Annotated in this window: 189 protein-coding genes, 1 tRNA gene and 12 pseudogenes (2 of these 202 running past the window's edge); 83 read left to right on the top strand and 119 right to left on the bottom strand. The window is 71.7% G+C overall.

All coding sequences use genetic code 11. The annotated features are described in order from the left end of the window. Positions 1-604, top strand: the 3' portion of a protein-coding gene (locus ACSMXW_RS31745; protein WP_485801402.1) for an alpha/beta fold hydrolase. Its footprint begins 242 nt before the window's first position; 604 of the gene's 846 nt are visible here — the last part of the coding sequence; the start codon falls outside the window, past its left edge; its stop codon occupies positions 602-604. Then, positions 601-1,677: an amidohydrolase family protein gene (locus ACSMXW_RS31740; protein WP_485801400.1), complete on the top strand. Its 1,077-nt coding sequence runs from the start codon at positions 601-603 to the stop codon at positions 1,675-1,677. The genes ACSMXW_RS31745 and ACSMXW_RS31740 overlap by 4 nt, the downstream gene beginning before the upstream one ends. On the opposite strand, the gene ACSMXW_RS31735 is transcribed toward ACSMXW_RS31740, so the two are convergent. Then, positions 1,607-2,356 (bottom strand): GntR family transcriptional regulator, encoded by a 750-nt coding sequence (locus tag ACSMXW_RS31735; protein WP_485801398.1) that lies wholly within the window; start codon positions 2,354-2,356, stop codon positions 1,607-1,609. The genes ACSMXW_RS31740 and ACSMXW_RS31735 overlap by 71 nt on opposite strands. A 41-nt stretch (positions 2,357-2,397) precedes the next feature. Between ACSMXW_RS31735 and ACSMXW_RS31730 the strand changes: the two genes are divergently transcribed. Both ACSMXW_RS31730 and ACSMXW_RS31725 read left to right on the top strand, forming a co-directional pair. Continuing rightward, positions 2,398-3,108 (top strand): UbiX family flavin prenyltransferase, encoded by a 711-nt coding sequence (locus ACSMXW_RS31730; RefSeq protein WP_485801396.1) that lies wholly within the window; start codon positions 2,398-2,400, stop codon positions 3,106-3,108. A gap of 206 nt (positions 3,109-3,314) precedes the next feature. Beyond that, entirely contained in the window at positions 3,315-5,195 is a 1,881-nt protein-coding gene (locus ACSMXW_RS31725; protein WP_485801395.1) for a lectin, read from the top strand. Between the two features lie 78 nt (positions 5,196-5,273). Here ACSMXW_RS31725 and ACSMXW_RS31720 read toward each other — a convergent pair whose 3' ends face one another. The 4 genes from ACSMXW_RS31720 to ACSMXW_RS31705 all read right to left on the bottom strand — a co-directional run bounded on the left by ACSMXW_RS31720 (position 5,274) and on the right by ACSMXW_RS31705 (position 8,605). Beyond that, the gene (locus ACSMXW_RS31720; protein WP_485808443.1) at positions 5,274-6,107 is read right to left on the bottom strand and encodes a prephenate dehydratase; all 834 of its coding nucleotides are present in this window, start codon (positions 6,105-6,107) and stop codon (positions 5,274-5,276) included. Between the two features lie 206 nt (positions 6,108-6,313). Then, positions 6,314-6,607 carry a hypothetical protein gene (locus ACSMXW_RS31715; RefSeq protein ID WP_485801394.1) on the bottom strand — a complete coding sequence of 98 codons (294 nt, stop codon included), beginning with the start codon at positions 6,605-6,607 and terminating at the stop codon, positions 6,314-6,316. A gap of 4 nt (positions 6,608-6,611) precedes the next feature. After that, complete coding sequence (locus ACSMXW_RS31710; protein WP_485801392.1) at positions 6,612-7,841, bottom strand: cytochrome P450; 1,230 nt, start codon at positions 7,839-7,841, stop codon at positions 6,612-6,614. After that, complete coding sequence (locus ACSMXW_RS31705) at positions 7,838-8,605, bottom strand: tRNA-dependent cyclodipeptide synthase (RefSeq protein WP_485801390.1); 768 nt, start codon at positions 8,603-8,605, stop codon at positions 7,838-7,840. Before ACSMXW_RS31705 ends, ACSMXW_RS31710 begins: the two co-directional genes overlap by 4 nt. 378 nt (positions 8,606-8,983) lie before the next feature. Between ACSMXW_RS31705 and ACSMXW_RS31700 the strand changes: the two genes are divergently transcribed. From ACSMXW_RS31700 to ACSMXW_RS31675, 6 genes are all read left to right on the top strand, one after another. After that, positions 8,984-10,336, top strand: coding sequence for a carotenoid oxygenase family protein (locus ACSMXW_RS31700; RefSeq protein ID WP_485801389.1), 1,353 nt, complete (start codon positions 8,984-8,986; stop codon positions 10,334-10,336). A 501-nt stretch (positions 10,337-10,837) separates the two neighbouring features. Further along, positions 10,838-11,773, top strand: coding sequence for a metal ABC transporter solute-binding protein, Zn/Mn family (locus ACSMXW_RS31695; protein ID WP_485801387.1), 936 nt, complete (start codon positions 10,838-10,840; stop codon positions 11,771-11,773). An 11-nt stretch (positions 11,774-11,784) separates the two neighbouring features. After that, complete coding sequence (locus ACSMXW_RS31690) at positions 11,785-12,654, top strand: metal ABC transporter ATP-binding protein (protein ID WP_485801386.1); 870 nt, start codon at positions 11,785-11,787, stop codon at positions 12,652-12,654. After that, positions 12,651-13,532 (top strand): metal ABC transporter permease, encoded by an 882-nt coding sequence (locus ACSMXW_RS31685; protein WP_485801384.1) that lies wholly within the window; start codon positions 12,651-12,653, stop codon positions 13,530-13,532. Before ACSMXW_RS31690 ends, ACSMXW_RS31685 begins: the two co-directional genes overlap by 4 nt. A gap of 133 nt (positions 13,533-13,665) precedes the next feature. Next, entirely contained in the window at positions 13,666-14,241 is a 576-nt protein-coding gene (locus tag ACSMXW_RS31680) for a Fur family transcriptional regulator (protein WP_485801382.1), read from the top strand. Positions 14,242-14,415: 174 nt separating this feature from the next. Then, positions 14,416-15,414 carry an endonuclease/exonuclease/phosphatase family protein gene (locus tag ACSMXW_RS31675; RefSeq protein ID WP_485801380.1) on the top strand — a complete coding sequence of 333 codons (999 nt, stop codon included), beginning with the start codon at positions 14,416-14,418 and terminating at the stop codon, positions 15,412-15,414. Positions 15,415-15,689: 275 nt separating this feature from the next. On the opposite strand, the gene rpsN is transcribed toward ACSMXW_RS31675, so the two are convergent. Both rpsN and rpmB read right to left on the bottom strand, forming a co-directional pair. Beyond that, positions 15,690-15,995: a 30S ribosomal protein S14 gene (rpsN, locus tag ACSMXW_RS31670; RefSeq protein ID WP_485801378.1), complete on the bottom strand. Its 306-nt coding sequence runs from the start codon at positions 15,993-15,995 to the stop codon at positions 15,690-15,692. Continuing rightward, positions 15,995-16,231 carry a 50S ribosomal protein L28 gene (gene rpmB, locus ACSMXW_RS31665; protein ID WP_485801376.1) on the bottom strand — a complete coding sequence of 79 codons (237 nt, stop codon included), beginning with the start codon at positions 16,229-16,231 and terminating at the stop codon, positions 15,995-15,997. The genes rpsN and rpmB overlap by 1 nt, the downstream gene beginning before the upstream one ends. A 67-nt stretch (positions 16,232-16,298) precedes the next feature. On the opposite strand from rpmB, the gene rpmG reads away from it, so the two are divergent. The 4 genes from rpmG to rpsR all read left to right on the top strand — a co-directional run bounded on the left by rpmG (position 16,299) and on the right by rpsR (position 18,238). Beyond that, entirely contained in the window at positions 16,299-16,463 is a 165-nt protein-coding gene (gene rpmG / locus ACSMXW_RS31660; protein ID WP_485801375.1) for a 50S ribosomal protein L33, read from the top strand. A gap of 78 nt (positions 16,464-16,541) precedes the next feature. After that, the gene (locus tag ACSMXW_RS31655) at positions 16,542-16,796 is read left to right on the top strand and encodes a 50S ribosomal protein L31 (RefSeq protein WP_485801373.1); all 255 of its coding nucleotides are present in this window, start codon (positions 16,542-16,544) and stop codon (positions 16,794-16,796) included. After that, the gene (locus tag ACSMXW_RS31650; protein WP_485801371.1) at positions 16,796-17,947 is read left to right on the top strand and encodes a CobW family GTP-binding protein; all 1,152 of its coding nucleotides are present in this window, start codon (positions 16,796-16,798) and stop codon (positions 17,945-17,947) included. The genes ACSMXW_RS31655 and ACSMXW_RS31650 overlap by 1 nt, the downstream gene beginning before the upstream one ends. Positions 17,948-17,995: 48 nt before the next feature. Further along, entirely contained in the window at positions 17,996-18,238 is a 243-nt protein-coding gene (rpsR, locus tag ACSMXW_RS31645) for a 30S ribosomal protein S18 (protein WP_485801369.1), read from the top strand. Positions 18,239-18,265: 27 nt separating this feature from the next. On the opposite strand, the gene ACSMXW_RS31640 is transcribed toward rpsR, so the two are convergent. The 7 genes from ACSMXW_RS31640 to ACSMXW_RS31610 all read right to left on the bottom strand — a co-directional run bounded on the left by ACSMXW_RS31640 (position 18,266) and on the right by ACSMXW_RS31610 (position 29,762). Next, entirely contained in the window at positions 18,266-19,237 is a 972-nt protein-coding gene (locus tag ACSMXW_RS31640) for an ornithine cyclodeaminase family protein (protein WP_485801368.1), read from the bottom strand. A 192-nt stretch (positions 19,238-19,429) separates the two neighbouring features. Then, positions 19,430-20,887 (bottom strand): FG-GAP-like repeat-containing protein, encoded by a 1,458-nt coding sequence (locus tag ACSMXW_RS31635; protein ID WP_485801367.1) that lies wholly within the window; start codon positions 20,885-20,887, stop codon positions 19,430-19,432. A 311-nt stretch (positions 20,888-21,198) separates the two neighbouring features. After that, entirely contained in the window at positions 21,199-22,386 is a 1,188-nt protein-coding gene (locus ACSMXW_RS31630; RefSeq protein ID WP_485801365.1) for an outer membrane protein assembly factor BamB family protein, read from the bottom strand. Positions 22,387-22,698: 312 nt separating this feature from the next. Further along, entirely contained in the window at positions 22,699-25,140 is a 2,442-nt protein-coding gene (locus ACSMXW_RS31625; RefSeq protein ID WP_485801364.1) for a SpoIIE family protein phosphatase, read from the bottom strand. A 467-nt stretch (positions 25,141-25,607) separates the two neighbouring features. Next, entirely contained in the window at positions 25,608-26,858 is a 1,251-nt protein-coding gene (locus ACSMXW_RS31620; protein ID WP_485801362.1) for a cytochrome P450 family protein, read from the bottom strand. A 184-nt stretch (positions 26,859-27,042) separates the two neighbouring features. Next, positions 27,043-28,371 carry an enolase C-terminal domain-like protein gene (locus ACSMXW_RS31615; protein WP_485801361.1) on the bottom strand — a complete coding sequence of 443 codons (1,329 nt, stop codon included), beginning with the start codon at positions 28,369-28,371 and terminating at the stop codon, positions 27,043-27,045. Between the two features lie 53 nt (positions 28,372-28,424). Beyond that, the gene (locus ACSMXW_RS31610; protein ID WP_485801360.1) at positions 28,425-29,762 is read right to left on the bottom strand and encodes a gluconate:H+ symporter; all 1,338 of its coding nucleotides are present in this window, start codon (positions 29,760-29,762) and stop codon (positions 28,425-28,427) included. Between the two features lie 361 nt (positions 29,763-30,123). Between ACSMXW_RS31610 and ACSMXW_RS31605 the strand changes: the two genes are divergently transcribed. Beyond that, a complete protein-coding gene (locus ACSMXW_RS31605) occupies positions 30,124-30,978 on the top strand; it encodes an SAM-dependent methyltransferase (RefSeq protein ID WP_485801359.1) in 855 nt (284 codons plus the stop codon). 186 nt (positions 30,979-31,164) lie between these two features. On the opposite strand, the gene ACSMXW_RS31600 is transcribed toward ACSMXW_RS31605, so the two are convergent. The 3 genes from ACSMXW_RS31600 to ACSMXW_RS31590 all read right to left on the bottom strand — a co-directional run bounded on the left by ACSMXW_RS31600 (position 31,165) and on the right by ACSMXW_RS31590 (position 33,117). After that, complete coding sequence (locus tag ACSMXW_RS31600) at positions 31,165-31,851, bottom strand: DUF305 domain-containing protein (protein ID WP_485801357.1); 687 nt, start codon at positions 31,849-31,851, stop codon at positions 31,165-31,167. A 103-nt stretch (positions 31,852-31,954) separates the two neighbouring features. After that, positions 31,955-32,410 carry a DUF6153 family protein gene (locus ACSMXW_RS31595; protein ID WP_485801356.1) on the bottom strand — a complete coding sequence of 152 codons (456 nt, stop codon included), beginning with the start codon at positions 32,408-32,410 and terminating at the stop codon, positions 31,955-31,957. A gap of 131 nt (positions 32,411-32,541) precedes the next feature. Further along, complete coding sequence (locus tag ACSMXW_RS31590; RefSeq protein ID WP_485801354.1) at positions 32,542-33,117, bottom strand: TetR/AcrR family transcriptional regulator; 576 nt, start codon at positions 33,115-33,117, stop codon at positions 32,542-32,544. Between the two features lie 133 nt (positions 33,118-33,250). On the opposite strand from ACSMXW_RS31590, the gene ACSMXW_RS31585 reads away from it, so the two are divergent. Together ACSMXW_RS31585 and ACSMXW_RS31580 are read left to right on the top strand one after the other, a co-directional pair. Beyond that, positions 33,251-33,613, top strand: a complete 363-nt coding sequence (locus ACSMXW_RS31585; protein WP_485801352.1) for a hypothetical protein — start codon at positions 33,251-33,253, stop codon at positions 33,611-33,613. Positions 33,614-33,648: 35 nt separating this feature from the next. Next, positions 33,649-34,305, top strand: a complete 657-nt coding sequence (locus ACSMXW_RS31580; RefSeq protein ID WP_485801350.1) for a DUF2218 domain-containing protein — start codon at positions 33,649-33,651, stop codon at positions 34,303-34,305. A 335-nt stretch (positions 34,306-34,640) separates the two neighbouring features. On the opposite strand, the gene ACSMXW_RS31575 is transcribed toward ACSMXW_RS31580, so the two are convergent. After that, entirely contained in the window at positions 34,641-36,647 is a 2,007-nt protein-coding gene (locus ACSMXW_RS31575; RefSeq protein ID WP_485801348.1) for a hypothetical protein, read from the bottom strand. A gap of 276 nt (positions 36,648-36,923) precedes the next feature. Then, positions 36,924-38,129: a cytochrome P450 gene (locus ACSMXW_RS31570; protein ID WP_485801347.1), complete on the bottom strand. Its 1,206-nt coding sequence runs from the start codon at positions 38,127-38,129 to the stop codon at positions 36,924-36,926. 185 nt (positions 38,130-38,314) lie between these two features. On the opposite strand from ACSMXW_RS31570, the gene ACSMXW_RS31565 reads away from it, so the two are divergent. The 3 genes and pseudogenes from ACSMXW_RS31565 (at position 38,315) to ACSMXW_RS31555 (ending at position 40,400) form a co-directional block, all read left to right on the top strand. After that, positions 38,315-38,989, top strand: coding sequence for a helix-turn-helix domain-containing protein (locus ACSMXW_RS31565; protein ID WP_485801345.1), 675 nt, complete (start codon positions 38,315-38,317; stop codon positions 38,987-38,989). A gap of 230 nt (positions 38,990-39,219) precedes the next feature. After that, a complete protein-coding gene (locus ACSMXW_RS31560; RefSeq protein ID WP_485801343.1) occupies positions 39,220-39,882 on the top strand; it encodes a hydrolase in 663 nt (220 codons plus the stop codon). A 36-nt stretch (positions 39,883-39,918) separates the two neighbouring features. Then, a pseudogene (locus tag ACSMXW_RS31555) lies at positions 39,919-40,400 on the top strand (DoxX family protein). Between the two features lie 612 nt (positions 40,401-41,012). Here the strand turns inward: ACSMXW_RS31555 and ACSMXW_RS31550 are convergent. The 5 genes from ACSMXW_RS31550 to ACSMXW_RS31530 form a co-directional block, all read right to left on the bottom strand. Continuing rightward, on the bottom strand, positions 41,013-41,321 hold the full coding sequence (locus ACSMXW_RS31550) for a hypothetical protein (RefSeq protein ID WP_485801341.1): 309 nt from the start codon (positions 41,319-41,321) through the stop codon (positions 41,013-41,015). Between the two features lie 88 nt (positions 41,322-41,409). Next, positions 41,410-42,099 (bottom strand): YoaK family protein, encoded by a 690-nt coding sequence (locus tag ACSMXW_RS31545; protein ID WP_485801340.1) that lies wholly within the window; start codon positions 42,097-42,099, stop codon positions 41,410-41,412. A 59-nt stretch (positions 42,100-42,158) separates the two neighbouring features. Next, the gene (locus ACSMXW_RS31540; RefSeq protein WP_485801338.1) at positions 42,159-44,045 is read right to left on the bottom strand and encodes an amidohydrolase; all 1,887 of its coding nucleotides are present in this window, start codon (positions 44,043-44,045) and stop codon (positions 42,159-42,161) included. 113 nt (positions 44,046-44,158) lie between these two features. Further along, positions 44,159-44,791, bottom strand: coding sequence for a CE1759 family FMN reductase (locus ACSMXW_RS31535; RefSeq protein ID WP_485801336.1), 633 nt, complete (start codon positions 44,789-44,791; stop codon positions 44,159-44,161). Then, positions 44,788-44,910 (bottom strand): hypothetical protein, encoded by a 123-nt coding sequence (locus ACSMXW_RS31530; protein ID WP_485801335.1) that lies wholly within the window; start codon positions 44,908-44,910, stop codon positions 44,788-44,790. The genes ACSMXW_RS31535 and ACSMXW_RS31530 overlap by 4 nt, the downstream gene beginning before the upstream one ends. A gap of 509 nt (positions 44,911-45,419) precedes the next feature. Between ACSMXW_RS31530 and ACSMXW_RS31525 the strand changes: the two genes are divergently transcribed. Both ACSMXW_RS31525 and ACSMXW_RS31520 read left to right on the top strand, forming a co-directional pair. Then, positions 45,420-46,391: an alpha/beta hydrolase gene (locus ACSMXW_RS31525; protein WP_485801333.1), complete on the top strand. Its 972-nt coding sequence runs from the start codon at positions 45,420-45,422 to the stop codon at positions 46,389-46,391. Positions 46,392-46,605: 214 nt separating this feature from the next. Then, entirely contained in the window at positions 46,606-47,619 is a 1,014-nt protein-coding gene (locus tag ACSMXW_RS31520; RefSeq protein WP_485801331.1) for an alpha/beta hydrolase, read from the top strand. A 183-nt stretch (positions 47,620-47,802) separates the two neighbouring features. Here the strand turns inward: ACSMXW_RS31520 and ACSMXW_RS31515 are convergent, their stop codons facing one another. The 4 genes from ACSMXW_RS31515 to ACSMXW_RS31500 form a co-directional block, all read right to left on the bottom strand. After that, complete coding sequence (locus ACSMXW_RS31515) at positions 47,803-48,759, bottom strand: helix-turn-helix domain-containing protein (protein ID WP_485801330.1); 957 nt, start codon at positions 48,757-48,759, stop codon at positions 47,803-47,805. A 135-nt stretch (positions 48,760-48,894) separates the two neighbouring features. Beyond that, the gene (locus tag ACSMXW_RS31510; protein ID WP_485801329.1) at positions 48,895-49,137 is read right to left on the bottom strand and encodes a helix-turn-helix transcriptional regulator; all 243 of its coding nucleotides are present in this window, start codon (positions 49,135-49,137) and stop codon (positions 48,895-48,897) included. After that, positions 49,092-49,886 (bottom strand): AraC-like ligand-binding domain-containing protein, encoded by a 795-nt coding sequence (locus ACSMXW_RS31505; protein WP_485801328.1) that lies wholly within the window; start codon positions 49,884-49,886, stop codon positions 49,092-49,094. Before ACSMXW_RS31505 ends, ACSMXW_RS31510 begins: the two co-directional genes overlap by 46 nt. Next, positions 49,822-51,258, bottom strand: coding sequence for an MFS transporter (locus ACSMXW_RS31500; RefSeq protein WP_485801326.1), 1,437 nt, complete (start codon positions 51,256-51,258; stop codon positions 49,822-49,824). The genes ACSMXW_RS31505 and ACSMXW_RS31500 overlap by 65 nt, the downstream gene beginning before the upstream one ends. Before the next feature lie 161 nt (positions 51,259-51,419). On the opposite strand from ACSMXW_RS31500, the gene ACSMXW_RS31495 reads away from it, so the two are divergent. Both ACSMXW_RS31495 and ACSMXW_RS31490 read left to right on the top strand, forming a co-directional pair. Next, positions 51,420-51,551 (top strand): hypothetical protein, encoded by a 132-nt coding sequence (locus tag ACSMXW_RS31495; RefSeq protein WP_485801324.1) that lies wholly within the window; start codon positions 51,420-51,422, stop codon positions 51,549-51,551. A 54-nt stretch (positions 51,552-51,605) separates the two neighbouring features. Then, positions 51,606-52,001: pseudogene (locus ACSMXW_RS31490) on the top strand (Dps family protein); the annotation flags it as partial. A gap of 50 nt (positions 52,002-52,051) precedes the next feature. Here the strand turns inward: ACSMXW_RS31490 and ACSMXW_RS31485 are convergent. Then, positions 52,052-52,546, bottom strand: a complete 495-nt coding sequence (locus tag ACSMXW_RS31485) for a P-loop nucleotide/nucleoside kinase family protein (RefSeq protein WP_485801323.1) — start codon at positions 52,544-52,546, stop codon at positions 52,052-52,054. Between the two features lie 379 nt (positions 52,547-52,925). Here ACSMXW_RS31485 and ACSMXW_RS31480 point away from each other — a divergent pair, with 379 nt between their 5' ends. After that, a complete protein-coding gene (locus tag ACSMXW_RS31480) occupies positions 52,926-54,116 on the top strand; it encodes an IS110 family RNA-guided transposase (protein ID WP_485801321.1) in 1,191 nt (396 codons plus the stop codon). A 332-nt stretch (positions 54,117-54,448) separates the two neighbouring features. Here ACSMXW_RS31480 and rph read toward each other — a convergent pair whose 3' ends face one another. Further along, complete coding sequence (gene rph, locus ACSMXW_RS31475; protein WP_485801319.1) at positions 54,449-57,097, bottom strand: rifamycin-inactivating phosphotransferase; 2,649 nt, start codon at positions 57,095-57,097, stop codon at positions 54,449-54,451. A 253-nt stretch (positions 57,098-57,350) separates the two neighbouring features. Then, positions 57,351-58,163, bottom strand: a complete 813-nt coding sequence (locus tag ACSMXW_RS31470) for an AraC family transcriptional regulator (RefSeq protein WP_485808442.1) — start codon at positions 58,161-58,163, stop codon at positions 57,351-57,353. Positions 58,164-58,424: 261 nt separating this feature from the next. Here ACSMXW_RS31470 and ACSMXW_RS31465 point away from each other — a divergent pair, with 261 nt between their 5' ends. Both ACSMXW_RS31465 and ACSMXW_RS31460 read left to right on the top strand, forming a co-directional pair. Next, entirely contained in the window at positions 58,425-59,507 is a 1,083-nt protein-coding gene (locus tag ACSMXW_RS31465; protein WP_485801318.1) for an aldo/keto reductase, read from the top strand. 172 nt (positions 59,508-59,679) lie between these two features. Then, a complete protein-coding gene (locus tag ACSMXW_RS31460; protein WP_485801316.1) occupies positions 59,680-60,120 on the top strand; it encodes a nitroreductase family deazaflavin-dependent oxidoreductase in 441 nt (146 codons plus the stop codon). 135 nt (positions 60,121-60,255) lie between these two features. On the opposite strand, the gene ACSMXW_RS31455 is transcribed toward ACSMXW_RS31460, so the two are convergent. The 9 genes from ACSMXW_RS31455 to ACSMXW_RS31415 form a co-directional block, all read right to left on the bottom strand. Beyond that, positions 60,256-61,014 carry a carboxymuconolactone decarboxylase family protein gene (locus tag ACSMXW_RS31455; RefSeq protein ID WP_485801314.1) on the bottom strand — a complete coding sequence of 253 codons (759 nt, stop codon included), beginning with the start codon at positions 61,012-61,014 and terminating at the stop codon, positions 60,256-60,258. A gap of 166 nt (positions 61,015-61,180) precedes the next feature. Then, positions 61,181-61,885: a GntR family transcriptional regulator gene (locus ACSMXW_RS31450; RefSeq protein ID WP_485801312.1), complete on the bottom strand. Its 705-nt coding sequence runs from the start codon at positions 61,883-61,885 to the stop codon at positions 61,181-61,183. Between the two features lie 54 nt (positions 61,886-61,939). After that, positions 61,940-62,887 (bottom strand): NAD(P)-dependent oxidoreductase, encoded by a 948-nt coding sequence (locus ACSMXW_RS31445; RefSeq protein WP_485801310.1) that lies wholly within the window; start codon positions 62,885-62,887, stop codon positions 61,940-61,942. Then, positions 62,884-63,342 carry a 4-carboxymuconolactone decarboxylase gene (gene pcaC / locus ACSMXW_RS31440; RefSeq protein ID WP_485801309.1) on the bottom strand — a complete coding sequence of 153 codons (459 nt, stop codon included), beginning with the start codon at positions 63,340-63,342 and terminating at the stop codon, positions 62,884-62,886. Before pcaC ends, ACSMXW_RS31445 begins: the two co-directional genes overlap by 4 nt. 233 nt (positions 63,343-63,575) lie before the next feature. Beyond that, positions 63,576-63,983, bottom strand: coding sequence for a cupin domain-containing protein (locus ACSMXW_RS31435; protein ID WP_485801307.1), 408 nt, complete (start codon positions 63,981-63,983; stop codon positions 63,576-63,578). A 9-nt stretch (positions 63,984-63,992) separates the two neighbouring features. Further along, positions 63,993-64,931 carry an NAD(P)-dependent oxidoreductase gene (locus ACSMXW_RS31430; protein WP_485801305.1) on the bottom strand — a complete coding sequence of 313 codons (939 nt, stop codon included), beginning with the start codon at positions 64,929-64,931 and terminating at the stop codon, positions 63,993-63,995. Positions 64,932-65,070: 139 nt separating this feature from the next. Beyond that, the gene (locus tag ACSMXW_RS31425) at positions 65,071-65,898 is read right to left on the bottom strand and encodes an SDR family NAD(P)-dependent oxidoreductase (RefSeq protein WP_485801304.1); all 828 of its coding nucleotides are present in this window, start codon (positions 65,896-65,898) and stop codon (positions 65,071-65,073) included. A gap of 35 nt (positions 65,899-65,933) precedes the next feature. Beyond that, positions 65,934-66,755 (bottom strand): N-acyl homoserine lactonase family protein, encoded by an 822-nt coding sequence (locus ACSMXW_RS31420; protein WP_485801302.1) that lies wholly within the window; start codon positions 66,753-66,755, stop codon positions 65,934-65,936. 101 nt (positions 66,756-66,856) lie between these two features. Continuing rightward, entirely contained in the window at positions 66,857-68,272 is a 1,416-nt protein-coding gene (locus tag ACSMXW_RS31415; protein ID WP_485801301.1) for an MFS transporter, read from the bottom strand. A 711-nt stretch (positions 68,273-68,983) separates the two neighbouring features. Here ACSMXW_RS31415 and ACSMXW_RS31410 point away from each other — a divergent pair. From ACSMXW_RS31410 to ACSMXW_RS31400, 3 genes and pseudogenes are all read left to right on the top strand, one after another. Continuing rightward, positions 68,984-69,751: an SAM-dependent methyltransferase gene (locus tag ACSMXW_RS31410; protein WP_485801300.1), complete on the top strand. Its 768-nt coding sequence runs from the start codon at positions 68,984-68,986 to the stop codon at positions 69,749-69,751. Between the two features lie 46 nt (positions 69,752-69,797). Further along, entirely contained in the window at positions 69,798-69,953 is a 156-nt protein-coding gene (locus ACSMXW_RS31405; protein ID WP_485801298.1) for a hypothetical protein, read from the top strand. A 47-nt stretch (positions 69,954-70,000) separates the two neighbouring features. Then, positions 70,001-70,769: pseudogene (locus ACSMXW_RS31400) on the top strand (transposase). 451 nt (positions 70,770-71,220) lie between these two features. Here the strand turns inward: ACSMXW_RS31400 and ACSMXW_RS31395 are convergent. Beyond that, positions 71,221-71,391 carry a hypothetical protein gene (locus ACSMXW_RS31395; protein WP_485801296.1) on the bottom strand — a complete coding sequence of 57 codons (171 nt, stop codon included), beginning with the start codon at positions 71,389-71,391 and terminating at the stop codon, positions 71,221-71,223. Between the two features lie 170 nt (positions 71,392-71,561). After that, on the bottom strand, positions 71,562-72,359 hold the full coding sequence (locus ACSMXW_RS31390) for a class II aldolase/adducin family protein (RefSeq protein WP_485801294.1): 798 nt from the start codon (positions 72,357-72,359) through the stop codon (positions 71,562-71,564). Between the two features lie 152 nt (positions 72,360-72,511). Between ACSMXW_RS31390 and ACSMXW_RS31385 the strand changes: the two genes are divergently transcribed. Then, complete coding sequence (locus ACSMXW_RS31385; protein ID WP_485801292.1) at positions 72,512-73,636, top strand: RsbRD N-terminal domain-containing protein; 1,125 nt, start codon at positions 72,512-72,514, stop codon at positions 73,634-73,636. 204 nt (positions 73,637-73,840) lie between these two features. On the opposite strand, the gene ACSMXW_RS31380 is transcribed toward ACSMXW_RS31385, so the two are convergent. Further along, entirely contained in the window at positions 73,841-74,131 is a 291-nt protein-coding gene (locus tag ACSMXW_RS31380) for a hypothetical protein (RefSeq protein ID WP_485801291.1), read from the bottom strand. Positions 74,132-74,478: 347 nt separating this feature from the next. Here ACSMXW_RS31380 and ACSMXW_RS31375 point away from each other — a divergent pair, with 347 nt between their 5' ends. Beyond that, positions 74,479-75,888, top strand: coding sequence for an IS701 family transposase (locus tag ACSMXW_RS31375; protein WP_485801289.1), 1,410 nt, complete (start codon positions 74,479-74,481; stop codon positions 75,886-75,888). Positions 75,889-76,179: 291 nt separating this feature from the next. After that, positions 76,180-76,965: a GNAT family N-acetyltransferase gene (locus ACSMXW_RS31370; RefSeq protein WP_485801288.1), complete on the top strand. Its 786-nt coding sequence runs from the start codon at positions 76,180-76,182 to the stop codon at positions 76,963-76,965. Between the two features lie 14 nt (positions 76,966-76,979). Here the strand turns inward: ACSMXW_RS31370 and ACSMXW_RS31365 are convergent. The 3 genes and pseudogenes from ACSMXW_RS31365 to ACSMXW_RS31355 form a co-directional block, all read right to left on the bottom strand. After that, positions 76,980-77,363 (bottom strand): annotated as a pseudogene (locus tag ACSMXW_RS31365) (maturase); the annotation flags it as partial. A gap of 58 nt (positions 77,364-77,421) precedes the next feature. Beyond that, positions 77,422-78,300, bottom strand: coding sequence for an alpha/beta fold hydrolase (locus tag ACSMXW_RS31360; RefSeq protein ID WP_485801286.1), 879 nt, complete (start codon positions 78,298-78,300; stop codon positions 77,422-77,424). 287 nt (positions 78,301-78,587) lie between these two features. Next, on the bottom strand, positions 78,588-79,361 hold the full coding sequence (locus ACSMXW_RS31355; protein WP_485801285.1) for a flavin reductase family protein: 774 nt from the start codon (positions 79,359-79,361) through the stop codon (positions 78,588-78,590). 901 nt (positions 79,362-80,262) lie between these two features. Between ACSMXW_RS31355 and ACSMXW_RS31350 the strand changes: the two are divergent. Next, positions 80,263-80,505: pseudogene (locus tag ACSMXW_RS31350) on the top strand (transposase); the annotation flags it as partial. Positions 80,506-80,659: 154 nt separating this feature from the next. On the opposite strand, the gene ACSMXW_RS31345 reads toward ACSMXW_RS31350, so the two are convergent. Then, a complete protein-coding gene (locus ACSMXW_RS31345; RefSeq protein ID WP_485801283.1) occupies positions 80,660-81,064 on the bottom strand; it encodes a tautomerase family protein in 405 nt (134 codons plus the stop codon). Between the two features lie 88 nt (positions 81,065-81,152). Here ACSMXW_RS31345 and ACSMXW_RS31340 point away from each other — a divergent pair, with 88 nt between their 5' ends. The 3 genes and pseudogenes from ACSMXW_RS31340 to ACSMXW_RS31330 form a co-directional block, all read left to right on the top strand. Beyond that, entirely contained in the window at positions 81,153-81,692 is a 540-nt protein-coding gene (locus ACSMXW_RS31340; RefSeq protein ID WP_485801282.1) for a MarR family winged helix-turn-helix transcriptional regulator, read from the top strand. 58 nt (positions 81,693-81,750) lie between these two features. Further along, the gene (locus ACSMXW_RS31335) at positions 81,751-82,851 is read left to right on the top strand and encodes an ABC-2 transporter permease (RefSeq protein WP_485808441.1); all 1,101 of its coding nucleotides are present in this window, start codon (positions 81,751-81,753) and stop codon (positions 82,849-82,851) included. Positions 82,852-83,167: 316 nt separating this feature from the next. Beyond that, positions 83,168-84,197, top strand: a pseudogene (locus ACSMXW_RS31330) (IS110 family RNA-guided transposase); the annotation flags it as partial. Between the two features lie 11 nt (positions 84,198-84,208). Here ACSMXW_RS31330 and ACSMXW_RS31325 read toward each other — a convergent pair. Then, positions 84,209-84,694 carry a hypothetical protein gene (locus ACSMXW_RS31325; RefSeq protein WP_485808440.1) on the bottom strand — a complete coding sequence of 162 codons (486 nt, stop codon included), beginning with the start codon at positions 84,692-84,694 and terminating at the stop codon, positions 84,209-84,211. A 36-nt stretch (positions 84,695-84,730) separates the two neighbouring features. Next, positions 84,731-85,418, bottom strand: a pseudogene (locus tag ACSMXW_RS31320) (IS5 family transposase); the annotation flags it as partial. Between the two features lie 357 nt (positions 85,419-85,775). Between ACSMXW_RS31320 and ACSMXW_RS31315 the strand changes: the two are divergent. The 8 genes from ACSMXW_RS31315 to ACSMXW_RS31280 all read left to right on the top strand — a co-directional run bounded on the left by ACSMXW_RS31315 (position 85,776) and on the right by ACSMXW_RS31280 (position 95,099). After that, positions 85,776-86,564, top strand: a complete 789-nt coding sequence (locus ACSMXW_RS31315; protein ID WP_485801280.1) for a flavin reductase family protein — start codon at positions 85,776-85,778, stop codon at positions 86,562-86,564. Between the two features lie 248 nt (positions 86,565-86,812). Then, on the top strand, positions 86,813-88,702 hold the full coding sequence (locus ACSMXW_RS31310) for a WD40 repeat domain-containing protein (protein ID WP_485801279.1): 1,890 nt from the start codon (positions 86,813-86,815) through the stop codon (positions 88,700-88,702). A gap of 86 nt (positions 88,703-88,788) precedes the next feature. Beyond that, on the top strand, positions 88,789-89,964 hold the full coding sequence (locus tag ACSMXW_RS31305; RefSeq protein ID WP_485801277.1) for an MFS transporter: 1,176 nt from the start codon (positions 88,789-88,791) through the stop codon (positions 89,962-89,964). Between the two features lie 106 nt (positions 89,965-90,070). After that, positions 90,071-90,721 carry a GTP cyclohydrolase II RibA gene (ribA, locus tag ACSMXW_RS31300; RefSeq protein WP_485801275.1) on the top strand — a complete coding sequence of 217 codons (651 nt, stop codon included), beginning with the start codon at positions 90,071-90,073 and terminating at the stop codon, positions 90,719-90,721. A 35-nt stretch (positions 90,722-90,756) separates the two neighbouring features. Continuing rightward, positions 90,757-92,448, top strand: a complete 1,692-nt coding sequence (locus ACSMXW_RS31295) for a WD40 repeat domain-containing protein (RefSeq protein WP_485801274.1) — start codon at positions 90,757-90,759, stop codon at positions 92,446-92,448. Positions 92,449-92,465: 17 nt separating this feature from the next. Then, the gene (locus tag ACSMXW_RS31290) at positions 92,466-93,428 is read left to right on the top strand and encodes a formylglycine-generating enzyme family protein (protein ID WP_485801272.1); all 963 of its coding nucleotides are present in this window, start codon (positions 92,466-92,468) and stop codon (positions 93,426-93,428) included. Between the two features lie 28 nt (positions 93,429-93,456). Then, positions 93,457-94,230, top strand: coding sequence for a class I SAM-dependent DNA methyltransferase (locus tag ACSMXW_RS31285; RefSeq protein ID WP_485801271.1), 774 nt, complete (start codon positions 93,457-93,459; stop codon positions 94,228-94,230). Next, complete coding sequence (locus ACSMXW_RS31280; protein ID WP_485801270.1) at positions 94,227-95,099, top strand: GNAT family N-acetyltransferase; 873 nt, start codon at positions 94,227-94,229, stop codon at positions 95,097-95,099. Before ACSMXW_RS31285 ends, ACSMXW_RS31280 begins: the two co-directional genes overlap by 4 nt. 11 nt (positions 95,100-95,110) lie before the next feature. On the opposite strand, the gene ACSMXW_RS31275 is transcribed toward ACSMXW_RS31280, so the two are convergent. Continuing rightward, the gene (locus ACSMXW_RS31275) at positions 95,111-96,031 is read right to left on the bottom strand and encodes a LysR family transcriptional regulator (RefSeq protein ID WP_485801268.1); all 921 of its coding nucleotides are present in this window, start codon (positions 96,029-96,031) and stop codon (positions 95,111-95,113) included. A 787-nt stretch (positions 96,032-96,818) separates the two neighbouring features. Between ACSMXW_RS31275 and ACSMXW_RS31270 the strand changes: the two genes are divergently transcribed. Both ACSMXW_RS31270 and ACSMXW_RS31265 read left to right on the top strand, forming a co-directional pair. Beyond that, positions 96,819-96,998, top strand: coding sequence for a hypothetical protein (locus ACSMXW_RS31270; RefSeq protein WP_485801267.1), 180 nt, complete (start codon positions 96,819-96,821; stop codon positions 96,996-96,998). 368 nt (positions 96,999-97,366) lie between these two features. Then, positions 97,367-97,507 (top strand): annotated as a pseudogene (locus ACSMXW_RS31265) (MarR family transcriptional regulator); the annotation flags it as partial. Positions 97,508-98,523: 1,016 nt separating this feature from the next. Here ACSMXW_RS31265 and ACSMXW_RS31260 read toward each other — a convergent pair. Together ACSMXW_RS31260 and ACSMXW_RS31255 are read right to left on the bottom strand one after the other, a co-directional pair. Then, positions 98,524-99,471, bottom strand: a complete 948-nt coding sequence (locus ACSMXW_RS31260) for an NsdA family TPR-like regulatory protein (RefSeq protein WP_485801265.1) — start codon at positions 99,469-99,471, stop codon at positions 98,524-98,526. Between the two features lie 36 nt (positions 99,472-99,507). Next, positions 99,508-99,981, bottom strand: a pseudogene (locus tag ACSMXW_RS31255) (1-deoxy-D-xylulose-5-phosphate synthase N-terminal domain-containing protein); the annotation flags it as partial. Between ACSMXW_RS31255 and ACSMXW_RS31250 the strand changes: the two are divergent. Beyond that, positions 99,937-100,422, top strand: coding sequence for a polyprenyl synthetase family protein (locus tag ACSMXW_RS31250; protein WP_485801263.1), 486 nt, complete (start codon positions 99,937-99,939; stop codon positions 100,420-100,422). The pseudogene ACSMXW_RS31255 and the gene ACSMXW_RS31250 sit on opposite strands and share 45 nt — an antisense overlap. Positions 100,423-100,697: 275 nt before the next feature. Next, positions 100,698-101,063, top strand: coding sequence for a hypothetical protein (locus ACSMXW_RS31245; RefSeq protein ID WP_485801261.1), 366 nt, complete (start codon positions 100,698-100,700; stop codon positions 101,061-101,063). A gap of 306 nt (positions 101,064-101,369) precedes the next feature. Here ACSMXW_RS31245 and ACSMXW_RS31240 read toward each other — a convergent pair whose 3' ends face one another. The 12 genes from ACSMXW_RS31240 to ACSMXW_RS31185 form a co-directional block, all read right to left on the bottom strand. Beyond that, positions 101,370-101,663 carry an RHS repeat-associated core domain-containing protein gene (locus tag ACSMXW_RS31240; protein ID WP_485801259.1) on the bottom strand — a complete coding sequence of 98 codons (294 nt, stop codon included), beginning with the start codon at positions 101,661-101,663 and terminating at the stop codon, positions 101,370-101,372. Positions 101,664-101,912: 249 nt separating this feature from the next. Further along, positions 101,913-104,456 carry a sensor histidine kinase gene (locus tag ACSMXW_RS31235; protein ID WP_485801257.1) on the bottom strand — a complete coding sequence of 848 codons (2,544 nt, stop codon included), beginning with the start codon at positions 104,454-104,456 and terminating at the stop codon, positions 101,913-101,915. 2 nt (positions 104,457-104,458) lie between these two features. Continuing rightward, the gene (locus tag ACSMXW_RS31230; protein WP_485801256.1) at positions 104,459-105,142 is read right to left on the bottom strand and encodes a response regulator; all 684 of its coding nucleotides are present in this window, start codon (positions 105,140-105,142) and stop codon (positions 104,459-104,461) included. A 130-nt stretch (positions 105,143-105,272) separates the two neighbouring features. Then, positions 105,273-105,941 carry a potassium-transporting ATPase subunit C gene (locus ACSMXW_RS31225; protein ID WP_485801255.1) on the bottom strand — a complete coding sequence of 223 codons (669 nt, stop codon included), beginning with the start codon at positions 105,939-105,941 and terminating at the stop codon, positions 105,273-105,275. Between the two features lie 5 nt (positions 105,942-105,946). Beyond that, positions 105,947-108,085, bottom strand: a complete 2,139-nt coding sequence (gene kdpB / locus ACSMXW_RS31220; RefSeq protein WP_485801253.1) for a potassium-transporting ATPase subunit KdpB — start codon at positions 108,083-108,085, stop codon at positions 105,947-105,949. Then, on the bottom strand, positions 108,082-109,746 hold the full coding sequence (gene kdpA / locus ACSMXW_RS31215) for a potassium-transporting ATPase subunit KdpA (RefSeq protein ID WP_485801252.1): 1,665 nt from the start codon (positions 109,744-109,746) through the stop codon (positions 108,082-108,084). Before kdpA ends, kdpB begins: the two co-directional genes overlap by 4 nt. Positions 109,747-109,754: 8 nt before the next feature. Continuing rightward, entirely contained in the window at positions 109,755-109,844 is a 90-nt protein-coding gene (kdpF, locus tag ACSMXW_RS31210) for a K(+)-transporting ATPase subunit F (RefSeq protein WP_485801250.1), read from the bottom strand. A 258-nt stretch (positions 109,845-110,102) separates the two neighbouring features. Continuing rightward, complete coding sequence (locus ACSMXW_RS31205; RefSeq protein ID WP_485801249.1) at positions 110,103-111,944, bottom strand: APC family permease; 1,842 nt, start codon at positions 111,942-111,944, stop codon at positions 110,103-110,105. A 183-nt stretch (positions 111,945-112,127) separates the two neighbouring features. Continuing rightward, positions 112,128-112,934 carry a DUF4118 domain-containing protein gene (locus tag ACSMXW_RS31200; RefSeq protein WP_485801247.1) on the bottom strand — a complete coding sequence of 269 codons (807 nt, stop codon included), beginning with the start codon at positions 112,932-112,934 and terminating at the stop codon, positions 112,128-112,130. Next, positions 112,935-115,469: an ATP-binding protein gene (locus ACSMXW_RS31195; RefSeq protein ID WP_485801245.1), complete on the bottom strand. Its 2,535-nt coding sequence runs from the start codon at positions 115,467-115,469 to the stop codon at positions 112,935-112,937. Between the two features lie 312 nt (positions 115,470-115,781). Continuing rightward, complete coding sequence (locus ACSMXW_RS31190; RefSeq protein ID WP_485801244.1) at positions 115,782-116,186, bottom strand: DUF3592 domain-containing protein; 405 nt, start codon at positions 116,184-116,186, stop codon at positions 115,782-115,784. Positions 116,187-116,506: 320 nt separating this feature from the next. Further along, positions 116,507-117,238: a MerR family transcriptional regulator gene (locus ACSMXW_RS31185; RefSeq protein ID WP_485801242.1), complete on the bottom strand. Its 732-nt coding sequence runs from the start codon at positions 117,236-117,238 to the stop codon at positions 116,507-116,509. Positions 117,239-117,292: 54 nt separating this feature from the next. On the opposite strand from ACSMXW_RS31185, the gene ACSMXW_RS31180 reads away from it, so the two are divergent. Next, positions 117,293-117,580 (top strand): hypothetical protein, encoded by a 288-nt coding sequence (locus ACSMXW_RS31180; RefSeq protein WP_485801241.1) that lies wholly within the window; start codon positions 117,293-117,295, stop codon positions 117,578-117,580. A gap of 155 nt (positions 117,581-117,735) precedes the next feature. On the opposite strand, the gene ACSMXW_RS31175 is transcribed toward ACSMXW_RS31180, so the two are convergent. Continuing rightward, positions 117,736-117,912: a hypothetical protein gene (locus ACSMXW_RS31175; RefSeq protein ID WP_485801239.1), complete on the bottom strand. Its 177-nt coding sequence runs from the start codon at positions 117,910-117,912 to the stop codon at positions 117,736-117,738. 539 nt (positions 117,913-118,451) lie between these two features. Then, the gene (locus tag ACSMXW_RS31170; protein ID WP_485801237.1) at positions 118,452-119,513 is read right to left on the bottom strand and encodes a cation diffusion facilitator family transporter; all 1,062 of its coding nucleotides are present in this window, start codon (positions 119,511-119,513) and stop codon (positions 118,452-118,454) included. A 581-nt stretch (positions 119,514-120,094) separates the two neighbouring features. On the opposite strand from ACSMXW_RS31170, the pseudogene ACSMXW_RS31165 reads away from it, so the two are divergent. Next, positions 120,095-120,196: pseudogene (locus ACSMXW_RS31165) on the top strand (site-specific DNA-methyltransferase); the annotation flags it as partial. Positions 120,197-120,857: 661 nt separating this feature from the next. After that, entirely contained in the window at positions 120,858-121,466 is a 609-nt protein-coding gene (locus tag ACSMXW_RS31160) for a recombinase zinc ribbon domain-containing protein (protein ID WP_485801235.1), read from the top strand. Between the two features lie 187 nt (positions 121,467-121,653). On the opposite strand, the gene ACSMXW_RS31155 is transcribed toward ACSMXW_RS31160, so the two are convergent. The 4 genes from ACSMXW_RS31155 to sucC form a co-directional block, all read right to left on the bottom strand. Continuing rightward, positions 121,654-121,741 (bottom strand) — tRNA-Leu (locus ACSMXW_RS31155). A 213-nt stretch (positions 121,742-121,954) separates the two neighbouring features. After that, the gene (locus ACSMXW_RS31150; protein ID WP_485801234.1) at positions 121,955-123,496 is read right to left on the bottom strand and encodes an aldehyde dehydrogenase family protein; all 1,542 of its coding nucleotides are present in this window, start codon (positions 123,494-123,496) and stop codon (positions 121,955-121,957) included. 335 nt (positions 123,497-123,831) lie between these two features. After that, a complete protein-coding gene (gene sucD / locus ACSMXW_RS31145) occupies positions 123,832-124,743 on the bottom strand; it encodes a succinate--CoA ligase subunit alpha (protein ID WP_485801232.1) in 912 nt (303 codons plus the stop codon). 11 nt (positions 124,744-124,754) lie between these two features. Then, positions 124,755-125,894 (bottom strand): ADP-forming succinate--CoA ligase subunit beta, encoded by a 1,140-nt coding sequence (sucC, locus tag ACSMXW_RS31140; protein WP_485801230.1) that lies wholly within the window; start codon positions 125,892-125,894, stop codon positions 124,755-124,757. A gap of 245 nt (positions 125,895-126,139) precedes the next feature. Between sucC and ACSMXW_RS31135 the strand changes: the two genes are divergently transcribed. The 4 genes from ACSMXW_RS31135 to ACSMXW_RS31120 all read left to right on the top strand — a co-directional run bounded on the left by ACSMXW_RS31135 (position 126,140) and on the right by ACSMXW_RS31120 (position 132,709). After that, positions 126,140-127,834, top strand: a complete 1,695-nt coding sequence (locus ACSMXW_RS31135; protein WP_485801229.1) for a thiamine pyrophosphate-binding protein — start codon at positions 126,140-126,142, stop codon at positions 127,832-127,834. 12 nt (positions 127,835-127,846) lie between these two features. Next, positions 127,847-129,088, top strand: coding sequence for a formyl-CoA transferase (gene frc, locus ACSMXW_RS31130; protein ID WP_485801227.1), 1,242 nt, complete (start codon positions 127,847-127,849; stop codon positions 129,086-129,088). 3 nt (positions 129,089-129,091) lie between these two features. Beyond that, positions 129,092-131,239, top strand: coding sequence for an acetate--CoA ligase family protein (locus ACSMXW_RS31125; RefSeq protein ID WP_485801225.1), 2,148 nt, complete (start codon positions 129,092-129,094; stop codon positions 131,237-131,239). Between the two features lie 69 nt (positions 131,240-131,308). Further along, positions 131,309-132,709: an OFA family MFS transporter gene (locus tag ACSMXW_RS31120; protein WP_485801223.1), complete on the top strand. Its 1,401-nt coding sequence runs from the start codon at positions 131,309-131,311 to the stop codon at positions 132,707-132,709. Between the two features lie 18 nt (positions 132,710-132,727). On the opposite strand, the gene ACSMXW_RS31115 is transcribed toward ACSMXW_RS31120, so the two are convergent. The 19 genes from ACSMXW_RS31115 to ACSMXW_RS31025 all read right to left on the bottom strand — a co-directional run bounded on the left by ACSMXW_RS31115 (position 132,728) and on the right by ACSMXW_RS31025 (position 158,883). After that, the gene (locus tag ACSMXW_RS31115) at positions 132,728-133,795 is read right to left on the bottom strand and encodes a sugar phosphate isomerase/epimerase family protein (RefSeq protein WP_485801221.1); all 1,068 of its coding nucleotides are present in this window, start codon (positions 133,793-133,795) and stop codon (positions 132,728-132,730) included. Positions 133,796-133,942: 147 nt separating this feature from the next. After that, entirely contained in the window at positions 133,943-135,382 is a 1,440-nt protein-coding gene (locus ACSMXW_RS31110; RefSeq protein WP_485801219.1) for an alkaline phosphatase family protein, read from the bottom strand. Further along, positions 135,379-136,548 carry a metabolite traffic protein EboE gene (gene eboE / locus ACSMXW_RS31105; protein ID WP_485801217.1) on the bottom strand — a complete coding sequence of 390 codons (1,170 nt, stop codon included), beginning with the start codon at positions 136,546-136,548 and terminating at the stop codon, positions 135,379-135,381. The genes ACSMXW_RS31110 and eboE overlap by 4 nt, the downstream gene beginning before the upstream one ends. A gap of 3 nt (positions 136,549-136,551) precedes the next feature. After that, positions 136,552-137,559: a TatD family hydrolase gene (locus ACSMXW_RS31100; protein WP_485801215.1), complete on the bottom strand. Its 1,008-nt coding sequence runs from the start codon at positions 137,557-137,559 to the stop codon at positions 136,552-136,554. Next, positions 137,559-138,452, bottom strand: coding sequence for an EboA domain-containing protein (locus ACSMXW_RS31095; RefSeq protein WP_485801213.1), 894 nt, complete (start codon positions 138,450-138,452; stop codon positions 137,559-137,561). The genes ACSMXW_RS31100 and ACSMXW_RS31095 overlap by 1 nt, the downstream gene beginning before the upstream one ends. Beyond that, positions 138,449-139,456 carry a sugar phosphate isomerase/epimerase family protein gene (locus ACSMXW_RS31090; RefSeq protein ID WP_485801212.1) on the bottom strand — a complete coding sequence of 336 codons (1,008 nt, stop codon included), beginning with the start codon at positions 139,454-139,456 and terminating at the stop codon, positions 138,449-138,451. Before ACSMXW_RS31090 ends, ACSMXW_RS31095 begins: the two co-directional genes overlap by 4 nt. Continuing rightward, the gene (locus ACSMXW_RS31085; RefSeq protein WP_485801210.1) at positions 139,453-140,757 is read right to left on the bottom strand and encodes an SCO3242 family prenyltransferase; all 1,305 of its coding nucleotides are present in this window, start codon (positions 140,755-140,757) and stop codon (positions 139,453-139,455) included. The genes ACSMXW_RS31090 and ACSMXW_RS31085 overlap by 4 nt, the downstream gene beginning before the upstream one ends. 449 nt (positions 140,758-141,206) lie before the next feature. After that, the gene (locus tag ACSMXW_RS31080) at positions 141,207-142,403 is read right to left on the bottom strand and encodes an inositol-3-phosphate synthase (RefSeq protein ID WP_485801209.1); all 1,197 of its coding nucleotides are present in this window, start codon (positions 142,401-142,403) and stop codon (positions 141,207-141,209) included. A 383-nt stretch (positions 142,404-142,786) separates the two neighbouring features. Further along, positions 142,787-146,497 (bottom strand): ThuA domain-containing protein, encoded by a 3,711-nt coding sequence (locus tag ACSMXW_RS31075; RefSeq protein WP_485801207.1) that lies wholly within the window; start codon positions 146,495-146,497, stop codon positions 142,787-142,789. A gap of 368 nt (positions 146,498-146,865) precedes the next feature. Next, the gene (locus ACSMXW_RS31070; RefSeq protein WP_485801206.1) at positions 146,866-147,870 is read right to left on the bottom strand and encodes a sugar phosphate isomerase/epimerase family protein; all 1,005 of its coding nucleotides are present in this window, start codon (positions 147,868-147,870) and stop codon (positions 146,866-146,868) included. Between the two features lie 102 nt (positions 147,871-147,972). Further along, entirely contained in the window at positions 147,973-149,199 is a 1,227-nt protein-coding gene (locus ACSMXW_RS31065) for a Gfo/Idh/MocA family protein (protein ID WP_485801204.1), read from the bottom strand. A gap of 195 nt (positions 149,200-149,394) precedes the next feature. Beyond that, complete coding sequence (locus ACSMXW_RS31060) at positions 149,395-150,435, bottom strand: substrate-binding domain-containing protein (RefSeq protein WP_485801202.1); 1,041 nt, start codon at positions 150,433-150,435, stop codon at positions 149,395-149,397. 88 nt (positions 150,436-150,523) lie between these two features. After that, on the bottom strand, positions 150,524-151,582 hold the full coding sequence (locus ACSMXW_RS31055) for an ABC transporter permease (protein WP_485801201.1): 1,059 nt from the start codon (positions 151,580-151,582) through the stop codon (positions 150,524-150,526). Then, entirely contained in the window at positions 151,579-153,186 is a 1,608-nt protein-coding gene (locus ACSMXW_RS31050) for a sugar ABC transporter ATP-binding protein (protein WP_485801199.1), read from the bottom strand. The genes ACSMXW_RS31055 and ACSMXW_RS31050 overlap by 4 nt, the downstream gene beginning before the upstream one ends. A 452-nt stretch (positions 153,187-153,638) precedes the next feature. Next, positions 153,639-154,820: an ROK family transcriptional regulator gene (locus tag ACSMXW_RS31045; protein WP_485808438.1), complete on the bottom strand. Its 1,182-nt coding sequence runs from the start codon at positions 154,818-154,820 to the stop codon at positions 153,639-153,641. A 211-nt stretch (positions 154,821-155,031) separates the two neighbouring features. Continuing rightward, entirely contained in the window at positions 155,032-155,781 is a 750-nt protein-coding gene (locus tag ACSMXW_RS31040; protein ID WP_485801197.1) for a dienelactone hydrolase family protein, read from the bottom strand. Positions 155,782-156,428: 647 nt separating this feature from the next. Then, positions 156,429-157,109 carry a GntR family transcriptional regulator gene (locus tag ACSMXW_RS31035; RefSeq protein ID WP_485801195.1) on the bottom strand — a complete coding sequence of 227 codons (681 nt, stop codon included), beginning with the start codon at positions 157,107-157,109 and terminating at the stop codon, positions 156,429-156,431. A gap of 207 nt (positions 157,110-157,316) precedes the next feature. Continuing rightward, a complete protein-coding gene (locus tag ACSMXW_RS31030) occupies positions 157,317-157,490 on the bottom strand; it encodes an MFS transporter small subunit (protein WP_485801194.1) in 174 nt (57 codons plus the stop codon). Then, a complete protein-coding gene (locus ACSMXW_RS31025) occupies positions 157,474-158,883 on the bottom strand; it encodes an OFA family MFS transporter (protein WP_485801192.1) in 1,410 nt (469 codons plus the stop codon). Before ACSMXW_RS31025 ends, ACSMXW_RS31030 begins: the two co-directional genes overlap by 17 nt. 254 nt (positions 158,884-159,137) lie before the next feature. Here ACSMXW_RS31025 and ACSMXW_RS31020 point away from each other — a divergent pair, with 254 nt between their 5' ends. From ACSMXW_RS31020 to fdhD, 5 genes are read left to right on the top strand one after another with little or no spacing between them, the layout of a single operon-like run. Then, complete coding sequence (locus ACSMXW_RS31020) at positions 159,138-160,115, top strand: 2-dehydropantoate 2-reductase (protein WP_485801191.1); 978 nt, start codon at positions 159,138-159,140, stop codon at positions 160,113-160,115. Next, the gene (locus tag ACSMXW_RS31015; protein WP_485801189.1) at positions 160,112-162,085 is read left to right on the top strand and encodes a molybdopterin oxidoreductase family protein; all 1,974 of its coding nucleotides are present in this window, start codon (positions 160,112-160,114) and stop codon (positions 162,083-162,085) included. The genes ACSMXW_RS31020 and ACSMXW_RS31015 overlap by 4 nt, the downstream gene beginning before the upstream one ends. Before the next feature lie 19 nt (positions 162,086-162,104). Further along, a complete protein-coding gene (locus ACSMXW_RS31010) occupies positions 162,105-163,943 on the top strand; it encodes an NAD(P)H-dependent oxidoreductase subunit E (protein WP_485801187.1) in 1,839 nt (612 codons plus the stop codon). Continuing rightward, positions 163,940-164,851 carry a 2Fe-2S iron-sulfur cluster-binding protein gene (locus ACSMXW_RS31005; protein ID WP_485801186.1) on the top strand — a complete coding sequence of 304 codons (912 nt, stop codon included), beginning with the start codon at positions 163,940-163,942 and terminating at the stop codon, positions 164,849-164,851. The genes ACSMXW_RS31010 and ACSMXW_RS31005 overlap by 4 nt, the downstream gene beginning before the upstream one ends. Positions 164,852-164,858: 7 nt before the next feature. Further along, a complete protein-coding gene (gene fdhD / locus ACSMXW_RS31000) occupies positions 164,859-165,719 on the top strand; it encodes a formate dehydrogenase accessory sulfurtransferase FdhD (protein WP_485801184.1) in 861 nt (286 codons plus the stop codon). Positions 165,720-166,172: 453 nt separating this feature from the next. Here the strand turns inward: fdhD and ACSMXW_RS30995 are convergent, their stop codons facing one another. Next, entirely contained in the window at positions 166,173-166,616 is a 444-nt protein-coding gene (locus tag ACSMXW_RS30995; RefSeq protein ID WP_485801182.1) for a MarR family winged helix-turn-helix transcriptional regulator, read from the bottom strand. A gap of 157 nt (positions 166,617-166,773) precedes the next feature. Between ACSMXW_RS30995 and ACSMXW_RS30990 the strand changes: the two genes are divergently transcribed. Further along, positions 166,774-167,691: a quinone oxidoreductase family protein gene (locus ACSMXW_RS30990; RefSeq protein ID WP_485801181.1), complete on the top strand. Its 918-nt coding sequence runs from the start codon at positions 166,774-166,776 to the stop codon at positions 167,689-167,691. A 209-nt stretch (positions 167,692-167,900) separates the two neighbouring features. After that, entirely contained in the window at positions 167,901-169,871 is a 1,971-nt protein-coding gene (locus tag ACSMXW_RS30985; protein WP_485801180.1) for an exo-alpha-sialidase, read from the top strand. Here ACSMXW_RS30985 and ACSMXW_RS30980 read toward each other — a convergent pair. Then, complete coding sequence (locus tag ACSMXW_RS30980; protein ID WP_485801178.1) at positions 169,855-170,964, bottom strand: bile acid:sodium symporter family protein; 1,110 nt, start codon at positions 170,962-170,964, stop codon at positions 169,855-169,857. The genes ACSMXW_RS30985 and ACSMXW_RS30980 overlap by 17 nt on opposite strands. A gap of 350 nt (positions 170,965-171,314) precedes the next feature. Between ACSMXW_RS30980 and ACSMXW_RS30975 the strand changes: the two genes are divergently transcribed. The 4 genes from ACSMXW_RS30975 to ACSMXW_RS30960 all read left to right on the top strand — a co-directional run bounded on the left by ACSMXW_RS30975 (position 171,315) and on the right by ACSMXW_RS30960 (position 176,581). After that, positions 171,315-172,184: a LysR substrate-binding domain-containing protein gene (locus ACSMXW_RS30975; RefSeq protein ID WP_485801177.1), complete on the top strand. Its 870-nt coding sequence runs from the start codon at positions 171,315-171,317 to the stop codon at positions 172,182-172,184. Between the two features lie 585 nt (positions 172,185-172,769). Continuing rightward, a complete protein-coding gene (locus tag ACSMXW_RS30970) occupies positions 172,770-174,596 on the top strand; it encodes an AMP-dependent synthetase/ligase (RefSeq protein ID WP_485801176.1) in 1,827 nt (608 codons plus the stop codon). 250 nt (positions 174,597-174,846) lie between these two features. Further along, on the top strand, positions 174,847-175,638 hold the full coding sequence (locus ACSMXW_RS30965; protein ID WP_485808437.1) for an aldo/keto reductase: 792 nt from the start codon (positions 174,847-174,849) through the stop codon (positions 175,636-175,638). Between the two features lie 217 nt (positions 175,639-175,855). Next, positions 175,856-176,581: a glycoside hydrolase family 75 protein gene (locus ACSMXW_RS30960; protein ID WP_485801174.1), complete on the top strand. Its 726-nt coding sequence runs from the start codon at positions 175,856-175,858 to the stop codon at positions 176,579-176,581. Positions 176,582-176,941: 360 nt separating this feature from the next. Here ACSMXW_RS30960 and ACSMXW_RS30955 read toward each other — a convergent pair whose 3' ends face one another. Next, positions 176,942-177,247, bottom strand: coding sequence for a 4a-hydroxytetrahydrobiopterin dehydratase (locus ACSMXW_RS30955; RefSeq protein WP_485801173.1), 306 nt, complete (start codon positions 177,245-177,247; stop codon positions 176,942-176,944). Between the two features lie 157 nt (positions 177,248-177,404). Here ACSMXW_RS30955 and ACSMXW_RS30950 point away from each other — a divergent pair, with 157 nt between their 5' ends. Then, positions 177,405-178,247 (top strand): helix-turn-helix domain-containing protein, encoded by an 843-nt coding sequence (locus tag ACSMXW_RS30950; RefSeq protein ID WP_485801171.1) that lies wholly within the window; start codon positions 177,405-177,407, stop codon positions 178,245-178,247. 96 nt (positions 178,248-178,343) lie between these two features. On the opposite strand, the gene dnaK is transcribed toward ACSMXW_RS30950, so the two are convergent. The 5 genes from dnaK to ACSMXW_RS30925 form a co-directional block, all read right to left on the bottom strand. After that, positions 178,344-180,263 (bottom strand): molecular chaperone DnaK, encoded by a 1,920-nt coding sequence (dnaK, locus tag ACSMXW_RS30945; RefSeq protein WP_485801170.1) that lies wholly within the window; start codon positions 180,261-180,263, stop codon positions 178,344-178,346. Positions 180,264-180,689: 426 nt separating this feature from the next. After that, entirely contained in the window at positions 180,690-181,115 is a 426-nt protein-coding gene (locus ACSMXW_RS30940; protein WP_485801168.1) for an OsmC family peroxiredoxin, read from the bottom strand. A 90-nt stretch (positions 181,116-181,205) separates the two neighbouring features. Continuing rightward, positions 181,206-183,398, bottom strand: a complete 2,193-nt coding sequence (locus ACSMXW_RS30935) for a phage holin family protein (protein WP_485801166.1) — start codon at positions 183,396-183,398, stop codon at positions 181,206-181,208. A gap of 527 nt (positions 183,399-183,925) precedes the next feature. Continuing rightward, complete coding sequence (locus ACSMXW_RS30930; protein WP_485801164.1) at positions 183,926-185,269, bottom strand: site-specific integrase; 1,344 nt, start codon at positions 185,267-185,269, stop codon at positions 183,926-183,928. Positions 185,270-185,636: 367 nt separating this feature from the next. Next, a complete protein-coding gene (locus ACSMXW_RS30925) occupies positions 185,637-186,017 on the bottom strand; it encodes a hypothetical protein (protein WP_485808436.1) in 381 nt (126 codons plus the stop codon). Between the two features lie 273 nt (positions 186,018-186,290). Here ACSMXW_RS30925 and ACSMXW_RS30920 point away from each other — a divergent pair, with 273 nt between their 5' ends. Together ACSMXW_RS30920 and ACSMXW_RS30915 are read left to right on the top strand one after the other, a co-directional pair. Then, positions 186,291-187,064, top strand: a complete 774-nt coding sequence (locus tag ACSMXW_RS30920) for an MBL fold metallo-hydrolase (protein ID WP_485801162.1) — start codon at positions 186,291-186,293, stop codon at positions 187,062-187,064. Beyond that, positions 187,064-187,687, top strand: coding sequence for a DedA family protein (locus tag ACSMXW_RS30915; protein WP_485801161.1), 624 nt, complete (start codon positions 187,064-187,066; stop codon positions 187,685-187,687). The genes ACSMXW_RS30920 and ACSMXW_RS30915 overlap by 1 nt, the downstream gene beginning before the upstream one ends. A 382-nt stretch (positions 187,688-188,069) precedes the next feature. Here the strand turns inward: ACSMXW_RS30915 and ACSMXW_RS30910 are convergent, their stop codons facing one another. Together ACSMXW_RS30910 and ACSMXW_RS30905 are read right to left on the bottom strand one after the other, a co-directional pair. After that, the gene (locus ACSMXW_RS30910) at positions 188,070-189,449 is read right to left on the bottom strand and encodes an aminotransferase class I/II-fold pyridoxal phosphate-dependent enzyme (RefSeq protein WP_485801159.1); all 1,380 of its coding nucleotides are present in this window, start codon (positions 189,447-189,449) and stop codon (positions 188,070-188,072) included. Positions 189,450-189,823: 374 nt separating this feature from the next. After that, positions 189,824-190,597 (bottom strand): ANTAR domain-containing response regulator, encoded by a 774-nt coding sequence (locus ACSMXW_RS30905; RefSeq protein ID WP_485801157.1) that lies wholly within the window; start codon positions 190,595-190,597, stop codon positions 189,824-189,826. Between the two features lie 73 nt (positions 190,598-190,670). Here ACSMXW_RS30905 and ACSMXW_RS30900 point away from each other — a divergent pair, with 73 nt between their 5' ends. Next, the gene (locus tag ACSMXW_RS30900; protein ID WP_485801155.1) at positions 190,671-191,834 is read left to right on the top strand and encodes a GAF domain-containing protein; all 1,164 of its coding nucleotides are present in this window, start codon (positions 190,671-190,673) and stop codon (positions 191,832-191,834) included. A gap of 289 nt (positions 191,835-192,123) precedes the next feature. On the opposite strand, the gene ACSMXW_RS30895 is transcribed toward ACSMXW_RS30900, so the two are convergent. Together ACSMXW_RS30895 and ACSMXW_RS30890 are read right to left on the bottom strand one after the other, a co-directional pair. Beyond that, positions 192,124-192,933 carry an RNA polymerase sigma factor SigF gene (locus tag ACSMXW_RS30895; protein ID WP_485801153.1) on the bottom strand — a complete coding sequence of 270 codons (810 nt, stop codon included), beginning with the start codon at positions 192,931-192,933 and terminating at the stop codon, positions 192,124-192,126. Positions 192,934-193,128: 195 nt separating this feature from the next. Beyond that, entirely contained in the window at positions 193,129-193,470 is a 342-nt protein-coding gene (locus tag ACSMXW_RS30890; RefSeq protein WP_485801151.1) for a hypothetical protein, read from the bottom strand. Between the two features lie 177 nt (positions 193,471-193,647). Here ACSMXW_RS30890 and ACSMXW_RS30885 point away from each other — a divergent pair, with 177 nt between their 5' ends. The 3 genes from ACSMXW_RS30885 to ACSMXW_RS30875 all read left to right on the top strand — a co-directional run bounded on the left by ACSMXW_RS30885 (position 193,648) and on the right by ACSMXW_RS30875 (position 195,321). Next, positions 193,648-194,034 (top strand): DUF2795 domain-containing protein, encoded by a 387-nt coding sequence (locus tag ACSMXW_RS30885; protein ID WP_485801149.1) that lies wholly within the window; start codon positions 193,648-193,650, stop codon positions 194,032-194,034. 82 nt (positions 194,035-194,116) lie between these two features. Then, the gene (locus tag ACSMXW_RS30880; protein ID WP_485801147.1) at positions 194,117-194,596 is read left to right on the top strand and encodes a CBS domain-containing protein; all 480 of its coding nucleotides are present in this window, start codon (positions 194,117-194,119) and stop codon (positions 194,594-194,596) included. A gap of 182 nt (positions 194,597-194,778) precedes the next feature. Beyond that, positions 194,779-195,321, top strand: coding sequence for a type 1 glutamine amidotransferase domain-containing protein (locus ACSMXW_RS30875; protein WP_485801145.1), 543 nt, complete (start codon positions 194,779-194,781; stop codon positions 195,319-195,321). Between the two features lie 171 nt (positions 195,322-195,492). Here ACSMXW_RS30875 and ACSMXW_RS30870 read toward each other — a convergent pair whose 3' ends face one another. After that, the gene (locus ACSMXW_RS30870) at positions 195,493-195,750 is read right to left on the bottom strand and encodes a DUF6158 family protein (protein ID WP_485801144.1); all 258 of its coding nucleotides are present in this window, start codon (positions 195,748-195,750) and stop codon (positions 195,493-195,495) included. Between the two features lie 142 nt (positions 195,751-195,892). Between ACSMXW_RS30870 and ACSMXW_RS30865 the strand changes: the two genes are divergently transcribed. Continuing rightward, a complete protein-coding gene (locus ACSMXW_RS30865) occupies positions 195,893-197,014 on the top strand; it encodes a baeRF2 domain-containing protein (protein WP_485801142.1) in 1,122 nt (373 codons plus the stop codon). A 133-nt stretch (positions 197,015-197,147) separates the two neighbouring features. Here ACSMXW_RS30865 and ACSMXW_RS30860 read toward each other — a convergent pair whose 3' ends face one another. Next, positions 197,148-198,767, bottom strand: coding sequence for an ABC-F family ATP-binding cassette domain-containing protein (locus ACSMXW_RS30860; RefSeq protein WP_485801141.1), 1,620 nt, complete (start codon positions 198,765-198,767; stop codon positions 197,148-197,150). 166 nt (positions 198,768-198,933) lie between these two features. On the opposite strand from ACSMXW_RS30860, the pseudogene ACSMXW_RS30855 reads away from it, so the two are divergent. Together ACSMXW_RS30855 and ACSMXW_RS30850 are read left to right on the top strand one after the other, a co-directional pair. After that, positions 198,934-199,566: pseudogene (locus ACSMXW_RS30855) on the top strand (phosphatase PAP2 family protein); the annotation flags it as partial. Positions 199,567-199,763: 197 nt separating this feature from the next. After that, positions 199,764-200,573, top strand: a complete 810-nt coding sequence (locus ACSMXW_RS30850) for a methyltransferase domain-containing protein (protein WP_485801139.1) — start codon at positions 199,764-199,766, stop codon at positions 200,571-200,573. A 321-nt stretch (positions 200,574-200,894) separates the two neighbouring features. On the opposite strand, the gene ACSMXW_RS30845 is transcribed toward ACSMXW_RS30850, so the two are convergent. The 5 genes from ACSMXW_RS30845 to ACSMXW_RS30825 form a co-directional block, all read right to left on the bottom strand. Next, positions 200,895-201,629 (bottom strand): GvpL/GvpF family gas vesicle protein, encoded by a 735-nt coding sequence (locus ACSMXW_RS30845; RefSeq protein WP_485801137.1) that lies wholly within the window; start codon positions 201,627-201,629, stop codon positions 200,895-200,897. Positions 201,630-201,648: 19 nt separating this feature from the next. Further along, the gene (gene ligD / locus ACSMXW_RS30840) at positions 201,649-202,563 is read right to left on the bottom strand and encodes a non-homologous end-joining DNA ligase (protein ID WP_485801135.1); all 915 of its coding nucleotides are present in this window, start codon (positions 202,561-202,563) and stop codon (positions 201,649-201,651) included. A gap of 67 nt (positions 202,564-202,630) precedes the next feature. Beyond that, positions 202,631-204,475, bottom strand: coding sequence for a transketolase (locus tag ACSMXW_RS30835; RefSeq protein ID WP_485808434.1), 1,845 nt, complete (start codon positions 204,473-204,475; stop codon positions 202,631-202,633). 28 nt (positions 204,476-204,503) lie between these two features. After that, complete coding sequence (locus ACSMXW_RS30830) at positions 204,504-205,835, bottom strand: NAD(P)/FAD-dependent oxidoreductase (RefSeq protein WP_485801133.1); 1,332 nt, start codon at positions 205,833-205,835, stop codon at positions 204,504-204,506. Between the two features lie 322 nt (positions 205,836-206,157). Beyond that, positions 206,158-207,162, bottom strand: a complete 1,005-nt coding sequence (locus tag ACSMXW_RS30825) for an aldo/keto reductase family protein (protein ID WP_485801132.1) — start codon at positions 207,160-207,162, stop codon at positions 206,158-206,160. Between the two features lie 269 nt (positions 207,163-207,431). On the opposite strand from ACSMXW_RS30825, the gene ACSMXW_RS30820 reads away from it, so the two are divergent. Beyond that, positions 207,432-207,785 (top strand): VOC family protein, encoded by a 354-nt coding sequence (locus tag ACSMXW_RS30820; RefSeq protein WP_485801131.1) that lies wholly within the window; start codon positions 207,432-207,434, stop codon positions 207,783-207,785. Between the two features lie 79 nt (positions 207,786-207,864). Here the strand turns inward: ACSMXW_RS30820 and ACSMXW_RS30815 are convergent. The 8 genes and pseudogenes from ACSMXW_RS30815 to ACSMXW_RS30780 all read right to left on the bottom strand — a co-directional run. Then, a pseudogene (locus ACSMXW_RS30815) lies at positions 207,865-209,154 on the bottom strand (DUF5107 domain-containing protein); the annotation flags it as partial. 122 nt (positions 209,155-209,276) lie between these two features. Next, on the bottom strand, positions 209,277-210,182 hold the full coding sequence (locus ACSMXW_RS30810; RefSeq protein WP_485801129.1) for an arginase family protein: 906 nt from the start codon (positions 210,180-210,182) through the stop codon (positions 209,277-209,279). 72 nt (positions 210,183-210,254) lie between these two features. Beyond that, positions 210,255-210,797: a GNAT family N-acetyltransferase gene (locus tag ACSMXW_RS30805; protein WP_485801128.1), complete on the bottom strand. Its 543-nt coding sequence runs from the start codon at positions 210,795-210,797 to the stop codon at positions 210,255-210,257. Positions 210,798-210,995: 198 nt separating this feature from the next. Continuing rightward, entirely contained in the window at positions 210,996-211,925 is a 930-nt protein-coding gene (locus ACSMXW_RS30800; RefSeq protein WP_485808433.1) for a S66 peptidase family protein, read from the bottom strand. Between the two features lie 275 nt (positions 211,926-212,200). Continuing rightward, positions 212,201-214,198: a prolyl oligopeptidase family serine peptidase gene (locus tag ACSMXW_RS30795; protein ID WP_485808431.1), complete on the bottom strand. Its 1,998-nt coding sequence runs from the start codon at positions 214,196-214,198 to the stop codon at positions 212,201-212,203. Between the two features lie 92 nt (positions 214,199-214,290). Then, on the bottom strand, positions 214,291-215,733 hold the full coding sequence (locus ACSMXW_RS30790) for a M20/M25/M40 family metallo-hydrolase (protein ID WP_485801126.1): 1,443 nt from the start codon (positions 215,731-215,733) through the stop codon (positions 214,291-214,293). After that, positions 215,726-216,562, bottom strand: coding sequence for a M55 family metallopeptidase (locus ACSMXW_RS30785; protein WP_485801125.1), 837 nt, complete (start codon positions 216,560-216,562; stop codon positions 215,726-215,728). Before ACSMXW_RS30785 ends, ACSMXW_RS30790 begins: the two co-directional genes overlap by 8 nt. 412 nt (positions 216,563-216,974) lie before the next feature. Further along, positions 216,975-217,418 carry an SRPBCC family protein gene (locus tag ACSMXW_RS30780; RefSeq protein WP_485801123.1) on the bottom strand — a complete coding sequence of 148 codons (444 nt, stop codon included), beginning with the start codon at positions 217,416-217,418 and terminating at the stop codon, positions 216,975-216,977. Positions 217,419-217,611: 193 nt separating this feature from the next. On the opposite strand from ACSMXW_RS30780, the gene ACSMXW_RS30775 reads away from it, so the two are divergent. After that, positions 217,612-218,691, top strand: a complete 1,080-nt coding sequence (locus ACSMXW_RS30775) for an Rv2578c family radical SAM protein (protein WP_485801121.1) — start codon at positions 217,612-217,614, stop codon at positions 218,689-218,691. Between the two features lie 446 nt (positions 218,692-219,137). On the opposite strand, the gene ACSMXW_RS30770 is transcribed toward ACSMXW_RS30775, so the two are convergent. After that, entirely contained in the window at positions 219,138-219,707 is a 570-nt protein-coding gene (locus tag ACSMXW_RS30770; RefSeq protein ID WP_485801119.1) for an adenylosuccinate lyase, read from the bottom strand. Positions 219,708-220,290: 583 nt separating this feature from the next. On the opposite strand from ACSMXW_RS30770, the gene ACSMXW_RS30765 reads away from it, so the two are divergent. Together ACSMXW_RS30765 and ACSMXW_RS30760 are read left to right on the top strand one after the other, a co-directional pair. Next, a complete protein-coding gene (locus ACSMXW_RS30765; RefSeq protein WP_485801117.1) occupies positions 220,291-222,153 on the top strand; it encodes a 3-hydroxyacyl-CoA dehydrogenase family protein in 1,863 nt (620 codons plus the stop codon). Between the two features lie 160 nt (positions 222,154-222,313). Beyond that, complete coding sequence (locus tag ACSMXW_RS30760; RefSeq protein ID WP_485801115.1) at positions 222,314-223,123, top strand: TetR family transcriptional regulator; 810 nt, start codon at positions 222,314-222,316, stop codon at positions 223,121-223,123. Positions 223,124-223,499: 376 nt separating this feature from the next. Here the strand turns inward: ACSMXW_RS30760 and ACSMXW_RS30755 are convergent, their stop codons facing one another. Both ACSMXW_RS30755 and ACSMXW_RS30750 read right to left on the bottom strand, forming a co-directional pair. Next, complete coding sequence (locus ACSMXW_RS30755; protein WP_485801113.1) at positions 223,500-224,588, bottom strand: acyl-CoA dehydrogenase family protein; 1,089 nt, start codon at positions 224,586-224,588, stop codon at positions 223,500-223,502. A gap of 901 nt (positions 224,589-225,489) precedes the next feature. Further along, positions 225,490-226,488, bottom strand: a complete 999-nt coding sequence (locus tag ACSMXW_RS30750; protein ID WP_485801112.1) for an AraC-like ligand-binding domain-containing protein — start codon at positions 226,486-226,488, stop codon at positions 225,490-225,492. A gap of 795 nt (positions 226,489-227,283) precedes the next feature. On the opposite strand from ACSMXW_RS30750, the gene ccrA reads away from it, so the two are divergent. Both ccrA and ACSMXW_RS30740 read left to right on the top strand, forming a co-directional pair. Then, entirely contained in the window at positions 227,284-228,654 is a 1,371-nt protein-coding gene (ccrA, locus tag ACSMXW_RS30745) for a crotonyl-CoA carboxylase/reductase (RefSeq protein ID WP_485801110.1), read from the top strand. 8 nt (positions 228,655-228,662) lie between these two features. After that, on the top strand, positions 228,663-229,782 hold the 5' portion of the coding sequence (locus ACSMXW_RS30740; protein ID WP_485801108.1) for a protein meaA. It continues 929 nt past the right edge of the window; only the first 1,120 of its 2,049 coding nucleotides appear in the window; the start codon lies at positions 228,663-228,665; its stop codon lies beyond the right edge, outside the window.

Genomic DNA, 229,782 nt, shown 5'->3' with positions numbered 1-229,782 from the left:
CGCCGACGACCTCGCGGACCTGCTGGACCACCTCGGCTGGCAGGACGCCCTGGTGGCCGGCTGCTCCATGGGCGGCTGTGTCGCCCAGGCCTTCGCCGCCGCCCATCCGCGACGCACCCGCGGCGCCCTCTTCATCGACACCACCGCCTGGTACGGACCCACGGCGCCCGACGACTGGGCGGCACGGGCCACCGCCGCACGGACGAAGGGCCTTCGGTCGCTGATCCCGTTCCAGCTCACCCGCTGGTTCGGCGACGCCTTCCGCGAGGCGCGGCCGGAGCTGATGGCCCACCTGACCGACGTCTTCACCGCGAACGACCTGGACTGCTACGAGGCCACCTGCGCCATGCTCGGCTCCGCCGACCTGCGCGAGCAGGTCCGCACCATCGCGCACCCGGCGGCCGTCCTCGTCGGCGAGGACGACAAGGCGACCCCGCCCGGGATGGCGCGGGACCTCGCCGAGCTGATCGGCGACGGCCCCGCCGTCGTGGTGCCCGGCACGCGGCACCTGACCCCCCTGGAGAACCCGGCCGTCGTGGACGAGGCGCTCACCGCGCTGCTCGACCGTGCGGCGGCCGCCGACACCGTCGGAGAACACGCATGAGCGGGCCGGTCGTCGTCGACACCCACGCCCACCACGTCGGCGCCCACGCCATCGAGCGGATCCGTGACGAGGGGGCCGCACACCGGGTCCGTCTCCTCACCAATCAGGTGGCGGGCAAGCCCGTCACCCGCGTCGAAGTGGCCGGCCGGCCCAGTGGACTGCCGCTGCTCCCCCAGCTGAGCGATGTGCCGGCCCGGCTGGCCTGGATGGACGCGGCCGGTGTGGACGTGCAGCTGGTCGCCCCCTGGATGGACCTCGCCGGATACGAGCTGCCGCCCGAGGACGGCCTGTGGCTGGCCCGGGTGCAGAACGACTCCGCGGCCGAACTGCGCGCCGCGAACGACCGGTTCCTGGTCGCCGCGGCCGTGCCCCTCCAGCACCCCGGCCACGCGGTGGCGGAGCTGCGCCGTGCGGTCACCGAACTCGGCCATGTGGCCGTGCAGATCGGCGCCCGGGTGAACGACCTCGGCCTGGACGACGAGTCGCTGGGCCCGTTCTGGGACGCCGCCGAAGAGCTCGGCGTTCCGGTGATCGTGCACCCGGCCGAGCTCGACGTGCCCGAGCGCAGTCGACGGCTGTTCCTGCACATCCTGGTCGGCAACCCCTCGGAGACGACGTTCGCGGCGGCGGCCCTGATGCTCGGCGGTGTCCTGGAGCGGCGTCCCGGGCTGCGAGTGCTGCTGGTGCACGGCGGCGGGTTCGTGCCGTACCAGATCGGCCGGCTACAGCGCGGCTTCACCGCGGCGCCTTTGCAGTTCCGCGCCAAGGGCGCGCGCAGCCCGCGCGACCTGCTCGGGCAGCTGTTCTTCGACACCGTGCTGCACGACGACGACGCGCTGCGCCACCTGATGGACTTCGCCGGTGCCGGGCGCGTGCTGCTCGGCAGCGACTATCCCTTCCCGATGCGCAGCGACCGGCCCGTCGACGCGCTCGACGCGGTGAAGCCGGACGACGAGGGACGGGCGGCGGTGCTCGGGGCGGGGGCCTTCCTTCCCGGCGGCGTCAGTCGGGAAACCCCGTCCAGCCCGAGCGCTCCACCGCCGCGAGACCCCGGCGCACGATGGACCGTGTGAGGGCCGAGGCCAGCTCCGGCTCCCGGTCCCGGTACGCCCGCATCAGCCGCTGGTGGTCGGCGACGGACGTCTCCAGGCGGCCGGGCAGCGACAGGCTCAGGTGGCGCAGCTGGAGGGTCCTGATGCCGACCGAGTCGAGGACACCCCGCACCGTCTCGTTCGCAGCGAGCCGTGCCTCCGTGTTGCGGAACTCCACATTGAGCCAGAAGTACCCGTCCAGGTCGCGCTGGGCGGCGACGGCCTCCATCGCCGCCTGGACCGCGGCCAGTTCGTCCAGCTGCGCCTCCGTGCAGTGCTGGACGATGCGCCGGCTCACCAGCCCGTACAGCTCGCCGCGCAGCTCGTATATCTCGCGGATCTCCTCGATGCCGAGGGCACGCACCCGGGGCCGCTTGCGGGCGGCGATCTCGACCAGGCCCTCGCGTTCGAGCGTCGCCAGCGCCTCGCGCACGGGCGTACGGCTGCTGTGGAACCGCCGTGCCAGCTCCACCGAGTTCAGGTCGTCGCCCGGCTTGAGCCGGCCCTCGATGATCTCGGCGCCGATCGAGACGAGGATCGCGTCGCCGACGCTGTCCAGCTCCTGCGACCGGCCGAGTACCCGCAGGATCTCCCGCTCGCCCGCCGTCAGGCCGGCCCTGCCGGCCTCGGCCGCCGGGCCGGCCGGTCCGCCCACCGCCATGCCTGTGCACCACCTCGTCGCCATCCCGGAAAGGGGCCGTCATGGTTCACCAGCCAACCACACCCAGGACGCCGTGGGTCGTCGGCATCACCGGCGCGAGCGGCACCCCGTACGCGGCGGCCGTCCTGCGGGGGATGCTCGACGCCGGTGAGGCGGTCGACCTCGTCGTCAGCAAGGCGGCCCGGCTGACCCTGCTCGACGAGACCGGGCTGACCTTCCGCGAGGCGCGGTGGCACGCGGACGTCAAGGCCTTCGTCGGCCGTGACCCCGGCGACATGGTGGTGTGGAGGGAGAACGACTTCGCCGCGGGGCCCGCCATCGGCAGCTACCCCACCCGCGGCATGGTCATCGTGCCGGCGACGACGGCCGCCGTCGCCGGCATCGCCACCGGCATGAGCAAGGACCTGATCCAGCGGGCGGCCGACGTGACCCTCAAGGAACGCAGGACGCTCGTCCTGGTGCCGCGGGAGGCACCGCTGCGCCGCGTCACCCTTCAGCAGCTGGCCGACCTGGCCGGGGAGGGAGCGGTGGTGCTGCCGGCCTCGCCGGGTTTCTACGCGGGCGCCCGTGACGTCCAGCAGTTGACCGACTTCGTCGCGGGCAAGGTGCTGGACCTCCTCGGCGTGCCGCACACGCTGTACACCCGGTGGCAGGGCCGGCTGGGTGCGGCGCGCGCGGAGTGCGGGGCGGGGTCGCGGGGGCGGGCGGCGTCCGAGGAGGACGCTCCGTCCGCCGGCCCCGCACGAGGATGACCCCCGGTACCGCACCCGCGCCCGTCCCGGGCCCCCGACCGGCAATGGTACGGACTTTTAGCGAAGGGTATCACCGCAGGTCATCCGGGGTACGGCGGTGTTTGCCGCACATGTGGCCTCTTGACGGGATGTTCCGGGGGCAGTTCACTCTCGCCGCGGCCCCACGGCCGCCCTCCCACCACCGGGCACGAGAAGGGCAGCACTCTATGGCGAGATCCACTGGCCTCCTGCGTCGTTGCACGAGATTCGCACTGGTCGGCGTCCTCGGTGTCACGGTCCTGACGCAGGTGGCCGCAGGCACCGCACAGGCCGCGGGCGAACAGGTGCACATCGCCCTGACCACCACGGACGACGCGGGGGGCCGGCATGTCACCCGTGGCCTCCAGGACCAGACCCCCATCGCCTTCCAGGCCGGCAGCGGCGGCGCGGGGACCACCCTCACCGTCGACGAGAACACCAAGTACCAGGAGTTCAGCGGCGCGGGAGCGTCCTTCACGGACACCGCGGCGTGGCTGATGAACAGCAGCGGGGCGCTGTCCCAGGCCACCCGCACCGACGTCATGAACAAGCTGTTCTCGCCGACCTCCGGCATCGGCATGAGCTTTCTGCGCAACCCGATGGGCGCCTCCGATCTGGCCCGGTACAGCTACACCTTCGACGACGTGCCGGCGGGCCAGACCGACCCCGGCCTCACGAACTTCAGCATCGCCCACGACCAGGCCGACGTGCTGCCGCTGACCAGGCAGGCCAAGCAGCTCAACCCGGCCCTCAAGGTCATGGCCTCGCCGTGGACCGCACCGCCGTGGATGAAGGACAACGACAGCTATGACCAGGGCTGGCTGGAGTCCCAGTACTACGGCGCCTACGCCCAGTACTTCGTGAAGTACATCCAGGCGTACCAGAGCGCCGGAGTGCCCATCGACTACGTCTCGGAGCAGAACGAGCCGACCTGCTGCGGCGGTTACCCGTCCATGCAGTGGAACGGCTCGGGGCTCGCGTACTTCGCCAAGAACAACCTCCTGCCGGCGCTGCACAACGCGAACCTGAAGACCAAGGTCCTCGCCCTCGACTGGAACCCCGACTCGTACGCCGGGTACGCGCAGCCGACCGTGGACGACGCCGCGATCCGTGACGACCCGAACTTCGGGGGCATCGCCTACCACGGCTACACCGGCCACATCGACACGCAGACGACGGTCCACGACCAGTACCCGGACGTCCCCGCCTTCGACACCGAGCACTCCGGCGGCACCTGGATCGCGGACCAGCAGAAGGAGGACATGACCAACCTGGTCGACTACTTCCGCAACTGGGGCCAGAGCTGGGTCAAGTGGAGCCTCGCCGTCGACCAGAACATGGGCCCGCACAACGGGGGCTGCGGCACCTGCACCGGCCTGATCACCGTGCACAACGGCGACAGCCGCAGCGGCCAGGTCGACTACACGGTCGAGTACTACACGATGGGCCACGTCACCAAGTTCGTGCGGCCCGGGGCCCGGCGCATCGCCTCGACCGCCTCCAGCGCCGTCCCCAACGTCGCCTGGCAGAACCCCGACGGCGGCAAGGCGCTCATCGCCTACAACCCGTCCACGTCGGCCCAGCAGATCAAGGTCGTCTGGGGCGGCGAGTCGTTCGGCTACTCGCTGCCGGGCAGGACCTCCGCGACGTTCACCTGGGCGGGCACCCAGAGTGGCGGCTCCGACAGGTCGGGCACCCTCACGGGTCTCGGCGGCAAGTGCCTGGACGTCGCCGGCGGCTCGACGGCCAACGGAACGGCCGTCCAGATCTACACCTGCAACGGCTCCGCGGCACAGCGGTGGACCCTGAAGGCCGACGGTTCGGTGCAGGCACTCGGCAAGTGCCTGGACGTCGCCGCCGCCTCGACCGCGGACGGGGCCAAGGTCCAGCTGTACGACTGCAACGGCACCGGCGCCCAGCAGTGGCGCCTGGAGCCGGCCGGTGACCTGGTCAACGCCGGGGCCGACAAGTGCCTGGACGTGACGGACATGTCGTCGGCCGACGGGACGAAGGTCCAGTTGTGGACCTGCACGGGCACGGCCAACCAGAAGTGGCAGCTGCACACCTGATCCACGGGCCGGCCGAGGCGCCCGTCCGGCTCTCCCCGTGAGGCGCGGACGGGCGCCCCGGCGCCCGCCGGCCGGAGGTCAGCGCCTCTGGAGGCGATAGGAATGGGCGGGATACACGCCCAGCGTCCTGACCCGGGTCGAGAAGAACCGCATCTCTTCGAGAGCCAGCGCCACGTGCGCCTCCTCGGGGTGCCCCTCGATGTCCACATAGAACATGGTCGCCTGGAAATTCGGGGCCTGATAGCTCTCGATCTTGGTGAGGTTGACGCCGTTGCTGGCGAATCCACCCAACACCTTGTAGAGCGACGAGGGAATGTTCCTGACCTCGAAGAAGAGCGTGGTCACCGTCTTCTGCCCGGTCCACGGGAAATCCGGTGCCTTCGCCTTCAGGACGAGGAACCGGGTGGTGTTGTCCGGGTCGTCCTCGACTCCGGACGCGAGGATCGACAGGCCGTGCAGACCCGCCGCGGCCGGCGGCGCCAGGGCGGCCTCAGCCGGATCGCCGTACTCCGCGACCTCGCGGGCCGCGCCCGCTGTGTCGGCGGCCACGACCGCCTTCCAGTCGTGGGCGCCGATGATCTTCCTGCACTGGGCCAGTGCGTGCACATGGCTACGGACGCTGCGAATACCGTCGACGGTGGTGCCCGGAAGTGCCATCAGGTCGAAATGGATGGGCAGGAAATACTCGGCCACGATAGTCAGACCAGAATTCGGCAGAAGGTGGTGCACATCCGCCACGCGACCCGCGATCGAATTGTCGACCGGAATGACTGCCGCGTCCGCCACACCACGCTTCACCGCGTCCAGGGCGTCATTGAAGGTCTCGCAAGGAATTTGAACACTGTCCGCGTACATATCCTCGCATGCGGTAGCCGAGTTGGATCCCGGCTCACCCTGGTACGCGATCGTCATAGCCATGCGGCCAGTCTACCTGCACACTTGCTACCGGAAAGCCGCCTCAGCGACGGCCACGGCATTCACGTCCCGTCACCGCGGAGCAGGGCCACGGCGTGGATTCCGGCACCTCAGGCGCGGAATGAGTGAATTCTTCGCGGCACGACCGGCACGGCCCGCGGAACTCTCAGGAGCGGGCCCACCCCGCCCACCCCGTGAGACTTTCAGGAGTGTCCGACCCCCGAGGACGGACGGGTGTCATTCGCCCGGGCGACGCCGGCGGTGAGCAGGCGGAGCAGACGCAGGGCGGTGGCGTGCTGCTCGGGGGTCAGGCCCATGGCCTCGCCGATGGCCACGGGGACACCGCGGGCCCCCTCCCGGAGTTCCGCACCGGCCCGGGTGAGGTGTACGGCGATGGAGCGTTCGTCGTCGTGGCGCCGCTCACGGTGGACCAGGCCGGCGGCCTCCAGGCGCAGGGGCAGGGCGGTGACCGGGGGACCTGCTGCTCGCCCGGTCACCGCCTCACCACGTGACCGGCACACCCTCGGGAATGCGGAAGGCCACATCCCGCCGCCACCGCACCCGGTCAGGGGGCACCGCGAGCCGCCATTCGGGAGCGGACTCGCCCGTCAGCACCCCTACCACCGCGCCCAGTTGCATCCGCGCCAGACGGTTGCCGGGGCAGTGGTGCTTGCCGTGGCTGAAGCCGAGGTGGGGGCCGTCCGCGCGGGTCGGGACGAAGCTGTCCGGATCGGGGAAGGCGGACGGGTCGTGATTGGCGGATTCCAGGGCCAGGAGGACGCACTCCCCGGCCCTGACGGTCATGCCGTCGATCTCCACGTCGCCGGTCGCCACGCGTTTCGCGCCGCCGGTGGCCATGGGGGTGTAACGCAGCAGTTCCTCCACGGCCGCCGGCACGAGCGCGGGGTCCGCACGCAGCGCGGCCAGCGCCCGAGGGTGCCGCGCCAGCGTGACCAGGGCGTTGGCCAGGAAGCTGGACGACGTGCGGTAGCCGGCCACGAAGAAGGAGGTGGCGAGTTCGGCCAGGTCGTCCCGGCGGAGGCGGCCGTCGCCGTCGGCGCGCGCCAGGCGCTTGATCAGGTGCTCGCCGGGGGCGTCGCAGAGGTGCGGCAGGTGATCCAGGAAGAACCGGTGCACGGCGTTGACCGCGGAGGCCTGCTCCTCGCGCGTGTGGCCCCGCCAGGTGAGGATCGTGTCGCACCACCTGTCCAGCCGTGCCCGCGCGTCCGCGTCGAGCGGGCCGAGCAGCACGCGGCAGACCACGGCGAACGGCAGGCGTACCGCGAAGGCGGGGTAGAGGTCGGCGGGCGGGCCGTGGGCGATCAGGTCCGCCATGATGTCCCCGGTCCGCCGGCGCGTCCATTCCTCGTGCTGGCGTACGGCGCGCAGTCCGAGGCCGTCGGCCATCAGCTTGTGCAGTCCGGCTTCCCGCAGCCTCGTCACGGAGTCACCGCTGCCGCCCTCGGCACGCAGCGGGACCGGTTCCTGGCGTGGTGCGTCCGGTTCCAGAGCGGCCGACATGCTCATCCGGGGGTCGGCGAGCAGCCTGCGCACGACGTCGTAGCGGGTGGCCAGCCACACGCGGTCGCCGGTCACGGTGACGACCGGATGCAGGGGCGCGGGTGCGGCACGCAGGTGCGCGTAGCGCGGGGAGAGGTCCTGCCCCCAGTCGTCGAAGGGGAAGGCAGGGGCCGGTCCGTCGGCGAGTGTCCCGTCGGACGGTTCGGTCACGGCCGCTTCTCCTTTCCGGCGGGGGTGTCCGCCGCGGGCGACGGCTCCGCCTCCGGACGGGGCCGGACGACGGCGAACGCCTGATGGGGCGAGGCGAACAGGCTCCCGAAGCCCAACGGGGTGAGGGGGAGCACGCGGTGGTACACGTGCACCGACGACGGCACCCCCAGGATGCCCGGTGTGTCCGTGACCAGTGGCATCTCGGCGATCAGGTACCGCATACCCTCCTCGATCTGGGCCTGCGTGGGAACGGCCTGGTCCGGCGCTTGGGACCTGGCCCTCAGCTGCGACGTCAGCGCCGCCTCGGTGGCCTCGTGGAAGACCTTGCGGACCGCCGGGTCACGGGCGATCGCCTGCTCGCAGCGGGCGAGGAGTTCCCGGTACCGCGGGTGGTCGGTGAACTCGGACAGGGTGCGGACGTGGTGCCGCTCCGCCGGGGCGCCGCTGGCCTGCCAGGCCCGCGCGATGCGGCGGCAGGTCTGGCGTGTGGCGCGCCGGGCCCGCAGGTCCGCCTGCTCGGGCGGTGCGCCCAGCGCGGTGAACGTGTGGACGAGTGCGCTGTCGGCGACGATCGCGTCCACGCGGGCGAAGACGCCGTCGGCCCAGCGCAGCAACCGTTTCAGGCGTTCGTGGCTGAAGTAGCCGTTGCCGGGGCTCACGCCGATCAGGGCGTGGTCGGCTCGGGCGTAGATCGTGTGGCAGTTGGCGGTGTACGGCTCGACGGTGAAGTCTGCCGGACCGTCCTCCCTGGTGGTGTGGTCCATGTCTCTCCCGCGCGTCGAAGCACAGGGCCCGGCCTGTGCGGCCACGTCGGCGGCCGGCCCTGCGGACGGTTCTCACACCACGTAAGAGGCCGAATACGTGAAGTTACAACGCGCTTACAGCGACCCGCGGAAGCACGGTCATCCGCGGGGGCGTCCGGCGCGCCCCTCGACTGCCCCGGCAGGCGCCCGGAGCGAACGGCCGCGCCGACCGCTCCACGGCGGGCCCGATATTCCACTATTGACACGTCACCAGCAAAGCTTCTACCTTAGACAGGTCACAATAGGAATGTTGGCTCGGCGAGTCGCCCACCGCCTCTCGCCCAAGGGATCGACCCGGCACATGACCCGGCACATCAAGGCACAGCAGGGAGCCGTCGCGTGACCCCCACCGGTCCTCCGCCCGCGCCGTTCCACCTCCGCGGCAACCACGCCCCCGTCGAGGCCGAGCGCACGGCCCACGACCTCCCGGTCACCGGCAGCATTCCGCCCGAACTCACCGGCTGCTATCTGCGCAACGGCCCCAATCCGCGCACGCCCTCCGACCACTGGTTCACCGGCGAGGGAATGCTCCACGGAGTGCGCCTGGACGGCGGACGCGCCGCCTGGTACCGCAACCGCTGGGTGCGCACCAAGTCCTTCACCGACGGCTCCCGGGTCTACGGCCCCGACGGGAGCCGGGACATCACGGCCGGGCAGGCCAACACGCACGTCGTGCACCACGCCGGCCGCTCGTTCGCCCTCGTGGAGTCGTCCCTGCCGTACGAGATCGCCTGCACGGCGGACGGTCTCGACACGATCGGGCCCTACGACTTCGGCGGTCGGCTGTCCACCTCCATGACGGCCCATCCGAAGGCGTGCCCGGAGACCGGTGAGTTGCACTTCTTCGGCTACGGCAGCCTCACACCGCCCTATGTCACCTACCACCGCGCCGACGCCGGAGGAAACCTGGCGGTCAGCCGCCCCGTCGACGTCCCCAAGCCCACGATGATGCACGACTTCGCGCTGACCGGCCGCCATGTCGTCTTCATGGATCTCCCGGTGGTCTTCGACCCCGGCAAGGCCGGGCGAGGCGGCATGCCCTACGGCTTCGACCCGGGCTACGGCGCCCGGCTCGGCCTCCTGCGGCGCGACGATCCGCACTCCCCCGTCCGCTGGTTCGACATCGCGCCCTGCTATGTCTTCCACACGCTCAACGCCCATGAGGACGGCGCCGGACGGATCGTCGTCCACGTGGTCCGCTATCCCCATCTGTGGTGGGACGGCCACGCGGACCCCGATGCCGTGCTGTGGCGGTGGACCGTCGATCCGGTCGCCGGAACCGTGCGCGAGGAACAGATCGACGACCGCCCCTGTGAGTTCCCGAGGATCGACGACCGGTTCGCCGGACGGCCGGTGGCCCACGGTCACGTCACGGACATGGCGCCCGCGCACTCGGGGCGCCGCGCGGCCATCGTCCGGTATGCGCTGCACGGCGCCTCGGGTCGGGCGGTGCACGAGTTCGCGTCCGGGCGCACGCCGGGCGAGGCGTCGTTCGTCGCCCGCGCCGGCGATCCGGCCGGCGAGGGCTGGCTGATGACCTACGTCTACGACGCCGCCCATGACCGCAGCGACCTCGTGATCCTCGACTCGGCCCGCCTCGACGCGGATCCGGTTGCCGCGATCCACCTGCCGTGGCGGGTACCGTACGGCTTTCACGGCAACTGGCTCCCCGACGGCACCGCGTCGGCCTGAGCGCCGGCCCGGGGTGTCCCACGGCGATCCGGACGAGTCGCACGGCGCAGTCTGCCCCGGAGACCTCCGGACGGGTCCAAACCGGTATCGGCCATGTCACCGAGAGCGTGAACGCCGCCTTCGCCCCTGTCGTGTACACAGGGGGCCGAGAGATCTTCCGGATATGCCCTGAGGGACGTGCAGGTGGCCGGCGTGACCATTCCCGCCGGGGACCCGGTACTGCTCTGCATCGGCGGCGCGGCCACCGACCCGGCGCGGCCCGACCGCGCCACGTCCCGCCTCCGGCTGACCCTTGACCTGGCCGTCGCAGGTCGGCACCGGCCCAGGACACATCGCCGCATGGCCCGGCACATCAACAATCGGCAACGATTTTCATCTCATCCCACACCAGGTATGGTCTTGACATTCATTTCCATCTAGCGTGGTGCCCGCCCGGGTCACCCCGGTCGATCCCCTCTCGCGAAGACGCGAAGACCCGTTCCAACCCGTCCTGGAGGAGCCATGCCCCCGTACCCGTCCCGCCGCCTGGCGCTGATCACCGGCGCGTCTCTTGCTCTGCTGGCAGGCTGCGGCAGTTCGTCGGACTCCTCAGGCGGCGGGAGCGCCTCGCCGGGCTCGTCATCGTCGTCCAGGATCACGGTGGTCGCCTCGACGAACGTCTACGGCGACATCGTCGGCCGGATAGGCGGCAGAAAGGTCGACGTCACCTCGATCATCAGCAACCCCGACCAGGACCCGCACTCCTACGAGGCCGACACCCAGAACCAGCTGGCGCTGTCCAAGGCGAAGGTCGTCGTCGAGAACGGCGGCGGCTACGACGACTTCATCGACCGGATGCTGAAGAGCGGCAACTCCTCCGCCGAGGTGATCAACGCGGTCAAGGTCTCCGGCAAGACCGCGCCGAAGGGCGGCGAGCTCAACGAGCACGTCTGGTACGACTTCCCCTCCGTGGCGAAGATCGCCGACCGGATAGCCGCCGCCCTGGGCAAGGCCGACCCCGGCGACGCCGCCACGTTCACCAAGAACGCCGCGGCCTTCAAGGCGGAGCTCAAGCCGCTGGAGAAGAAGGAAGCCGGGATCAAGCAGGACCACGGCGGCGACGGCGTGGCCATCACCGAGCCCGTGCCGCTCTACATGCTCCAGGCGAGCGGCCTGGTCAACATGACCCCCGCCGACTTCAGTGAGGCCATCGAGGAGGGCGACGACGTCTCCCCGAGCATCCTGCGGGACACCCTGGAGCTGTTCACCACCAAGAAGGTCAAGGCACTCGTCTACAACGAGCAGACGTCCGGCCAGCAGACGGAGAAGGTCGAGCAGGCCGCCAAGACGTCCGGCATCCCCGTCGTGCCGGTGACCGAGACCCTCCCCCAGGGCAAGGACTACCTCGGCTGGATGACGGACAACGTCGACGCGCTCGCGAGCGCGCTGGACAAGTGAGGCGGCCGGGCATGCCCGCCGTGCGCCAGGCCCGCCCGGTCGAGGCCGGACCCCGCGGCCTCGACACCGACGCGGTGATCAGCGTGCGCGACGCGGCCCTGTCCTACGGCGAGCGCACGGTGTGGCGCGATCTGGCACTCGACGTGCGCCCCGGGGAGTTCCTTGCCGTGCTCGGGCCGAACGGCTCCGGCAAGTCCAGCCTGGTACGCGCCCTGCTGGGCCGGCAGCCGCTGTCCGCCGGCACGCTCACCGTCCTCGGCCGGCCGCCCCGCGAGGCGAGCCGGCACATCGGCTACGTCCCGCAGCAGTCCTCCCTGTCCGCGCAGACGATGCTGCGCGCCCGCGACCTCGTGCGGTTCGGCATCGACGGGCACCGGTTCGGACCGCGGCCGCGCACCGCCGCGGTCCGCAGGCGGGTGGACGAGATCCTCGCGTCGGTCGGGGCCTCGGCGTACGCCGACGTCCCGGTCGGACTGCTGTCCGGTGGCGAACGGCAGCGCGTACGCATCGGGCAGGCCCTGGCGACCGACCCGCGGATCCTGCTGTGCGACGAGCCGCTGCTCTCCTTGGACCTGCACCACCAGCGGGCGGTCACCGAACTGGTGGACGCCCGGCGCCGCTCCCACGGCACGGCGGTGGTCTTCGTGACGCACGAGATCAACCCGGTGCTCGGGCTGGTGGACCGCGTGCTGTACCTGGCGCGGGGCGGCTACCGGGTCGGCGCCCCGGAGGACGTGCTGACCTCCGCGTCCCTGTCCCAGCTGTACGGCACGCAGGTCGACGTCGTCCGTGTGCACGGCCGGGTCGTGGTCGTGGGGGCGCCCGACGAGCCGACCGCGCCACCCCACCATCCCCACGAGACCGACGGAGTCCGCCCATGACCCTCGCCGACGGGTTCTGGCACCAGATCTTCAGCTTCGACAACTACGGCGAACTCCTGGCGCTGGTCCGCAACTCCCTCATCGCCGGGGCCGCACTCGGGCTGATCGGCGGCCTCGCCGGAGTCTTCGTCATCATGCGCGACCTGCCCTTCGCGGTGCACGGCATCAGCGAGCTGTCCTTCGCGGGCGCGTCGGCGGCGCTGCTGCTGGGGGCGAACGTCGTCGTGGGCTCGATCGCCGGCTCGCTCATCGCGGCCTGCACGATCGGCGTCCTGGGCACGCGCGCACGGGACCGCAACTCGGTGATCGGCATCATCATGCCGTTCGGCCTCGGCCTGGGCGTGCTCTTCCTCGCCCTCTACAAGGGCCGCGCGGCCAACAAGTTCGGCCTCCTCACCGGCCAGATCGTGGCCGTCGACACCCCCCAGATGTCCTGGCTGCTCGGCACGTCCTGCGTCGTGCTCATCGCCCTCGCGGTCATCTGGCGGCCGCTGGCCTTCGCCAGCGCCGATCCCGAGGTCGCCGAGGCCCGCGGCGTGCCGGTGCGGACGCTGTCCGTCGCGTTCATGCTCGTGCTCGGACTCGCGGTCGCCCTGTCGGTGCAGGTCGTCGGGGCGTTGCTGGTCCTCACCCTCGTCGTCACGCCCGCCGCGGCCGCCGCCCGTGTCACCGCGTCACCCGTGCTGCTGCCGATCCTCAGCATGGTCTTCGCCGTCGCCTCGATCGAGGGCGGCATCCTGCTGGCCCTCGGCAGCAGCATTCCCATCAGCCCCTATGTCACGACGATCTCGTTCGCCGTCTACCTGGCATGCCGGCTGCTGGGCGCCTACCGGACGCGGCGGTGGGGGGCCAGGAGGGCGGTCCCGCAACCCGCCTGAACGGCAAGGCCTCGCGGCCCGCGCCGCGACGCCCAACGCACCGACGAAGCACCCCCCCTTTATGGACTTGGGTTTCATTTTCATCTAGGCTGGGAGGGTCCAGTCGGCGGTGTCCTCCTGGGGGTGATGTGCCGTGGGCGGTCGGACAACCCGGCAACGAAGAGCGGTCCTGCGTGCGCTCGCGGGCGGCCAGGACTTCGTGTCGGCCCGCGAGTTGCATGCCCTGCTGGTCGCCGACGGCCACCCGATCGGCCTGACCACCGTCTACCGTGCGCTGCGCGACCTCGAGGTGGAGGGCGCGGTGGACGTCGTGCACGACGAGCGGGCCGTGGACGGGGCACAGGAGGGCGCCTCCCGCACCCGAAGGCTCCCGGGAGAGCGCGGGCGGCTCTACCGCCTGCGGACTGCCGACGGGCACCGCCACTATCTGATCTGCCGCTGCTGCGGCCGCAGTCGTCCGCTGGACTCGGATGTCGTCGAGGACTGGGCCGCGCGCGTCGCCGCCGACACCGGGTTCGCCGCAGTGGAGCACACCGTCGAACTGACGGGCCTGTGCGCCGACTGCCATCTCAGCGGGAGAGAGCGGGAAGGGCCACCGTGTCACGTGGCGCCCGCCCGCCTCGGCGGCCGGGGCCCGCGCAGCGGGCCGGTGGAGCACGGTGGGGCCCTCCCCCAACGGATCGACGCCTCGGGGTCGCCCTCGCGGTGAGCCGACGTCAGCTCGCCCACACGGGACGGCGGCGCGGGGGTCTACGCATCGAGGCGTGCCGCGAACCCCTTGGCGATCTGCGCGACCGGCGGCTCGCCGAGCCGCTTACCTCACCATACGTGACTGATTTATTAGCATATGTCCCCTCGGCCATGGCGAGCCCTGGGGGCACCTGTGACACAGATCCGGATTGCCACGTTCAACCTGGAGAACCTCGACGAGACCGCGCCCGGCGCGCGTCCCTCGCTGGATGAACGCATCACGCTGATGAAACCGCAGATCACGCGACTGCGCGCCGATATCGCCTGCTTCCAGGAAGTCCACGGCCAGGAGAGCCCCGGCCAGCCTCGTGCGCTGCTGGCGCTGAAGAAGCTGCTCGCGGGGACCAACCTCGACGGGGCCGCCCTGATCAGCACCAGGCCGGAGAACGACGCGGTATTCGACGAGCGCAACGTGGTCATCGCCACCCACCTGCCCGTCATCAAGCACCAGCAGCTGAAGAACGAGCTGGTCGCCGAGCCCCGCTACCAGCGGCTCACCGCCGCGCCCGCCGACCTGGAGCCCATCCCGATCGGTATCGAGCGGCCCATCCTGCACGCGCAGATCGACATCGACCACACCCACCCCGGCCGCCTGCTGCACGTCATCACCGTGCACCTGAAGTCCAAGATCCCCACCGACATCCCCGGCCAGGTGATCGACCCCAGGAAGGGTATCTGGCGCACCGCCGACGCCTGGGCCGAAGGCAGCTTCCTGTCGTCCATGAAGCGCATGAGCCAGGCCCTGGAAGTCAGGCGTCTCATCGACCAGATCCTCGGCGACGATCCGGACGCGCGCATCATCGTCGCCGGTGACTTCAACGCCGAGCCCTTGGAAGTCCCGATCCTGGCGATCTGCGGCAATGTGGAGGACACCGGGAACCGCGACCTCGCCACCCGGGTCCTGGTCCCCATCGAGCACACCATCCCCCGTGAGGCCCGTTACACCTACCTCCACCACGGCCGCGGCCAGATGCTCGACCACATGCTCGTCACCCGCAACCTCCTGGCCCACTACCGCGGCTCGGAGATCCACAACGAGCTTCTCCACGACGACTCCCTCGCCTTCGCCACGGAGGACAAGTACCCGGAGTCCGACCACGCCGCCGTGGTCGCCACCTTCGACTTCCCCTGAGCGCACGGGCCGCCGGTCCGCCAGCCCGGCCGGCACCCCGGGGCAACCCCTCGCAGCGCGCAATTGCGCTCGGGCGCGCAGGGCCGGCCCCAGGAGGCCGCGGTCGCCTTCCGGCACCGGGCCGCCGCCCTCGTCACCGCCCGGTACGGCATCCCGGGTACAGACGACAAGGGGGGCGGCCGCTTCGGGCGTGGCGGTGCCGCCTTCCGTGGGGGCGCGGCTCCGGGCAGGAGCCGCGCCCTTACGGCACCCGCGTCAGGGCGGAGGTGCCGTGCTCACCAGGAGGACTTGGTGACACCGGGCAGGAAGCCGGCGTGCGCCTGCTCGCGCACCCGGATGCGGGAGAGTCCGAACTTGCGCAGGTGGCCCCGGGGGCGGCCGTCGACGCTGTCGCGGTTGCGCACCCGCGTGGCGCTGGCGTCCCGAGGCTGCCGGCGCAGTTCGGCGAAGGCGGCGACGCGCTCGGCCTCCGTCGAGCCGGGACGCCGGATGATCTCCTTCAGTTCGGCACGCCGGGCGGCGTACCGCGCGACGACGGCCTTGCGCTTCTCGTTCTTCGCGATCTTGCTGCGCCTGGCCATCAGACCTTCACCCCCCGGGCACGGATGCGGGCGACAGCCGCCTCCACACCGATGGCATCGACGATTTTGATCCCCCGGGCGCTCAGCGTCAGGCGCACATAGCGGCCCTCGCCGGGCAGCCAGTACCGCCTGCGCTGGATGTTCGGATCGAAGCGGCGGGAGGTGCGCCGGTGCGAGTGGGAGATGCGGTTGCCGAAGACCGGCTGCGCACCGGTCAGTTGGCAGTGTGCGGACACGGGACGACCTACCTCTCCGGGACCGAGTAGCTATCGATAATGGAAACCATTCCCATATAGTACCGCCATGGCTCGCAACGAACTCCGCCCGGTCATCAAGCTCCGCTCCACCGCGGGAACCGGCTACACCTACGTGACCCGCAAGAACCGCCGGAACGACCCGGACCGCCTGGTGCTGCGCAAGTACGACCCGATCGCCCGCCGTCACGTCGACTTCCGAGAAGAACGCTGACCGGAACGCCACCGACCGCGACGCCCGCACTCCACCGCCCACCGCCCACCGCCCCCACGCACGCACCAGGGAGCCCACATGAAACCCGGTATCCACCCCGCGCACGGTCCCGACGTCCTCCGTGACGACGCCGCCGGCTCCGTCCCCCCGGCCCGCTCGACGCTCACCGGCGACGCCGGCACCGAGTGGGGGGACGGCCGCGCCCGTCCCGTCGTGGACGCCGGCATCTCCTCGGCGAGGCATCCCCTCTCCACCGGTACGGCGCGCGTCCTCGACACCGCGGGCCGCGTGGAGGGCTTCGAACGCCGCCACGGCCGATTCGAGGCCCGGTGATGAGGAAGGACGGCCGGCTGCCGGTCGTCATCGTCGGCGGCCTGCACACCGATGCCCGCACACAGGTCGTCGACCGCCTGCTGGAAGCGGTGCCGGGCGGCGTCGCACTCCACCACGACCTGGCCACCGCGGGCGAGGGAACGGTACGGCGACACGTACGGGCCGCGTCAGGCGTCCTGACCTCGGGCAAGGCCCCGCTGGTCAACGACTGCGCCTGCTGCGCCCTGCGCGAGGACCTCCTCCCGGAGCTGGCACGCCTGGCCGCCCACGGAGGGACACCGCTGGCGATCGTCGAGCTGTGGGACTCGGTCGAGCCCAAGGCCATGGCGGAGCTCATCACCGCACAGGGCGACAGCGGCGTGACACTCACCAACGTGATCACCGCGGTCGACCCCGCACTGGTCCTGCCCTACCTCGCGAACGGCGACGACCTGGCGGAGGCCGGACTCGCGGCGGCGGCGACGGACCAGCGCACCGTCGCCGACACCTTCGCCCGCCAGCTGGAGTACGCACCCGTCCTCGCCCTGGTGGACAGCGAGGACGCGGACGAACAGGACCGCGCCCTGCTGACGCAGCTGCACCCCACCGCGCGCCACGTCAACGCCACCGCCGACGAGCTCCCGCAGCTCGCGTTCGCCGGTTTCGACGTGGAGGCGGCGGCCGCCGCCCAGCACCCGGCGTGTGCGCTCCTGCCGCAGGAGGCCGACGAGGCGGGCATCGCCACGCTGGTCTGGCACCGCACCCGCCCCTTCCACCCCGAACGCCTCTACCGGGCGCTGGAAGACCTGTGCTGCGCGGCAGCACGCAGCAGGGGCCGCTTCTGGCTCGCCGACCGCCCGGACACCCTGCTCGCCTGGGACGCCGCCGGCGGCGCCCTCAGCGTCGAGAGCGGGGGCCCCTGGCTGGCCTGTCTGCCCGACGCGGCCTGGGACCTTCTTCCCGCGGTGCGACGGGCGGCCGCCGCCCTGGACTGGCACCCGGAGCACGGCGACCGCTGCCAGCACCTCGTCTTCACCTCTCCCGGCCTCGACCGCACCGGCATCGAGCGGCTTCTGGACTCCTGCCTGCTCACCGATGCCGAGTACGCGGCCGGGCCGGAGGAATGGCGGCGCCTGCCGGGCGCCTTCGACTCCCTCCTCGACCCCGCGTGACCCGTGGCCCCGCCACTTCGCACAACCACTCCTACGCAAGGAATCCGCATGCCCCGTCGAAAAGACAGCCGCAAGCCGGTGAAGGCGCGCTCGAACCCCCTGGATGCGGCCGGCATCACCTACATCGACTACAAGGACACCGCTCTGCTGCGGAAGTTCATCTCCGACCGCGGGAAGATCCGCAGCCGGCGCGTCACCCACGTCACCGCCCAGCAGCAGCGCCAACTCGCCACGGCCATCAAGAACGCCCGCGAGATGGCCCTGCTGCCCCACTCCGGCAAGCGGGCCTGACGCCGCCGGGATCCGCCGGCCGAGCTGTCATCCCGTCCTTGACGCGGCTTCCCCGCCCTCCCGCAGCAGCAGGTCCAGGACGGCCGAGGCGAGTGCGGCGTCGAGCGCCCCGACGCCGGTGAGGTCGGCGACCGTGACCGCCCCGTCCGGCCGTGCCGCGGGCGCCTTGAGGAGGAGGCCCGCCGGGGTGTCGCGGTCCGCCGTGGTGGTGCCGGAGCGCACGGCGTTGCCGAAGTCGCCGTGGCCGAGACACTGGGCGTGGTCGTCCGTGGCGATCAGGCCCGCGCGGCCGAACAGGGCGGCCGGGAGCTCGTTCTTGTGCGGCATGTCCGTACCGATCCCCGTCACGTGCGCGCCCTCGCGCACGTCGGCGGCGTCCAGAACCGGACGGGTGGCGGGAGTCGCGGTGACGACGATGTCCGCGCCCGCCGCCTCCCGCGCGGTGGCGGGCCGGGCGGGGAGGTCGTGGGCGACCAGCCACTCGCAGGCCGCCCGGGACGTCTCGGAGGTCCTGCCGTGGACGAGCACGCGGCTGAGCGGCCGGAGCCGGGAGAGCCAGAGCGCCTGGCGGCGGGCCTGGTCGCCCGTGCCGAAGACGGCGAGCGTGCCGGCGTCGGGCCGGGCCATCGCATGGGTGACGAGGGCGCCGGAGGCGGCCGTGCGCACCGCGGTGAGCAGGCCGCGGTCGTCGAGGACCGCCCGGACCTGGCCGGTCGTGGCACTGACGACGCAGACGAGACCGTGGTTGGAGGGAAGGCCGCGCGACGGGTTCTGGTAGAAACCCGTGGCGATCTTGACCGTGAAGTCGGCGGCGCCGGTGACCCGCCCCGCCTTCACGTGACAGTCCCCGTCCGCCTCGGGGAACTCCATGGACAGGGGCGGTGGCACGGTGGTCCTGCCCTCGGCGTGGGCGATCAGCGCGTCGCGGACGGTGTCCAGGACCAGGTGCGGTGTGACGGCGTCCCGGATGGCGGCGGCGCCGAAGACGGGCAGTGTCATCGGCGGCCTCGCGTCCACCGGGCGAAGAAGCGGGTCATGAGCTGTTCCTTCCCCGCGCACCCGGCCGGCACCGGACGGATCGGTACGCCGCCGGCGCCGCCCGGGGGCACGCTGCGCTGCGTGGTCGTCGCACGGAGGGTCTGTCCGTGTGCGGGCGGGACCGCCCGCACACGGACACCGCCGCCGGGCACGTCAGTTGACGATACTGAAGCCGAGCTCCGGAGTGCCGTCCGCCGTCAGGCCCGCGGCGGTCAGGCCGACGTTGCGGCCCGCCGGGTCGATGGCTCCGCCATCGGAGACGAAGGCCGTCACCTGGCCGTCGCCGTTGTTCTCGTCGGGCGAGCCGACGGTGAGGTCGGCCTTGCCGTCGCCGTTGATGTCGGAGAGGTAGACCTCGGAACCGAAGCGGTCGTTCGCCTCGCCGGTGCCCGGGACGCCGGGACTCTCCTGCTCCAGCGCCTGGTTGCCGGCCGTGGCGAACCCGTCCTCCGTCGCGTACAGCACCGAGACCATGCCGGAGTCCGTCACGCCGTCGAGGTCCTCGCCGGGTGCGCCGACGGCGAGGTCGTCCCTGCCGTCGCCGTTGACGTCGCCGAAGGACAGTTCCCAACCGAACTGGTCCTGCGTCTCGCCGGAGCCGGGCACACCGGCGGTGTCCTGGTTCAGCGCGAGGGTGTCGCCGGGACCGCTCGCGCTGCCGTAGACGATGCTGACGGCGCCGCCCTTGTGGAGCCCCGCCGAGTCGTCGGCGGCGTCCCACTGGTTGCCGATGACGATGTCGCCGTAACCGTCGCCGTTGGCGTCACCGACGTCGGACATCACGCCCGCGGGCAGCTTCACCTTGCCGGACGTGGTGACACCGGTGGCGGAACCCGGCAGGTAGTAGTTGGAGTTCCACGCCCAGTCGCCCGTCGAGTCGCCTTCATAGCCGTCGACGAGGAGGTCCGTACGGCCGTCCTTGTTCACGTCGCCCGGCGTGAGGTTGAAGATGTCGAGGCCCTCGACCTGCAGCGTCGGTGAGTTCACCACATACCGGCCGCCGGTGCCGCCGGCCGGTGTCAGTCCGCCCCGGTAGACGTCTATCCGCTCGGTGTCGGCTCCGATGGCGAGGTCGGCCCTGCCGTCGCCGTCGTAGTCGCCCGCGGCGAGCAGCGCGCCGAAGAAGTCATGGCTGGATCCGGCCGGGTCGGCCACGGTCGTGCCGCCGGTCAGGCCCTGGGCCGACCCCCACAGCACGGTGACGGTACCGCCGTTGACGTCGGAGCCCTTGTCCTCGCCGTTCGCGCTGACGGCGAGGTCCGAGAAGCCGTCACCGTCGAAGTCCGCGGCCGAGACGGCGGAGCCGAAGACATCGTCTTTCTCGGCGGTCCCCGGAACGCCGGCGCTGTCCTGGCTGAGCGTCTGAATCCGCTCGGCACCGGCCCCCTCGGGGCCGCCGAACAGCACGCTGACGGTGCCCGCCCCGGTCAGGCCGTGCACGGCCGCGCCGGGTGCGGTCACGGCCACGTCGCCGTAGCCGTCACCGTCGAAGTCGCCCTGCCCGCCGGCGGCGGGGATGGCGGAGGCCAGGCCGACCGAGGCGGTCAGCAGACCACCCGTGAGCGCCACGACGAGCGCCGTGGCGAGGGCCGGGCGGGGGTGCTTGTGCATACGGGTCTCTCCTGCGCACAGGGATGTCCACTCCAGCGACATCCACGCCGACTATGACGCCGTTCCGTCCCGTTCACCGCACGTTCATCCCACGGCATGGGGCGGTTCGACCAACAGGAGACCTCTCGGGAGGTGTAAGGGTTGTATGGAGATTCGGTTTGTTTTCCGGGGCGGGTGTCGAGTTCTCGTGCGTCCCGTTCGGGGATGGGAGATGGACACCCCCGCACCCGCGGGGGTGTCGCCCGCGGGTGCGGGGTCCGGGGCGCCGAGGCCAGGGGGTGGCCGCCGGGACCGGCGGCCACCCCCGCTGCTCAGTGTCCGTACGCGACCAGCAGGTTGGTGGCCGGAACCACGACGAGCCCGCCGCCCGCACCGAGACCGGTGAGCGGTTGGGACACGTTGTGCTCGTCGGGGTCCTGGATCGGCGCGCCGACGTCGGTGGACCAGACGGGCTGACCGGTGGCGCCGTTGAGCGCCCACAGCCGACCGGTTCGGGAGCCGACGTAGACGTAGCCGTTGACGACGATCGGCGCCGTGCTGATCTGGCCGTCCCCCTCGAACGTCCAGCGAGTGGCCAGGGTGCGGCTGTATCGCTCCTGGAGGACGCCGTCGTCGACGAAGTAGCCCTGGCGGCCGTCGAATGCCGGTGCCGGGGACCAGCCGGTGGCCTCGTAGGTGCCGCGGACGTTCCCGTCGGCGGCGTCGAGGACCGACGGGGTCATCCCGGCGTCGTCGCGCACCCAGACACCGCCGTCGGCCACGACAGGGGTCCGGCCCCCGCCGCCGGAGCAGCCCGTCTCGTGGTGCCAGATCGGGTTGCCCGACTTGGGGTCGAAGGCGTAGGTCTGCTCGCAGGCGTAGGAGACGTAGACACCGGTGGCCGTGACGGCAGGTGAGCTGTTGTCGCCGTTGGCGACAGGCTGGGTCCAGAGCACCGCACCGCTGGCGGCGTCCACCGCGTACAAGGTGCCGCCCGATCCGGCGCCGCCGGTGTACACCACGCCGTCGGCGAAGGTGGGCGGGGAGGTGAAAGAGTACTGCCCGGGCAGGTCGACCGTCCAGATCTTCGTGCCGGTGGCCGGGCTGAAGGCGGTCAGCTCGCCGTCGGAGTTCTGGGCGTAGAGCCGGCCGCCCCCGTAGGCGAGCGCGGACCACCAGTAGGTGCCGCCGAGGTCGACGGGCGCCCACGCGTTCTCTCCCGTGGCCGCGTCGACGGCGTAGAGGATGGTGCCGTACCCCGCCGGCGAGGCGGCGGTGGCGAACACGCGCCCGCCGGCCACGATCGGGTAGGAGACACTCCCGCCCAGGTCGCGGGACCACTTCTGGCTGAGCGGCGGCGCGCCCACACCGGTGTCGACCAGACTGCCGTCGTGCCGTGCGTTGGCCTGGTAGGTGACCGAGGCCCCGGTCTGCGCCGACTGCGCGGCGACCGGCGTCGTGAGCGCGACGACCGACAGCGCCGCACCGAACAGGGCGCCGATGGTTCTTCGAAGGTTCACTCAGGTACCCCTCATCATCCGGCATCGCCGTGGCGATGCTGTTCAGGGCAGACCAGCCGCCGGCGGCGGTGGCCTGTTCCGGGCCCCATACTCCCCCGGAGGCACTGAAACCGGTAGATATTTTCCGATAGTTGGGAATATTCCGGCGGCTCGGTAAGGTCGAGCGCCGGCAGTGGAGCAACAGCGAACCATCGGTGGGCACTGCCGCCGAATCGCCGGCTCGGTCCCTACCGCTGCCGCCGGCTCACAGGTCCGGTGCCTCCTGCGTGGTCGGCGGCCGCCACGTACCGCGGGCCGGGCCACGGGTCTGGATCAGGCCTGGTCCAGGGTCTGTTCGGCCCAGATGGTCTTGCCGGTGCCGGTATGGCGCGTGCCCCAGCCGCGGGTCAGCTGGGCCACCAGGAGCAGGCCGCGGCCGCCTTCGTCAAAGGCGCGGGCGCGGCGCAGGTGGGGGGCCGTGCTGCTGGCGTCGGAGACCTCGCAGATGAGGTGGCGGTCGAGGATCAGCCGCAGCCGGATGGGCGGGGCGGCGTGGCGGATCGCGTTGGTGACGAGCTCGCTCGCCAGCAGCTCGGTGACGAAGGACTCCTCGGTGAGGTCCCACGCGGCGAGCTGGGCGGAGACGAGGTTCCGGGCCTGGGCGACGACGACCGGATCGGCCGGCAGGTCCCAGGTGGCGACGTGCTGTGCGTCGAGTGCCCGGGTGCGGGCGATGAGCAGGGCGATGTCGTCCGTGCGGCGCTCGGGCGGCAGCGCGTCGAGCACGGTGTCGCACATGTCGTCCAACCGGGCGGAGGGATGGGCGAGTGCCCTGTGCAGCCGGGCGATCCCCTCGTCGATGTCCTGGTGCCGGGACTCGACCAGACCGTTGGAGTAGAGGGCGAGCACACTTCCCTCGGGCAGTGTGACCTCCGTGGTCTCGAACGGCAGACCGCCCACGCCCAGCACGGGGCCGGCCGGTACGTCCAGGATGTCGACGGTGCCCGCAGGGCTCACCACGGCGGGCAGGGGGTGGCCCGCGCGGGCCAGCGTGCACACCCGGGTCACCGGGTCGTAGACGGCGTACAGACACGTCGCGCAGAAGCCGCCGGCCGACTCGTCCGCATGGTCCGAGCAGTCCGGGTGCCCGCTCTCGTCCGCCGGGAGGTGCATCACCAGGTCGTCGAGGTGGGTGAGGAGTTCGTCGGGGGGCAGGTCGATGTCGGCGAGGGTGCGGACGGCGGTGCGCAGGCGTCCCATGGTGGCCGCCGCCTGGACGCCGTGCCCGACCACGTCGCCGACGACCAGGGCCACCCTGGCGCTGGAGAGCGGTATGACGTCGAACCAGTCGCCGCCCACCCCGGCGAGGGCTCCGGTGGGCAGGTAGCGGGAGGCGACCTCCACAGCCGCCTGGCGCGGCAGCCGCTGGGGCAGCAGGCTCCGCTGCAGCATCTCTGCGGTGTTGCGCTCGCGGGTGTAGCGGCGGGCGTTGTCTATGCAGACGGCGGCCCGGGCCGTGATCTCCCCGGCGAGCAGCAGGTCGTCCTCGCCGAAGGACTCGGGCTGCTGGTGGCGGACGAAGATGGCCACCCCCAGCACGCTGCCCCGCGCGGACAGCGGCACCACCATGACGGAGTGGATGCCGAAGGCGCGGATCGTCGCCTGCCGGCTCGGGCGCTTGACCGACCAGTCGGCGTCCTGCGGGGTGTAATCGGCACGCAGCACGGCCCGCCCGGTGGTCAGGCACTGGGCGACCAGCGAGCCGGCGGCGTAGACGTCGACCTCGCCGAGCGAGACCACCGCCTCGGGCGCCCCCGGGAACACCGACTGCTGCGCGGTGCGGCGCAGCCGGACCGAGCCGTCGGCGCTCGGAACGGGGCCCGCGCCCGGCGGAGCCGTCGCGCCGGCGTCCTGGGGGAGCAGGTCCACCGTGACGAAGTCGGCGAAGTCGGGGACGGCCACCTCCGCCAGCTCCCGGGCCGTCAGAGCCACGTCCAGGGTGCTGCCGATGCGCTCACTGGCGTCGTTGAGCAGTTGCAGCCGTTTGCGCGCCCCGTACTGCTCGGTGATGTCGTGCGCCGTCAGGGCCGCGCCACGCACGGCACCTTCCTCGTCCCGCAGCGGGAAGAGGAAGTTGGCCCAGCCATGCTCCCGGGTCTCGCCGACGACCCGCAGGTAGTTCTCCACGTACTGGGGCTCGCCGGTCTCCAGCAGCCGGACCATGGCCCGCTCGATCCGGTCGGCCCCGCGGAGGTCCCAGATCTCGGAGAGCCGCAGGCCGCGCATCTCCGCGTCGGTGAGCTGCGCGGCCCGGCACATGTACCCGTTGGCCCGGCGCTGGCGCAGCCGCCTGTCGAACACGGCCATGGCGCACGAGGACGACTGCTCGAAGCTCCACAGCGCCAGCGTCCTGTCCTCCGGGGAGCCGGACGCGCCGGTGAGGGGAGAGACCAGGAACCACTCCCGTCCCTTGTCCCCGGCCATCCGGTGGTGGGCGAGCAGCCAGGCCTCCACCCGGCGCCCGTCCTCGTGCCGCAGAGCCACCCGGCCGTTCCACCTGGACAGGGTCTCGATCCCGGCGGGGAGATCCTGGTCGAGCAGGCGGTCGGCGGGCCTGCCCACGATGTCCGCGGGGCGGTAACCGAGGAGCCGTCGGGCGCCCTCGCTCCACTCCGTCACGACGCCGTGCTCATCGACGGTGGCCCTGGCTGTGAGCGCCTCGTCGAAGACATCGTCGGACGCGCCAGGCCTGGCACGATCGGCGCGGTGCTCCATCGCCGCCTCACTTCCGCCGGGGTCGGGGGACCTCCGCGCGGGGACACGCGCCAGAAGGCACCCCTTAGTACAGAGTGTACAATCTCCATGAAGTGCACATATCACCGCAGAACAGCGCATAAATCATCAGAACCGAACGAAAGCAAGCATGGGCCCACGTGGCAGGGCCACGGGGCCCCGGCCGCATCCGGTGGAACGCTCTCGTGGCGCGAGATCCCGATGAGGTGACCTTGCCCGCCGGGGCCGGCATACCTCGTGGGGGCTTCGAGCCGGTACGGCACCGGACCGCGCCGGCCTCGACCGGAGACGGCCCCACTCTTCCGGGCGGCGCCCGCGCCCAGCCGGCGGCCGTCGCCCGCGCCCAGCGGCGGCAGCGCCGCTCCGCCTTGCGGACTGCCGAGCAATTCCTGCCTGTTCCCGCCCTCTCGGCCGGCGCACCAGGTCCGGCCGAGAGCTGACGACAACTCCTACCGGCCCAGGCGCAGCGGCAGCTCCTCCACCCCGCGGATGAGCAGGCCGCCGCGCCACCGCAGGTCCGCAGGGGCGGCCGCGAGGTCCATCCGCGGGAAGCGGTCGAGCAGCCTCCCCAGCGCGACTTCCGCCTCCAGCCTGGCCAGCGGCGCGCCGAGGCAGTAGTGGATGCCGTAGCCGAAAGCGAGATGCCCCGTGGTGTCCCTGGTGATGTCCAGCCGGTCCGGCTGGGCATAACGGTGCGGGTCGCGGTTGGCGCCCGCGAGCGCCACCACCACGAACTGCCCCGCCGGGACGACCGTGCCGCCGATCTCGGCCGGCTCGGCGGTGTAGCGCAGGGTCGCGTTCTTCACCGGCCCCTCGTAGCGGAGGAACTCCTCGACGGCACCGCGCAGCAGGGACCGGTCCGCGCGCAGCAGCGCGAGCTGGTCGGGGTGCGTGAGCAGCGCGAGCACGCCGTTCGCGATGAGGTTCACCGTGGTCTCGTGGCCCGCCACCAGCAGCAGGAAGGCCATGGAGACCACCTCCTGCTCGGTGAGCGAGTCGCCCTGGTCGTGCAGGCCGACGAGCGTGGAGACCAAGTCGTCCCCCGGGTCGGTGCGCTTGTCCTCGATCAGCTTCTCCAGGTACGCCTTCACCTGCACGCCGGCGAGGACCCGCTCCTCGCCGGTGCCGAAGCCCGAGATGAGCAGGTTGCTCCAGCGCCGGAAGTCGTCCCGGTCGGCCACGGGTACGCCGAGCAACTCGCAGATCACGGTGATGGGCAGCGGGAAGGCGAAGGCGTCGAGGAGGTCGACCGACTCGCCGCCGTCGCCCATCGCGTCGAGCAGTTCGGCCGTGATCTCCTCGATCCTGGGCCGCAGTCGCTCGATCCGCCGTGCCGTGAACGCCTTGTTCACCAGCCGCCGCAGCCGCTCGTGGTCGGGCGGGTCCGTGTTCAGCATGTGGGTGAACAGCACGTCCCCGCGGGCCGTTCCGGCCTCCTCGTCCAGCCCGTTCGCCGCCATCAGGGGCCCGGAGCCGCTTTTCTTCAACCGGGGGTCCGCGAGCGCGGCACGCGCGTCCGCGTACCGCGCCACCAGCCACACGCGCAGCCCCTCAGGCAGCAGCACGGGGTGCACCTCGCGCTCCTCACGCAGCCGCGCGTACAGCGTGTACGGATCCCCGACGAACACCGCCTCGTCCAGGACGTCACGCCCGGCGATGTCCGGAAACCTCCGCGCCACCTGGCTCTCGCTGCCCGTCATGTCGTCACTCCTCGCTGATCCGGGACCTCGACGAACACAATGCCTTGTCCGTCGGGGAAGAACCAGGTGTTCGAGCCCGTGGTGCCGGAGTCACACCGACGCCTGCCAGGGAGTGACACACCGTCGTCCGGCCCTCGGTCACACCGGCGCCCGGCCCTCGGTCACACCGGCGCCTGCGCCGGGCTCACCGCACCAGACAGGGACGCTTGCCGTCGAACGTCCAGCCGGGTATCAGGTAGCGCATGCCCACGGCGTCGTCCCGGCCCGCGAGACCCTTCTCCCGGTAGAGCTCGTGGGCGGCGAGCACGCGGTCCATGTCCACCCGGATCCCGAGTCCGGGGGTGTCGTCGACGGCCACCTCGCCCTTGGCGATGCGCGGAGGTTCGACGGTGAGCCGTTCCAGCCCCTCCTGCCAGATCCAGTGGGTGTCGAGGGCGTTGTACTCCCCCGGTGCGGCCGCCCCGCAGTGGGCCATCATCGCCAGCGAGATGTCGAAGTGGTTGTTGGAGTGGCACCCCCAGGTGAGTCCCATCGCGTTGCACTGCTGGGCGACCCGCACCGACCCCTGCATGGTCCAGAAGTGCGGGTCGGCGAGCGGGATGGACACGGACTGCAGGGCGAGGGCGTGGGTCAGCTGCCGCCAGTCCGTGGCGATCATGTTGGTCGCCGTGGGCAAGCCGGTGGCCCGGCGGAACTCGGCGAGGATCTCCCGGCCCGAGTAGCCGTCCTCCGCCCCGCAGGGGTCCTCGGCGTAGGCGAGTGTGCCGACGAGGGGACGGCACAGTTGGACGGCCTCGCGCAGGGACCAGGCGCCGTTGGGGTCCAGGGTGATCCGGGCCTCGGGGAAACGCTCCTTGAGCGCCGTGACGGCCTCGACCTCCTCGGCACCGGGCAGGACGCCCCCCTTGAGCTTGAAGTCGCGGAAGCCGTACTGGTCGTACGCCGCCACCGCCTGACGGACGATCGCCTCCGGGGTCAGCGCCTCCTCGCGCCGGACGCGGTACCACTCGACGGCCGCGTCGGGCTCACGGACGTACTCCAGGTCGGTCCGGTCGGGATCGGCCACGTAGAAGAGGTATCCGAGTACGCGCACCGAGTCCCGCTGCTTGCCGTCGCCCAGAAGGGCGGCGACCGGCACGTCCAGGTGCTGTCCGAGCAGGTCCAGCAGCGCGGACTCGACCGCGGTGACCGCGTGCACAGTGGTGCGCAGGTCGAAGGTCTGCTCACCACGGCCGCCCACGTCGCGGCCGCCGAACGTCTCCCCCATGGCGCGCAGGACACGTTTGTAGTCACCCACGCGGGCACCGACGACGAGGGATTCCGCATCGCGCAGCGTTCGCGTGATCCCCTCACCACCCGGCACCTCCCCGAGCCCCGTCCGCCCGAGGGAGTCCTCGACGACCAGGACGTTGCGCGTGAAGTACGGGGCGTGAGCGCCGGAGAGGTTCAGCAGCATGGAGTCCCGGCCCGCCACCGGGTACACGGAGAATCGGGTGACTACGGGCTGGTTCATGAGATGAATCCTTCGCAGATCGGGGGTGTCGTCTCGGACATGCAGGGGCTTGTTCACACGCTCAGGGCGTCCAGGACGCGTTCCACGGCCAGGACGCCGCCCAGGCCGAGGACGGCGAGTACGGTCGTGTAGCTGGTGCGGGACTTGATGGCGTCGACGACCGACAGGTTGAAGTACTCCTTGAACATCCAGAAGCCCGGGTCGTTGACGTGGGAGAACGCGATCGATCCGCAGGAGACGGCGAGGACCATGATCTCCGGGTGGATTCCGCTGCCCGCGACGAGCGGCAGGACCACGCCGGACGCCGTGACCACGGCGACCGTGGCCGATCCCAGGGCGACCCGGAGGATCACGGCGACGAGCCAGGCCAGGATGATCGGGGATATGGACCAGCCGTCGGCGGCATCCTTGATGTAGTCGGATATCCCGCCCTCGACGAGGACCTGCTTGAAGGCGCCGCCGGCGCCGATCACCAGCAGGATCATCGCCATCGCCTGTGCCGCCCCCCGGCACGAGGCGCTGACCTGTCCCAGGCTCCGGCCGATGCGCGGGCCGAACGCCCAGACCGCGACGGCCAGCGTGATCAGCAACGCGATCGGCGCGGATCCCACGAACGCGACGACGTGCACGACGGGGGTGTTCGCCGAGGTGGCCATGTCGGTGACGGCCGCGCCCGCGATCAGTACGACGGGCAGCAGGGCGACGGCCAGCGACCAGCCGATACCCGGCATGTCCTCGTCCTCGAAGACCTCGTCGCTCACGAGCCCCTTGGGCACCTCGGGGTTCATCGCGCGGACGAACGGAAGGCGGGGCCAGACCAGGGCGATGAGCGCGCCGACCGGGACGGCGATGAACAGGCCGTAGAGCAGGGTGAGTCCGACGGACGCGTGGAAGGTGGCGGCCACCGCGGTGGGACCGGGGTGGGGCGGCAGGAAACTGTGCATGGTGGACAGGGCGATGGACATCGGAAGCCCGACCCACAGCAGGTTCGCCCGGGTGACCCGGACCAGGGTGAAGGCGACGGGCACGATGATGACGAAGGCGACCTCGTAGAACATCGTGACGCCGATGAGCATGGCGGTCAGCACCATGGCGATCTGCACCCACCGCGGACCGCAGAGGTCGAGGAGCTTGCCGGCGATGCGCTGGGCGGCGCCCGAGTCGCCCATCACCCGGCCGACCATGGCGCCGAGTCCGATGGTGAGCATGGTGTCACCGATCTGGTCGCCGATGCCCGCGGAGAGCACGTCGGCGATCTTCGCCGCCGGGATGCCCTGCACCAGGGCGACGCCGACGGCCACGAGGAGGAGCGCGACGAAGCCGTTCAGTCTCAGCTTCGTCATGAGGAAGAGCAGGATCAGGACGCTGATCCCGACGACGACGAGTGGCATGACCCAGTTCCCCTTTGAACTGCACGAAGGTGCTGTCGCCCCCTCAAGGGCGTCTACATATAAAGACAGCGTCTACAAGGTGAGACGCAGGCTATGTACATGGACAGCGGGGGTCAATGGGTGGTGCCGACGGAACCGCGACGAGCGGCTCCCGTGGTGCGCCAGGTTCGGCCGCGGGTCCCCGCCCACGCCGGTGCCCCGGGGAGGCTCTGCCCGCGGAACTCCCGGCGACGAACTCCCATCTCCCGGCGTGCCGTTGGCAGCGTGCGCGCGGAACACGCACACCAGCCGGCGGTCACGGCTCGCCGGCCTGACCGCCGTACGACACCGCGGGTATGTGATCGGCGGGGAGAAAAGCGTCATGGGCATCGCCGGATTCGGCTCAGGACACGGCACCGAAGGAGCACACGTGGCACACGGCAACGAGCAGCGTTCCGACCAGCAGTTCCCGCCCCAGGTCGCGCACAACGCCCGCGTCTGGAACTACTGGCTGGGCGGCAAGGACCACTACGCGGTGGACGCGGAGGTCGGCGGCCGGATCGCCGGCATGTACCCCGAGATCGTCGATGTGGCCCGCGCGAACCGCGCGTTCCTCGGCCGGGCGGTGACGTTCCTGGCGGGCGAGGCGGGCATCCGGCAGTTCCTGGACATCGGTACGGGTCTGCCCACCGCGCAGAACACCCACGAGGTCGCCCAGGGCGTGGCGCCCGAGTCCCGCGTCGTGTACGTCGACAACGACCCCGTCGTGCTCGCCCACGCCCGCGCCCTGCTCAGCGGTTCGCCCGAGGGCGCCACCCAATACGTCGACGCCGACGCGCACGCCCCCGAGGCGATCATCGAGGCCGCCGCCGAGACCCTCGACTTCGGCAGACCCGTCGCCGTCATGCTCCTCGGGGTCCTGAACTTCATCCTCGACTCCGAGCAGGCCGCGTCCATCGTCCGCCACCTCGTGAACGCCGTACCGTCGGGCAGCTACCTCGCGATCACGCACCCCACCCTGGACCTCGGCGGCGCGTCCAACCGCGAGGCCATGGCGTTCTGGAACGCGAACGCGAAGCCCCCCATCACCGCCCGCACCCGCGCCGGCATCTCCGCCTTCCTCAGCGGCCTCGACATCCTCCCGCCGGGCGTCGTCTCCTGCACCCACTGGCGCCCCGGCCCCACTCGGGAGCGGCCCACGGTGGCCCAGTACGCGGTGGTGGCCCGCAAGCCGTAGCGACCGGGGGCCGAAGGGTCCCGCTCTCCATGCCGGTACGGCGCGGGTTCGGGCAGAGCCCGCGGGCCCCGGCCGCCGGCAGGCCGTACGATCGCCGGTGGCCCGGCGGCGGAGAGGCGTTCAAGGACGGATGATCCTCGCTGCCGGCCCCCTGCCGCGCGGAGGGGACCGGCAGCGCAGGCGCGGCTACTTGGTGCCGAGCATCCGCTTCATCCGGGTGATCTCCGCGGACTGCGAGTCGACGATGGATTTCGCCATCGTCGTGGCCGGACCGTAGGCGCCCTTGGTCCGCTCGGTCTCAGCCATCTCGATCGCGCCCCGGTGATGGCCGATCATCATCTCCAGGAACGCGGTGTCGAACGCCGTGCCGGACAGCTTCTTCAACCTGTCCATGTCGTCGTCCGACATCATGCCGGGCATCGACGAGCCGGAGTGGCCCATGCCGGGCATGCTTCCCGTCCGGGGCATGCTGTCGTCCGGGACCTTCTCGCCCCAGGCCTTCAGCCAGCCCGACATGGTCCTGATCTCAGGATCCTGCGCCTTCCGGATCTTCTCCGCGAGGTCCTTCACGTCGTTGGACTCGGCCCGGGACGGAACGAGCCCGGCCATGGCCACGGCCTGACGGTGGTGCGGAATCATCTCCTGGGCGAACGCGACGTCCTGCGCGTTGTGCCCGCCCTGGGACGCGGTGGCCGACGGGTCGGCGGACGTCGAACCCATGTCGTGCCCGGAGTGGCCGGACTGGCCGGAGTGGCCGGAGTGGCCGGTGGACGGGGATTCGCTGTCGCTGCCGCAGGCGGTCAGTACCACCGCGGCGGTCGCCGCCGCGACCAGCACGGCCGTCCGACGGGCCGGAGACCGACGATGTGCCATGAGAATACAGCTCCTTGAGACACCCGCGACTCAGCCGCGGGAAAGTGGATTCTTGAGGCAGGCCGGAGCACGACACCCGCTCGGCGGTGTCGTGCGGGTGCCTCTAGATCCGCAGGAGCTGGAGCTCGGACAAGTCGGGCGGTGCTCGTCCGGCCACGCTCACGGTGGCCGGACCGCTCGGCTTCGCCGGACCGGGCCCGGCGAGCACGGCCGACGCGGGCAGCAACGCGGGCGGGACATACCCGCTGGACGTCCCCCCGGCCGCACAGGTACCGCCGGCATGCCCCATGGCCATACCGCCGTGGCCCATGGCCGCACCACCGTGACCCATGCCCGCGGCGTGCTGACAGGTGTGCGCGTCGCCGACGTGCCGACCGGCACTGTGATGGGCGGCGGGGGCCGAGCCGGCCGGCAGGGCCATCGCCATGTGCTGTCCGGACGCGGGCGCGCCTCCCGGCGACAGCCCGTGCATCGTCAGGACTCCGGCCAGGACGGCGAGGACGACCAGCACCCAGCGCGCACCCGTCACAGGTCGCATAGGACGGTGGATGCCGGTCATGGAGACCATCGTACGGGGCGTTCCGCAGGACTGCGGGGCGAGCCCGCCCCTGAGCACGCGCCCCCGGAAACGCGGCAGTTCGGCGAGCACAAGGAGCGGCGGCGCGGTTACCGTATGCGAGGGGCCGGCCGTCAACGGGCGGGGCGCAGGCCGTTCACGGTGACCGTGACGAGCCTGCGGACCGCGGCGTCGGACGACAGGTCTCCCGCTGCGGCGAGGGCGTGCAGGCAGTAGGAGGCGAGTTCACCCGGCGCCACGTCGTCACGCACCTCACGTGCCGTCACGCCTTCCGCGATCAGGTCGCCGAGGAACCGGTGCAGATGCCGCTCGGTGTGGGCGACGTGCTCTCCGCGGTGGAGTGCGGCGCCGATCTCCGGGTCATGCCCTCGACGCCGTTGCTGAATGAACGCGTAAGCCTCCAGAACCGCCGTCAGCCGTTCACCGACGCCACCCGGTCCGTCGCGGAGCGCGGCGAGCTCCTGCAGGTGGCTGGAGATCTGCCGCTCATGCCAGGCCGTCACGATCGACTCGACATCCGGGAAGTACTTGTACAGCGTGGCGCGGCCGATTCCCGCGCCTTCGGCGATCCGGGACATCGTCACGCCGCGCAGCCCGTGCTCGGCGACCAGAGTCGCGGTGACGTCCAGCACCGTGCCCCGGACCGCGCGGCGGTGTTCCTCGATCGTCTCGTTCCACAGCTTCGGCACGCTTGCAGTATACGAGGCGACGGCGTCGATACACTCTGACTTGACATAGACATACTGTATCGATAAATCTTGGCGGCATCGCCCCGCGGATCCGAACCGGCACGAGGATCCGCCCACCCGGAAGAAGGCGCCCGTGTCCGCCTCACCCCACCCCCCAGGCGCACCAGCGCCGCAGCGACCCGACGACCTGTACACCACCCCACCGCCGTGGGACATCGGCTGCCCCCAGCCGGCGTTCGTCTTCCGCGGTACGGACCGCACCGCCTATGTCAACGCCCTGCGGTCCGTGCTGCGCACGGGCGGAAGCGCCTTCGTCCTCTGCATCAGCGACCGTGAACACGGTGCCTGGGGCCGGACACACAAGGTGACGCGAGGAGAGCTCCAACAGGCCTTCGCCGACGACTGGCGGATCGACTCGGTCGCACCGTCCGCCATCGAGATCACCGCGGCCCCGGGCCATGTCGAGGCGTGGCTCGTCGCCCTGACCAGGATCTGACCGCACCAGGTCACTCACCATCGAGGACTGTGCCCATGCCCACCGCCGAAGGCCGGGTCGCAACCGACCGTCCAAGCCGATACCTCATACAGCTCTGCAAGCACTTCGACAACAAGCGACGCCATCTGAACGGCCGCGTGCGCCAACACGGCGATCAGAGCTCGGCACCACGGTCGCCACACCACGGCGCGCCCGATCCCGGCCCGGACCAGATCCATGTGGAGTGGTCCGATTCCCACGGTCTGGTCACCCTGCCCTGGGGCCGGTGCACGCTCGGGACGTCCGCGGACGCGCTGGTGCTGCGGGTGGAAGCCGACGACGAGGAGGACCTGCGGAGACTTCAGGACCTTCTCAGCGCGCACATCGTCAGATTCGGCAGGCGTGAAGGGGTGGGCGTGGAGTGGCACGGGCACGCCACGGGCACGACACCGCCGACCGGCGCCTCCGCTCCCACGGTCACCGGGACGGAGCGGGCGCGCTCACGCCGCCGGAACCGCCTCGCCCGGGCCGGGCTCACGGGTCTCGTCATCCTGGCTGTCGCCGTGCACCTCGGCATGGCCTCATCCGTGCTGTCCGCACCACGCTGGACGGACTGGACCATCGGCGTCGTGGTGGTGGCGGTCCTGGCCAAACTGGCCGCTGCCGTGCTCCTGGGCCGGCGCACACACCGAAGCCGCGGGCGGACCGGATAGCCGGCTGCCGCGGGAGCGGGCTGTCCGGGCCGGTGGCAGCCGTCGCCCGGCACCAGACCAGCGGCCGCATGCATGAGCCACCGGCCGCCTCCGTGGACGGACTCACCGGCCTTCGGCCGCCTGGCCCACAGGGTCCGCTGGATCGCCCACTGGTCCCCCTCCCCCGGCAGGTCCGCGTGCAGGCACATTGTGCCGCCGCCGGGTGGAGTACGGGCAGCGAACGCACGAAAACGGGTGTCACGCGAGGACGGGAGGACGTCGTGGCCAGTCACCCGGAACGGCGGGTTCGCCGGCAGGAGCCGGTGGCGCACGGTCGGGGGCCCGTGTGCCGGCCCTCACGGCGTGAGTGCGGCGAAGAGGCCTGGAATCAAGGACGCGTTGGGGTGGCTCAGCGGCACGGTCAGCACCGGCTTCTCGACGCCGGCCCGATAGATGCAGATCAAGCCGTTGTTCAGCTGCGTGGCGCCCATCGACGCCCACGGCAGGGATAGCCGCGGCTTGGCACACGCGATGCCGTCCCGGCTCACCTGCACGCTGCCGCCGACCGTGACGGTCTCACCACGACGCACCTTGGCGACCAGCTCCGTGAGCAGCCTGGGTTCCAGGTACTGCCTGGCCAGGTTCACCAGGAACGTCCACTCCTCGGGCTGGACCGCCCGGCGGCCCGCCCTGGAGAAGTGCACGGCGACCTTCGGGCCGCCGCGGTACGGGTACCGGCCCACCTGGAAATCCCATGTGTTGTCGTGGGTTGTCGGGTACATGAAGCGCTTTACGGCGGTGTGGGTCGCCCAATAGCTGATCCACTCCACCTGGTCGAGCGCGATCGTTCTCCTGCCGTAGGTGATCACCTGGGGGTCGGCGTGGAGGTGTGTCCAGCCGACCTTGGTGTCGAGGACCGGGCCCGGGCCGGGCCGCGCCGGCCCCGACGGGGGCAGCGGACGCTGCGGAGGTGCCGACGCGCGGTACGCGTTCTGGGGGCCGGGCACCACCGCGTCGGGTTGCGGGGCCGACGCCTGTCGTGCCGGTGACGGCGCGGGCCGGTCCTGGGGCGCTCGCGGCGCCTGCCGGTCGTGCGGGTCCTGCGGCGCCTGCCGGTCCTGCGGCTCCTGCCGGGCGTCGGGTGGCCGCGTCGTCGCGCCGGCGGCCCTCGGTGCCGTGCGGGTCGCGGTGCCGGGCTCGCCGACGCCTGCGACGTATGCGGAGAGCCATGCCGGTGTGCGGGCGCGCGGGTAGGCGGCCAGGTCGTCGCGGTAGTGCTCGGGGGCCAGCAGGTGGTCGTCGGGGAAGGGCCGGTCGCCGTAGTCGTATTCCGTGGTGATCCGCGCGTCCGTTCCAGCGCTGTGGCTGACGGTGAGAGCGAGGCGCCACCACGGCCCGGCCGGCATCCGCGCGGCGAGGTGGCGCTGCCGCCGGACCAGGAGCGCGGTCTGCTCGGGCACCCGCACCTCGGTGCTCCGGCTCCCGGCCCAGAACCGCAGCTGGGCGACCTCGCCGGAGACCGTGCAGGAGAAGACCGCCGCGAACCGGTCCCACCCCCGCGGGCCGAGCAGGGCCAACTGCTGCGCGATCGGGCCGAGCAGCCGGGACGCCCTGGCCGCGACCACCTCCTCGCCGGGGGCGTCGATGGTGAACGAGCTGATGCCCGCGGAGCCCTCCGACGCGGAGTCGAGCCGCATGACCTCGTCCCTGAGGTCGGCCATGAACCGTTGCTCGGCGGGCTCCCGGCGAACGTACGCCTCTTCGGCGGTGAACATCTCCTCCGCCTGCCGCGGAGGGACCGAGCTCGATATCTCCTTGATTCGCCCGACGTCGCTCACCAGGAACACCGACCGGCCCACCGGCATGTCCAGGAACGCCATCGGGTCGCTCTCGTCGACCTCCACCGGCGCGTACACGCTCCAGCCCGCCGCGAAGCGGTCCGCCGCCAGCCCTTGAGTGGGGTAGTCCAGTCGGCGTCTTTCGATGCGCTCCACGACCAGCGAGATCGCCTGTGCTGCGGCCATCCGCCCGCCCTCGGGTACCGGGGCGTCGTCGAGAGGGTGGCCGCCGAGGACGGTGCCGACCGACGAACGGCCCCGGTAATGCTGCGTGAGGTCGAACCAGAGGCACACCTCCTCGGCGGTCTCGACGTCGACATCGGCCGCGATCACCGACCAGGAGCCGCCGGCGTCCCGCCCGTAGAGCATGACCGCCTCGCCGCCGTCCCGGCCGGCCATCACGTAGTCCGTCTCATGGAGATCGCCGAGTTCGGCGGCCTCGGCGAGGGTGGGCGCCGTGGAGAGGATACGTTCCCCGAGCCGTTCGCCGCCGGCGTCGGTGGCAGCCATCACGTAGCCGGTCATCAGTCCTGCTCCTATCGCTACCGGGGGTGGGGGCAGGGGCACCCGTCACACTAGCGGCTGACGATGCCGGCCCGCCCCTGATCGGGAGCTGATCGGGAGCGAACCCCTGTAGGGGCGGGCGGTGCGCACGGACGGGGCGGTGGGAGCGTTCTCACCGGTGGTGGCGCGAGAGGTGAGGTGGCGGCAGGTCTCCAGGGCGAGGTCTCAGCAGGTGAGTCGGAGGCAGAGCACGGGGAGCCGCGACTGGCGGATGGCAGAGGCCACTTGCGCTGGTGGTCACGCGTCCCAGGTGACCGGGAGGCTCTTCACCCCGTAGACGTCCGCGGTCTCCGGGCGCAGGGCGACCTCTTCGGGCGGCACGGCCAGGCGCAGCGTGGGGAAGCGGTTGACCAGCGCGGGGAACGCGACCCGCATCTCGACACGGGCCAACTGCTGGCCCAGGCACTGGTGGATGCCGTGGCCGAAGGCCAGGTGCCCGCCGTCCTGCCTGCGGAGGTCGAGTACGTGGGGGTCGGGAAAGCGCTCGGGGTCGCGGTTGGCGGTGTGGTACGACAGGATCACCGGCGAGCCGGCCTTGATGGTCTGGCCGCCCACCTCCACATCCTCCAGCGCCGTCCTCATGAACGTCTTGGCGACACTGAGGTACCGCAGCAGCTCCTCCACGGCCCGGTCGGCGAGCGCGGGATCGGCACGCAGCGCGGCCAGTTGCTCCGGGTTGCGCAGCAGCGCGAAGGTGCCGAGGGCCAGCATGTTCGCGGTGGTGTCGAGCCCGGCCGCCAGCAGGATCAGGGCGATGCCCTTCAGTTCCTCATCGGTCAGGTCGCTGTCGGTGAGGTCGCTGAGCACGTCGTCGGTGGGGTTCGCGCGTTTGGCGGCCACCAGCTCCGCGAGGTAGTCCTGGGTCGCGGTGTAGGCCGCTATCAGGTCCTCGTCGCTCGTCTCCCCGTTCATGAACGAGTCGACCTGCTCCTGGAAGGACCCCCGGTCCTGGTACGGCACCCCCAGCAGCTCACAGATCATGATGGCGGGGACGGGCCTGGCGAACGCGCTCACCAGGTCCGCCGGCGGCCCGGCCTGCTCCATGGCGTCCAGCTGCTCGGCGGTGATCTGCTCGACGCGTTCGCCGAGCAGTCGCATCCGCCGTACGGTGAACTTGCCCATCAGCGGTTTGCGATAGCGGCTGTGCCGGGGCTCGTCCATGAGGAGGAACTCGCCGGGCGGCGCCGGTGGGGACTTGATGTCTCCGTAGTCGATGGTCGGGTGCAGCATGAGTTCCTTGCGTGAGCTGAACCGCGAGTCGGCCAGGACGGACCTGACCAGGTCGTATCCGGTGATCAACCAGCCGGGTCTCCCACCGGGGAAGGTGTAGCCGCTGATGGGGCCGTGCCTGCGCGCGTCGACCAGCTCTGCCGGCGGGTCGAACGGGCAGCCGGGCTGACGCGCCGTCGGCAGCATCGTGACGGCGTACAGGGATTCACCCATGGCCATTCCTCATCTCACGATAGTACGCATTCGACAATGCTCGAAAGCTACGTTGCATTCAGAATGAGTGTCAATCAACCGAAAGGCATTCACCCTGGTAAGCACCGGGAAATTGATGCAATGACGCTGGGCGCGAATGCAATGGGTGCGTTGCAATGAATGACGGCGAAGGCAATACTGGCGGCATGCCAGGAGAACGGTTGACCCAGCAGGACCGCCAGCGCATCGCGGCCGGCCTCGCCGGCGGGCTCTCCTACGCCGAGATCGGGAGGCGGCTCGACCGCCCGACCTCGACGATCAGCCGCGAGGTCGGACGCAACGGCGGCCCCACCGGCTACCAGCCCCAGCAGGCGCACCGGGCGACGGCCCGGCGGGCACGGCGCGGCACACCGGCGGCCCCACCCGCGGCCGGTGCGCCGGGCGGCACGATGGGAGAGGAGATCGTCGAGCTGGCGGTCAGGTCCGGGCTGCCGAGGATCACAGCGCGCGTACACGTCGACCTGTTGCTGTCGAAGGACGGCAGGCGCACCGCGGCCGAGCTGATCCGCAGGCTCAAGGTCAGCCCGGCCTCCGTCTCCGTGGCCGTGAACTACCTTGTCCAGAACGGGTATGTCCGGCGCGAGCGCGATCCGCAGCGGCGTCGCGACATCTACGTGATCGACGACGAGGCCTGGTACCACTCCATCGTGATCGGCACGCGGCAGACGCTGGAGGCGGCGCAGGCCGCGTTGACCGCCGCGGAGACGGCCGGGCCCGACACCCCCGTGGGGCAGCGGCTGGCCAGGGGAGGGGCGTTCCTGGAGCGGATCTGCCTGGACACGATGGAGTCGGCCGACCGCTGGCGCGCCCTCCTGGGGTGAGGGGGTCCCGGACGAAACGTCCGGGCTCGACATCCCTGGCGCGCTGTTGCTGGGGCCGTCCACCGTCAGTGCGTGCGGGACGGCTGTGCAGTGTGGGAAAAGCGGTGGGCGCGCAGAGAGAAGACGTGTTCGATACCGCCGGAATAGCTTCGGCACATGCGATGCGGCGCCGGCGCCTCGCGCTGCCGTCCGCACCCGCTTTCGAGCTTTTTCAGCCAAGAGGAGAACTCATGGTCGACTTTGCGCGCGTCCAAGCCGTCCCGAGCCCCGACCTGCTCACACCCGACAACTCGATGATGCTCTTCGTGGATCACCAGCCGCAGATGTTCTTCGGGACCGGGAGCGGTGACCGGGCCGCCATCATCAACGCCACGATCGGACTGGCCAAGGCCGCGAAGGTGTTCGACGTGCCGACGGTGCTCTCCACGGTGGCCGCCGAGTCGTTCTCCGGACCGATCCTCCCCCCGCTGCGGGAGCTCTTCCCGAAGCATGAGGTCATCGACCGGACCACGATGAATGCCTGGGAGCACGAGGCGGTGGTCGAGGCGGTCAAGGCCACCCGGCGCAGCAAGATCATCCTGTCCGGCCTGTGGACCGAGGTCTGCCTGGTGAGGCCCGCCCTTTCCGCGCTGGCCCAGGGCTACCAGGTCTACGTGGTCGCGGACGCCTCGGGCGGTGTCACCCCCGAGGCGCACGAGCACGCGCTCCAGCGACTGAGGGCGGCCGGCGCGGTTCCGGTGACGTGGCTGCAGGTGCTCCTGGAGCTCCAGCGCGACTGGGGACGGACCGCGACCTACGCGTCGGTGATGGACGTGGTGAGGGAACGCGGTGGGGCGTACGGGCAGGGCGTGGTCTACGCGCAGACCATGATCGGCGAGCACGCGGCCGGCTGACCAGCGGTCCGCCCGCACAGCACAACCGGAGTCCACATGAACACGGGTCTACTCCTTCTCCGGCTGGTCGCCGGCCTGCTGATGGCAGGTCACGGAGTCCAGAAGGTCAGTCACCACCTCGGCGGCAACGGCCTTGCCGGCGGTACCGCCGAGTTCCGCGGAGACGGCTTCCGCGGCGGGGTGCTCACCGCTCTCGCCGCGGAGGGCACCCAGATCGGCTCGGGGCTGCTGCTGGCCTCGGCTTCCTCACACCGCTGGCGGGCGCCGGGGCGATGGGGGCGATGACGGTCGCCCTCACCGTCAAGTGGCCGCACGGCCTGTGGGTGCAGAACGACGGCTTCGAGTACCCCTTCGTGCTGATCGCCATCGGTGCCGTACTCTCCGCCACAGGCCCCGGGCAGTGGTCGCTCGATGCGGCGTTCGGCCTGCTCACCTGGGCTGCCTGGTGGCTGCCTGTCGCCGTGCTGGCCGGGGTCGGCGGCGGTCTCGTCGCCCGCGGAGTGCTGCACCGCACCTGACATTCGCCCACGGCGGCCACCCCGGCCCGAGGCGCGCATGGCCGCCCTCGGGCCGGGACCGTTGTGGCCCCACCGCCCGCCCGCGGCCAGGGGTACCTGCGGCAGCACGGCAGAAGCCCCAAGCCCCACCATGCCGCCGCCTACCCCGACGACGTACTGACCGACGACGGCTTCGCTCTCCTCGAGCACCTCGGACTGGACGACTACGACGGGCAGCGAGGACGAACGCGCCTACTCGGCCGACCAGTTGGTCGCGGCGCTGCCGCATGCCCCTCGGGCGATGGTGCCGGAGACCACGGGACGGCGGTGTCCGCGCCGGCATTCGCCGCGGCCGTCCTCGCTTTCCTCGCCGACCGCCGGTGATCACCGTCTCTGGGTTCGTTGCCTCCGTCACGACGGGTCCGACCCGGAACACCCCCAGCGGTCCACACCCGCGGGGCCCGCAGAAGCGGGCCACCGCAACCGGCCCGACTCACGCCTCGTCCCGGCCGGGCGACCCCGGCCGGGACGAGGCGCGCCGTGTGAGCGGCGTTCAGTGCTCTGCGGTGCCGTGGATCTCGGCGATGTATCCGCCCGGGAAGCGGACGATGGCGGTGTCGCGGCCGCCGGCCGTCACCGGGCCCCACAGCACGGTGGCGCCCGCGGATCGGGCCTTGGTGAGGGTCGCGGCCAGGCGGTCACCCGGTATCCGGTCGCCTCGCGGCCGAAGGGGTAGGGCAGGTGGCCGTCGGTGACGGCCACCCGTGTCTTCCCGAAGCTGGAGTCCATGGCGATCCGGCGGTAGGTCCTGCCGGGGAGGCCGATCTCCGCACCTTCGGCCCGGCGGTGGTCCGAGGTGATGTGTCCCCGGGTGAAGGCCAGATACGAGGTCGGGAACCTGGAGACCGCATACGGCGAGACGTACAGCCGGTTCTCCGGCACGGTCAGGGCGGTCGAGGACGTCCCGGCGTGCGTGGCCGAGAACGTCCCCCGTGTGCGGCCGGGAACCTCCCCACCGCTCCGTAACCGTTCATCCGCGCTCTCGGTAGGTCAGCAGCGTCAGGGCGACGAGCAAGGTGCTCACCAGCAGGGCCCAGTCGGTCCTGCCGTGCAGGACCAGCACGGCGCCCGGGGCGGCGCCGACCAGCATGGCCGCGACGGCGAGCAGGCGGCGCCGGATCCGGGGATTGCCGCCGTGTGCGAGCGAGGAGTCGGCGGCCAGGCCGGTGAGGGTCAAGGTGAGGACGGTAGTCGTCATGTCCGGCACGCCCAGCTTGCGTACGGTGCCGTTGCGCAGTCCCATGGCAACGGCGAGGAGCGCGATGAGACCGAACTGCGCGCTCCCGCCGAACGCGAAGGCGAGCACCGTCGCCGCGCCCTGCAGCGCGGTCTCCAGGATGAGCGCCGTACGGACCCAGGGCACCCGGTGCGCCGCCCGGTGCGAGACGGCCAGCCGCCCGGCGCACACCGAGCCCAGCAGGAACGCGGCCAGTGAGATGAGGGAGCCTGCCAGGGAGAATCCGGGCGCACCGGCGAGGGCGAAGGCGACGACCACCACGTTGCCCGTCATGTTGGCGGTGAAGACGTGCCCGAGCCCCAGATAGCTCACCGCGTCGATCAGGCCGCTCACCAGGGTGAGCGTCAGGAGGACGCGAACCAGTGGATGGCGGTCCCCCACCTGGGCGGAGGGCACGGCGCGGTGATCGAGGCTCGTGGTCACGGAACTGTCTCCTGACAATGTATCGAAATGTCGCTATATCGCTGTGTCACCCAAAGGGTTCAGAAGAAGCACGGGTCGGCCGGGAGCCGTTCCCCGCGGGGCACGACCTGTCCGCGGGCCTGGCGCCAGGCGCGCTGCTCGTCGGAGGCCGCGGCCGCCTCCACCACCCGCTCGGCCTGCCGGGCACCCGCCAGGCTGGGCGCCGGAGTGGCCTGATAGCCGCCGAAACAGGCCACCGGGCTCCAGTCCGGTGAGACGGCAGGGGCTTGTGGGGCGAGGCCCTGGTGCTCCTCGGCGGCGTGCACGATCCGTCCGCCCACCACGGTGAGCACGGACTCGATGTGCGCGATGTCCGGCTCCGGGACGGTGAAGTAGTCCGCACTGAGCAGGGCGAGGTCGGCGTAGCAGCCCACGGCCAGCCGTCCCTTGACGTCCTGTTCCCCGGTGAGCCGCGCCCCGCCCTGGGTGAACAGCTCCAGGGCCTGCTCACGGCTGAGGCGGTTGTGGGCCGCGGCGAGAGCGCGGCCGCTGAGGGAGCGTCCGGAGGCCAGCCAGTGCAGCGCGACCCAGGGGTTGTACGAGGAGACCCGGGTGGCGTCGGTGCCCGCGGCCACGGTGAGACCGCGGTCGAGCATGGCCCGCAGCGGCGGAGCCTCCGACGCCACGGCCGCGCCGTAGCGGGCCACGAACGCCTCGCCCTGGAACGGCATCCGGTTCTGGATCGAGATGGCTCCGCCGAGGGCGGCGACCCGGTCCAGGCTCTCCGGGGAGATCGTCTCGGCGTGGTCGAAGAGCCAGCGGTTGCCGCCCGGGAAGAGGCCGTCGGCCGCGAGCTTCTCGAAGACGGCCAGGTCGCGGCGGATGGTCTCGTCATAGCTGGCGTGCAGCCTGAAGCCCCACCCGTTCTCCATCAGCAGCCGCACGGCTTTCTCGAAGTCCGCCTCGTAGTCGCCGAGTTCGGGGCGCGGCTGGGCGAAGTTCTCGAAGTCGGCGGCGGCCCAGGTCAGGTTCTCCCCCGCGCCGTTGAGCCGCAGCCACGCGTCGCCGTCTCCCGGGCGCACGGTGCTCACCCAGCGGGTGAGGTCCTCCAGTTCCTGGCCCGCGGTCTGAGGGAAGAGGTGGTAGGCGATGCGGAGCGTCAGCTCACCCTTACGGGCCAGGCCCATGACGGTGGAGTAGTTCTCGGGGAAGCTCTGGAAGCCGCCGGCCGCGTCGATCGCCGACGTCAGGCCGAAGCGGTTGAGTTCGAGCAGGAAGTGGCGGGTGGATGCCTCCCGGTCGGCCTCGTCCAGGGTCGGGGCCTTGGCGAGGGAGGAGTACAGCAGCAGCGCGCCGGGCGCGGCGAGCAGCAGGCCGGTGGGCTGTCCGTCATGGCCGCGGACGATCTGGCCGCCCACCGGGTCGGGAGTGTCCCGGGTGATCCCCGCCGCGCGCAGGGCCGCCCGGTTGAGCAGCGCCGACTGGTACAGGTGCAGGACGAAGACCGGGGTGTCGGGGGCGGCCGCGTTGAGTTCCGCCAGGGTGGGCATGCGGCGCTCGGCGAACTGCTCGGCCGACCAGCCGCCGACGACGCGGACCCACTGCCCCGGCGGTGTGCGTTCCGCCTGGACGCTGAGCATGGCCAGCGCCTGGCGCAGCGTGGGAACCCCGTCCCAGCGCAGTTCCAGCACATAGTTGAGGCCACCCCGGATGACGTGCAGGTGGGCGTCGTTGAGGCCGGGGACGGCCCGGCGCCCCAGGGCGTCGACCACTCGGGTCTCCGGGCCGACCTGCGGCATCACGTCGGCGTCGTCCCCCACGGCGGTGACGAGTCCGTCGCGCACGGCCAGCGCGCCGGCCTGTGGCCGTGTCGGGTCTGCGGTATACACCTTGGCATTGCGGATCACCAGGTCAGCGGCCTGGTCAGGGGTCCCGGGACGGATCCCGGCGACGGGCATGCTCGACATGCGGGTGGTCTCTCCTGTCGGTGCGGGGTGCGGTGTACGGGGTGCGGGGGTGCGTGGTCGGGCGGGTCGGTGTGGGCTCGGTGTGGGCTCGGTGTGACGGCTGAGGAGTGGGGTCAGCGCGGGCTCAGTCCTGCGGCTCGGACCGGAAGGTGTGTCCCGGGGGCGTGGGGGTCGAGGCTGGGGTGCTCCGCTTGGGTGACGGCGAGTGCGGCCAGTTCGCCGGCTGCCCGGTCGATGCGCGTGGGCAGGGCGTCCGTCAGCGTGTCCCCGGTTACGCCCCAGTCCTCCGCGGCGGCGAAGACGCCGGTCGGTGCGACGACGGCACGCAGGTGGGAGAAGAGCGGCCGCAGGGCGTGTTCGAGCACCAGGGAGTGGGACGCGGTGCCGGTCGCGGCGATCAGTACCGGTTTCCCGCGGAGTGCCCCGGGTTCCAGCAGGCCGAAGAAGGACCTGAAGAGACCGCTGTAGGAGGCTGAGAAGACCGGGGTGACGGCGATCAGCCCGTCGGCCCCCGTGAGTTCGTCGATGGCGGCGGCGAGCGGTGGCGCGGGAAACCCCGCGATCAGGTGCTTGGTGATCTCCCGGGCGAGCGGGCACAGCTCGATCAGGTGCTCCTCGGCCTCGTGGCCGCTCTGCTCGACGTGCAGCCGCGTGGCTGTGCCGAGACGATCCGCCAGCAGGCGCGTGGACGAGGGCCGGCCGAGTCCGGCGGAGACCACGGCGACCTTGATGTGGCTGCCGCTCACTGCGCCGCCGCCACGGCCGGCGGAACGGTCATGGCCTTGACCCGCTTGTGCTCCGTGGGTGTCCGGCCCGTGGTGGGCTCAGGCGTCGCGTCACCCACGGAGAAGATCCCGAACTGCATGGCGCTGCCTTTCCGCCGGGCGGCCGGTATGAGGGACGAGAGCGGCTCGAACGTAACGGGGCGTTCCGGATGCGGATGTCTCAGCAGCGCACAGGTGCTTTTCTGTCGACGTACCGGATACCGGGCCTGGTGGTGTCGGATCCAGGCCTGGCGGTGCGGATACCGGGCCTGGTGGTACCGGATACCGGGCCTGGTCGGATCGGATACGGGGGGCTGGTCGGATCGGATACGGGGGGCTGGTCGGATCGCATACGGGGGGCTGGTCGTGCCGGCCGCCGAGGCCTGGACGCATCGGCGACGGCGGCCGGGCGAGGCCACCGGCGGCTCCGGGCCGCGGGGCCTCCGAGCCCGGGGAGAGCGATCGGGGAGTCCGCCGCGCCTCCAGCGCGCGTGCCGCGCACCTGATCCGGCGCGGCCCCGTGCACTCTCGGTCAATCGCCGTACCCGGTCGGAGAAACCACCGCACCTAGCCTCGAGGGATCACCAGCACTCGAAAGGAGAGAAGGACGATGTCCGACTCGTACGTCCCTGAGGCCCCGGTGCTCGAACCCGCAGCCGCCGAGTTCGCCGCAGCCACCGCCAACCCGCCGTTCCTCTTCGACCTCGGCCCCGTGGCGGGCCGCAAGACCGTGAACGAGGTCCAGTCCGGCCAGGTCGCCCTGCCGGAGGTGGACGAAGAGTGGATCACCGTCCCCGGCGGCCCCACCGGCTCCGTCCCCGCCCGCATCGTCCGCCCGGCAGGCGCCCGGGGCAGCCTGCCGGTCATCGTCTACATCCATGGCGCCGGCTGGGTCTTCGGCAACGCGCACACCCACGACCGCCTGGTCCGCGAACTCGCGACCCGCGTCGGCGCCGCCGTCGTCTTCCCCGAGTACGCGCTCTCCCCCGAGGCCCGCTATCCCGTCGCCATCGAGCAGAACCACACCGTCGCCCGATGGGTGGCCGCAGGCGGCGCCGGCAAGGGCCTCGACCCGAGCCGGATCGCCGTGGCCGGCGACTCCGTCGGCGGCAACATGACCGCCGCGCTGACCCTGATGGCGAAGGAGCGCGGTGACGTCCCCCTCGTCCAGCAGGTCCTCTTCTACCCCGTGACGGACGCGTCCTTCGACACTCCGTCCTACCACCAGTTCGCGGAGGGCTACTTCCTGCGCCGCGACGCCATGCAGTGGTTCTGGGACCAGTACACGACCAGCGAGGCCGAGCGGGCGCAGATCACCGCCTCGCCGCTGCGCGCCACCACAGAGCAGTTGTCGGGCCTGCCCCCGGCGCTGGTCATCACCGGCGAGGCCGACGTCCTGCGCGACGAGGGCGAGGCCTACGCCAACAAGCTCCGCCTGGCCGGTGTCCCCGTCACCGCGACCCGCTACCAGGGCATCATCCACGACTTCCTGATGCTCAACGCGCTGAGCGGCACCCACGCCGCCCAGGCCGCCCTGAGCCAGGCCGTCACCACCCTCCGCGACGCTCTCGGCACCACCTGAGCGCATCCGGGCGGCGACGTGGAACACTCATCGTGGTACGTCTCACGTGCGCACGGAGTACATGCCAGGGCACTCGCGAACGGCCCGATCCGTGTTGCCCCGGCATTCCTCCAGGTGGGACCCCGATGTGAGGGGAAGACAGCGGCCGAAAGGTCGACGGGCCGTGCCGGCGTGACCTGAGAACGTGAGCGCACTCAAAGGGAGCTGTTGCCCGATGACCCCTCAGCGGTACCGCCCCTCGGACTCGCCGCATCGCGCGCATGACTACCCCCTGCCCGGTAAGCCCGTACTGGAGCAGGCCACCCAGACATTCGCCGACACGTTCAGCGGTCCGCCGGTCGTCGCCGGCATGGAGCCGGCCGAGGTGCGCCACCACATGGCCGGGCTCGGGAACAGGCCCGCCCGGGGTGACGAGGCGACGTACGGGCGGTGGATGCCGGGGCCGCCGAGTCCGCACGGCCGGGTTCCCGTACGGATCGTGAGGCCGGCCGGGACCGAAGGGGAGGTACTGCCGGCGGTCATCTATCTGCGGGGCCTCGACTGGGCCCTCCCGGAGGCGGCGTCCCATGACCGGCTCGTGCGTGCGCTCGCTCTCGGCGTGGACGCGGCAGTCCTCGTTCCCGAGTTCGGGCACCTGCCCGAGGCCCGGTACCCCGTCGCTGTGGAACGGTGCTACGCCGTCGCGCGCTGGACGTCCGAGGAGGCGGCGGGTCTGGGAGTGGACGGCAGCAGGATCGCCGTGGCCGGTGACTCGTCCGGCGCCAATCTGACGGCCGCGTTGACGATCCTGGCGAAGGAGCGCGGCGGAGTGAGGTTCTGCTGTCAGGTGCTGTTCTGCCCCGTCACCGACGGCGAGTGCGACAGTCCCTCGTACGACCAGTTCGCGACGGGTTACGTCATCAGGGCCGACATGATGCGCTGGTTCTGGGACCTGTACGCCGCCGACCCGGCCCGGCGCTCCGAGATCACGGCCTCGCCGCTGCGCGCGACCACCGAACAACTACAGGGCCTGCCGCCCGCGCTCGTCGTCACCGGCGAGGCCGACGTGGTCAGGGACGAGGGCGAGGCCTACGCCGCCAAGCTGCGCGCCGCCGGCGTCCCGGTCGTCTCCATGCGCTACCACGGCACGGTCCACGACTTCATGGTCTTCGACGCGCTCCGCGGCACCCACGCGTCCAAAGCCGCCCTCATCCAGGCGACGGACCTGCTCCATGTCGCGCTGCACTGACGGCCGGGAGGAGGCCGGTGGGTCCGCCGGCCCACCGACCCGCCGACCCACCGGTCCACCGACCCACCGGTCCATCGGTCCATCGGTCCGTCGGTCCATCGGTCCATCGGCCGAGCGGTGGACTCCCGGTCGTAAGTCAAGTGACCTAGGTCCCGGCCGAGCTCCCCCGTTCCCCGGCTGCCCTCACTTGGCCATCGTCTTGCGCCAGTCCGTCGGTGACAGGCCGTAGGCGGCTCGGAAGACCCGGCTGAAGTGGGCCGGGTTCACAAAGCCCCAGCGCTGCGCGACAGCCGACACCGTCGGGCTCACCCGACTCCGTCTCAGGAGTTCACGACTGCACTCCTCCAAGCGCCGCTGCTGGATCCAACGGCTCACTGTGGTGCCCTCCCCCTCGAATACCTTGTGAAGATAGCGAACCGATATGTGGTTCTCCCTGGCTATCACGTCGGGGCACAGATCGGGATCCGCGAGATGGCTGTTGATGTAGGCGCGCACCCGGGCAGCCACATCTCCTTGGCAGTTGAGCTCGTCCGGCCGCTGCCCGTCTTCCACTCGTTCACGAATCATCGTCGCCACCAGATCGGCGACGACGCCCGCCACCCGTTCGCCCACCCGCGCTGAGCAGGACCCGGCCTGGTCGGCCAATCCGGAAAGGAGCGGGGCCAGCACGGCTGAAACCCCCGAACCACGGCCGAACGCCACCCCGGCCACACCGTGGACGTGGGATTCCGATACGGCTATGACATCGCGCGGGAGCTGGAAGACATACATGCGGAAGGGCTCGAACTGCTCCAGCACATAGGGGCGGTCCCCGGCATAGACGATCATCTCACCCGGTCCCAGCCGTGCGGTACGACCGGCTTGGGCGAGCACGGAATGGCCCCGCTCCTGCAATCCGACGGAGAGAAGATGCCTCTTCGTGCCGGCGGCATCGTCCCGGTGGCGGCTCAGCCGCTGTGCTTCCGCCTCGATGGTCACGACCCGCAGATATCCCAGGTCTTCGACGGTGATGCGTCCGGCGAAATCGTCCTTGTTTCGGACGATGACCTTCTGAGACCCGATCGTGCGTGTGGTGGCCTTACTCCAGAAGCTCACTTTGTCATCGTCCGAGACGGCAGCAGTGGTGAGCACGATTCCCATGCTGCTGAGCATGGTGCTGCGGCCCCGCTCATACGTAGGTCATTCGACTGCACGCATGTACTGGAATCCGGGGCTCGGGGCGTGCAGGTCTCTCCGCCGCTGAGCGGATCCCACTCGACTGCCGTGCGTCGCGGGCTACTTCGGCGGCCTACCGCGCGCGTGACGCCACTCGGTGGGCGAGACACCGTAGGCGGCCCGGAAGGCTCGGCTGAAATATGCCGCGTTGCCGAATCCCCACCGGTGGGCCACCGCGGACACCGTGGGACTGACCGGAGAGCGCCGCGCCAGTTCGCGGCGGCATTCCTCCAGGCGCCGCTGCTGGACCAGGCGGCTCACGGTCGTCCCCTCGTCCTCGAAGATCCGGTGGAGGTAGCGCACCGAGATGCCCTGGGCGCCGGCGATCGTCTCGGGTGTGAGGTCGGGGTCGCCGAGGTGGTGGTTGATGTACTGCCGGCCCGGAGCACAAGATGGCGGTGCGCCGTGTCCTCACCGGCCGAGGCGCCGCCGGCCAGCTCCGCTATCAGGGTCGCCAGCAGGTCGGTCACGTTCCCGGCCAGTTCGTCGGCGACCGTGTCCGCATAGGAGGGGGCTGAGGCGGCCAGTCCGGTCAGCACCGGCGCGAGCATCGCGGCGACGCCTCCGCTCGGGCGGATGGTGACCCCCGTCACCCGCTGGAACTCCGCGTCGGTGACGTCGAGAGCGCTGCGGGGCAGGCTGAAGACGTGGGCGGAGAACCGCTCGGAGAACTCCATGGAGTACGGACGCGTGGCGTCGCAGATGACCCACTCGCCCGCGCCCACCAGCGTTTCGCTCCCCTCCCGCGAGAGCTTGCCCACGCCGGACACCTGGACGTTCACGCGCACCGGCATGCCCGGTGTACGCGCCACCTGTGCTGCCGGTCGCTGGATCCCGCAGGGTTCGGCCCCAAGAGAGACCACCTTCAGGTGACCCATGTCCTGGACGCTGACGCGTGGTGCGAGGGGCGACGGGTTACGGGACGTCACGGACACGGCGGTGAACTCGTCGGTGACGGCGCTCTTGAAGTAGGCGGGCCTGTCCGTGTCACACGTGGCCGTACCCGTGCCGGACGTGGAGGTGGGGGCGGAGGACGGCAACACCGCGGTCATGGGCTCTCCAGAGGTGAACGTGGCCGGTGCGCACTTCCGGCGTCCGAAGAGAGATGGCAGAACATCGCTCATCCGGTTCGAGTTGCTCCGTCGCATTCCGACGACCGCCATGGTGCCGCGGCTTCGGGGCCTCGTTTGTTCCCAGAGTGCACACTTCTGTCCCCCGAACCATGGCTGGATGCGTGACCCGGCCTCGCCCGTCCGGGCCCACCCGCTGCGCGAGCAGGCCCCACAGCGGGGCGGCCACCGCCTGTCCCCCCTGGAAGACCATGAGGTAGGCGGCCAGTCCGCGGGCCCGCACCCACCCGGGCAGGCGGGTCTGCATGGCCGCGTTGAGCGTGGAGAGCACACCGATCCAGGCCGCTCCCGCGAGCGGCAGTACGGTGGCCGCGAGCCAGGGCACCGGCACCGTGGCCAGGAGCACCAGCACCCCGGCGAAGACCAGGGCCCCGGCGGCGAGGGTGCCGTTGGCGCCGAGGCGCCGCCGGACCGCGGGCAGCGCGAACGCGCCCGTCACGGCTCCCAGTCCCACCGCGCCCAACAGCAGCCCATAGCCTCCCGAGCCGAGGTGGAGCGACCTCTGGGCCACCACCGGCAGCAGCGAGAAGAGGGCGGACGCGCCCGGGATGAACAGCACGGCGCGCAGCAGGACGCGGCGGATGCCGGGAGCGTTCCAGATGTACCTGCGGCTCGCCTGGAGGGCGGTGAGGAAGCTCTGCCGCTCCGCGGCGGTCGCCGTCGTGGCCGGCCGCCGCCACAGGAGAAGGACCACCGCGATGCCGAGGTAGGAGACCGAGTTCAGCGCGAAGACCCAGCCGACTCCCGCGCTCGCCACCAGGACACCGCCTATCGCCGGTCCCACGGCTCGGGCCAGGTTCATGTTGACGGCACCCAGAGCCGCCGCCTGGGGCAGTTGGGGCCGGGCCACCAGGTCGGGCTGTATCGCCTGCCAGGCCGGCCCCATCAGCGCCGTGCCGCACCCGAGCAGAAAGGTCAGCGCGAGGAGGAGTCCCGGGCCGAGACGGTCGGCGAACGCGAGCGCGGTGAGCACTGCCGCCACGACCAGCATCGCGAACTGGGCGGCGACAAGCAGCCCGCGGCGGTCGAGGCGGTCCGCCAGCACACCGGACGGCAGTGCCAGCAGAACCACCGGAAGGCTCGACGCGGTCTGCACCAGCGTCACCCATGTCGCGCCGTGCCCCACCAGCAGCCACTGGGCCCCCACCGTCTGCACCCAACTGCCGATGTTGGAGACGAACTGCGCGATCCACAGTGCTCGGAAGACCGGCAGGGCCAGCGGAGCCCACGCGGAGCCCGGTGCCGTGCCGGCCAAGGACGATGCGGCACCGCGTGCCCGCGCTTTGCTGCTCATCGGACTTCCTGAAGGTCGGCAGGACGCGCCGGACCCCGCCTCACCGGCACCGCCGCGCATCGTGACGACACCAGGGTCGGGCGTCGGCCGCCCCGACGCGTGACCGGCCGCGCACCGGGGCTGCTCTCCCAGCGCATGGGTGGCGCCCGGCGGACGACGGCATGGATCAGCAGCGCATGGATCAGCCCCGCCCATGGGCTGGCACGGGTCGGGCGGCCGAGGCGTGCGACGCGTTCGTCGTGCACGGGATGACGGTCGGCCATGCGCTGCGGGTCAAGGCGCATACCGGGTGAGTCCGTAGCCTCCGTCGTACACCGATGTCACCCAGCACCGACCAGAGGCGGATCATGAGTACACATCTCCATCCCGTGAGCGGCCAGCCGGGGCTGCACCAGAAGGGACAGGTCATACAGGAGTTCGGGACCGTCAAGCAGTTCCCGCTCGCCCTGTCCTTCGAGGCCCGGATGTACTCCTGTCAGCGGTTGAACCGGGTGCTGGCCGACACCCAGATCCTGCACAGCCTGTACAAGAAGCACCACTGGGTGGTGCGCGGTGCGACCTTCTACCAACTCCACCTGGTGCTCGACAAGCACGGCGGCGAACAACTGGAGCTGATCGACGTCCTTGCCGAGCGGGTCCAGAGCCTCGGTGGCGTGGCTGTGGGCGACCCGAGGCACGTCGCCGAGATCACCGCCGTCCCCAGGCCACCCGACGGCGTGGAGGAGGTCCCCGCGATGCTCTCGTTGCCCGAGGCCTTGGGTCGGTCCGCCGGTCCGGCCTGGAGGAAGTCCGGTCATCCGCGTCGTCCCGGCGGCGGGTCGTCGAAAAGGCCCAGCTCATCGTCGTCGGGCGGCTGGAAGGACTTCGCATATTCCGCAAGCGACTCGCGACCGACCGGGACGGTCCCCTGCCGGCCCTCCCGGCTGCGGACTTCGAGACGGCGGCACAACTCATCGATCGACGCGGCAAGGTAGTGCAGTTCGACGGGAACCCCGAGCGCGCGCGCCGCCCGTCGCTTCTCATCCCGCTCAGAGCGTGCCCAGAAGCCGAACTCCAAGATCACCGTCTGTCCGAGCCTCAACAGGTCCTGGGCATGAGCCCAGAATCGCCGCTCAAGCCGGTGGCGCGTGCGCTCGTCGAACAGGTCGATGTCGAGATCCGACATCCATTCGTCCGGACACAGCCGCACCGCGGGGATCTCGTCTGCCAGGCGTTTGGCCAGCGTCGTCTTCCCGGAGCCAGGAAGCCCGCACAGCAAGATCAGTCGAGGCCCGGGGCTCACATCCACCAGGCGCCTCCACAGCACCGCAGCAAGATCACTCCGGCATGCTCGCGCAACGGCCCCGGTGGGCGGAAACGGTGTCCGCCGCGCGTGGCCACGTCGCTCGTGTGACTCCGCCTCGCGCACGGCGCCGACCGTCCTCGCCCATGGGGGTGTCCTACCTTTCAAGGGTGGTTGCTCTGGTCATTCGTAAGATCGGAGAGCCCGGGGGCTCTGGGTATGGCTCATGGGTGGGCGCCGTTGGCAAGGCTCAAAGGACTTGGCCGCCCGGAGCCCCGCGACGACTCGACCGCCAATTGGGAGACGCGGCTCCGATCGCTGCTGTAGGACAACGTCGGCGAGGTCGTCTGCGGGATCGATGTGACGACGAACTGGCGGAGGGAACGTGCCCGAGATCTGGGCCGGGGTGGACATCGGCAAGGAACACCATCACTGCGTGGTGATCAACGCGGACGGCGAGCGGCTGCTCTCCCGCCGGGTCCTGAACGACGAGACTGAGTTGCTCCAGCTCATTGGCGATGTCCTGGCGGTATCCACCGACGTGCTGTGGGCAATCGACCTCAATCACGGCGGAGCCGCCCTGCTGATCGGCCTGCTCCTCAGTCATGACCAGCCGATGGCCTACCTCACCGGCCTGGCAGTCCACCGTGCCTCGGCCACGTACAAGGGCGAGGGCAAGACGGACGCGAAGGACGCCTTCGTCATCGCCGACCAGGCGCGCGTCCGCCGGGATCTGGGTCTGCTGCGGCCTGGTGACGAGATCGCCGTCGACCTGCGCACGCTGACTATCAGGCGCCTGGACGTGGTCTTTGACCGCACCCGTCAGATCAACCGCCTGCGTGCCCAGCTCCTGGAGATCTTCCCGGCGTTGGAACGGTCGTTGGACCTGGTCAACAAGGGCCCAGTGATGCTGCTGACGGGTTACCAGACCCCGGCCGCGATCCGTCGTGCGGGCACGAGGCGGATCGAGACCTGGTTGAAGAACCGCAAGGTCCGTGGCGCCGCCGTGCTCGCGAGGACGGCGGTGGAGGCCGCCCAGGCCCAGATGACGGCGCTGCCCGGCGAGAAGCTGGCCGCCTCGATGGTGGTCCGCCTCGCGAAGGGGGTGATGGCCCTCGATGAGGAGATCGCCGAGCTCGACGCTCTGATCGAGGCCCGGTTTCGCGAGCATCCGCACGCCGAGGTGATTCGCAGCCTGCCGGGCATGGGCCCCAAGCTCGGTGCCGAGTTCATCGCTGCCACCGGCGGTGACATGGACGCCTTCGGCAGTGCCAACCGTCTGGCCGGCTTCGCCGGCCTCGCCCCAAGGCCCCGCGACTCCGGCCGTGTTAGCGGCAACCTGCGCAGGCCCAGGCGATACCACCGCGGGCTCTTGCGGGTGATGTACTTGTCGGCCATGGCCAGCCTCAAGGGCTGTCCGGCCTCCAAGGCGTACTACCAGCGAAAGCGCAGCGAGGGGAAGGGGCACAAACAGGCCCTGCTCGCGCTTGCTCGCCGACGCCTCAACGTCCTGTGGGCCATGATCCGTGACGGACAGTGCTACCAAGATTCACCTCCCGTCACACTCGCGGCTTGACATCACGATTGGGAAGTCCTACCGAACGACGCCGGATGCGGTCGCTGGGAGAGGGCCCGCCGCGGCCGGGGCCGGCCCGGCTCCCTCCCGAGCCGCGGGAGGCCGTGCCGCTCCGCCCTTCCGGGCGCCGTACACCCGATGAGGCAGACACGTCCGGGACAGCCGAGGAACACCCTTCGCGTGGCAGCGGCCACGACGAGGCCGAGCGGCGACAGTCTGCTCCGAGCCGACGCTGGCCGCGTGCCGTACGTCCGCTCCTGACGGACGTCGAGGCCGGCGAGCGGATGAGATCTCGGCCGGAGGCCAAGGATGGGGCTTCTCGGTGTGGTCGGTCACGGCAGGATCTCGACGTACCCGTCGGTTCCGTGCACGCGGATCCGCTGCCCGTCCCGGATCAGCCGGGTCGCCTGCTCCACGCCGACGACGGCCGGCAGGCCGTACTCCCGCGCGATCACCGCGCCATGCGTCATCAGGCCGCCCACCTCCGTCACCAGGCCCGCGATCCCGACGAACAACGGCGACCAGCTGGGGTCCGTGAAGGTCGTCACCAGGATGTCGCCCGCTTCGAGATCGGCCTCCGCCATGTCGCGGATGACCCGGGCCCTTCCCTCGACGCTCCCGCCGGAGACCGGCAGGCCGATCAGGGCGCCGGCCGGGGCGTCGTCGCGCCGGTACGCCCCGGTGACGGCCTCACCATCCGAGGTCAGCACCCGGGGCGGGGTGAGCGCGTGGTACGACCTGAACGCGTCCTTGCGCCGCTGGATGAGCTGGTCATCCACCTGGCGCGAGCGCACGACGTCACGGAGTTCCTGGAACGTGAGGTAGAAGACGTCCTCCTTCTCACGGAGCACGCCGGCCTGCACGAGACACCCGGCCTCCTCCAGCAGGGCCCTCTTGTACACGAAGTAGCGGCTGACGATGCCGTACTTCGGGTACTCCCGGTACCCGATGAAGGTTCTGACCCGGTCGATCATCCGCTTGGCCTCGTCGGCCTTCCGCTCCCCGTCCGGCAGGGCCCGCAAGCGTGACAGCACGTCCTGTTCCTTCTTCTGTGCCTGCTGCCGCCCTTGCTCGAAGCGCCGCTCGGCGGCGCCCGGCCCGAAGTTCCTGACGTTGTCGAGGATCAACGGCACGAGCAGGCTGGGACGCTCGCGCCAACGCGGCCTGGTGATGTCGATCTCGCCGACGCAGCGCATGCCGTACCGGTCGAGGTAGGCCTCGATGGCGTCGCGCGCCTCGGTCCCTCCGGCGACCTTCACCAACTCGTCGAGGAATCCCTCGTCCGCCACGCCCTCCAGGAACGCCACCACCTCCGGACAAGGGCGGATCACGTCCGCGACGTCCAGCAGCGCCAGTCCCATCTGCGACGTGACGTTGCCGGGGGCGGACAGCGTGAGCGTGTCAGCCGCGTTCTTCTCGCCCAGCCACTCCTGCAGCTTGTCGTTGAGCCACCACGTGGCCTCCATCCCCGCCATGATCGCCTGAAGGCTCAGCGGGTCACCGAGGACTCTCCTGTGCTCCTCGAAGTCCTCCAGCAGGAAATCGAACAGCTCCACTCCGGTCTTCGTCCGGATGTCGCGCTCCAGGGCGGCGATGGACGCCCGGCTCCGCTCGATCAGCTCGGTGACGATGGCCGGATCGGTCTCGATCGGGGCGGACGCACCGCCGGCCGGCGGCCCGCCGGGGCCCGCGTCCGGAAGCGACGGGACGAAGTCGTCGCGGTCGAGGATGGTCTCCAGAGCGTCCCTGATCAGCGGATCGCCCCTCCCCACGACGTCCAGGAGACCGGCGCGGGACGCCGGCGAGGCCAGGCGCCGGGTGACGTCGACGAACAGCCTCCCGCCGGCCTCGTGCATCGGCACCATGGCCGTCAGCTGCCACATGGAGAGCCCCAGGGGCTTCATGGGGTCGGTCATCATCTGCTGATGACCGACCGAGACGTAGACGCGGTTCTCCTGGTCGCCGGTCTCGGGGATGGGGAACAGCGTCGTGATCGGCCGGCTCTGAACGATCTCGAAGCCATCATCGACCAGGCACCATTCGATGTCCTGCGGACGGCCGAAGTGCGCTTCGATCCGCCGGCCGAGCTGCACGAGCCGAACGACCTGCGCATCCGTCAGCGCCGGCTGCTCCTGCCGCTGCGCTTCGATCGCGACTTCCCGCGTACCGCCGGCCGGCAGGGCGTGCACGGCACGGTGTTTGGCGGCGATCGCCCTGGCGACGACTTCGCCGTGCCGCACCGTGAAGACGTCCGGGTTCACCAGGCCCAAGACCAGGGCCTCGCCGAGGCCGAAGCCGGCGTCCACGGTGGCGACCTTCCGGTTGCCCGTGACGGGGTCGGCCGTGAACAGGATGCCGGCCGCATGCGGGAAGACCATCTGCTGCACGACCACGGCCATGTGGACCGTACGGTGGTCGATGCCGTTCCGCCGGCGGTAGGCCACGGCCCGCTCCGTGAACAGCGAGGCCCAGCACCGGCTGATGGCCTGGAGGATCGCCGCCGGCCCCACGACGTTCAGATACGTGTCCTGCTGGCCGGCGAACGAGGCCGTCGGCAGGTCCTCCGCCGTCGCGCTGGATCGCACGGCACAGGCGGCTCGCTCGCCGAACCGGCCCAGCGCGCGGGTGATCGCCGCCGCGAGATCACCCGGCACGGCGATCCCCTCGATGGTCCCGCGAATCCGCGCGCTGAGCGTGCGGACCGCCTCCCGGTCGTCCGGGTCCAGGCGCGACAACTGGTCGAGCCGGTCGTCCATCGACGGCGCTTCCGCCATGATCCGCCGGAAGGCGTCCGTCGTCACACAGAAGCCACCCGGCACGCGGACGCCTTCGATCCGCGACAGCCCGCCCAGGTGGGCGCCCTTGCCGCCGACGACCGCGACCTGCGTCTCGTCGATCTCCTGAAGATCCAGCACGTACTGCCCGCGCTGCTGGTCCCCCCACTGGTTCGACGTCACCGCGTCCCCCCATACGTCACGCACCTCTGGCCCTCGTTTCCGCAGGTTCTGGCATCGGCCGACGATTCTGCGCCGTGACCCGGGCCTTGCGGCAAGCCCCCCGGCGCGCTATACGTTGAGAGTGGCAAGGAGAGAGCTCTCCTTGCCTCTGCCTTTTTGCCGCCCGAGGGAGCTGACACGCTTCTCGCGAACTGGTGGCGCGCCGCGTACGGGTGCGCGTCGTCGGCCAAGGCGGACGGTCCGTCGGGCCTACGGGCGCGGCCGTGGAGCCAGGCGGCTACTCCTGGACGATCGCTGCGGTCTGGAGGCGTACAGCGTCCTGCCCCGGCGGGGCCCCGAACATGCGCCGGTACTCACGGCTGAACTGCGACGGGCTGTCGTACCCGACGGCGTGTCCGATCGCGGCGACGTCGTGGGGGGCCGCGATGAGGTGCATGCGGGCCTTCTGGAGTCGGAGCTGCTTCTGATATTGCAGCGGGCTCATGGCGGTCACGGCGCGGAAGTGCCGGTTGAGTGAGGAGACGCTCATGCCGACTTCGTCGGCGAGGTCGTCGATGCGGATCACCCGGTCATAACGGGTCTTGATCCACTCGATCGCCCGGGCGACGAGTGCGATGCGACTGCCGGAAAGACCGATCTGTCGGACCAGGGCCGCTTGGGGTCCGTTCAGTAGTCGCCAATGGATCTCACGTCGCACGCTGGGTGCCAGTACGGGGATGTCACGTGGCTCGTCCAACAGGCGCAGCAGCCGCACGACGGCGTCGAGCAGCCTGTCGTCGGCGTCACTGGTAGCGATACCCGGTCCGTCGTGCGGACGCGCGCCGGTGGGACCGGTCTCCACCAGCAGTTGAGCGATGATCGCGGGCTGCAACGGAAGCCCGAACGCGAGAAACGCCTCGGCGGGCGAGGCGCGGGTGATCTGTGAGGTCAGGGGCAGGTCGACAGTCGCGACGAGGTACTGGCCCGAGTGGTACTCGAAGATGTGATCGCCGAGGACAGTGCGCTTCGCTCCCTGGGCTATGAGAGCGATCGTGGGTTCGGTGACCGTGCCGAGCGGTTCGGTCACGTACTCGGTCGAGAACACCGACATTCCCTCGATCCACACCGGGCGCGGGCTGCCTGCGGCCAGTCGCGCGATCCGGTGCCGAAGTTCGCTCAGGTGGTCCACCACGTCAGTGGACCACGGAATTGTGTGCCAGGCAAAAATGATCCGGGCAATATTGAGCGGATCGTGCAACGATCCGCGCCCATCGGTCTAGGAAGATCGCACCGGCGGGCGTCGAATGGAGGAGTACCGGGGGATGGCCGACACGGCGTCCCCGCACCACCACCTTGCTGGGAGCTCTCCGTCATGTCGCTCGATTCCTATGTCACACTCGGCCGCTCGGGACTGCGGGTCAGCCCGTTCACGCTGGGCACGATGACCTTCGGGGAGGACCACGGTTGGGGGAGCAGCCCGGCGGAGTCCAAGGACATTCTCGCGGCCTACCTGGACCGGGGCGGCAACTCGATCGACACGGCCAACATCTACACCAACGGTCACTCCGAGAAGATCATCGGTGACTACTTCGCCGGTCGGCCCGGTGTGCGCGACCGAGTGGTGGTCGGCACGAAGTTCTTCGGCAACCTGTACGAGAACGACCCCAACGGCGGCGGACCCAGCCGGAAGGCGATCGTGCAACAGCTGGAGAACTCGCTGCGGCGCCTGGGGACCGACTACGTCGACATCTACTGGCTGCACAACTTCGATCCGTCCACGCCGATCGAGGAGACCCTCCGAGCGCTGGACGACCTGGTCGGCGCCGGCAAGATCCGCTATGTCGGATTCTCCGACGTGCCGGCGTGGGCGACGGCCGAGGCAGCCACCATCGCGCGCTTCCGCGGATGGGCTCCGATCATCGCGCTGCAGTTGGAGTACTCCCTGCTCGAACGCACCTCGGAAGGGGAGCTGATCCCCATGGCCCAGGCCCTGGGCATGGGAGTGATGCCATGGGGACCGCTGAAGAGCGGGTTCCTGTCGGGCAAGTACTCCAGCGCCACCACCGGCCCGGTCGACACCACGCGTGCGCAGTTGGTCGGCGCCCCGAGTGAGGCCGACTATGTCGTGATCGACGCACTCAACGCCGTCGCCGGCGACGTGGGCGTCAGCCCGGCGGCAGTGGCCCTCGCCTGGGTGCGGGGGCGCCCCGGGATCACCTCCACCCTGATCGGCGCGCGCCGCATGGACCAGTTCGAGGCCAACCTGCGTGCCCTGGACGTGACCCTCACCGAGGCCCAGCGCGGGGCGCTGGATGAGGTGTCCGCTCCCACGCTGAACTTCCCCGCCGACAACAACAGGACGCTGGCGCCGATGATCCAGTTCGGCGGAGCCACCGTGGACGGCCGCCCATCGATGGTCTCCCCGCTCCTGCAGGCGAGTAGCGCCCGCTACTGACCACCCCGGCTGGCGGGTGCGGCGCAGTCGTACGGGCGCGCCGGAACCGCCGGGGGCACCTGGTTGCCGCCGGTCAGGCATCGCCCAGCGCGTAACGTCCGTGTCGTTCCGACCCGGGACAGGCCTCCACCACTTATAACGACAGGACGACAAGACGACGGAAGGAGAACCCATGCCTCTGGACGGCGCATACGAACCCAGTGCCCTGGACATGGTCCGGGACCAGGTCGCGCTCTTCGAGAGCAGCAACGGTACGGAGGGAAACACGATATTCGGCCGTCCCGTGGTCGTCCTGACGATGCGGGGCAGGACGACGGGGAAGATACGCAAGACCCCGGTGATGCGCGTGGAGAACGCGGGGCGCTATGCCCTGGTCGCCTCTTATGGGGGCTCACCTCACCACCCGGCCTGGTACCACAATCTCATCAGCAGCCCGCGGGTGGAGCTCCAGGACGGGCCCGAGCGGCTCGAGTACATCGCTCACGAGGCAGTGGGCCGCGAGCGGGAGGAATGGTGGGAGCGCGCGGTCGACGCCTTCCCCGACTACGCCGAGTACCAGCGCACTACGGAACGGGTCATACCGGTCCTCGTCCTGGAACCCGTGACGGGCTGACCCGGCGACGGCGTCGCGCCGTCGGCCACGATGGCGCGCACATCGGCGCCCTCGGGGGATGGGGCACCCGTGGAGGCAGGTGAGTGCGGCCTGCCTCCACGGGGCGACGGCTCCCCGGCCGGTGCGCCGCGGCCCCTACGCCTCGCGCCTGTGTGCCTCGTCGAGCAGCATGGGCGCGGCGGTGGTGGCCGCGTGGATGCCGATGACGCTGACGATCTCCAGCACCTCCATGATCTCCGCGGCCGTCGCGCCGTGCCGCAGCGCGTTGCGCATGTGCTGTTTGAGGCCCGGTACGTAGAGGTGGGTCGCCGACGCGTCGAAGGCGCAGTAGATCAGCTCCTTGACCTTGGGTTCGAGGACGCCGCCGCGCCAGGGCACGGAGGAGAACTCGACGTAGGCCTCGAAGAGCTCCGGATCGATCTCCAGCAGTCCGTCCCAGAACTGTGCCCAGTAGCCGCGGCTCGCCACGAACTCGTCCTTGAGCCGCTGCCGCTCGTCGTCCAGCGGCGCCGGACCCGAGCGCAGCCCCTCCTCCTGGAGCACCTCCAGCAGCAGGGGGACGCCGATGTTGGCGGCGTGGATGCCGAGGGTGCTGGTGAGTTCCAGGACCTCCATGATCTCGGCGGTGGTGGCGCCGGCGTCGTAGGCGGCGCCTATGTGCTGCCGCACGCCGGGGGTGTAGAGGTGGGTGGCCGCGGCGTCGGCGGCGATGAAGACGAACTCCTTGACCTTGTCGGGCAGGTGGTTCTTGCGCAGCGGTACGGACGACAGCTTGAGGTAGGCCGCCAGGAAGGCGGGGTCCAGCCGGAGGATGCTCTCCCACGCGTCGGACCATGTGCCGCGCACCCGGATGAATTCTTCCTTCAGCTCGTTCTGCGATGCGGTCAGGGGCATGGGTCTCTCCTCGGAAGGCAGGGGGGTCCGCGGTGGCCGGCAGGGGCCACGGCGGAGGCGGGTGGCACCGGCACACGCGGGGCGGGGCGGCAGGGGCCCGCGCGCGGACGGCGGGTAAGGGGGGAAGGAGGGTGAGTGTGAAGGGTGGGGGGTGGGCGGCAGGGGCTCAGGCGGTGAGGCCGGTTCCGGCGCCGTCCGCGGCGGCGAGGCCGGTGACGCCGGCGGTCGCCGCGTTGTCGAGGTGCACCTCGCACAGCCGGACCGCCTCGTCGGCGTCACGCGCGGTGATGGCGTCGACGAGTGCCCGGATCTCCTGGAGCATCTGCCGCGGCCGGCCCGGCTGGGCCATGGAGGTGGCCCGCAGCAGCCGGATGCGCGCCTGCACCCCGCCGAGGATCTGCCGCACGGTGGGGCTCGCGGCGCCGTCCATGAGCACGTCGTAGAAGCGGTCCTTCGCGCCGAGCAGCTCCCGCATGCCGGCGCCCCCGGAGATCAGCCGCTCCAGCTCGGTGACGGTCGCGCCCAGGGCCAAGAACGCGTCGTCGGGCGCCCGCTCGATGAACCTCCGGACGGCGAGGCTCTCCAGCGAGACCCGCACCGCGTACAGGTCGGCGGCCTCCTGAGCGGTGGGCGCGTACACGACGGCGCCCTTCTGCGGGATGACGGTGACCAGTCCCTCGGCGGTGAGCTCGCGCAGGACCTCGCGGATGGTGGTGCGGGACACACCGGTCTGCTCGATCAGCTGCCGCTCGATCAGCCGCTGCCCGGGCTGGAGCTCGAACTGGAGGATGGCGTTGCGCAGCGCGTCGAGGACCTGCTCGCGCAGGGGCGCGGCCACGCGTCCCACGGAGATGTTCCTGAGTCCGCTCATGTTCTGCCGTCCGGTCCGAGGCTGCCGCTCGATCATACGATCCCCGTCAATATCTCACAGTGGCTTCTGGTCGAGGGATTCGAGCCAGCGCACGATCTCGGTGTGGTCCGCGTCGGCCGGAAGCCGCTCGGCCGCCTCGGCCCACAGCTCGGCCGCGGCCCGGCCGAGCGGGGAGGGCCGGCCGACGCTGTCGGCGAGGCCCAGGGCGATGCGCATGTCCTTGAGCATCAGGCGCAGGCCGAAGCCCGAGTCGAATCCGCGGTCGAGGATGAAGTTGGGCCACTTGTTCTCGGTGGAGCCGCTGCGCCCGCTGGAGGTGTTGACGGCGTCCAGCATGGTGCGCGGATCGAGGCCGAAGGCGGCGCCGGCCAGCATGGCCTCGCTGGTCACCAGCAGGTGCGTCGCCGAGAGCAGGTTGTTGAGGGCTTTCAGGGCGTGGCCGGCGCCGGGCGGCCCGACGTGCAGGACCCGCTTGCCGAGTTCCTCCAGCAGCGGGCGGACGCACCGCACCGCCGTCTCGTCGCCGCCGGTCATGACGGTGAGGGTGCCGTTCCGCGCCCCTGCGGTGCCGCCGGAGACGGGGGCGTCGACCATGCTCTTGTGGCCGGCCGCGCACCGGGCCGCCAGGTCCCGGGTGACGGTGGGCTCGGAGGAGCCCATGTCGACGAGGACGCTGCCCGGCGCGAGCGCGTCGAACAGGCCGTCGTCGTCGAGCACGGCCTCCACGGCGCGGGAGTTCGGCAGCATGAGCACGACCGCGGCGGCGCCGTCGGCGACCGCGGCGGCCGTGTCGACGGGCACCGCACCGGCTTCGGACGCGGCCCGGTCCCTGGCCGCGGGCGCGGTGTCGTAGGCGCGCACGGTGAATCCGGCCGCGGTCAGGCGGCCGGCCATGGGCAGGCCCATGTTGCCGAGGCCCACGAAGCCCACGACCGCGCCCGGGCCGAGGGTGCGCGGGGCGGCTCCGTCGCTGCCCGGCAGTGCGGTGTTCCCGGTGGTCATGCCTGCTCCTCACCGCGGCCGGTGCCATCGGGGGACCCGGCCGCTCCCGTGCCGGAGGCCTCGTCGAGCCGGCCGAGTTCCCGCAGGGTGCGCTCCGCGACCCGGAACGACTCCAGGGCGGCCGGCACACCGCAGTAGACGGCCGTCTGGAGCAGGGTCTCCTGGATCTCCTGGACGGTGCAGCCGTTGTTGAGCGCGCCGCGGACGTGGACGGCCAGCTCGTGGTTGCGGTTGAGCGCGGTCAGCATGGCCAGGTTGAGCAGGCTGCGGGTCTTCCTCTCCAGCTCGGGCCGGGGCCAGACGGCCCCCCAGCAGTACTCGGTGACGAGTTCCTGCACCGGGCGGGAGAAGTCGGTCACCTTGTCGAGCGAGCGGTTGACGTGCTCGGTCCCGAGGACCTCGCGGCGGGTCTTCAGGCCGCGCTCGTACTGTTCGGACGGCTGTGGGCTTGCCATGGGGGTCTCCTTCGTTCGTCATGTGCGCGGCGCGCGCTCGCGTGTTACGCGCGGCCGGCCAGGCGTGCGCCCGTACGGGACGGCGTGCGCCCATATGGGACGGCGTCCACCCGTGCCGGCCGGCGTGCGCCCGTGCTGTCGGCGTCCGCCCGTGCGGGTCGGCGCGCGCCGGTGCCCGGCCGCGGTACCGCGGCCTGCGCCGGCCCGCGGTTCGGTCCTCTCCGGGCCGCGGGTCAGCCTTCGCCGGGCTCGGACCGGGCGGGCCGGCCGTACTCGGTGTCCTCGACCGGCCGGCTCCACGAGGTGGCGCCCAGCGAGACGGCGGTGTGGATCATGTAGCTGTCGGATGCGGCCCCGTGCCAGTGCCGTTCGCCCGGCGGCACCCACACGACGTCACCGGCCGCGAGCCGCCGGACCGGACCGCCCTCCGCGCAGATCAGGCCGCCGCCGGCGGTGACGGTGAGGATCTGCCCGTGTTCGTGGTGGTGCCAGTGCGTGCGGGCGCCCGGCGAGAAGAAGACGTTGTTGATGGTCACTCCGTCGGTGGTGGGCAGGACGGGGTCGGCCCACACGGTGCCGGTGAAGGTGTCCTCGCGCTGCTGTGAGGCGTGGCCCTCCGGACGGCCCTTGATGATCTTCACGGGGTTCTCCTACGGGTGGGGGTGGGCGGCGGGGTCGCCGGGGCGGTCCTCGGCCTCGTGGAGCCGGACTCCCCCGGAGACGTCGCCTATCGCGTCGACCACACGGTTGCTGATCTGGTCGGCGTAGCCGGTGTTGTTGGCGAGGCCGAAGGACGCCAGCGGTCCCGAGGCGTTGAGGGAGGGCACCCCCAGTTCGCGGACGAGGTCGACGTAGAGGGTGATGTCCTTGGTCATCAGCGCCCCGGTGAGGCCGCCTTCGAGGTAGTCGCCGCGGACGATGTGCGGGAAGCGGTTGAGCGTGGCGAAGTTGACGCCGGAGCTGCTGTTCAGCACGTCGAGCAGCACCGTCAGGTCGAGGCCGGCCTTGCGGGCCGCGACCATGACCTCGGCCGTGGCCGAGAGCGACACCGCGTTGAGGAAGTTGTTCAGCAGCTTCGCCGTGTGTCCTGCGCCGCTGCCGCCCATGGGGAAGACCTTGCCGGCGAACAGCCCGAAGAGGGGGCGGAGCTCTTCCACCACCGTCTCGGAGCCGCCGGTCATGAGGGTCAGCGTGCCCTTCTCGGCGGCGGCCGCCCCGCCGGACACACCCGCGTCGACGTACTCGGCTCCGCGCCGCTGGAGTTCTCCGTGCAGCCGGACGGTGGAGCCGGGCGCGGCCGTGCTCAGGTCGACGACGACCAGCCCGGCGCGGCAGTGCTCCAGCAGCCCGCCCTCCCCGAGCACCACCGCCTCGACGACGCGGCTGTCGGGCAGGGACATCAGGACGACGTCCGAGCCGTCCACGAGCGCACCGAGCGACGGCGCCGGCGTGGCCCCCACCGCCTTAGCCCGCGCGGGGTCCTGGTCGTAGCCGGTGACGGCATGTCCGCCGGCCACGATGCGGCGGGCGATGCGGCCGCCCATGTTGCCCAGGCCGATCACGCCGATCCTCTGCGACTGTGCCGCCATGGCGTGTCACTCTCCTCTCGGGGTACCTCTGCGTCTGTCGTGCCGTCGTTCTGTGCCCGGCCGGGCACGGGTCGGTCTCCGTGCCCGCCCGGCGCTCTCCGGGCCGTGGTCTGACTCCGCCCGCCCGGCCGCCGCCCGCTCACACCGGGTCCTCGGGGACCCAGGCGCCGGCGCCGCCGGACGGCCGTACGGTGTTGACGACGGAGGCGCCGCCGTCCGCCGGGACCACGGCGCCCGTGACGTAGCCGGCATCGGGGCCGAGCAGGAAGGCGACCACGCCGGCGATCTCGTCGGCCGTGCCCACGCGCCGCATCGGCGTGGTCGTGCCGCGCCGCTCCATGTCGGTGCCGCTGCCGGGCGCGCCCGCGCCCGAGGCGAACAGCTGCGTGTGCACCAGCCCGGGCGCGACCGCGTTCACCCGCACCCCGCGCCCGCCGCCGTACACCGCCGCGCCGCGCACCAGGCCGAGGACGGCGTGCTTGGACGTCTGGTACGCGAGCAGGTCGGCGCTGCCCCGCAGGCTGGCGATGGAGGCGGTGACGACGACGGCCCCGCCGCCGTCCTGCTCGGCGTAGCGGCGGAAGGCCGCCCGCAGGCCCAGGAAGGTGCCGCGCACGTTGACCGCCATGACGCGGTCGAAGTCGCCGGCCGGGAGGTCCGGCAGAGGGGTGAACCCGCCGAAGATCCCGGCGTTGAGGTGGTGCAGGTCGATGCGCCCGAAGCGGTCGAGGGCGGCCTGTACGTATCCGTCCGGTCCGTCCACGGTCTCCTCGTCGGCGATGTCGCCGACCACCGCCACGGCCTCGCCGGGCAGGCCCGCCACGACCTCGCGTACGGAGTCGCCGTCGACGTCGACGGCCACGACCCGGGCGCCCTCCCGGGAGAGGCGGCGGGCGCTCGCGGCGCCTATGCCGCTGCCCGCGCCGGTGACGACGGCCACCTTGTCCTTCAGCGTTTCCGTGCCCATGTCCGTGTTCCCCTCTTCCTTCCGTCGTTGCTCGCTCAGCCGATCCGCACGGCCAGGTCGGGGCCCAGCGCCTCGTGGTGGGGGAAGCGCCGCATCACGAGCGGGTCGTGCCCGGGGACGACCACCCGGCCGGGCTCCGCGGCGATCTCCTTGAGCAGGTCGAAGGCCCGGTACATGGCCTGGAGGTCGGCGACGAACGCGAAGGGCCGGTCCTGCTCCAGTTCCTCGTAGTAGTGCGCCGCGTCCGACGCCAGGACGGCCACGCCGCCTCCCGCGAGCGCCACCTGCACGATCGCCTGGCCCGGTGTGTGCCCGCCGACGGCCTGGGCCCGGATCCCCGGGGCGACGGTGTGGGAGTCCTCGAAGGCGGTGAGCCGCCCCTCGTCGCGCACGGTCCTCAGGTACGCGGTCTCGTCCTCCTCGACCGACCAGGCGAACTGTTTCCGTCTGCCGTACGGTCCCGTCCAGAACTCGAACTCCCGGCGGGCCATGACGACTTCTGCCGCGGGGAAGCGGTGCAGGTTGCCGATGTGGTCGTAGTGCCCGTGCGTGACGACGACCTGCGGCACCGCGCCGGCGGCGATGCCGAGCCGGGCCAGCGCCTCGACTGGTTCCACCAGGGTGGTGCGGGCGCGCCTGGCTCCGCCGACGGGCCCGAAGCCGGTGTCGATCAGCACGGTGCGGTGCTCGTTGCGGGCGACCCAGAAGTAGTAGTCCATGGCGAGCGGGGAGTCGGGCTCACCGTAGATGTGGTGGTTGAGGTAGATCTCCGAGCGGGCTCCGTCCCGTGTGCCGTACCGCACGGCGATGACTTCGTACTCGGCGGACTCGGCGGACTCGGCGGCGGACTCGGGCACTCCGGACTCCTCGGCTCGGTGGGGGGTGGGTGCGGGCTGCGGCGCCGGCGCCGCTCCGGTCCGTGCGGGCTGCGGCGCCGGCGCCGCTCCGGTCCGTGCGGTCATCGGGAGCCCGCCCAGTTCGGGGGCCGACGGGTGGGATCGGCGGTGCTCGTGTCCACGGCGGTGTCACCGGTGGTGTCCCCGGCGGCGCGCCGGCGGGCGGTGACCTCGGGTCCCCGGTCGGACTCCAGGTCGCGGCCGCGTGTCTCGGGGAGCCAGCGCCACACCACGAGGAAGCCGGCCAGCGCGACGGCGGTCAGGTAGACGGCGGGCATCGGCTTGTACGCGGACGCGTCCGCGATCGCCGCGGCGACCAGTGGTCCGGGCCCGCCCACGAGCGCCAGGCCCAGGTTGAATCCGACGGCGCTGCTGGTGCCGCGGGTCGCGGAGGGGAACAGCTCGGTGAGGAGGACGACGGTGGTGACGCTCACCAGGCACTGGCACAGGCCGAAGACGATCAGGCCCAGCAGCACCAGCGCGCTCTGTCCGGTGCTCATCAGGATGAAGCTGGGGAAGGAGAGCACGGCCATGGCTGCGCTTCCGGCGACATTGACGGGGCGTCGGCCGACACGGTCGGAGAGCATGCCCGCGAGGGGGCACAGCAGGGCGTAGACGAGCAGGCCGGCACCGGTGAGCGCGAGCGCGGTGGTGCTGGGCAGCCCGACGGTGGTGGAGAGGTAGGTCACCACGTACGTCGCCAGGTAGTAGAAACCCAGGCCCTGCACGCTGGCGAAGAAGAAGCACAGGCCGATGGCCTTGAGGTTGCGGGCGCCGGCCGTCCTGAGCGGCTTCTCCGCCACGCCGTGCTTCTCGCGCAGCGCCTCGAACACCGGTGTCTCCTCGATGCGGAGCCGGATGTAGAGCCCGATCAGCGCGAGGGGCGCGGCGCCCAGGAAGGGCAGCCGCCAGCCCCACGACTGCATGGCCGCGTCGCTCAGCCACACGTTCAGCGCGAGGGCGATGAGACTGCCGACGACGGTGGCCAGCGCGGCCGTCGAGGAGATCACGCTGGCGAGCAGCCCCCGCCGGCCCGCGGGCGCGTGCTCCAGCAGGAACGACGAGGACCCCGACCACTCGCCCCCCGCGGAGAAGCCCTGGAGACAGCGGAGCAGCACCAGCAGCACCGGTGCCCACACGCCGACGGCCCGGTACGTCGGCAGCACCCCGACGAGCGCCGTGGTGAGGCCCATCATCGCGACGGTGAGGGTGAGGGACCACTTCCGGCCCTTGCGGTCACCGATGACGCCGAGCACGAAGCCGCCCACGGGCCGCATGAAGAAGGCGACGCCGAAGACCGCCAGGGAGGACAGCAGCGAGACGGCGGGGTCGTCGCTGGGGAAGAAGACCGTTCCGAGAGTGGTCGCCAGGAACCCGTAGACCGCGAAGTCGAACCACTCCATGAAGTTGCCGATCCCGGTCGCCAGCGCGATACGGCGCTGCCCTCCGACCGGCCCGTGACCGTTCGATTCGTCCATGCCCGGCTCCTTTGTCGACTTCTCCGACGGCTCTGTCGCGTGTCGGGCGGCGTGATGCGGGTGAGTGCGGGGCTCTGGGGCAGACCCCTGGCGCCCCGAAGCCGCCGCGATGGCCGAAAGCTGACCAGGACTGTATGACCGTCATACAATCTGCGTCAATGGTTTGGCTTCCTTGGGGCTACGGACGGAAGCGGGAGCCAAGAGCCCCACCAGCCATGTTGACGGACGGTGACGCAACACATACGAGCAGGCGCCGCTTCTCTGGGTGTCAGAGAGACGTCCGGTCCCTGCCTTCCGGCTACTTCACCATCTCGAAAAAGCCACCGGCACGCTCGACAGATTCCTCATGCGCGAGATGTCGACCAGTGCCCCATGCGGGACGTCCTGCGGGGCGCAGCACAGCACCGGGCGCCGACCGCGGACGGTTCACACGGATGGCGGCTGGTGGCTCGACCGACCGGTAGGGCGGATCCTGTCCCGAGTCCGTGCCGGAAGCCTTGCCGGCAGCGCCCCATGAGCGCGCGGCCACGGTTCCCGGGAGCGTCAAATGCCCCTGCTTCCCGGATAGTTTCATGTGGCAGACTTTCACCGCGGCACTGGTCGACGAACCGGCTGTGGGCAGCCATGCGCCCGTCCCCGCGCGGCCGCACCGCGCCTGTTCCCGCTGCCGCCCCGCTCCCAGCCCGCCACGACGTTCACCGGAGTAGCCCGATGAGCCCGCACCCCCACGTCGACACGAGCAGGCCGCACCCGGCACGCGTCTACGACTACCTGCTCGGCGGCAAGGACCACTACCTGGTCGACAGCGAACTCGGCGAACGGATACCCGGCCTGTACCGCGACGCGGCGCGCCAGAACCGCGCGTTCATGCACCGTGCTGTCGCCTGGACCGCCCGCGCCGGCATCGACCAGTACCTCGACATCGGCACCGGGATCCCCACCGAGCCCAACCTCCACCAGGTCGTCCAGGCGATCAACCCGGCGGCCCGGATCGTGTACGCGGACAACGACCCCCTCGTCCTGCGCCACGCCGAGGTCCTGCTCGTCAGCGCGCCCCAGGGGGCCACCGACTACATCCAGGCCGACGCCCGCGAGCCGGAGAAGATCCTCGAACACGCCAGGACCTTCCTGGACTTCGACCGGCCGATCGCTCTCTCGCTGGTCGCACTGCTGCACTTCATCCTCGACGAGCAGGACCCCTACGGCATCGTCCGTACCCTTGTCGGAGCCCTGCCCACCGGCAGCTACCTGGTGTTGTCCCACGGCAGCATGGACTTCTTCCCGGAGGAGCGCGAGAACAACACCTACGCGAGCAGCATCCCCTCACGCTTCCGTTCCCGCGCGGAGGTGGAGCGGTTCTTCGACGGCCTGGACCTCGTGGACCCCGGGCTCGTCACGGCTCCCGAGTGGTACAAGGACACTCCCGCGCCCGAGCACGAGGTGAGCGCCATCTACGCGGGCGTCGCTGGCGTCCGGTGAACCGGCGAGGCAAACGCAACGTGACGCCCGAGGAGGTGAACGCAACGTGACGCCCGAGGAGGTGATGGACCGCGTCAGCGCCTCGGCGCAGCCGCGGTCGAACGCCGCCGCGATGCGGCAGACGATCCTCTGGGCAGGCGGCTACCTCTCCTATGCGGGCATCCACTGCCGGTTCGGATCCAGGGCCCACATGCCTCAGTGACTAAGGGTTGTCCCGTAAGTGCTGGTCACGGGTGAGATGATCTTGCTGTGGCTGGTGTGATCACGGCGTCGGAGCCGTCCTGGATAGCCCCGTTCACCGGGCTGAGCCCACGGCAGTTCGGCGAGCTGATCACCGCGCTGCGGCGCGAGGGCGCCGACCCGGTTCGCAAAGGCCGGCCATGGAGCCTGCCGCTTGAGAGCCGGGTCCTGCCGGTCGCCGCGTACTGGCGCACGAACCTCACCCTGCGCCAGCTTGCCCCGCTGTTCGGAGTATCGAAGTCCGCTGGCGACCGCATCGTCGACCACCTTGGGCCCTCGCTCGCACTCCAACAGCGCAAGTGGTTCGGCAAGGACACCGTCCTGATCGTGGACGGCACCCTGGTCCCCACCCGCCACCACACCATCGCCGAGCAGTCGAAGAACTACCGGTACTCCACCAACCACCAGATCCTCATCGACGCCGACACCCGGATCGTCGTCGCCGTCGGCCGACCACTGCCCGGCAACCGCAACGACTGCAAGGCATGAGAACTGTCCGGAGCCAGGACGCTGTCGGCAAGACCACCGTCATCGCGGACGGCGGCTACCGAGGAACCGGCCTGGTCATCCCGCACCGCCGCGAACGCGGCAAGGCCGAACTCCCGGCCTGGAAGAGGAACACAACACCTCCCACCGCAAAGCCCGCGCCCGCGTCGAGCACGCCTTCGCCCGCATGAAGAGCTGGAAGATCCTCCGCGACTGCCGCCTCAAAGGCGACGGCGTCCACCACGCCATGCCCGGCATCGCCCGCCTGCACAACCTCACCCTCGCCGGATGACGAACAAGACACAGGTATCTAGCACGCCGTAGATCATTTACGAGACAGCCCTTAGCGCGAAAATCTCGCATCAGATGCGAAGCCCGGAGGGAGACGGCAGGTCAGCCATCCGATCGAGAGAAGCAAAACGACGCGCCCCTGCCCTTCGGCTACCGTCTCAGCAAGCATACGGTGAGGTCTCTATCCGCTGATCAGTGACTTATCCGTGCTCGCCCGGGCAACGCGGCGCAGCATGCGTCCAGTTCGCATCAGATGCGACTCGCGCCGGTCCCAGGATACGGGTCAAAGAGGCGATGGGATGATCTTGAAGCCCTGACGGCCACGAGAGTTCCACTGCTCCGCCGACCCGGCGCCGCCGCTGGTGGGCGTCTCACCGACGGTGGCGTCGTTTTCCAGACGAGGCCCCGTTGCTTCGGCACATGAGACCTCCGGCTCATGCCGTACCTCCCGTTCAATGGAGGGGCAGGAAGAGGGAGTCTCCCCTCATTGGAAAAGTGAACTGGTCCGTGACGACGACGGCTTCGAGTACACCGAGCGTGTCCCGGACGACCCGGAGCTGGCCGAAGAACCGGAGTGCTGGGAGCACCACAGCAACGCGCGCGGCTGCCAGATGGAAGAGCAAGGCCGTCAGCCAGCTCCTCGCCGACTTCCGCGGCTTCCTCCACCGCGCTGACCTGACCGGCCGGGTACGGCCTGCGGAGCAGATCGTCCGGCGGGCCGGGCCGGACGATCAGGTGGGGCCGGCGGAGCCCCACCCGGGGTGCGGCGTGCTGAACTGCTCCTGCGGATTGCTCAGTCGAACAGGTCGGGCTGTTCCCGGGTGATCTGGTCGTACAGGGACTGGTAGTTGATCCAGCCCACCAGGCTGCTGCCGATCTGTTCGTGGGTCAGCACGGCGTTGTCGTGGTCGATCGGCACGGGGGTGCCGGCGGCCTTGGCCAGCAGCTGGACCTGGCAGGAGCGTTCCATGGTGATGAACCACCAGGCCGCGGCATCCACGGTGTCGCCGACGGTGAGCAGGCCGTGGTTGCGCAGGATGACGGCCTTATACGCGCCCAGGGCGGCGGCGATGCGCTGGCCCTCCTCCAGGGCGGTGACCACTCCGGTGTAGTCGTCGAACAGGCCGTGGTCCTGGTAGAAGGCGCACACGTCCTGAGTGAGCGGCTCCAGAGGCTGGCCCAGGGCGGACAGGGCGCGGCCGTAGGTGGAGTGGCTGTGGCACGCGGCCACCACGTCCGGGCGGGCCTGGTGCACCTGGGAGTGGATGGCGAAGGCGGCCGCGTTGACCGGGTGGCGGCCCTCGACGACGTTGCCCTCGTGGTCGACCAGGATCAGGTCGCTGACCTTGATGTGCTTGAAGGACATCCCGAACGGATTGACCCAGAAGTGGTCGGTCAGCTCCGGGTCGCGGGCGGTGATGTGACCGGCCACACCCTCCTCGAACCCGAACTTGCCGAACAGCCGAAACGCCGCGGCCAGCCGCTCCTTGCGGTGCCGGCGCTCTTCTTCCACGGTGTCGAACACCGGCGGCATCCGGAACGTCAGGCCACTGGAGAGGGCCGCTTCGAGCAACTTCTCGGTCTCGGTCATGGAGCGCTCCTTGCTCTGCACGGGGCTTGCTTTGTCCGGCATCCACTGAACCGCCGGCGGAGCGGGTGCGCCTAGGCCGGTCAGAGCTAACGTTGCCCCCGACGGTTGTCTGCGGGAGACAATCCCGGACGGTGTGAGGGTGAGGAGGGTTGGTGGGCGAGCCGGACATCGAGCGGTATCAAGACCTGCTGGCCAGGCGTGCCCGGGACCCGGCGCTGGTCGAGGCCGTGCTGCGGGCCGCCCGCGCGCAGTCGCCGCCGGTGGCGGTCCTGCCGCAGGAGGAGACCCGCCGCCACGTCGAGAGCCTCCTGACCGGCATGGTCACCGGCCGCCGCGCACCCGAGGCGGAGGTCCTGGCCGCGGCCGAGCGCCTGGGCTCGGACCGGGCCCGCCAGGGCGTGCCGGTGGCGGCACTGCTGGACGGGTTCCAGGCGGCCCGCTCACACCTGGTGCGCACCCTCATCGACGAGGGGCGCGACCTTGAGGTGCCCTCCGCGGCGCTGCTGGAGGTCCTGCTGCGCATCGATGAGACCAGCACCGCCGTGGTGCACCGCATGGTCCACGCCCACCGGGTGAGCGAACTGGACCTGGCGCGCACCCGGCGGGAGCGGCATACCCAGGCGCTGCGCCAGCTCCTGCACGCCGAGCCCGTCACCAGCCCCCTCCCGCTCCCCGCCGGTGTCGCCTACCACTGCGTGGTCAGCGACGTCAGCGATCCCGCGCTGGCCCAGGAGCTGGAAGCGCAGCTGAGCGCGGCCGGCCCGGCGCTGTGCGGGCTGGTGGACGGGCGCCTGGCCGCCCTGGCCGCCCGGCTACCGCAGCTGCCGTGCGACGGGCCGCTGCTGGTGGCCACGCCGACGGCCGCGCCTGCTCAGGTGGCCCCGCTCTACCGGCTCGGGCGCAGGGCATTGCAGGCGGGACAGGCCGCCGGGCTCACCGGCATGCACCTGCTCACCGACCTGGCCCTGCTGACAGTGACCCACACCGAGCCTGAACTTGGCCAGCTGCTGGCCGACCACCTCCTGGCCGGGCTCGACGCCCAGGACCCCTTCCACCGGGAACTGGCGCATACCGCGCTGGCCTACCTCGAACACGGCTCACGGCTCGACGCCACGGCCGCCGCCCTGCACGTCCACAGCAACACCGTCAAGTACAGGCTCCGACGCCTGCAGGACCTCACCGACCGCCCCCTGACGGGCCCCGGCCGAGTCGCCGTCCCCCACACCCTGCACTGGTGGTGGGCACTCCGGCACTGGCTCACCGGTCAACCTGCGTAGCAGACCAGCTAGGACGCTGGTCGGCACGCGCCCTTTTCATGTTCTTCATGATGCCGCCGTGCACCGACAGCCCGTCAGGAGACCGCCAGCGCTGGCCGGGAACGAGCCGCCACGGGCCCGGCCGCGTGCCCAGATGACAACAACATCATGACCAACGACACTGTGCCGAACGGGTGACGGGACGGGGCTCTCAGGGCTTCAAGGTCATCCCATGGTCCCTTTGACCCGTATCCCGGTCAGCCCCCCTCCTCCCGCCCGGCCAGCGTTCCCAGCCGCACCGCCTCCGACATCGCGGACCTGGGGAAGGCGCTGCGCAAGCGGACCAAGCACGGGCCCGCCCGGCTCGCCGCCGACCTCCAGCGTCTGCACGGCGTCACCCTCGCGCCGGCCACCGTGCACCGCATCCGGGTCCGCCGCGGCCTGAACCGGCTGCGCGACCTCGATCCGCCGACCGGCGAGCAGCTGCGCGAGGTCATCCGCTACGAGCACGAGCACGTCGGCGACCTGCTCCCCGTTGACGTCAAGAAGCCCCGGCCGCATCCCCGAGGGCGGCGGCTGGCACATGCACGGCGTCGGCACCGACGCGGACCGAGCCTCCAAACGCACCGGGCATCGTGCGCACCCGCTCCCGCGCTGCTGTTCCCGGGCGGTCAACCCGCCCCCCTGCGCGTATCGCACGGCCAGGGCATACCCACCCATCGAGGACTCCTGGCGTCCACGACAAGGCGCGTTCAACCTGAGTAGCGGTAGTTCGTTAATTCCGGTGGTGGCGTGGGTTGACGGCAGGGCGGGTTGGTCGTAGGCCGGTGGTAGAAGTCGACTGCCGTTTCTAGGGGCTGCAGATGACCGCGCGCCGTCCGTGTCCGCCTGCGCCGGGGCCGTTGGAGGAGTACGCGGCCCGGTTCGACGACCTCTTCTTCAGCCTGGCCCAGCGGCGGGGGTTTCGCGAGTACCTGACCGGGCTGCTGGCGCCACGGGAGCGGAACAAGACGATCACCTGCCTGGCAGGCGCGGAGCCGGTGGCCGGTGCGGGGATGCCGGGGGTGCAGCGGCTGCAGTTCTTCCTGTCCGAGTCCCCCTGGGAGACCGAGCAGATCAACGACCGGCGGCTTGAACTGCTGCGCGAGCAACCGGCGACGGCTCCACACGACGGCGGGGTCATCGTGATCGACGACTCCGGGGACCGCAAGGACGGCACGGCCACTGCGCATGTGGGCCGGCAGTGGCTGGGCCGGTTAGGAAAGACGGACAACGGCATCGTCACGGTAACCACGGTGTGGACCGACGGCCGCGTGTACTACCCACTGCACGCGACTCCCTACACGCCCGCCCATCACTTCGCCCGCGGCCGCTCGGATCCGGCCTTCCGTACGAAACCGCAGCTGGCCGCTGCCCTCGCGGCCCGCGGGAAGGAGGCGGGCTTCGGCTGCCGGGCGGTGGTCGCCGACTGCGCCTACTCGGTCAGCGACGACTGGTACCTTGCACTGCGCGACGCCGGCCTGGCCTACGTGGTCGCGCTCAAGCCGCACCGCGGCACCTGGGCTCCGGCCGACCAGCCGCACACCCCCATCGAGGCCGCCCACTCCCTGACCTGGAAGGATGCCAAGAGTTCAGGCGACTGGACGCCCGTGGAGCGTCACTTCCGCGACGGGCACACCGAGACCTGGTGGGCCGCTGACGCCTGCCTGGGCGGCTACGGCCCCGACTCACCCTGCCGCCTGGTCATGGCCACCACCGACCCGGCCACGTTGCCCGAGAAGGCCACCTGGTACCTGGCCACCAACCTGCCCCACCCCGACGCACCCCACGCCGCCAGCAGCCCGCACCCGCCGGCCGGCCTCACCGAGATCATCCGCCTCTACGGCCTGCGCCCGTGGATCGAGCAGAGCTACAAGCAGGTCAAGGACGAACTCGGCTGGGCCGACTTCCAAGTCCGCTCCGACCGCGCCATCCGCCGCCATCAGACCCTGGTCAACTGCGCCTTCTCCTTCTGCTGGGACCACTGGTTCGCCCCACCCGGACCCCTGGATGCCACCGCGCCGGACCCGTACCCCGACGAGGGGCCAGAGAGGGGGCCCAGCCAAACCCCACCGGCCCCAACAGCCTTGCTGGCCCAGAGCGTTACGGGCCATCCGTTCCTGGCTCACCCCCGCCATCACCCTCAACCGGTGGTGGCAAGCCTGGACGGACAAAGCCCCACCCTCCGAGCTCCAGGCCCTGATCGACGCCGTCACTACGGGACACAGACTTGACCTCTACTGCCGGAATTAACGAACTACCGGTAGACATCAGCGTGCTGGTGGTGTCATCCGCCGGGCCAGCACGGTCGACCGGCTCCAATTACGCCGCCCACAACGCGACAGTGCCATGCTGGGCGGTCCAGTTCGACCGATCCACGTGAAGCATGTCACAATTTTCACCATTGGATGGATTGGGTGCGGAACCTTATAGTCGCGTAGCCGTCCTGGACGGTTACGGATGACAAAGGTACTGCTTCGACGTTGCGAGCCTCCGGGGTAGCAGCGGCAGCGAGAAAGAGCGGCATGATGACTGACCCAAGCGGCCCGGAGGCAGCGGTTCTTGCCTCCCTTTCCGCAATCGAGCACATGATGTCCCCCATCGAAGGAACCTTCGTCAAGAGGTACTCGCCCGGCATTCTCCTTGCGGTCAGCGGGATACCGTCGCCGGGAGGGAACGTTCTCGCAGTCGCGGATGCCGTACCGGATGTGAAGGAAGTGGCTGCCTGCGCGGCGGAGATCCGGTCGGCCTGCGAGGCGCGGCATGTCCCCTGGGCTCTGAATGTTCTGGGGGTGCCGTCCCCGGAGGTGACGGAGCTGGCAGCCGAGCACGGGTTGACCAGCTCCTCGGAAGGGACGTTCATGACCGCCTCCCTGGAACGGGCCGAGATGCCGCAGCAGGACTCCGGGTCCTTGCGGATACGGCAGGTTCGGGGAGATGAAGCCGCTGTCTACCTGTCCACGATCGTCGCCGGTTTCGAAGGGGGCGAAGAATTCTTCGCTCGCGTCTGCGTCGATGCCGTCATGAACTTCCCCGGTCACGCCGCCTACCTGGCCGAAGTGGACGACGTCCCAGTTGCGACCGGATTCGCCGCGTTCATCGGCGATCACGTCGGGGTGTACAACGTCGCCACGCCACCGAAGTACCGCAGGCGTGGTTACGGGGCGGCCATGACGCGGGCCATCCTCCGCGAGGGCCGAGCCGCCGGTGCCACGACCTCATTCCTGCGGTCGAGCGACATGGCTATTCCTCTGTACGAGTCATTGGGATTCCGCCCTGCGGGAACGTGGACGACCTTCCAGGCTCCCTGACTCCGCGACCATAATTCGGCCGGCCGGAAGTGAGGCAGCGTACGCGGGGCGCGGTCCCGGTTCGGGGGGACCTTAAGCAGGCTGTGCATGCGCTGACGCAGTCTCCGGACTTCGGCCCGGTCACTGCGCCGGCGCACCGGTGCCAGCATATTGGCCACCGCGAGGTATTCCGGGTTGCGAGCCCGGCGTTCCCCTCGGGTGTATTCCGGAATCAGAACGTTCTCGACGAACTCATCCAACTTGTGCAGGTAGATGTTGGAAAGAGCAGGGGAGACCACTCCGCCTTGCGGTGTCCCGGAGAGCGTGGCTCCCCACCTCCAGTCCTCCAGGTATCCGGCTGTCAGCATGTTGCGCACCAGCCGAAGGAACCGGTTGTCGTGGATCTTCTCGCCAAGGATCGATGAGGGAACCAGGTTTTCACTTTCACACCGAGGCCTTGGGGCAGGTCTCCTTAACTCAGAGGGTAGAGAGCAGTTCATCGAGAGCCTGATCGATTGATGAAAGGAAAATCGACATGTGTCCATGTCCTTTGAGTAGATGTGAGGTTGCGCCAGGAATATGCTGTGCGAGCCATGCGCCGTGGGCGAAGGGTGCTGCTAGATCCTCGGCTCCGTGCCATACGGCGGTGGGTACGGCTATCTCCCGTACCGAGAATCCCCAGGGTTTGACATAGGAAAGCGTTTCATCGACCCAGCCGTCGACTCCATGCCGCATGCCCTCGGCCCAGCTCGCACCGATGTCTGCTGCTGCTTCTGCTGTCGCGAGAACTCGATCGGCGGGAGACAGCAGGCTCATCAGGATCTGGCGTACCTCCTCGGCGCCGGCTGAACGCTTTCCCTGAGCTTGGTCCTCCATTGCGGGGCGGATGGCGTCTTCTCCCTGCATCGCCCTGTTGAATTCGTCGGCGTTGCTCTGCGCCATGCCGACGACGAATTCGGACCCCAGTTCCTCGTATGGGGCCACACTGCACATGACCGTCGCCCCGGCGACCCGTTCAGGCAGTCGAGCCGCGGCCGCCAGGGCATGGGGGCCACCACCCGACCAACCGAAGTGGAGTGACCGGGAGGCTCCGAGATAGTCCAGCACGGCAGCCACATCGTTCACCGTATCCACTACCGAACGGCCGGGCAGGCGAGTGGACGTGCCTACTCCTGGGCGGGAGAACGAAACCAGCCGCAGGCCGCGATCATGTGCGGCGCGCTGCAGGAAGCGGAACTGCCTTCCCGAGGTCGACGAACCGTGATAGTAAACGAGAGGCACTCCATCAGAGGGCCCAGAAACCTCAACGTCAAGCAATCGTTGATCCGGCAGGGATAGTGCGAACACTGTGATCATCTCCGGCGTTGGAATTTACGGGCACTCGCCGAGAACGTGAAGCCGTTGCGGCGTGCTTCAGCGGCCAATACGTAGCCTCTTGTCGTTCTTGCGAGAGCACTCAAAGTATCATTTTCACCGTGCCGCGCTCCGTGATGTCGCCGTTGCGCTTCGGCCAGCACCGCGCGAGCGGGGTTCCCGGCATCGGTCGGGTCCGACTTGCCTCGCTGACGCCCCTGGGGTTCAGAGGTAGGCCTCCAGCCGGACCATCATCGACGCGCTCGGCAGGCGAGACGTTGTCACCCTTGTCATCCGGGTGCCCCCGGAACTTGCAAACCGCCCTGATCGAGGAGTGGCTCCGCAGTGGGCGGTTCATCCTTGACCGACCCCGAAGCGGACCAGCTCGTGCTCTCCACCGCCGAATATTCTGCGCCGTTGCCGTCAATACGCACCATGCGTCGGCCCGCTCGCTCGGCGAGGACCTCATCGCTCAAAGGGGGCACGAAGGCGTTGTCCACGACGGTGTACTCGGCCGCCAGACGCCCGACGGGCGCGAGAGCTCCGAAGTCGATGCGTCCGTTGATGTAGATGTTATCGCGCACGTGGAAGTTGACCACCTCGCCCCACACCACGTGATTGAGGCCGTCCGGGGAGGAGAAGATCTCGTCGACCCGGCATTCCAGCGCGATGGGTGCGCCCTTCACCCGCGGCGGTGCGACCAATGCCGACGCTTCCTTTTCCACGTCCACGGTGTCGAACTCGTCCACGTCCGGCTCGAACTCGACGGCGCTGCGGTGGAGTGACATGATCTGAGGTAGTGTCGCCAGATTGGTGACGAACTCGCCCGTGTCACGGATGTTCAGGAAGCTGTCCTTGAGGGTGCGCCCGTCGGATTTCGGCTGTATGGACAGCGAAACCTTGGGCGGCTTGCGCCCCACTACGGTAAAGAAGGAAATGGGCGCCAGGTTGCCGACGCCGGCCACCGACTGTGTGCTGACCCACGCTATGGGACGCGGGATGATGCTGCCGATCAGCAGCTTGTACGCCGACTTGGCGTCCAGCGTGCTCGCGTTGATTTCCATGGCCGCTCCTTTTTTGGTCCAATGCATCTAGCGGGGCCGTCGCCGAAGGACTGGTACACGCCGTTGTAGATGGTGCCGGCCGCCACCACCAGGCGGATCCGAGCACGGACGGCCGCCTGTGCTCTGCCGCCTGTAAGGCCCATCGGCCTGGGATTCGGAAAATCCGCACGCCCAAAAGCGTCGGTCGGCTCGGAGAATGCCACACCCTGAGCTCTCGCAAACGCATACCGCCGATTCGCTCCGGCCTACGCCGACGACAGCGCAAGCCGGAGAAACCACACGCCGACCGAGGCTACGACCAATTCCACCTGTGGCGATGGTTGCACGAGCGTGGCGTCAGCCACCGGATCGCCCGCAAGGGAATTGAGTCCGCGCCACGACTGGGCGCCGCGTTGGACCGTCGAGGGCACCATGTGCCGATGTCTCCTCCGCGCCTACGAACACCAAGCCGAGCACTTCCTTAGGCTGTCCCGAACCCGACTGAAGCCACTCGCACCCCTGGCACGCGGCGGCAGCTTCTCTGTTCCTGCTCGGCCTCGAGTAGGGCTGCAACAAGACGGGGCAAACCGGAGCGCTGTTGAACGCCTCGCAAGTTACGGGACAGCATTTTTCCTTTGCCGGTGTCGCTGTACCCTCTTCTGTTTCTGCTCAAATGAGTGGCTTCTTTATGCTGGGAGGCCGGTGAAGTGTTCGGGGACCTTCCCTTCGAGCAGTCGACCCAACTCCGCAGAAAAGGCGAGGACTGCCTGAAGTGGTCGGCATGGACGACTTGCCTTGACGATCTCCCCTTGTCGTTGTATACGAGGATGGTCGAGCCCAGCAGCCCCCCGCTTTCCCGGCCCAGCGAGCCCGGCGAGTCGTGCCCGGCTGATCTACTGGCCGAGCACCGACACGCGTCCGGGTGTGCGCAAGAGCTTCGCTTGGCGGACTATCGCGACCCCATCCAAGCCGCCCATCGGCAGCCCGGGCGTGCCTCACCTGTTGGCCTGGGGACAACCTCAACACGCACCTGACGGCAGGCATGCGCCGCTATATCGCCGAACGCGCCCGGCTCACCGCCTACCGACTCCCGCCCCGTGCACCGGACCTCAACCCATTCGAAGGCATCTGGTCGGTACTGCGACGCACCACCCTGGCCAAGCGCGCCTTCACCGACCCGCAAGACCCGATCGTCGCCGTCCGGAGGGGCTTACGCCACCTCCCATACCGCCCCGACGCCCCCAACGGCTGCCGAGTCGGCACCGGATTCGCACCCGCCTCACCAAGACGATCACCAAGACGACACCACGTCTTCAACGTCAGTTGCTGTCCCGCTCGTCGAGCCAGTCGTCCTCGGCTCCCGGCTCGGGGAGGATGCGGCCGCCCTCGACGGCGAACCTGGCCGGAGTGTCCAGGATCATCACGAGGATCCTGGATTCCGGGATGTCCGTCACGCGGCCGGCGGCGGTCGAAATGTCCTTTGCCAGCTGTATCTTCTCGCTGTCCGCTCGGCCGGCCCGGGTCATACCTTCGATCAGCAGAGGCCGCGACGGGGACCCGTCCGAGAACACGTTGGCCTCGGGCAGTTCGGTGAAGGTGACGTGGACGAAGGAGGTGGGGGCGCCGGTGACGGCGGAGTGGATCTTGGTGATCTCCGCAGCCAGGTTCGCCTTCTGCTCGTCGGTGACCACGTCGCGGGTGGTGGTCACGGTGTAGACAGGCATACGATGCTCCTCATTCCGTGAGCTCAAACTGTATGAGCTCGTACTTTCAATGTAGGCTGTATCAACCTGCTACGCAAGGGAGACCCCCGTGACCGAACTCCCACCGAGCTGGGAACCCACCACCACCGCGACCCACCTGATCCGCAGGGCCTTCCAACGCGTGACCGCCTGTTGGACAGCAGCCCTTCCGGGTGAACTCACCACCCCCCAGTTCGCAATCCTCGCGGTGCTGCTCCGCGCGAGCGAACCCATCGACCAGGTCACCATCGGCGAACACCTCGGACTGGACAGCTCCACGACCAGCTACCTGATCAAGCGTCTACACGGGGACGGATACCTGGAGTCCGAGATGGACCCCGACAACCGCAGGCGGCGTCTGATCTCGCTCACCCCCCAGGGCAGGCGCGTTGTGACCGAGGCGTTCCCCGGCGCCCGCGTCGCAGAGGAAGCGGTCCTCGCCCGCCTCGGACCAGCGGACCGAGAACAGCTGCTCCACCTGCTCCGCCGTCTCGTCGACGCGGAGAACCAGACTCTGCCTGACCAGATGACTTCTTCGGACGACTCGGATCGAGGCCGTAACGCGTTCGGTGCAACTCCTGATCGAAGAGGACGCATCGATGACCAGTGAGAACGTGGCCGAGACCGAGTCTGCTGAGGCGGCCGCGGCGGACAGGAAGGCACGCACGATGGGGTCATGCTCACTGAACACATCCGGCTCCGGCCGGGCCGCGTCCTCCGGCGTCGGGCCCGGCGGGCGGCGGGGCGTGCGTGAGCTGTGGGCGGACTTCCGTGCCTCGCCGTTCCTGCCCGCCGTCGTCCTGCTGCTGCTCGTCTCGGCGGCCGCCGGCCTCTTCGCCGGTTCCTACACGTACACCATGGCGAACCCGACGCCGCGCCACATCCCTGCCGCCGTTGTCGGGTCGACCGGATCGCCGCGTGCGGCGGTGTTCGAGAACGGGATGGAGCAGGCGCTCGGAGCCTCGCTCGACCTGCACCCCTACCCGAGCCTGCCGGCTGCGCGGCGCGCGGTCGAGGACCAGCGGGTGTTCGCCATCGTCGACGTCCGCGGCGGGGAGGTCCGCTTCGACGTCGCGAGCGCGGCGGGCGCGTCCGTGGCGGAAGTACTGGTGGCGACCGCGCCCAAAGTCGCACGGGCGGTGGACGTCCCGCTCACACTCGGGGATCTCAAACCCCTCCAGAAGGGGGACCCCCGGGGGCTCACGATCTTCTACATCTCCCTGGCCTCGGTGGTCCTCGGTTTCGTCGGCGCGATCCAGCTGAGCGTCCACGCCAAGGCCCTCAACCCACTGGAGCGCGTTCTCACGATCATCGCGTACTCACTGCTCGGCGGGTTCACCATCGTGGCCGTGGTGGACTGGCTCCTCGGAGCATTGCGCCTGCCGTTCCTCCAGTCCTGGCTCACGTTGTCGTCCACCATGTTCACCACGGGCATGGTGTTCGTCATGTTCAACACCCTCATCGGGCGCTGGGCCATGCTGCCGACCTGGGGGCTGATGGTCCTACTGGGCAATCCCTCGTCGGGCGGTGCCGTGTCCTGGCCGCTCCTGCCCTCGCTCCTGGGGCACATCGGGCGGTGGCTGCCCCCGGGGGCCTCCGTGAACGCCCTGCACACCGCGGTCTACTTCGGGGACGCCCAGCACGCCTTCCCCTACCTGGTCCTCCTCGGCTGGGCGCTGCCCTCGACCGTCATCTTCTGGGTGTGGCGCAGCCGCCATCCGGGAGGAAGGGACAGAACGCGGGGCGCGGCGGCGGACCCGGCCGGCTGAGCCGGTCGGAGGGCGACCCCCCGCACGTACGGCGACTCTCGGATCACCGCCGAACCGGCCGAGCACCGACGGTTCCGGCCCCCCGTTACCGTTTTCGAGGCTCCGCAATGAGGCCTCCGGCCTTCGGGGCCGGCATGACTTCCCCCCTTGTTGTTCATGATCCGGGGGGTGTCACCGGGCCCGGAGGCATCGACGGACCGCTGATGAGGGGCTTGAGTACCGGCTTCACCCGAGCCGGAAGAGCTCTCCGTAACGTGGATGTGGCAGCTCGGTGCCCAGGCAAGGCCGGACGAAAGCGTGATGGAGGGGCCTGCACGTGATCGACACCGGCGACATCGACGTCTTCCTGGGCCTGGACGTCGGCAAGGGCGAGCACCACGCCACCGCCGTCACCCCGACCGGGAAGAAAGCGTTCGACAAGCGCCTGCCCAACACCGAACCCAAGCTCCGCGAGCTGTTCGCCAGGCTCCAGGCCAAGCACGGGACGGTGCTGGTCGTGGTCGACCAGCCAGCCTCGATCGGGGCACTGCCGCTGGCGGTCGCGCGGGACATGGGCTGCCCGGTCGCCTACCTACCCGGGCTGACCATGCGGCGGATCGCCGATCTCTACCCCGGCGAGGCCAAGACGGACGCGAGGGACGCGTTCATCATCGCCGACGCGGCCCGCGCGATGCCTCACACATTGCGAGCCATCGACGGCGAGGACGAGACGATCGCCGAGTTGGAGATGATCGTCGGGTTCGACGACGACCTGGGCCGGCGAGGCCACCAGGGTCGCGAACCGGCTGCACGGCCTGCTGACCCAGATCCATCCATCGCTGGAAGGAGTCCTGGGGCCGCGGTTGCAGCACTCGGCCGTCCTCACGCTGTTGGAACGGTTCGGGTCCCCGGCCCAGATACGCAAGGCCGGCAGACGACGACTGGTCACCCTGCTGCGGCCGAAGGCACCGAGGATGGCCGAGCGGCTCGTCGAGAAGATATTCGCCGCGTTGGACGAGCAGACCGTCACCGTTCCGGGGACCGAGGCGGCCGCGCTGATCATCCCGAGCCTCGCCGCCTCGCTAGCTTCCGTGCTCGACCAGCGCAAGCTGCTTGCCGGGCGGATCGAGGAACTACTGGAGGCCCACCTTCTTTCGAAGGTCCTGACGTCGATGCCGGGAGTCGGCGTCAGGACCGGAGCCCGGATCCTGATCGAGGTCGGTGACGGCAGCACTTTCCCGACCGCCGGCCACCTCGCCGCTTACGCGGGTCTCGCCCCGGCGACCCGGAGCTCGGGCTCCCCGATCCGCGGTGAACAGCCTTCCCGGAGAGGAAACAAGCAGCTCAAACAGGCTTTCTTCCTCTCCGTCGGCCACAGTCACCTGACCTGCGAGTCTGCGAGTAGAACGACTTGATCGGCCTCGACGTCGAAGCCGATCACCGGATGGCCATAGTCGCCCTCCGGGTCCATCAGCACCGGCTTGCCCAGCCGCCGGCCGATCTCCCGGAGGAAGTCGAGGAACACATCAAGTCGCTCCTGGCCCTGCAACTCGCGCAGGTCGACGTCGAAGTCGGCTTCATCGTCGGCATGGAAACGGAAAATCGCCAACACATCGGCCGTCGGCCACACCCGCAGGTCCGGGCACTCGGCATCCGCCGGACGGGACAGGACGGCCTCCGCCCGTGGCACCGGAAGCACCCTCTCCCCTTGGGAGTACTGACACCTCCAGCCTTTCTCCGCGACAAGATCGAGGACCGCCTGCCAGTCCTCCACCGAGGCATCCGGGACACGCACGTCCGGCAACGCCCCCATCGAGTCAGGGTCGAAGAAGCACCTCACGTCATCCCACACCAGGTCGGCCACCCCGCAATGTTGCCCGGCCCCCGGGTTCAACGCAGCCCGGCCCAGCCGTTCGCTGGACTCGATGCCTTTGCGGGCGATGCGCACGCCGATGCGCTTGCCCCGTATTTACGCAGGCGGGGGATGTCACACGCCTTGTCGGCGTGCGGACGCTGAGGCTTGAAGTGTCGGCCGCGGTGGGGGGCGTGTCTCGTGTGGTGACCTACGACCATGGGCTTCAGTGCCTCGCTGTCGTGTGTGGTGGCGGACGAGACGCCGACGACCAGGGGCAGTCCGTTCGCGTCCGACAGGATGTGCATCTTGGAACCCGGCTTACCCCGGTCCAGGGGGCTCGGACCTGTGAGTTCGCCCCCTTTCAGCCCGCACGTGAGCGGAGTCGAGGACCACGCGCGAGACGTCGATGAGACCGCGTCATCGAGCCGGTGCAGCACCGCCTCATGCAGTCGCCCCACATCCCGGCCCGCGACCAGATCAGGAACCGGCGGTGCGCGGTCGACTTCGCTACCCCGAAACACGGCGGCAGAGCCCGCCAGGCGCAACCGCTGACCAGCACGAAGACGATCGCCGCGAACAGCGTCTCATCAGGCGTGTCCTGCGTTCCGCCGCCCTGTGGCCGGACCTTCGACGGTGGGATCAGCGGCTCGGCGATCTCCCAGGGCCCGTCCGGAACAATCCAACATCCGAGGCTGCCGGTGCCGTTACGCTGGGGATCAAGGCAGGTCTGCACCGCGCCCTGCCGTTCGCGGCGCCGGCCGAGCTCGGCGCGCTGCGCCGGGGTTTTTCCAGGTCACCCTGTTGGTCACCTTTCTAAACTTGTCAATTAATTCTTCTTGCTGCCCGCGATAACCCTCACTTGGGCTGCGCTATAGCGCAATCTTATGACGAGCTGAATTGTCGCAGTTCAGCCCGCGTTTTCCGGGGCTCCGGGCCGTTTTTTGTGCAGCGGCACGTCTTGACCGGCCCATCCGGACGGGCTTAGAGTTATTCGCAGTTGATAAATCCGAGCAAATCAATAAGCCGTCGGATGACGTGAGCGCTCCACGAGAGTAGGCGCAATATAAATCGGCGACCACAGGGAGATGGCGTGACCACCGGCTACCTACGTTGGATGACCAGCACTGTCGGCCTCATAGCCACCAATGTGGACAAGAACGTCAACGTGATGGCGGCCGAGTGGTCGTACTTCGTGGCGCTGGAGCCACTCCACATCGCGGTCGGCATATCCGACCAGAATTGGTCGAACACCCGCGTCCGGGAGGCCGGAGAGTTCGCCCTCACGTTGTGTGCGGATTCCGACGTGGCCGTCGCCGCTTTTGCCGGGAGCTTCAGTGGACTGGACGTGGACAAGACCAGCAGCGCCGACCTCGAACTGGCCGGGCCGGCGGTCCTGCGCACTCCACATGTCCGTGGCGGTGTGCTGAACGCCGAGTGTGCGGTCCGCGAAGTGGTCGAGTTGCCGGGGTACGCACTCGTGATCGGTGAGGCCGTCTGGACTCAGGTGGACGAGGATGCACTCGCGAATCCGCTGGTCAAGCACGGCACCATGCACAGCTTGGGGCCGGTGGTCACCGATCGCCGGATTGTCGTGGGCGCGAGTTTTCCCGATCCCGCCACGCCCGTGCTCCGGATCGCGGCGACCTCGTATCAGGCTCCCCCAGACGCTCCCTGGCAACTCCGGGTCTTCGGTGCGACGAGCGGAACCTGCCTTGTCGACCAGACGTTGCTGGAAAGTGGTGCCCTGCTGATGGCGGACGTGGAGCTCCCGCTGGAGGCGAGAAAGGAACCCCTGCGCGTCGAGGTTTCTCGTGCCGGTTGCCGCCCAGGACGAGCCCACGCTGGCCAGGACGTTTTCACCGCGGTCTCCTCAGTATAGTTCGGCTTCTTTCCGTTCATTTCTCATCCCCCCGAATTCCTCGGCGTGACCCTGTGGCTCGTCGAGGTGACCGATGATTTCCGATCGGCAGAGGAGGTGAATTCAGATGACCAAGCCCGTGCGCCGTTACGCGAAGCTCGTCAAGTGAGCACCGATGCTGGGGCGCCCCGTGCGACGCGGGGCGCCCCCGCCCGGCCTTCGACGGTACCGGCCATTTGCTCCGAAGTAGTCAAGGGGTGAACGTTCAAATGGAACTGCGCAACCGAGTTCTCAGGATTCTCTGTCTCTCGGAAATGGGTATCCTCGCCACCGATGTCGCCGGTGAGCTGCACCTGCTTGACGAGAACCTCGAACCGATCCGCTCGTCCAGTGCGCTGCCCGGCGGGCAACCGGTTTACGCGGTGACAGCGACCGACCGCTACGTGATCACCAAGGACAAGCGCGGCGGGATCAGCCGCTGGTCCTTGCCGTCCTTGGATCTTCTCGACCACCTCGACGCCGACGCGCTCTGTGACCGCTCCCTGCTCATGCCGGGCGAAGAACCTTCCCCGACGATCAACCGGGGGATCGGGGTGTGGCAGGACAAGGTCTACGTCAACAACGGTTATCTCCAACTGGTGATCATCGACCTGCCCACCTTCCGGGTGGACCGCATCGTGCCGTCGATGAGCGAGAGCTATCTGGAATGGCTGTCGTTCGACCGGCCCGACCTCCACGCGGTCACCGACAAGCAGGGCCGGCTGTTCCTCGGCGACGTGGAGCGTTTGGAGTTCCCGATCGAGATCCGGGTGGACGATCGGTCGAACCTGCACCGGGCACGCTGGGATCCCCGCCACGAACGCTTCTGGGTCACACAGGACAGCGGAGCAGGCGACACCGACAGGATCTCCAACGGCGTGGTGACCGTCACCGAGGACGGGCGAATCACCCAGAGCGCGCTGTTCGCCACCGACGACGTCGAGGCAATGGACTTCACCTCGGACTACCGGTGGGCCTACCTCGGCGGCTTCGACGGCGAGCTGCACAAGTTCGACAACAGCGATCCGCAGCTGCGCATCGCGCACACCGTCCGATTCGGACACAACATCATCGACATCACGGTCAGCCCGCGGACGGGTCGGGTCTTCGTCCTCACCCAGGACGGTTCGATCACCGCCTTGGACGCCGACGACACGGTGGTCGCTCGCGCGCCCTTCCGCCGCCAGTGTGTCTGGGATCTGCAGAGTCATCCTGACCAGGCCGGCCGGATTCTCGCGGGGACGGACGACGGTGTGGCCGAACTCGTCGTCGACACCGGGGGCGCGTCCGACAGCGCGGTTGTCCGCGTTGCCGCCCATCATCGCCACCACCTCGGCCTGACCCGGCGGGTCGTCCCGCTCGACGACGGCGGTTGGATCGGTGTCACCCGCGACAGCAACGTCTTCCGCGCTGCCGGGGACGGCTCGGTCGTGTGGAGCGTGCACTTCGACACACGCCTGTTCACAGTCGCCGTCGATCCCACGCACACCCGAGTCCTCGTCACCGCGAATTCGGGTGGGCTCGAACTCGACATCACGAACGGCGACCTGCAGCACAAGATCAACCTCGGCGATGTGCCGGTCTGGGCGGGCACCTATGCCCCCGATGGGGACCGGCTTCTGGGCCGCCGCGATGGGGTCGTATACCGGATCGGCGACGACTCCGAGGACGTGCGCTGGTCGGCCGAGACCGGTGAGGACGCGTACAGCAAGCGGTTGTTCTTCGAGGGGGACCGGCTCTTCGTCACCGGGGGCGACAGCGTGCGGGAACTCGACCCGGAGACGGGCCGGACCTGGCGGGTCTTCCGGGAGCTACTGGACAACACCGCTGAGGACGCGGTCAGTATCGGCGGTCGCGTGTATGTCTCCACCTATGGCGCGCAGCTGGGCGTGTTCACCGATCCGGCTCCGGCTGGGCCTGCCGAGCCCGAACTCCTGGGCATTCTCGAGCCGCTACCCGACTTCGCCAAGGCACTGCACCCTCTCCACAGCGCCGACGGTACGCGGTACCTGCTCGTGGGCGGGCGGGGCGGCTGGCTGCGTACCTACCGCTTGCAGGACGACGGGCCCGTCCGTATTCGTGATCTGTGGCTCGCGCCAGATCCGGGAGCCGGCCGGTGAACGGGAGGCAGGCTCTTGCCACAAAGGATGCAGTCGCGTCCAGGTCGCTCTGGCACAGCCCGCGGTTTCTCACGTTCAGCTCAGGCGTGTTCGCCAACAATCTCGGCGACGGAGTATACGCCGTCGCGCTCCCGTTGCTCTCCTACGACCTGACCCGGTCGTTGCAGATCATGGTCCTGCTGGCCGCCGCGACTCCGATTTCGTTGCTGGTGAGCGGACCGCTGTTCGGCTATGTGGCGGACCGCTACGGCTCCCGGGTGCTCGTCGTGCCCGGTCTCGCGGTGCAGTTCGGCGCGGCGCTGACACTCAACCTCCTCCTCGAGACCGGCCGGCCGGGCGCGGGCACCCTCGTCGCCTGCCAGTTCGTGGTGCAGCTCGGCGGGGCGATGTACCGGAGCGGGTGGTTCGCGAGCCTGCCCACGCTTTTTCCCGATCAGCCGGGGCAAGCCCGTGGCATCCTCGCGGCGCAGTTCCAGGCGACGACGGTGCTGGGTCCGTTGCTCGCCGGTGCACTGGTCGGGCCCCTGGGTTACCAGACCCTCCTGTGGCTCAACCTGATCACCTTCGCGGCACCGGCGACAGTCTGGCTGGCCGGCATCCGTGCGCCCCGGGAGGGCGACGGCGGGTCTCCGCCGGTCGGCATGCTCAGGTCCTTGGCGGACGGCTGGCAGACGTTGCGCACCTGTCGCCCGGTCTTCATCGCAATGCTGCTCATGATCCCGTGTGAACTGCTGGCCACCACAGGGACGCTGAACCTGGCACTGTTCTACCTTCGTGATCGCCTCGAGTTCTCCGACGCGATGGTGAGCGGCGTGGTGACGGTGGTCAACGTGGCGACCATGGGTTGCGCACTACTGATCAGCCGACGCTCCCGGAAAAGGTTGCGCACCGTGGCGACAGGCGCGTCGGCCGCGATGACGATCGGCCTGTTCCTCGTGCCCATGCCGGTCGCCCTGCTGGTGATTCCGGGCCTCATCGCGGTGTTCGGTGCCTACGCGACCGTCACCACCGCAGCGGAAATGGTGCTCTACGATACCTTGCCCCGAGAGGTGATCGGCCGTGTCTACGGCTTCTGGCGGCTGGTGTGTGGCGGCGCGAGTGCACTGGGACCGGCGGTGATTTCCGCTGCCAACGCGGTTTTCGACGTTCGAGGTGCGTTCCTCGTGCTGGGGGCGGTTTCCCTGGTTCCGGTCGGCTGGCTGCTCACCAACCGGCGGCGCGACTGGGATCTCGCACCGGCCGGCCTGGCAGCTCATTCCTGAGCCTTCAGCAGACGAAGATGCTGTGCTCTCCCAATCACAAGTTCAACGTTTCTGACGATGCACCGGACATTCGCGTGTTCGTGTGGAAAAGTCGCCTGGAGTTATCATGACCCTGAATGGAGTGCCGGTCGCGCCTGATCTGTCGTCACCGGTGTCCACCATGCCGAGGATCCGCACCCAAGTTCCGCTACCACTGGTTCGGCAGCAGCCAGGCGACTCGGTGCCGCTGCTGACCAGCTTCGCCGGACTCTGTGATGACGCAGAACATTTCGCACTGATTTTTCCCGGAGCGAATGCCGCCACTCCCTTTGTGCGGGTGCACTCCGAGTGTCTCACCGGCGATGTGTTCGGCAGCGCGCGGTGCGACTGCGGCGCCCAGCTCGACGAGGCGGTGAACCTGCTGTCCCAACGCGGCGGGGTGCTGCTTTACCTGCGCCAGGAAGGGCGCGGCATCGGGCTTTACAACAAACTCGACGCCTACCGCCTGCAGGACGCCGGAAGCGACACCGTCGACGCGAATCTCGAACTGGATCTTCCCGCGGACGCGCGACGGTACGAGGTGGCGGCCGAGATGCTCGGCGCTCTGGAGGTGGACGACATCGTGCTCATCACCAACAACCCGGACAAGGTCACCGGGCTCCGTGCCGCCGGTATCACGATTCGCCGCACCCTGCGGACTGGCGTTTATCCCACCGAATACAACCTGCGGTACCTGCGCACCAAAGCGACCCGTTTCCACCATGACATCAGCGCGTGAAGCCGGACCCTACGATCTCGGGAAAGGAGCAGGTAGTGATCGAACACACCGGACCCATCAGTGGTATCGCCGCCTATCGTGACGATTTCGTCGCCACCGCCGGATACGACAACCAGGTGATCCTGTGGGACCAGCACACCGGAACCGCGGTGAGCCGGGCCCTGCACGATCACCTGGCCAACCAGTGCGCGTTCGATCCTTCCGGAAGGCTGCTGGTCACCTCCTCCAGCGACTACACCGCCAGGCTGTGGTCGGTGCCGGAGCTGTCCCTGCTGGCCGTGCTCAACGACCACGACGACGACGTCGAGATGTCGGTCTTCCACCCGGTCGACGAGCTGGTCGCGACCGCGTCGCGGGACCACCAGGTGCGGGTCTACGACCTGCGCGGGAAACTGCTCCACCGCTTCCGCGGTCACAAGGCCGACGTCATTTCGGTGGAATGGGCCGCCGGCGGCGACGAGTTGATCACCTCCAGCGACGACGGAACGGTCAAGCGCTGGTCGATGACCACCGGTGGCCTGGTGGAAGACATCGATCTCGGCGGGGTCGAGACCGACACGGTGGTCATCGACCCGGCCGGTGTTCTCTACGCGGGGAACGACCTCGGCGAGATCGTCGTCATCGGCCCGGCCGGACGCGAACGGGTGCGGGCGCACCAGGCCGGCATCAAACGCCTGGTGCTCGCGGCCGACCGGCACCTGCTGGTCAGCCTCAGCTACGACCGCACGATGCGACTGTGGGACGTCTCCGGCGCGGCGCCCGTCCAAGTGGCGGAAACGTCCTTTCCGGACGACGTGTGGCCCCGCTCCTGTGCCTTCGCCGCCGGCAGCACCGTGGTCTGCGGCACCTTCGGCAGCACGTACCGTACGTTCGACTACGAGACCGGTCGATGGGCCACCGAAGACATCCCGGCGACACACGGCGTGAACGCCAGCTGTGCCTTCGACAAGAGTGTGTTCACCGTCGGCGACTCGGGCGCGGTGCGCCGCGATGGTGAACTGATCGTCGAGCTGGGCAGCCTGTGCAACTTCCTGACGCCGATGGACCAGCTCCTCGTGACCGGTGGGCAACTCGGCCGCCTGATGGACGCGATCACCGGTCGCATGCTGCACCAGCACCGTTCGCCGCTCAACTGCGGGGCACGCTTCGTCCGCGACGGCGTGGAACACGTCGTTGTCGGTGGATACACCGGTGAGGGGATCGTACTGCGTTGCGAGGACGATCAGCTGGTGCACGTGCGGGACCTGCAGTTGCACGAAAACGCGGTCAAGGGCGTTGCCGTGTCCGGTGGCGTGATCTTCTCCGTATGCGCCGACCAGAGCGTGGCATGGCACGATGTCGCCACGCTGACCGAGTTGCACCGGGTGCCCGCCGCGCACGACCGCATCGCCAACGGGTGCGTCGCGCTGGGGGACGGCGAGTTCGCCAGCGTCGGACGGGATCTGCGGCTGCGCCTGTGGGACAGCTCGTTCCACGGCGACGCGTTGCCGACACCGTTGACGCACTCGATCAAGTGCATCTCGGCCAACACCACCGGCGACATTCTCGCGCTCGGTGCCTACGACGGTCACGTCGCGGTGTATGACCGGAAGGCCGGCCGCTGGACGAGCCACTCACGCCCGACCGCCGCCGGGATCTCGGCCATGGCCTTCGACGCGGACAACCGGCGATTCCTGGCCAGTTCGTACGACGGGCGGGTCTATCCGATACCGACGGCGCGTTCGTGATGTCCACTTTGGCCGGAGTGAACCCGAACTCGCTCGACGACCGGGGCGCGATGGGGCTGCCCGACCACCTGGTCGAGCGCATCCCTTCCGATGCGTTCGCACAACACGCGGATCTACTCGGCAGGCCGGCGGAGTCCCTGGTGGCGGTGCTCGGTGACCAGGAGGTGGCGCCGTCGCGGCGCTACGTCGCCGGCACCGTGCTCACCATGATCGGTGATCCGCGAATCGATCCGATGTCGCCCGCGATGGTCACCATCGCCGCCACCACGACCGAGATCGGCCTGGCGCCCGGCGATGTCGACGCGGTGACCGCCCAGTGGCGGCACGCCGGTGTGCGACGCGACTGGATCATCAAGGAATGCCCCGCGCATCGCGTGTCCCTGCCGGAGTTCCGCATCATGCGGTGGCCGGTCACGAATCTGGAATACCGGCGGTTCCTGGCCGACACCGGGCATGGTGGGTTCCCGTCGTCATGGCGCTTCGGCGGCTACCCACATCTGCGCGCGAACCATCCGGTGTGGACAGTACGCCCAGGTGATGCCGAGGCGTACGCCCGCTGGTTGTCGGAGCGGACAGGAAGATCGTTCCGCTTGCCGAGCGAGGCCGAGTGGGAACACGCCGCGCACGGGGGCACCTCGGTGGAATTTCCGTGGGGTGACGACTTCGTGCCCGGCGCGGCGAACACGGTCGAAGCCGGCCCGCTGACCACCACCCCGGTGGGGATGTATCCGGCCGGGCGCAGCCGCACCGGCGTGGACGATCTCGCCGGGAACGTGGAGGAATTCGTCGCCGACGACTATCGCCCCTACCCGGGAGGGATGGAAGTCGCCGACGACCTGACCATCGGTGGCCCTCGCTACCGTGTCGCCCGCGGAGGCAGCTTCACCCGCTTCGGCGACCTGGCCCGGTGCCGGCGTCGGCACGGATGGTTCGACCGCGCCATCTACGCCGTCGGATTCCGGCTCGCCGAAACCCCGTAGCGGGCGTCGCGGAGAAGGAGCTTTTCATATGGCAGTCTACCAACGGAATTCTCATCGCCCAGCCTACGACGCCATCGGCGGTCATTACCAGGACGTCAAAACACTCCCGTCCGCGCTACCGGAAGCGGCCACGGTTTTGGCGGCCTGTGGTGACGTCAGCGATTTGGACGTACTCGATCTGGCCTGTGGCACGGGTTTTTACACCCGGATTCTGCGAGACCGGGGAGCCCGGGTACAAGGTGCCGACGTGTCCTCGGCAATGATCGACGCCGCCCGGCGGCGGGAAGCCGCGGATCCGCTCGGGATCGGCTACCAGGTCCACGACGCGACGGACCTTCCTCACCTGAAGGATTTCGACCTCATCACGGGCGTGTGGCTGCTCAACTATGCCGCCGACGAGGCCTCGCTGACGGCGATGCTGCGATCGGTGCGGCGCAACCTCGCTCCGGGCGGGAGGTTCGTCGGCGTCACCCAGAACCCGCGGTTCGCCTTCGACGGGCCACCGTCGAGCAAGTACGGCTGGACGTTCGAACCGTTGTCCTGGACGGAGTTCGGCGTCCGGGTGCACGCCACGGCGCACACCACGCCACCGATCAGTTTCCAGGCGGTTTTCGCCCGCGCCGAGGTGTACTCCCGGTGTGCCGCCGAAGCGGGGCTCAGCGAGTTCGAATGGCTCCCGCTCGTTCTGGACCGGACCGCGCACGAAGAGTTCGGCCCGGAATTCTGGGGGGATTTCCAGGCCAACCCATTTCTCGCCGCTTTCGTCACTCGCAGGACTGGTGACAGTCAGGAGGAGATATGACAACGATCCGGAATGTCGCGATCCGGTCGGCGAAGCCGAGCGACCGATCCGCGCTCGGAAAAGTCCTCCGAGAGTACGAGACGCGGATATTCGGGAGCGCGCCTTCGCCGGACGAAGCTGTTGAACTCGTCGGCGACCCGGCGCGGATCCAGCTGGCGCAGGTCGACGGCGAGGAGCCGATGGCCTTGGTGCGGAGGGTGTCGGACGAACAGATCGACGTGTTGGCAGCGTCCGGAGCCATGACGGCGACAACGGAATTGCTGCGGTGGGTCGCCGATACGTTTCCGGACACGATGGTCCGGGTGCCGGAAAACGACGGCCAGCTGCTCGACGCGCTACGCGCTGTCGCCGGCTGGGACGAGGATCACGTGACCTATGAAGTGTTCCGGGACCTCTCGGCACCACTGCCCGAGTTCCGCATGGACGAGCGGGTACGGGTCGAGCCGTTGACGCGGTCCCCCGATCTGGACGCCTTGTACCAACTGATTTATCAGGATTCCGAATGGGTCGCCTCCGGCGCCGGACGACACGAGGACCGGACCGCCTGGCGTCTCCCTCTGGCCGGCCATGATTTGCGAGGCGCGCTGGCGACGGACCGCGAGACCGGCAAGCCGGCAGGTGTCCTCCTCGCCTGGCAGGACCCCGTGGAACTGCTCTGGATACACCGGTTGGCCGTTGCCACGCGATACCGGGGTCGAGGCATCGCGAACGGACTGCTGCACCGAGCCGTGGTCGATGGCCGGTCGAGCGGCATCTCCTGGCTCGGTGTCGCTACTTACGGGGACAATGCTCCGGCCCGCAAACTCTATGACCTGTGGAGGTTCGACACGCAGAACCGGTACCTCATCTGGCGGGCCACCGGCCGGTAGCCCGCCCGGCATCACCCGGCCTGTGTGAACTCACTTGATTCACGGTCTGCGATCCGCCGCAGGCAATCAATGAAGAAGGCAAGATCAGCGCGGCCCGACCGCGCGGGCCACGCGGCCCACGTGCGACGGACCAGCGGGGGACCGTCGATCGGCAGCCAGGTCACGGAACTGGAGATTCCTCGATACCGTTGCGGAGGTACCAAAGCGAAAGCGTCATCCATGCTGACGACACCCACCTTGACCACACGGGTCGACGCTTGTTCGTAGGCGAAAGCGGGCTGCACACCGTTTGCTCGCAGGGTCGCGGTTATCTCGTCGTGCCAGGCCGGGCTCTTCTCGCGGGGGAAACCCACCCAGTCCAGTCCGGCCAACTGGTCCAGGCGAATCCCTGCCGGGCCGGCAATTCGCTCGGCGTCGACCTTCGAGACGAGGACGCCAAGGCTCTCTTCGAGGATCAGCGTCACCTCTGAATCCCAGCCGACCGGGCGGTCACGGACCAGTCCGAGGTCGAGGTCGTCGGTCTGGAGGGCGGCGATTTGTCGGCTCGTCGGCATCGTCCTGATCTGCACACCGGAGGTGCGACGAGCGGCGACGAACTCCGCCAGCGCGTCGGACAACACACCGGAAGGAAACTCGATGGGGACGCCGAGCCGTAGTGGGCTATTGCCACCTTTGGACGACGTGCTCACGCGGGCGATCGCGTGCTCATGGCGAGCCAAGATGGCTCTGGCCTCGGCGAGCAGGATGGCGCCGCTTTCCGTCGCCTGGATACCGGTATTGCTTCGCCTCAGCAGCTTCACGCCGAGTTGTCGCTCCAACCCCTGAATCGTCTGTGACAACGCCGGTTGCGTGATGTTCAGGCGTCGAGCAGCGGCCGACAGGCTTCCTTCTTCGATCGAGGTCACGAAGGCGCGCATTTCACGCAGCTCCACGGTCTTTCACACCATCCCTTGCTGACGTTCGTGGTTCAGAGCGACAGTCCGGCGTGTTCGCGGGCCGAGGGCATGAGGAGCCGTTGGCGCGGATGGGCCGGCGAGGCCGGCGGTTCCCAGCGGGTCCGCACCACCTCGGCCCTGTTCCTGAGCGCGCGATGCGGGGGCAGGCCTCGAATGCCTCTGCCGAATGACCCAGCGTCCGGCGCGTGGTCAGCGTTCGGCCCCGTATGTCCGGATGCGAGCGGGGGCACCGACGAGGACCGGATCCGCTGGAGTCGGCGACAGCAAAGGCGCCCGGGCTGCTGAGTCACCATTCTGGGCAGTCACGCATCCGTCCTTTCCCGCTGGGGTGGTCAGGGACCTACGGCCGGACCTACCGGCTTTCGTCGCGGCCGCTGCCGGCCGAGTCATCGGGCGAGTTCAAGAGAGAGAACTGATCGGCTACGCCGATCGGATCAATCATCATCAGGCCAAGATTCGGCTACGCACCGTCGAGCTCGAAGTTTCGTAACGACGGACAACTGGCGAGCGCCTGCAGCATCGCCCCAGGTCGGTAGCGGCCCGCGGCTTCCTGTCGACACTAGGACCAGTTCGGGAGGGACCGGCCCGCCGTGGCACCGCGCCGTTCTTCTTTCTTGGCCCGTCCTCTTCCCGCTGATATCCGTGCTGCCCGGCCAGGCGTGGACATCATGCTCTACCCGCACGAGGAGATCTCCTGGCTGGCAGGCGGAAACGCGTTCTGGACCCAGTCCACCCGAAATACCCGTGGTCGCAGTACGCCTCGGTGATCTTCACCGTCGCCTCCACCGTGTCCACCGGCATCGTCGACATGATGCGCCAGTTCATCCACCCCTCCGCCGCCAACCCCGCCGGCCTGTGGTACTTCGACGGCGTCCACCTCAACGACGCCCGTCAATCCGTTGTCAGCGCCGCCTGGTGGCGCTGGCTCGCCTCCTCATGCTGACCGCGTCCCCGATCCCGGCGATCAAGCGCTACGGCTGTGTTCGTTCGAGCCGGGGAATTCGCTCCGCCAGGCGGGGAGGGAGTGTCAGCGATCTTGTGGGTGAGGGCGGTATCGCCCTTGTCAGTGCTGACGTCGAGTCGGTCGCCGTAGTGCATGGCACGTGTGTGTTCAACGCATGTTTCCAGCCTGCAATTTTCGCGGAGCTTGGGCAAGGGCGGCGAGGGGTTGGGTTTCGAGCTGTCGGTAGTGCTGGCGTGTGACGTATCGGCCGGGACAGCGATGGATCCCGCGGTCGGCTTGCCCTGTGCCCGGGGCGTTCAGCGTAGGCCCGGGTTGCGGGGTCGAGTGAGATGCCCCGAGTTTCGTAGGACACTGTGCGTTCATACCGCAAGCACGCACTGCTGCCACCGCCCGATCACGTGGAAGGCTGCAAGCCGTACTGGTACGCGGACACAGTCCGGCAATGGGTCGCCTCCTGGCAGGCAACAACTGCAGGCGCAGAGGGGTGAGACGCCGTGACAGGCGGGCGCTGCCGTGGACACGGGCCCCGATCGCGACGAGGGCAGCGAGGCGTGCGCGCACTCAACTGCGAGGGAGCCGGCTCCAGCCACTCCCGTGTTCAGCATGCGCCAGCTGCATTACACGACACCTCGCAGGAATGGGGCGCTACGCGGTCTGCCGTGGCGCCCTCCCAAGAACGACGCCAGGCCCACCGGCAAAGGAGTGACGAAGCGACCGCCCTCGCTGCTGGCCACAGCCCAGTCGCCTGGCTGGGTTCCTCTTCGGTGGTGACGGCGTCGGGGCGGTGGCGTGCCGTCGACAACAAGGGATCAGCTCATACCCTGGGCAGCTTGACTCTCACGACGGAGGGAGAACCCACTTCCGCCCCCTCGCCTGATACGGGGTCTTACTCTGCTGCGGGCAAATGAGGGACGATTCGAAACGATTCCCCGGGTGAACACATACGCCTTTCGTCGTCTTCATGCGGGACGGGAGTGAGGCGAGGCTAGAAACCAGTCATGGACGATCCTTTTGCTCTGAGTCCCGTGAATCGGCCGAGGAAGTCCGAGAAGACCGAGTCGTACCGAGGCCGGCAGGACAGACCAGGTATCCGGGGGCGCGCTGTCGGCCTGCGGCTGCTGGGCCGGTGGGCGGCTTGGTGGTCGGAGCACCGCAGAGGCTCGGAGCACCGCAGAGGCCCTGAAGGTACGCGTCGGTGAGTCCTGCGTGCCGATCGGCCCCGGTGGCGTGCGCCGCCCTCTGCGGTGGTGAAGCTGGGCTGGAGCCCCGGCACAGGCTGCCAGTCCCGCGGAGACGGGCCACGAGGGCATCAGCACCAGTCCTGTGGTCCCTGCGCGGCTACGACGAGAGGCTCGCGTTGGCGCAGGACAGCGAGGGAGTGCCGTTAGCCTTGCGCGGCGGCGAGCGCAGCACCGCCTGACCAGGCCTCATCTCGGGCCTGAGCCGTCGTCCCCCATGGCGCCTCCATCCCCGCTCACCGAAGACCGCCGGGGGAATCCCCGCCCTACAGGGACGCGGCCTCTTCGATCAGGAGTGCCACGCCGGGGTGGGTGCTGTAGGGGCGCAGTACCTGGCGCATGGTGGTGAGGGAGGCGGTGGCGCGAGCGGATCGGAGCCCCGGGTAGTCGCTGAGGAACCGTTTCCAGGTGGTGAGGGATTCCTCCAGGTTTCCTTGGAGGAGTTGTGATTCGGCCAGGAGGGCCGTGGTCAGTGCTCTGGCTCTCCGCGCCTGTGGGGCGCGGGCGCGCAGGGAGGCGTTGAAAGCGCGGTCGGCCGCCTGGTGGTCCCCCAGCGCCGTCAGCGTCCGGGCCCGCTGGTAGTGCAGAGCCGCGGCCGGATAGCTGTCGAAGGGGTCGGAGGGGTCTTGATCTGCGCGGCTGTGGAGGAGTTCCGCGCGTTGCAGGGCAAGGAGCGCCCGGTTGCGGTCCTGGGCTCGTGCGTGTGCGACGGCCAGTTGGGACTGGGTGAAGGACTGGGTCAGGGGCGAGGAATGACGCGCTGCGGTACTGGCGGCCTGTTCGGTCAGGGTGAGCGCGGACTGCTGGTGTCCCAGTTCCAGTGCGTGGGCGGCAAGAGCCCGTAGGGCGATGGTGTAGGTGTGGGGTTCCTCGGCTTCGGCGGCCAGGTGGGCGGCGGTGCGGTGGTAGTGCTGGGCCAGGGCGTCGGCGCCGTCGTCGGCGCACATGTTGCCCAGGAGGATGGTGAGCCGTGCCGTTTGTGTGAGCATCTGTCTGTGCACTCTCTCGCTGGCGGCGGCGAGCAGCCAGGGGGTGACGTCGTCGGCCAGGTAGGTGGTGAGCGCGGTGCGGGCGTGCCACCGCCGAAGGCCCCTGTCGAGGCTGCGAAGAAGGCCGTCATGCTCTTCAGTGCCTCCACCTCCACCCGGCCCACCCGGCGCCCGGCCACGACGCCGGCTCGGCGGGCCGTGCTCCGCGAGACCAGGTCCTCCCACTCGGGAACCACTAGCGCGGCGAGGCTGTATACGTCAGCCCTTGCCCTTGACCGTGGTGACGTGGACCACGACGGGGCGGTCGAGCGCCCTGGCGTGGTGCAGCGCGCGCTCGATCGCCGGTATGTCATGGCCGTCAACCGGGCCGAGGTAGGAGAAACCCAGGTTGGTGAAGACGTTCGGCGTGTGGGAGGAACGGCCCTCGCTGCGCAGCTTGCGCAGGTGATGGGCCATTCCTCCGGTGGTGGGGGCGTAGGAGCGGCCGTTGTCGTTGAGGACCACGACGACCGGCCGGGTGGTCGCGGTTGCCAGGTTGTTGAGACCCTCCCAGGCCAGACCTCCGGTGAGGGCGCCGTCGCCGATGACGGCGACGACCGCTCGGCCCCGCTCGTCCGCCAGTGCGTGGGCCTTGGCGAGACCGTCCGCGTAGGACAGGGCGGTGGAGGCGTGTGAGTTCTCCACCAGGTCGTGGGCCGATTCCTCGCGACTGGGGTACCCCGACAGGCCCCCCTGCACCTTGGCGCCACCCTGGCCGACGCCGACCCCGCCCACCTACGGTCCCTGTCCGCCTACGCGATCCCACCCGGCGAAGCGTTCCAACTCCGCGACGACCTCCTCGGCGTCTACGGCAACCCCGCCCAGACCGGCAAGTCCACCCTGGACGACCTGCGCGAAGGCACGCACACCGTGCTGGTCGCCACCGCCCTCGACCGGGCAACCCCTGTCCAGCGGCGCACCCTGAACGGCCACCTGGGTGATCCCTCCCTCGACCAGGCCGCGGCGGACGCGCTGCGAACGGTACTGACCGCCACGGGGGCGACGGCCGCCGTCGAACAGATGATCACCGACCGGCTCCACGCCGCCCAACGAGCACTGGACGGCACTGCCCTGCGGCCCGCCGCCACCACAGCACTGTGCCGTCTCGCCGCCTCGACAGCTACCCGCGCATCCTGACAAACGGATCCTCCAGATATGACAGCCCAGCCCGACGCCCACACGCTCGGCGTGAACCCACGAGGCCACTCAGCGACCTCGCACCCGACCGGCCCCGCGCACTCACGCACCACCTGACCGTCGCACCGCCCGGCCGGACAGCTGCGGCAGCCCTTGAACGCGCAGCACCGGCACCGACGGCCTGTCCTGAGTTCTCACCACCGCCACCCCATACCGGCGCGTCATACGACGCCTGCAGGAACGCCGCCCCGATCCACATCACGAGGGAGCATGCCATGCACACGATCGCGGACACGACCGCCCCGGAACTGCTTCACCTGCCGCCGCTGTACTGCCCCATCGACGCGGCCGTTCACCCCGAGCTCGACAGCATTGACCGCGATTCCCAGCTCTGGCTCGACCGCTTCCGCCTCTACACCAGCGACATCGACCGGGCCTGGGTCATCGCACGAAACTACGCAGAGGCGATGGCCCGCATCTATCCCGAAGGCATCACCGACCGCGTCGCACTCACCGCCCGATGGCTGCACTGGATCTTCTACGTCGACGACGTCCGCATGGAGACCGCCGTCACCCCCACCAAGCTCAGTTCGGCGATCGGCCTCACCAACCACCTGCTTCGCGTCATGGAGTGGCAGTAGTCCGTGTTTGCGGTAGGAGCGGACGGTGTCCGCGCGGACGCTGATGTGTGCGGCGATGTCGTTGTGCGACCAGAGACCGCGGTCCGTCATCCCTAGCACCCCCTTGGGGCGGCGCCGCGAGCCCGGGTGAGGAATCTACTCGGGCGGCGCGGCGCGACGCTGATGTCGTGTCGGCCTACGCCCGGTGAACGATGTCTTTCGGCCCGCGGCAAGGGCCCGTCGCCTACCCGTGACGTAGAACCAACTGAGTACATATGCCCGCGACAAACGGGAGCTATTTGTGACACGCCTGACACCATCCATGGGTCAGACGGGTACTGGACTGTTGTCTGCGTAGGCCTGGCCGCTGTGCTGTTGCGCAGCGGCCAGGTCCATGAGCGGGTCGACGCTGACGAACCGGCCGGTGGAAGGATCATATTCGCGGGCGCCGAGGTGGGTCAGGCCGGTGGTGGCGGCGTCGTCGGTGCCGCCGACGACGCCCTTCGTGCCCGGCCGACGGTTAGGGGCCGCGGATTCCGCCGAATGGCAGGATGCGGCGCTGAGTGAGGGTTCTGGCGTCGGAGGAGATGGCAAGCTGGCCGGTGTGCGGCTGCCGAGCATTCCATCCGGCCAGGACAGGCGGCATGTCGGCACTCGTGAGTCACTCCGGCGAGTCGGTCTCGGCGGCGTACCTCGGGCCCGCGCTCCGCGTCCCGTTGCCGGCGCCGGGAGTCGGTACCGGACCGTCCTGCGCGGCAATGGAGATCACCGACGCCCCTGCCTGGTCCTCAAAGACCGTTGCTTCATAGCCGACGGCGGCTCGGGCGACTGCACGCGACGGCCACACGACCCGCGATCTCCGCCGATCGCCTACGTGACGGCCGCCGCGGACAGGTCCGGCTCCGCTGACGGCTGGTCCCCCGCTCTCGGCAGGCTGAGCACCATGGTGAGGCCGCCGCCGGGTGTGTCCTCGGCGTGGAGGGTGCCTCCCATGGCCTCGGCGAAGCCGCGTGCGACGGCGAGGCCGAGGCCGACGCCGGCGCCGTGCGGGGAGTCTCCGTAGCGCTGGAAGGGTTCGAAGATGCGGTCCTTGGCCTCGTCTGGGACGCCCGGGCCGCGGTCCACCACGCGTACTTCGACGCGGTCGGCGATGGCGCTCGCGGACACCAGTACCGGAGTATCCGCGGGGCTGTACTTGACGGCGTTCTCGACGACGTTGGCGACGGACCGTTCCAGGAGCCCCCTGTCGACGTCGACCATGGGCATGGTCTCGGGAATGTCCAGGTCCACGCTGCCCTCGGGGACTCCGCCGAGTGCCATCGGGATCACCTCGTCGAGGTCGGTCTCGCGGATGATCGGGGTGACGGTGCCGGTCTGCAGGCGGGACATGTCGAGGAGGTTGCCGACGAGGTTGTCGAGGCGGTCGGCGCCCGCTTCGATGGCCTCCAGGAGCTCGGCCCGGTCCCGCTCGGACCATTCGACGTCCTCGGAGCGCAGCGAGGTGACCGAGGCCTTGATGCCGGCGAGCGGGGTGCGCAGGTCGTGGCTGACGGCGGCGAGCAGGGCGGTACGTATGCGGTTGCCCTCGGCCAGCGCCTTGGCCTGGTCGGCCTCCTGCTTCAGGCGCTGGCGGTCCAGGACCACGGCCGCCTGGGCGGCGAAGGCGGCGAGCACCCTGCGGTCCTCGGCCGGCAGGACACGTCCGGACAGGGCCAGTGCCATGTGGTCGCCGACCGGTACGTCGACATCCGCGTCGTCCGGGGTGATGCACGGCTGCGGGCCGACGCTGCCGGCGCAGGTCCATGGCACCTTCTCGTTCTCCCGCTCCAGCAACGCGACGGATTCCATCCCGAAGGTCTCGCGGACCCGGTCCAGGAGAGCTGTCAGGCTGGTCTCGCCCCGCAGGACGCTGCCGGCCAGGAAGGAGAGGATCTCCGCCTCGGCCCGCAGCCGCGCCGCCAGGTGTGTGCGGCGGGCGGCGACGTCGACGACCGAGGCGACGGAGACGGCCACCCCGACGAAGATCGCGATGGCGACGATGTTCTTCGGGTCCGCGATGGTCAGGGTCCGCACCGGCGGAGTGAAGTACCAGTTCAGGAGGAACGAACCGGCCGCCGCCGAGGCAAGGGCGGGAAGGAGCCCGCCCAGCAGGGCCGCCGCCACCGTCATCGCCAGGAACAGCAGCATCTCGTTGGCCAGCCCCAGGCCCGGGAGAAGGCTGCCCAGCAGCCAGGTCAGCAGCACCGGGCCGACGAGGCCGGCCAGCCAGCCCCAGATCAGGCGCAGCCGGCCGAGACGTGCGCCCCGGGCCACCGGGAGGCCGCGTCCCTTGCCGGCCTCGTCGTGTGTGATCAGGTGCACGTCGAGGTCGGGGCCGGACTCCCGGGCGACCGTGGCGCCGACACCGGGTCCGAAGACGTACTGCCATCCCTTGCGGCGGGAGACGCCGAGGACGATCTGGGTGGCGTTGACGCCGCGCGCGAAGTCCAGCAGCGCATCCGGTATGTCCTCGCCCACGACATGGTGGAAGGTGCCGCCGAGGTCCTCGACCAGGGTGCGCTGGAGGGCCAGCTCTTTCGGGGAGGCGGAGGTCAGGCCGTCGCTGCGCGAGATGTATACGGCCAGGACCTCGCCTCCCGCGCCCTTCTCGGCCAGCCGGGCGGCACGCCGGATAAGCGTGCGCCCCTCGGGACCGCCCGTGAGGCCGACCACGATCCGCTCGCGGGAGCCCCAGATGGCGGAGACGCGGTGATCGCTGCGGTATTCCTGCAGGTAGGCGTCGACCCGGTCGGCCACCCACAGCAGGGCCAGCTCGCGCAGTGCGGTCAGGTTTCCAGGCCGGAAGTAGTTGGAGAGGGCCGCGTCGACCTTGTCCGGCTTGTAGATGTTGCCGTGCGCCATACGGCGGCGCAGCGCCTCCGGGGACATGTCGACCAGCTCGATCTGGTCCGCCCGGCGTGCGACCTCGTCCGGGAGGGTCTCGCGCTGCCGCACGCCCGTGATCGACTCCACGACGTCGCTCAGCGACTCCAGGTGCTGGATGTTGACCGTGGAGACGATGTTGATGCCGGCCGCGAGCAGTTCCTCGACGTCCTGCCAGCGCTTGGTGTTGCGCGAGCCGGGCACATTGGTGTGGGCGAGTTCGTCCACGAGCGCCACGTCGGGACGGCGCGCGAGGACCGCGTCCACGTCCATCTCCGCGAAAGTGCTGCCCCGGTACTCCAGCTCCTTTCGGGGCACCTGCTCCAGGCCGCGGAGCATCACCTCCGTGCGTGGCCGGTCGTGGTGCTCGACGAAGGCGACCACGCAGTCGGTGCCCCGCTCAACGCGGCGGTGCGCCTCGGACAGCATGGCGTAGGTCTTGCCGACGCCGGGTGCAGCGCCGAGGTAGATCCGGAGTTTGCCACGTGCCATGGTCATCCTTCGAAGCGGTAACCCATGCCGGGTTCTGTGATGAGGTAACGGGGCTGGGAAGGGTTCCTCTCCAGTTTGCGTCGTAGCTGGGCCATGTAGACCCTCAGGTAGTTCGTCTTGTTGCGCTGTGAGACGCCCCACACCTCCTGGAGCAGGTACTTCTGCGTGACCAGCCGACCGGGATGGGTGACGAGTATCTCCAGCAGGTGCCACTCGGTGGGGGTGAGACGGACATCACGACCAGCACGTACGGCCCTCTTGGCCAGCAGGTCGATGGTGAAGTCGGCCGTCTCCACCAGCCCCGCCTCCACGCCGAGCGGCAACTCCCCCGTACGGCGGACGGCGGCGCGCAGCCTGGCCAGGAGCTCGTCCATGCTGAAGGGCTTGGTGACGTAGTCGTCCGCGCCGGCATCGAGCGCGGCGACCTTCTCGTCGGAGCCCTGCCGGGCTGACAGCACCAGGATCGGCACTCTGGTCCAGCCCCGCAACGCTCTGATCACGTCCGTGCCGTCCATGTCGGGCAGTCCGAGGTCGAGCAGCACCACATCGGGTTGGCGGACGGCCGCGAGCCGGAGCGCGGTGGCACCGTCAGGTGCAGCGTCGACCCCGTAGTGACGTGCCTGGAGATTGATGAGGAGGGCCCGTACGAGCTGCGGGTCGTCCTCCACAACCAGCACCCGTGTCATGGGTGTACGCCTTTCCTGTCGTGCGTCGGGCCGTGGGCGCCGGAAACAGGGTCCGACGTCATGGCGGCCGGAGCCGGCGGCCCCGGGTGTCTCCCGGGCCGCCGGCTCCGGCGTGGACCGTGTAACGCCATCAGTTCTTCGCAGCGAGTTCCCTGAGCGCGATGTTCAGCTGGAGGACGTTGACGCGGGGCTCGCCCATGAAGCCGAGCTGGCGGCCCTTGGTGTGGTCCTTCACCAGCTTCTTCACCTGGGTGACGGACAGGCCGTTCCGAGCGGCGACCCGGTGGACCTGGAGGTCCGCGTACTGCGGGGAGATGTCCGGGTCGAGGCCGGAGCCGGAGGAGGTCACCGCGTCGGCGGGGACCTGGGACGGGCTGACCCGGTAGCCGGGCACCGAGTTGTCCTTGACGACCGCGGCCTTGGCCGCCTTCACCCAGTCGATCAGGTCCTTGTTGTCACCGGCCCGGTTGGTCGCGCCGGACAGGATCAGTTTGTACTGGGTGTTGACGCTGTTGGTGCCGAGACCGTTCTGCGGCCGGCCCTGGAACCACTTCAGGTCCGGCTCCGGGGTCTGCTGTCCCTTCTTCAGCGGCAGGTTGTACGCCTGACCTATGAGGGAGGAGCCGACGACCTTGCCGTCCGCCTTGATCTCCGAGCCGTTCGCCTTGCCGTGGAACAGCCCCTGGGCGACGCCGGTGACAGCCAGCGGATAGACGACGCCCGTCACCAGGGTCAGCACGAGGAGGGCACGCAGTCCCGCCCCGAGCAGCCGGACCGTATTCGATACCGAGTTGTTCATGGCGATCAGCCGATTCCGGGAATGAGGGAGATGAGCAGGTCGATGATCTTGATACCGATGAAGGGGGCGACCAGGCCGCCGAGCCCGTAGATCCCCAGGTTGCGGCGGAGCATCCGGTCCGCGCTCACCGGCCGGTACTGCACGCCCTTCAGGGCGAGCGGGACCAGCGCGATGATGATCAGCGCGTTGAAGATGACCGCGGAGAGGATCGCGGAGTCGGGTGAGGCCAGGTGCATGATGTTCAGCTTGTCCAGGCCCGGGTAGACCGCCGCGAACAGTGCCGGGATGATCGCGAAGTACTTGGCGACGTCGTTGGCGATGGAGAACGTGGTCAGGGCGCCGCGGGTGATGAGGAGCTGTTTGCCGATCTCGACGATCTCGATCAGCTTGGTGGGATTGGAGTCGAGGTCGACCATGTTGCCGGCCTCCTTGGCGGCCGACGTGCCGGTGTTCATCGCCACGCCGACGTCCGCCTGGGCCAGCGCGGGCGCGTCGTTGGTGCCGTCGCCGGTCATCGCGACCAGCTTCCCGCCCGCCTGCTCCCGCTTGATCAGGGCCATCTTGTCCTCGGGCGTGGCCTCCGCGAGGAAGTCGTCGACACCCGCCTCCTCGGCGATCGCCTTGGCGGTGAGCGGGTTGTCGCCCGTGATCATGACGGTCTTGATGCCCATCCGGCGCAGTTCGTCGAACCGCTCCCGCATGCCCTCCTTGACCACGTCCTTGAGGTGGATGACACCGACCACGCGGGCACCGTCGCCGTCCTGGACGGCCACCAGCAGCGGAGTGCCGCCTGCCTGGGAGATCCCGTTGGCTATCTGGTCCGCGTCATCGGCGACGGTGCCGCCCTGCTCTCCCACCCAGGCGATCACCGATCCGGCCGCACCCTTGCGTATCCGGCGCCCGTCGACATCCACGCCCGACATGCGGGTCTGCGCCGTGAAGGCGATCCACTCCGCACCGGACAGTTCGCCCTGGTGCCGCTCGCGCAGCCCGTACCTCTCCTTCGCCAGGACGACGATCGAGCGGCCCTCGGGCGTCTCGTCGGCCAGCGAGGAGAGCTGCGCCGCGTCCGCGACCTCGGCCTCGGTGGTGCCGCGCACCGGGACGAACTCTGCGGCCTGGCGGTTGCCGAGAGTGATGGTGCCGGTCTTGTCCAGCAGCAGCGTGGAGACGTCTCCGGCCGCCTCCACGGCCCGCCCGGACATCGCCAGGACGTTCCGCTGCACCAGGCGGTCCATGCCCGCGATGCCGATCGCCGACAGCAGCGCGCCGATCGTCGTCGGAATGAGGCAGACCAGGAGGGCCACCAGGACGACGATCGTCAGATGTGTACCGGCGTAGTCCGCGAAGGGCGGCAGCGTGGCGCACGCGAGGAGGAAAACGATCGTCAGCGAGGCGAGCAGGATGTTCAGTGCGATCTCGTTGGGCGTCTTCTGCCGGGCGGCGCCCTCCACCAGGCCGATCATCCGGTCGATGAAGGTCTCGCCCGGCTTCGTCATGATCTTGATGACGATGCGGTCGGAGAGCACCTTCGTGCCACCGGTGACGGCCGACCGGTCGCCGCCGGACTCACGGATCACGGGAGCCGACTCACCCGTGATCGCCGACTCGTCCACCGAGGCGACCCCCTCGACGACGTCACCGTCGCCGGGGATGATGTCGCCCGCCTCGCAGACCACCAGGTCGCCTATGCGGAGCTCGGTGCCGGGCACCTGCTCCTCTTCCCCGCTGCCCGCCCGCAGGCGGCGCGCCACCGTGTCTGTCTTCGCCTTGCGCAGGGTGTCGGCCTGCGCCTTGCCGCGGCCTTCGGCGACCGCCTCCGCCAGGTTGGCGAAGACGACGGTCAGCCACAGCCAGGCGCTGATGGTCCAGCCGAACCAATCGCCCGGGTCCGTCACGGAGAAGACAGTGGTCAGGAGCGCGCCGATCCACACCACGAACATCACGGGCGACTTGACCATCACCCGCGGGTCGAGTTTGCGGACGGCGTCAGGCAGGGACTTGACGAGTTGCCTGGGATCGAAGAGGCCCGCGCCGACGCGGCCCTCGGCGGGCTTGTGCCCGGTGGGCATGTCGCTGTGCGGCGCCCGGGTCGGGGTGGCTGTGGACATGGAGTCCTCGTGTTTTTCGGTTCCGGTGGTCATGACGCCAGCCCCTCGGCCAGCGGGCCCAGCGCCAGGGCCGGGAAGTAGGTCAGGCCGGTGATGATCAGGATGGCACCCACCAGCAGGCCTGTGAACAGCGGCTTCTCGGTGCGCAGGGTGCCCGCGGTGACCGGCACCGGCTTCTGCTCGGCGAGCGAGCCCGCGAGCGCCAGCACGAAGACCATCGGCAGGAACCGGCCGAGCAGCATGGCCAGGCCGATGGTGGTGTTGAACCACTGCGTGTCCGCGTTGAGGCCCGCGAAGGCGGAGCCGTTGTTGTTGGCACCGGACGTGTAGGCATAGAGGATCTCGGAGAACCCGTGTGCCCCGCTGTTGAGCATCGAGTGCGGCGGCGTCGGCAGCGCCATGGCGAAGGCGGTGAAGATGAGCACCAGAGCCGGGGTGATGAGGATGTAGCAGGCCGCCAGCTTGATCTCGCGGGTGCCGATCTTCTTGCCCAGGTACTCCGGCGTGCGGCCCACCATCAGACCGGCGATGAACACCGCGATGACCGCCATGATCAGCATGCCGTAGAGACCGGACCCGGTACCACCGGGCGCGATCTCGCCCAGCATCATGCCGAGCATGGTGATCCCGCCGCCGAGACCCGTGAACGAGGAGTGGAAGGAGTCCACGGCACCGGTCGACGTCAGCGTGGTCGACACCGCGAAGATGGACGAGGCACCGACCCCGAATCGCGCCTCCTTGCCCTCCATCGCCCCGCCCGCGATCTGGAACGCCGACCCGTGGTGGGCGAACTCCGTCCACATCATCAGTCCGACGAAGGCGACCCAGATGCCGGCCATCGTCGCGAGGATCGCGTAGCCCTGCTTGACCGAGCCGACCATGACGCCGAACGTACGGGTCAGCGCGAACGGGATCACCAGGATCAGGAAGATCTCGAAGAGGTTGGTGAACGGGGTCGGGTTCTCGAACGGGTGGGCGCTGTTGGCGTTGAAGTAGCCGCCGCCGTTGGTGCCCAGCTCCTTGATGGCCTCCTGGGAGGCCACCGCGCCGCCGTTCCACTGCTGCGAGCCGCCCATGAACTGGCCGACCTCGTGGATGCCGGAGAAGTTCTGGATGGCACCGCACGCCACCAGCACGATCGCCCCGACGAACGCGATCGGCAGCAGGATGCGGGTGACGCCACGCACCATGTCGGACCAGAAGTTGCCCAGCTCACCGGTGCGGGAGCGGGCGAAGCCCCGGACCAGGGCGATCGCGACGGCGATGCCGACGGCTGCGGAGACGAAGTTCTGCACGGCAAGACCGGCCGTCTGCACGACGTGGCCCATGGCCTGCTCGCCGTAGTACGACTGCCAGTTCGTGTTCGACACGAACGACGCGGCCGTGTTGAACGCCTGGTCGGGGTCGATGGCCTTGAAGCCGAGGGAGAGGGGCAGGATGCCCTGGAGCCGCTGGAGCAGGTAGAGGAAGAGCACGCCGACCGCGGAGAAGGCGAGGACACCGCGCAGATAGGCGGGCCAGCGCATCTCGGTGTCGGGGTTGGCACCGATGCCCTTGTAGATCCACTTCTCCACTCTCCAGTGCCTGTCCGAGGAGTAGACCCTGGCCATGTAGGTGCCAAGAGGTATGTAGGCGAGTGCCAGAGCGCCCATCAGGGCGAGCAGCTGAAGCACGCCGGCAAGTACGGGTCCCATGTCTTGTCTCAGAACCTCTCCGGGAAGATAAGGGCGAGGACGAGATAGACCAGCAGGGCGACGGCCACGATCAGGCCGACGACGTTCTCGGCGGTCACAGCTTCGTCACCCCCTTGGCGACGAAGGCCACCAGCGCGAATACCGCGACCGTGATGACGACGAAGGCCAGATCGGCCATCGCGACTCCTGGAATGAGGTTCGGGAAGAATGGACGGATAGAGGAAACCGCCTTTCTGGCCGGATCAGCCCTCTCGTTGACGGCTCTCTTACGGCAGCCCGCCCACCCTTGACGGAACTCATACGGCCCCCTACTCCGCACCAGCGAGCAGGGGGCCGGGATATTGGGACGAACTAGGTCACCGCAGCCTGAAGCGCAGTCGGCAGATCACGGCGTCGGTCTCACGGCGCACCGCGTGCGCGACGACCGCACCGCGCTGGTTCTGCAGCAGCCGCTGCCACGGCCGTTCCGGCTCCGCCTCCGGGATCAGCACGGTGAGCCGGGTGGCCGGTTGTCTCGCGGCGACGTCTCGGACGTAGTCCGCGATCGGGCGGCCGAGCGTGCGCCGGTCGGAGGTCAGCCGGACCAGGGGGACACCCGGGTCCCACTCTGCCCAGGCGCGCTCCAGAGCGTGCAGGTGGGCCCGGTCCTCCGGATCGGGGTAGCAGACGGTGACCGCGCGGACCTCGTCCCCCAGGGAGGCCGCCGCGGTCAGCGCCTCGGACGTCAGCCTGGAGAGGGACGAGACGGGCACGATCACCAGCGAGCGGTCCCGGTGCGGAGCCTGAGGGATACGGCCGAGCCCCAGCCGCTCGCCGATGCGCCCGTACGCCCTGTGCACGGTCTCGAAGACCGCGACCAGCGCCGGCAGGGCGACCACGATCAGCCAGGCACCCGCCTCGAACTTCGTCGCCGTGACGACGACCACGGCGACACCGGTCAGGAGGGCGCCGAACCCGTTCAGCAGCGCCTTGCCGCGCCAGCCCTGCCCGCGCTCCGCACGCCAGTGCCGGACCATGCCCACCTGGGCGATGGTGAAGCCGACGAAGACCCCGATGGCGAACAGCGGCACCAGGGTGTTGGTGTCCCCGCCGGAGAAGACCAGCAGCGCCGCCGACGCCACGGCCAGCGCGAGCACACCGTGCCGGTGCACTTGGCGGTCCGCCTTCAGAGCGAAGACGTGCGGCAGGTAGTTGTCACGGGCGAGCAACTTCAACAGGACCGGCAGGCCTCCGAAGGAGGTGTTCGCGGACAGCGCCAGGAGGACCATCGTCGCGAACTGGATCACGTAGAACGCCCAGGTGTGACCGAGCGAGGCATCCGCGAGCTGGGCGAGGACCGTGACGCCCTGGACGGGCTGAAGGTGGAAGCGGGAGATCAGCACGGACAGACCGATCAGCATCAGGCCGAGTACGGCACCGAGCGCGACCTCCGCGCGCTGGGCGCGCCTGACGCGCGGCACACGGAAGGAAGGGACGGCGTTGGCAATGGCCTCGACACCGGTCAAGGCGCTGCACCCGGAGGCGAAAGCTTTCAGCAGGAGCAGAGCGCCCACGGTCGAGGCGTTGTCCGCCAGGACGGAGGCATGGCCGGCGGCAGTGGCGATGCTCACCGGCGCGGTCCGGAACAGCCCCACCAGGATCAGAGCGAAGATCGCCCCCACGAAGACGGCCGTCGGCACGATGAACGCCCTGGCGGACTCCACGATGCCGCGCAGGTTCACCCCCGTGATCAGCACCAGCACGGCGAGGCACAGCCACAGCCGGTCCCCGTACAGGGCAGGGAAGGCGGAAGTGAGCGCGGCCACTCCGGCGGTGACGGCGACGGCGACGTTGAGGACGTAGTCCAGGACCAGCGAGGCGCCCGCCACCAGGCTGGTGCGGACGCCCAAGTGCGTCTTCGCCACGGCATACGAACCGCCGCCGTCCGGGAAGGCCGCGATCACCTGCCGGTAGGAGGCGACCAGCACCGCCAGCAGCCCGGCGATGGCCAGGGTGACCGGGAGCGTGAAACCGAGCCCGTGCGCCCCCGCTGCGGCGAGGACGAGGACGATCGCCTCGGGGCCGTAGGCCACCGACGCCATCGCGTCCAGAGAGAGGGCGGCAAGGCCCGTGACGGCGGTCAGCCGGTGACGCTCACCGGTATCGGGAGGTTCCTCGTCGGCGGGCGTCGCCCCCGGCTCGATGGTCAGGACGGACATCGGTGCGTGCTCCTTCTTCCAGAGCCGCGCACGACGACGAAGGGTGCGCGGCGCACCAAGGATCTCTCCGTTTCCGCCGGACGCGGCCGGTCCTTGCGGCTTCTTCGCGCCGCAACGGCCTTTTTCTGACGGGTCCTTGACGAGTAGGACCCAGCGACACCGTGCCCGGAACGACGGCGGGGGTCAGCCCGCCTCGACCGGCCCCGCCGTGTCCAGGGCCGCACCCGTCTGATCGGCCAGGGTCACCGCGACCAGGCGGGCCTGGAGCGGAGGCACCGGCCCGGACCCGGGGCTGAGCATGAAGCGCCCGAGGTAACGGCCGTTTCCGTAGGCCCGCAACTCGATCTCCTCCTCGGACCACTCCCCGCCGCCGGGATCCCGGTTCCGGCGGCCCACCGTCACACTGCCGTCCTTCTGAAGGCGCGGCGGCTGCCCGAGCAGCCTGCCGTACTCGAAACGGCACGCACGCAGGCCGAGCAACTCGGTCAGCTCATGGCGGACCTGGTCGACCACCTGGTCCGCGGACTTGCTCGACCGGACGAGGTCGGCCGTCCGCTGAATCCGAGCCAGGTGAGCCGCGTCCGTCACCGTGATGACCTCCAGGCGGCGTGCGCGGGCCGCCAACTGCGACACGACCACGCCGACCGCCAGGAGCAGCACCGCCGTCTCGACGTCCGCCGAGGCGGTGATCGCGAAGGTCTCGTACGGCCGGGTGTGGAAGAAGTCGAACCAGGCCGCCGCCGACATCGCCCCGATCGCGCCCGCCACACGGCTCCCCAGCGCGGCGACCGCGACGACCACCACGACGAGGATCAGTGCCGCGTTCGTGTGCGAAAGGTCCGCACGGAACGGCACCAGCGCGAGCGCCGCCAGGAACGGCGCGAGCAGGCCCGCCGCCAGGGCGATGCGGTCCCGCGGCGGCCACGCGTCCAGGACGACGCGGGTCCCACCTGTGCGATGCAGTCTCCATGTGCCGGTCCCGGCGCTCATTCAGGCTCCTCCTGTGTTCTGCGCACCGGGCAGGTGCGTGTTCCGGGTGGGTGGGGCCGCCTCGGTACGCCCGACATCGGCGGCGTGCCCGGCGAAGGGCAGTGACACGACCATCGTCAGGCCACCGCCCGGGGTGTCCTCGGCGGTGAGTGTTCCGTTCATCGCCTCGGTCAGGCCCCGGGCGAGAGCGAGCCCGAGTCCCAGTCCGGTGGTGTTGTCGGTGTCGCCGAGCCGCTGAAAGGGCTCGAAGAGACGGTCCCGGCCCCTGGCCGGCAGTCCGGGCCCACGGTCGACGACACGCAGTTCGACCCGCCCGGCCAGGGCGCTGGCATTGACCAGCACCCTCTGTCCGGGTGGAGTGTGGCGGGCGGCGTTGGCGGCCAGATTGGCGATCACTCGTTCGAGCAGCGGGGGGTCGGCCAGCACGGCCGGGATCTCCTCCAGGTCCGCCACCTCGGCACCGGGCACATCGGCGAGCGCCGTGGGGATGACCTCCTCCAGCATGGTCGCGCGCAGGGTCAGGGTGAGGACACCCGCCTCCAGGCGGCTGAGGTCGAGGAGGTTCTCCACCAGTCGGTTGAGCTTGGCCAGGGACTCGTCGGCGGTGGCGAGGAGTTCGTCACGATCCTCGTCGGAGAACTCCACGTCCCGGCTGCGCAGGGAGGCCACGGCGGCCCAACCCGCCGCGAGCGGCGTGCGCAGGTCGTGGCCGACGGCCCGCAGCAGAGCCGTCCGCATGCGGTCCGCGGCCTTCACGGGCTCGACCTCGGCAGCCGCTTCGGCCAGCCGGGCCCGCTCGACGGCGGAACCGACGTGCGCGCCGAACGCGGCCAGCACCCGCCGCTCGGAGGAGGACAGGGTGCGGCCGCGCAATGCCAGGTAGGCGCCGGGACCGGCGGGCACGGCGGTTACCCCGTCGGCGTCGCGAGCCTTGTCGACCAGTTCCGCCGAGTCCATGCCGAAGGTCTCCCGCGTACGCTCCAGCAGCGCCGGGATGGTCGCTCCGCCGCGCACGATGGTGCCCGCCAGCGAGGACATGGTCTCAGCCTCCGCCGTGGCGCGGGCCGAGCGCCGTGACAGACGCAGGGAGTGGTCGACAACCGCGGCCACGGTGGCCGCCACGACAGCGAAAACGCCCAGGCTCAGGAGCGCGTTGGGATCGTGCAGCGTGAAGGCTCCAAGAGGCGGGATGAACCAGTAGTTCAGCAGCAACGATGCCGTGACCGAAGCGACCACCGCCGACATGACCCCGCCTATACAGGCCACCCCGACCACCGCGAGCAGGAACAGCAGCGTCTCGCTCGTGAGGTTCACCGTGCCCCGCACGTGCGTCAGGACGACCGTCAGCAGTATGGGCAGGACCAGCCCGGCCACCGGCCCCGCGACCAGCCGTGCGGGCGACAGCGTTCGCCGCCGGGACGGCAGCAGCGTGCCCCGACCGGCCCGCTCGTGGGTGACCCGGTGCACGTCGATGTCACCGGACAGCTCGGTCACGGCCTCTCCCGTGCCTGGCCCGGTCAGAAAGCGCTCCAGGCGGCTCCGTCGGCTGGTACCGAGAACGAGTTGGGTGGCGTTCTCCGCACGGGCGAACTCCACCAGGGCGGTGGCGATGTCATCCCCGACCACCGAGTGGTAGCTGCCGCCGAGATCCTCGACGAGCCGGCGCTGCCGGGCCAGCGAGGCGTGCGACACCCCGGCCGCCAGACCGTCGCTGTGGGCCACGTGCACGGCGAGCAGATCCCCGCCGGCCGACCTGTCGGCGATCCGGGCAGCCCGACGGATCAGGGTGTCCCCCTCCGGACCACCGGTCAGCGCGACGACCACCCGCTCCCGCGTCTCCCACACCCTGCCGATGCCGTGCTCGGCCCGGTAGGACTGGAGTGCCTCGTCGACCCGGTCGGCCACCCACAGCAGCGCCAGCTGGCGCAGCGCGGTGAGGTTCCCGGTCCGGAAGTAGTTGGCGAGGGCCGCGTCGATCTTCTCCGGGGCGTAGATGTTGCCGTGGGCCATGCGGCGGCGCAGCCCTTCGGGCGGCATGTCCACCAGCTCGACCTGGTCAGCACGTCTGACGACGTCGTCGGGCACCGTCTCGTGCTGCGGCACATGTGTGATCTTCTCGACCACGTCGTTGAGGGACTCCAGATGCTGGATGTTCAGCGCGGTGATGACATCGATGCCGGCGGCGAGCAGCTCCTCGATGTCCTGCCACCGCTTGGGATTGCGGTTACCACCGGGGACGTTGCTGTGGGCGAACTCGTCGACGATCGCGGCCTCGGGGCGGCGCGCGAGGACGGCGGCCAGGTCCATCTCCTCGAACTGCGCGCCGCGATACGAACAGCGGGCACGTGGGACGATCTCCAGGCCGTCGAGCAGCGCCTCCGTGTGCGGTCGCCCGTGGCACTCCGCCAAGGCCACCACCACGTCCTCACCGCGGTCGGCACGGCGCCGCCCCTCGTCGAGCATCCGGTAGGTCTTGCCCACCCCCGGAGCGGCCCCGAGGTAGACCTTCAGCCGTCCGGGCCGTACATCACTCATCGCCGTCGACGCGCTCCGCTCACTGGCTCAACTCCGTTGGGGAAACGGATAGCTGTTCCCCATCGAAGCCTCTCCGGGTGCCGGTGGGGCGCCTGTTAGCGCTTCTTTGTCGCTGGTCGCGAAGACCTTGACACCATCTTGACGCGCCGGGTGCCGCAGGTGAGCGGAGTGCACTGGGGAAGTCCGGTCGAGTGGAGCCGTCGTGTCCCCCTCGGAGCCCCGGCGAACACCTTGCGCAGTGTTGAGACGATTCCCGGCCAGGGGCAGAGGCGGCTCGCGGAACATCAGGTGGCGACACCGCAACGGCCACCGTCACCCGCTCGTGAGGGCGGCACCGAACAGGGCCGCGGAGAGCAGGATGACGAGAACGCCACCGGCGATGAAGACACGGTCAGGGCCCGGACGCTCCCGCCCGGGCAGTACGACGCTTCGCGGATCGGCCGGATCGTAGGCGACCAGCACCCTGTCACCGTCGTGGAGGGGCTGTCGCCGGGTGGAGGGAACAGGACAGCTGAGTTCCATCACCCTGCCGTCCACCGTCACGAACTGGATCAGCGGGCGCTCGGCCCCCTGACCGTGCCGTCCCGGGCTTCGCTTGACCATGGCCCGGACGAACACACCGGTCCTGCTCACCCGCCTTGTCTGACGCAGACCGAAGAGCCCCGCGAGAACGGCCACCATCCCGCCGAACCCGACCGTCCCAACGAGTACCGCCACGGCCCCCATGTGCACGCCGCCTCTCCACTCCGATGCAGTTCCCGTTCCGGTCCGATGCAGTCCCCGTTCCGGTCCGATGCAGTCCCCGTTCCGGCCGGCGTGGCGTGCGCCGCCACGGCGTCGGCGTTCTCACATTCTGGCCACATCAGTGTGCAGAAACGTTGGTTGTCTCGATGGCGTTGACGCGTTCCTTACCGCCGAGTGGCGGTCGGCGCCGTCAGCCCCGCATCGGGCGACGTACGGCCTGTGGTTCCCGCACGCCGACTGGTTCCCGCGCCGACTGGTTTCCGCGCGCAGCCGGACCGTCCGTGCACGTCGAGTCACGCGTCCCGTTGCGCGCGAATGAGTGTGTCGAGTCGCCGCCACGCCGGGGACGAGGCGTTGACCGTGCCCTGGATGAGGGCGGGGATCTCGGAAGCCGCGTCCAGCCCGGGCGGTTCGTCGGAGCCGTAGCGTTCCCGGGTCGCCTCGGCGATCCGGTGGGCGAGATCGTCGAGGCGGGGATCGTCGGCATCGAGGCCGTGCGCGTGGTCGTAGTCGAGGAAGAGCTGCCGTAGCGCCGGGTCGGCCAGGATCTCGGCCTGGTCGTGAAACAGGATGACCGCGCGGTCCGGGTGGGTGGCGAACACCAGGATCCACAGATCGCGTTGCAGGTCCACCCAACGAGGGGTGAATCCCCAGCGGGTCAGGTGCTCCAGATGGGCGCCGACCTCGGTGGGCAGCGGTGCCAGACGCCCGGCGGCGAGCCGGCGCAGGCGCGCCTGCGTTGCCCGCAGGCCATGGATGCGGGCGGTGAGCTCGTCGTCGATGTCGCGCAGCGCCTGCTGGAACTCCTCGTCGGATGCCGATCTCAGGTCCCGGATACGGGACAGGGGAACCCCGGCCTCGGCGAGGGTGCGTTCCTTGATCAGGTCGATGGCGTCTTTCGCCCCGTACCGCCGGTAGCCGGACGCATCGCGGTCGGGCTCGGGGAGCAGGCCCTTGTCGTGATAGACGCGGATGGTCTTGATCGACACGCCGACATACCTGGCCAGCTGTCCGATGGTGATCACGCGGCCATCCTCCCACTTGACCTTTCCCTTAGGGCAGGGTTGCAGCATGGCGTCATGGCGAACATGAATGCCGATCGGGAGACCCTGCGCGCTCTGGCTGATGACGGCAACGAGACCGCTCTGGACCGGCTGGCCGACCTCGCCGACGCAGTCGGCGACCTCGCGGAGCTGAGCGAACTGTTGGACGAGGGGTCCATGCACGCCGGGTTCCTGCTCACCCGACGCGCGGTGGCGACCGGTGACCTGCGCGAGCTGCAACGAATCTCGGACGCGGGATACGACGAGGCCGGGAACGAGCTGGACCGGCTGCTGAAGGCACCGGCCGACGAGCATCGGGATTGAAATCCGATACCGGCCGCTGCCGCCGCGCTTCGTGCCGCGGCCGTCGAGGACGAGCTGGCGGCTGGCGGCGGGCTACTGGGGTAGGAGCATGCGGCACGGCCGAAGCCGTAGGCCTACGCGAGACGAACGTGAGGAGGGCCGGTGGCTGCTGCGGATCACCGCCGCGGCACCGGCTCGGTGATCACCTGGCAGCGGGCCAGGTGGTGCTGGTGTCCGCACAGGACATGGCGGAGGCGAAGCTCGCCGAGGACGTTCATCAGCCACGACCGGGTCCGCGACGTGCTCCACAACTGCAACGCAGGCGGCCTCGCGTCGAAGTATTCGAAGTACAAGGGCGGCCGGCATCGTCCTCGAAGCAATGCCCAGGCGGCCAAAGTCCGCTGCCCATTTCACTGACGGGCCACGGCTCGTCCTTCCGGACAGCCCTGACCGCCGGCATCGTCGCGCGAGGCCACATCCCCAGCTGGCAGTGCTCGGTGCACAACCGCGCCGGCCGCCTCCTGGCCTGGAACGCCGGGTTCCGCCTGGTGCGCGAGTACGTTCACCACCAGGCGGGATGCCCAGCACGCCGCATCCGATCTACAACGTGACTCGCTGCCCGGCCGGAGTGCACGAGACTCAGACCGTGCCCTATGTGGCGAGGCGGCATCCGGCCACGGAGCCTCCGCAAGAATCCGTCGCGGACCCGCGGCGGCCACGTTTCCGGAGGCCGTGCGAGAGAACGAGGAAGTGGTACCCGTGAACGCAGCGTCGACATGGGTGCTCCCGTCCGGGGTGATGGCGCTCGCTGAAAACGGCCAGGGGTTGCTCTCACCTAGGACGGTATTGGTCAGTTGATCTCCCCACGTTGCTGGATGCAGGCTCACTCGGTTCAGGGCGCCTTGGCGTGGTGGGCCAGCGCGGCGTGGGAGTCGGTGCCGTGTGGCAGGTGGTCGGTGTGGACGGTGGCGGCGGTGAGCCGGGGGACGGCGTGGATGAGGGCGTGTTCGGCGGCGACGGCCAGTTCGTGGGCCTGGACAACGGTCAGGTGCGGGTCGACGACGATGTCCGCTTCGGCACGCAGTGCGTGGCCGATCCAGCGCATGCGGACCTGGCCGACGTCCAGGACACCGTCGACGGAGTGCAGGGCGTGCTCGGCGGCGTCGACCTGGGTCGGGTCGACGGCGTCCATGAGGCGCCGGTAGACCTCGCGGGCTGCGTCCTTGAGGACCATGAGGATGGCGGCGGTGATCAGCAGGCCGACGACCGGGTCGGCCCAGCGCCAGCCGATCGCGGCGCCGCCCGCGCCCAGCAGGACGGCGAGGGAGGTGAAGCCGTCGGTGCGGGCGTGCAGGCCGTCCGCGACCAGGGCCGCCGACCCGATCCGGCGGCCGGTGGCGATCCGGTAGCGGGCCACCCACTCGTTGCCGGCGAACCCGACCACCGCGGCGGCGGCGACGGCCCACAGGTGGGTGACGTCGCGGGGGTCCAGCAGCCGGTGGACCGCCTCGTAGCAGGCCAAGCCGGAGGAGGCGGCGATGGTGATCACGATGGCGATGCCGGCCAGGTCCTCGGCGCGTCCGTACCCGTAGGTGTAGCGGCGGTTCGCCGCCCGGCGGCCCAGTGCGAACGCGATACCCAGCGGGAGAGCGGTGAGCGCGTCGGCCGCGTTGTGGATCGTGTCGCCCAGCAGCGCGATGGACCCCGACAAGGCGACGATCAGCGCCTGGACGACCGCGGTCAGGCCCAGGATGGCGAGCGAGAGCCACAGGGTGCGCATGCCGTGCCGGGAGGTCTCCAGCGCGGAGTCGACCTTGTCCATGGCCTCGTGGCTGTGCGGGGCGACCATGTGCACAGCCCGGCGCCCCAGCCGCGCCCACCGGCCGCCGCCGTGGTCGTGACTGTGACCGCTGTGGTCATGACCGTGGTCGTGGTCGTGCGTGTGAGGGGTCATGCTGCCCACCGTGTCACGCGAAACCCGTTGCGGCTACTGCCGTCATACCCGCTGCGACCAGGTGCGATGGTGTTGCAGGAGGGGGAGAGCGGCCACAACGGAACACCTGCGCGTCAGCGACCCGCGCGCCCCTTGACGCGGGCCAGCCGCCAAGCGGAGTCGAACGCTCACAACTATCCCCCAACGCACACGGTTGTCTTCTTCAACTAAGTGAGGACGGAGATCGAGCCAGACGGTCTGCTGATGCTGGCCACCCGCCAACGCCGGGATGCCGGACGCCTCACCGACCCGCTCGGGCCTCCTGATCGCCGGCGCCCGCACCGCCGGCTTCGCTACCTGCAGCACATCGTGGTCGTCTACGCCCGTCCGGTCGGCGGCCGCCTCGTTCGCGCTCTTCCCGTGGACGCCTCTCGCGACGTCGTGCACTGCGACCTGATCGCGCTGTCCGCGATCCGCCACGCGCAGACCACAGCAGAGGAGACCCCGCAGTGTCCTTTCCCTGTGGAACACCGCCCCCATCTCCGCGCCCAAGCAGCGCGCCGACCGCTGCGTACCCGGCTCCGCCGCCCACGCCGCCAAGCCTCCTGCGTCCCGGCGGCACGGTAGCCGTCACCACCCGTCCCTGGCGCGAACGCGGCGAACTCATCGACCTGCCCTCCGCCGTCCTCGCCGCCGGCCGGGCCGAGAGTCCCGTCAATGGCAACTCGGCCGCGCCCGCACCCCCATCGAACCCCTCACGGGCACGATCACCGGGGAGTACTTCGGCATCGGACAGAGCCGTGCCCTGCCCTGGAGGCGCCGTCCCGACGCCGCAGCGCTCCTGGCGGCGCTGGCCGACCCACGGCGCGGGTTCGACGCCGTGGTCATCGGTGAACCGCAACGCGCCTTCTACGGCAACCGGTTCGGCACCACCTTCCCGCTGTTCACCCACTACGGCGTGCCCTTGTGGGTGCCGGAGGTCGGTGGGGCGATCGACCCGGACAACGAAGGCCATGACCTGATCATGTCCGTCTTCGGCGGCATGCCCAAGGGCGAACGCGGCCGCACCGAACTCCGCGTGCACGCCGTCATGGCCGCCCAGGCCCTCAGGGAAGGCCGCCACACCGGCGGCAGACCGCCCAACGGCTACCGGCTCGCCGACCTCGGCCCGCACCCCGACCCGGCCAAGGCCGCCGACGGAAAACGCCTCCACGGCCTCGAACCCGACCCCGACCCCGGCACCGCACCCGTCGTGGCGCGTATCCTCACCGAGTTCCTGCGAGGTGCCGCCAGATCTGGAACCGCCGGCGCACCTACGAGGTCCTGCTCGACATCGACGACGTCTCCCTCGCCTACACCACCGCGATGCGCTGGAACCCCCAGAACAAGTGGATCTTCTCCAAGAAGACCGTCCACACCCCGCTCGTCAGCGATGAGACCTTCGCCCAAGCCCAGGACATCCTGGGATCCCGCACCCGCACGTCTCCGGCCCCCGGGGTGAAGAAGGCCCGCAACGCATACGTGCTACGCGGCGCGCTCCTGTGTGGCCTGTGCCAACGGAAGATGCAGGGCAACTGGGCGCACGGCTCGGCCCACTACCGCTGCCGCTACCCCGACGAGTACGCGCTCGCCAACCGCATCGCCCATCCCCGCAACGTCTACCTGCGCGAGAGCCGGATCCTGCCCCCGCTCGACGTCTGGCTCGCCAAGCTCTTCCTGCCCCACCGCCTCGAGGACACCATCGACCGCATGGCCGCCGCGACCATCCCGACCACGACGGCGCGAACGCCGAGAGGGCCCGTGCGGCCATCGCCGACTGCGACGCAGAACTGGCCACCCGCCGGGCCGCACTCGAAGCGGGTGCCGACCCCGCTGCCGTCAGCCAGTGGATGGCCGAGACCCAGGCCCGCCGCACCCGGGCGGAAGCGGATCTGCGTACGGCGGCCGGGCGCCCGGTGGCCGGATGTCCCGTGACGAGATCGCCCGGCTCGTGGCGTCCCGTCAGCGATCTCGCGGCCGTCGTGCGGCAAGCGTAGCTGGCGGACAGGGCGGAGATCTACCGGCAGCTCGGGCTCACCCTCACCTACGACCCCGGACAGCAGAAAGTGCTGGTTGAAATGGATCTCAACCAGCACTTCCCGCAAACCCGTGGGCTATCAGTTGGTGTCCGAGGGGGGACTTGAACCCCCACGCCCGATAAAGGGCACTAGCACCTCAAGCTAGCGCGTCTGCCATTCCGCCACCCGGACTCAGGTGTGCCGCTCGGGGTGATCCCCGCGGCGACACACACCACCATACCAAGGTTTGGGAGCGGCTTTCACCTGCGTATCTGTCCGCCCCGGCAGGGCCGCGGGGCCGGCCGGGGAGCCTGCGGGCGAGGGCGCCGGGGAGCCGGCCCCGATGGTGGGGTCGCGGACGCGTTCCGCGACCCCACCACCACGTAGGGTGATCAGCGCCGTCAGTCACGGAATGAGCTGGTACTCCGGGAAGTTCCCCGGCAGCCGCTCCCCCGCCGTCCCCTGTGTCACCGCGCGCACCAGCAGCTCGCCGCCGACGAAGGCGCCCCGCCAGGAGGCGCCGAAGCCGCCGAAGAGCTCGTCGCGGTCGCCGCGGGAGCGTGCGGCGCCGTGGCCGACCTTGAAGGCGCGGATCTGGGGGGCGAGGCGCTCGTAGACCGAGCGGTCGTCGGTGGCGAGGGTGGCGACCAGCGCGCCGTTGGAGGCGTTCATGGCGGTCAGCAGCTCCGCCTCCGTGTCGACCAGCACGATCGTGTCGACCGGGCCGAACGGCTCCGCGTGGTGCAGCGGGGAGGACGGCGGCGGGCCGAGCAGGGTGACGGGCGGCACGTACGCCGAGGTGTCCTGGCCCGGCAGGAAGCGGCCGTCGTCGAGCGTCCCCCGGTGCAGGGGCACGGCGCCGCGGTCGATGGCCTCCTCCACCTGGTCGGTCAGCTCCTTGGCCTTGGCGGCGTTGATCAGCGGGCCGTAGTCGAGGACCGGGAACGGGTCGTCGGGGTGCTCGACCGCCAGCGGATGGCCGACGCGCACGGTGCGCACGGCCGGCAGATAGGCGTCGAGGAAGTCGTTGAACAGGCTCCGCTGGACGACGAAGCGGGGGTAGGCCGTGCAGCGCTGCTTGCCGTAGTCGAAGAGCTTGGGGACGGCGGCGGCGAGCCGGTCCCAGTCCGAGTAGTTCCAGATGCCCCAGGTGTTCAGCCCCTCCTGTTCGAGGATGTGGCGTTTGCCCAGGTCGGCGACGGCGGTGGCGACCGCGGCCCCGGTGTCCCGGCCGCCCACGAACGACACGCAGCCGATCTCGGGGGCCCGCACCAGCGACTCGGAGAGCTGTCCGCCGCTGCCGCTGACCAGGGTCACCGGGATGCCTTCACGGGCGGCGAGCGCCGCGGCGAGGGTGAGGCAGGAGACACCGCCGTCGGTCGGGGTCTTGGCGATCACGGCGTTGCCCGCGAGGGCCTGCACCAGCATGGCGTGCGCCAGCACGGACATCGGGTAGTTCCAGCTGGCGATGTTGGAGACCGGGCCGTCGAGCGGGGCCCGGCCGGCGAGCATCGGCTCGATGCCGTCGACGTACCAGCGCACGCCGTCGATGGCGCGGTCGACGTCGGCCTGGGCGAGCCGCCAGGGCTTGCCGATCTCCCAGACCAGCAGCAGCGCGAGCAGTTCGCGGTGCTGGGTGAGGGCGTCGAGGGTGGCGGCCACCCGGGCGCGCCGCTCGGCGACGGGAACGTGCCGCCAGGCGCGGTGCTGGTCGAGCGCGGCGCGCACGGCGGCCCGTGCGGCGTCCGCGTCGAGGCGGGGCGGGCCCGCGATGGGGCTCTGGTCGACGGGGCTCGCGGCGGGCAGCGCCCGGCCGTCCGCCTGCCAGGCGGCGCCCCACAGGTTGAGGACTCGGTCGTCGCGGAACGCCTCGGGGGCGACGACGAGGCAGCGCTGCCAGGCGTCGGTCCAGGACGTGCCGGCTTTCAGGGTGAGGGTGGGTCGCATGGGGAGTCTCCGCTCACGGTGCACAGTCGGGGCGGGATCGATCGGGCCCATCACCCGGGCGGCCCGGCTCGCCGGGCGCGGCCGGAGCCATCGGGCCGGCGGGAGCACCCGGAGCCATCGGGCCGGCGGGAGCGCCCGAAGCCATCGGGCCGGTGGGTGCGGCACCCGCGGGACGCGGGCACCGAGGAGCATCCGCACGCGGCGGGCCACCGGAGGGCACCCCACACGTACGCGGACACCGAGCAGCACCCGCGCACAGCGGGCACCGGAGGGCACCCACACGTACGCGGACACCGAAGCAGCACCCGCGCGCGGCGGGCGCCGCGGGGTCGGCATCAGATGCCGAGCTGATCGAGGACGAGCCGGGCGGCCTCGGTGGGGGTGGCGCCGACCCGCACGCCGGCGGCCTCCAGTGCGGCCTGCTTGGCGGCCGCGGTGCCCGAGGAGCCGGAGACGATCGCGCCGGCGTGGCCCATGGTCTTGCCCTCGGGGGCGGTGAAGCCCGCGATGTAGCCGACGACGGGTTTGGTGACGTGCTCCTGGACGTAGCCGGCGGCGCGCTCCTCCGCGTCGCCGCCGATCTCCCCGATGAGCACGATCAGATCGGTGTCGGGGTCGTCCTGGAAGGCGGCCAGGCAGTCGATGTGGGTGGTGCCGATGACGGGGTCGCCGCCGATGCCCACACAGGTGGAGAAGCCGACGTCGCGCAGTTCGTACATGAGCTGGTAGGTGAGGGTGCCGGACTTGGAGACCAGGCCGATGCGGCCGGGTTGGGCGATGTCGGCGGGGATGATGCCGGCGTTGGACTGGCCGGGGGTGATCAGGCCGGGGCAGTTGGGTCCGATGACCCGGGTGCCCCGGGCCCTGGCGTGCGCCTGGAAGGCGACGGCGTCGTGGACGGGGATGCCCTCGGTGATGACGACGGCGAGGCCGATGCCGGCGTCGGCGGCCTCCATGACCGCGGCCTTGGCGAAGGCGGGCGGCACGAAGACCACGCTGACGTCGGCGCCGGTGGCGTCCATGCCCTCGCGCACCGAGCCGAAGACGGGGACGGCCCTGGGGGCACCTCCCAGGCCCTTGAGGCCCTGGGGGACGTCGAAGTCGACCGTGCGGCCGGCCTTCCTCGGATTGACGCCGCCCACGACGTTGGTGCCGGCCGCGAGCATCCTGCGGGTGTGTTTCATGCCCTCGCCGCCGGTCATGCCCTGGACCAGGACCTTGCTCTCCTTGGTGAGGTAGATGGCCATGTCCGGCTCCTTCAGTGCGCGTGGGCGAGGTCGGCGGCACGGCGCGCCGCGCCGTCCATGGAGGTGGCCTGTTCGACGAGCGGGTGGCGGTGCGTATCGAGGATGGTGCGGCCCTGTACGGCGTTGTTGCCGTCGAGCCGTACGACGAGGGGTTTGGTGAGCCGTACGGTCCGCAGGGCCTGCACGATGCCGTCGGCGACGGCGTCGCAGGCGGTGATGCCCCCGAAGACGTTGACGAACACGGACTTGACGTCGGGGTCGGCCAGGATGACGCCGAGGCCGTCGGCCATCACCTGAGCGGAGGCGCCGCCGCCGATGTCCAGGAAGTTGGCGGGCCGGGCGCCGCAGCCGGCCACCACGTCGAGGGTGGACATGACGAGGCCGGCGCCGTTGCCGATGATGCCGACCTCGCCGTCCAGTTTGACGTAGTTGAGGCCCTTCTCGGCCGCCGTCGCCTCCAGCGCGTCACCCTCGTCGTCGAGTGCGGCGAGGTTCTCGCCCCAGCGGGACTGCCGGAAGCGGGCGTTGTCGTCCAGCGTGACCTTGGCGTCCAGGGCGAGGATCTGTCCCTGGGCGGTGCGGACCAGCGGGTTGACCTCGACGAGGAGCGCGTCCTCGCGCACGAGCACGTCCCAGAGCCTGACGAGCACATCCACCGTCTGCGGCGGCAGCTTGGCGGCCGCGGCGATCTCGGCGGCGCGCGCGGAGGTGACGCCCTCGGCGGGGTCGACGGGGACGCGCGCGACGGCCTCGGGCCGGGTGGCGGCCACCTCCTCGATGTCCATGCCGCCCTCGGCGGACGCGATGGCGAGGAAGCGGCCGCTCGCGCGGTCGAGCACGTAGGAGACGTAGTACTCCCGCTCGATGTCGACCGGCTCGGCGACCATCACCTTGCGGACCGTGTGGCCCTTGATGTCCATGCCGAGGATCTGCCGGGCGGTCAGCTCGGCGGCGGCGGGGTCCGCGGCGATCTTCACCCCGCCCGCCTTGCCCCGCCCGCCGGTCTTCACCTGTGCCTTGACGACGACGCGACCTCCCAGCCGGCGGGCGATCTCCCGGGCCCCCTTGGGGGCGTCGGTGACCTCCGCCTTCGGTACCACGATTCCGTGTTCCTCGAAGAGTTCCCTTGCCTGGTGTTCGTACAGGTCCATCTCGGCTCCTGACTGCTGTGGCCGCCGGGTGAAGATCCCTCGGCGCCTCGAAAAGTGGTGCACGCCCCCTGGACACCACCCACCGGATGCGGGATAACAAGCTTCATACAGTATTCGTCGACTGTATGCAATCTACTCAATACCGCAGACAACACCCCGGCAAAACCCCGGCAACAACCCGGTGAGAGCGGCCGCGAGCAGCGCGGAAGGTCTCACCCTCCCCTACGAAGGGACAGGACTCCGCCATGTCCGACGAGAGCAGCGGCACGACCCCCGACCTCATCTCCGGAGGGCATCTGGTCGCCAAGGCACTCAAAGCAGAGGGCGTCGACGTCATCTACACCCTGTGCGGCGGCCACATCATCGACATCTATGACGGCTGCGTCGACGAAGGCATAGAGGTCGTCGATGTACGCCACGAGCAGGTGGCGGCCCACGCGGCCGACGGGTACGCGCGCATCACCGGCAAGCCGGGCTGTGCCGTCGTCACCGCTGGTCCCGGTACCACCGACGCCGTCACCGGTGTCGCCAACGCGTTCCGTGCCGAGTCCCCGATGCTGCTGATCGGCGGTCAGGGCGCGCACACCCAGCACAAGATGGGGTCCCTCCAGGACCTCCCGCACGTCGACATGATGACCCCGATCACCAAGTTCGCCGCGACGGTGCCGGACACCGCGCGCGCCGCGGACATGGTGTCCATGGCCTTCCGCGAGTGCTACCACGGCGCGCCGGGCCCCTCGTTCCTGGAGATCCCGCGGGACGTCCTGGACGCCAAGGTGCCGGTCGACAAGGCCCGCATCCCGAAGGCCGGGCAGTACCGCGCCTCCACCCGCAGCGCCGGCGACCCCGAGGCGATCGAGAAGCTCGCCGACCTGCTGGTGCACGCCGAGAAGCCCGCGATCCTGCTGGGCAGCCAGGTGTGGACGACCCGGGGCACCGAGGCCGCGATCGAGCTGGTGCGCACCCTGAACGTCCCCGCGTACATGAACGGCGCGGGCCGCGGCACCCTGCCGCCCGGCGACCCGCACCACTTCCAGCTCTCCCGGCGCTACGCGTTCTCGAACGCCGACGTCATCGTGATCGTGGGCACCCCCTTCGACTTCCGCATGGGTTACGGCAAGCGGCTCTCGCAGGACGCCACCGTCGTGCAGATCGACCTGGACTACCGCACGGTCGGCAAGAACCGCGACATCGACCTGGGCATCGTGGGCGACGCGGGGCTGGTGCTGAAGTCGGTCACCGAGGCCGCCTCAGGACGGGTCAACGGGGGTGCGGCCAAGCGCAAGGAGTGGCTGGACGAGCTGCGCGCGGCCGAGCAGGCGGCGCTGGAGAAGCGGCTGCCGAACCTGAAGTCGGACGCCTCGCCCATCCACCCGTACCGCCTGGTGAGCGAGATCAACGACTTCCTGACCGAGGACTCGATCTACATCGGCGACGGCGGTGACATCGTCACCTTCTCCGGGCAGGTCGTCCAGCCCAAGTCGCCCGGCCACTGGATGGACCCGGGCCCGCTCGGCACCCTCGGCGTCGGCATCCCGTTCGTGCTGGCCGCCAAGCAGGCCCGGCCCGACAAGGAGGTCGTCGCGCTCTTCGGCGACGGGGCGTTCAGCCTCACCGGCTGGGACTTCGAGACGCTGGTCCGCTACAACCTCCCGTTCGTCGGCATCGTCGGCAACAACTCGTCGATGAACCAGATCCGCTACGGCCAGAAGGTCAAGTACGGCGAGGAGCGCGAGCGGGTCGGCAACACCCTCGGCGACGTGCACTACGACAAGTTCGCCCAGCTGCTGGGCGGCTACGGCGAGGAGGTCCGCGACCCCGCGGACATCGGCCCCGCGCTGCGCCGGGCCCGCGAGTCCGGCAAGCCCTCCCTGATCAACGTGTGGGTCGACCCGGACGCGTACGCCCCCGGAACCATGAACCAGACCATGTACAAGTGAGGTGGACGCCACATGACAAGCAGGGGGACCAAGGCACTTGAGGGCATCCGCGTCCTCGACATGACGCACGTCCAGTCCGGTCCGTCCGCCACCCAGTTGCTCGCCTGGCTCGGCGCGGACGTCATCAAGCTGGAGGCGCCCACCGGTGACATCACCCGCAAGCAGCTGCGGGACCTGCCGGACGTGGACTCGCTCTACTTCACGATGCTCAACTGCAACAAGCGGAGCATCACCCTCAACACCAAGACGGAGCGCGGCAAAGAACTGCTCACCGAGCTGATCCGCCGCTCCGACGTGCTGGTGGAGAACTTCGGCCCCGGCGCGGTGGACCGGATGGGCTTCACCTGGGACCGCATCCAGGAGATCAACCCGCGGCTGGTCTACGCCTCCATCAAGGGCTTCGGCGAGGGGCCCTACACCAAGTTCAAGGCGTACGAGGTGGTCGCGCAGGCCATGGGCGGCTCGATGTCCACCACCGGCTTCGACGACGGCCCGCCGCTGGCGACCGGCGCGCAGATCGGCGACTCGGGCACCGGTGTGCACTGCGTGGCCGCCATCCTCGCCGCGCTCTTCCAGCGCGAGAACACCGGCCGCGGGCAGCGCGTGAACGTCGCCATGCAGCACGCCGTGCTCAACCTCTGCCGGGTGAAGCTGCGCGACCAGCAGCGCCTCGCGCACGGCCCACTGCGGGAGTACCCGAACGACGACTTCGGCGACGAGGTGCCACGCTCTGGCAACGCCTCCGGCGGCGGCCAGCCGGGCTGGGCCGTGAAGTGCGCGCCGGGCGGCCCGAACGACTACGTGTACGTCATCGTGCAGCCCGTCGGCTGGCAGCCGATCTGCGAGCTGATCGGCCGGCCCGAACTCGCCGAGGACCCGGAGTGGGCCACGCCGGAGGCCCGGCTGCCCAAGCTGGGCAAGATGTTCCAGCTGATCGAGGAGTGGTCCTCGACGCTCCCCAAGTGGGAGGTCCTGGAGCGGCTCAACGCCCACAACATCCCCTGCGGCCCGATCCTGTCCACCAAGGAGATCATCGAGGACCCGTCGCTGGCAGCCAACGAGATGGTCGTCGAGGTCGCCCACCCCGAGCGTGGTTCCTTCACCACGGTCGGCTCCCCCCTGAAGCTCTCCGACTCCCCCGTCGAGATCACCAGCTCCCCGCTGCTGGGCGAGCACAACGAAGAGGTGTTCATCGGCGAACTGGGCCTCGGGGACGAGGAACTGCGTCTGCTCAAGTCGAACGGAGTGATCTGATCCATGGCCCCCCTTACCCGAGAAACCCGCGTACAGAAGGTGCGGGGCCTCCTCGACGCCGTCCGGGCCGAGGGACGCACCGCCCTCACCGCGCCCGAGGGCAAGGTGATCGCGGACGCCTACGGCATCGCTGTTCCCGGCGAGGAACTGGCGAAGGACGTCGACGGGGCGGTGGCCGCCGCGGCCCGCTTCGGCGGACCCGTCGTCATGAAGATCGTCTCGCCGGACATCCTGCACAAGACCGACGCCGGCGGTGTGATCGTCGGCGTGGAGGGCGCCGAGGACGTACGGGCCGCCTTCCACAAGATCATCGAGAATGCCCGTGCCTATGCGCCCGAGGCCCGTATCGAGGGCGTCCAGGTGCAGGAGCTGCTGCCGCAGGGGCAGGAGGTGATCGTCGGTGCGGTGACCGACCCGACGTTCGGCAAGGTGGTCGCGTTCGGCCTGGGCGGTGTGCTCGTCGAGGTGCTGGGGGACGTCACGTTCCGCCTCGCGCCCGTGGACGCCGGCGAGGCCGCCTCGATGCTCGACTCGATCAGGGCCGCGGAGGTGCTGCGCGGTGTGCGCGGGGCGCCGCCGGTGCACCGCGAGGCGCTCGCCGAGCAGATCCGCCGGGTCTCCGAGCTGGTCACCGACTTCCCGGAGATCGCCGAGGTGGACCTCAACCCGGTGATCGCCACCGCGCAGAGCGCGGTCGCCGCGGACATCCGCGTGATCCTGGCCGAGGGTGCCCAAAAGCCGCGGCGCACGTTCACCCGCGAGGAGATCCTCACCTCGATGCGCCGGCTGATGGAGCCCCGCTCGATCGCGGTGATCGGCGCCTCCAACGAGCAGGGCAAGATCGGCAACTCGGTGATGCGGAACCTCATCGACGGCGGCTTCTCCGGGGACATCCACCCGGTGAACCCCAAGGCCGACGACATCCTGGGCCGCAAGGCGTACAAGACCGTCACGGACGTGCCCGGCGAGGTGGACGTGGCGGTCTTCGCGATCCCCGCCAAGTTCGTCGCGCCGGCGCTGAAGGAGGTGGGGCAGCAGGGCATCCCCAACGCGGTGCTGATCCCCTCCGGCTTCGCCGAGACCGGTGAGCAAGCGCTGCAGGACGAGATCGTGGCGATCGCCGAGGAGTACGGCATCCGGCTGCTCGGGCCGAACATCTACGGCTACTACGCCACCTGGCAGGACGTGTGCGCCACGTTCTGCACGCCCTACGACGTCAAGGGCGGGGTGGCGCTGACCTCGCAGTCCGGCGGCATCGGCATGGCCATCCTGGGCTTCGCGAGGACCACCAGGACGGGCGTGTCCGCCATCGTGGGCCTCGGCAACAAGTCCGACATCGACGAGGACGACCTGCTGACCTGGTTCGGCGAGGACCCGCACACCGAGTGCATCGCCATGCACCTGGAGGACCTCAAGGACGGCCGGGCCTTCGTCGAGGCCGCCCGCGCGACGGTGCCGAAGAAGCCCGTGGTGGTCCTCAAGGCGGGCCGTACGGCGGCCGGCGCCAAGGCGGCGGGGTCGCACACCGGGGCCCTCGCGGGCGACGACGCCGTGTACGACGACATCCTCCGGCAGGCCGGCGTGATCCGCGCTCCGGGCCTGAACGACATGCTGGAGTACGCGCGGGCGCTGCCCGTGCTGCCCACCCCCAAGGGCGACAACATCGTGATCATCACCGGTGCCGGCGGCAGCGGTGTGCTGCTGTCCGACGCGGTCACCGACAGCGGCCTGAAGCTGATGGAGATCCCGGCCGACCTCGACGCGTCGTTCCGGACGTTCATCCCGCCGTTCGGCGCCGCGGGCAACCCGGTGGACATCACCGGCGGCGAACCGCCGTCCACGTACGAGGCGACCATCAGGCTGGGCCTGGAGGACCCGCGCATCCACGCGCTGGTGCTGGGCTACTGGCACACCATCGTCACGCCGCCGATGGTCTTCGCCGAGCTGACCGCGCGGGTCGTGGCCGAGTTCCGCGAGCGCGGCATCGAGAAGCCCGTCGTGGCTTCCCTGGCGGGTGACACCGAGGTCGAGGAGGCGTGCCAGTACCTCTTCGAGCGTGGTGTCGTCGCCTACCCCTATACCACCGAGCGGCCGGTCCAGGTGCTCGGTGCGAAATACCGCTGGGCAAGGGCTGCCGGGCTGCTCACCTAGCCCTTCCCGTGCGCGCGAAAGGTTTGGACAGGGGGCGCTGGCCAGTTCTTTCGAAGCCAAGGGGATTTCATGAGCACTACGGAACAACCGGACGCGGCAGGAGTCGCGTACCGGGAAGTGACAGACAGCAGGGGCCGTGTATATCGCATGGGCGAGAGCGACCGGGAGATCCTCGGTCACTCCCGCAAGCTCATGGTGTACCTGCCGTGGGTGGCGATGATGGCCATCAGCGTCTTCGAGTACGCGTACGGGTCGGCGGAGGACGTGCTCTCCTCGGCCCACGGCTGGACGCAGACCAACACCTTCTGGATCCTCAGCGTCTGGACGTTCTTCCAGGCGGGGGTCTCCTTCCCGACCGGCTGGATGCGGGAGAAGGGAATTCTGACGGCGCGCGGAGCCATGCTCACCGGCTCGCTGCTCGCCGTGCTGGGATTCCTCTCGATATCCCACTTCGACAACGTCTGGCTGGCGATCATCGGGTTCGGTGTGCTGGGCGGAGCGGGCTCCGGGTTCGTCTACTCGACCTGCATCAATATGACGGGCAAGTGGTTCCCGGAGAAGCGCGGCGGAAAGACGGGATTCGTCAACGGCGGATTCGCCTACGGCTCCCTGCCGTTCATCTTCGTCTTCAACTTCGCCTTCGACACGGGCAACTACCACGAGGTCCTGGACCTCATCGGGGTCTTCGTGCTGGTCGCGGTCGCCATCTGCGGCTGGTTCTTCAAGGACCCGCCGAAGAACTGGTGGCCGGCCGAGGTGGACCCGCTGAAGTACCAGCAGGCCAACACGAAGACGGCGCGCAGCCTCGCCAAGAACCCGCCCGCGACCAAGCAGTACACCCCGATGGAGGCCATCAGGACCGGTCAGCTGCCGCTCATCTGGCTGCTGCTGGTGATCACCGCCGGTGTCTCCATCTTCGGTGTCTCCTTCCAGGTGCCGTTCGCGAAGGACGTGGGCTTCGGCCCGCTCGTCGCGGCGAACTCGGCGGGGATACTGGCGGTGGTCAACGGCATCGGGCGCGGTGTCGTCGGCTGGCTCTCTGACATGTGGGGCCGCAAGAACGCCCTGATCTTCGTGATCCTGGTACTGGGCTTCTCGCAGTTCGGCGTGCTCTGGGCGGGCACCATCAACAACGAGGCGCTGTTCCTGGTGTTCGCCTTCTTCTCCGGCTTCGGAGGCGGCGCGTTCTACCCGATGTTCGCCTCGCTCACACCGGACTACTTCGGTGAGAACTACAACGCCACCAACTACGGCATCGCCTACAGCGGAAAGGTCGTCAGCGGCCTCTTCGGCAGTGGCCTCGGCTCGATGGTCATCGACGCCTGGGGGTACAACGGCGCCTACACGACCGCCGGTGTGATCTCGCTGGTGGCTGCGGGCCTGGCACTGTTCCTGCGGCATCCGGGTCTGCCCCGGGGCAGCAAGAGGATCGTGCCGAACCCGCAGCCGATCAGCAGGGAAGTGGTGTGAGACCCGGCCGGCCGGCCCTCAGCACCGCCCCTCGTTCAGATTCAGCAAGTAGGCCGCGGAGCGGCGGGCGGTGCTGAAGGAGTCGGCCGGCTGGTCGTGTTCGACCTGCCAGTGGTGGTCGTGCCCCCTGCGGGTGTGGTTCACCGCGGTGAGGAAGGACTGGTAGTCGATGTCTCCGTCCCCGACGTCCACCATGTCGTAGCCATCGGTGGCCGATTCGTCGTGTTCGCCGTCCTTCACGTGGAACAGCGGATAGCGGCCCGGGTTCTTCAGGACGTAGTCGATCGGCTCGAACGGGGCGGGAGTGCCGTCGGGGCGCTTGGAGAAGCGGAACTGCCCGCAGAACGCCCAGTAGATGTCCATCTCCAGGAAGACCAGGTCCGGGTCGGTCTCCGCCACCAGCACGTCGTAGAGGCGCACGTCGGGCCGGTCGGTGGCGAAGGCGAACTCCTCCGCGTGGTTGTGCTGGTAGAACTTCATGCCCCGCTTCCGGGCCGCCGCGCCATAGGTGTTGAACTCCTCGGCGGCCCGCTTCCAGCCGTCCACCGTGGAGCCGTAGCGGCCCGGGTTGGACGCGGTGCCGACGTGCGGCAGGCCGAGGGCCTCGGCGTCGTCGAGCACCTGGGTGAGGTTCTGCGCGAAGGTGTAGGCGTTCGGGTTGTTGTCGTCGTAGTAGCCGACGTGGCTGCCGATCGGCCTGAGGCCGTGGTCGTGGGCCAGGCCCTTGAGCTCCGCGAGGGTGATGGCGCCCGTCCCCTGCGTGTAGCCGGCGAACTCGATCTCGTCGTAGCCGTACGCCTCTAGTTCGTCGAAGACGGCGGCGAAGCCCGCGGAGGCGACCTTGTCGCGCAGGGTGTAGAGCTGGATGCCGAGGCGGCCCTTGGGGACCGCGTGGCGGCCGGGCCCGTGGCCGCCACCGCGGGCGGGGTGGGCCTGGGCCGCGGAGGCGGTGCCGGCGGAGCCGATCAGGGCGGCGGCCGTGGCACCGGCGGCGACGCCGAGCATGCCGCGTCTGCTGAGCCGGTGGCCGATCTCGGGGTCGTACGCCTTGCTGGAGGGGGTGTTGCGGCTCGAACGGTGGGTCATGCGGGAACTCCTCGGAATCCGGTGGCGTTGTGAGGGGTGACGAAGGGGGCCCTGCGCGGCCGCCGTCGGGCGGCCGTTGTCAGTGGCAGGTGCTTCACTGGTGGCACTGGGTCGGTCGGCTGGCGCCGGCAGGCGGCCGGCGCGGCCTCACTGGAGGCCGGCCAGCCGGAGCAGCAAGGACTTCACATCGGTGGCCGCGACGCGGCCGCCGACGGCACGGGGGACGGAGCAGAGGATGAGCGGACCGTCGGCGCTGTCGCCGCTCGCGGGAAGGCGGCCGTGGCTGCCGCGAATAGGCGAGGGATCGAGGGGCACCACGGCCATGCGGTAGCGCATGCCGAGCTTCTTGCGGGCCAGCGCTCCCGCGGCCCTGAGCCGGACGTAGGGGTCCCGCGGATCCATGAAGAGCTCGACGGGGTCGTAGCCGGGCTTGCGGTGGATCTCGACGAGCTGGGCGAAGTCGGGCGCCCGGGCGTCGTCGAGCCAGTAGTAGTAGGTGAACCAGGCATCCGGTTCCGCCACGGCGACCAGCTCGCCCGAGCGCGGGTGGTCGAGGTGGTGGGCCTTCTTGCCCTCGTCGTCGAGCAGCTGCTCGATGCCGGGCAGCTCGCCCAGGACGGCCCGGGTCGCCTCCAGGTCCTCCGGGCGTCGTACGTAGACGTGCGCGATCTGGTGGTCGGCGACCGCGAAGGCCCGGGATGCCATCGGGTCCAGGTACTCCATACCGTCCTGGGTGTGCACCTCGAGCAGCCCGGCGCGGCGCAGGGCACGGTTGATGTCGACCGGTCGGCTCACCCGTGTGATGCCGTACTCGGAGAGCGCGACCACGGTGCGTCCCTCGCGCCGTGCGTCGTCGAGCAGCGGGGCGAGCGCCGCGTCCAGCTCGGTGGCCGCCCGGTGGGAGCGTGGGTCGTCGGGACCGAAGCGCTGGAGGTCGTAGTCGAGATGGGGGACGTAGCACAGGGCCAGGTCGGGGTGGCGGGTGCGCAGGATGTGGCGGGTGGCGTCGATGATCCACCGGCTGGACACCAGATCGGCGCCAGGGCCCCAGAAGTTGAAGAGGGGGAAGGTGCCGAGCTGTGCGGTCAGCTCGTCGTGCAGTGCCGGGGGCCGGGTGTAGCAGTCGGGCTCCTTGCGGCCGTCGGCGTAGTACACGGGCCTGGGCGTGACGGTCCAGTCGGTGTCCGCGCCCATGGCGTACCACCAGCAGATGTTGGCGACGGTGTAGCCGGGGTGGGCGCGGCGGGCCGCGTCCCAGAGCTTGTCGCCGGCCACCAGGCCGTTGTGCTGGCGCCACAGCAGGACGTCACCCAGCTCGCGGAAGTACCAGCCGTTGGCGACGATGCCGTGCTCCGCGGGGGTGGTCCCGGTGAGGAAGGTGGACTGCGCACTACAGGTGACCGCGGGCAGCACGGTGCCCAGCTCGGCCTGGCAGCCGGCGCGGGCCAGCTCCGCCAGGTGCGGCATATGGGCGAGCAGCCGGGGGGTGAGGCCGACCACGTCCAGGACGAGCAGGGGCGTCGGCGCGCCGCCGGCGGACGGCTCCTGACGGGCGGTGGGGGCCGGGGCGGGTTCGGGGGCGGTCATGGCAGTTCCTTCAGGCCGAGGTCCGTCAGGAGGTCACGGGCGAGGATGAGTTCGGCGGCGATGCCGTCGGCGAGCTGGGTGCGGGCGCGGGGCCGCAGCTCGGGGGGCAGGGCCTGCCAGGTGTAGGTCTCCACCTCCAGGTGGTGGGTGACCGGCCTGGGGCCGCCGACCAGCCGCGTGAGGGTGTCGGAGAGCACGGAGAGCGTGGAGGCGAGGGGCGCGGCGGGGGCCGCGTGCAGGGGGACGTGGAAGTGCGCCCGCCAGGGACCGGTGCCGGGCAGGGCGGTGCCGGAGAGCGCCTCCCCGAGGTCGTCCGTGCCGTGCAGGCCCTGCGGGGTGCGGGTGCGGGTCTGGTGCAGGAAGCGGGGCTCGTCGAAGGCGGCGAGCGCGGTACGCACCTCGGGCCGGTGGGGGTGGTCGGCGTGCAGGGCGGCGGAGAGCTGGACCTTGACGACGGGGACGTGTGCGGAGGCGAGGGCGTTCAGGGCGGTGCCCGGGTCCTCGAAGGAGGTGGCGAGGTGGCAGGTGTCGACGCAGACGCCGATCCGGGGGTGGCCGATCTCGGTCAGCGGCGCGATGGCGTCGCCCGTGGTCTCGACGACGCAGCCGGGCTCCGGCTCCAGGCCTATTCGGATCGAGCGGCCGGTCAGCTCGTCGAGCGCGTCCAGGCGCTCCCCGAGCGTGGTGAGCGCGGCGCGGGCGGCGCCGGCCCGGTCCGGGTCATAGGCGGTGCGCCAGGCGAGCGGGAGGGTGGAGATGGTGCCCTCGGTGATGTCGTCGGGCAGCAGGCTGCCGAGCAGGCGGGCCAGGTCGGTGGTGTGGGTGAGGCGCTCGGGGTCGGCCCAGTCGGGCTTGTAGACGCGGTACTTGACCTCTTCGGCGCCGAAGCCCTCATAGGGGAAGCCGTTGAGGGTGACCACTTCCAGGCCCCGCCGGTCCAGCTCGGCGCGCAGGCCGCGCAGCGCGGCCGGGTCGGTGACGAGCGCCCGGGCGGCGTCCCTGGCCAGCCAGAGGCCGATGCCGAGGCGGTCCCTGCCGAGCCGTTTGCGCACCGGCTCGCAGTGGTCCCGCAGCTGGGCGAGCACACCCGTCAGCGTCTCCGCGGGGTGGACGTTGGTGCAGTAAGCGAGGTGCACGGTGGAGCCGTCGGGGTGGCGGAAGCGCATGCCTCACTCCCCCGCCGCCGGGGCGGCGCCCCGCGCCGCCGTGTCCGCCGGGCGAGCGTGCTCCGTCCGGTCCTGCACGGGCTCGGCCGGGTCACGCGGCTGCTCGGCAGGGTCCCGCGGCTGCTCGCCCGGGTCCTGGGTTCGTTCCGCCGGCGGGGCGTCCTCGGGGGCGCCGCGCAGGATCGAGTTCCCCTCGTGGGTGGCGGCCGGGGCGGCCACGTCGAGGGAGAGCCGGCCGCTGATGCCGTAGAACGCCACGGGGTTGCGCCACAGCACACGGTCGACGTCGTCCTCGGAGAAGCCGGCACTCAGCATCGCGTCGCCGACCTTGCGGGTCTTCAGGGGGTCGCTCTTCCCCCAGTCGGCGGCGGAGTTGACCAGCACCCGCTCGGGTCCGTACTCCTGGAGCACGGCCACCATCCGCGCCTCGTCCATCTTGGTGTCCGGGTAGACGGAGAAGCCGAGCCAGCAGCCGCTGTCCTTGGCCTCCTTGACGGTGGTCTCGTTGAGGTGGTCGAGCAGCACCCGCTCCGGCGGCAGCGCGGACTCGCGCACCACGTCGAGGGTGCGGCGCAGACCGGCCAGCTTGTCGCGGTGCGGGGTGTGCACCAGGGCCGGCAGGTCGTGGTCGGCGGCGAGCTGGAGCTGTGCGGCGAGCGCGGTGTCCTCGGCGGGGGTCATGGAGTCATAGCCGACCTCGCCGACGGCCACCACGTTGTCCTTCACGAGATACCTGGGCAGTTCGTCGAGGACGGGCACGCAGCGCGGGTCGTTCGCCTCCTTCGGGTTGAGCGCGAGGGTGCAGTGGTGGGCGATGCCGTACTGGGCGGCGCGGAAGGGCTCCCAGCCGAGCAGCGAGTCGAAGTAGTCCAGGAACGACACCTGGGAGGTGCGGGGCTGCCCCAGCCAGAAGGACGGCTCGACGACCGCGCGGACGCCCGCGGCATACATGGCCTGGTAGTCGTCGGTGGTGCGCGAGGTCATGTGGATGTGGGGATCGAAGATGCGCATCAGGACTCCTCGCCGGTCGAAGGGGCCTTGAGGGCCATGGGGGTGCCCGGGGCCTGGGGTGCCCGGGGTGCCGGATCCGCCGCGGCTGCCGGGGCTGCCGGGCCGGCCGGGGCTGCCGGATCCGCCGGAGCTGCCGGGGTCGGCCGGGGGGCCGGGGGCGGCCCCACCGCGGTGCGGGCCTCCGGGGTCGTGGCGCCCGTCAGGTGCAGGACGTGGTACAGGTCGTCCGGTACGGGGCGCCCGGCGGCGCGGCGCTCGTCGGCGTAGTCGGCGAGCATCCTGGCGAGTTCGGCGTCGCCGTGGGCACGCTCGGCGAGCGCGGTGACGGCGGCCACCGGCACCCCCGTGAAGAGGCACTTCAGCACGGCGTGCCGCCAGCCGTGCGGGTCGAGATGGGCGGCGGCGTACGGGCCGACCGCCGCGGCGACCAGCCGGGTGTCGTTGGTGCGCAGCGCGTCCTCGACGAGCGGCAGCGCCTCGGGCCCCGGCGTCAGGTGCGGCAGGGCCGCCAGGACGGCACGCCGCTCGGCCGCGGTGCCCTGGGCGTAGAGGCGGGCGACGGCACCGGTGCCGGGCCGGGCCGCGCACAGCAGCAGCACCCGTGCGGCATCGGCGTGCTCGGCACCGCAGCGGCGCCCGGCCTCGGCAAAGCGGAGTTCCCAGGCGGGGAGCGGGCGAGAGGTGGCGGACGCGGGGGCCGGCCCGGTGCGCCCGGCTTGGGCGGCCTCGACGGCCTGGGCGAGGGCGCGGTCGAGCCAGTCCCTCGCTGCGGCGGTGAGCCCGGCGTCGAGCCGGGCGCGGAGGGAGGTGAGGGGTTCGGGAGCCGCGGGGGTGCCGTCGGCCACGGCGGGGGCCGCGGCGCGTGCGGTGGTGGCGGGTTCCTGACCGGTCACGGTGTGCCTCCTTCGGGGGTGGGCGCCGCGTGCGCGGTGGCCGGGGCGTGGGCGGCCGCGGTGGGCTGGATGCGGGCGGCCGCGGTGGCCGGGGCGTGCGCGGCCGCGGTGGCCGCGGACCGCAGGAAGCGCAGGGACGCCTGGGCGAGGGCGGGGCCCGCGTGGGAGTGGCGGGGCAGTTCGACGACGGTCAGCCCCCGGTAGCCGGTGGCGGCCAGGGCGGACAGCACCGGCGGGAAGTCGATCTCCCCGTCCCCGAAGGGCAGGTGCTCGTGGACGCCGCGGCGCATGTCCTCGATCTGGACGTGCCGCAGCCAGGGCGCCGCCTGGCGCACACAGTCCTCCGGCGGCCCCGGCTCCAGGCACTGGCAGTGCCCGATGTCCAGGGTGAGCCCGAGCAGGTCGGGGTCGCCGAGTTCGGCGCGCAACCGGTGGAAGCCGGCGAGCGTGCCGACGAGGTGGCCCGGCTCGGGCTCCACGGCGAGCGGCATGCCCGCGACGGTGGCGGCGTCGAGCACCGGGCCGAGGGCTTCGGTGAGGCGTTTCCAGGCGGCGCCCTCGTCCGTGCCCTCGGGTGTGACACCGCTGAAGCAGTGCACCGCGTGCGCGCCGAGCTCGGCACCGGCCTCGACGGCCCGGGTCAGCAGCCGGACGCGGGCGGCCCGTGCGTCCGGGTCGGGGTCGAGCAGGGAGGGACCGTGCTTGCGGCGCGGGTCCAGCACATAGCGGGCCCCGGTCTCGACGGTGACGCCGAGGCCGAGTTGGTCGAGGCGGCGGGCCACCCGGCGGGTGCGCGCCACCAGGTCCGGGGCGAGCGGGTCGAGGTGCATATGGTCGAGCGTCAGGCCGACGCCGCGGTAGCCGAGGTCGGCGAGGAGGCCCAGGGCGTCGTCGAGCCTGAGGTCGGTCAGGCCGTTGGTGCCGTAGCCGAAGCGGAGTTCCCTGGGGTCACCGGGGCCCCTGGCGCCCGGGGCCGCGGGGTGTGCCGTGCCGAATCCGGTCATGTCACGCTCACCTTCCGTGCGAACGCGCGGGCGGCCGGGGCGAGGGCCGCGGTCAGCAGTGCCGTGCGCCCGTGGCCGGCCCGGGCGATCAGCGCGGCCTGGAGTGGGATGGTGGCTCGGATGCCGCCGCCCACGGCGCGCTGGGTCAGCTCCGGCGAGGGGTTGAGTGCGGCGTGCAGCAGCGGCCGGGCGAAGGCGGCGGCGTAGACCGCGCCGAGCAGGGCACAGAGCGCGTCCGCGGGGCGGGTGATGCGCAGGCCGCCGAGGAGGGACGGGATCGCCGTGCCACCGGCGGCCAGGTCCGGCAAGGACACGGCGGCCGGCTCACTTGCGGGCCGGCCCGGCAGGGGTGCGGCGGCCAGCTCACTTGCGGGCCAGCCCGGCAGGGGTGCGGCGGCCATCCGACCGGCACCCCGGACCGGCAGGGGTACGGCGGCCGCCCGACCGGCGGCCCGGGCCGACAGAGGTACGGCGGCCGCCCGACCGGCTCCCCCGCCCGGCAGAGGCGCCACGGCGGCATCGGCGCCTCGCCCCTGCCCCGTGCCGCGGAACCCCTGCCCCGTGCCGCGGGACCCCTGCCCCCCGAGTCCGGGCGCGGCACCGCGGGCGGCTTCCTGGGCCGGGCCCGGCAGGCCGGGGGCGGCTGCTGCCCGCCGGCCTGCCGGGAGCGCGGGGAGGGGTGGTGCGGCGCCCGGGTCCGTCTCGCGCCCGGCACAGGCCCGCTCGCCGAGCACGGTGCGTGCGAGCACCCCGGTCACGGCCAGCGCGCCCAGCGGCACGGCCGTCGAACCGCCGTGTGCCTCATGGCGCGAGACCGCGGTGACCGCGAGGGTGTGGGTGCCCAGCAGGGCCGCGGAGGACAGGGCGGGGCGGACCCGGCCGCCGGTCGCCGCGGCGCCGAGCAGCAGGTCGAGCGCGCGGGCCGCGGCCATGGCGGCGGGGCCCGCGAGGGTGTGCTTCAGCCGCAGGTCGTAGGCCCAGACGGTGGCCGCGAGCCCGGTGGCGACGGTCAGTGCGGGGCGGCCCGCGGCCGCGGCGAGGGCGAGCCCGGCCGCGGTCAGCGCGCCCGACGCGGCGAGCGCCGCGGAGGGCTTGATCCGTCCTGACGGCAGCGGGCGGTGTGGGCGGTCCACGGCGTCCTCGGCCTGGTCGGCCCAGTCGTTGAGCGCCATGCCCGCCTCGTAGAGGCAGACGGAGGAGCCGATGGCGAGCAGAGTGCGCCGACCGGAGGGCGCACCGGCCGCGGCGGCACCCGCGAGTGCGTCGCCGGGCACGGTGAAGAGCGCGGGCAGCCGCAGCAACTCGGCCCAGGCCCGCGGCGCCCCGCCCGGCCCGAGGCCCGGCGGGCGGGCCGCCGGTGTGCCCGAGGGGGCGTGGCCGGACGGCGCGGGGCCGGTTCGGACGGCCCCGCCCGGGCCGCCGGAAACCCCGCCGTCGGAAGTCCCGCCCCCAGAAACACCGCCACCGGAAGCCCCACCACCGGAAGCCCCACCACCAGAAGCCCCGCCACCGGAAGCCCCGTCGGCGGACACAGCCGCCGTCGTGGCGCCCACGGGTGACGACCAAGGCGGCTCCCCCGCCGCGCCCCCAGGCCCGGCGCGCCTCCCGGCCCGGCCGCCGTCCCACCGCTCGTGCTGGGGCCGCGCGGCCCCGCGGCCCCGCCACGCCGCGCGGCCGGTCACCGCGGTGGCGACGGCCACGGCGAGCGCCGCGGTGAGGACGGTGGAGGGGACCGAGGGCAGGCGGAGCCTCATCGGGTGGGCTCCAGGCGGCGGGCGAAGTCCAGCAGCGCCTCGTACTGGGGGGTGAGCGCCGAGGACGCGCCGCCGTCCGGATCCTTGAAGTAGAAGCCGAGCTCGGGCCGGGGCCCGCTGAGGCCGGCCTCGTGGGCGCGGGCCACAAGCCGGGCGAGGTCGAGCACCAGGGGCGCGGCGAGCGCCGAGTCGCAGCCCTGCCAGGTGGTCTGGAGCACCATGCGGGCGCCGAGGAAGCCGTCGAAGGCGATGTGGTCCCAGGCGGTCTTCCAGTCGCCGAGCGCCGGTACGTCGTCGATGTGCACCTCGCCCTCGGGTGCGGTGCCGAGCGTGTCGGCGAGGACGCGTTCCTTGCCGGCGTTCTTCGCCGCGGCCGCGGCCGGGTCGGCGAGGGACGCGCCGTCGCCGCCGCCCAGCAGATTCGTGCCGGACCAGGCCCGCACCGTGAGCGCCCGCTGCGCGAACATCGGGCCGAGCACCGACCGCAGCAGGGTCTGCCCGGTCTTGCCGTCCCGGCCCGCGTACGGCAGTCCGGAGGCGAGCGCCGCCTCCCGCAGCCGGGGGTGGTGCATGCCGGTGGAGGGCGTGAAGTTGACGTAGGAACAGCCGGCGCGCAGCGCGGCGGCGGCGTAGAGGGAGCTGGGCGGCAGGGCGGTGCCGGTCGGCACGGGCTCGGTGGAGGAGACGTTCACGACGACCGCGCGGGCCAGCTGGTTGCGGCGCACGAAATCCGTGATGTCCGTGGCGAAGGCGTCGATGAGCTGGTCCTCGGTACGGGTGTCGCCGGGCAGCGGCCCGCCCGCGGCGATCTCGCGGTCGGCGGCGGCCAGTTCCGCGGCCAGGGCGGCGGGCAGTCCGTGCGGCAGCACGCCCCCGGCGGCCAGCGCCTCGGCGCGTTTGGGCAGCGGGCAGTCGACGGTGTCGTGGCCGCCGAAGACGAGGGACGTGAGCGGCGGCAGGGCACAGCCCGCGAAGGCCGGGGTCTCGGTGACCATCCCGGTCGGCGGGTGGAGCCCGGCGGCCACCGCGGCACAGCCGGTGACGGCGGTGGTGGCGACGGAGCCGCGGGCCCCGATCAGCCAGATGCCGGTCCGGGCGGGTCTGGAGTCCGGGGCGGGCGCCCCGGCCCCGGCAGCCGCGTCCTGCGGGGTGCCGGAGGCGGTGGTGGTGGAAGGGCGAGGTTCGGCGGACATGGGCAGCCTCCTTGTCGTACGCGAACCGATGGCCGGAAGACGGGTCCCTGCCCCGTCCGGGAGCCGACCCCGCGGTGGAGCGGCCCCGCGGTGGAGCCGGCGCCGAGTCGGAGCCGACCCGCGGCGGGACCGACCCCCACGGCGGGGCCGACCCCGCGATGGGGCCCGCCCCCCCGGCGGAGCCTCAGCCCCACGGGGGACCAGCCCCACGCGGGACCTCGGCCCGCGCGGAGCCGGGCCCCCGCGACGGGCGTGCCCCAGGGCGGGGCGGGCGCGGGTGGAGCGGGCCGGCGCGCGAGGCGGAGCCGCGGGCCGGCCGCCGGATGCGCCGGGACGGGGGTGGACGGCGGGCGGGAGTCCGGCGTCTCCCGCCCGCCGCCGTCTCAAGCGCCCTCGGCGGGCAGTTCCTTCAGCTGGACGGAACGGAAGGAGACCTGGTCGTCGGCGCTGTGGTTCTGCAACCCCACATATCCGTCGGTGAGGCTGCGCGCCGGGTCCTCGTTGGTGAAGTCGTTGATCTTGACCCCGTTGAGGAACACTTCCAGGTGCTCGCCCTGGACGCGGATCTCGTAGCTGTTCCACTCCCCCGGCGGCTTGAGGGCCGCGTCGCGGGCCTCGGTGTCCGGTGCCTTGAAGGAGTAGACGGCTCCGGTGGTCCGGTCCGGGGCGTCGGTGGCGTCGATCTGGATCTCGTAGCCCTTGTCGACGGCCGAGCCCGGGTCATCGGAGGCGGGGAAGCCCACGAAGACGCCGGAGTTGTCGTCACCGGCCATCTTCCAGTCCACCTTCAGGGAGTACCCGTGGGTGAACTCCTTGGCGTGGTACCAGAGCAGCCCCATGCCGCCCTCGGTGTTCAGCGTCCCGTCCTGGATGGTGAACTGTCCGGGGCCGGCCTGCTGCCAGCCCTCCAGGGTGGCGCCGTTGAACAGGTCCCGGTACCCGGTGTTCGGTGCGCAGTCCGCGTCCACCTGGTGGGTGACGTACTCCAGGCCGCCGAGCAGATGGGCGCGGAACGCCTCCTCGGCGTACGACTCCTTGGTGTGGCCGAGGCCGGTGTAGAACGAGCGCCCGCCCTTGTACTCCTGGCACCAGGCGATCGGGTGGTCGCCGTGCATGGTGCCGCCGTCGTACGTGGTCTCGTCGAGCGTGGCCAGCACGTGCACGTTCTCCCGCGGGTTGGTGCGGTAGTTGTACAGCTCGTCCGTGTGCTGCCAGGCGTCGCCGAGGTGGGCGGTGGCCGGGTTGTCGTGGTCCTCGATGCGGACGGTCGCATCCTGGATCGCCGGGTGCGAGTCGAACCAGGCGCCGACCAGGCCGCCGTAGAAGGGCCAGTCGTACTCGGTGTCGGCCGCGGCGTGGACGCCCAGGTAGCCGCCGCCCGATGCGATGTAGTCCTCGAACGCCTGCTGCTGGGTGTCGTCGAGCACGTCGCCGGTGGTGGACAGGAACACCACGGCGTCGTAGCCCTTGAGGTTGTCCGGGGTGAAGGCGCCGGCGTCCTCGGTGGCGTCGACGGTGATGTCGTGCCCGCCGCCGAGCTCCTTCAGGGCCGCGATGCCGTCGGGGATGGCGTCGTGGCGGTAGCCGGCGGTCTTGGAGAAGACCAGCACCTTCTTGGCGTCCGACACCGGCGGGTCGTCCCCGCCCGCGATCTGGAAGTCGTCCAGGTCGTAGAGGTCCCCGTCGCCGCCCTTGAAGACCAGGAAGAGGTCCGTGGTCTCGGTCGGGACGTCGCCGAGGGGGACGGTGACGTCCTTGAAGGTCTCCCAGCCGCCGGTCACCGGGACGTCCGCGGAGCCGATGAGGGTGCCGTCGGCCGCTCCCGTGCGCACCTCAAGGGTGCCGCCCGCGCCCGCGGAGGAGACGCGTGCGGTGAGCTGGGTGGCACCGGTGAGGTTGTAGGGGGTGAACGAGATCCAGTCGCCGTTGTCGATGTCGCTGACGGTCCTGCCGCCGCCCGCGCCCGCCCGGTCGACGGCCGTGACACCCTGCTGGGCGCTGTAGTGCTCGGCCTGCCGGTGCCGGGGCTGGAGCGTGACCTGGGCGTGCGTGGTCAGCGGGGTCTTGGCGGCGCCGCCGCCGTCGGTGTACTGGGCGTCCAGCACACCGAAGATGTTGGCGTTCGGGTCGTGGTCGGAGCTGGCGGGGGCGCTGATGGTGCCCTCGCAGCCCTGGGCCGAGGTGATGGGGTGGCCATGGCTGTCGTGGCCGAGGATGTAGTTGACGGTGACCTTGGAGCAGTCGACCGTGCCGTCCTCGGCGTCGGTGACGGTGACCTTGTAGGGGATGCTGTCGCCGAAGTCGAACAGCTTGCCGTCGGGGGGCGTCTCGAAGGTCACCTTGGGCGCGGTGTTGCCCACCACCACGTAGACGCTGGCGGTGCCGGTGCGTCCGGTGCTGTCGGTGGCGGTGACGGTCGCGCTGTAGTTGCCTTCCTTGGTGTAGGTGTGCTCGGCGTCGGCGCCGTCGGCGGTGGCACCGTCCCCGAAGTCCCAGCTGTACGTCAGGGCGTCCCCGTCGGCGTCGCTGCCGCTGGAGGTGAACGACACCGTCAGCGGGGCGTTCCCGTCGGTCTTGTCGGCCTTGGCCGTGACGTCGGGGGTGTGGCCCTCGGTGGCGTTCTGGATCCGGTAGAGGGCGGAGTTCTCGTCGCCGTTGAAGTAGCCGGTGCCGTAGTCGAGCACGTACAGGGCGCCGTCCGGCCCGAACGCCATGTCCATGATCTGGGTGCCGGACCACGGGAAGTCGTTGATGGACTGCACCGTGCCGCTGTTGTTCTCGACGATGCGCTTGATCCACCGCCGGCCGAACTCGCCGGCGAAGAAGTTCTTGTCGTACTCCTTCGGGAACTTCACGGCGGAGTCGAGCTTGGCGTCGTAGTGGTAGACCGGGCCCGCCATCGGGGACTCGGAGCCGTTGCCGAACTCGGGCACGGAGTCCTTGTCGTAGGGGATCCACGCCGGCTGCGCGGGCGGCAGGTCGGTGAGGCCGGTGTTGTTCGGCGAGTCGTTCTTCGGCGCCGAGCAGTCGAAGGGCTGTCCGGACGTGCCGGTGGCGAAGTCGTAGTCGATGTACGGCTCGTTGTTGCCGATGCAGTACGGCCAGCCGAAGTTGCCCGCCTTGGTGATGCGGTTGAACTCCACCTGCCCGCTGGGGCCGCGGGCCGGGTCGGCGGCGCCCGCGTCGGGGCCGTAGTCGCCGACGTAGACGATGCCGGTCTGCTTGTCGACGCTCATCCGGTACGGGTTGCGGAAGCCCATCGCGTAGATCTCGGGCCTGGTCCTGGCCGTGCCCGGGGCGAAGAGGTTCCCCTTGGGGATGTCGTAGGAGCCGTCGGCGTTGACCTTGATCCGCAGGATCTTGCCGCGCAGGTCGTTGGTGTTGGCGGCGCTGCGCTGCTCGTCGAAGGCCGGGTTGCGGTCCGGGCGCTCGTCGATGGGGCTGTAGCCGTCGGACTCGAACGGGTTGGTGTCGCCGCCGGTCGACAGGTACAGGTTGCCGTCGGCGTCGAAGTCGATGTCACCGCCGACGTGGCAGCAGATGCCCCGGTCGGCGGGGACCTCCAGGACGGTCTTCTCGCTGCCCATGTCGAGCGTGCCGTTCTCGCCCAGGACGAAACGGGAGAGGCGGTTGACGCCCTTGAAGGGCTTGAAGTCGTCGGCGGTGCCTGACTCGGGCGCGTCCGTCGGCGGGGTGTCCAGCGGGGGCGCGTAGTACAGGTAGACGAAACGGTTTTCCTTGAAACCCGGGTCGATGCCGACGCCCTGCAGGCCCTCCTCGTCGTGGTTGTAGACGGGGAGGTGGCCGGCCACGCGGGTGGTGCCGCCGGCGTCGGTGAGCCGGACCGTGCCGTCGCGTGCGGTGTGCAGCACGCCCCGGTCCGGGAGCACCGCGAGGGACATCGGCTCGCCGGTCTCCTCCACCCCCTTGGCCAGGGTGACCTGCTGGAACTCGGTTTCGGCCTTGGCTTTGCCGGCGCGGGCGTCGGCGGCACCCGCCTCGGCCGGGGCCGCGATCGCGAGCGAGGCGCTCGCGAGCAGTGCGCCGGTCAGAAGGGCGAATGCCTTGCGCAGTCTCAGACGTTTCCTGTGCACGGATCCCTCCGGGAGGGCTCGTCGTACGAGGCGTGTGCGGGACGCCGGGGTGCGCCGTCACCCCGGAGTGATTGTCCTGTACATATCAGGGACCGTAGCGGGCTTTGTCGTGGCCGGAAAGACCTTGTGCATCAAGTAACTTAAACTTTTTCCAGCCACTGGACAAAGCGGTCCGGTCGCCCACCGGTGTACCTCCACCCCGGCTCACCCCGGGGCAGGGGGAACTGCGCGTCCGGCCCCCACCGGCCGGTGGTCGGCACCGAGACCGCGAGAGGCTCGGCCCGGTGCTCGGCCCGGTGGCCCGTCACGGGCACGTGGTGGCTGGTCGCGCAGTTCCCCGCGCCCCTTGAGTACCGGGGCGCAGCCCCCTACTCCTTGCCGCCGAAGGCCGCGTCGAACGACGCGCTGGACGGCTCGAAGTCGAACGCCTTCATCCGGGTGAGCGCCTCCGGCGCGCCCTGGAGCCGGTCCATGCCCGCGTCCTCCCACTCCACGGAGATCGGCCCCTCGTAGCCGATCGACCGCAGCATGCGGAAGACGTCCTCCCACGGCACGTCCCCGTGCCCGCCGGAGACGAAGTCCCAGCCGCGCCGCGGGTCGCCCCAGGGCAGGTGCGAGCCGAGGCGGCCGTTGCGGCCGTCGAGGCGCTTGCGGGCCTCCTTGCAGTCGACGTGGTAGATCCGGTCCCGGAAGTCCCAGAGGAAGCCGACCGGGTCCAGGTCCTGCCAGACGAAGTGGCTCGGGTCGAAGTTCAGCCCGAACGCCGGACGGTGGTCCACGGCCTCCAGGGCCCGGTGCGTCGTCCAGTAGTCGTAGGCGATCTCGCTGGGGTGCACCTCGTGCGCGAAGCGGACGCCCTCGGCGTCGAAGACGTCCAGGATCGGGTTCCAGCGGGCGGCGAAGTCCTCGTAGCCGCGCTCGATCATGCCGTCCGGGACGGGCGGGAACATCGCCACCAGGTGCCAGATCGAGGAGCCCGTGAAGCCGATGACGGTGTTCACGCCGAACGCCGCCGCGGCCCGCGCGGTGTCCTTGATCTCCGCGGCGGCTCGCTGCCGCACGCCCTCCGGCTCCCCGTCGCCCCAGATCCGGGCGGGCAGGATGCCCTTGTGGCGCTCGTCGATGGGGTGGTCGCAGACGGCCTGCCCGACCAGGTGGTTGGAGATGGCCCAGCACTTCAGGCCGTACTTGTCGAGCAGGGCGTGCCGGGAGGCCAGGTAGGAGGGGTCGGCGAGGGCCTTGTCGACCTCGAAGTGGTCGCCCCAGCAGGCGAGTTCCAGGCCGTCGTAGCCGAAGTCGCGGGCGAGCCGGCAGACCTCTTCGAGGGGCAGGTCGGCCCACTGGCCGGTGAACAGGGTGAAGGAACGTGGCATGACCGGGTCTCCAAATGTGCCGGATGCGGTGCGGGTGATGGTGTCCGGTGCGGTCCTGCGGTGGTCCTGCGAGGTACGCGGCAGGCGCCCCCGCGTCGGATGCTAGGCCCGGAGCACGGGGGTGTGGACGGAGTTCTTCGCGGCGCTCTCCTCCACCGCCGCCAGCACCCGCTGCACCTGGAGCCCGGCGGCGAAGGACGGCTCCGGGTCCGTGCCGGCGGCGATCGCCTCCACCAGGTCGCGGGCCTGGTGGACGAAGGAGTGCTCGTAGCCGAGGCCGTGCCCGGGCGGCCACCAGGCCGCCATGTAGGGGTGGTCGGGCTCGGTGACCAGGATACGCCGGAAACCGGCCGTGGCGGCGGGTTCCGTGTGGTCGTGGAAGGACAGCTCGTTCAGCCGCTCCAGGTCGAAGGCGAGCGAGCCGCGCGAGCCGTTGAGCTCGATCCGCAGGGCGTTCTTCCGGCCGGCGGCGAACCGGGTGGCCTCGAAGGAGGCCAGCGCGCCGGAGGCGAAGCGGCCGGTGAACAGCGCCGCGTCGTCCACCGTCACCGGACCCCGCTCGCTGCCGCCGGCGCCGCTGAGCCCCGCGGAGGAGCCGGCGAGCCGGGGGCGCTCCCGTACGAAGGTCTCGGTGACCGCGGACACCCCGGTCAGCTCCTCGCCGGCGAGGTACTGGGCGAGGTCGACGATGTGCGCCCCCAGGTCGCCGAGCGCGCCGGAGCCCGCCTTCTCCTTGCTCAGCCGCCAGGTGAGCGGGAAGTCCGGGTCGACCAGCCAGTCCTGGAGGTACACCACGCGGACGTGCCGCAGGGTGCCGATCCGGCCCTCCTCGACCATGCGCCGGGCCTGGGCGGTGGCGGGCAGCCGCCGGTAGTTGAAGCCGACCATGGCGATCTGCCCGCGGTCCCGGGCACCGGCCGCCGCCTCGGCCATCGCCTCCGCCTCGGCGACCGTGTTGGCGAGCGGCTTCTCGCAGAGCACGTGCTTGCCGGCCGCGAGCGCGGCGAGGGCGATCTCCGCATGGCTGTCGCCCGGGGTGCAGATGTCGACCAGGTCGACGTCGTCGCGGGCGATCAGGGCGCGCCAGTCGGTCTCCGCGGTCGCCCACCCGAGCCGGTCGGCCGCGCTGCGCACGGCCGCGGCGTCCCGGCCGCAGACCGCCGCGAGCACCGGCCGCATCGGCAGGTCGAACACCCGGCCGACGGTGCGCCAGCCCTGGGAGTGTGCGGCGCCCATGAACGCGTAGCCGACCATGCCCACCCCCAGGGGCGGCCGTGCCGCGTCCGCGGCGCTCTCCGCCGCGCTCTGTGGCTGCTGCGGCTGTCCCATACGGAATTCCTCCTTCTGCTCGGCCTCCGCGGCCCTTGGGGGCCGCGTCGGCACCCTCGGCGCTGCCATCGGATCCGCCCTGATCAGCCATCGGATCAGACTCTGATCAGCCTGGTAATCGGCCGGGTCCGCGGCAGGCCGCGTGGTTCCTGCCGGCGACGGTATCCCCGTCGGCTGTGCGGGCGGGCTCACCCATCACTTGAAACCGGTGGGCATGTACTGGTCGACGTTGTGCTTGTCCACCACGGCGGAGTAGAGCGTGATGGAGGTCGGGATCTCGGTCTCCGCGAGGCCGGAGACGCCCTTGCCCTGGCCGAGCGCACGGGCGAGGTCGATCGCCGAGGCCGCCATGGTCGGCGGGTAGAGGACGGTGGCCCGAAGCACGCCCTTGCCCTGCTTGATCTGCTGCATCGCGGCGAGCGACCCGGCGCCGCCCACCATCAGGAACTCGTCCCTGCCCGCCTGGTCGATGGCGCGCAGCGCACCGACGCCCTGGTCGTCATCGTGGTTCCACAGCGCGTCGATGTGCGACTGGGCCTGGAGCAGCTGGGCCATCTTGGCCTGGCCGGACTCCACGGTGAAGTCGGCGGCCTGCCGGGCGACCTTCCTGATGTTGGGGTAGTTCTTCAGCGCGTCGTCGAAGCCCTGGGTGCGCTGCCGGGTCAGCTCCAGGTTGTCGATGCCGGCCAGCTCGACGACGCGGGCGTTCTTCCTGCCCTTGAGCTGCTCGCCGATGTACTGCCCGGCGTTGAAGCCCATGCCGTAGTTGTCGCCGCCGACCCAGCAGCGGTAGGCCTGCGGCGTGTTGAAGATGCGGTCCAGGTTGACCACGGGGATCCCGGCGCGCATGGCCTTCAGACCGACCTGGGTGAGCGCCTTGCCGTCGGCGGGCAGCACCACGATCACGTCGACCTTCTTGTTGATCAGCGTCTCGATCTGGCCGATCTGTGCCGCGGTGTCGTTGGAGCCCTCGGTGACCTCCATGGTGACGTCGGAGTAGGTCTTCGCGCGCTCCTTGGCGTTCTCGTTGATGGCGTTCAGCCATCCGTGGTCGGCCTGCGGGCCGGCGAAGCCTATGGTGACGTGCTTGCCGGGCTTGTCGTCGGCCGCGGGCTCGGCGTCGTTCGTGGACTTCGCCTCGGACGGCTCGTTGCTGGTACAGCCGGTGAGCAGTGCGCCGGCGGACACGGCGGCGGTTGTGAAGAGCAGGCCTCTGCGGCTCGTGATGTCTGGCATGAGGTGTGACCCTTTCCCGTCTCAAGGGCTGGTGGGCGGCGTGCGTGTCGGGGCGTGGTGAGCGCGGTGGACGTGGTGGGCGTGCGCGTCAGGGGGTGGCGGCGGTGCGGCGCTGCACCAGGACGGCGGCGACGATGATCGCGCCCTTGGCGATCTGCTGGACGTCCGTCTGGAGGTTGTTCAGCGCGAAGATGTTGGTGATCGTGGTGAAGATCAGCACGCCCAGCACGGAGCCGGTGATGGTGCCCCGGCCGCCGCTGAGCAGGGTGCCGCCGATGATGGCGGCCGCGATGGCGTCGAGTTCGTAGAGGTTGCCGTTGGTGTTCTGGCCGGACCCGGACAGGATGATCAGCAGGAAGGCGGCGATGCCGCAGCACAGTCCGGAGAGCAGGTACAGGTAGAGCCGCTGGCGCCGGACGTCGATGCCGGCGAGCCGGGCCGCCTCCGCGTTGCCGCCCACGGCGACGGTGCGGCGGCCGAAGGTGGTGCGGTTGAGCACCAGCCAGCCGACCACCGTGACGGCCGCGAAGACCAGCACCAGCGGGGGGATGCCGAGCACGTAGGAGTCGCGCTCACCGAGGTTGAGGATGCCGTCGATGGTGACGATCTGCGTCTTGCCGCCGGTGATCTGCAGGGCGAGGCCCCGGGCGGAGGCGAGCATGGCGAGGGTCGCGATGAACGGCACCATGCCGCCGTAGGCGATCAGCAGGCCGTTGACGAGGCCGCAGCCGACGCCGACCAGGACCGCGGTGAACAGCACCCCCCAGAAGCCGTACTCCTGGGTGGCCACGGTGGTCGCCCACACCGAGGCGAGGGCGACGATCGCACCGACCGACAGGTCGATGCCGCCGCTCATGATGACGAAGGTGACCCCGACGGTGACCACCCCGATCACGGACGACTGGGTGAGCACCAGTTGCAGGTTCCTGGTGTCCAGGAACTCGTCCGGCTTGGTGATGCCGCCGATCAGCACGAGCACGGCGAGCACCCCGAGCAGCGAGAGGGTGCGCACGTCGATACGGTCCTTGAGGGCGTGCCACGGCCCGGTGTCCGGTGCGCCCTTCGCGGGCGCGGCGCCCCGGGGGGCGGTGGGGCGCTCTCCGGCATCGGGCCCGCCCTGCTGGGCCGGCGAGGCAGGCTGCGTCATGATGTCGGGCTCCCTTCCATGACGAGGTCGAGTACGCGGGATTCGTCGAGCTCCTGGGCGGGTGCCGTGTGCACCACCCGGCCCTCGCGGAGCACCAGCACCCGGTCGGCGAGGCCCAGCACCTCGGGCACCTCGCTGGAGACCAGCAGCACGGCGAGGCCGTCCGCGGCGAGCCGCCGGATCACGGCGTACAGCTCGGCGCGGGCGCCGACGTCGACGCCGCGGGTCGGCTCGTCCAGCAGCAGCACCCGGCAGCCGCGCAGCAGCCAGCGCGCCAGGACGGCCTTCTGCTGGTTGCCGCCGGAGAGGGTGCGGATGCGGGCGTCGGGGTTGTCGGGGCGCAGGGACAGCTCGCGGGTGGCGCGCCGCGCGGCGGCGCGCTCCGCACGCCCATCCAGCCAGCCGCCGCGGGAGAACCGGGACATGGAGGAGACCGACACGTTGCGCGTGACGGACTCCAGCATCAGCAGCGCCTGGGCCTTGCGCTCCTCGGGGGCGAGCCCGAGCCCGGCGCGGACGGCGGCCCGGACGCTGCCGGGCCTGAGCGGCACCCCGTCGACCTCCACCCGCCCCGCGCTGGGGCGGCGCGCGCCGTAGACCGTCTCCAGGATCTCGGAGCGTCCCGACCCGACGAGGCCGGCCAGGCCGACGATCTCCCCCGGGTGGAGGTCGAGGTCGAGCGGGGCGAACTCGCCGTCGCGGGCGAGGCCCCGGACCCGGAGGACGGGGACGGGCTCCGGCCCGGCGGGGGGCGGGGTGCCGGGCGGGGTGTCGGACGAGGCGTGGGCGGCCGGTGCGGCGCCGGTCCCCCGGGCCCCGCCGGCGGCCGGGGCGGCCCGCGGCCGCTCGGGGAACACGTACTCCACCGTGCGGCCCGTCATGAGCGCGACGACGTCGCCGGTCGGGGTGGACTTCGCGGGCAGCCCACCGGCCACGGCCCGGCCGTCCTTGAGGACGGTGACCCGGTCGCCGATCCGGCGGATCTCCTCCAGGCGGTGGGAGATGTAGACGACGGCGACCCCGTCGGCGGTCAGGCCGGCGACGATGCGGAAGAGGTTGTCGACCTCGTCGGGGTCGAGCGCGGCGGACGGCTCGTCCATGACGATCAGCCGGACGTCGTGCGAGAGCGCCCGCGCCATCGACACGATCTGCTGCTGTGCCGCGGACAGGTCGCCCACCAGCCGCCCCGGAGCGATCTCCGGGTGCCCCAGGCGGCGCAGCAGCGCGGCGGCCGCGGCCCTCGCCTCGCGGCCCCTGACCACGAACCCGGCGCTGGTCGGCTCATGGCCGAGGAAGACGTTCTCCGCCACGGACAGGCCCTCGACCAGGTCGAGTTCCTGGTAGATGGTGGCGATGCCGAGCCGCATGGCGGCGATCGGCGACTTGAGTGTGACGGTCTCGCCGCGCCAGCCGATCCGTCCGCCGTCGGGCTGGTGGGCGCCGGCGAGCACCTTGATCAGGGTGGACTTCCCGGCGCCGTTCTGCCCGAGCAGGCAGTGCACTTCCCCCGGCCGGACGTCGAGGTCCACCCCGTCGAGCGCCCGCACGCCGGGGAACGACTTGGTGATGCCGGTCATGGTGAGCAGTGGTGCGTCTGGTGCCATCGTGTTCCCCTCGGCGGGTACGGCCAGTCGGGACGGGGTGCCAGGCGGTGCACGGGTGGGGTGGTGCGGGCGGTACCAAGTGCGGTGGTACCGGTGGGGTGGGTGGTGCAGGGGCGGGGTGCGGGGATGTCGGTGGTGCCTGTGGTGCCTGTGGTGCCGGTGATTCCGGTGATTCCGGTGGTGCGCGCTGTACGGAGCAGTGCGGGTGGGCACGTGGTGCGGTGTGGTGCGGGTGGGCACGTGGTGCGGTGTGGTGCGGGTGGGCCCGTGATGCGATGGTGCGGGGGGCACGTGGTGCGCTGGGACACGTGGTGCAAGGCAGTGCGATCGTGGCGCGTGGTGCGGTGTGTGGCGCGGGGGTGCTTTGCGGTACGTGGTGCGTGGTGCGGTGGAGCGGCGGTGCCGGTGGTAGGGGATCGGGCGGTGGGCCGGTGGCCCCGTCCGGTCCGGGGTCAGGCCGGTGAGAACAGGTGGTCGCTGATGAGCCGGGCCGCCCCGATCACACCGGAGGTGGGGCCCAACTCGCCGAGGACGATGGGGAGGTTGCCCGTCGCGAGCGGCAGCGACTGGCGGTAGACCTGGGTGCGGATGGCGGCGAGCAGGGTGTGGCCGAGCCCGGTCACACCGCCGCCGATCACCACCAGGCCGGGGTTGAAGAAGCTGACGAGGCCGGCGATGACCTGGCCCGTGCGGTTGCCGCCCGCGCGGATGAGGTCGAGCGCGGTGGCGTCGCCCGCGGCGGCCGCGGCGGCGACGTCCACGGAGGTGAGTTTCCCGGCGTCGGCGAGCCGGGCGGCGAGTTCCGGTGAACGTCCCTGCTGGGCGGCCTCCTCCGCGTCCCTGGCGAGCGCGGCACCGCTGAAGTGGGCCTCCAGGCAGCCCTTGTTGCCGCATGCGCAGGGGCGGCCGTCGGGCTCCACCTGGATGTGGCCGATGTCGCCCGCGCTACCCGTGGTGCCCCGGTACACCTCGCCGCCGACGACGATGCCGCAGCCGATGCCCGTACCGATCTTGACGCACAGGAAGTCGCCGACGGTGCGCGCCACTCCCGCGTGCTGCTCGCCCATCGCCATCAGGTTCACGTCGTTGTCGACCATCACGGGACAGCCGAGTTCCTGGCTGAGCGCCTCGCGGACCGGGAAGCCGTCCCAGCCGGGCATGATCGGCGGCGCGACCGGGACGCCCTCGGGGAAGCGGACGGGTCCAGGTACCCCGATGCCCGCGCCGTCGAAGCCCTCGGCGAGGCCGGAGGCGCGCAGCTTGGCGGCCATCGACAGCACCTGCTCGAAGACCGCGACGGGACCCTCGCGCACGTCCATCGGCTGGGTGATGTGCCCCAGCACCTCCAGCTCCGCGTTGGTGACCGCCACGTCGACGGAGGTGGCGCCGATGTCCACGCCGAGGAACCGGAGCGCGGGCGCGAGGCGGATGTTGTGCGAGCGGCGGCCACCGCGGGAGGCGGCGAGGCCGTCGGCCACGACGAGCCCGGTGTCCAGCAGCCGGTCCACCTCGACGGCCAGCTTCGAGCGGGACAGGTCGACCTGGTCACCGAGCTGGGCGCGGGAGTTGGGGCCGGAGTCGCGCAGCAGCCTGAGCAGCCGCGCCTGGTGCGTGTTAGCGGGCCGAGCCGTCATGCGTCTCACGTGCCCCTCCCCGCCTCATCGGGCTCTCTCCGTCGGGCTTTCGAGGGGAACGTAGCAGTGCTTGCCCACAGTGGGAAGAACTTGAGCGGGAATTAGGCGCCACTTTCTCCAGTGAGAGGACAAAGCGGAGGCCAGTGCGCCGCGATGCCGGCTCGTCGTCGCGGAAGCCGCCGGCTTCAGGTTCGGCTTCCGCGCCGGAGCCTCAGCCGGTGGCCAGGGTGCGGTCGAGGAGGGGCAGCAGTCGGTCCCAGTGGCGCTGTAGCGCGGACGGGTTGAAGGCGTCGGTGTCGGACATGGTGAAGCCGTGGATGGTGCCGGGGTAGATCTCGGTGGAGTAGCCGACGCCTGCGGCGTCCAGGGCCTGGTTGAGCCTGCCGATGGCCTCGGACGACATGTCGTTCTCGGCGAGCCCGAGGTGGACTTCGGCGGTGAGGCCCTGGACGAGGCGGTGCGGGCTGTCGGGCGCGTCGGTGACCAGGAGACCGGGGTGGAATCCGGCGACGGCGGCCACCCGGCCGGGGTGGGCCGCCGCGGTGCGCATCGCCAGGGCGGCGCCCACGCAGTAGCCGAGCACGGCGACCGGCCCTGCGCCGACCTCGGGCTGGGCGGTGAGGAACCCGAGGTAGGCGTCGGCGTCGCGCAGGACACGGTCGGAGGTGTGCGCCTCGATCAAGGGCATCAGCCGGGCGATGATCTCGGGCCGGATCTCCTCCCCGATGTGCTCGGGGAGTTCGATCACCGGTGCAGGACCGTTCCGGTAGTAGAGGTTGGGGACGAGCACGTAGTACCCGTGCTCGGCCAGTTCGCGGGCCATCTCCTTCAGTACGGGCCGCACGCCGAAGGCGTCCGTGTACAGCAGCACCCCCGGGTGCCGCCCGCCACCGTCGGGGAAGACGGCGAAAGCGTCGGCTTGACCGTCGGGGGTGGGAATCTGCGGTGTCCTGGTGGGCAAGATCTTCCTTCCTCGGAGTTCACTCGATCAAGGGCCGGCCCGGGTCGACGCCCGCAAGTGGCACTGCTACGCCGTGCTCGCCTCACTGCGGGACTCCCAGGCCGGGCAGGCCGGGCGACGCCGAGCCGGCGCACCGGCGTCCACCTCGGGCGACATGGTAGGCGTGCTCGACGAACCGGCCGGGGCGGCCTCGCCCCCTGTCGGGGCGCAGCCCCGCCTGAAAGGGGCGCGGGGAACTGCGCGAACAACCACCCGCCCACCGGTGGTCCGGACACGACGGACAGCCCCCTCGGGACGGTGACGACCCGACCGCAGCGTCCGGAATGGTGACCACCCGACGGCACCGTCCGGAACGGTGACGACCCCACCGCATCTTCACGGCTGGGCGCGCCCACGCGACGGAGCCGCCGGTCAACACAGCCCCGCGCCCCCATCGGGTGGACGTCGCACGCAGGAGGACGCGGTGCGGGGCGCGGGGCCGGCGGTCGGCCCGAGGGAGGGAGGACGGGCGGGCCGAGGGAACGCGATGGGCCCGGGAGCGCCTATGCGCCGATACTCCGGGGCACGGCGAGGCGCCGGCGAGGTACGGCCGGGGTCGGCCGGGGTCGGGCGGGGTCGGCCCACGTCCGCCGGGGTGCCGCGGAGGGTCAGGATGCGGTGTTGCGGTGGTGGTAGGTGCTCCGCGTGTGCTCCGTGTGCGTGCGCATGACCTCAGTGGCGCGCGCCTCATCATGCGCGGCGATCGCCGCGATGAGCTGCCGGTGCTCGATCCAGGACTGCTTGCCGCGCTGCCGGGCGACCGGCGTGTAGTACCAGCGGACCCGGCGGTCGACCTGCCCGGCCAGCTCGGCGAGGACGGGGTTGCCGGCCATCTCCATGACGTGGTGGTGGAACCTGGCGTTGGTGGCCACGACCAGTTCGACGTCGCCCTCGGCCACCGCCTGCTCGCCTCGGGCGCACAGCTCCTCCAGGACGGCGATGCCCGCGGGGTCGGAGTTCACCGCGGCCAGCCGGGCGGCCTCGGCCTCCAGGAGCGTACGGACCGTCAGGAGCTGGTCCGCCTCGTCCTCCGTCGGCTCGTGGACGAAGGCGCCCTGGGCGGGGCGCAGGTCGACCCAGCCCTCCGTGTTCAGCCGCTGGAGCGCCTCGCGGACGGGCTGCCGGGACACTCCGAGGTGACCCGCCAACTCGCTCTCGACGAGGTGCTGGCCGGGCCGCAGGGAGCGGGTGGTGATGAGCTCAAGCAGGGCCTCGTAGACCCGCTCGCGCAGTGGCCCCGGGCGCTCCAGCTTGGGCACCGCCCCCTGGGGCAGTCCTGTGGACAACATCGCGGTCCCCCTCCTGGCAACCAAGCAGCCATTACGGATTGGCTATCGTCTACAGTCTACCGTTTCTTTACCCTTGTATGGGGTTGCAGATCAGCCGAACAAGAGTTGGCCTTATCACACCAAAGACCGGCGAGGCAGCCCTGCCCCGCCGGTCGAATCGGTCTCAACCAGGACGATATCACCCGGTCAACGGGTGTCAGTGGGCGCTCACCCCGTGAAGAGCTGAGCTGCTTTCTGGACAAGTTCGTAGACCCCATAGGCGAGCGGAAGGCCCACCCAGAGCCAGGAGACCAGGATCAGCACGCGCCGGTCGGGCGGGGCGGCGCCGTCCCCCGGCCGGGACGCTGCCGGGCTCGGCGAGGACTCAGACGGGGTCGGCATCGGCGGCGGCCTTTCGCTCGGCGGGACCATCGGACACGGCGGGGACGTGGTGGCGGGGGTGGACCGGGCGGATCAGCTCGTTGGCGACGAACCCGACGACCAGCAGCCCGATCATGATGATCAGCGAGACGCTGTAGAGCCCCTCGCCGTGCTTGCCGGCGTCCTTCTGACTGTCCGCCACCCAGTTGACGATGAACGGCCCCAGCACGCCCGCGAGGGACCACGCCGTGAGCAGCCGGCCGTGGATGGCGCCGACCTGGTAGGTGCCGAAGAGGTCCTTGAGGTAGGCGGGCAGCGTCGAGAACCCGCCCCCGTAGAAGGAGAGGATCACCGCGGCGCAGAGCACGAACAGCGGCTTGGCCGAGTCGCCGAACTCCACGATCAGCAGGTACATCAGCGCGCCCACACCCAGGTAGAAGCGGTAGATGTTCTTGCGCCCGATGAGGTCGGAGACGGTGGACCAGACGAAGCGTCCGGTCATGTTGGCGGCGGAGAGCAGGGCGACGAACCCCGCGGAGGCGGAGGCCGAGACCGGGGTGCTGGTGTCCGCGAAGAAGTCCGTGATCATCGGGGCGGCCTTCTCCAGGATGCCGATGCCCGCCGTGACGTTCATGCACAGGACCACCCACAGGCACCAGAACTGCGGGGTGCGCAGCGCGCTCGCCGCCGAGACCTGAACCCCCGTCACGGACGCGGGCCCGCCCTGCGCCCCGCTGTCCCCTTCGGGCCGCGGCACCCGCACCAGGAGCACGCCGAGCGTCATGAAGACGGCGTACACGAGCCCGTGCACCAGGAAGGCCAGCGCGATCCCGGAGTGGTCGGAGCCGAAGGAGTCCAGCATCTGCGCGGACCAGGGCGAGGCGATCAGCGCCCCGCCGCCGAAGCCCATGATGGCGATGCCGGTGGCCATCCCGGGCCGGTCGGGGAACCACTTGATGAGCGTGGAGACCGGGGAGATGTAGCCGATACCGAGGCCGATGCCGCCCACGAACCCGTACCCGAACACGATCAGCCAGTACTGGCTGGTGGCGGCGCCGAGCGCGGAGAGCAGGAAGCCGGTGGAGAAGGCGGCGAGGGCCACCGTCATGGCCCAGCGCGGCCCCCTGCGTTCCACCAGCGTGCCACCGAAGGCGGCGGAGAGGCCGAGCATCACGATGCCCAACTGGAAGGGCAACGCGCTCTCGGTGCCGCTGAGATGGAGCGCGGACTCCAGCGGTGGTTTGAAGACGCTCCAGGCATAGGCCTGGCCGATGGAGAGGTGGACGGCGAGCGCGGCCGGGGGCACGAGCCAGCGGCTCCAGCCCACGGGGGCCACGGGTCCGCCCGGCCGGGTGTGCGCGGGGTCCGGCACCGCCACGGAGGGCGGGGAGGAGGGACGGGAGGGGGTGCTCATGATCCGGAACGATAGGAACCGGTCGGGTGGTTGGGAAGGCGTCGCACAGAAATGGCCGACGATATACACAGTGCGGCGACCGTATGCAATGACTCTGTCAAGACCGGCACCGGCGGTGCGCGAACCCTTGATGGGGTAGGTTCCATACTGTAGACAATATTTCGTCGACATAGTGGAAGACCGGCCAGGTCCGGCTTCATCTCCCTCGTCGGGACACATTCCCTCGGTCCCCTCAACCGAACGGAGCGCCCCACGTGAAAGTCGCAGTCCTCGGCGCCGGTGCAATCGGCGCCTACGTCGGCGCCGCGCTCCATCGCGCAGGCGCCGATGTGCATCTCATCGCCCGTGGACCGCATCTGGCGGCCATGAGGCAGCACGGCGTGCGGGTGCTCAGCCCCCGCGGTGATTTCTCCGCGCGCGCCCACGCCACCGACGACCCGGCCGAGGTCGGCCCGGTCGACTACGTCTTCCTGGGTCTGAAGGCCAACTCGTACGCGGCGTGCGGGCCGCTGATCGAGCCCCTTCTGGGTCCCGGGACCGCGGTGATCGCCGCTCAGAACGGCATCCCTTGGTGGTACTTCCACCGGCACGGCGGCCCCTACGACGGCACGCGCATCGAGAGCGTGGACCCGGGCGGGGCGGTCAGTGCCGTGCTCGCCCCGGAGCGCGCGATCGGCTGCGTCGTCTACGCCGCCACCGAACTGAAGGAGCCGGGCGTGGTGCGGCACCTGGAGGGCACCCGGTTCTCCATCGGAGAGCCGGACCGCTCCCGCTCGCCACGCTGCACGGCCTTCAGCGAGGCCATGCGTGAGGGTGGCCTCAAGTGCCCGGTGGAGGAGGAGCTCCGCAGCGACATCTGGATCAAGCTGCTGGGCAACATCTCCTTCAACCCGATCAGCGCGCTCTCCCGCGCGACGATGCGCCAGATGTGCCTGCACGGCGGCACACGCCGTGTCATCGAGATCATGATGATGGAGACGCTCGCGGTGGCCGAGGCCCTCGGCTGCCGTCCCGGCATCTCCGTCGAGCGGCGGCTGGCCGGCGCCGAGCGCGTCGGCGACCACCGCACCTCCACTCTCCAGGACCTGGAGCGCGGCAAACCGCTCGAACTCGACGTGCTGCTCGCGGCCGTCGTGGAACTGGCGGGGATCACCGGGGTCCCGGTGCCGACGCTCCGTACCGTCCACGCCATATCGGACCTGCTGGCAGACCGCATGAGGAGCGCGGCATGAGCGGCACCAACGGCCCCACGGGCCGGAGCAACAGGGCGGGGAAGCGTGACCGCTCCCCGCGCGGCTATCCACGTCTCACCCATCCCCTGGTACGCGACTCGCGTGACGAGCCGTTCCGGCGCGCCACCTGGGACGAGGCGCTGACCAGGGTCGCCGAGGGGCTGGCCGCGCACCGCGGCCGGTTCGGCATGTTCGCGTGCGCACGCGCCACCAACGAGATGAACTACGTGGCGCAGAAGTTCGCCCGGGTGGTGATGGGCACGCACAACGTCGACTCGTGCAACCGCACGTGCCACGCACCGAGCGTGGCGGGCCTGTCGGCCGCGTTCGGCTCCGGCGGCGGCACCTCCTCGTACGAGGAGATCGAGCACACCGACCTGATCGTGATGTGGGGCTCGAACGCCCGCTTCGCGCACCCGATCTTCTTCCAGCACGTCCTGAAGGGCATCAGGAACGGGGCGAGGATGTACGCGGTGGACCCCCGCCGCACCTCCACCGCGGAGTGGGCGGAGAGCTGGCTGGGCCTCAACGTGGGCACGGACATCCCGATGGCGCACGCCATCGGCCGTGAGATCATCCACGCCGGCCTGGCCAACACGGCGTTCATCGAGCGCGCCACCACCGGCTTCGAGGAGTACAGGAAGCTGGTGGAGCCGTGGACGCTCTCCCTGGCCGAGAAGGTGACGGGCGTTCCCGCGGAGGCGATCCGGGACCTGGCGCACTCCTACGCCCGCGCCGAGCGCGCCCAGCTCTGCTGGACCCTCGGCATCACCGAGCACCACAACGGCACCGACAACGTCCGGGCGCTGATCAACCTCTCCCTGCTCACCGGCCACGTCGGCCGCTACGGCTCCGGCCTGCAGCCGCTGCGCGGGCAGAACAACGTGCAGGGCGGCGGTGACATGGGCGCCATCCCGAACCGGCTGCCCGGCTTCCAGGACATCCTGGACCCTGAGACCCGGCACCGTTTCGAGACGTTCTGGGAGACCCGGCTGGAGCCGCACTACGGGCTGAACCTCACCGAGATGTTCGAGGCCATGGAACCTCACACGGGAGGGCCCTCGATCAGGGCGGTCTACTGCATCGGGGAGAACCCGGCACAGTCCGAGGCCGACAGCGAGCAGGCGGTCCGGCGGCTGTCCGCACTGGACTTCCTGGTGGTGCAGGACATCTTCCTCACCAAGACGGCGGAGCTGGCCGACGTGGTGCTGCCCGCCACCGCCGGCTGGGCGGAGACCGACGGCACCACCACCAACAGCGAGCGCCGGGTGCAGCGGGTGCGCAAGGCGGTCACACCGCCCGGCGAGGCCCGCGAGGACATCGACATCATGTGCGACATCGCGAGCCGGCTCGGCCACGACTGGAAGTACGCGGACGCCGAGGCCGTCTGGAACGAGCTCAGGTCCGTCTCGCCGCTGCACCACGGCATGACGTACGAGCGCCTGGCGGAGCACCAGGGCATCCAGTGGCCGTGCCCGGACCTGGACGCGCTGGAGCCGTCGTACCTGCACGGCAGGCTCTGGGACCCCGACCCGGCGAAGCGCGGTCCGCTCGCGCCCTTCGGCCTGGTGCAGCACGACCCGCCGGTCGACCTCACGGACGAGGAGTTCCCGCTCCGGCTGACCACCGGGCGCCGGCTCGACTCGTACAACACCGGGGTGCAGAGCGGCTCGTTCGCCTCGCCGCTGCGCCGCGGCGAGTACGTGGAGCTGTGCCCGGAGGACGCCGAGCGGTACGGGGTGGTCTCCGGCGAGGAGGTCCAGGTCTCCTCGCGGCGCGGCTCGGTGCGGGCGCCGGTGTGGATCGACCCGGCCCTGCGGCCCGGGCTGGCCTTCATGACCATGCACTTCCCGGACGAGGTGGACACCAACCGGCTCACGATCGAGGCGAACGACCCGATCGCGGGGACGGCCGAGTTCAAGGCGGCGGCCATCCGTATCGACAAGCTGCCCGTCGCGGCAATCAGGTAGGGGCAGGTGAGGCAGGCTCATGGATCTGCACTTCGGTGACAGCAAGCCGACCGACGAGGAACGGGCCGCGGTCGACGCGCTGCTCGGCCCGCCCGAGTCGGCCTGGGAGGCGCCCGCCGGCGAGTGGGTCGAGCGCTCGGCGGACGATCTGCGCTGGGCGCGCGGCGGGCGTCCGGCACGGGACCGGCGCGATCTGCTGTTGCCGGGCCTGCACGCCATCAACGACCGCGTCGGGTGGATCAGCGACGGCGCCCTGGACTACCTCTGCCGGCGGCTGACGGTGCCGCCGGCAGAGGCGTACGGGGTGGCCACGTTCTACTCGATGTTCTCGGTGCGGCCGCGCCCCGCGACCGTGCTGCACGTCTGTACCGACCTGGCGTGTGCCGCGCGCGGCGCCTTTGAGGTGTGCGCCGGGATCCAGCAGCGGCTCGGCCCCGGCAGCGGGGTGCACATCGAGCGGAGCCCCTGCCTGGGGCTGTGCGAGCGCGCACCGGCCGCGCTCGCCATCCGGGCCGGCGATCCGGTGCGCACGGCGGTCGCCGCGCCCGCCACCGTGGAGTCCGCCACGCTCGCCGCCACCTCCCCCGGTTCGGCGGACGAGGAGCCGCCGGCGGCGTTCGCGGTGCCGCAGGCCGGCGATCCCTCGCTGGTACTGCTGCGCAGGGTCGGCGTGGTGGACCCCGCCTCACTCGACGACTACCGCGCCGAGGGCGGCTACACGGCACTGCGCCGCGCCTTCGACATCGGGCCCGCCGAGGTGATCCGCGAGGTGACCGACGCCGGCCTGGTGGGCCGCGGCGGTGCCGCCTTCCCCACGGGCCGCAAGTGGCAGGCCACCGCCGCCCAGCCGGACCACCCGCACTACGTGGTCTGCAACGCGGACGAGTCCGAACCGGGCACCTTCAAGGACCGGGTCATCATGGAGGGCGATCCGTACGCCCTGATCGAGTCCATGACCATCGCGGGCTACGCGGTGGGCGCCCACCACGGCTACCTGTACCTGCGCGGCGAGTACCCGCGCGCGCTGGCCCGTCTGACGCACGCCATCGAGCAGGCCCGCGCCCGCGGCCTGCTCGGCGACGACGTGATGGGGCAGGGCTACGCGTTCGACATCGAGATACGGCGCGGCGCCGGCGCCTACATCTGCGGCGAGGAGACCGCGCTGTTCAACTCGATCGAGGGCTACCGGGGCGAGCCGCGCTCCAAGCCGCCGTTCCCGGTCGAGAAGGGCCTGTTCGGCAAGCCCACCGCGGAGAACAACGTCGAGACGCTGGTGAACGTCCTGCCCATCCTGACCATGGGCGCCGAGGCGTATGCGGCGATCGGCACCGGGAAGTCGACCGGACCGAAGCTGTTCTGCGTCTCCGGGTCCGTGGCGCGGCCCGGCATCTACGAGCTGCCGTTCGGGGCCACGCTCGGGGAACTGCTGGAGCTGGCGGGCCCGCCGGAGAGGCTGCGCGCGGTGCTGCTGGGCGGTGCGGCGGGCGGCTTTGTGCGCCCCGACGAGCTGGACATCCCGCTGACCTTCGAGGGCACCCGCGAGGCCGGCACCACCCTGGGCTCGGGAGTGGTGCTCGCGCTGGACGACACGGTGCCGCTGCCGCGCATCCTGCTGAGGATCGCGGAGTTCTTCCGGGACGAGTCGTGCGGCCAGTGCGTGCCGTGCCGGGTGGGCACGGTCCGGCAGGAGGAGGCCCTCACCCGGCTCCTGGAGCGCACCGGGGCCGCGGCGGAGAACGACATCGCCCTGCTCCGTGAGGTGGGCCGCGCCATGCGGGACGCCTCCATCTGCGGTCTCGGGCAGACCGCGTGGAACGCCGTCGAGTCAGCCATCGACCGTCTGGGAGCGTACGCATGACCACCGCAGAGAGCCCCGTCCGGGGCACCGCAGCCGGGGCGGGCCGCAGCACGGCCGTGCCGCTCGCCCCGCCGCGCCGGCTCCTCGAGTTCACCATCGACGACGAGCCCGTGCGGGTGCCGGAGGGGTCGACGATCCTGGACGCCTGCCGGGCCCGGGGCAAGGACATCCCGACCCTGTGCCAGGGCGACACGCTCACCCCCAAGAACGCCTGCCGGGTCTGCATGGTCGAGGTGGAGGGCTCCCGCACCCTCGTCCCGGCCTGCTCACGGCGCGCCGAGGCGGGCATGACGGTCCGTACGGACACCGAGCGGGCCCGGCACAGCCGCAAGATCGTCCTGGAGCTGCTGGCGTCCTCCGTGGACCTCTCGACGACCCCCGGGGCCGCCGAGTGGATCAAGGAGTACGACGCGGAGCCGGACCGCTTCGGCCCGGACGCGGCGCGCCTGAACGAGGAGCCCAAGGTCGACAACGACCTGTACGTCCGGGACTACGACAAGTGCATCCTCTGCTACAAGTGCGTGGACGCCTGCGGCGACCAGTGGCAGAACACCTTCGCCATCTCCGTCGCGGGCCGCGGCTTCGACGCCCGGATCGCGGTGGAGCACGACGCGCCGCTCACCGAGTCGGCCTGCGTGTACTGCGGCAACTGCATCGAGGTGTGCCCGACGGGCGCGCTCAGCTTCAAGAGCGAGTTCGACATGCGTGCGGCCGGCACCTGGGACGAGTCGAAGCAGACGGAGACGACCACGGTGTGCGCCTACTGCGGCGTGGGCTGCAACCTCACGCTCCATGTGCAGGACAATGAGATCGTCAAGGTCACCTCTCCGCACGACAACCCGGTGACCCATGGCAACCTCTGCATCAAGGGCCGTTTCGGCTACCAGCACGTACAGAACCGGGAATGAGCAGACCATGGGACGAGTCACCGAGCGACGCCGTGTCATCCGCGTCCGGGACGGACAGATCTCCAGGCGCCCGGACACCCTCGTCGCCGAGGAGCCACTGGAGATCCGGCTGAACGGCAAGCCCCTCGCCATCACGATGCGCACCCCGGGCGACGACTTCGCGCTCGCGGCGGGCTTCCTGGTGAGCGAGGGGGTGCTCGCCTCGGCCGACGACCTGCAGAACATCGTCTACTGCGCCGGGGCGACGGTGGACGGAAGCAACACCTACAACGTGGTCGACGTGGTGACCGCCCCGGGCGTCCAGCTCCCCGACATCACCCTGGAGCGCAACGTCTACACGACCTCATCGTGCGGCCTGTGCGGCAAGGCCAGTCTCGATGCGGTGCGCACGACCGCCCGCTTCCCGATCGACGACACCGCGGGCGGCGCGCCCCCGGTCCGGCTCGAACCGGCCCTGCTGGCGGAGCTCCCCGACCGGCTGCGCGCCGCTCAGCGGGTCTTCGACCGGACCGGGGGACTGCACGCGGCGGCGCTGTTCTCCACCGACGGCGAGCTGCTTGACGTCCGCGAGGACGTCGGGCGGCACAACGCCGTCGACAAACTGGTCGGCAGGGCCCTGCAGAGCGGGCGGCTGCCGATCGCGCGTACCATCCTCCTCGTCTCCGGACGAGCCTCCTTCGAACTCGCGCAGAAGGCGGTGATGGCGGGCATCCCGGTCCTCGCGGCCGTCTCGGCCCCGTCGTCGCTCGCCGTCGACCTGGCCGAGGAGGCGGGCCTGACGCTGGTCGGTTTCCTGCGCGGGTCATCCATGAACGTGTACGCGGGCGAGCACCGGATCGCCCTGCGGGCCGCGGCCGCCCAGGGCTGACCCCCCGCTCCCTGCGGACACGACGGCGGGACCCCGGCCGGCGGGGAGCGCCCCCTGCGCCGGCCGGGTCCCGCACGCCGCAGGGATCGGCCCTGGGCGAGGGCGCCCTGAAGAGGGCGCACCCCCGAAGGGGGGCGCACCCCGAAGGGGCGCGGGGAACTGCGCGCCCAGCCCCCCACAAACCGGCAGCCGAACACAAGACGGCAAGGGGCAGCCCCCGAAGGGGCGCGGGGAACCGCGCAAACAAGCCGAACCAGCCGACAGCCGACACCCGAACACAAGTCCACAAGTCCACAAGTCCACAAGAGGCAACCGCCAAAGGGGCGCGGGGGCCACCCCGGACAGGCCCCGACCGACAGCCGGACACAAGACCGCGAGGGGCCGGGCATTCAGGCCCGCCGCAGGCGCACACCCGGGCGGGGAACGCCCGAACAACCCCCCGCGGCAAAGGCCTCAGCCGCGCACCCCGGACACCCGGTACACCATGTCCACGAACTGCTCGCGCTCCTGAGCCGTGAGGGGCGCGAGCAGCACGTCATTGGCCCCCCGCGCCGCAATGGCACAGCGCTCCGCGGCCCGCCGCCCCGCCTCGGTGACGGTCACCGCGTTCTTGCGGCGGTCCGCAGGGTCGGGTGCGCGCTCGATCAGCCCGGCCGCCTGAAGCTCGTTGAGGATGCCGACCATGTCCTTGGGGTCGAGCGAGACGCTGCGGCCCAGCTCCGCCTGGGCAATCGGACCGAGGTCGACGGCGGCCGCCAGCACGACGTGCTGCCACATCGTCAGGCCCTCACGGGCCAGCACCTCCGCGACCAGGCCCCGCCCGCGCGCGGCGGCACGGCCGAGAAGCCAACTGGGCAGGGAACGGATGTTGCGGGGCGCGGGCGGTGTGGCGGGCATGGCGGCAGTCTACCCAGAAATCATTGGTAGCCCCCACGATTCCCGGGTATCGTTGGTCTCACCAACGACACCCGGGCGCACCGGCCGCCCGGAACCGGGCAGACCGCGGCGCCCAGGCGTGAGCACCGCTCCCCGCGAGAGCTCCAGGAGGTCATGGATGCGCCGCATCCGATACACCCACACGGGCGGCCCGCTGCTGACCGAGGAGACCCGGGTGCCCACGCCGGGCCCCGGCGAGCTGCTCGTGCGCACCGAGGCGATCGGGGTCACGCTCCCCGTCGTACGGAAGGTGCACGAGTCCCCCGAGCCGATCCCGCTGGCCGGCGAGATCGCCGGCGAGGTGGCGGCGGTGGGCGAAGGCACGACGACCCACCGGGTGGGCGACCGCGTCACGGGCCTCTGCTTCGGGCACGGCTACGCCGACTACGCCCTGCTCTCGGCCGCCATGGCGAGCCCGGTACCGGACGGCGCCACGGCCGTCGACGCGGTCGCCCTGGTGCGCAGCGGCCTGGTGGCACTCGGCGCGCTGGCCGCGGCACGCCCCCGGCGGGGCGAGGCCGCGCTGGTCACGGCGGCGGCCAGCGGCGTCGGCCACCTCGCCGTCCAGCTCGCCCGGGCGCGCGGTGCCGCACGGGTCGTCGCGGCGGTGTCGGACCCGGCCAAGGGCCCGTTCCTGCGCGGCCTCGGCGCCGACGAGGTGGTGGCCTACCACGAGGAGCCGTGGGGTGAGCCGGTGGACTACGCACTCGACGCCGTGGGCGGCGAACTGCTCACCCCGGCGCTGGCCGCGCTCGCGCCGGGCGGTCGGCTGGTGGCGTACAGCTCGGGCGGCGGCACCGTCTCGGCGTACGACCTCCTGGTGGGCGCCAAGTCCGTGACGGGCTTTCAGATCGCCCGGATCGCCCGCGAGCAGCCCGCCCGGTACGAGCGGTGGCGCAGGGAGCTGTGGCGGCTCTTCACCAAGGGCGCCCTGCGGCCCGCGGTGCACGGGCGGTTCACCCTTGAGGACGCCGGGAAGGCGCATGAGGCGGTCAAGAGCAGAAACAACCTCGGCAAGGTGGTCCTGGTTCCCTGAGCCCCCGCCACGGCACCGCGGCGCCACCGCCCGCGCCAGGACGTCCGCGGCCGCGGACCGGGCCCGGCCCCGATCCGGGTGCCGCACCACGCACTTCGACACCGCACGCTTCTTGTGGGCCGTGCGCCGACACCCGTAGCGTTTGAGACCTTGCACGTTGGACGTGGGATGTCCAGGATGCCCGGACGCCATGAAGGGCAGGTCTCGCCATGCCGTCACACCTTCGTGCCCGCCTGAGATCCACCGGCGGCACGGGAACGCCCCGGACCACAGGGGTCCGCGGCCCCGCCCGGCCCGTCAGAACCCTCGCGCTTCTCGCCCTCGCGCTCGCCGCGGCCTTCGCCCTGGCCGCTCCCCCGGCCGTGGGCCGGGCCCGGGCCGCCACGCCCACCGCGGGCTTCGCCCAGCAGGTTCTCTTCAAGGCTGCCCAGGATCCGGGGTACGCGTGCTTCCGGATCCCCGCCGTCGTGCGGACCGTCGCGGGCACCCTGCTCGCCTTCGCCGAGGGCCGGGTGCACGACTGCGGCGACGCCGGCGACATCGACATCGTCGTCAAGCGCTCCACCGACGACGGCCGCACCTGGGGCCCGCTGACCGTGGTCAACCACGGCGGCGGCGACACCCACGGCAACCCCGCACCCGTGGTGGACCGCAGGACCGGCCGCATCCTGCTGGCGGAGACCTACAACACCGGCCGCACGGACGGCAGGAGCTGCAGCGTCCCCTGCGACCGCACCCCGCACCTGCAGTACAGCGACGACGACGGCCGCACCTGGTCGCAGCCGCGCGACCTCAGCACCGAGATCCTGCCGCCCACCTGGAACTCCTGGTACGCGACGGGGCCGGTGCACGGCATCCAGCTCGTCCACGGCAGGCACCGGGGCCGGCTGGTCTTCGCCGTCAACACCGAGACCTGGGACGGCACCCGGGTCACCGCCAACAACGCCGCGCTGATCGTCAGCGACGACGGCGGCGACCACTGGCACATCGGCGCCCACGACTCGTGGCCCATCGCCACCGACGGAACGTTCCGTCAGAAGCCGTCGGAGATGACGCTCGCCGAGCGGGGCGACGGCACGGTCTACGTGAGCGGCCGGGAGCAGGACGGCACGGACCTCGGGCACCGCACCGAGGCGGTCAGCAGGGACGGCGGCAGCAGCTTCGAGGCACCCTTCCGCGCCCAGCCCGACCTGTACGCGCCGATGGTGCAGGGCTCCGTTTTGAACCTGGGCCACGACCACCTGCTGATGTCCTGCCCGGCCGACCCCGACCGGCGCAGGACGATGATGGTCCGCTCCTCCTGGGACGGCGGCCGCACCTGGGACGGTGTGGACCGCGGCACCGTCGTCACCACCGACTGGTCCGGCTACTCCGACCTCGTGGGGGCCCGGGACGGCACCATCGGGCTGCTGTACGAGGGCGGGGCGGTGGACGCCCGGGACGAGATCCGGTTCGCCCGCTTCACACGCGACTGGCTCGCCCCGCGGCAGGGCCGCTACCCGACCACCGCCGACGCGGCCCCGGGCGAACCGCCCGCGAACGTGCTCGGCGGCCCCCGGCAGACCCGCGGGCCGCTCGGCGGCGCACTGTCCTTCGACGGCGCCGACGACGCCGTACGGCTGCCGTTCCGCGAGGACCTGCGGCTCGGCACCCGGGACTTCACGGCGTCGCTGTGGTTCCGCTACACCGCCACCACCGGGGAGCAGCCGCTGCTGTGGATGGGCGGCATAGGGGACACCCAGCCGCAGGTGTGGCTGCGCGCCGAGCCCGCGTCGAACCGCATCACCGGACTGATCACCACCCGCGACGGCGCCCGCCCGCCCGCGACGGCGTACGTGCGCGTCACGGGCGCGTACAACGACGGCCGCTGGCACCACCTCGCGCTGCGCCGCAGCGGCGGGAGGCTGACGCTGGCGGTGGACCTCACCGCGACGAGCGGGCCCGACGTGCCGGGCTCGGTGAGCCGCAACTCACCGTTCGGCGTCCACGTCGGCCAGCGGATGGACAGCAGGGCCTTCTTCACCGGCGCGATCGACGACGTGCGCGTCTGGGCGACGGGGCTCGGCGACACGCAGCTGACCGCGCTCGGCGCCGGGCAGCCGGCGGCCGGGTCCCACGGGCCGTGGGACCACGACCTGGTGCTGTGGCTGCCGCTGGACCGGGTCAGCGGACGGCGCTGACGCTGTGCCGCGCAGCCCTCGCTCCGGGGCCCGCGGCCAGGTCCCGGGACGCCGGGCCGCCGGACACCGGCTCCCCGGCCTCCTGGGCCCGGTCCGCCGGCTGCCCGGACGCCGGGGGCTGCGGGTCCTGGGCGCGCCGCCGTGCGATGACGGCGCACACCATCAGCTGCATCTGGTGGAAGAGCATCAGCGGCAGCACCGCCAGCGAGGCCTGCGCGCCGAAGAGCACGCTGGCCATGGGCAGACCGGAGGCCAGGGACTTCTTCGACCCGGCGAACTGGATCGCGATCCGGTCGGCGCGGTCGAAGCCGAGCCGCCGGCTCCCGTACCAGGTGGCGGCCAGCATCACGGCGAGCAGCACCGCCTCCACGCCGAGCAGGGCCACCAGCCGCACGACGGTGACCTGGTGCCAGATGCCGCGCACCATGCCCTCGCTGAACGCGGTGTAGACGACGAGCAGGATGGAGCCGCGGTCCACCAGGCCGAGGACGCGCTTGTGCCGCAGTATGAACGCGCCGGTCCAGCGGCGCAGCAGCTGCCCGGCCAGGAACGGCACCAGGAGTTGCAGCACGATCTGCGCCAGCGCCCCGCCCGAGAAGCCCGTGAAGCCGCTGCCGCGCAGCAGCCCCGCGGCGAGCAGCGGCGTGAGGACGATGCCGGCCAGCGAGGAGAAGGAGCCCGCGCAGATCGCTGCAGGGACGTTTCCGCGCGCGATCGAGGTGAAGGCGATGGACGACTGGATGGTGGACGGCACCAGCGTCAGGAACAGAAAACCGCTGTAGAGCGCGGGCGTCAGCACATACGGCACCAGCCCCCGGGCGGCCAGGCCGAGCACCGGGAAGAGGACGAACGTGCAGGCCAGGACGGTGACATGGAGCCGCCAGTGGGCCAGGCCGCGCAGCGCCTCCCGGGTGGACAGGCGCGCGCCGTAGAGGAAGAACAGCAGGGCCACCGCGGCCGTGGAGGCGAAGGACGCGCCGTCTGCGGCGGCGCCGCGGGCCGGCAGCAGCGCCGCGACCGCGACGGTGGCGAGCAACAGCAGGATGTAGGGGTCGACCGGCAGCCAGGAGGGCCAGGTCAGGCGCTTGAGCATGCGCTCCTCGTACGTGAGATGTGGTGCCCGGCCGTGTGGTGTTCCCGGCCGCTTGCGCAGGCACGATCCGCGCCACTCGGGCTCGGATCGTGCCCTCTCCATCATCCCCCTGATCATGGTGATCGGGAATCCGGCATACAGAACTGACTGCGATCGCGATGCGTGATATCAAGTGGGTACTTTCCGGGTAAACCGAGCAACTCGGGCGCCCGTGCAGGGGTGCGGCGGTGCGTGGCCCCGCCTCGAAGGGGGAGCCCCGTCGCGTCGGGTCACCGGCGGCCCCACCCGCACACCCGGGAGCGGGATGACCCCGATCACCACGGCCGGGGCCGACGCTCTAAGGTCGTCCCGTGTACGACCCCTCGCAGCTTCGTACCTTCCTGGCAGTGGCCCAGACCCTCAGCTTCACCCGGGCCGCCCGACGGCTCGGCCTGCGCCAGTCGACCGTCAGCCAGCACGTCCGGCGGCTGGAGGCCGCGGCGGGACGGCAGCTCTTCCTGCGGGACACGCATGCGGTGGAGCTGACCGAGGACGGCGAGGCGATGCTCGGTTTCGCCCGTCGCATCCTGGAGGTGCACGATCAGGCAGCCGCGTTCTTCGCGGGCACCCGGCTGCGCGGCCGACTCCGGTTCGGCGCGTCGGAGGACTTCGTCCTCACCCGCCTGACCGACATCCTGGAGGCCTTCCGGCACGAGCACCCCGATGTGGACCTGGAGCTGACGGTGGAACTGTCCGGGACGCTGCACGAGCAGCTGGCCGCGGGCAAGCTGGACCTGGTGCTGGCCAAGCGGCGGCCGCACGGCCCGCGCGGCGAGACGGTCTGGCACGACCGGCTGGTGTGGATCGGCGCGGAGCGGCTGCGCCTGGACCCGGACCGCCCGGTGCCGCTGATCATCTATCCACCGCCCGGCATCACCCGCGCCCGCGCGCTGGAGGCGCTGGAGCGGCAGGGCCGGCCATGGCGCATCGCCTGCACCAGCGGCAGCCTCAGCGGGCTGATCGCCGCGGCCCGTGCGGGGCTGGGCGTGATGGCGCACTCCCGCGGCCTGATCCCGCCGGGCCTCGCCCCGGTCCCGGACCGGGCGGACCTGCCCGACCTGGGCGATGTCGACTTCGTCCTGCTGCACGGCCGCCGCCCCGGCTCGGCCCAGGGCGCGGCGGACGCGCTGGCGGCGGCGATCCTGGCGGGCGGGGACCGGTTGCACCGCGCGGCGCGGTAGCCGTCGCCGGCCCGCGGACGGACGTGGGCGCGGCCCGGACCCAGGCGCCGCACCGCCCGCGCCGTCAACGCGCGGCACCGGACAGGCCAGCCGCTTCACCTGGGCCGTGAAGGGTGCCGTCGCCACGTGCCGCACGGCGCGCGGGCCGCCGAGCCGCGTGCGGGACGCGGCCGGGGCAGGTGCTGCGGGACGCGGCCGGGGCAGGTGCTGCGGGCCACCCTCGCGTCGTGGCCCTACGCGGCGGGCGCCGGCCGCGGTGGCCGGCCGGCGCGCCGGGGCTCGTCCCGGTGCGGGACGGGCGGCCGGAGCCCGGCGCGGCGGCGCCACGGTGGACCGCAGGGGCCGGCCGGCGACCTGGAATCGGGGCGAACCGGCCGTGACCGGCCAGTACAGATTCAGTGGAGATTACGGGTCCGAAACTTACGGTGTCGTAAGTGAATCTGTCCCAGCCCTCCGCTTGTGGCCGCATTTGACCGGGCTGACCTGTGCATACACCACGGACCCCACGAGAAGACACCCCTCCCGCCGGGGGCCCGTGGTGGGGTACCGTCACCGGCGCTGTGCGGAGCGCCACAAGGAGCACCATTGCGCGAGTTCACCTCCCCTCCCCTGGACATTCTGCCGCCGCCGACCGGCGGCCTGGCCGACGTGATCTTCGAGCATGCCCAAGATGATCCGCAGGCCGTCATCATGGGCCGCAAGGACGACGACGGCCACTGGAACGACGTGACCGCGGCCGAGTTCCGCGACGAGGTGCTGGCCCTCGCCAAGGGGCTGCTGGCCCAGGGCGTCCGGTTCGGCGACCGCGTGGCGATCATGTGCCGTACCCGCTACGAGTGGACCCTCTTCGACTTCGCCTTCTGGACGATCGGCGCCCAGGTGGTGCCCGTCTACCCGACGTCGTCGGCCGAGCAGGTCTGCTGGATGCTGCACGACGCGCAGGTGTCCGCCGCGATGGTCGAGCACGAGGACCACGCGATGACGGTCGGCTCGGTCATAGACCGGCTGCCGCAGTTGCGCCGCCTGTGGCAGCTGGACGCGGGCGCCGTGCAGGAGCTGTACGACGCGGGGGCGCACCTGGACGACGACGTGGTGGTCCGCCACCGGCAGGCGGTCACCCCGGACTCGATCGCGACCGTGATCTACACCTCGGGCACCACCGGCCGCCCCAAGGGATGTGTGATCAGCCACGCGAACTTCATGTTCGAGGCGGACACAGTGCTCGAACGCTGGAAGCCGATGTTCCGCTCCAGGCGGAAGGACACGGCGGCCACCTTGCTCTTCCTGCCGCTCGCGCACGTCTTCGGACGCATGGTGGAGGTCGCGGCGATCCGCGGCAGGGTGAAGCTCGGCCACCAGCCGAACATGAGCGCGACGGCCCTGCTGCCGGACCTGGCGGTGTTCCGGCCGACGTTCATCCTGGCCGTGCCGTACATCTTCGAGAAGGTCTTCAACGCCGCACGCCGCAAGGCCGAGCGCGAGGGCAAGGCCGGCCCGTTCGACAAGGCCGTCGAGGTGGCGGTGCGGCACGCGGACGCGATGGAGGCCAAGGCCTTCGGCACCGGCCCCGGGCCATCCGCGGCACTGCGGATGCAGCACCAGGTCTTCGACAAACTGGTCTACTCGAAGATGCGCGACGCGCTGGGCGGCCGAATGCGGCACGCGGTGTCCGGCGGCTCGGGGATGGACCGGCGGCTCGGGCTGTTCTTCGCCGGCGCGGGCGTCACCATCTACGAGGGCTACGGCCTCACCGAGTCCACCGCGGCCGCCGCCGCCAACCCGCCCGAGCAGACCCGGTTCGGCACGGTCGGCAGGGCTATCCCCGGCACCACGGTGCACATCGCGGACGACGGCGAGGTGTGGCTGCGCGGCGGGCACGTCTTCCAGGGATACCTGAACGATCCCAAGGCGACCGACCAGACTCTGCACGACGGCTGGCTGGCCACCGGTGACCTGGGCTCGCTCGACGAGGACGGCTACCTCACCATCACCGGCCGCAAGAAGGAGATCCTGGTCACCTCCGGCGGCAAGAGCGTCCAGCCCGCACAGTTGGAGGAGCGGGTGCGGGAGCATCCGCTGGTCGCGCAGTGCATCGTGGTCGGCAACGACCGTCCGTACATCGCGGCGCTGGTCACGCTGGATACCGAGGCCGTGGAGCACTGGCTCGATATGCGCGGCAAGCCGATGCCCGCGGCGGCCGAGCTGGTGCGCGACCCGGAACTGGAGACCGAGGTGCGGCGCGCCGTGGTGGCGGCGAACACCCTGGTGTCCCAGGCGGAGTCCATCCGCACCTTCCGGATCCTGGCCCACCAGTTCACGGAGGAGCACGGGCTGCTCACGCCGTCGCTGAAGCTGAAGCGGAAGGCGATCGAGCAGGCGTACGCGGCCGAGGTCGAAGCGCTGTATCCGTGATCCGGCCGCCCGCGAGGGCCCGTGCCGACTCCCCTCACATGGGTCCGTACCCTGGACCCGGCGAGGTCCGTACCGTGGCCTCCCGCCCGCCATCCGGTGGCCGGAATCCGCCCCGAGGACGCGGGTGTGCCGACGCCAGGAATGCGGGGCGCGGCGCCGCTCGTTCCATGGATGAGCACCCAACCGACGAATGAAGGATCGAGAGCTCGTGAGCAAGGTCCCCCCGATCATCCTGAACAACGGCGTCGAGATGCCCCAGCTCGGTTTCGGTGTCTGGCAGGTGCCCGACGACGAGGCCGTGCGAGCGGTGGGCACGGCGCTGGAGGCCGGGTACCGCAGCATCGACACGGCCGCCGTCTACGGCAACGAGAAGGGCACCGGCCGTGCCATCGCCGAGTCCGGCGTGCCGCGCGAGGAGCTCTTCGTCACCACCAAGCTGTGGAACGGCGACCAGGGGTACGACACCACGCTGCGCGCGTTCGACGCCTCCCTGGAGAAGCTGGGGCTCGACTACGTCGACCTGTACCTGATCCACTGGCCGGTGCCGGCCCAGGACAAGTACGTCGAGACGTACAAGGCCTTCGAGAAGCTCCACGCGGACGGCCGGGCCAGGTCGATCGGTGTCTCCAACTTCCTGCCCGAGCACCTGCGGCGGCTGCTCGACGAGACGTCCGTGATCCCCGCGGTGAACCAGATCGAGCTGCACCCGCAGTTCCCGCAGCGCGAGGCCCGCGAGTTCCACGCCGAGCAGGGCATCACCACGGAGGCCTGGTCGCCGCTGGGCCAGGGCAAGGGCCTGCTGGACGTGCCCGCGCTCGCGGTGATCGCGCAGAAGCACGGCAGGACCCCGGCGCAGGTCGTGCTGCGCTGGCACGTCCAGCTCGGCAACGTCGTCATCCCGAAGTCGGTGACGCCCTCCCGGATCAGGGAGAACATCGACGTCTTCAGCTTCGAGCTGGACACCGAGGACCTGGCCGCGATCAGCGCGCTCAACGAGGACCGTCGCCTCGGCGGCGACCCGGCGACGTTCAACATGACCTGATCATGGCCTGATCTCGGCCACCCCTGACGGCACGGGCCGCCGTCGCACCCCCGGTGCGGCGGCGGCCTTTCGCATGGGCCCGGCCACGGGGTGCGCCCCGGTCCGGCAACGCTCCGGACGATCACGGCCCGGAGTCTTGACGCGCTCATGTCGGGCGCGTCAGATTGGGCGGACTCCCGTAAGGAAACTTTCCTAACAGAAGGGTGCACCCCCCACCATGCGTGCTCGCACACTGACGCTGGCCGCCGCCGCAGGCGCCGCCCTGCTGTCCACCGCCGCCCTCCCCGCGCTCGCCGCCCCCGCCCGCCCCGCCGCCCACACGGCCGTCGCGGCACACGCCGCCCCCAGCGTGAAGGAGGGCTCGGTCAGCGCCTCCGCCCTGCTGGCGAAGGTGCAGAACTGCAGCCAGATCTCCAACGGCAAGTACCGCACCGACGAGGAGACCAGCGCCACCATCCCCGTCTGCGGCGCGAACGGCGCGGTGTTCTGGAAGGCCGACATGGACATCGACTGCGACGGCAGGGTCACCGCCGAGTGCAACGGCGACACCGACCCCTGGTTCCAGGACGACACCGCCTTCCACACCTCGAACGACCAGCCCCTGACCGCCGCCCAGCTGCCGTACGTGGTGGTGCCCAGCGCCAGCGGCACCTGGAACTACCAGAACGCCGGGATCAGGGGCGGCGGCGTGGTCGCCGTGATCTACAACAACAAGGTCGAGTACGCGGTGGTGGGCGACACCGGCCCCACCGCCATCATCGGCGAGGCCTCCTACGCCACCGCCTCCGCACTCGGCATCGACCCCGACCCGGAGACCGGCGGCGCCGACTCCGGCGTGACGTACATCCTCTTCAAGAACTCCCAGGTCTCCCCCATCGAGAGCCACAGCGCCGCGGTCACCCTCGGCAACCAGCTCGCCCAGCAGTTCGTGAACGGCAACTGAGGCACGCCCCACCGGCCGGTCGCAGCGGCCCGCGGGCCCCTCGTGCCTGCGGGCCCCCAACGGCCCGCGCCCCCGGCGACCGGCCCCGAGGCGACCGGCCCCGACCGGCCACCGGCCACCCCGGCGACGTCTACCTGTGCCACCCGTTCCCGGTGCCCGCGACCCCGGCCGCACCACGGCAGCCGGCCCCGCTTCATGGCCCAGCCGCCGCTGCACCCCGCCCAGCCGTACCGGCTCGACCGCCCCGACGGCGCCTACTCGCCCGTGGAGCGCGCGATGCGCAGGGGGCTGAGTGCGGGGACGGGGACGGGTGAGGGAGCGCGTTCGGGAGCGCCGTGCGGAGTCAGCGGCGTGGGGGGGTCAGTGCGCGCCGTGCACCGCGGAGAGTTCCTCGACACGGTGGGCCAGGCGGAAGTCGAGTGCGGTGACGGCGCCGCCCACGCTGTGGGTGTTCACCGTCAGGCCCACGGTGTTGTAGCCGAGCGTCAGCTCCGCGTGGTGGCCCAGCTCCTCCTGCACCTGGGCGATGTGCACGACCATCGCGGTGGCCGCGAAGTGCGAGCCGAGCCGGTAGGAACGGGCCAGCCGGTCGCCGTCCAGCGTCCAGCCCGGCAGTTCGTGCAGCCGGTCGGCGATGTCCTCCTGCGCCAGCGGTGCGACGGCCATGCCTGTGTCCTCTCTCGACGACGCTCGTCCCAGCGTGTCTCGGCGACGCTCATTCCAGCGTGTCTCGGCGACACTCATTCCAGCGTGCCACAGCCACAGCCGCCCCGAGCCCGCGGAAGGCCGCCGCCCCGCCCGGTGCGTCGTCTACCGTCTTTCCATGACCACCGCCGCGGCCCCCCGCTCCCGAACCGCCCCGCCCGCGCGGGGCGTCGGCCCGCTGCTGCGCGACTGGCGCACCCGGCGACGGGTGAGCCAGCTGGAGCTGGCCCTGCGCGCCGGCTCCTCGGCACGGCACATCAGCTTCGTCGAGACCGGCAGGTCCCGGCCCAGCGAGGAACTCGTACTGCGGCTCGCCGAGCACCTGGACGTGCCCGTGCGGGAGCGGAACGCGCTGCTCCTCGCGGCGGGTTACGCCCCCCGCTTCCCCGAGACACCCCTCGACGGCCCCGCCCTGTCCACGCTCAGGACGGGCATCGAGACGATGCTGCGCGGCTACGAGCCCTACCCGGCGCTCGTCGTGGACGCGACCTACACCGTGCTCGCCGCCAACCACGGCCTCGCCCCGCTGCTCGACGGCATCGCCGGGGAACTGCTCACACCGCCCGTGAACACCATGCGCCTGACCCTGCACCCCCGCGGCCTGGCCCCGCGCATCCGCAATCTGGCCGAGTGGCGCGGCCACCTGCTGGCCCAGATGGAGCGCCAGCTCGCCCTGCACCGCTCCCCCGCCCTGCGCGCGCTGTACGAGGAGGTGGCCGGCTACCCGGCCCCCGACACCGCCGGCGAGGAGGCACCGCAGCCACGGACCACCGACGAGGGCGCACCTGCGCCCTTCGCGCTGCCGCTGCACCTCGCGCACGACGGCCGGGTGCTGTCGTTCGTGTCCTCGATCGCCACGTTCAACACCCCCATGGACGTCACCGTCGCCGAGCTGGCCATCGAGACCCTGCTGCCCGCCGATCCGGAGACGGCCGCCCACCTGCACGCCCGGACGCCCTGACCACCGCGCGGCCGGCGCGCGACCAGGCCGGGGCGATCGTCGGGCCACCCGCCCAGCCGCCACGGCCATAGGCCACCCGGTCAGCCGCCACGACCGTCAGGCCGCCCCGGCCCCGCCGCGCCGGTCCCGCTCGTCGTCGTCCACGATCTCCGCGTCGACCACGTCCTCGGAACCCTGGCCGCCCTGGCCGCCTGCCCCCGCGCCGCCCTGCTGCGCGGAGCCGGCGCCCTGCGCGCCCTCGCCGCCCGCGGGACCCTCGGTCCCCGCGTACATGGCCTGCCCCATCTTCTGGCTGACGGCGGCCAGTCGCTCGGCGCTGGTGCGCAGCTGCTCGGTGTTGGTGTCGGACGGGTCCGCGTCCAGCAGGCGCTTGACGTCGCCGATGGCCGACTCCACCTCGCTCCTGGTGTCCGCGGGCACCCGCTCGGGGTTGTCCGCGAGGAACCGCTCCGTCTGGTAGACGAGCTGCTCCGCCTGGTTGCGGGTCTCGGCGCTCTCCCGGCGCCTGCGGTCCTCCTCCGCGTACTCCTCGGCGTCCCGCACCATGCGGTCGATGTCGTCCTTCGGCAGCGCGGAGCCGCCGGTGACGGTCATCTTCTGCTCCCGGCCGGTCGCGAGGTCCTTCGCGTAGACGTGCATGATCCCGTTGGCGTCGATGTCGAAGGTCACCTCGATCTGCGGCACCCCCCGGGGCGCCGGCGGCAGGCCGGTGAGGTCGAAGACGCCGAGCTTCTTGTTGTACGCGGCGATGTCCCGCTCGCCCTGGAAGACCTGGATACCGACGGACGGCTGGTTGTCGGCGGCCGTGGTGAAGATCTCCGAGCGCTTGGTGGGGATCGTGGTGTTCCGCTCGATCAGCTTCGTCATGATGCCGCCCTTGGTCTCGATGCCCAGGGACAGCGGGGTCACGTCGAGCAGCAGTACGTCCTTGACGTCACCGCGGATCACACCCGCCTGGAGTGCCGCGCCCACGGCGACCACCTCGTCGGGGTTGACGCCCTTGTGCGGGTCCTTGCCGGTCAGCTCCTTGACCAGGTCCGTCACCGCGGGCATCCGGGTGGAGCCGCCGACGAGGATCACGTGGTCGACCTTGGACAGCTCGATCCCGGCATCGTCCATGGCCTGGTGGAACGGCTTCTTGGTGCGCTCGAGCAGGTCGGCGGTGAGCTCCTGGAACTGGGCGCGGGTCAGCCGCTCGTCCAGGTGCAGCGGACCCTCGGCGGAGGCCGTGATGTACGGCAGGTTGATGGTCGTCTCGGTGGACGAGGACAGCTCGATCTTCGCCTTCTCCGCGGCCTCACGGAGCCGCTGGAGCGCCATCCTGTCCTGGGCGAGGTCGATGCCGTACCCGTTCTTGAACTGCTTCACCAGGTGGTCGACGACCCGCTGGTCCCAGTCGTCACCGCCGAGGTGGGTGTCGCCGTTGGTGGCCTTCACCTCGATGACGCCCTCGCCGATCTCCAGCAGCGAGACGTCGAAGGTACCCCCGCCGAGGTCGAAGACGAGGACGGTCTGCTCGTCCCCGCGGTCCAGGCCGTACGCGAGCGCCGCCGCGGTCGGCTCGTTGATGATCCGCAGGACGTTCAGCCCCGCGATCTCGCCGGCCTCCTTGGTGGCCTGCCGCTGGGCGTCGTCGAAGTACGCCGGCACGGTGACCACCGCGTCCGTGACGTCCTCACCGAGGTAGGACTCCGTGTCCCGCTTCAGCTTCTGCAGGACCCGCGCGGACAGCTCCTGGGCCGTGTACCGGGAGCCGTCGATGTCGCCCTGGGCGGGGAAGCGCCAGTCCGCCTCGCCCATGTGCCGCTTCACGGAGCGTGCCGTGCGGTCCACGTTGGTGACCGCCTGCCGCTTGGCGACCTCACCCACCAGCACGTCGCCGTTCTTCCCGAAGGCGATCACGGACGGGGTGGTCCTGGCGCCCTCCGCGTTCGCCACCACCGTCGGCTCGCCGCCCTCCAGGACCGCGACCACCGAGTTGGTCGTGCCGAGGTCGATCCCGACCGCGCGTGCCATGTCCGTCCCCTTCCGCCGACCCGGGTTCTTCCATACTCCAGCACAAAACTTGAGTGCCCTCTTGTCAAGCACCGGCTGGCCAGGGGTCGAGTACCCGAATCGACGACGGTAAAGTCCGCAGGCGCCGGGCAGAAGCCTTCGGGACGGGGCCCCTGGGCTTAGGCCCGAAGCCAGAAGCCAGAAGCCCAGGGGCCGGAGGCCGGAGGCCGAGGAGGCCGGCGGTGCCGAACCCACCACAGGACCGCGGTCCGGGACGCCCTCCGACTCCCCCTCCCACAGCCCCCGAGCGACGCGCGGCCCGCCGGCAGACGGCGAACGCCGAAGACAGCGCTGCCGCGGCACCCCCGAGGGGGCGCCGCGGCAGCGCGACACGAACGGGCACCGCGCCGGCACCGGAACACCACCTGATCCGGCGCCGGTGCCGGATCAGGCCAGCTTCGCCGTCAGCGTGATGGTCGTACCGGCCAGCGCCTGGCTCACCGGGCAGTTGGCCTTGGCCCCCTCCGCCGCGGCCACGAACGCGGCGCTGTCGATCCCCGGAACCTGGCCTTCCACCGTCAGGTGGATACCGGTGATGCCGGTGCCCGGCTGGAACGTCACGTCGGCGGAGGTCGTCAGGCGCGCCGCGGGCGTCCCCGCGCCGGCCAGGGCGTGCGAGAGGGCCATCGAGAAGCAGCTCGAGTGAGCCGCCGCGATCAGCTCCTCGGGGCTGGTCTTGCCGTTCGCCTCCTCGGCGCGGGACGCCCAGGTCACGGGCTGCTCACCCATGTCCGAGGAGTCGAAGGTCACCACACCCCTGCCCTCGATCAGGCTGCCTTCCCAGACGGTGTGTGCGGAACGCGTGGTTGCCACGGCGGATTTCCCTTTCCAAGACGGTGCAGAGCTTACGTCGGCCCCATCCGATCACATACCGGCCACGGATACCCGCCTACCCCCGGAACATCACCGCGGCAGCACCCCGGAAGCGGCGTCCCGCTGCCCGGGCAGCGGCCGGACGCCACCGGCGTCCACCGCTCCCCCCGCCCCGCCGGCCTCCGCGAGCCACCGCCGCAGCACACGGTGCACCTGCTCCGCACCGACCAGCGGCACCCCGTCCGCGACCGGTGCGGAGAATGCCAGGGGCGACAGCAGGAAGGGCCGGGACTGCGCACCGCCGAGCCCACCGTGCGAACCGATCTGCTCCTCGAGGGCCAGCACCTCCCCGCTCACCGGGTCATACCGGGAATTGACCATGATGTCGGCGGTGTGCTCGAACGCATGCGTACGGCGCACGGCCGCCACCGCACCCGGCCCGAAGCCCGCCAGCGGCCCCGGATCCGCATCCAGCGCGCCCAACGGCACCACCGCACCGCCCGCGCCCAGCACCACCCCGCCGTGCACCTCGTCGGCGACCAGCACGAACCCCACACCCGGATGCCCCGCGAGCATCGACAGCAGCGCCGGATGCCTCCGGTCGATCTCCTGGCGGGTCATCCGGTGCGGCACGTCCGGGAACGACACCAGACCCAGGTTGCCGGAGGCCAGCACCACCGGGTCCGAGCGGCGCCCGTGCGGATGCCACCCGGCGGCCTCCTCCACCGGCCGGCGCAGCGCCGCCCGCGCGGCGTTCCGCGCCTCCGCGCCCCGGGCTCCGTCCCGCCGCCCGGCGATCCGCAGCGCCCCCGCGGCCCGCCGCGGCACCGGCAGCCCGCAGCCCGCCCTCACCAGTTCCCCGAGCGTCAGCCCGTACCGCCCGAGGAACGTCTCACCGGGGCTCTGCCCGTGATCGGAGAGGACCACGATCCGGTACGGCCGCGGCGCGTGCCGCGCCGCCTTGCCGATCAGCGCCAGCGAACGGTCGAGCCGCCGGAGCACCTTCACGGCGTCCCCGCTGTGCGGCCCCGAGTGGTGCGCCACCTCGTCGTACGCGACCAGATCGGCGTAGATCGCGGTACGCCCCACCAGCAGGTCCCCGATCACGGCGGCGACCACCACGTCCCGTTCCACGACCGTGGCGAACGCCCGGATGAGCGGATAGAGCCCACCGCGGCCCACCCGCGGCCGCTCGCCCCGCAGCCGCGCCCGGGTGGCCTGCACCAGCTCACGGACGACCTCGGCGGCGAACGAGACGGCGGTGCGCACCGCGTTGGCCGGATCGCTGAAGTAGGCGAAGTAACCGGCCCGCGAGCGGTTGCGCGGACCACGCCGCGCCGCCATCGACAGCACCAGTGCGAGCTGCCGGGCACCGCCGTCGAAGAGGTTGCCCCGGCTGGCCCCGTCCTCGGCCAGCAGACCGGCGTCACCGGTGCGCTCGACGGCACGGCGCTGGAGCTCATGGGCGCTGCTCGGGCGGTTGCAGACCATCACCTCGCGGCTGTCCTTCTCGTACCAGCGGAAGGCGGGCACGTCGTGGTTGGTGCCGTGCAGGATGCCGAGCTGGCTGGCGCCGGTCTGGCTGGACCAGTCGGTCCGCCAGGGCGTCAGACGGTGGCTGGGCGCCACGGCGTCCTCGGCACCGCCCGGTCCTCCCCCGGCCGCCCCCGGGCCGCCCGGCCGGCCCAGCCAGCCGCCCACGGTGGGCATCAGGCCCCTGCGCACAGCGTCCACGAGGACGTCGTGACCGACGCCGTCGAGTTGGATGAAGACGGTGCCCGGAGTGTACGGACAGGCGTCCCCGCTGCGTCTGCGGCGGCGGTCGGCGAGGCGGGAGAGCCGGCGGCGGTAGGCCTCGTCGTCGCGGACGGCGAGCGCCGTGCCGGTGGCCGAGGCCACGGCCGACATCGCCGCCGCCACCACGACCGCGGTCTCCCACGCGGCTCCGCCCCGCCCCGACGGGTTCAGCCGCAGCGCGAGCAGCAGCAGCGAGCCGTTCAGGAAGAACACCAGCAGCCCGAGCACCAGCGCCGGCACCAGCAGCAGCGCACGCACCAGCAGCGGCCACACCAGCGCGGAGAGCAGTCCGAAGCCACCCGCGCCGCAGGCCGCGGTGACGGCGATCCGGGTGGCACTGTCACCGTGCGCGGACTGGAGCCGGAAGTCCGGCAGGATGCCCGCGAGCACCAGCATGGTGACGGTGGCGACCGCCCACACCACGATCACCCGCAGCACGGCACTGCCGATCCGCCGCCAGCGCACCCTGATCACGCCCGCCCTCATCCCGCACCCTCGCTCGTCCCGCGCCGCCCGGCCCGCTCGTCGCCCCCGCAGCGTCCCCCCACCGCAGGTCGCGGCCCGCCCGCACGGACGGACCCGCCCCAGCGTAACCAGGCGCCGGCACTCCCCCGGGGCACGGAGGGTCGTGCGAGGGCGCGGTGCGGGGCGCACGGCGGACTCGGGCGGGGCGCGCGGCGGATGGTGGGGGCGCGTGGGCGGAAACAGAGGTGGAGGGCACGGTGGGGGGCGGGTGGTGAGGAGGCAAGTGGGCGCAAGGGCCTGTTAACGACGACTGACAGAGCGGCGGTCATCGTCGGCGGGATCTCGCGGGTGCGGGCCCCCTCGGGTGCGGGCCCCCTCGGGCGCGGGGTTGCCCTCGGGTGCGGGGTTGCCCTCGGGTGCGGGGTTGCCCTCGGGCGCGGGGCTCCCCTGGGGCCTCCCCCACCCCGGCCACGACCGTGACGGCACGCGGACACCCGACCGCCCTGCCCCGCCGCACCCGGCAAGACCCCGCCGCACCGGACGCGCCGTCAGAGCGGCGTGAGCGGGGTGAAGTGTGCCGCCCGGTCCAGGGCGCGGAGGAGTTCGGGTTCGAAGCCCGCGCGCGGGACGTCCAGGGCGGGCAGGCCTCCGGAGCCGAGCACGGCGAGCTGTGCGCGGTGGGTGGCGCCGAGCCGCCAGGCCTCGCGCAGTACGCGGCGGGCCTCGGCGCGCGCGGCCCGGTCGACGGGTTCCGCGGAGCGAGCGGCGGACGCGGTGGTGGGGACGCCGGAGACGGTGGCGCCGTCGACCGGCGCACCGGGCTCGGCGGCGCGGGGAGCGGGCGGTGCGGCGAGCCGGCGGCCCGCCTTCTCCAGGCGGTGTGCCAGGACCGCGGCGCGTTCCGGGTCCCCGGCCGGGGCGGTGCGGGATCCTGGGTACGTCACGCCACGGCGGAGTTGTTCCATGCGTTCCGGCAGCGGGGTCCAGCCGGGCTCGCCCGCGAGTTCGGCGTTCACGCGGGTCACGGCCGCGGTGTACGCCCGGGCGGCGCCGCGGGGTTGGAGCGGGGTGCCCGGGGGGCGGTACCGCGGCCCGGCTCCGTCGTCGGCAGGGCCGCCGTGGTTGCCCCGCACGGAGACCCAGAGCCGGTCCGCGCCGCCCGTCACGTCGGTCATCAGCAGGCGGCGCACGAGGAGCCAGCGGTGCAGTGCCGTCCGTGTGGTCCGGCGCAGCGGGTGGACCTCCACGACGGGCGGGACGCCGGGCGTGCCGTTCTGCGGGCGGCGCACGAGGCGGACCTCGTCCAGAGCGGGCGAGAGGTCGTCGAGGCGGATCGCGCACAGCTCGCCGACCCGGGCGCCGGTGTCCAGCACCACGCCGGCCAGCGCGAGCATCCTGACCCACCGCGGGTAGCCGCGGGTCAGGATCCCGCCCTCAGCGGTCCACTTGGTGCGCCGGCCGATGTGGTCGGCGAGGGTCTGGAGGCCGGCGCGGAGCCGTTCGCCGCGGGCCGCGTCGACCGGCTCCTTGCGGGGCAGTTCCGCCAGCCGCCGCAGATGGTGCACCGGCAGGCCGAGCCGGCGTTGCAGGAGCACCATGACTCCTGAGCGCACCATCGCCGTCGCCTCGCTGGTGGGGCGCTTGGCGCCCCGGTCGCGCAGGTCGCCCGCGAGCGCGAGCCGTTCGTACGCCCGCAGGGAGGGCGGGGCGAGGACGTCGGCCAGGGCGTCGGCCACGGTCAGCGGATGGTCGGGGTGTTGCAGAGCGCGTACCAGTTCGCGGGCGTGCGCCCGGATCTGGCGCCGGCGGGCGTCGGACGGCGCCGCCGCGCACACCGCCTCGACGGCCCGCCTGAGTTCGGGCACCTCGTCCAGAACGTCTGCCGTCGTCATGCCCGGCACGGTAGCGGTACCCACGTGCGGTCGCGCGCGGTCCGCTGTGCGCGTGCCGTCCGGCCGCTGTGTGCGCGCCGTCCCAGCCGCTGTGCGCGTGCTGTGCGCGTGCCGTCCCAGCCGCTGTGTGCGCGCCGTTCCCGCCGCTGTGCGCGTGCTGTCCCGGGTCGACCGCTTGTTCGGACGGTTCGGACGGCTCGACGGCCGGTGGTCCGGGTGCGACTCAGAGCGCCCCTTTCGCCCGGTGACGACCCGGCGGTCTCGTCGTGGCGGCTCGCGCAGTTCCCCGCGCCCCTGGTCGGGGCGCAGCCCCGTCCTGACGCGGCGCGGTCGCACGGCGGCCGGGTCACCGTCGCCGCGGGCGGCTTCAGCGGCCGTCGTAGCCCGCCGTGGGCATGGAGAGTCTGCGGTGTACGCGGGCCTTCATCTGCGGGCTGTAACGGGGTTCGGCGAGGCCCGCCGTCTCGACGCGGATGCCGCGGCGGGCGCACTCCTCTGTGAAGGCGTCCACGGAGCGCAGCGCTCGCTCCAGGACGCGGCGGCTCGGCGCGACGAAAAGGTCGACGAGCCCGGCGTCGACGTCCGTCCACAGTGCGCTGTGGTCGGCGCGCAGGCCGTGCACGAGCAGCTCGCGGGTGACCACGTACCCCTGCTCGGCGGCCCAGCGCGCGCACATCGCGTGCTGGCTGCGCGAGTCGACGAGGAACGGGTCCGCGTCCAGCTCCTCGAGCGGCGTCAGGCTGGCGATGGCCGTGACGCGTAACGCCCGCGGCCCGGCCGGCTCGTCGCCGGGCCCCCCGGACTCGCCGGGTCCCCCGGGCGCACCGCATCCTTCCGGCCTGCCCGGTGCGCTGTCGTCGTCTGGCACGGTGCCCCTCCCCACACGCCCGAGCCGCCCCTCACCCGGGCTTCGGGGCGACCCTACCGAAGCCCGTAGGCTCAGGGGGAGTCGCACGGCCGGAGCACGCCGGCCGGGGCAGGTGGACGCGGGGCGTCCGCGGGTGGAGTGGGAGGCGGCGGGGTGCCGGTGGAGATCACCTGGTGGGGGCATGCGACCTGCACGCTGGAGGACTCCGGCGTGCGGGTGCTGACCGACCCGCTGTTCGCGCGCCGCCTCGGGCACCTGCGGCGCCGCCGCGGAGCGCCGCCGCCTCCCGAGGCGGCCGTCGCCGACCTGGTGCTGGTGTCCCATCTGCACGCCGACCACCTGCACGTGCCCTCGCTCGCCCGGCTGGCGCCCGGCACCAGGGTCCTGGTGCCCCGGGGCGCGCCCCGTGCGCTGCCCGCGCTGCGCCGGCTGACCCGGCTGCGGCTCACGGAGGTCGCGCCGGGCGACGAGCTGGCCGTCGGCCCGCTGCGGGTACGCGCCGTGCCGGCCCTGCACGACGGGCGGCGGCTGCCGCTGGGCCCGCGGCGCTCGCCCGCGCTCGGCTATGTCGTCCGCGGCGCGGGGCGCACGTACTTCGCCGGGGACACCGGGCTCTTCGACACCATGGCCGAGGCGGTCGGGGACGTGGACGTGGCGCTGCTGCCGGTCGGCGGCTGGGGGCCGTACCTCGGTCCCGGGCACCTGGATGCGGGGCGCGCGGCCGAGGCGCTCGCGCGTCTTGCGCCGCGCAGCGCACTACCGGTGCACTACGGCACGTACTGGCCGATCGGGATGGATGCGGTGCGGCCGCATGAGTTCCACTCCCCCGGCGCCGAGTTCGAGCGGCTTGCCGCCCTGCGCGCGCCGGAGGTGACCGTGCACCGTCCGGCGCACGGGGAGAGCGTCCGCCTGGAGGTGGCCCGCTGATGCTGTCCGCGGTGGCGACGGTACCGCCGGAGTCCACCCAGCAGGCGGTCGGTTATCCGTCGCTGTTCCTGCTGGTGCTGATCGGCGCGCTGGTGCCCGTGGTGCCCACGGGTGCGCTGGTGAGCTCGGCGGGGGTGGTGGCGCTGCACCAGACGGCGCCGTTCGCGCTGGTGGCGGTGTTCGCGGTGGCGTCGCTCGCGGCGTTCCTCGGCGATGTCGCGCTGTACTGGCTGGGCCGGCGGGGTATGGGGTCGCGGAACGGCTCCCGGTGGCTGGCTGCGATCCGTGCCCGTGCCCCCGAGGACCGGCTCGCGCAGGCGCAGGACCGGCTGGCCGAGCACGAGGTGCCGGTGCTGGTGCTGTCCCGGCTGGTGCCGGCGGGCCGGATCCCCGTGATGCTGGCCTGCCTGCTGGCGCGGATGCCGCTGCGTCGCTTCGCCCGTGGTGACGTCACGGCGTGCGTGGCGTGGACGGTGACGTACCAGCTCATCGGCATCCTCGGCGGCTCCCTGTTCGCGGAGCCGTGGGAGGGGGTGGTGCTGGCTGTCGCCCTCACGGTGGTGGTCAGTTCGGGGCCGGCGGTGTGGCGGCGTGTGCGGCGTGTGAGGGGTGAGCGGGCTTAGTCCCCGCGCCCCTTTTCGGGCGCTGGCGCGCGCTGCTGTGCGGCTGCGCACCGCTGTGCGGCTGCGCGCCGCTGTGTGGCTGCGCGCCGCTGTGTGGCTGCGCGCCGCTGTGTGGCTGCGCGCCGCTTGACCAGGTGCCACCTGCCGGTGGCCCGGCGACGGTCCGGGCTGCCCCCTCGGGACGGTGGCGACCTGACCCCCTTTCGCCGTAGCTGGTCGCGCAGTTCCCCGCGCCCCCCTCAGCGCCCTCACGCGCGCCATCCCGCGGCTACACCCCGGCACGGACACCACCCACCGGTGGCCCCGCGACCGCCCCAGCTGCCCCCTCGGGACGGTGGCGACCTGACCCCCTTGCCCCGGCGCCCCTGCCGGCGGGGTGGGGCTATGGCTCGGGTGGGGTGTCGTTGCGGAGGTCGCCGAAGGCTGTGGCGAATGCGGCGAGGGCCACCGCCACGTGGGGCAGGGCCAGGGGATCGCGCGCCGTCAGTGTCGCCGCGCGGTGTTCCGGGGTCGCGCCGAGCAGCGGTCCCGTGGACAGCCGCACGCGCAGGGCCGCGAGGTCGTCGCCGAAGCGGTGTCCGCCCGGTGCCGGCGCGCCCAGCCGCGCGGTGAGGAAGTCCTCCAGTTCCTGGGCGTCCCGCACGCCGTGCGCCGCGAGCGCGGGGCGCAGCGGTGCGAGGTCCGCGTACAGGTGGCGCCCCGCCTGCGGCGGACGCGCCAGCACGCCGACGGACCCGGCCATACGGTGCACGGCGCCGGCCACGCGCGCGTGCACCCGGGCCGCGTCGGCCAGCCGGGCCCGCACCTCCTCCGGCTCGGTCAGCGCGAGCGTGGCCGCCGCCGCCACCGGCGCGCCGATCCGGCCGCCCACCGCCGTCAGCACGTCGAGGACCCGGGCCCGCAGCGCACGTCCGGTCTCCGTGTCCGCGAAGCGCGCCACCGCGGCGGGCCAGCCGGCGGGCAGGAACGCGCCGGCGAGGTCGGCGATCACGGTGACGCCCTCCGGGACCATCTCCCCGGGGCTCACCACCACGGAGGCGTCCTCAGGCCCGCCGTCCAGGGGCTCACCGACAGGCGCGCCACGCGTGGCACCGGCCCCGCGCTCGTCCCCCGCCCCGCCCGCGTGCAACGGCACCCGTTCCGCGTGCTGCGGCGGCGGGGGCGCCGTGCGGTCGGGGTGGGGTGGCTGGTGGAGGGTGTCACGCAGGGTCTCGTCGCTCACGATGTGCAGGCCCTCCCCCAGCGCGGCCTCCACGGTCTCGTGCAGCACCTCGGGCGGGGGGACGGTGGCCGTGGGGTCGTCGGCGACGGACAGCACGAGCACCCGGGGGCGGCCGCCCTCGGCACGCACCCGCCGCACCGACTCCAGCAGCGCGTACGGGTCAGGAACGCCGCCGCACTCCGCGGGCGTCGCCACCGGGAACACGGCCCGGCCCAGCATCCGGGCCTGCGGCGCCCACCACGCGGAGCACGGCCGCGGCAGCAGCACGTCGCCGCCCAGCGCCGCGGTCACCCCGAGCAGCAGGAGCGGTGCACCGGGGGCCGCGGCGACCTCCCCGGGCGTGGCGGACAGGCCACGGCGCGTCCAGTAGCCCGCTGCCGCCTCCAGCAGTTCCTGGCCGCCGCCGGGCGGCTCCGCCACCGTCCGGGCCGCCGCGGTGGCCACGGCCGCGGTCAGCTCGGGCAGCACCGGGAGCGCCTGGTCGGGAAGGCCCGGACCCCGCCGCACGGTGCCACGGCCCTCGGAGATCGCCGTCCGCATACACACCTCCACACACCGCCGCCGGCCACTGCCGCGCGGCCCCGCCACAGTCGCCGCAGCGCGGCACCCGGCACCGTGCCCCGGCGCGGCGGCCCCGCCCGGCTACCCCGCCCACCGGACACCATGCGCCCCGGCACACCCCCGCACTGTCACACCGGCCGCCCACCGGACACCAGGCGACTCGCGACCAGCGCCGTGCGGCCCGCCACCAGCCACCGTGCGGCCCCCTCACGAGCCACCGTGCAACCCGCCACCGGCGGAAACCACCCACGGTGCCGGGCGCTGTGGGCGGGTGCCTGCGGTGGGCCGGCCCACGCAAGTCCAGGACCCGCCGGGCGCACCCCCCGACGGCTCTCACCGGGGCGGCCCCGACGTCAGCGATCCTCCGGAGCAGGAGCAGGAGGTGGAGCCGAAGCGGGAGCGGGAGCAGAGCCGGAATCGGGTGCCAAGGACGCCAGCTCCCTCTCCAGGCCGTGCCCGCGGGTGTCCACCAGCCGCTGGGCGACCTCGGTGAGCTTGCGGTTCGTACCCTGGGAGATGCGGCGCAGGACGTCGAAGGCGGCCTCCGCGTCGCAGGACAGGACGTACATGATGATGCCGCACGCCTGATCGACCAGCGGTCGGGAGCGCAGCGCGGCACCCATGTGGTCGAGTTCGGCGAGTGCCGATTGGTAGGCCTGGTCGCGGGCCAGGCCGCCGGCGGCGAGTTCGCCGAGCGCCTGGGCGGTGCCGCGGTCGGCGGCCGAGAGCGCACCGGCATGGAAGCTGTAAAGGCTGAGGGTGATGGTGAGGCCATTGCGGCGGAACGGCAGCGTCAGGCTGGAGCGCACTCCCGAGTCCAGGGCGACCGCCCGGTACAGCGGCCAGCGCTCCTCGCGGAGCAGATCGACGGCGTCCACCGGCCTGCCCTGCTCGGTGGCCGTGGGTATCGGTCCCTTGCCCGACCGGAGCTGCACCGCGACCAGGGCGGACAGGTCCGGATGGGTGACCGCGGACGGGCGCTCGCCGCCCGTGCCGCTGATGACGGTCGCGCTGGCACCGCAGCAGTCAGCGGTGCAGTCCACCGCCTTCTCCGCGAGATCCGAGAGCCTGCGGCCCGGAAGTGCGGAGTCCGGGGTCTCGGGCCCCAGGCTGTCCGCGTCCGGCATGACGTCGCCTCCTCTCTTGATCGCCTTCCCCCCGTCATCCACGGAAAACCGATTCACCAGCTAAGTTCGAGCCATGGCACAAACCGAGGAGTTCGGCGAGGAGCTCGCCGACTTCGTACACCGTATCGCCGAGCTGAAGACCGCTCGCAGCGTTCCCGAAGGGGATCTCCGTGCCGTGCTCGACGCGGCGCTCTTCGAGCTCGACCATGCGGCCGGGCATTTGTGGCCACTGTACGAGCGCCTGGTCACCGGCGGCACGCCGGCGCCCTCCGCGCCCGCCGGGGACCGGGGGGAGCAGCAGTTGCTGCGGGCGATGTTCCAGCGGTTCCCGCTGGCCGTCGCGCTGGTGGACCGCGAGGCGGTGGTCCGCAGGATGAACTTCGCGGCGACCGTGCTCACCGGTGTCCGCGCGGGCTATGCGACGGGCCGGTCGCTGACCGGTTTCCTGGCGCACGCGGACCGTGCCGCGTTCCGCTCCCAGGTGGCCGCGGTGGCGCGCGGTGAGGGCGACCGCAGCCTCGTGGTACGCCAGCAGCACGATCCGGAGGCCCGGGTGCGGGCCACCCTGACGGCGCTGCGGCCCAGCAACGAGCCGCGGATCGTGGTGCTGGTGGTGCTCCAGCCCGCGGACGCGCGCGGCACGGCGGGGCTGCGCGACGGCATCGCGGCCGCCGCGGCCGACACGGCCGGGCAACTGCCCGACCTCGCGGAGGCGACCCGTCACGCGGTCCTCACCGACCTGCTGGACGGCATGACCACCGCCCTGCTCGGCGCCCCGGCCGGCGAGGGCCCCGACGACCTGCTCACGCGGGCGGCACAGGTGCTGCACGGCCGGTTCGCGGACTGGGTGGTGGTGGACGCGGGTGCCGCGCGGCTGCGCCGGGTCACGGTGCTGGGGCCGGAGGACGCCGGCACCCTCGCCGAGTCCCTGGCGAAGCAGGACCCCGCCGGGTGCCCGCTGGTCGTGGAGGCCGCACGGGGCGGCTCCATGGCGGTCAAGGTGCGCCCGGAGGACCCGGAGGAGTTCGGCCGGGACTCGTCCGGCGACCCGGTGCTGGTGCGGGCGAACGTGAGCTCGCTGGTGTGCGTTCCGCTGACGGACGGCAGGGACGGTGCCGTCCAGGGCGTGCTCACGCTGTTCCGCAGCGGCCCGCGGCCGGCCTTCTCCATGGCCGAGGCCCAGGCGGTCGACGTCATGGCACGGCACATCGCCCTCGCCGTGCTCCGCCACACCTGACGGCACGCGCCGGCGTCGGGCGCGGCCCGCGGGGACCTGCGCGAGCAACCCCGGCGCCCCCGAGCCTGCCACCGGCGAGAACCGCCCCTCTCTTGCGGCCGTGACCGACCACCGGCCGCCGCGAGGGGGGCCGAACGCACGGCCGTCGCACACCGCGTGACTCCCGCGGATCGCGACTCCCGCGGATCGCGTGGCCGTCGCACACCGTACGGCCCTCGGGCACCGCACGGCTCCCGCGCCCCGCGCAGGGCGCCGCCCCACAAGAGGCGCGGGAGACGTACGGCAGGGATCACGCGGCCTGCGGCATGCCCCGGTCGTGCAGGATGTCCTCACGCAGCCGCCCGCAGCTCCTGCTGATCAGCCGCGAGACGTGCATCTGCGAGATGCCGAGCTGCTCGGCGATCCGGCTCTGGGTCATGTCGCCGAAGAACCGCATGTAGAGAATGGCGCGCTCGCGCTCCGGCAGCGCCCGCAGCCGCGGCTTGACGGCCTCGCGGTCGACGACGACGTCCAGCGCAGGGTCGAGCGAGCCGAGGGCGTCGCGCAGCGCGTAGCCGTCCTCGCTGCCCGGCAGTTCCGCGTCGAGCGAGAGCGCGGTGAAGCTGTCCAGGGCCTCCAGGCCGATCCTGGCGTCCTCCTCGCTCATGCCGGCCCGCTCGGCGATCTCGGCCACGCTCGGCAGCCGTCCGGACACGGACTGGGTCAGGTCCTGGCAGGCGAACCGGACACGGTTGCGCAGATCCTGCACACGACGCGGCACGTGCAGGGTCCACATGTGGTCGCGGAAGTGCCGCTTGATCTCGCCCGTGATCGTCGGCACGGCGTAGCTCTCGAAGGCGCAGCCGCGCGCGGGGTCGTACCGGTCGACGGCTTTCACAAGGCCGAGGGCAGCGACCTGACGGAGATCCTCGTAGGACTCGCCGCGGCCGCGGAAGCGGCCGGCGAGCCGGTCGGCCATGGGCAGCCAGGCCTCCACCACCTCGTCGCGCAGCACGTCGCGCTCAGGGCCGTCGGGCAGCTTGGTCAGCCGCCGAAACGCGTCGGACGTGTCGGGGGCGTCATCGTGCGGGTGGTGCTTCGCTCGGGTGTCGGTTCGCATAGCGCGTAGCCACTCCCTCAAGGAAGACGGATGAAGGGTCTTCGTGGGAGTGCGTCTGCCGGCGCCAGGGGACACACCCGGGGCGCGGATCGCCGCTCCCACGGACGTGCCTCCTGTCCGAAGCACTTGTCTCCCTGTGCCCGGGGGCGACGGCCCCGAAACCTCCCCCCTGGGCTCAGGCGAGGCCGGGCACGCTCAGGCGTCCGGGCCTGCGTCGTGCGTCCCGGCCCCGGCCCGGGAGGGTGCCCCGCGGCCGGGTCCCCGGTGCGCCCGGTGCGCGCCGTGTGCCGCGGAGTGCGCCGCCCGGGCGTGCCTCGGGGAGCGTCCGTTACGGGCGCGCGCCGGGGAAGGTGCCTGACGGGCGGGTACCGGGGAAGGCCCCTTCTCGGCGTCTACCGGGGAGGGTGCCTGACGGCCGGGGCCGTCGTGGGCGTGGGCGTCGCCGTGCACATGGGGCAGCATCAGCTCCTCGTAGCGGCCGAGCGCCACCATCACACCCAGCATGACCACCGGCACGAACACGGCGAAAAACGCCATGATCCTGTCCTTCCGCGGTATCTGCAGAAAAGGGGGTAATCAGCGGGTGTCCTGGACGACACTGGATAAACCGAGGGGGGTGCGCCGGGAGCGCAAGTCATGGGCGGCCGGTCGTGTCGCGGGGCGCCGCACCGGGTACGCGACGGACGTCCGTTTCCGCGGATCTGGAGGCAGACGATGCAACGAGGCAGCGACCGGCTCAGCGTCCACCGCGACGACGAGATGAAGGCCGAGCTCCGCGGGCTGCTGATGTCCGGGCACCCGACCCGGATCGAGGAGTGGCACGACCCTGAGCCCCTCGCCGAGGACGACCCGGAGGTCGCGGGCGGCCCCGTGACCCCGCAGCGCGCCCCCGGAGAGGTGGCCGCGCTCCACTACGAGCTGGCGCGGAACCTGGGACGTTCCGTGTTCCCCGCCAAGCCCGGCCGGCTCCGGGGCGTGCTGCGCGACCGGCACGCACCCGACGAACTCGTGGAGGCGCTGAAGGTACTGCCCGGCCAGGTCAGGTACGCCAACGCCCATGAGGTGGCCGAGGCTCTGATCGAGCGCCGAGGAAAGGCATGAGTCTGCGTTCTCCGGGTACTGCGGCCAGGGCTACGGGACGTACCGCACCGCCGCAGCCGAAGGACGCAGAAGGGCCGCTGGCATGGCTGATTTCGTGAGGGACGTCATGACGACTGGAGCCGTCGTGATCCCACCGGACGCCTCGCTCGTCGAGGCGGCGCAGTTGATGCGCGCACAGGGGATCGGGGACGTCCTGGTGGCGTCCGGGCACCATGTGCTGGGGGTGCTCACGGACCGTGACATCACACTGCGTGCGGTCGCGGAGGGCGCGGATCCGCTCACGGTGAGCACCCGGGCGGTGTGCACGCCCAACCCCGTGGTGGTCGGCCCCGACGAATCGGTCCTGGTCGCCGCCGGGCTGATGCGCGAGCACGCGGTCCGGCGGCTGCCGGTCGTCGATGACGGCCGGGTGGTCGGCGTGATCAGCATGGGCGACCTCGCCATCGCCGAGGACCCCGGATCGACGCTGGCGGAGATCAGTCGCGCGGGCGGCCGCGGGCGGCGGGACGTGGGCCGGCCCAGAGGCGGGTCCGACCGGGCGGGTCCCCGCGTCGACCGCTGACCACCGGGCGCTGCGCGGTGGGCAGCGGGCGCACGGGGGGCTGGGGGCTGTGGGGGGCTACAGAAGAGTCCGATCGAGGAACGGCCCATCGAGGCACTCGAACTCGACGGCTGTCGAGGGCAGTCGGCTCGACGGCCGTCGAGGGGACTCGAAGAGAAGTCGATGAAAGGTGAGGACCTCTGATGCGTATCGCGTTTCTGGTGGCTCCCGAAGGCGCCGAGCAGGTCGAGCTCACCGAGCCGTGGCAGGCCGTGCGGGACGCCGGCGACGAGCCCGTGCTGATCTCGACGAAGGCCGGCCGTGTGCAGGCGTTCCAGCACCTCGACAAGGGCGACACGTTCCCCGTGGACGAGGTCGTCTCCGAGGTGTCCGCCGACTCCTTCGGCGGTCTGGTGCTGCCGGGTGGCGTGGCCAACCCGGACTTCCTGCGCATGGACCAGCGTGCGGTCTCGTTCGTGAGTGACTTCTTCACCCAGGGGCGGCCGGTGGCCTCGATCTGCCACGCCGCCTGGACGCTGGTGGAGGCGGACGTCGTTCGCGGCCGGACGCTGACGTCGTGGCCGAGCCTGCGCACCGACATCGAGAACGCCGGCGGCACCTGGGTCGACCAGGAGGTGCAGATCTGCGACCAGGGCAACAACGTGCTGGTCACCAGCCGGAAACCGGCCGACCTGCCGGCCTTCTGCGAGGCGTTCCTGAGGGAGTTCGGCCGGACGATGGTGTGAGCCACCGGTCCGCACGGGCTTACGGGCCCTCCGGAACCCTCCCCCCGTGCCGTCCGGACCGGCTGAGCGGCTGAGCTGATCGGACGGGTCCGGGCGGCTCACCCCTTGCGGGTGGGTGCGGCCGTGGGTGTGCACAGGGCACGCCCACGGCCGCGCCCGCCCGCTCGCCGTTCACCAGATGCCGGCGGCCCCGGGCCGGGCGCCGCCGGCCTCCCGCTCCCGTGCGCCGGCGCGCGTGCGGCCGTGGGCGATGGGGCGGCGCGGATGGCGGCGCAGGTACTCGCCCTCCAACTGCGCCATGCGTTCGTTGTGGACGCGCAACGCGTCGTTCGAGCCGTGCAGCAGCGTGTCGTGACGGGTGCGGTGGATCGCCTCCAGCTCCTTCATGAGCTGCTGGTCGTCCAGGCGCCCCGGGTCGACTCCGGTCATGTGGCACCCCTTCGTGCGGTGGTCGCTCGGTTCGTACGGCGTGTGGTGATCGGCACGGAGCCGTCGCCGTGTCGTGGTGCTCTCCTCGGGTACCCGCGCGGCGGCACACGACCACATACGAAGACGGCGCCAGGAGGCAGTCATGGATCTCGCCTTTCTCCAGCCACTGTACGAACGTCCTGGGCCCTGGGCCTCGGTCTACGTGGACACCTCGCACCACTCCGAGTCCACGGCGGAGGAGCGCTCGCTGATCGCGCAGGACGTCCACCGGCAGCTGGCGGAGCAGGGCACGGACGAACCCACCGCCCGGGCGGTGCGCGGCGCGCTCGAGGAGATGCGGCACTCCACGGAGCCGCTGGGCCGGGCCCTGTTCGCGTCCGGCGGGGAGGTGGTGCTCGACCCGCCGCTCGCCGCGGCACCCGGGACCACCTCCGTGACCTGGGCGGCGCTGCCGCACACCGCCCCGCTGCTGGACCTGGCGGGCGAGGACCCGCTCTGCCTGGTGGCGTACGTGGACCGGCGCGGCGCCGAGTTCGAGCTGCGCGGCGCACGCGGCAGCGAGCAGGCCGGCGAGGTGGCGGGCCGGCAGTGGCCCATCCACCGCACCCGCAGCGCCGACTGGTCGGAGCGGCACTTCCAGCTCCGCGTGGAGGACACCTGGGAGCACAACGCCGAGGAGACCGCGCGGGCGCTCGCGGCGCAGCAGGAGGAGGTCCGCGCGGACCTGGTCGTCCTCGTCGGCGACGACCGGGAGCGGCGTTCCGTGCACGACAAACTGCCCCTCCAGGTACGCGAGATCGCGGTGGAGGCCGCGCACGGCGCCGGCAGCCGGCTGCTGCACGAGGAGCTGGAGCGGCTGCGCATCGACCACGTCAGGGAGCGCGCCGCCCGGGACCTGGACCGCTTCCGCGCCGCCCGCACCCCCGACGAGGAGGGCCGCCCTGGCGCCGTGGAGGGCGTGCCCGCGCTGGTGGAGGCGGCCAGGGAGCACCGTATCGCGGAGCTGCTGCTGCGACCGGGCGGGCCCGACGCGCACCGCCGGGTCTGGGTGGGCGAGGACCCGGACCAGGTAGCGGTCCGCCGCACCGAGAGCAAGCCGCTCGGCGAGCCGGAGCCATGGCCCGCGCGTGCCGACGACGCGCTGCTCAGGTCCGCCGCCGTCACGGGCGCCCCCGCCCTGTCGGTCGCCTCGGCCGGTGAGGACGACATCCCGGTCGGCGGCCTCGGCGCTCTGCTGCGGTGGAAGGAACAGCCTGCCGCCTGAGCGGAGGGCCGACCGGGGCCCGGGACCGCGCTCCGGCCGGGGGGGGCGACGGCGTACGGCCGCGGTCCCACGGGGCAAGGGGGCGAACCCGCCTACGGTTGCAGGTACGGGTCGACGGGTCGACGGGCGCGCTCTAGCGGGCGCGCTCCACGCGGCGTTCGTCCCAGACCGGTTCGTGGGTCTCGCGGACCCGGCCGTCGCCGCCGAAGACCAGGAAGCGGTCGAAGGAGCGGGCGAACCAGCGGTCGTGGGTGACCGCGAGGACCGTGCCCTCGAATGCCTCCAGGCCCTCCTGGAGCGCCTCCGCGGACTCCAGGTCCAGGTTGTCGGTGGGCTCGTCCAGCAACAGGGCGGTCGCTCCCGCCAGTTCCAGCAGCAGGATCTGGAATCGGGCCTGCTGGCCGCCGGAGAGCCGGTCGAACGGCTGCTCCGCCTGCCCGGTGAGCTCGTAGCGGCGCAGCCGGGAGGTGGCCGCCCCGCGGTCCTTGGCGTGTTCCCTCCAGAGGATGTCGAGCAGGGTCCGGCCGGCGAGCTCGGGGTGGGCGTGGGTCTGGGCGAAGTGGCCGGGTACGACGCGTGCGCCCAGCTTCCACGCGCCCGTGTGCGCCACGTCGTCGCCCGCGAGCAGCCGCAGGAAGTGGGACTTGCCCGACCCGTTGGAGCCCAGTACGGCGACCCGTTCGCCGTAGTGGACCTCCAGGTCGAACGGCTTCATCAGCCCGGTGAGTTCGAGTCGCTCGCAGGTGACGGCGCGTACGCCGGTGCGGCCGCCCTTGAGCCGCATGTGGATGTCCTGCTCACGTGGCGGCTCGGGCGGCGGTCCCGCCTCCTCGAACTTGCGCAGCCGCGTCTGCGCGGCACGGTACCGGGAGGCCATGTCGGGGCTGTTCTCCGCGGCCTGGCGGAGCGTCAGCACCAGTTTCCTCAGCTGGGCGTGCTTCTCGTTCCAGCGGCGGCGTAGTTCCTCGAAGCGGGCGAAGCGCTCGCGGCGCGCCTCGTGGTACGTCGCGAAGCCGCCGCCGTGCACCCAGGCGTCGGCGCCCGCCGGGCCCGGCTCGACGCTGACGATCCGCTGGGCGGCACGGGCCAGCAGCTCCCGGTCGTGGGAGACGAAGAGCACGGTCTTGCGTGTCTCGGCCAGCCGGTCCTCCAGCCAGCGCTTGCCGGGCACGTCGAGGTAGTTGTCCGGCTCGTCGAGGAGCAGGACCTCGTCGGAGCCGCGCAGCAGGGCCTCCAGGACGAGTCGCTTCTGCTCGCCGCCGCTGAGGGTGCGCACCTCGCGCCACCGGGCCTTGTCGTAGGAGATGCCCAGCGCGGCCGTGGTGCAGATGTCCCACAGGGTCTCCGCCTCGTAGCCGTCCGCCTCGGACCAGTCGGCGAGCGCCTGGGCGTAGCCCATCTGGGCGGCCTCGTCGTCGACGGTCATGAGGGCGTGCTCGGCGGCGTCGACGGCGGCGACCGCGGTGCGGATGCGCGGGGACGCGACGGACACCAGCAGGTCGCGGACGGTGCTCCCGTCCCGTACGGAGCCGACGAACTGCGGCATCACACCGAGCCCGCCGCTGACCGTCACCGTGCCGCCGTGCGGTCTGAGCTCGCCGGACAGCAGACGCAGGAGGGTGGTCTTGCCGGCGCCGTTCGGTCCGACGAGGGCCACCGCGGAGCCCTCGCCGACCCGGAACGAGACATCACCGAGCAGCACCCTCCCGTCCGGCAGGCAGTACTCCAGGTGCGCGGCCTCCAGGTGTCCCATGAGCGGGTATTCTCGCCGCTCCCGCCCGGCCCGGCCAAACGGATTACGGCGCTGCTCCGGCACGCCGCGGCACCGCTCCGGCTCGGTGGGGCGTCCGTCCTGACGCGTCCGGCCGGTTTCCGCGGGCGTACGGATGGCCGGGCGCCGGATCGGGTACCGGGTGGGGATGTACGGTGACGCAGATTTCCCGGCGGTGGGTGCCGGGTCCGCAGTTCCGGCGCCGGGTGCCGGGTCCGCGCTGCTCCGCGGGCTGACCGCGGTGGACGTGCGGCTCTTCGAGGCGGTGGCCGGCCGCCACTGGCCGGGGGGCGACCGGCTGCTGCCGCGGCTGAGCCGGGCGGCCAACCATGGAGTGCTCTGGTTCGGGGTGGCGGCGGCGCTCGCCGCCACCGGCGCGCCGCGGGCGCGCCGCGCCGCCGTCCAGGGGGCGGCCTCGCTGGCGCTCGCCTCCACCACCATCAACACACTGGGCAAGCGCTCGGTGCGCCGGCCGCGCCCGCTGCTGGACACGGTGCCGCTGGTGCGGCGGCTGAAGCGGCAGCCCGTGACCACCTCCTTCCCGTCCGGTCACGCGGCGTCCGCCGCGGCCTTCGCGACCGGGGTGCTGCTGGAGTCGGGGCGCTGGGGCGCGGCCATGGTCCCGGTGGCCGCCGCGGTGGCGCTGTCCCGGGTCTACACCGGTGTGCACTACCCGAGCGACGTGCTGGTGGGCGCGGCTCTGGGGACAGGTGCGGCCTTCGCGGTGCGGGGTGTGCTGGCGGTGCGGGAGGCATCCGGGCGGCCCGCGCCCCGGCAGGCGGCCGAGCAGGCCGACTGACCACATAGCAAGACGCGGGTCTCAATATTCGGGTGGACCCCTTACCGTGCTGTGCAACAGCGGGGCGCCGGCGCCCGGCTCGCCCCGGCGCCGCCCGGGGGCGCCGGGGTGCCGTGCGCCCGGCGTTCCTACACAGCCAGCGACCCGGGCCCCGAGCCGCTGAGGGAAGGAGAACCGCCATGCCGGAGGAGACCGCCGTCTACACCCACGGCCACCACGAGTCGGTGCTGCGCTCCCACACCTGGCGCACCGCAGCCAACTCCGCCGCCTACCTGCTCGGCTCCCTCAAGCCCCACATGCTGATCCTGGACATCGGCTGCGGGCCCGGCACCATCACCGCCGACCTGGCGGAGCTGGTGCCCGACGGGCACGTCACCGGTCTCGACCGGGCGCCCGGCGTGCTGGCGCGGGCGCGCGAGACCGCCCGGGCGCGAGGGCTGTCCAATGTGGACTTCACGACGGGTGACGTGCACGCTCTGGACTTCCCGGACGACACGTTCTGTGTGGTCCACGCGCACCAGGTGCTCCAGCACGTCGGCGACCCCGTGCAGGCGCTGCGGGAGATGCGCCGGGTCTGCAAGCCCACAGGGTACGTCGCCGTGCGCGACGGGGACTACGCGTCCATGACGTGGTACCCGATGTCCCAGGGCATGGACACCTGGCTGGACGTCTACCGACGGGTGGCCCGCGCGAACGGCGGCGAGCCGGACGCCGGGCGCCGGCTCCGCTCCTGGGCGCTCCAGGCCGGCTTCACGGACATCGTCTCCACCGCGAGCAGCTGGTGCTACAGCACTCCGGAGGAGCGCGCCTGGTGGAGCGGGCTGTGGGCGGACCGCACGCTGGTCCCCGAGTACGCGGACCGCGCGGTGGGGGGCGGCCACGCCACCGAGGAGGACCTCCGGCGGATCTCCGCGGCATGGCGCGAGTGGGGCGCCGCCCCGGACGGCTGGTTCGCGATGCTGCACGGCGAGATCCTGTGCCGTAAGTAGCGCCCCTCCGGGGCGCGGAGCGCTACCGGGGGCGGGGCTGTGACCTGGGGGCACTCCCTGCGGCGGGCCGCCGGGCCCAGCCCCTTGCGGTCGTGGCCGCGACCACCGGCAGGCAGTGGCCGAGCGCGCAGTTCCCCGAGCCCCTGCCGGGGGCGCGAAGCGCCCGGACGAAGGGGCGCGGGGAACTGCGCGGCCGGGTCCCACCGGCCGTTGGGTGGAGACGGGACCGCAAGGGGCCGGGCCCGGCGGCCCGCCGCAGCCGCAAGGGCGTTGCGCGCACGACGGAGCGGGAAGCACCCCTCGTCGGCACCGCGCGCCCCGTCAGGGGCGCTCCGTGAAGGAGTAGCCGGCCCACGGACCGGTGAGTTCGACGCGGAGACCGGGCACCGTGCCCTTCACCGCGTCCACCTCGGCCACGAACTCGCCCGCGACCGACCGGTCGAGGAGGTAGGCGGCGTCGAGGACCAGCACACCGGCCGGTCCGACCAGCTCGGGCGGCCCCGCGTGCACCGACCACGGCCTGGCCGGCGGGCTCAGCCGCGACTCGCGGGCCATGCCCGCGAGCCGTTCGTGCAGCCGCCGCCCCAGCTCGTCCGCCTCCTCACGGGTGCCGTCCCGCTCCGCGCGCTCCGCGTACACCCGAACGCCCCACTCCACGCCCCCGTCCAGCCTGTCGAGCGCCTGCCGGAAGTAGCCGCCCCTGGCCTCCAGCAGGGCCCGTACGGCGCTGTCGTCACGGACGACGGTCACCGGCCGCACCGGCAGCGGGCTGGTGACGGTGGTGAGCGCGGCCACGACGCGCTGGTGGGCGCGGACGGTCCCGGCGAGCCAGTCCGGGTCGGCGAGGTGCGCGGAGAGCGCGCCGGCCGCGAAGTCCGCGGCAGGGACCGCCCCCACCACGGCCACCAGGTCGCCGTGCCGCAGCGTCCTGGGCGGCGCGCCGGCCACGCCCGCGAGCTCGGCCTGGAGGGCCGCGGCGAACGGACGGCACACCGCGTACACATAGCGCAGCGCCTGCGGCTCACTCCCGGCCGGGCCCCTGCTCACCCCGTTCACTCCGGGCTCCTTCCGCGCCTCAGCCCTGCCGGGCGCGCAGCCGGCGCCGGGCGGGGCCGAGGGCGCGTCCGCTGGACGGCAGGCCGGCCCAGGGCCTGGCGCGCGCCTGTTCGAGGGCGTTGTCGATGGTCCACCGCCGGGCGTCCACGGCCGGGTCGGCCACCTGCTCCCAGGAGACCGGCGCGGCCACGTGTGCGCCGGGCTTGGCGCGCACGGTCCAGGGTGTGACGGAGGTCTGCGCGTAGGCGTTGCGCTGGATGTCGAGGTAGAGCCGGCCGCCGCGGTCCTTCTTGCGCATCGCGGTGGTCAGGCGCTCGGGGTGGCGGCGGGCCAGGGCGTCCGCGGCCTCGCGGGCGAAGTCGCGCACCTCGTCGAAGTCGGCCCGGCCGTCCAGCGGCACGAGCACGTGCAGGCCCCGCGAGCCGGTGGTCATCGCCGCGGACGGCAGCCGCAGCTCGTCGAAGAAGTCGTGCAGGAGGCGGGCGGCCTCGCGCACCGCCTCGAAGTCGTCGTCCGGCGGGTCGAGGTCGAACACCAGCCGGTCCGGGCGGTCGACGTCGCGCTCCCGGGACTGCCAGCGGTGCAGGGTGAGGCAGGCCTGGTCGGCGAGGAAGACCAGGGTGGCGGCGCTGTCGCACACGGTGTGCGTGACGGTGCCGCCCTCCTTGGGCACCGTCACCCGCCTGATCCAGTCCGGGTAGTGGTCCGGGGTGTCTTTCTGCATGAACCGTGGCCCGCTCACCCCGTCGGGGCAGCGCTCCAGCATCAGGGGACGGCCGCGCAGGTGGGGCAGCATGAACGGCGCGACGGCACGGTGGTACTCCGCGAGATCCGCCTTCGTCCACCCCTCCTCGGGGAAGAGGACCTTGCCGGGTCGGTGCACGGGTACTGCGCGCCCGCCGGCCCGCACCGTCCGCGCGTCCTCGCTGGCCACGTGGTCGTCTCCTCTCCGGGTTCTCGGATGCGCCGGGCGCGCACCCTCGGGGCGGGCGCGGGCCGGATCAGCTCACGACGGCGTGCTCGACCAGCAGCCGTGCGCCCGCGGCGATCGCCTCGGCGTCGATGCCCGCGGCGCGCAGCTGCTCGGCGGGGGTGGCCGAGCCGGGCATCGTGCGGACCGCGAGCCGGACCAGCCGCGGCAGGGGGCGGCCGTCCGTGAAGGCGTCCAGTACCGCGTCGCCGATGCCGCCCTCCTCGTGGTGGTCCTCCACCGTCAGCAGGCAGCCGGTCTCGTCCGCGGCGATGCGCAGGGTGTTCCGGTCGACGGGCTTGACCGAGTACAGGTCGATCACCCGGGCGGCGATACCCTCGCCGGCCAGTGCGTCGGCGGCGGACAGCGCCTCGGGGACGGTCACGCCGGCGGCGACGATGGTGAGCCGGTCCTCGGCGCTGGAGCGCAGCACCTTGCTGCCGCCCACCGGGAAGGTCTCCTCGGGCCCGTAGATGACCGGCGTCTCACCGCGCGAGGTGCGCAGGTAGCCGATGCCGGGCCGGTCGGCCAGCTCGGCGACCAGGTGGGCCGCCTGGTTGCCGTCGCACGGGTACAGCACCGTGCTGCCGTGCACCGCGCGGATCATCGCCAAGTCCTCCAGGCCCATCTGCGAGGGCCCGTCCTCGCCGATGGCCACGCCGGCGTGCGAGCCGACCAGGTTGATGTCGGAGCCGCTGGCCGCGGCCATCCGGATGAAATCGTGGGCGCGGGTGAGGAACGCGGCGAACGTCCCGGCGTACGGCTTCCAGCCGCGCGCCGCCATGCCCACGGCGGCGGCCACGAGCTGCTGCTCGGCGATGTAGAGCTCGAAGTAGCGGTCGGGGTGCTCCTTGGCGAAGAACTGCGTGCGGGTGGAGTCGCCCACCTCGCCGTCCAGCGCCACCACGTCGCCGCGTGCGGTGCCGAGCGCGGTCAGCGCCTCGCCGTAGGCGTTGCGGGTGGCGACCTCGCTGCCCTTGTCGTACGTGGGCAGTTCCAGGTGGCCGTCGCGCACCACGTGCAGGGCGCGCACCGCGGGCGGCGGCTGGACGGAGACGCGCAGGTCGCGCGGGCCGCCCAGCTCCTCGATGGCCTCGGCGGCGTTCGTCAGCGGCTTGCCGTGGTGGCCCTCCTGGTCCTCCACCGCCGCGACGCCCTTGCCCTTGAGGGTGCGGGCCAGGATGACGGTGGGCTGCCCGGCCGTCGAGGCAGCCTCGGTGCAGGCGACGTCGATGGCGTCCACGTCATGGCCGTCGATCTCGATGGTGTGCCAGCCGAACGCCGCGAACCTGCGTGCGTAGGCGTCCAGGTCGTGGCCGTGCCGGGTGGGGCCGCGCTGGCCGAGCCGGTTGACGTCGGCGATCAGGGTGAGGTGGTCGAGGTGCTCGTACCCGGCGGTCTCCGCCGCCTCCCAGATGGAGCCCTCGGCCAGCTCGCTGTCGCCGCACAGCACCCACACCCGGTAGTCGACGTGGTCGAGGCGCTTGCCCGCCAGGGCCTCCCCCACCCCGATGGGCAGGCCCTGCCCGAGCGATCCGGTGGCGACCTCCACCCACGGCAGCCGGGGCGTCGGGTGGCCCTCCAGGCGGCTGCCCGCCTTGCGGAACGTGAGCAGTTCGGGGTCGCTGATCGCGCCGGCCGCCTTGTACGCGGCGTACAGCAGCGGGGAGGCGTGCCCCTTGGAGAGGACGAAGCGGTCGTTGCCGGGGTGTTCGGGACGGTCGAAGTCGTAGTGCAGATGACGGGCAAGCAGGACGGCCATCAGGTCGGCCGCGGACATCGAGGACGTCGGGTGCCCGGAGCCCGCCGCGTCCGCGGCGCGCACGCTGTCCACCCGGAGCTGCTGCCCGAGGTCGGCCAGCTCCTGCACGGTCATGTCATGGGTCAGGCCGAGGGTCGTCATGTCAGTGGTCCTCCGTGGAGTCGCTGGGGCCGCCGACCACCCGGGCCAGCTCCGGCGAGGCCGATTCGAGCGGCACGGAGCCGGACCGGACCAGGCCGAGCTGGACGCCCTGGCGGGGCAGGATCGCGTCGAGCAGCCAGTCGGCGGCGACCCGGACGCGGTTGCCCGGCATCGAGGCGAGGTGGTAGCCGCGGGTGAGCGCCCCGGCGAGGGGGCCGGCCAGCGGGACGCCGAAGGGGTTGGCGGCGGCCCGCGCCCCGCCGAGGTCGACGGTGAACCCCATGTCGCGGTGCCGGTAGGGGACCCGGGTGCCGTGGCCGAGCGAGGCGGCGACGTTGCGTGCCGCGGTCTTCCCCTGCCGCCAGGCGTGCTGGGCCGTCATCGGGGTGGCCCTGCCCGGGTTGTTGGGGTCGGGCACGGCGGCGGCGTCGCCGCACGCGAACACCTCGGGGTGGCCCGGCACGTTCAGGTACTCGTCGACCACCAGGCGACCGCGGTCCAGCGGCCGGTCCAGGCCGTCCACCAGCGGGTCGGGCCGGACGCCGACGCACCAGATCAGCGTCCTGGTGTCCACGTGCTCACCGCTGTCCAGCAGGACGCCCCGGGAGGTGGCCTCCTTCACCGAGGCGCGGGTGCGGACCTCCACACCGCGCTTGCGCAGCACCCGGTCCGCGGTGCGCGACAGGCGCTCGTCCATCTCCGGCAGCACCCGCGGCGCGATGTCGAGCAGCATCCAACGCGGGTGGATGCCCTCGCGCAGCGGGTTGTCGCGGACCAGCGCGTCGGTGAACATCTTGCCGTGCGCGGCGACCTCGGTGCCGGTGTACCCGGCGCCGACCACGACGAAGGTGCAGCGGGAGCGGCAGGTGTCGGGGTGGTCGGCGGCGGAGGCCAGCTCTATCTGCCGGGTCACGTGATCGCGCAGGTACAGCGCCTCCGGGATGCCCCGGAAGCCGTGCGCGTGCTGGGCGACACCGGGCACCGGGAGCAGTTTGTTCACGCTGCCCACGGCCAGCACCAGGCGGTCGTACGTGAGCTGCCCGCGGCTGCCCTCGGGGTCGGCGTAGCGCACGGTACGGCGTTCCAGGTCGATGTCGTCGGCCTCGCCCAGCACGTGCCGTACGTGCGGCAGGGTGCCGCCGAGCGAGACGGTGGTCCTGCGCGGCTCGAGCACCGCGGCGGCGACCTGGGGCAGCAGCGGAAGGTACAGGAAGTAGTCGGTGGGGTTCAGCAGGGTGATGTCCGCCCGGCCCCGTGAGAGCCTGCTCAGGGTGCGGGCTGCGCGGTAGCCGGCGAAGCCGGCACCGACGATCACGATGCGGGATCGGCTCACGATTCGCCTCCGGCGACAGGTAGAGGCCACGGCACCACCGGGCGGGGCCCAGGGGGCCGTGCGCCCGGCAGGACTTCCGCGTAACCGTGTCACCGGGGTCCCAAACGTCGGCCGCAGGCCGTCCTGACCGGAGACGACCGCTTCGGGGCCCGGTACCGACCGGGTTCCCGGGCCCGGATCCGCCGACGCCCACCCGCAGCCCGGAGCGCCGGCTCGGCTTCCGGACCGGGCGTGGCCCCGGCGGGTCCGCGCCGGCCCCACCGCGGTGGCGGCCGCCGGCACCGGCAGGCCGGTCGCCGGCGGCCGCCACCGCGACGAGCGTTTACGGCCGCTTCGCCGGCACGTTCTCGTGCACGCGGTGCGGGTCGGTGACCGCCACCGGCGCCAGGATCTCCTCGATCCGTGCCATCAGGGCCCCGTCCAGCTTCACGCCGGCGGCCTTGACGTTCTCCGCGACCTGCTCGGGCCGGGAGGCACCGACGATCGCCGCCGACACGTTCGGGTTCTGCAGCACCCACGCGACCGCCAGCTGGGCCAGCGACAGGCCCGCCTCGGCGGCCAGCGGCTGGAGCTGCTGCACCGGCTCCAGCACCTCGTCCCGCAACCACCGGCCGATCATGCCCGCGCCGCCCTTGTCGTCGGTGGCGCGGGAGCCCGCCGGGGGCTGCTCGCCCGGCTTGTACTTGCCGGTGAGCACGCCCTGCGCGATCGGGGAGAAGACGACCTGGCCCAGCCCCAGCTCCTCGCAGGTCGGCACGACCTCGCCTTCGATGATCCGCCACAGCGCGTTGTACTGCGGCTGGTTCGACACCAGCGGGATGTGCAGTTCGGTGGCGAGGGCGTGGGCGCGGCGGATCTGGTCCGCGGTCCACTCGGAGACACCGATGTAGTGGGCCTTGCCGGAGTGCACCACGTCGGCGAAGGCCGACATCGTCTCTTCCAGCGGGGTGAACCGGTCGTACCGGTGTGCCTGGTAGACGTCCACGTAGTCCGTCTGCAGCCGCCGCAGCGAGCCGTCGATCGACTCCATGATGTGCTTGCGGGAAAGCCCCCGGTCGTTGCGACCGGGGCCGGTGGGCCAGAAGACCTTGGTGAGGATCTCCAGGCCCTCACGGCGCTCGCCCTTCAGCGCCCGGCCGAGCACCGACTCGGCTCGGGTGCCGGCGTAGACGTCGGCGGTGTCGAAGGTGGTGATGCCCGCGTCCAGGGCCGCGCGCACGCACGCGGTGGCCGCGTCCTCCTCAACCTGGGAGCCGTGGGTGAGCCAGTTTCCGTAGGCGATTTCGCTGATGATCAGGCCGCTGCGGCCGAGGTGACGGTATTCCATGGTGATCGACTCTAACCGCGTCCTCCTGAGGGGCGCGCAGGGCGGGGGTGGGGGGCGGGGTGGCCGGGTGTCGTGACGGGGTGCGGCCGGCAGCCACTCGGACGTGACCGTGGCACGGGAGCGTGCGATCATGGCATCGCTCCGGGAGCGGTGGGAGGATCTGCACGGTGCTCGTGCGGCCTGGCCCCTTGGTCACCTCTCGGTCGTTTCCCACCCGGGGGTTTCGAAGCGCGAGAACCGCAGGCCAGAGGAAGGGATCGGGGTCGGTTGTGGAAATCCTGGGAACCACGCTGCGGATCTGCGTCAAGGACCTGGAGGCCGCGGTGCCGTTCTACGAGCGGCTGGCCGGCAGCAGAGCGCTGCGGTTCGAGCGCGGCGGGGTGGCGGTGGCCGCCGTCGGCTGCTTCCTGCTGATGAGCGGGCCCGAGCAGGAGCTGGAGGTGCTGCGGAAGGTGACGGCGACGATTGCGGTCGAGGATGTGGAGGAGACCCGTGATGTGCTCAGCGCATCCGGGGCGCACATCGTCGCGGGGCCGCTGCCGTCCCCGGCGGGGCGCAATCTGATCGCGATGCATCCCGACGGGTCGGTCTTCGAGTACGCGGACCGACGCACGGCCGTTTGACGGGGCCCTCTTGCCGGCCCCCGGCGCCCTCCGGGCCGCGTGCTCACCGGCGCGGCCGGCGGTCTGTGGGACTGCGCCCGCCGGTGGCCAGCCGCTCGTCCGGGTCGGCGTCGGCGCACGCAAGCCACGCGCGGTGGGCGGCGTCGACGTCCTCGCGGGGCAGCGCGGCGGACAGCCGCCCGGCCGCCTCGGCGCGGGCGGCCGCCCAGTCGGGGCCGGACACGGCCGCCGGGTCCGCGGACAGCGGCCCGTACGCCTCCAGCCAGCTCAACTCGCTCTCCGGTGCCATCGGCACATGCTCCAGCTGGGTGCGGGCCAGGCCGGCCTGGATCTCCGCGTAGCCGCCGGTGCCGGGCTCGGTCAGCCAGCGCTGCCAGCGCCGCCCGCCGGTGCCGGTGCCCCACACGAAGAGCTTCCGGCCGCGGAGCAGGTCCGTGGACGTCTGGACGAGGCCGTGCCCGGTGGCGTCGAGCGCGGCGATCCAGCGCCGCTCGCCGTCCGGCACGTCGTAGAAGAAGTCGGCCGGGTGGGTGCTGTGCAGCGGGTGACCGACGTCGGTGCCGTCCTGCTCGGGGACCGGGCGGCGGCGCAGGGTGCGCCGGTAGTCGAAGACCCAGGCCTCGTCCGCGGGGGCCAGCACCCTGCGTTCCTCGGGCACCGCGGTGTTCGACCACCAGTAGGTGGCCGCGGGCCGCTCGTGCGGGTTGCGGATCCGCACCTCCACCAGCAGGAACTCCGAGCCGTCCGGCAGCCAGAGGTCGACCTGGAACGGCAGGTCCCGCAGCCGTTCCCACTCCCACAGCCACAGCATCCGGCCGCCGTCGGGCGCGGCGACCGCGGCGGCGTGCAGCGGGGCGCAGCAGAGGGTGCCGTGGCCGGTGGCGCCGATGTTCCACTCGATGCCGCCGGAGAACCAGGCGCCGTTCAGTGCGAAGTGGGCGGGCTGCAGGACCGGGTTGCGGTAGAGCAGCTCCCGCCCGGTGGGCTTGTGGAACAGCGAGTGGACCCGGCCGCCGAGGCCCGGCAGGACGGTCACGCGCAGCTTGTCGTTCTCCAGGACGATCGTCCCCAGCGTGGTTTCGGTGCGGATGCGGTCGTAGCCGTCGAGCAGCGGCACCGGCAGCAGGCTGCGCAGCGGCGCGTGGCCGAGCTGGCGGGCCATGTCCCGCGGGAAGCGGGCGCGGTCGCCGTCGGGGACGGGGTCGCGGTTCGGTGCGCGGTCGCGGTTCGGTGCGCGGTCGCGGTCGCGGTCGTCGAGACTGTGCGGCTCGGCGAGCGGGTGCAGCGGTGGCAGTGGGTTGGGGCGGCCCGGGTCGGCCGCGGGCAGGGTCAGGCCTTCGCGTCGGATGGTCGTGGCGGTCGTCGGCACGGGGCCTCCCCTTCGGTTCACCTGCCCGGTCGCCTGCGGGGGCGCACGGCGCGGCCGGCCCCCGATGACCATGGAACCGCCCCCGGCCGGACGCGACCAGGGGCTCTCGGGTGCGCGGCGGGTCAGGACTGCGCGAAGGCGGCGGTGAGCAGGTCCGCGAGGAGCGCCCCGGCGGAGCCGTCCGGGTCGAGGTCGGGGTCGTGGCCGCTGACGGTGAGTCCGGCGCAGCGCGGGGAGTTCACGAGGGGGGCGAGCAGGGCGACGGCCTCGTCGGGCAGCAGCCCGTCGACGTCCGGGCTGGCCACGGCCGGCATCACGGACGGGTCGAGCACGTCGGCGTCGAGGTGCACCCAGAAGCCGTTCAGGATGTCCGCCTCCAGGCTGACGACCGCGGCGCGCACGACGTCGTCGGCGCCCCATTCGCGGACGTCGCCGACGGTGGCGGCGGGGATCTTCAGGGCGGTCAGCTCGGCGTGCTGGGGGTGGTCGCACCGGGCGTCCCGCAGGCCGAGCAGCCGGATGTCCTCGTCGCGCAGGTAGGGCCGCAGGCCCTCGATGTCGGTGAGGTCGCGCTGGCCGCGGCCGGTGGACAGCGCCAGCTCCTCGCCGCTCGCGGCGCCGATCCGGTCGGAGTTGCCCGGGTGCCGGAAGTCCGCGGAGGCGGTCAGGGAGGCCAGGCCGTAGCGGCCGGTGCGGCGCAGCGCGAGCGCGGCGCCGAGCTGGATGGAGCAGTCGCCGCCCAGCACGACGGGGAAGTCCCCGGCGCGCACGTGGTGGGCGATGCGGTCGGCGAGGCGCCGGGTGTAGACGGCGATCGCGGGGGCGTTGAAGACCCCGTCGCCCTCCCGCCACCCGCCGCGGTCGTAGCGGGGCGGCACCACGACACCGCCCTCCAGCGCGTCGAGCCGCGGCAGCAGGCGCTGCTCGCGCAGCGCGCCCGCGAGCTTGTAGCAGCCGGGGACCGTGCCGGGCGCGGGTGGGCGCAGCCCCAGGTTGGACGGCGCGTCCATGACCACGATGTTCCGCATGTCCCCATCGTCCCCGAGGTGCGCGGTCCCCTCAACGGCTGCGGCGCCGGCCGGGCCGGGGGCGCGGCGGGGTCACCTCGGGTCGGGCATCTCGGCGGTGCGGGCCCAGCGTTCGTGGTCCCGCCAGGCGCCGTCGACGTACAGGAACTGCGGCGAGTAGCCCTCCAGGCGGAAGCCCGCACCGCGGGCCAGCGCGATGGAGGCGGTGTTGGCGGACTGGACGTTGATCTCCAGGCGGTGCAGGCCCAGGGTGCCGAAGGCGTGCGCGACGACCAGCCGCAGGCCCTCGCGCATCAGCCCCCGTCCCGCGGCGTGCGCGAAGGCGCCATAGCCCAGGGCGCCGCTCCAGAAGGCGCCTTCGACGACGTTGTTGATGTTGATGAAGCCGGCCAGTGCCCCGTCGTGGGTGCAGACCAGGAAGCCGTGCCGGGTGGGGTCCTCGATGAGCCGGGTGGCGTACGCCTCGAAGGTGTCCGGGGTGCTGGGCGGGAAGAGCCAGGGGTGGTGCAGGGCGGTGCTCTCCCGCGTCCGGGCCGTGAACTCGGGCCCGTCCGCGAGAGTGATCAGCCGTATGCCCACGCGGGGGCCTTCGGCGAGGTAGGAGATCTGCGGCATCCGGTCACAGTACGCCGGGGGCGCAGCGGTCGCTCGGGCGACCGCCGGGCCCCGGCAGGGGCGCGCGGAACTGCCCGACGAGCCACGACGAGACCGTCGGGTCCGGGGGTGCCCCCACGATGGCCCCGCGCCCCTGCGGGGCCGGGGCGCAGCCTCACAAGTGCGCACCCGCGCCCCCGCCGGGGCGCGGGTGCGCCGTCAGACGAGGGCGGGTTCCGTCAGGCGCAGGACGGGCACGGAACCGGGGTCGGCGACGAGTTCCGCGGGCACGCCGAGGGGCATGGTGAGCGCGTCCTCGCAGTGCCCGAAGCCCACGTCGGCCACGACGGGGATCCCCAGCCCACCGAGCCGCTCGGTGAACAGGGCGGCCACCTCCCCGACCGGCCCGCACTCCTCCCAGGAGCCCAGCACCACCGCCGCGACCCCGTCGAACCACCCCGCACGCAGCAGCTGGGTGAGGTACCGGTCCAGCCGGTACGCCTCCTCGCCGACGTCCTCCAGCAGCAGGACACCACCGCGCGCCGACGGCCGGGCGTCCGGCGTCCCGAGGCCCGCGGCGAGCAGCGAGAGGCAGCCGCCGAGGGTGACCCCGGCGGCCCGGCCGGGCACCAGCACCCGTCCGGCCCGGATCACGGCGGTGCGCTCGGGTGTGAACAGGGTGGCCCGCAGATGGTCCTGCGCGCGGGTGCTCTTGACGAAGTCGGCGCCCGCGACCATCGGCCCGTGCAGGGTGGCCAGGCCCATCCGGACGGCGAACGCCTCGTGCAGTGCCGTGATGTCGCTGAAGCCCAGGAACGCCTTGGGGCCGGCGGCCCGCATCGCGTCCCAGTCGAGCAGGTCCGCCATGCGCTGCGCCCCGTAGCCGCCGCGGGCGCACAGCACCGCGTCGATGTCCGGGTCGCACCAGGCCCGCTGGAGGTCGGCCGCACGGTCGGCGTCCGTCCCTGCGAGGTATCCGAAGCCGGGGTGCCGGTCGAGCACATGGGAGCCGACGACCGGCTCCAGGTGCCAGCGGCGGAGGATGTCGAGCCCCGCTTCGAGCCGGTCCGCCGGCACGGGACCGCTGGGCGCGACCACGGCCACCCGGGCACCCGGGCGCAGCCGGCCGGGCCGTGCGAGCGAGCGCAGGGGCGCCGCCTCCCCCGGATCGCCGGCACGCGAGGGTGTGACCGCGGCGGCACCGTCGCGCGGCCGGGGAGACGCGGCACCGGCCCCCGGCACGGGACGGCCTCCCGGCACGGGAGACGCAGCCCCGTCCCCCGACACGGACGGCACGGGAGACGCAGCCCCGTCCCCCGACACGGACGGCACGGGAGACGTAGCCCCGTCCCCCGACGCGGGCGACACGGGGGGCACGGGCCGCACGGGCGGCACGGCACCAGCCTCCGGCACGGGGGCCGCCCTCATCGGGTGAGCTCCAGAACCGGAATGCCGGGCGGCGTCAGCCCGAAGACCTGTGCGTACAGGGACAGCTCCGCCTCCAGCGCACGGATCATGGTGTCCGCGCGCCGGAAGCCGTGGCCCTCGCCCTCGAAGGTGAGGTACGCGTGCGGCAGGTCCCGCCCCTCGAACCGGGCGAGGAACCGCTCGCACTGCGTGGGCGGGCAGATCACGTCGGCGAGGCCCTGGAGCAGCAGGAAGGGGGCGGTGAACCGGTCGGCGTGCTCGGACGGCGAGCGCTCCCGGTACCGCTCGGGCACCTCGGCGAGCGGTCCGACCAGCGACTCCAGGTACTGCGACTCGAAGTCGTGGGTCTCGCCGGTGCCCCAGCCGGTGAGGTCGAGGATCGGGTAGAGGATGGTGCCGCAGGCGAACACGTCGGTGCCGGCGAGCGAGGCCGCCGTGGTCCAGCCGCCCGCGCTGCCGCCCCGGATGGCGAGCCGGTCCGGGTCCGCGGTGCCCTCGGCGGCCAGCGCGGCGGCCACCGCGGCGCAGTCCTCGACGTCCACGATGCCCCACTGCTCGCGCAGTCGGTTGCGGTAGGCGCGGCCGTACCCGGCGGAACCGCCGTAGTTGACCTCGACGACCCCGATGCCGCGGGAGGTGAAGTAGGCGATCTCCAGGTCGAGGACGAGCGGGGCGCGGCCGGTGGGGCCGCCGTGCGCCCACACCACGTACGGCGGCAGTTCGCCGTCGGGCCCGGTGAGCTCGGGGTGGTGCGGCGGGTAGAGCTGGGCGTGGACCTCCCGCCCGCCGGGGCCCTCGAAGGTGCGGACCTGCGGTTCGGGGTAGTACGCGGGGTCGACCGCGTCCCGGTGCGGGAAGCCGGTCACGGCGGTCTCCCCGGTGACGGTGTCGACCTCGACGACCTCGTGGCCGCGCCGTGGCCCGGCGGCGACGCCGACGACGTGGGCGCCGTGCACGGCGAGGGTGGCCGCCCACTCGCTCCAGGGTCCTGCGACATCGGTGACCTTGCCGCTCACGGGGTCGAGCACGCCGAGGGCGAGCGAGCCGCGGCCGTGCAGGACGGCGATCCGGCCGTCGGGGAGCGGCGCGAACCAGCGCAGGCCGATCTGCCAGAGCGGTCCGGCGAACTCCTCGTCGCGCCGGCAGAGCGGGACTGCCGCGGCCGTCCCGGACGGGTCGGCGGTCTCCGCCCGGTAGAGGTTCCACCAGCCGGTGCGGTCGCTGGCGAACAGCAGCCGGCCCGTGTGGTCCCACTCGATCTGCGGGATGGACTCCTCCGTCCCGCCCGCGATCTCGGCCGGGGCGGCGAGGGTGCCGTCGGCGCGGACCTCGGCGAGCAGTACCCGGGTACCGTCCCACGGCATCTGCGGGTGGTCCCAGGCCAGCCAGGCCGCCCGGCCGCCGTCCGGTGACAGGCGGGCGCCGGTGACGAACCGGTGCCGGTCGTCGGTCAGCTCCCGTACGGCGCCGCGGTCCTCGGCGGCGGAGCCGTCCAGCGGCACGGCGGCGAGCACGCGCCGTACGTCGGTGGGGCCCTCGCCGGTGAACTCCTCCAGCACGCACCAGACCTCGCCGCGGTCGGCGTGCACGGTGGGGTCGACCCAGCGCAGCCCGGCGCCGACCGGCGAGAGCGGGGTCAGCGGGCGGGGCCGGGCGTCGGGCGCGTCGGGCTCGAAGGCGTACAGGCGCTGGTCGGCGAAGTCCGCGAAGACCAGCAGCGGCCCCGCTCCGCCGGTCCGTGCGACGCCGGCCCAGGGCCGTCCGCCGTACTCGATGACACGGCTGCGTACGTTCCACGGCGCCGGCAGCACGGAGACGGCCTGCTCGCCGGGCCGGCGCCGCATCAGGGCCCGCCGGCCGCCCTCGGTGGGCCGCGGCTCGGTCCACCACGCCTCGTCCCCGATGAACCCGACGTACTCGGGGCGCCCGTCGTGCGCGGCGGCGAGCCGCGCATCGATCGGGGACGGCCACGATCCGTACGGCTGAGCTGGCATCATCTCCCCATTTCCCGGTCGCCCGGCGTCTTCCGGATGCCCGTGTGTGGTGTGTCCCGCGGGAGCGGTGTGGGTGCGGGGTGCGCCGGCCGTCATGCCGTGCGCAGGAAGCGGTCGAGGACGCGGACGCCGAAGTGCAGCGCCTCGACCGGCACCCGCTCGTCGACGCCGTGGAACAGCGTGTCGTACTCGAAGCCCTCGGGGAGCTTCAGCGGTGCGTAGCCGTAGCCGGTGATGCCGAGCCGGGAGAACTGCTTGGCGTCGGTGCCGCCGGCCATGCTGAACGGCACCACATGGGCCTCGGGCGCGAACTCCTCGACGGCGGTGCGCATCCGGGCGAACGTGGGCGAGTCGACGGGGGCCTGGAGGGCGATCTCGTGGTGCAGGAACTCCCAGTCCACGTCGGGTCCCGTGAGCCGGTCGAGGGTGCTGCGGAACTCCTCCTCGCCGCCCGGCAGATAGCGCCCGTCGACATGGGCGACGGCCTCGCCGGGGATGACGTTGACCTTGTACCCGGCGTCCAGCATGGTCGGGTTGGCGCTGTTGCGGATAATCGGGGCGACAAGCCGCCCGGCCCGGCCGAGCCGGGTGATCAGTGCGTCGATCTCGGCGTCGGAGCCGTCCAGGTCGGCCTCGGTGCCGTACAGCGCGGCGAGTTCGGTGAGCGCGGCGCGCACGGTCGGGGTGAGCCGGACGGGCCACTCGTACTCGCCGATGCGGGTGATCGCGGCGGCGAGCCGGGTGACGGCGTTGTCGCCGTTGACGCGGGAGCCGTGTCCGGCGCGGCCGCGGGCGGTCAGCTTCAGCCAGGCGGTGCCGCGCTCGCCGGCGGCGATGGGGTAGATCTGCCGGCCGTGGCCGTCGTGCAGGGTGTAGGCGCCGGACTCGCTGATGCCCTCCGTGCAGCCCTCGAAGAGCACGGCGTGCCGGTCGGCGAGGAAGCCGGAGCCGTCCTCGGCGCTGGCCTCCTCGTCGGCGGTGAAGGCGATCACGATGTCCCTGCGGGGCCGGACGCCCGCGCGGGCCCAGTGGCGGACCACGGCGAGGATCATCGCGTCCATGTTCTTCATGTCGATGGCGCCGCGGCCCCAGACCACACCGTCGGCGACCTCGCCGGAGAACGGATGGACACGCCAGTCCTCGGCCCGCGCGGGCACCACGTCCAGGTGCCCGTGGACCAGCAGGGCGGGGGCGCCGGGGTCGGAGCCGGGGATGCGGGCGACCACGTTGGTGCGCCCCGGGGTGCGCTCCAGCAGCGTGGGGGTGAGGCCGGCGTCGGCGAGCAGTTCGGCGGCGTACTCGGCGGCGGGCCGCTCCTTGCAGGAGCCGCCGCCGTAGTTGGAGGTGTCGATGCGGATCAGCTCGGAGGTGAAGCGCACCACCTCGTCGAGCGCCCGTTCGTCGACGCCGGCGTCCGGCGCGCCGGACGCGGGCGCGGGGCCCGAGCCGTTCACCGACGGGCGCCGGGCCGCCGCGGCCGCCGTGGACGCCGCGGACTCGTCGGGGCCCGGTGCCGTCCCGGACTGCTCAGCCATACTGCTCCTCCACGGCGGCGGAGGCGATCGTGGTGACCGCCTTGAAGGTACGGATGCCCTCGTACATGGTCTCGCTGGTGTACTCGACGGTGCGTTCACCGGTCCTGGTGACGCCGGGCACGACGGTTGCCGCCATCGACAGGTGCTCCGCGTCGAACTCCACCCGCACGGTGTGCGGCCCGGTGCCCCGGGCGGGCTCGTACCGGGTCGCGAGCACCGTCGCCTGTTCGGCGGCCGCCCTGATGTCGGCGGCGGTGCGGGCCGGGGTGCGGCACACCGCCGCGTACCGCGAGACATGGTCCTTGACGGCGACCTTCAGCGCCTCGGGGGCGTAGCCGAGGGCGTCCTCGCAGGTGAGGTCGTCGCCGGTGACCAGCACCACGGGGATGCCGTACTCGGCGACCACGGCGGCGTTCAGCAGGCCCTCGCTGGCCCGCCGGCCGTTCAGCCAGACGCCGGTGATGGAGTTGGCGAGGTAGGTGTGCGCGAGGACGCCCTCCATGCCGGCGCCCGTGTGGTAGCCGACGAACGCGATGCCGTCGACGTCGCCGTGCTGCACCCCCTCCACCATGGACAGGGACTTGTGCCGGCCGGTGAGCATCCGGGCGCGCTCGTCCAGGTTCTCCAGGAGGAGGTTGCGCATCGTCCAGTGGGCCTCGTTGATGAGCACCTCGTCGGCCCCGCCGTCCAGGAAGCCCAGCACGGCGGCGTTGACGTCCGAGGTGAACATCGCGCGGCAGCGCTCCCACTGCGGCGTGCCGGGCAGCACGTCGGCGGGCCATGTCACGCCCGTCGCGCCCTCCATGTCGGCGCTGATGACGATCTTCACTCGCTCTCCGTTCTCCCCAGGTCAGAGCCGACGTCAGCCAACAGCTTCTGGCCTGTGCGGCGCAAGTGGTCAGGCCGTACGAGTGGGGCGGCGGCCGCCTGCCGGTGGGGCGCCCCGGAACGGGACGGGCGCGGGGCTGTGTCCTGGGGGTGCCTCCCACGCCCTTGAGGCAGTGGGAGGCTCCGCCGCGTGGCCGCGACCAGCCGTGCCGAGACCCGCAGATCGCCACCGCGCCAGGGGGCCGCCCCTGCCACCGCCAGGCCATCGGCTGATGCACGGGATCGAGACCGCAAGGGGCTCGGTCACGGGATCGAGACCGCAAGGGGCTCGGTGCATCGGCCCGCCGCAGGCGCATCGTGGCCGATCGCGAGTTCCCCGGGCCCCGGCACGGGGCCCCGGCCGGGGGCCGCCGTCAGGCTTCCAGGCGGCGGGCCAGGTTCTCCAGGACGGATCCGTAGATCCGTCCGAGCCCCTTGGGCGCGAACGTCTTCTCGAAGAAGCCGCCGATGCCGCCCGCACCGTTCCAGACCGTGGTGGCGACCACCCGTGCCCTGCCCTCCCCGGCGGGGGTGACCCGCCAGGTGGTGACCATCGAGGAGTTCCGGTCCCGCTCGACCAGCTCACCGTCGGTGGGCTCGGTCACCTCCATCAGGCAGTCCCGCACGCGCTTGCTGGTGGCCTGCAGCTTCCAGTGCACGAGGGTGCCCTCGCCGTCGCCGCCCTCGCGCACCTCGTACTCGCTGAAGTGCTCGGTCAGGAGCGACCCCCGCGTGCCGCTGTAGTCGGCCAGCGCGTCGAAGACGTCGTCCGGCTGAGCCGCGATGATCCGTTCGGTGACGGCCTCGACCTGCGCCATGACACTTCCTCCCTCGTTCCCACATGGTCGTGGCCCAGCCAATCACCCCGGGGCGCGCCCGCCCAAATCAGTGCCCGCGGCACGCCGCTGCGGGTCGCGGGGGCGCGCCTCCGGGAGCCGACGCGCACGATCAAGGGAACATCTGTTCTATTGTGTGTCGCGTGCTGCTGCCGAGCGCCGTCGAGGAGGCGTCATGCGCTGGGAGAACCTCACAGAGAAGCCCACCACCGGCCAGGACTCCGGGCCGCCTCGGGACGCCGCGCTGTTCGGCACGGACGCCGTGACCACCCGCACCTTCGACACGCCGGAGTTCCGCGGCGTCACGTTCCACGAGGTCCGCGCCAAGACCGTCGTCAACCGCGTGCCGGGCGCCTCGCGGATGCCCTTCGAGTGGACCGTCAACCCGTACCGGGGCTGTACGCACGCCTGCGTGTACTGCTTCGCGCGCAAGACGCACAGCTACCTCGATCTGGACACCGGGCACGGCTTCGACTCGCAGATCGTGGTGAAGGTCAACGCACCCGAGGTGCTCCGCCGCCAGCTCGCGTCGCCGCGCTGGCGGGGCGAGCACATAGCGATGGGCACCAATGTCGACTGCTACCAGCGTGCCGAGGGCCGCTACCAGCTGATGCCGGGCATCATCGCGGCGCTGCGCGACCACGCCAACCCGTTCTCCATCCTGACCAAGGGCACGCTGATCCTGCGCGACCTGGACCTGCTGGTCGAGGCGGCGGAGGTCACCGACGTGGGGCTCTCGGTGTCGGTGGGCTTCGTCGACCAGGAGCTGTGGCACACCGTGGAGCCCGGCACGCCCGCCCCGCAGCGGCGTCTGGAGGTGGTACGGACGCTGACGGACCGGGGCCTGGGCTGCGGGGTGCTGATGGCGCCGGTGCTGCCGTTCCTGAGCGACCACCCGGACCGGCTGCGCGCCACGGTCCGCGCGATCGCCGCGGCCGGCGCGACCTCGGTGACGCCGCTGGTGCTGCACCTGCGTCCGGGGGCGCGTGAGTGGTACATGGCATGGCTGGGACAGCACCATCCGCACCTGGTGCGGCGCTACGAGCGGCTGTACGCGGCCGGGGCCTACGCGCCCAAGTGGTACCAGCGCAGGGTGACCCGGGAGGTGCACGAGCTGGCCCGCGAGTTCGGGATCGGGCCGTCCCGGCGGGGCGGCCCGCGCCGGATCCGCGGGCCTGAGCCCGAGCCGGAGCACGAGCGGGCCCTGCCCGAACAGGAGCGGCCCGCGGGCCACACCCAGCTCACCATCATGTGACGCGCACACGGATCCGCTCCCCCGCTTCCGGGGGCGGCCCGGAACGGCGCGGGGCTGTGACGTTGCGCGGCTCCGCCGCGTGCGGTGGGGGACGGCCAAAAGGAGCCGCCTCCGCGGTGACCGCAGCCCCACCCGGGCGGCGGCCGGGGGCCGGGACCGCAGGGGGCTCGGCGAACGGCCCGCCACAGGCACGCCGGGGCCGCCCGCACAGTCCCCGCACGCCGGCCGGGGCGACCCGGCCGGGAGGGCGCCGGGGGCGTCGGCCCGGCCTGTTCACGACGCGCCGGGCCGCCCGGGCGCCCGCCACCACGCCGCGCGTCGCGCCGTTGGCCCAGGTACGCACAGGTGCGCGAGTCGAAGGGGAACTCCCGGCGGCCCTGCCCCCCGAGGGAATCCGCTTCGGGGACGTCGCCGACGGCCGCCCCGGCGGGAGCCGGCCGTGGGGGCTACGCGGACAGACGGGCCAGGGCGGCCTCCGCGGCAGCGGCAAGGCGGGGGTGGGCGGCAGCGTCGGTGAGGACGGGGCGGGCGCGCCGGTCGCCGAGCGCGCCGAGGCCCTCCACGCAGGCCAGGGCCACCTTCCCGTACGGGTCGTGGGGCGTGAGCCGGCGCCGGAGCGTGGTGATGAGGGCGGGCACGGCCTCCGGCGCCCGCAACTCGGTGAGCAACCGCACAGGATGCAGCGCGTAGGCGACCCGGAGCTCATTGGTGGCGAGGGCCGCCGCGGCGCGGGCGGTGCGCGGGTCGCCCAGCCGGGCCAGGGCGCGCGCAGCGGACGCGCAGCGCGCGGGATCGCGGTGGTTGAGCAGCAGCACCAGCGTCTCGAACGCGCGCCGGTCGCGCGCACTGCCCAGCCGGAAGGCGGCCAACTCCCTGGCCCACAGCGGCTGCCCCGCGGCGGTCAGCACCACGGCCAGCTCGTCCGGGTCCGCCGTCGACGCCAGCCGCTCGAACTCGGGCGCCCCGCCCGACTCGCGCCGTAAGCGATCCGTGAGCGCTCGCAACTCTTCGTCCATGACCTCCGAGCGTAGCCGGGACGCAGATCACAGGGACAGACCGTGGGAAGTCCCGGAAGACCCCTGGCGCGCTCGTTACTCGCAAGTTAAGCTCATACGAGCGGGGACACCCTCCCCGCCCTCGCTCCGGGCGGTTTGGTGACGCGGCCGCCCCGAGCGCCGGTCGGTTCGGTACACCGGCTCCGGCGCCGCCCCGGCGGTGGCGGGAGCGCGGACCCGGCGGGGCGCCCCGGCGCGCCGCCGGCACGGCAGGTCCCGGGACAGGATCCGCCGGCCCCCTCATCCCTGCCGGTACGCCGGCGTGCACGGCAGCACGTGTGCGTGCGCGTGGGCGCGATCACGGGCGTGTGCGCCACCCCGCGTGTGCGACGTACCGCACTCCCGCGCGTGCGCAACACCGCACTCCCCCACACCGCGTGTGCGCGGCGCCGTGGGCGGCCGTGCGTGTGTGCGCCCGCGGGCACCGCGGAGTGCGTGTGCGCGCCGGTGCGTGTGTGCCCGCGGGCGCCCCACGGGAGCGGCGCTCCCGCGCGGCCCGCACCGCCGGGAGCGCCGGCACCGGCCTTCGCATCCTGGAGCCCCGATGACCTCTCCCCTGTCCCGCCCCGCCCCGGCCGGCACACCCCGGCCGCACCCCGGCACCCCCTCGCCGAAGACTCCCCCCGGCGGCACCGAGCTGCGCCGCGTCGCCGTCGTCGGGCTCGGCACCATGGGCACCGGCATCGCCGAACTGCTGGCCCGCGCCGGGCGCGAGGTGATCGGTGTCGACGTCAGCGAGGCGGCCGCGGCCCGCGCCGGCGCCGCGCTGGACGCCGCCACCGCGCGCGCCGTGCGCCGCGGCCGGCTGAGCGAGGCGGAGCGGCGCGACGCGCTGGCCCGCTTCCGCACCTTCACCGACCTCGGCGCCGCGGCGGACGCGGACCTGGTGATCGAGGTGACTTGGGAGTCGTACGAGACCAAACAGCAGGTCATCCGGGAGCTGGACGGGATCGTGCGGCCCGGGGCGATCATCGCCACCGGCACCGACGCGCTCTCCGTGACGCGGCTCGCCGCCGGCTCCGGGCGGCCGGAGCGCGTCCTCGGCCTGCACTTCTTCCACCCGGCACCGGCGATGCGGCTGGTGGAGGTGGTCTCCTCGGTGCTCACGTCCCCGGCCGCCGTCTCGGCCGTCACCGATCTGGCGCTCGACCTGGGCAAGGAGCCGGTGGCCGTGGGCGACCGGCCCGGATTCGTCGCCGACGGGCTGCTGTTCGGCTATCTCAACCAGGCCGCCGCGATGTACGAGGCGAAGTACGCCGCGCGCGAGGACATCGACACAGCCATGCGGCTCGGCTGCGGACTGCCGATGGGCCCGCTCGCGCTGCTCGACCTCGTCGGCATCGACACCGCCTGCACCGTTCTGGAGGCCCTGTACGCCGAGTCGGGCGACCGGCTGCACTCCCCCGCGCCGCTGCTGCGGCAGCTCGCCGAGGCGGGCCTGACCGGGCGCAAGGCGGGCCGCGGCTTCTACACCTACCGTGCGGCCGGCAGCGCCGAGACGGTGCCGGACGCGCTCACGCCGGCCGCGGGAGCGCGCACCGGCGACGGGCGCCCGGTGCGCTCGGTGGGGGTGGTGGGCTCGGGGACGATGGCGGCCGGCATCGCGGAGGTGTGTGCCGCCGGCGGCCTGCCGGTGGTGCTGGCCGCGCGGGACCCGGCGCGGGCGGAGGCGGCCAGGGCCCGGATCGGCAGGTCGCTGTCCCGCTCCGTCGCCCGGGGCAGGCGCACCGCGGCCGCCGCGGCGGCGGCACTCGACCTGATCACGCCGGTGAGCGGCTACGCGGCCCTCGCCGACGTCGATCTGGCGGTGGAGGCGGTCGTGGAGGACCTGACGGCCAAACGGGAGGTGTTCGCGGCCCTCGACCGGGTCTGCCGGCCGGGCGCGGTGCTCGCCACCACCACGTCCGCGCTGCCCGTCATCGCCTGCGCCCGCGCCACGGGACGCCCGCAGGACGTGGTCGGCCTGCACTTCTTCAACCCGGCACCGGCCATGCGGCTGGTGGAGGTGGTACGCACGGTGCTCACCGGCGACGCGGCGCACGCCACCGCGCACGCGGTCTGCGGCCGGCTCGGCAAGCACCCGGTGGACTGCGGCGACCGCGCCGGGTTCATCGTCAACGCCCTGCTGTTCCCGTACCTGAACAACGCGGTGAAGATGGTCCAGGACCACTACGCGTCCCCCGACGACATCGACGCCGCGATGCGGCTGGGCGGCGGCTACCCGATGGGGCCCTTCGAGTTGCTGGACGTCGTCGGGCTCGACGTGTCGCTCGCCATCGAGCGGGTGCTGCACCGCGCGTTCCGGGAGCCGTCCCTCGCCCCCGCCCCGCTGCTCGAACACCTGGTGGCCGCGGGCTGCCTCGGCCGCAAGACGGGCCGCGGCTTCCGCGAGCACGCCGTGCGCTGAGCGGACCGGGGCCCCGGGGCGGGGCAGCGGGGACGTGCCGCTCCCGGTGCACGGGCGGCCGCCGCGCACCGCGGGGCGGACCCTCGGATTCCAGCCCGCGTCCGCCGGGGCGGGGCCGGTGCCTGCGCATCCGCCCGAGGACATGCAGTACGTTCGGGGCATGTCCCAGCCCGCCAAGTCCTCCCGGCCGCACCCCTCCTCCGACCTTCCCGGACGCACCGCGGGCTCCCGCGCCGCCGCCCAACGGCTGAAAATGCGCCGCGAACTGGCCGCCGCCGCCATGGAGCTGTTCGCCACCAAGGGGTACGAGGCGACGACGGTCGACGAGATCGCGGCCGCGGCCGGGGTGGCGCGCCGCACCTTCTTCCGGCACTTCCGCTCCAAGGAGGAGGCGATCTTCCCGGACCACGACGACACGCTGGTGCGGGCGGAGGCGGTGCTGAACGCCGCGCCCCCGCACGAGCACCCGCTCGACACGGTCTGCCGCGGGATCAAGGAAGTGATGAAGATGTACGCGGCGCGCCCGGAGATCTCCGTCGCGCGCTACCGCCTCACCCGTGAGGTGCCCACCCTCCGGGAGGCCGAGATCGCCTCCGTGGCCCGCTACGAGCGGCTGTTCACCCGCTATCTGCTGGGTCACTTCGACGAGCACGCCCACCACGACACCACCAACGACGACCCGCTGCTCGCCGAGGTCGCCGCGTCGGCGGTGGTCACCGCCCACAACCACGTCCTGCGCCGCTGGCTGCGGGCCGACGGCAAGGGCGACGTGGAGGAGCAGCTCGACCACGCCTTCGCGATCGTCCGCAGGACCTTCGGCACCGGCATCGGCGCGGGCCGCACGCAGGACACCAGGCCGCCCGCCGCGGCGACCGCGTCCGGCGACGTCCTGGTGACGGTGGCCCGCACCGACGCCCCGCTCGACGAGATCATGCGCACCATCGAAGGGGCCCTGCGGGAGCGGACCTGACGGAGCCGGTTGCGGGGGCTGACCGAGCCCTGCGGCGGCCGGCGCGCCAGGCAGCGGGGAAGGGCGCCCGACGAGCTGTACCGCGGCCCGGCGGGCCGCTCGCGCAGCTCCGTGCGCTCCTTCTCGGGTGGGCCCTTACGGCAGGGCGGGCCCCGGCTCGGGCAAGGGGCCGGGGCTTCTTCGGTGTACGACTCCGCCGTGGCGCGATCGGCCACGACGGGACCATCAGGTCCGGGGTACCCCCACGCCCTTCAGGCAGCGGGGGACGTCCCGACGGGGCCGTCCCTGTCGTCTCCGGGCCACCGGGCGGTGGCGGGTCGCGCGCCCGGTTTCCCACGCCCCTCGGCAGGCCGGGGTCGCGCCGGGGCCGCCGCGGTCAGGAAGGCCCCGCCAGGGCGGCGAGCTGGGCCGCCCGCACCTGCGTCGTCTGCCCCTGGACGAGCAGGAACAGCCCCTCGCGGGCGAGCCGTTGGGCCTGGCTGTCCAGGCTCATGGCGCGGCCGCCGCCCGCCACGACCGCCGCGGCTGTGGCGGCAAGCAGCACATCGTGTGCCTCCGTCCTGAGTACCAGGCGCTCCTCGACACCGCCGTCGGACCCCGGGCGGTCGGCGAGGGCGTACACGGCGCGCCGCACGTCGTCCAGCCGGGCGCGCAGTGCCCGCGCCGTCCGGGCCGCGCCCCGGTCGCCGGACTCCGCCAGGACACCGAGGGCCGCGCGTGCGACGCCGAAGACGGCCGGCGAGGCGTTGGCTGCCCTCGTGCGGTCCGCGACCGCCCACTCCTCGTACGGCATCCGCAGGGCGATCGCCTCCTCGGGCAGCCACAGTCCTGCCAGGTCCAGGGCGACCGTGCGGGACGCGCCGAGCGCCGCGAGCCGCAGCGGGGCCGAGGGCCGCAGCCCCGGCTGGGCGCGGGCCTCGGCGAAGCCGAACAGCACCTCGCCGGTCCCGGTCAGGGCGCCCAGCAGGAACACGTCGTTCAGGCCCCACCCGGTGTACCAGGGCACCCGGCCGTCGAACCGCCACCCGCCGCGCTCCGGGGTGGCCCGCACCACGCGGCGGGGAAAGGCCCGCAGGTACGAGTAGGCCACCCCGGACAGCAGCGCGCCCGTCGCCAGCGGTCGCAGCAGCCGCTCCCGCACCGGCCGGTCGGCGGCGGCCAGCGTGGCCACCGGCGTGTGGTGCTGGGTCTGCACGAACCACGTCGAGCAACAGGCACCGGCGAGGATCTCGGCCGTCTCGCGCGCCACGGCGGGCGATGCCGCGGCACCTCCGTAGGCCACGGGAGCGTTCAGCCCGAGCAGCCCCGACCGCTTGACGGCGTCGATGTGGCTCACCGGCACGCCCTCCTGGTCGACCCGCTCGGCCGCCGGCGCGAGCACCTCGGCCGCGAGGCGCCGGGCCCGCTCGACGAGGACGTGGCCCTCGACCCCGTCCGGCCCCACCCCGGCCGCCTCCGGACCCACCCCGGCCGCCTCGGGACTCGCCCCCGGCCCACCGGACGCGCCTCCGTCCCGTCCGGACACGCAGCTGCCCCGCCCGGGCTCCCCGGCCCCGCCCGGTCTCGTGCCGGCCGCGTCCGACTTCGGCCCCGCTCCCTTTGAGTGCGTCCCCGCTCCGTCCGGGCTCGTCTCCGCTTCCTCCGGGCTCGTCTCCCCTCCGTCCCTGTTCATGGGGCGCCCCCTGCGGTACGGGCCGGACCTCCGCGTTCCGCCGGCGGGCGGCCCTGGCGCGCCGGTGCGTGGGTGACAGGAGTGGACACCCGTCCATCATGCCCGCGCGGCACCGGGCCGGGAGGCGGGCCGGGTGCCGAGCCGGGTGCCGAGCCGGTGATCGGGTGCCGGTGAGTGCGGTACCGACGCCGGGGCGGTTCCTCCGGACGGTACCCGGGAAGGCGTCCGGCACCGGGGAGCGGTCGCGGGGCCGCTCTCACCCCCGGCCGACCCGGTCGCCGTGACCGCGGCGCGGTGGGGCCGCACACCGCGGACGTTCGTGCCCTGCGCCGAGGACCGGGCCTGCCGCCCGCCGTGCAGGACCCGGCGATCGCGGAGCCCGAGCGGGCCCTGCCCGGCAGCCCGTTCGCCGTGCGCACGCTCTCCGGCGGCCACAACCCGTGCGCCGCCCGGCCAAGGAGCCGGCCGGGGCCCTGGTCGGGTGAGCGGTCGAGCGTGCCGGGGCGGCCGCCCGGCCGGTCACCGCGCCCCTGGCCGGGGGGTTTCTGATGGATCTCCGTGGGAGAAGGGGCGGCTCCCCCACTGCCTCAAAGGGTTGGCAGGCGCCCCCAGTGCGTGCTCTGGGGGCGCCCCCACGCGAGCGCAGCCGAGCGTGCCGGGCGTCGCGACGCCACGGAGATCCGTCAGCAACCCCCTAAGCCGCCGCGGTCTGCTCCGACGGCACCGGGCGCAGCACGGGACGCGGGACGCGGCGGCGGTGTTCCTGGGGGCTGGTCCCGTAGGCGGCGCGGTAGGAGCGGGTGAAGTCGGCGTGGCTCTTGAAGCCCCAGCGGGCCGCGATGGCGTGGATCGGGGTGGCGGCCAGGGCCGGGTCCACGAGGTCGCGGTGGGCGCGTTCCAGGCGCCTGCGGCGGATCAGCGCCGCGACGGTGGTGCCCTCGGCCCTGAAGAGACGGTGCAGGTAGCTGAGGGAGATGTGGTGGGCGGCGGCGATCGCGGGCGGGGCAAGCTCCGGGTCGTGCAGATGGCGCTCGATGAAGGCCAGGATGCGCAGGGTCAGGTCCCGGGTGCGGGCCTCGGGCGCCCGGTGGCCCTCGGCGTCGAGCTGGTGGGCGAGGGCCGCGCAGAACAGGTCGACCACGACCCGCTCCAGGCGGGGCCCGTCGGAGGTCAGGTAGGGGCCGCCCGAGGCGATCTGCGTGAGCACGCCCGCGAGCAGCGCGCCGACGCCCTCGCGGGCGGGCATCCGGCGGGTCAGCAGCCGCTCGACACCGCCGGGCGGCAGCGGCACCCGGTTCCTGGGCACGGACAGGCCCACTCCGGCCAGGTCCCGGGTGCGGGAGTAGAACGGGCGCGAGCTGTCGACGAGGAACATCTCGTGCGCGGTGTGCCGGGCCCGGCGGCCGTTCTGGGCGACGTCGACGGTGCCCTGCAACGGCAGGGTGAGGTGGTACAGCTCCGGGTCGGCCTGGCGGATCAGCCGCGGCGTCCGCAGGAAGCACACCGGCGGCACGGCCACCGACCACACCCGCGCCTCGCCGATCTCCAGCAGCCGCAGCTCGGCCCGGAAGCCGCCGGCCCGCTCGGTCACGAGGTCCTGTGGGAACAGGCACCTCCCCAGGCAGGCGCGGAAGCCCTCCAAGCGGTGCTCCGCCGGTAAGTCGACGGTCCGGAAGACAGTTTCTCTCAGCACGTCTCGCCACGCTCCCCCGAGTGCCTGCGGCGGCCGGCACCGGCGCCGGCCGACGGGTCCCAGTGCAGCAGCCCCGGATAAACGGTCGCTGAATGCGCGTCAGGGGACGGCCCCGTGGGCCACGTCGTCGGCGGTCGGCCCGGGGGTCTCGGGCCGAGCCCGGTCGGGGCGTCTCGGGCCGAGCCCGGTCGAGGTGTCTCGGGCCGGCCCCGGGCGGGGCATCCCGGGCCGAGCCCGGTCGGGGTGTCTCGGGCCGGTGACGACCCGCCGGTCTCGTCGCGGCTGATCGCGCGGTTCCCCCGCGCCCCTTCAAGACGGGGCTGCGCCCCGATACGGGCGCGGGACGGTGTCCTGGGGGCACCTCCCACGCCCTTCAGGCAGGGGCACGGGGGGCTGCGTCTGTCTCGCCCGCCCCACCGGGCGGAGCGACAGACGAGACAGATTTTTGGCACGCGGTGCCTTGTCTTCTGGCACTCCGTGCCATACGTTGGGGGTGTCCGGGCGGCCGGCACACGGGAGTTCCCGTGGACCGGGATGTCCCCGCGGGCCGTCGGCCCGCGCGTCCGGACGCCTGCGTCACAGGCATCTCAAGAGCGGCACCCGGCCACCACCACACGGCCACCGCCGCCTTCACCGAACCGACGGCACACCGCACGGGGCACACCCCATCACCCCACCCCGAGAGGGCAGCACCACCTCGCCCCAGCAGTCCCTTCGACCCGACGGCGTCCCCGCGACGCCGCCCGGCCACGGCCGCGCGCCGGAGCCGGGAGATCCCCCGCCGGAGGCACCACCGTGAAGGAAATCCTGGACGCGATCCAAGCGCAGTCGGCGCGGCCCACCGCGCCGCACGGCACCGCCACCGTCACGGCCGCGGACTTCGCGGCCCTGCCCCTGCCCGAGGCCTACCGGGCGGTGACCGTGCACAAGGACGAGACGGAGATGTTCGAGGGGCTCGCCACCCACGAGAAGGACCCCCGCAAGTCGCTGCACCTCGACGAGGTGCCCGTGCCGGAGCTGGGCCCCGGCGAGGCCCTGGTCGCCGTCATGGCGTCCTCGGTGAACTACAACTCGGTGTGGACCTCGCTCTTCGAGCCGCTGCCGACATTCGCCTTCCTGGAGCGCTACGGCCGCCTCGGCGAGCTGGCCCGGCGGCACGACCTGCCGTACCACGTCATCGGCTCCGACCTCGCCGGCGTGGTGCTGCGCACCGGGGCGGGCGTCACCGCCTGGCGGCCCGGGGACGAGGTCGTGGCGCACTGCCTCTCCGTGGAACTGGAGTCCTCGGACGGCCACAACGACACCATGCTCGACCCGGAGCAGCGGATCTGGGGCTTCGAGACCAACTTCGGCGGCCTGGCCGAGCTGGCCCTCGTCAAGTCCAACCAGCTGATGCCCAAGCCGGACCACCTGACCTGGGAGGAGGCGGCCGCGCCCGGACTGGTGAACTCCACCGCCTACCGGCAGCTGGTGTCGCGCAACGGCGCCGGGATGAAGCAGGGCGACAACGTCCTCATCTGGGGCGCGAGCGGCGGGCTCGGCTCGTATGCGACACAGTTCGCGCTGGCCGGCGGCGCCACGCCGATCTGCGTGGTGAGCAGCTCGCGGAAGGCGGAGATCTGCCGGGCCATGGGCGCGGAGGCGATCATCGACAGGAGTGCGGAGGGCTACGCCTTCTGGGCGGACGAGGACCGCCAGGACCCGCGCGAGTGGAAACGCTTCGGCAAGCGGATACGGGAGCTGACGGGCGGTGAGGACGTCGACATCGTCTTCGAGCACCCGGGCCGGGAGACGTTCGGGGCCTCCGTCTACGTGACCCGCAAGGGCGGCACCATCGTCACCTGCGCCTCCACCTCGGGCTACCGGCACGAGTACGACAACCGCTACCTGTGGATGTCGCTGAAGCGGATCATCGGCTCCCACTTCGCGAACTACCGGGAGGCCTGGGAGGCCAACCGGCTGATCGCCAAGGGCCGGATCCACCCCACGCTGTCGCGGGTGTACCCGCTGGCGGAGACCGGACAGGCCGCCCACGACGTGCACGCCAACGTCCACCAGGGCAAGGTCGGCGTCCTCGCGCTCGCGCCCCGGGAGGGCCTGGGCGTGCGCGATCCGGAGCTGCGGGAGCGCCACATCGACGCCATCAACCGCTTCCGCACCGTCTGAGGGGCGCCATGACCGACCGTCCTACCGCACGCCGCAAGGACCGGCCCTGGCTGATGCGGACCTATGGGGGGCACTCCAGCGCCGAGGCGTCCAACGCCCTGTACCGGCGGGGCCTCGCGGCCGGCCAGACGGGCCTGTCGGTGGCGTTTGACCTGCCGACACAGACCGGTTACGACCCCGACCACCCGCTGGCCCGCGGCGAGGTCGGCCGGGTGGGTGTGCCCGTCTGCCACCTGGGCGACATGCGCAGGCTCTTCGAGGGCATCCCGCTGGAGCGGATGAACACCTCGATGACCATCAACGCCACCGCCATGTGGCTGCTCGCCCTCTACCAGGTGGTCGCCGAGGAGCAGGGCCTCGACGAGGGAGGCATCGCCCGGCTCACCGGCACCACGCAGAACGACATCGTCAAGGAGTACCTGTCCCGCGGCACCCACGTCTTCCCGCCGGGCCCGTCCCTGCGGCTCACGACGGACCTGATCGCGTACACGGTGCACCACATGCCGAAGTGGAACCCGGTCAACATATGCAGTTACCACCTCCAGGAGGCCGGGGCCACGCCCGTCCAGGAGATCGCGTACGCGCTGTCCACCGCGATCACCGTGCTGGACGCGGTGTTCGCGTCGGGGCAGATCCCCGAGGAGCGGCGCGGTGACGTGGTCGGCCGGGTCTCGTTCTTCGTCAACGCGGGGGTGCGGTTCGTCGAGGAGATGTGCAAGATGCGCGCCTTCGGCCGCCTGTGGGACCGCATCACCCGCGAGCGCTACGGCATCGAGGACCCCCGGCAGCGCCGCTTCCGGTACGGCGTGCAGGTCAACTCCCTCGGCCTGACGGAGGCCCAGCCGGAGAACAACGTCCAGCGGATCGTGCTGGAGATGCTGGCGGTGACCCTCTCGAAGGACGCACGCGCGCGTGCCGTGCAACTGCCCGCCTGGAACGAGGCCCTGGGCCTGCCGCGGCCGTGGGACCAGCAGTGGTCGCTGCGCATCCAGCAGGTGCTGGCCCACGAGAGCGACCTACTGGAGTACGACGACATCTTCAGCGGCTCGCACGTCGTGGAGGCCGAGGTGGCCACCCTGGAGGAGCGTGCGCTCGCCGGGATCCGCCGGATCGAGGACATGGGCGGGG

Source organism: Streptomyces sp. DSM 116793, assembly GCF_057320905.1.
Note: the sequence above shows the minus strand (reverse complement) of the source record. Positions and strands in the feature narration are given on the sequence as shown.

Coding starts and splice junctions, on each gene's coding strand:
- ACSMXW_RS31740 (WP_485801400.1), top strand. CDS start 601: ATGAGCGGGCCGGTCGTCGTCGACACCCACGCCCACCACGTCGGCGCC.
- ACSMXW_RS31735 (WP_485801398.1), bottom strand. CDS start 2,356: ATGGCGGTGGGCGGACCGGCCGGCCCGGCGGCCGAGGCCGGCAGGGCC.
- ACSMXW_RS31730 (WP_485801396.1), top strand. CDS start 2,398: ATGGTTCACCAGCCAACCACACCCAGGACGCCGTGGGTCGTCGGCATC.
- ACSMXW_RS31725 (WP_485801395.1), top strand. CDS start 3,315: ATGGCGAGATCCACTGGCCTCCTGCGTCGTTGCACGAGATTCGCACTG.
- ACSMXW_RS31720 (WP_485808443.1), bottom strand. CDS start 6,107: ATGACGATCGCGTACCAGGGTGAGCCGGGATCCAACTCGGCTACCGCA.
- ACSMXW_RS31705 (WP_485801390.1), bottom strand. CDS start 8,605: ATGGACCACACCACCAGGGAGGACGGTCCGGCAGACTTCACCGTCGAG.
- ACSMXW_RS31695 (WP_485801387.1), top strand. CDS start 10,838: ATGCCCCCGTACCCGTCCCGCCGCCTGGCGCTGATCACCGGCGCGTCT.
- ACSMXW_RS31690 (WP_485801386.1), top strand. CDS start 11,785: ATGCCCGCCGTGCGCCAGGCCCGCCCGGTCGAGGCCGGACCCCGCGGC.
- ACSMXW_RS31685 (WP_485801384.1), top strand. CDS start 12,651: ATGACCCTCGCCGACGGGTTCTGGCACCAGATCTTCAGCTTCGACAAC.
- rpsN (WP_485801378.1), bottom strand. CDS start 15,995: ATGGCCAGGCGCAGCAAGATCGCGAAGAACGAGAAGCGCAAGGCCGTC.
- rpmG (WP_485801375.1), top strand. CDS start 16,299: ATGGCTCGCAACGAACTCCGCCCGGTCATCAAGCTCCGCTCCACCGCG.
- ACSMXW_RS31655 (WP_485801373.1), top strand. CDS start 16,542: ATGAAACCCGGTATCCACCCCGCGCACGGTCCCGACGTCCTCCGTGAC.
- ACSMXW_RS31650 (WP_485801371.1), top strand. CDS start 16,796: ATGAGGAAGGACGGCCGGCTGCCGGTCGTCATCGTCGGCGGCCTGCAC.
- rpsR (WP_485801369.1), top strand. CDS start 17,996: ATGCCCCGTCGAAAAGACAGCCGCAAGCCGGTGAAGGCGCGCTCGAAC.
- ACSMXW_RS31640 (WP_485801368.1), bottom strand. CDS start 19,237: ATGACACTGCCCGTCTTCGGCGCCGCCGCCATCCGGGACGCCGTCACA.
- ACSMXW_RS31635 (WP_485801367.1), bottom strand. CDS start 20,887: ATGCACAAGCACCCCCGCCCGGCCCTCGCCACGGCGCTCGTCGTGGCG.
- ACSMXW_RS31625 (WP_485801364.1), bottom strand. CDS start 25,140: ATGGAGCACCGCGCCGATCGTGCCAGGCCTGGCGCGTCCGACGATGTC.
- ACSMXW_RS31620 (WP_485801362.1), bottom strand. CDS start 26,858: ATGACGGGCAGCGAGAGCCAGGTGGCGCGGAGGTTTCCGGACATCGCC.
- ACSMXW_RS31615 (WP_485801361.1), bottom strand. CDS start 28,371: ATGAACCAGCCCGTAGTCACCCGATTCTCCGTGTACCCGGTGGCGGGC.
- ACSMXW_RS31610 (WP_485801360.1), bottom strand. CDS start 29,762: ATGCCACTCGTCGTCGTCGGGATCAGCGTCCTGATCCTGCTCTTCCTC.
- ACSMXW_RS31605 (WP_485801359.1), top strand. CDS start 30,124: ATGGGCATCGCCGGATTCGGCTCAGGACACGGCACCGAAGGAGCACAC.
- ACSMXW_RS31600 (WP_485801357.1), bottom strand. CDS start 31,851: ATGGCACATCGTCGGTCTCCGGCCCGTCGGACGGCCGTGCTGGTCGCG.
- ACSMXW_RS31595 (WP_485801356.1), bottom strand. CDS start 32,410: ATGACCGGCATCCACCGTCCTATGCGACCTGTGACGGGTGCGCGCTGG.
- ACSMXW_RS31580 (WP_485801350.1), top strand. CDS start 33,649: ATGCCCACCGCCGAAGGCCGGGTCGCAACCGACCGTCCAAGCCGATAC.
- ACSMXW_RS31575 (WP_485801348.1), bottom strand. CDS start 36,647: ATGACCGGCTACGTGATGGCTGCCACCGACGCCGGCGGCGAACGGCTC.
- ACSMXW_RS31570 (WP_485801347.1), bottom strand. CDS start 38,129: ATGGGTGAATCCCTGTACGCCGTCACGATGCTGCCGACGGCGCGTCAG.
- ACSMXW_RS31565 (WP_485801345.1), top strand. CDS start 38,315: ATGCCAGGAGAACGGTTGACCCAGCAGGACCGCCAGCGCATCGCGGCC.
- ACSMXW_RS31560 (WP_485801343.1), top strand. CDS start 39,220: ATGGTCGACTTTGCGCGCGTCCAAGCCGTCCCGAGCCCCGACCTGCTC.
- ACSMXW_RS31540 (WP_485801338.1), bottom strand. CDS start 44,045: ATGTCGAGCATGCCCGTCGCCGGGATCCGTCCCGGGACCCCTGACCAG.
- ACSMXW_RS31530 (WP_485801335.1), bottom strand. CDS start 44,910: ATGCAGTTCGGGATCTTCTCCGTGGGTGACGCGACGCCTGAGCCCACC.
- ACSMXW_RS31525 (WP_485801333.1), top strand. CDS start 45,420: ATGTCCGACTCGTACGTCCCTGAGGCCCCGGTGCTCGAACCCGCAGCC.
- ACSMXW_RS31520 (WP_485801331.1), top strand. CDS start 46,606: ATGACCCCTCAGCGGTACCGCCCCTCGGACTCGCCGCATCGCGCGCAT.
- ACSMXW_RS31515 (WP_485801330.1), bottom strand. CDS start 48,759: ATGGGAATCGTGCTCACCACTGCTGCCGTCTCGGACGATGACAAAGTG.
- ACSMXW_RS31505 (WP_485801328.1), bottom strand. CDS start 49,886: ATGACCGCGGTGTTGCCGTCCTCCGCCCCCACCTCCACGTCCGGCACG.
- ACSMXW_RS31500 (WP_485801326.1), bottom strand. CDS start 51,258: ATGAGCAGCAAAGCGCGGGCACGCGGTGCCGCATCGTCCTTGGCCGGC.
- ACSMXW_RS31495 (WP_485801324.1), top strand. CDS start 51,420: ATGGATCAGCAGCGCATGGATCAGCCCCGCCCATGGGCTGGCACGGGT.
- ACSMXW_RS31470 (WP_485808442.1), bottom strand. CDS start 58,163: ATGTCGGTGTTCTCGACCGAGTACGTGACCGAACCGCTCGGCACGGTC.
- ACSMXW_RS31465 (WP_485801318.1), top strand. CDS start 58,425: ATGTCGCTCGATTCCTATGTCACACTCGGCCGCTCGGGACTGCGGGTC.
- ACSMXW_RS31460 (WP_485801316.1), top strand. CDS start 59,680: ATGCCTCTGGACGGCGCATACGAACCCAGTGCCCTGGACATGGTCCGG.
- ACSMXW_RS31455 (WP_485801314.1), bottom strand. CDS start 61,014: ATGCCCCTGACCGCATCGCAGAACGAGCTGAAGGAAGAATTCATCCGG.
- ACSMXW_RS31450 (WP_485801312.1), bottom strand. CDS start 61,885: ATGAGCGGACTCAGGAACATCTCCGTGGGACGCGTGGCCGCGCCCCTG.
- ACSMXW_RS31445 (WP_485801310.1), bottom strand. CDS start 62,887: ATGACCACCGGGAACACCGCACTGCCGGGCAGCGACGGAGCCGCCCCG.
- pcaC (WP_485801309.1), bottom strand. CDS start 63,342: ATGGCAAGCCCACAGCCGTCCGAACAGTACGAGCGCGGCCTGAAGACC.
- ACSMXW_RS31430 (WP_485801305.1), bottom strand. CDS start 64,931: ATGGCGGCACAGTCGCAGAGGATCGGCGTGATCGGCCTGGGCAACATG.
- ACSMXW_RS31425 (WP_485801304.1), bottom strand. CDS start 65,898: ATGGGCACGGAAACGCTGAAGGACAAGGTGGCCGTCGTCACCGGCGCG.
- ACSMXW_RS31415 (WP_485801301.1), bottom strand. CDS start 68,272: ATGGACGAATCGAACGGTCACGGGCCGGTCGGAGGGCAGCGCCGTATC.
- ACSMXW_RS31410 (WP_485801300.1), top strand. CDS start 68,984: ATGAGCCCGCACCCCCACGTCGACACGAGCAGGCCGCACCCGGCACGC.
- ACSMXW_RS31390 (WP_485801294.1), bottom strand. CDS start 72,359: ATGACCGAGACCGAGAAGTTGCTCGAAGCGGCCCTCTCCAGTGGCCTG.
- ACSMXW_RS31375 (WP_485801289.1), top strand. CDS start 74,479: ATGACCGCGCGCCGTCCGTGTCCGCCTGCGCCGGGGCCGTTGGAGGAG.
- ACSMXW_RS31370 (WP_485801288.1), top strand. CDS start 76,180: ATGATGACTGACCCAAGCGGCCCGGAGGCAGCGGTTCTTGCCTCCCTT.
- ACSMXW_RS31360 (WP_485801286.1), bottom strand. CDS start 78,300: ATGATCACAGTGTTCGCACTATCCCTGCCGGATCAACGATTGCTTGAC.
- ACSMXW_RS31355 (WP_485801285.1), bottom strand. CDS start 79,361: ATGGAAATCAACGCGAGCACGCTGGACGCCAAGTCGGCGTACAAGCTG.
- ACSMXW_RS31345 (WP_485801283.1), bottom strand. CDS start 81,064: ATGCCTGTCTACACCGTGACCACCACCCGCGACGTGGTCACCGACGAG.
- ACSMXW_RS31335 (WP_485808441.1), top strand. CDS start 81,751: ATGGGGTCATGCTCACTGAACACATCCGGCTCCGGCCGGGCCGCGTCC.
- ACSMXW_RS31310 (WP_485801279.1), top strand. CDS start 86,813: ATGGAACTGCGCAACCGAGTTCTCAGGATTCTCTGTCTCTCGGAAATG.
- ribA (WP_485801275.1), top strand. CDS start 90,071: ATGACCCTGAATGGAGTGCCGGTCGCGCCTGATCTGTCGTCACCGGTG.
- ACSMXW_RS31285 (WP_485801271.1), top strand. CDS start 93,457: ATGGCAGTCTACCAACGGAATTCTCATCGCCCAGCCTACGACGCCATC.
- ACSMXW_RS31280 (WP_485801270.1), top strand. CDS start 94,227: ATGACAACGATCCGGAATGTCGCGATCCGGTCGGCGAAGCCGAGCGAC.
- ACSMXW_RS31245 (WP_485801261.1), top strand. CDS start 100,698: ATGCACACGATCGCGGACACGACCGCCCCGGAACTGCTTCACCTGCCG.
- ACSMXW_RS31240 (WP_485801259.1), bottom strand. CDS start 101,663: ATGCTCGGCAGCCGCACACCGGCCAGCTTGCCATCTCCTCCGACGCCA.
- ACSMXW_RS31235 (WP_485801257.1), bottom strand. CDS start 104,456: ATGGCACGTGGCAAACTCCGGATCTACCTCGGCGCTGCACCCGGCGTC.
- ACSMXW_RS31230 (WP_485801256.1), bottom strand. CDS start 105,142: ATGACACGGGTGCTGGTTGTGGAGGACGACCCGCAGCTCGTACGGGCC.
- ACSMXW_RS31225 (WP_485801255.1), bottom strand. CDS start 105,941: ATGAACAACTCGGTATCGAATACGGTCCGGCTGCTCGGGGCGGGACTG.
- kdpB (WP_485801253.1), bottom strand. CDS start 108,085: ATGACCACCGGAACCGAAAAACACGAGGACTCCATGTCCACAGCCACC.
- kdpA (WP_485801252.1), bottom strand. CDS start 109,746: ATGGGACCCGTACTTGCCGGCGTGCTTCAGCTGCTCGCCCTGATGGGC.
- ACSMXW_RS31205 (WP_485801249.1), bottom strand. CDS start 111,944: ATGTCCGTCCTGACCATCGAGCCGGGGGCGACGCCCGCCGACGAGGAA.
- ACSMXW_RS31200 (WP_485801247.1), bottom strand. CDS start 112,934: ATGAGCGCCGGGACCGGCACATGGAGACTGCATCGCACAGGTGGGACC.
- ACSMXW_RS31195 (WP_485801245.1), bottom strand. CDS start 115,469: ATGAGTGATGTACGGCCCGGACGGCTGAAGGTCTACCTCGGGGCCGCT.
- ACSMXW_RS31180 (WP_485801241.1), top strand. CDS start 117,293: ATGGCGAACATGAATGCCGATCGGGAGACCCTGCGCGCTCTGGCTGAT.
- ACSMXW_RS31170 (WP_485801237.1), bottom strand. CDS start 119,513: ATGACCCCTCACACGCACGACCACGACCACGGTCATGACCACAGCGGT.
- ACSMXW_RS31160 (WP_485801235.1), top strand. CDS start 120,858: ATGCGCTGGAACCCCCAGAACAAGTGGATCTTCTCCAAGAAGACCGTC.
- ACSMXW_RS31150 (WP_485801234.1), bottom strand. CDS start 123,496: ATGCGACCCACCCTCACCCTGAAAGCCGGCACGTCCTGGACCGACGCC.
- sucD (WP_485801232.1), bottom strand. CDS start 124,743: ATGGCCATCTACCTCACCAAGGAGAGCAAGGTCCTGGTCCAGGGCATG.
- sucC (WP_485801230.1), bottom strand. CDS start 125,894: ATGGACCTGTACGAACACCAGGCAAGGGAACTCTTCGAGGAACACGGA.
- ACSMXW_RS31135 (WP_485801229.1), top strand. CDS start 126,140: ATGTCCGACGAGAGCAGCGGCACGACCCCCGACCTCATCTCCGGAGGG.
- frc (WP_485801227.1), top strand. CDS start 127,847: ATGACAAGCAGGGGGACCAAGGCACTTGAGGGCATCCGCGTCCTCGAC.
- ACSMXW_RS31125 (WP_485801225.1), top strand. CDS start 129,092: ATGGCCCCCCTTACCCGAGAAACCCGCGTACAGAAGGTGCGGGGCCTC.
- ACSMXW_RS31120 (WP_485801223.1), top strand. CDS start 131,309: ATGAGCACTACGGAACAACCGGACGCGGCAGGAGTCGCGTACCGGGAA.
- ACSMXW_RS31115 (WP_485801221.1), bottom strand. CDS start 133,795: ATGACCCACCGTTCGAGCCGCAACACCCCCTCCAGCAAGGCGTACGAC.
- ACSMXW_RS31110 (WP_485801219.1), bottom strand. CDS start 135,382: ATGACCGCCCCCGAACCCGCCCCGGCCCCCACCGCCCGTCAGGAGCCG.
- eboE (WP_485801217.1), bottom strand. CDS start 136,548: ATGCGCTTCCGCCACCCCGACGGCTCCACCGTGCACCTCGCTTACTGC.
- ACSMXW_RS31100 (WP_485801215.1), bottom strand. CDS start 137,559: ATGCGCATCTTCGATCCCCACATCCACATGACCTCGCGCACCACCGAC.
- ACSMXW_RS31090 (WP_485801212.1), bottom strand. CDS start 139,456: ATGACCGGATTCGGCACGGCACACCCCGCGGCCCCGGGCGCCAGGGGC.
- ACSMXW_RS31080 (WP_485801209.1), bottom strand. CDS start 142,403: ATGTCCGCCGAACCTCGCCCTTCCACCACCACCGCCTCCGGCACCCCG.
- ACSMXW_RS31070 (WP_485801206.1), bottom strand. CDS start 147,870: ATGCCACGTTCCTTCACCCTGTTCACCGGCCAGTGGGCCGACCTGCCC.
- ACSMXW_RS31065 (WP_485801204.1), bottom strand. CDS start 149,199: ATGGGACAGCCGCAGCAGCCACAGAGCGCGGCGGAGAGCGCCGCGGAC.
- ACSMXW_RS31060 (WP_485801202.1), bottom strand. CDS start 150,435: ATGCCAGACATCACGAGCCGCAGAGGCCTGCTCTTCACAACCGCCGCC.
- ACSMXW_RS31055 (WP_485801201.1), bottom strand. CDS start 151,582: ATGACGCAGCCTGCCTCGCCGGCCCAGCAGGGCGGGCCCGATGCCGGA.
- ACSMXW_RS31050 (WP_485801199.1), bottom strand. CDS start 153,186: ATGGCACCAGACGCACCACTGCTCACCATGACCGGCATCACCAAGTCG.
- ACSMXW_RS31045 (WP_485808438.1), bottom strand. CDS start 154,820: ATGACGGCTCGGCCCGCTAACACGCACCAGGCGCGGCTGCTCAGGCTG.
- ACSMXW_RS31035 (WP_485801195.1), bottom strand. CDS start 157,109: ATGTTGTCCACAGGACTGCCCCAGGGGGCGGTGCCCAAGCTGGAGCGC.
- ACSMXW_RS31030 (WP_485801194.1), bottom strand. CDS start 157,490: ATGCCGACCCCGTCTGAGTCCTCGCCGAGCCCGGCAGCGTCCCGGCCG.
- ACSMXW_RS31025 (WP_485801192.1), bottom strand. CDS start 158,883: ATGAGCACCCCCTCCCGTCCCTCCTCCCCGCCCTCCGTGGCGGTGCCG.
- ACSMXW_RS31015 (WP_485801189.1), top strand. CDS start 160,112: ATGAGCGGCACCAACGGCCCCACGGGCCGGAGCAACAGGGCGGGGAAG.
- ACSMXW_RS31010 (WP_485801187.1), top strand. CDS start 162,105: ATGGATCTGCACTTCGGTGACAGCAAGCCGACCGACGAGGAACGGGCC.
- ACSMXW_RS31005 (WP_485801186.1), top strand. CDS start 163,940: ATGACCACCGCAGAGAGCCCCGTCCGGGGCACCGCAGCCGGGGCGGGC.
- fdhD (WP_485801184.1), top strand. CDS start 164,859: ATGGGACGAGTCACCGAGCGACGCCGTGTCATCCGCGTCCGGGACGGA.
- ACSMXW_RS30995 (WP_485801182.1), bottom strand. CDS start 166,616: ATGCCCGCCACACCGCCCGCGCCCCGCAACATCCGTTCCCTGCCCAGT.
- ACSMXW_RS30990 (WP_485801181.1), top strand. CDS start 166,774: ATGCGCCGCATCCGATACACCCACACGGGCGGCCCGCTGCTGACCGAG.
- ACSMXW_RS30985 (WP_485801180.1), top strand. CDS start 167,901: ATGCCGTCACACCTTCGTGCCCGCCTGAGATCCACCGGCGGCACGGGA.
- ACSMXW_RS30980 (WP_485801178.1), bottom strand. CDS start 170,964: ATGCTCAAGCGCCTGACCTGGCCCTCCTGGCTGCCGGTCGACCCCTAC.
- ACSMXW_RS30965 (WP_485808437.1), top strand. CDS start 174,847: ATGCCCCAGCTCGGTTTCGGTGTCTGGCAGGTGCCCGACGACGAGGCC.
- ACSMXW_RS30960 (WP_485801174.1), top strand. CDS start 175,856: ATGCGTGCTCGCACACTGACGCTGGCCGCCGCCGCAGGCGCCGCCCTG.
- ACSMXW_RS30955 (WP_485801173.1), bottom strand. CDS start 177,247: ATGGCCGTCGCACCGCTGGCGCAGGAGGACATCGCCGACCGGCTGCAC.
- ACSMXW_RS30950 (WP_485801171.1), top strand. CDS start 177,405: ATGACCACCGCCGCGGCCCCCCGCTCCCGAACCGCCCCGCCCGCGCGG.
- dnaK (WP_485801170.1), bottom strand. CDS start 180,263: ATGGCACGCGCGGTCGGGATCGACCTCGGCACGACCAACTCGGTGGTC.
- ACSMXW_RS30935 (WP_485801166.1), bottom strand. CDS start 183,398: ATGAGGGCGGGCGTGATCAGGGTGCGCTGGCGGCGGATCGGCAGTGCC.
- ACSMXW_RS30930 (WP_485801164.1), bottom strand. CDS start 185,269: ATGACGACGGCAGACGTTCTGGACGAGGTGCCCGAACTCAGGCGGGCC.
- ACSMXW_RS30915 (WP_485801161.1), top strand. CDS start 187,064: ATGCTGTCCGCGGTGGCGACGGTACCGCCGGAGTCCACCCAGCAGGCG.
- ACSMXW_RS30910 (WP_485801159.1), bottom strand. CDS start 189,449: ATGCGGACGGCGATCTCCGAGGGCCGTGGCACCGTGCGGCGGGGTCCG.
- ACSMXW_RS30905 (WP_485801157.1), bottom strand. CDS start 190,597: ATGCCGGACGCGGACAGCCTGGGGCCCGAGACCCCGGACTCCGCACTT.
- ACSMXW_RS30900 (WP_485801155.1), top strand. CDS start 190,671: ATGGCACAAACCGAGGAGTTCGGCGAGGAGCTCGCCGACTTCGTACAC.
- ACSMXW_RS30895 (WP_485801153.1), bottom strand. CDS start 192,933: ATGCGAACCGACACCCGAGCGAAGCACCACCCGCACGATGACGCCCCC.
- ACSMXW_RS30890 (WP_485801151.1), bottom strand. CDS start 193,470: ATGGCGTTTTTCGCCGTGTTCGTGCCGGTGGTCATGCTGGGTGTGATG.
- ACSMXW_RS30885 (WP_485801149.1), top strand. CDS start 193,648: ATGCAACGAGGCAGCGACCGGCTCAGCGTCCACCGCGACGACGAGATG.
- ACSMXW_RS30880 (WP_485801147.1), top strand. CDS start 194,117: ATGGCTGATTTCGTGAGGGACGTCATGACGACTGGAGCCGTCGTGATC.
- ACSMXW_RS30875 (WP_485801145.1), top strand. CDS start 194,779: ATGCGTATCGCGTTTCTGGTGGCTCCCGAAGGCGCCGAGCAGGTCGAG.
- ACSMXW_RS30870 (WP_485801144.1), bottom strand. CDS start 195,750: ATGACCGGAGTCGACCCGGGGCGCCTGGACGACCAGCAGCTCATGAAG.
- ACSMXW_RS30865 (WP_485801142.1), top strand. CDS start 195,893: ATGGATCTCGCCTTTCTCCAGCCACTGTACGAACGTCCTGGGCCCTGG.
- ACSMXW_RS30860 (WP_485801141.1), bottom strand. CDS start 198,767: ATGGGACACCTGGAGGCCGCGCACCTGGAGTACTGCCTGCCGGACGGG.
- ACSMXW_RS30850 (WP_485801139.1), top strand. CDS start 199,764: ATGCCGGAGGAGACCGCCGTCTACACCCACGGCCACCACGAGTCGGTG.
- ACSMXW_RS30835 (WP_485808434.1), bottom strand. CDS start 204,475: ATGACCGTGCAGGAGCTGGCCGACCTCGGGCAGCAGCTCCGGGTGGAC.
- ACSMXW_RS30825 (WP_485801132.1), bottom strand. CDS start 207,162: ATGGAATACCGTCACCTCGGCCGCAGCGGCCTGATCATCAGCGAAATC.
- ACSMXW_RS30810 (WP_485801129.1), bottom strand. CDS start 210,182: ATGCGGAACATCGTGGTCATGGACGCGCCGTCCAACCTGGGGCTGCGC.
- ACSMXW_RS30805 (WP_485801128.1), bottom strand. CDS start 210,797: ATGCCGCAGATCTCCTACCTCGCCGAAGGCCCCCGCGTGGGCATACGG.
- ACSMXW_RS30795 (WP_485808431.1), bottom strand. CDS start 214,198: ATGCCAGCTCAGCCGTACGGATCGTGGCCGTCCCCGATCGATGCGCGG.
- ACSMXW_RS30790 (WP_485801126.1), bottom strand. CDS start 215,733: ATGGCTGAGCAGTCCGGGACGGCACCGGGCCCCGACGAGTCCGCGGCG.
- ACSMXW_RS30780 (WP_485801123.1), bottom strand. CDS start 217,418: ATGGCGCAGGTCGAGGCCGTCACCGAACGGATCATCGCGGCTCAGCCG.
- ACSMXW_RS30775 (WP_485801121.1), top strand. CDS start 217,612: ATGCGCTGGGAGAACCTCACAGAGAAGCCCACCACCGGCCAGGACTCC.
- ACSMXW_RS30770 (WP_485801119.1), bottom strand. CDS start 219,707: ATGGACGAAGAGTTGCGAGCGCTCACGGATCGCTTACGGCGCGAGTCG.
- ACSMXW_RS30765 (WP_485801117.1), top strand. CDS start 220,291: ATGACCTCTCCCCTGTCCCGCCCCGCCCCGGCCGGCACACCCCGGCCG.
- ACSMXW_RS30760 (WP_485801115.1), top strand. CDS start 222,314: ATGTCCCAGCCCGCCAAGTCCTCCCGGCCGCACCCCTCCTCCGACCTT.